At 36.1% G+C, this 230,686-nt stretch carries 227 protein-coding genes, 1 tRNA gene and 7 pseudogenes (1 of these 235 cut by a window edge); 139 read left to right on the top strand and 96 right to left on the bottom strand.

The genetic code is table 11. The features are described from left to right. The 10 genes from H3U96_RS06525 to H3U96_RS06480 all read left to right on the top strand — a co-directional run. On the top strand, positions 1-1,469 hold the 3' portion of the coding sequence (locus H3U96_RS06525) for a YdbH domain-containing protein (RefSeq protein ID WP_086357491.1). It extends 136 nt beyond the left edge of the window; only the last 1,469 of its 1,605 coding nucleotides appear in the window; its start codon lies off the left edge, out of view; its stop codon occupies positions 1,467-1,469. 18 nt (positions 1,470-1,487) lie between these two features. Continuing rightward, positions 1,488-1,673 (top strand): YnbE family lipoprotein, encoded by a 186-nt coding sequence (locus tag H3U96_RS06520; protein ID WP_173795303.1) that lies wholly within the window; start codon positions 1,488-1,490, stop codon positions 1,671-1,673. 141 nt (positions 1,674-1,814) lie between these two features. Then, the gene (locus H3U96_RS06515; RefSeq protein WP_065577938.1) at positions 1,815-2,159 is read left to right on the top strand and encodes a YdbL family protein; all 345 of its coding nucleotides are present in this window, start codon (positions 1,815-1,817) and stop codon (positions 2,157-2,159) included. Between the two features lie 164 nt (positions 2,160-2,323). After that, positions 2,324-3,997, top strand: a complete 1,674-nt coding sequence (asnB, locus tag H3U96_RS06510) for an asparagine synthase B (protein WP_086357492.1) — start codon at positions 2,324-2,326, stop codon at positions 3,995-3,997. A 340-nt stretch (positions 3,998-4,337) separates the two neighbouring features. Further along, entirely contained in the window at positions 4,338-5,318 is a 981-nt protein-coding gene (locus tag H3U96_RS06505) for a D-isomer specific 2-hydroxyacid dehydrogenase family protein (protein ID WP_065577936.1), read from the top strand. 61 nt (positions 5,319-5,379) lie between these two features. After that, positions 5,380-6,204 carry a PTS sugar transporter subunit IIC gene (locus tag H3U96_RS06500; RefSeq protein WP_065577972.1) on the top strand — a complete coding sequence of 275 codons (825 nt, stop codon included), beginning with the start codon at positions 5,380-5,382 and terminating at the stop codon, positions 6,202-6,204. A gap of 43 nt (positions 6,205-6,247) precedes the next feature. Continuing rightward, a complete protein-coding gene (locus H3U96_RS06495) occupies positions 6,248-7,108 on the top strand; it encodes a PTS system mannose/fructose/sorbose family transporter subunit IID (RefSeq protein WP_065577935.1) in 861 nt (286 codons plus the stop codon). A 38-nt stretch (positions 7,109-7,146) separates the two neighbouring features. After that, positions 7,147-7,644 (top strand): PTS sugar transporter subunit IIB, encoded by a 498-nt coding sequence (locus tag H3U96_RS06490; RefSeq protein ID WP_065577934.1) that lies wholly within the window; start codon positions 7,147-7,149, stop codon positions 7,642-7,644. A gap of 15 nt (positions 7,645-7,659) precedes the next feature. Next, positions 7,660-8,103: a PTS sugar transporter subunit IIA gene (locus H3U96_RS06485; RefSeq protein WP_065651396.1), complete on the top strand. Its 444-nt coding sequence runs from the start codon at positions 7,660-7,662 to the stop codon at positions 8,101-8,103. 120 nt (positions 8,104-8,223) lie between these two features. Further along, complete coding sequence (locus tag H3U96_RS06480; protein WP_086365264.1) at positions 8,224-9,159, top strand: hypothetical protein; 936 nt, start codon at positions 8,224-8,226, stop codon at positions 9,157-9,159. A gap of 70 nt (positions 9,160-9,229) precedes the next feature. Here H3U96_RS06480 and satP read toward each other — a convergent pair whose 3' ends face one another. Beyond that, complete coding sequence (gene satP, locus H3U96_RS06475) at positions 9,230-9,808, bottom strand: acetate uptake transporter (protein WP_034903495.1); 579 nt, start codon at positions 9,806-9,808, stop codon at positions 9,230-9,232. 227 nt (positions 9,809-10,035) lie between these two features. Between satP and dnaK the strand changes: the two genes are divergently transcribed. From dnaK to H3U96_RS06455, 4 genes are all read left to right on the top strand, one after another. Further along, positions 10,036-11,955, top strand: a complete 1,920-nt coding sequence (gene dnaK / locus H3U96_RS06470) for a molecular chaperone DnaK (protein WP_034903492.1) — start codon at positions 10,036-10,038, stop codon at positions 11,953-11,955. Between the two features lie 126 nt (positions 11,956-12,081). Further along, on the top strand, positions 12,082-13,212 hold the full coding sequence (gene dnaJ / locus H3U96_RS06465) for a molecular chaperone DnaJ (protein ID WP_065577931.1): 1,131 nt from the start codon (positions 12,082-12,084) through the stop codon (positions 13,210-13,212). Positions 13,213-13,406: 194 nt separating this feature from the next. Then, positions 13,407-13,904 (top strand): MarR family winged helix-turn-helix transcriptional regulator, encoded by a 498-nt coding sequence (locus tag H3U96_RS06460; protein WP_086360505.1) that lies wholly within the window; start codon positions 13,407-13,409, stop codon positions 13,902-13,904. Continuing rightward, complete coding sequence (locus H3U96_RS06455) at positions 13,901-14,536, top strand: peroxiredoxin-like family protein (RefSeq protein WP_086360504.1); 636 nt, start codon at positions 13,901-13,903, stop codon at positions 14,534-14,536. Before H3U96_RS06460 ends, H3U96_RS06455 begins: the two co-directional genes overlap by 4 nt. 379 nt (positions 14,537-14,915) lie before the next feature. On the opposite strand, the gene H3U96_RS06450 is transcribed toward H3U96_RS06455, so the two are convergent. Then, on the bottom strand, positions 14,916-17,612 hold the full coding sequence (locus H3U96_RS06450; protein ID WP_086360503.1) for a sigma 54-interacting transcriptional regulator: 2,697 nt from the start codon (positions 17,610-17,612) through the stop codon (positions 14,916-14,918). A gap of 170 nt (positions 17,613-17,782) precedes the next feature. On the opposite strand from H3U96_RS06450, the gene H3U96_RS06445 reads away from it, so the two are divergent. Genes H3U96_RS06445 through H3U96_RS06430 form a run of 4 tightly spaced genes read left to right on the top strand, consistent with a single transcriptional unit; the run spans position 17,783 to position 20,758 of the window. Then, complete coding sequence (locus tag H3U96_RS06445; protein ID WP_034902898.1) at positions 17,783-18,088, top strand: PTS lactose/cellobiose transporter subunit IIA; 306 nt, start codon at positions 17,783-17,785, stop codon at positions 18,086-18,088. A 17-nt stretch (positions 18,089-18,105) separates the two neighbouring features. After that, on the top strand, positions 18,106-18,414 hold the full coding sequence (locus H3U96_RS06440) for a PTS sugar transporter subunit IIB (RefSeq protein WP_065651389.1): 309 nt from the start codon (positions 18,106-18,108) through the stop codon (positions 18,412-18,414). A 16-nt stretch (positions 18,415-18,430) separates the two neighbouring features. Then, positions 18,431-19,699: a PTS sugar transporter subunit IIC gene (locus H3U96_RS06435; RefSeq protein WP_165755069.1), complete on the top strand. Its 1,269-nt coding sequence runs from the start codon at positions 18,431-18,433 to the stop codon at positions 19,697-19,699. Between the two features lie 3 nt (positions 19,700-19,702). Next, positions 19,703-20,758 (top strand): tyrosine-protein phosphatase, encoded by a 1,056-nt coding sequence (locus H3U96_RS06430; RefSeq protein WP_086360501.1) that lies wholly within the window; start codon positions 19,703-19,705, stop codon positions 20,756-20,758. Between the two features lie 60 nt (positions 20,759-20,818). Here the strand turns inward: H3U96_RS06430 and grcA are convergent, their stop codons facing one another. Continuing rightward, complete coding sequence (gene grcA, locus H3U96_RS06425; protein ID WP_065577925.1) at positions 20,819-21,202, bottom strand: autonomous glycyl radical cofactor GrcA; 384 nt, start codon at positions 21,200-21,202, stop codon at positions 20,819-20,821. A gap of 393 nt (positions 21,203-21,595) precedes the next feature. Between grcA and ung the strand changes: the two genes are divergently transcribed. The 4 genes from ung (at position 21,596) to H3U96_RS06405 (ending at position 25,435) form a co-directional block, all read left to right on the top strand. Then, positions 21,596-22,282 (top strand): uracil-DNA glycosylase, encoded by a 687-nt coding sequence (gene ung, locus H3U96_RS06420; protein WP_065577924.1) that lies wholly within the window; start codon positions 21,596-21,598, stop codon positions 22,280-22,282. After that, positions 22,282-23,286 carry a gluconate operon transcriptional repressor GntR gene (gene gntR / locus H3U96_RS06415; RefSeq protein WP_065577923.1) on the top strand — a complete coding sequence of 335 codons (1,005 nt, stop codon included), beginning with the start codon at positions 22,282-22,284 and terminating at the stop codon, positions 23,284-23,286. The genes ung and gntR overlap by 1 nt, the downstream gene beginning before the upstream one ends. Positions 23,287-23,447: 161 nt before the next feature. Beyond that, on the top strand, positions 23,448-24,074 hold the full coding sequence (gene upp / locus H3U96_RS06410; RefSeq protein WP_034902911.1) for a uracil phosphoribosyltransferase: 627 nt from the start codon (positions 23,448-23,450) through the stop codon (positions 24,072-24,074). A 107-nt stretch (positions 24,075-24,181) separates the two neighbouring features. After that, positions 24,182-25,435 carry a uracil-xanthine permease family protein gene (locus tag H3U96_RS06405; protein ID WP_370545635.1) on the top strand — a complete coding sequence of 418 codons (1,254 nt, stop codon included), beginning with the start codon at positions 24,182-24,184 and terminating at the stop codon, positions 25,433-25,435. A gap of 371 nt (positions 25,436-25,806) precedes the next feature. On the opposite strand, the gene lysS is transcribed toward H3U96_RS06405, so the two are convergent. The 23 genes from lysS to tyrA form a co-directional block, all read right to left on the bottom strand. Next, entirely contained in the window at positions 25,807-27,321 is a 1,515-nt protein-coding gene (lysS, locus tag H3U96_RS06400; RefSeq protein WP_034902917.1) for a lysine--tRNA ligase, read from the bottom strand. Between the two features lie 31 nt (positions 27,322-27,352). Continuing rightward, positions 27,353-28,451 (bottom strand): peptide chain release factor 2 gene (gene prfB, locus H3U96_RS06395; RefSeq protein WP_108720836.1). Its coding sequence is split into 2 segments (ribosomal slippage): positions 27,353-28,375 and positions 28,377-28,451, totalling 1,098 coding nucleotides; the frame shifts between segments, so codons are not numbered across the junction. Positions 28,452-28,625: 174 nt separating this feature from the next. After that, complete coding sequence (locus H3U96_RS06390; protein WP_034902923.1) at positions 28,626-29,252, bottom strand: Fe-Mn family superoxide dismutase; 627 nt, start codon at positions 29,250-29,252, stop codon at positions 28,626-28,628. 134 nt (positions 29,253-29,386) lie between these two features. Further along, on the bottom strand, positions 29,387-30,217 hold the full coding sequence (locus H3U96_RS06385) for a VanW family protein (protein WP_034902926.1): 831 nt from the start codon (positions 30,215-30,217) through the stop codon (positions 29,387-29,389). A 28-nt stretch (positions 30,218-30,245) separates the two neighbouring features. Then, the gene (locus tag H3U96_RS06380; protein WP_034902929.1) at positions 30,246-30,974 is read right to left on the bottom strand and encodes a type 1 glutamine amidotransferase; all 729 of its coding nucleotides are present in this window, start codon (positions 30,972-30,974) and stop codon (positions 30,246-30,248) included. A 212-nt stretch (positions 30,975-31,186) separates the two neighbouring features. Continuing rightward, positions 31,187-31,262, bottom strand: a tRNA-Asn gene (locus tag H3U96_RS06375). Between the two features lie 94 nt (positions 31,263-31,356). Next, positions 31,357-31,950 (bottom strand): YiiX/YebB-like N1pC/P60 family cysteine hydrolase, encoded by a 594-nt coding sequence (locus H3U96_RS06370; RefSeq protein WP_081298803.1) that lies wholly within the window; start codon positions 31,948-31,950, stop codon positions 31,357-31,359. Continuing rightward, on the bottom strand, positions 31,920-32,510 hold the full coding sequence (locus tag H3U96_RS06365) for a biotin transporter BioY (protein WP_034901530.1): 591 nt from the start codon (positions 32,508-32,510) through the stop codon (positions 31,920-31,922). Before H3U96_RS06365 ends, H3U96_RS06370 begins: the two co-directional genes overlap by 31 nt. Before the next feature lie 123 nt (positions 32,511-32,633). Further along, a complete protein-coding gene (locus H3U96_RS06360; RefSeq protein ID WP_034901529.1) occupies positions 32,634-33,266 on the bottom strand; it encodes an MBL fold metallo-hydrolase in 633 nt (210 codons plus the stop codon). Positions 33,267-33,285: 19 nt separating this feature from the next. Beyond that, the gene (locus H3U96_RS06355; RefSeq protein WP_110452945.1) at positions 33,286-34,674 is read right to left on the bottom strand and encodes an MFS transporter; all 1,389 of its coding nucleotides are present in this window, start codon (positions 34,672-34,674) and stop codon (positions 33,286-33,288) included. A gap of 129 nt (positions 34,675-34,803) precedes the next feature. Further along, the gene (locus tag H3U96_RS06350) at positions 34,804-35,769 is read right to left on the bottom strand and encodes a bile acid:sodium symporter family protein (RefSeq protein WP_198195980.1); all 966 of its coding nucleotides are present in this window, start codon (positions 35,767-35,769) and stop codon (positions 34,804-34,806) included. Positions 35,770-35,811: 42 nt separating this feature from the next. Continuing rightward, entirely contained in the window at positions 35,812-36,609 is a 798-nt protein-coding gene (locus tag H3U96_RS06345; RefSeq protein ID WP_198195978.1) for a TatD family hydrolase, read from the bottom strand. 8 nt (positions 36,610-36,617) lie between these two features. Next, entirely contained in the window at positions 36,618-39,827 is a 3,210-nt protein-coding gene (gene recC / locus H3U96_RS06340) for an exodeoxyribonuclease V subunit gamma (protein WP_198195976.1), read from the bottom strand. 266 nt (positions 39,828-40,093) lie between these two features. Beyond that, positions 40,094-40,519, bottom strand: coding sequence for a F0F1 ATP synthase subunit epsilon (locus H3U96_RS06335; RefSeq protein ID WP_034901523.1), 426 nt, complete (start codon positions 40,517-40,519; stop codon positions 40,094-40,096). Between the two features lie 26 nt (positions 40,520-40,545). Continuing rightward, positions 40,546-41,928, bottom strand: a complete 1,383-nt coding sequence (gene atpD, locus H3U96_RS06330; protein WP_034901521.1) for a F0F1 ATP synthase subunit beta — start codon at positions 41,926-41,928, stop codon at positions 40,546-40,548. A gap of 47 nt (positions 41,929-41,975) precedes the next feature. Continuing rightward, positions 41,976-42,845, bottom strand: coding sequence for a F0F1 ATP synthase subunit gamma (gene atpG, locus H3U96_RS06325; protein ID WP_065614742.1), 870 nt, complete (start codon positions 42,843-42,845; stop codon positions 41,976-41,978). Positions 42,846-42,859: 14 nt separating this feature from the next. After that, positions 42,860-44,401 carry a F0F1 ATP synthase subunit alpha gene (atpA, locus tag H3U96_RS06320; RefSeq protein ID WP_198195974.1) on the bottom strand — a complete coding sequence of 514 codons (1,542 nt, stop codon included), beginning with the start codon at positions 44,399-44,401 and terminating at the stop codon, positions 42,860-42,862. Between the two features lie 11 nt (positions 44,402-44,412). Beyond that, positions 44,413-44,946, bottom strand: coding sequence for a F0F1 ATP synthase subunit delta (gene atpH, locus H3U96_RS06315; RefSeq protein ID WP_065614741.1), 534 nt, complete (start codon positions 44,944-44,946; stop codon positions 44,413-44,415). 13 nt (positions 44,947-44,959) lie between these two features. Then, a complete protein-coding gene (atpF, locus tag H3U96_RS06310) occupies positions 44,960-45,430 on the bottom strand; it encodes a F0F1 ATP synthase subunit B (protein WP_034901512.1) in 471 nt (156 codons plus the stop codon). A gap of 24 nt (positions 45,431-45,454) precedes the next feature. Next, a complete protein-coding gene (atpE, locus tag H3U96_RS06305; protein ID WP_034901511.1) occupies positions 45,455-45,685 on the bottom strand; it encodes a F0F1 ATP synthase subunit C in 231 nt (76 codons plus the stop codon). 36 nt (positions 45,686-45,721) lie between these two features. After that, positions 45,722-46,504 carry a F0F1 ATP synthase subunit A gene (gene atpB, locus H3U96_RS06300; RefSeq protein ID WP_198195972.1) on the bottom strand — a complete coding sequence of 261 codons (783 nt, stop codon included), beginning with the start codon at positions 46,502-46,504 and terminating at the stop codon, positions 45,722-45,724. 254 nt (positions 46,505-46,758) lie between these two features. Further along, the gene (gene glmM, locus H3U96_RS06295; protein ID WP_086360491.1) at positions 46,759-48,096 is read right to left on the bottom strand and encodes a phosphoglucosamine mutase; all 1,338 of its coding nucleotides are present in this window, start codon (positions 48,094-48,096) and stop codon (positions 46,759-46,761) included. Positions 48,097-48,185: 89 nt separating this feature from the next. Further along, positions 48,186-49,307 carry a bifunctional chorismate mutase/prephenate dehydrogenase gene (gene tyrA / locus H3U96_RS06290; protein ID WP_198195970.1) on the bottom strand — a complete coding sequence of 374 codons (1,122 nt, stop codon included), beginning with the start codon at positions 49,305-49,307 and terminating at the stop codon, positions 48,186-48,188. Positions 49,308-49,422: 115 nt separating this feature from the next. On the opposite strand from tyrA, the gene xthA reads away from it, so the two are divergent. The 3 genes from xthA (at position 49,423) to H3U96_RS06275 (ending at position 53,470) form a co-directional block, all read left to right on the top strand. Beyond that, on the top strand, positions 49,423-50,229 hold the full coding sequence (xthA, locus tag H3U96_RS06285) for an exodeoxyribonuclease III (protein ID WP_198196014.1): 807 nt from the start codon (positions 49,423-49,425) through the stop codon (positions 50,227-50,229). Positions 50,230-50,252: 23 nt separating this feature from the next. Beyond that, on the top strand, positions 50,253-51,602 hold the full coding sequence (xseA, locus tag H3U96_RS06280; protein WP_198195968.1) for an exodeoxyribonuclease VII large subunit: 1,350 nt from the start codon (positions 50,253-50,255) through the stop codon (positions 51,600-51,602). 197 nt (positions 51,603-51,799) lie between these two features. Beyond that, positions 51,800-53,470 carry a molecular chaperone HscC gene (locus H3U96_RS06275; RefSeq protein ID WP_232347758.1) on the top strand — a complete coding sequence of 557 codons (1,671 nt, stop codon included), beginning with the start codon at positions 51,800-51,802 and terminating at the stop codon, positions 53,468-53,470. 84 nt (positions 53,471-53,554) lie between these two features. Here the strand turns inward: H3U96_RS06275 and H3U96_RS06270 are convergent, their stop codons facing one another. Continuing rightward, the gene (locus H3U96_RS06270; protein ID WP_198195964.1) at positions 53,555-56,236 is read right to left on the bottom strand and encodes a hypothetical protein; all 2,682 of its coding nucleotides are present in this window, start codon (positions 56,234-56,236) and stop codon (positions 53,555-53,557) included. Continuing rightward, positions 56,233-56,931: a DUF1266 domain-containing protein gene (locus tag H3U96_RS06265; protein ID WP_198195962.1), complete on the bottom strand. Its 699-nt coding sequence runs from the start codon at positions 56,929-56,931 to the stop codon at positions 56,233-56,235. The genes H3U96_RS06270 and H3U96_RS06265 overlap by 4 nt, the downstream gene beginning before the upstream one ends. Before the next feature lie 240 nt (positions 56,932-57,171). Here H3U96_RS06265 and dolP point away from each other — a divergent pair, with 240 nt between their 5' ends. Next, on the top strand, positions 57,172-57,744 hold the full coding sequence (gene dolP, locus H3U96_RS06260) for a division/outer membrane stress-associated lipid-binding lipoprotein (RefSeq protein ID WP_086321163.1): 573 nt from the start codon (positions 57,172-57,174) through the stop codon (positions 57,742-57,744). Positions 57,745-57,802: 58 nt separating this feature from the next. Here dolP and csdE read toward each other — a convergent pair whose 3' ends face one another. From csdE to H3U96_RS11415, 8 genes are all read right to left on the bottom strand, one after another. Then, positions 57,803-58,201, bottom strand: coding sequence for a cysteine desulfurase sulfur acceptor subunit CsdE (csdE, locus tag H3U96_RS06255; protein WP_065577914.1), 399 nt, complete (start codon positions 58,199-58,201; stop codon positions 57,803-57,805). Positions 58,202-58,264: 63 nt separating this feature from the next. Beyond that, positions 58,265-59,476, bottom strand: a complete 1,212-nt coding sequence (csdA, locus tag H3U96_RS06250) for a cysteine desulfurase CsdA (protein ID WP_232347751.1) — start codon at positions 59,474-59,476, stop codon at positions 58,265-58,267. After that, positions 59,445-60,323, bottom strand: coding sequence for a U32 family peptidase (locus tag H3U96_RS06245; RefSeq protein WP_086360487.1), 879 nt, complete (start codon positions 60,321-60,323; stop codon positions 59,445-59,447). The genes csdA and H3U96_RS06245 overlap by 32 nt, the downstream gene beginning before the upstream one ends. A gap of 139 nt (positions 60,324-60,462) precedes the next feature. Continuing rightward, positions 60,463-61,458 (bottom strand): peptidase U32 family protein, encoded by a 996-nt coding sequence (locus tag H3U96_RS06240; protein WP_086356689.1) that lies wholly within the window; start codon positions 61,456-61,458, stop codon positions 60,463-60,465. A 681-nt stretch (positions 61,459-62,139) separates the two neighbouring features. After that, positions 62,140-62,682 carry a hypothetical protein gene (locus tag H3U96_RS06235; RefSeq protein ID WP_198195958.1) on the bottom strand — a complete coding sequence of 181 codons (543 nt, stop codon included), beginning with the start codon at positions 62,680-62,682 and terminating at the stop codon, positions 62,140-62,142. 14 nt (positions 62,683-62,696) lie between these two features. Further along, on the bottom strand, positions 62,697-62,888 hold the full coding sequence (locus H3U96_RS06230) for a hypothetical protein (protein WP_198195956.1): 192 nt from the start codon (positions 62,886-62,888) through the stop codon (positions 62,697-62,699). A 253-nt stretch (positions 62,889-63,141) separates the two neighbouring features. Next, positions 63,142-63,627 (bottom strand): hypothetical protein, encoded by a 486-nt coding sequence (locus tag H3U96_RS06225; RefSeq protein WP_133052295.1) that lies wholly within the window; start codon positions 63,625-63,627, stop codon positions 63,142-63,144. Position 63,628: 1 nt separating this feature from the next. After that, the gene (locus H3U96_RS11415) at positions 63,629-64,009 is read right to left on the bottom strand and encodes an EndoU domain-containing protein (RefSeq protein WP_370545634.1); all 381 of its coding nucleotides are present in this window, start codon (positions 64,007-64,009) and stop codon (positions 63,629-63,631) included. Positions 64,010-64,280: 271 nt separating this feature from the next. Here H3U96_RS11415 and H3U96_RS06215 point away from each other — a divergent pair, with 271 nt between their 5' ends. After that, positions 64,281-64,583: a SymE family type I addiction module toxin gene (locus H3U96_RS06215; RefSeq protein WP_198192287.1), complete on the top strand. Its 303-nt coding sequence runs from the start codon at positions 64,281-64,283 to the stop codon at positions 64,581-64,583. A 70-nt stretch (positions 64,584-64,653) separates the two neighbouring features. Here H3U96_RS06215 and H3U96_RS06210 read toward each other — a convergent pair whose 3' ends face one another. The 4 genes and pseudogenes from H3U96_RS06210 to H3U96_RS06200 form a co-directional block, all read right to left on the bottom strand. Beyond that, a complete protein-coding gene (locus H3U96_RS06210) occupies positions 64,654-64,983 on the bottom strand; it encodes a hypothetical protein (protein WP_034901483.1) in 330 nt (109 codons plus the stop codon). Next, complete coding sequence (locus H3U96_RS11240; RefSeq protein WP_232347757.1) at positions 64,983-65,999, bottom strand: VENN motif pre-toxin domain-containing protein; 1,017 nt, start codon at positions 65,997-65,999, stop codon at positions 64,983-64,985. Before H3U96_RS11240 ends, H3U96_RS06210 begins: the two co-directional genes overlap by 1 nt. A gap of 780 nt (positions 66,000-66,779) precedes the next feature. Beyond that, positions 66,780-68,237 (bottom strand): annotated as a pseudogene (locus H3U96_RS11235) (hemagglutinin repeat-containing protein); the annotation flags it as partial. Between the two features lie 452 nt (positions 68,238-68,689). Then, entirely contained in the window at positions 68,690-68,974 is a 285-nt protein-coding gene (locus H3U96_RS06200; RefSeq protein ID WP_000238497.1) for a mobilization protein C, read from the bottom strand. Positions 68,975-69,172: 198 nt separating this feature from the next. On the opposite strand from H3U96_RS06200, the pseudogene H3U96_RS11230 reads away from it, so the two are divergent. The 12 genes and pseudogenes from H3U96_RS11230 to H3U96_RS06155 form a co-directional block, all read left to right on the top strand. Then, positions 69,173-69,766, top strand: a pseudogene (locus H3U96_RS11230) (MobA/MobL family protein); the annotation flags it as partial. Positions 69,767-69,920: 154 nt separating this feature from the next. Then, complete coding sequence (locus H3U96_RS11225; protein ID WP_010890157.1) at positions 69,921-70,334, top strand: IncQ-type mobilization protein MobB; 414 nt, start codon at positions 69,921-69,923, stop codon at positions 70,332-70,334. Continuing rightward, a complete protein-coding gene (locus H3U96_RS11220) occupies positions 70,331-71,302 on the top strand; it encodes a DNA-primase RepB domain-containing protein (protein ID WP_010890158.1) in 972 nt (323 codons plus the stop codon). Before H3U96_RS11225 ends, H3U96_RS11220 begins: the two co-directional genes overlap by 4 nt. 60 nt (positions 71,303-71,362) lie before the next feature. Continuing rightward, positions 71,363-71,575 (top strand): hypothetical protein, encoded by a 213-nt coding sequence (locus H3U96_RS06190; RefSeq protein WP_000455501.1) that lies wholly within the window; start codon positions 71,363-71,365, stop codon positions 71,573-71,575. Between the two features lies 1 nt (position 71,576). Further along, positions 71,577-71,783, top strand: coding sequence for a plasmid repression protein F (urfF, locus tag H3U96_RS06185; RefSeq protein ID WP_007857788.1), 207 nt, complete (start codon positions 71,577-71,579; stop codon positions 71,781-71,783). Between the two features lie 29 nt (positions 71,784-71,812). Beyond that, a complete protein-coding gene (locus H3U96_RS06180) occupies positions 71,813-72,652 on the top strand; it encodes a helicase RepA family protein (RefSeq protein ID WP_000190708.1) in 840 nt (279 codons plus the stop codon). Then, positions 72,639-73,490 carry a replication protein C, IncQ-type gene (gene repC / locus H3U96_RS06175; RefSeq protein WP_000240536.1) on the top strand — a complete coding sequence of 284 codons (852 nt, stop codon included), beginning with the start codon at positions 72,639-72,641 and terminating at the stop codon, positions 73,488-73,490. The genes H3U96_RS06180 and repC overlap by 14 nt, the downstream gene beginning before the upstream one ends. A gap of 307 nt (positions 73,491-73,797) precedes the next feature. Continuing rightward, entirely contained in the window at positions 73,798-74,613 is an 816-nt protein-coding gene (sul2, locus tag H3U96_RS06170) for a sulfonamide-resistant dihydropteroate synthase Sul2 (protein WP_001043260.1), read from the top strand. A 60-nt stretch (positions 74,614-74,673) separates the two neighbouring features. Further along, a complete protein-coding gene (gene aph(3'')-Ib, locus H3U96_RS06165; RefSeq protein ID WP_001082319.1) occupies positions 74,674-75,477 on the top strand; it encodes an aminoglycoside O-phosphotransferase APH(3'')-Ib in 804 nt (267 codons plus the stop codon). Beyond that, positions 75,477-75,689, top strand: a pseudogene (locus H3U96_RS11215) (aminoglycoside phosphotransferase family protein); the annotation flags it as partial. The gene aph(3'')-Ib and the pseudogene H3U96_RS11215, both read left to right, overlap by 1 nt. Continuing rightward, a pseudogene (locus tag H3U96_RS11410) lies at positions 75,675-75,968 on the top strand (helix-turn-helix domain-containing protein); the annotation flags it as partial. The pseudogenes H3U96_RS11215 and H3U96_RS11410, both read left to right, overlap by 15 nt. A 173-nt stretch (positions 75,969-76,141) precedes the next feature. Next, positions 76,142-77,002 (top strand): broad-spectrum class A beta-lactamase TEM-1, encoded by an 861-nt coding sequence (locus tag H3U96_RS06155; RefSeq protein WP_000027057.1) that lies wholly within the window; start codon positions 76,142-76,144, stop codon positions 77,000-77,002. A gap of 147 nt (positions 77,003-77,149) precedes the next feature. Here H3U96_RS06155 and H3U96_RS06150 read toward each other — a convergent pair. Continuing rightward, positions 77,150-77,431 (bottom strand): annotated as a pseudogene (locus tag H3U96_RS06150) (IS91 family transposase); the annotation flags it as partial. Between the two features lie 148 nt (positions 77,432-77,579). Here H3U96_RS06150 and H3U96_RS11405 point away from each other — a divergent pair. After that, positions 77,580-77,747 (top strand): SymE family type I addiction module toxin, encoded by a 168-nt coding sequence (locus H3U96_RS11405; protein ID WP_198196009.1) that lies wholly within the window; start codon positions 77,580-77,582, stop codon positions 77,745-77,747. A 79-nt stretch (positions 77,748-77,826) separates the two neighbouring features. On the opposite strand, the gene H3U96_RS06140 is transcribed toward H3U96_RS11405, so the two are convergent. Continuing rightward, on the bottom strand, positions 77,827-78,099 hold the full coding sequence (locus H3U96_RS06140) for a hypothetical protein (protein ID WP_198195950.1): 273 nt from the start codon (positions 78,097-78,099) through the stop codon (positions 77,827-77,829). After that, the gene (locus H3U96_RS06135; protein WP_198195948.1) at positions 78,086-79,462 is read right to left on the bottom strand and encodes a VENN motif pre-toxin domain-containing protein; all 1,377 of its coding nucleotides are present in this window, start codon (positions 79,460-79,462) and stop codon (positions 78,086-78,088) included. Before H3U96_RS06135 ends, H3U96_RS06140 begins: the two co-directional genes overlap by 14 nt. 597 nt (positions 79,463-80,059) lie before the next feature. Between H3U96_RS06135 and suhB the strand changes: the two genes are divergently transcribed. Continuing rightward, complete coding sequence (gene suhB / locus H3U96_RS06130) at positions 80,060-80,863, top strand: inositol-1-monophosphatase (protein ID WP_065577905.1); 804 nt, start codon at positions 80,060-80,062, stop codon at positions 80,861-80,863. Positions 80,864-80,952: 89 nt separating this feature from the next. On the opposite strand, the gene H3U96_RS06125 is transcribed toward suhB, so the two are convergent. Further along, on the bottom strand, positions 80,953-81,273 hold the full coding sequence (locus tag H3U96_RS06125) for a helix-turn-helix domain-containing protein (RefSeq protein ID WP_086321243.1): 321 nt from the start codon (positions 81,271-81,273) through the stop codon (positions 80,953-80,955). Between the two features lie 204 nt (positions 81,274-81,477). Between H3U96_RS06125 and H3U96_RS06120 the strand changes: the two genes are divergently transcribed. Next, positions 81,478-83,673 (top strand): cation-translocating P-type ATPase, encoded by a 2,196-nt coding sequence (locus tag H3U96_RS06120; RefSeq protein WP_198195945.1) that lies wholly within the window; start codon positions 81,478-81,480, stop codon positions 83,671-83,673. Between the two features lie 326 nt (positions 83,674-83,999). Here H3U96_RS06120 and H3U96_RS06115 read toward each other — a convergent pair whose 3' ends face one another. From H3U96_RS06115 to metC, 3 genes are all read right to left on the bottom strand, one after another. Then, complete coding sequence (locus H3U96_RS06115) at positions 84,000-85,169, bottom strand: serine hydrolase (protein WP_065577903.1); 1,170 nt, start codon at positions 85,167-85,169, stop codon at positions 84,000-84,002. 321 nt (positions 85,170-85,490) lie between these two features. Further along, positions 85,491-86,795 carry a tRNA lysidine(34) synthetase TilS gene (gene tilS, locus H3U96_RS06110; RefSeq protein WP_198195943.1) on the bottom strand — a complete coding sequence of 435 codons (1,305 nt, stop codon included), beginning with the start codon at positions 86,793-86,795 and terminating at the stop codon, positions 85,491-85,493. Positions 86,796-86,806: 11 nt separating this feature from the next. Next, entirely contained in the window at positions 86,807-88,024 is a 1,218-nt protein-coding gene (metC, locus tag H3U96_RS06105; RefSeq protein ID WP_198195935.1) for a cystathionine beta-lyase, read from the bottom strand. A gap of 98 nt (positions 88,025-88,122) precedes the next feature. Between metC and H3U96_RS06100 the strand changes: the two genes are divergently transcribed. After that, on the top strand, positions 88,123-88,740 hold the full coding sequence (locus tag H3U96_RS06100) for a 4'-phosphopantetheinyl transferase superfamily protein (RefSeq protein WP_198195933.1): 618 nt from the start codon (positions 88,123-88,125) through the stop codon (positions 88,738-88,740). Between the two features lie 53 nt (positions 88,741-88,793). On the opposite strand, the gene ftnA is transcribed toward H3U96_RS06100, so the two are convergent. Together ftnA and H3U96_RS06090 are read right to left on the bottom strand one after the other, a co-directional pair. After that, positions 88,794-89,315, bottom strand: a complete 522-nt coding sequence (gene ftnA, locus H3U96_RS06095; RefSeq protein WP_086362683.1) for a non-heme ferritin — start codon at positions 89,313-89,315, stop codon at positions 88,794-88,796. A 97-nt stretch (positions 89,316-89,412) separates the two neighbouring features. After that, positions 89,413-90,177, bottom strand: coding sequence for a tyrosine-protein phosphatase (locus H3U96_RS06090; protein WP_198195931.1), 765 nt, complete (start codon positions 90,175-90,177; stop codon positions 89,413-89,415). A gap of 101 nt (positions 90,178-90,278) precedes the next feature. Here H3U96_RS06090 and pepB point away from each other — a divergent pair, with 101 nt between their 5' ends. Both pepB and H3U96_RS06080 read left to right on the top strand, forming a co-directional pair. Then, positions 90,279-91,559 carry an aminopeptidase PepB gene (gene pepB / locus H3U96_RS06085; protein WP_086362681.1) on the top strand — a complete coding sequence of 427 codons (1,281 nt, stop codon included), beginning with the start codon at positions 90,279-90,281 and terminating at the stop codon, positions 91,557-91,559. A gap of 66 nt (positions 91,560-91,625) precedes the next feature. Then, complete coding sequence (locus tag H3U96_RS06080; protein WP_198195929.1) at positions 91,626-92,660, top strand: SEL1-like repeat protein; 1,035 nt, start codon at positions 91,626-91,628, stop codon at positions 92,658-92,660. Between the two features lie 78 nt (positions 92,661-92,738). Here H3U96_RS06080 and H3U96_RS11400 read toward each other — a convergent pair. Beyond that, a pseudogene (locus H3U96_RS11400) lies at positions 92,739-92,888 on the bottom strand (peptidylprolyl isomerase); the annotation flags it as partial. Positions 92,889-93,007: 119 nt separating this feature from the next. Here H3U96_RS11400 and H3U96_RS06070 point away from each other — a divergent pair. Then, entirely contained in the window at positions 93,008-94,051 is a 1,044-nt protein-coding gene (locus H3U96_RS06070) for an SEL1-like repeat protein (RefSeq protein ID WP_198195925.1), read from the top strand. Positions 94,052-94,131: 80 nt separating this feature from the next. Here H3U96_RS06070 and H3U96_RS06065 read toward each other — a convergent pair. Then, a pseudogene (locus H3U96_RS06065) lies at positions 94,132-94,266 on the bottom strand (peptidylprolyl isomerase); the annotation flags it as partial. A 106-nt stretch (positions 94,267-94,372) separates the two neighbouring features. On the opposite strand from H3U96_RS06065, the gene H3U96_RS06060 reads away from it, so the two are divergent. Beyond that, a complete protein-coding gene (locus tag H3U96_RS06060; protein WP_198192299.1) occupies positions 94,373-95,620 on the top strand; it encodes an SEL1-like repeat protein in 1,248 nt (415 codons plus the stop codon). Between the two features lie 72 nt (positions 95,621-95,692). Here the strand turns inward: H3U96_RS06060 and H3U96_RS06055 are convergent, their stop codons facing one another. After that, positions 95,693-96,262: a peptidylprolyl isomerase gene (locus H3U96_RS06055; protein WP_198192300.1), complete on the bottom strand. Its 570-nt coding sequence runs from the start codon at positions 96,260-96,262 to the stop codon at positions 95,693-95,695. 254 nt (positions 96,263-96,516) lie between these two features. Between H3U96_RS06055 and H3U96_RS06050 the strand changes: the two genes are divergently transcribed. The 3 genes from H3U96_RS06050 to robA all read left to right on the top strand — a co-directional run bounded on the left by H3U96_RS06050 (position 96,517) and on the right by robA (position 98,875). Then, positions 96,517-97,188: a phosphoribosyltransferase family protein gene (locus H3U96_RS06050; protein ID WP_086361422.1), complete on the top strand. Its 672-nt coding sequence runs from the start codon at positions 96,517-96,519 to the stop codon at positions 97,186-97,188. 102 nt (positions 97,189-97,290) lie between these two features. Continuing rightward, the gene (gene nfuA / locus H3U96_RS06045) at positions 97,291-97,869 is read left to right on the top strand and encodes a Fe-S biogenesis protein NfuA (RefSeq protein WP_034901535.1); all 579 of its coding nucleotides are present in this window, start codon (positions 97,291-97,293) and stop codon (positions 97,867-97,869) included. 85 nt (positions 97,870-97,954) lie between these two features. Continuing rightward, entirely contained in the window at positions 97,955-98,875 is a 921-nt protein-coding gene (gene robA / locus H3U96_RS06040) for an MDR efflux pump AcrAB transcriptional activator RobA (RefSeq protein WP_065614722.1), read from the top strand. A gap of 38 nt (positions 98,876-98,913) precedes the next feature. Here robA and trpR read toward each other — a convergent pair whose 3' ends face one another. Next, positions 98,914-99,204, bottom strand: a complete 291-nt coding sequence (gene trpR / locus H3U96_RS06035; protein WP_208595802.1) for a trp operon repressor — start codon at positions 99,202-99,204, stop codon at positions 98,914-98,916. A gap of 11 nt (positions 99,205-99,215) precedes the next feature. Beyond that, positions 99,216-101,156, bottom strand: a complete 1,941-nt coding sequence (sltY, locus tag H3U96_RS06030; protein ID WP_198195921.1) for a murein transglycosylase — start codon at positions 101,154-101,156, stop codon at positions 99,216-99,218. Positions 101,157-101,319: 163 nt separating this feature from the next. Between sltY and iscR the strand changes: the two genes are divergently transcribed. From iscR to rplQ, 37 genes are all read left to right on the top strand, one after another. Next, positions 101,320-101,775 carry a Fe-S cluster assembly transcriptional regulator IscR gene (gene iscR / locus H3U96_RS06025; protein ID WP_034902406.1) on the top strand — a complete coding sequence of 152 codons (456 nt, stop codon included), beginning with the start codon at positions 101,320-101,322 and terminating at the stop codon, positions 101,773-101,775. A gap of 30 nt (positions 101,776-101,805) precedes the next feature. Next, positions 101,806-103,020 carry an IscS subfamily cysteine desulfurase gene (locus tag H3U96_RS06020; protein ID WP_086353762.1) on the top strand — a complete coding sequence of 405 codons (1,215 nt, stop codon included), beginning with the start codon at positions 101,806-101,808 and terminating at the stop codon, positions 103,018-103,020. 16 nt (positions 103,021-103,036) lie between these two features. Next, positions 103,037-103,423 (top strand): Fe-S cluster assembly scaffold IscU, encoded by a 387-nt coding sequence (gene iscU / locus H3U96_RS06015; protein WP_034884104.1) that lies wholly within the window; start codon positions 103,037-103,039, stop codon positions 103,421-103,423. After that, the gene (iscA, locus tag H3U96_RS06010; protein ID WP_034902400.1) at positions 103,423-103,746 is read left to right on the top strand and encodes an iron-sulfur cluster assembly protein IscA; all 324 of its coding nucleotides are present in this window, start codon (positions 103,423-103,425) and stop codon (positions 103,744-103,746) included. The genes iscU and iscA overlap by 1 nt, the downstream gene beginning before the upstream one ends. 13 nt (positions 103,747-103,759) lie before the next feature. Then, entirely contained in the window at positions 103,760-104,278 is a 519-nt protein-coding gene (gene hscB, locus H3U96_RS06005) for a co-chaperone HscB (protein WP_165596341.1), read from the top strand. A 38-nt stretch (positions 104,279-104,316) separates the two neighbouring features. Next, the gene (gene hscA, locus H3U96_RS06000; protein WP_065651348.1) at positions 104,317-106,176 is read left to right on the top strand and encodes a Fe-S protein assembly chaperone HscA; all 1,860 of its coding nucleotides are present in this window, start codon (positions 104,317-104,319) and stop codon (positions 106,174-106,176) included. A 14-nt stretch (positions 106,177-106,190) separates the two neighbouring features. Continuing rightward, positions 106,191-106,529 (top strand): ISC system 2Fe-2S type ferredoxin, encoded by a 339-nt coding sequence (gene fdx / locus H3U96_RS05995; RefSeq protein WP_065651347.1) that lies wholly within the window; start codon positions 106,191-106,193, stop codon positions 106,527-106,529. Positions 106,530-106,696: 167 nt separating this feature from the next. Further along, a complete protein-coding gene (locus H3U96_RS05990) occupies positions 106,697-107,788 on the top strand; it encodes a PfkB family carbohydrate kinase (protein WP_198195919.1) in 1,092 nt (363 codons plus the stop codon). After that, positions 107,785-108,720: a pseudouridine-5'-phosphate glycosidase gene (locus tag H3U96_RS05985; protein ID WP_034902387.1), complete on the top strand. Its 936-nt coding sequence runs from the start codon at positions 107,785-107,787 to the stop codon at positions 108,718-108,720. The genes H3U96_RS05990 and H3U96_RS05985 overlap by 4 nt, the downstream gene beginning before the upstream one ends. A gap of 357 nt (positions 108,721-109,077) precedes the next feature. Next, entirely contained in the window at positions 109,078-109,389 is a 312-nt protein-coding gene (gene rpsJ / locus H3U96_RS05980) for a 30S ribosomal protein S10 (protein WP_006120582.1), read from the top strand. Between the two features lie 31 nt (positions 109,390-109,420). After that, complete coding sequence (rplC, locus tag H3U96_RS05975) at positions 109,421-110,047, top strand: 50S ribosomal protein L3 (protein ID WP_034902384.1); 627 nt, start codon at positions 109,421-109,423, stop codon at positions 110,045-110,047. A gap of 16 nt (positions 110,048-110,063) precedes the next feature. After that, positions 110,064-110,666 carry a 50S ribosomal protein L4 gene (gene rplD / locus H3U96_RS05970; protein ID WP_034902381.1) on the top strand — a complete coding sequence of 201 codons (603 nt, stop codon included), beginning with the start codon at positions 110,064-110,066 and terminating at the stop codon, positions 110,664-110,666. Continuing rightward, positions 110,663-110,965 carry a 50S ribosomal protein L23 gene (gene rplW / locus H3U96_RS05965; protein WP_034885052.1) on the top strand — a complete coding sequence of 101 codons (303 nt, stop codon included), beginning with the start codon at positions 110,663-110,665 and terminating at the stop codon, positions 110,963-110,965. Before rplD ends, rplW begins: the two co-directional genes overlap by 4 nt. 18 nt (positions 110,966-110,983) lie before the next feature. After that, the gene (gene rplB / locus H3U96_RS05960; protein WP_034902376.1) at positions 110,984-111,808 is read left to right on the top strand and encodes a 50S ribosomal protein L2; all 825 of its coding nucleotides are present in this window, start codon (positions 110,984-110,986) and stop codon (positions 111,806-111,808) included. Between the two features lie 19 nt (positions 111,809-111,827). Next, the gene (gene rpsS, locus H3U96_RS05955) at positions 111,828-112,106 is read left to right on the top strand and encodes a 30S ribosomal protein S19 (RefSeq protein WP_024496505.1); all 279 of its coding nucleotides are present in this window, start codon (positions 111,828-111,830) and stop codon (positions 112,104-112,106) included. 13 nt (positions 112,107-112,119) lie between these two features. Continuing rightward, the gene (gene rplV, locus H3U96_RS05950) at positions 112,120-112,452 is read left to right on the top strand and encodes a 50S ribosomal protein L22 (protein ID WP_034884235.1); all 333 of its coding nucleotides are present in this window, start codon (positions 112,120-112,122) and stop codon (positions 112,450-112,452) included. Positions 112,453-112,466: 14 nt separating this feature from the next. Beyond that, positions 112,467-113,204 carry a 30S ribosomal protein S3 gene (gene rpsC, locus H3U96_RS05945; RefSeq protein WP_034884234.1) on the top strand — a complete coding sequence of 246 codons (738 nt, stop codon included), beginning with the start codon at positions 112,467-112,469 and terminating at the stop codon, positions 113,202-113,204. 12 nt (positions 113,205-113,216) lie between these two features. Further along, the gene (gene rplP, locus H3U96_RS05940; RefSeq protein ID WP_025314389.1) at positions 113,217-113,627 is read left to right on the top strand and encodes a 50S ribosomal protein L16; all 411 of its coding nucleotides are present in this window, start codon (positions 113,217-113,219) and stop codon (positions 113,625-113,627) included. Further along, positions 113,628-113,819 (top strand): 50S ribosomal protein L29, encoded by a 192-nt coding sequence (gene rpmC, locus H3U96_RS05935; RefSeq protein WP_034902373.1) that lies wholly within the window; start codon positions 113,628-113,630, stop codon positions 113,817-113,819. A 1-nt stretch (position 113,820) separates the two neighbouring features. Further along, positions 113,821-114,081 (top strand): 30S ribosomal protein S17, encoded by a 261-nt coding sequence (gene rpsQ / locus H3U96_RS05930; protein ID WP_025314391.1) that lies wholly within the window; start codon positions 113,821-113,823, stop codon positions 114,079-114,081. Between the two features lie 195 nt (positions 114,082-114,276). Further along, positions 114,277-114,648, top strand: a complete 372-nt coding sequence (gene rplN, locus H3U96_RS05925) for a 50S ribosomal protein L14 (protein ID WP_025314392.1) — start codon at positions 114,277-114,279, stop codon at positions 114,646-114,648. 10 nt (positions 114,649-114,658) lie between these two features. Then, positions 114,659-114,973, top strand: a complete 315-nt coding sequence (gene rplX / locus H3U96_RS05920; RefSeq protein ID WP_034884230.1) for a 50S ribosomal protein L24 — start codon at positions 114,659-114,661, stop codon at positions 114,971-114,973. A gap of 17 nt (positions 114,974-114,990) precedes the next feature. Then, entirely contained in the window at positions 114,991-115,530 is a 540-nt protein-coding gene (gene rplE, locus H3U96_RS05915; protein WP_025314394.1) for a 50S ribosomal protein L5, read from the top strand. A gap of 11 nt (positions 115,531-115,541) precedes the next feature. Beyond that, complete coding sequence (rpsN, locus tag H3U96_RS05910; RefSeq protein WP_025314395.1) at positions 115,542-115,847, top strand: 30S ribosomal protein S14; 306 nt, start codon at positions 115,542-115,544, stop codon at positions 115,845-115,847. 17 nt (positions 115,848-115,864) lie between these two features. Next, the gene (rpsH, locus tag H3U96_RS05905) at positions 115,865-116,257 is read left to right on the top strand and encodes a 30S ribosomal protein S8 (protein ID WP_034902370.1); all 393 of its coding nucleotides are present in this window, start codon (positions 115,865-115,867) and stop codon (positions 116,255-116,257) included. 11 nt (positions 116,258-116,268) lie between these two features. Continuing rightward, on the top strand, positions 116,269-116,802 hold the full coding sequence (rplF, locus tag H3U96_RS05900) for a 50S ribosomal protein L6 (RefSeq protein WP_034902367.1): 534 nt from the start codon (positions 116,269-116,271) through the stop codon (positions 116,800-116,802). A gap of 9 nt (positions 116,803-116,811) precedes the next feature. Further along, a complete protein-coding gene (gene rplR, locus H3U96_RS05895) occupies positions 116,812-117,165 on the top strand; it encodes a 50S ribosomal protein L18 (RefSeq protein ID WP_034902364.1) in 354 nt (117 codons plus the stop codon). A gap of 14 nt (positions 117,166-117,179) precedes the next feature. Beyond that, positions 117,180-117,680, top strand: coding sequence for a 30S ribosomal protein S5 (rpsE, locus tag H3U96_RS05890; protein ID WP_025314399.1), 501 nt, complete (start codon positions 117,180-117,182; stop codon positions 117,678-117,680). 6 nt (positions 117,681-117,686) lie between these two features. Then, the gene (gene rpmD, locus H3U96_RS05885) at positions 117,687-117,866 is read left to right on the top strand and encodes a 50S ribosomal protein L30 (RefSeq protein WP_025314400.1); all 180 of its coding nucleotides are present in this window, start codon (positions 117,687-117,689) and stop codon (positions 117,864-117,866) included. A gap of 5 nt (positions 117,867-117,871) precedes the next feature. Continuing rightward, positions 117,872-118,306 carry a 50S ribosomal protein L15 gene (gene rplO, locus H3U96_RS05880; protein WP_034902361.1) on the top strand — a complete coding sequence of 145 codons (435 nt, stop codon included), beginning with the start codon at positions 117,872-117,874 and terminating at the stop codon, positions 118,304-118,306. 8 nt (positions 118,307-118,314) lie between these two features. Next, the gene (gene secY / locus H3U96_RS05875) at positions 118,315-119,652 is read left to right on the top strand and encodes a preprotein translocase subunit SecY (RefSeq protein ID WP_198192305.1); all 1,338 of its coding nucleotides are present in this window, start codon (positions 118,315-118,317) and stop codon (positions 119,650-119,652) included. Positions 119,653-119,678: 26 nt separating this feature from the next. Then, a complete protein-coding gene (rpmJ, locus tag H3U96_RS05870) occupies positions 119,679-119,792 on the top strand; it encodes a 50S ribosomal protein L36 (protein ID WP_034884218.1) in 114 nt (37 codons plus the stop codon). A gap of 173 nt (positions 119,793-119,965) precedes the next feature. Then, positions 119,966-120,322 carry a 30S ribosomal protein S13 gene (rpsM, locus tag H3U96_RS05865; protein ID WP_034902358.1) on the top strand — a complete coding sequence of 119 codons (357 nt, stop codon included), beginning with the start codon at positions 119,966-119,968 and terminating at the stop codon, positions 120,320-120,322. Positions 120,323-120,337: 15 nt separating this feature from the next. Next, on the top strand, positions 120,338-120,727 hold the full coding sequence (rpsK, locus tag H3U96_RS05860; RefSeq protein WP_025314405.1) for a 30S ribosomal protein S11: 390 nt from the start codon (positions 120,338-120,340) through the stop codon (positions 120,725-120,727). A 46-nt stretch (positions 120,728-120,773) separates the two neighbouring features. Further along, entirely contained in the window at positions 120,774-121,394 is a 621-nt protein-coding gene (gene rpsD, locus H3U96_RS05855) for a 30S ribosomal protein S4 (protein WP_065577881.1), read from the top strand. A 25-nt stretch (positions 121,395-121,419) separates the two neighbouring features. Beyond that, complete coding sequence (gene rpoA, locus H3U96_RS05850) at positions 121,420-122,409, top strand: DNA-directed RNA polymerase subunit alpha (protein ID WP_034902352.1); 990 nt, start codon at positions 121,420-121,422, stop codon at positions 122,407-122,409. Between the two features lie 29 nt (positions 122,410-122,438). Further along, positions 122,439-122,825 (top strand): 50S ribosomal protein L17, encoded by a 387-nt coding sequence (rplQ, locus tag H3U96_RS05845; protein WP_034884211.1) that lies wholly within the window; start codon positions 122,439-122,441, stop codon positions 122,823-122,825. A 283-nt stretch (positions 122,826-123,108) separates the two neighbouring features. On the opposite strand, the gene H3U96_RS05840 is transcribed toward rplQ, so the two are convergent. The 3 genes from H3U96_RS05840 to slyD all read right to left on the bottom strand — a co-directional run bounded on the left by H3U96_RS05840 (position 123,109) and on the right by slyD (position 124,771). Further along, complete coding sequence (locus H3U96_RS05840; protein ID WP_034902349.1) at positions 123,109-123,312, bottom strand: SlyX family protein; 204 nt, start codon at positions 123,310-123,312, stop codon at positions 123,109-123,111. A gap of 49 nt (positions 123,313-123,361) precedes the next feature. Continuing rightward, positions 123,362-124,033, bottom strand: coding sequence for a DNA repair protein RadC (gene radC, locus H3U96_RS05835; protein ID WP_086321191.1), 672 nt, complete (start codon positions 124,031-124,033; stop codon positions 123,362-123,364). 165 nt (positions 124,034-124,198) lie between these two features. Further along, on the bottom strand, positions 124,199-124,771 hold the full coding sequence (gene slyD / locus H3U96_RS05830; RefSeq protein WP_034902343.1) for a peptidylprolyl isomerase: 573 nt from the start codon (positions 124,769-124,771) through the stop codon (positions 124,199-124,201). 274 nt (positions 124,772-125,045) lie between these two features. Here slyD and ppnP point away from each other — a divergent pair, with 274 nt between their 5' ends. Beyond that, the gene (ppnP, locus tag H3U96_RS05825) at positions 125,046-125,336 is read left to right on the top strand and encodes a pyrimidine/purine nucleoside phosphorylase (protein WP_034902339.1); all 291 of its coding nucleotides are present in this window, start codon (positions 125,046-125,048) and stop codon (positions 125,334-125,336) included. A 427-nt stretch (positions 125,337-125,763) separates the two neighbouring features. Here ppnP and fabI read toward each other — a convergent pair whose 3' ends face one another. Beyond that, complete coding sequence (fabI, locus tag H3U96_RS05820) at positions 125,764-126,552, bottom strand: enoyl-ACP reductase FabI (RefSeq protein ID WP_034902336.1); 789 nt, start codon at positions 126,550-126,552, stop codon at positions 125,764-125,766. Positions 126,553-126,746: 194 nt separating this feature from the next. Here fabI and tehB point away from each other — a divergent pair, with 194 nt between their 5' ends. Next, positions 126,747-127,607, top strand: a complete 861-nt coding sequence (gene tehB / locus H3U96_RS05815; protein WP_198195917.1) for an SAM-dependent methyltransferase TehB — start codon at positions 126,747-126,749, stop codon at positions 127,605-127,607. A gap of 34 nt (positions 127,608-127,641) precedes the next feature. Here tehB and fmt read toward each other — a convergent pair whose 3' ends face one another. The 3 genes from fmt to H3U96_RS05800 form a co-directional block, all read right to left on the bottom strand. Further along, entirely contained in the window at positions 127,642-128,607 is a 966-nt protein-coding gene (gene fmt / locus H3U96_RS05810; protein ID WP_065577878.1) for a methionyl-tRNA formyltransferase, read from the bottom strand. A 121-nt stretch (positions 128,608-128,728) separates the two neighbouring features. Further along, the gene (locus H3U96_RS05805; RefSeq protein WP_034902327.1) at positions 128,729-129,031 is read right to left on the bottom strand and encodes a hypothetical protein; all 303 of its coding nucleotides are present in this window, start codon (positions 129,029-129,031) and stop codon (positions 128,729-128,731) included. Positions 129,032-129,135: 104 nt separating this feature from the next. Beyond that, positions 129,136-131,004, bottom strand: coding sequence for an SLC13 family permease (locus H3U96_RS05800; protein WP_065651339.1), 1,869 nt, complete (start codon positions 131,002-131,004; stop codon positions 129,136-129,138). 260 nt (positions 131,005-131,264) lie between these two features. Between H3U96_RS05800 and H3U96_RS05795 the strand changes: the two genes are divergently transcribed. Beyond that, on the top strand, positions 131,265-132,986 hold the full coding sequence (locus tag H3U96_RS05795) for a thiamine pyrophosphate-dependent enzyme (RefSeq protein WP_198195915.1): 1,722 nt from the start codon (positions 131,265-131,267) through the stop codon (positions 132,984-132,986). 105 nt (positions 132,987-133,091) lie between these two features. Here H3U96_RS05795 and edd read toward each other — a convergent pair whose 3' ends face one another. From edd to H3U96_RS05730, 13 genes are all read right to left on the bottom strand, one after another. Further along, positions 133,092-134,897: a phosphogluconate dehydratase gene (edd, locus tag H3U96_RS05790; RefSeq protein ID WP_086321196.1), complete on the bottom strand. Its 1,806-nt coding sequence runs from the start codon at positions 134,895-134,897 to the stop codon at positions 133,092-133,094. A gap of 41 nt (positions 134,898-134,938) precedes the next feature. Continuing rightward, the gene (locus H3U96_RS05785; protein WP_198195913.1) at positions 134,939-135,466 is read right to left on the bottom strand and encodes a gluconokinase, GntK/IdnK-type; all 528 of its coding nucleotides are present in this window, start codon (positions 135,464-135,466) and stop codon (positions 134,939-134,941) included. 448 nt (positions 135,467-135,914) lie between these two features. Then, entirely contained in the window at positions 135,915-137,168 is a 1,254-nt protein-coding gene (gene agp, locus H3U96_RS05780; protein ID WP_198195910.1) for a bifunctional glucose-1-phosphatase/inositol phosphatase, read from the bottom strand. A 226-nt stretch (positions 137,169-137,394) separates the two neighbouring features. Beyond that, positions 137,395-138,555, bottom strand: a complete 1,161-nt coding sequence (gene nagA / locus H3U96_RS05775; protein ID WP_198195908.1) for an N-acetylglucosamine-6-phosphate deacetylase — start codon at positions 138,553-138,555, stop codon at positions 137,395-137,397. Further along, positions 138,545-138,982: a PTS galactosamine/N-acetylgalactosamine transporter subunit IIA gene (gene agaF / locus H3U96_RS05770; protein WP_198195906.1), complete on the bottom strand. Its 438-nt coding sequence runs from the start codon at positions 138,980-138,982 to the stop codon at positions 138,545-138,547. Before agaF ends, nagA begins: the two co-directional genes overlap by 11 nt. Before the next feature lie 8 nt (positions 138,983-138,990). Then, positions 138,991-139,887: a PTS system mannose/fructose/sorbose family transporter subunit IID gene (locus tag H3U96_RS05765; protein ID WP_065614705.1), complete on the bottom strand. Its 897-nt coding sequence runs from the start codon at positions 139,885-139,887 to the stop codon at positions 138,991-138,993. After that, on the bottom strand, positions 139,877-140,659 hold the full coding sequence (agaW, locus tag H3U96_RS05760) for a PTS N-acetylgalactosamine transporter subunit IIC (RefSeq protein ID WP_065614704.1): 783 nt from the start codon (positions 140,657-140,659) through the stop codon (positions 139,877-139,879). The genes H3U96_RS05765 and agaW overlap by 11 nt, the downstream gene beginning before the upstream one ends. A gap of 16 nt (positions 140,660-140,675) precedes the next feature. Next, positions 140,676-141,164, bottom strand: a complete 489-nt coding sequence (gene agaV, locus H3U96_RS05755; protein ID WP_065614703.1) for a PTS N-acetylgalactosamine transporter subunit IIB — start codon at positions 141,162-141,164, stop codon at positions 140,676-140,678. A 44-nt stretch (positions 141,165-141,208) separates the two neighbouring features. Next, a complete protein-coding gene (locus tag H3U96_RS05750) occupies positions 141,209-142,375 on the bottom strand; it encodes an SIS domain-containing protein (RefSeq protein WP_198195904.1) in 1,167 nt (388 codons plus the stop codon). A gap of 51 nt (positions 142,376-142,426) precedes the next feature. Then, positions 142,427-143,233 carry a transcriptional repressor AgaR gene (gene agaR / locus H3U96_RS05745; RefSeq protein ID WP_217332372.1) on the bottom strand — a complete coding sequence of 269 codons (807 nt, stop codon included), beginning with the start codon at positions 143,231-143,233 and terminating at the stop codon, positions 142,427-142,429. A 368-nt stretch (positions 143,234-143,601) separates the two neighbouring features. Further along, positions 143,602-144,762, bottom strand: a complete 1,161-nt coding sequence (locus tag H3U96_RS05740; protein WP_198192313.1) for an ABC transporter permease — start codon at positions 144,760-144,762, stop codon at positions 143,602-143,604. Further along, a complete protein-coding gene (locus tag H3U96_RS05735) occupies positions 144,759-145,895 on the bottom strand; it encodes an HlyD family secretion protein (protein ID WP_086359394.1) in 1,137 nt (378 codons plus the stop codon). The genes H3U96_RS05740 and H3U96_RS05735 overlap by 4 nt, the downstream gene beginning before the upstream one ends. A gap of 58 nt (positions 145,896-145,953) precedes the next feature. Continuing rightward, a complete protein-coding gene (locus tag H3U96_RS05730) occupies positions 145,954-146,451 on the bottom strand; it encodes a MarR family winged helix-turn-helix transcriptional regulator (RefSeq protein WP_065614700.1) in 498 nt (165 codons plus the stop codon). Positions 146,452-146,913: 462 nt separating this feature from the next. Between H3U96_RS05730 and rplU the strand changes: the two genes are divergently transcribed. From rplU to cgtA, 4 genes are all read left to right on the top strand, one after another. After that, positions 146,914-147,222 (top strand): 50S ribosomal protein L21, encoded by a 309-nt coding sequence (rplU, locus tag H3U96_RS05725; RefSeq protein ID WP_065577863.1) that lies wholly within the window; start codon positions 146,914-146,916, stop codon positions 147,220-147,222. A gap of 15 nt (positions 147,223-147,237) precedes the next feature. Next, positions 147,238-147,498, top strand: a complete 261-nt coding sequence (rpmA, locus tag H3U96_RS05720) for a 50S ribosomal protein L27 (RefSeq protein ID WP_034883716.1) — start codon at positions 147,238-147,240, stop codon at positions 147,496-147,498. 83 nt (positions 147,499-147,581) lie between these two features. After that, complete coding sequence (locus H3U96_RS05715) at positions 147,582-148,547, top strand: DMT family transporter (RefSeq protein ID WP_198195902.1); 966 nt, start codon at positions 147,582-147,584, stop codon at positions 148,545-148,547. Next, positions 148,547-149,713 carry an Obg family GTPase CgtA gene (gene cgtA / locus H3U96_RS05710; RefSeq protein WP_198195900.1) on the top strand — a complete coding sequence of 389 codons (1,167 nt, stop codon included), beginning with the start codon at positions 148,547-148,549 and terminating at the stop codon, positions 149,711-149,713. Before H3U96_RS05715 ends, cgtA begins: the two co-directional genes overlap by 1 nt. A gap of 336 nt (positions 149,714-150,049) precedes the next feature. Here cgtA and smrB read toward each other — a convergent pair whose 3' ends face one another. Together smrB and nth are read right to left on the bottom strand one after the other, a co-directional pair. Next, entirely contained in the window at positions 150,050-150,595 is a 546-nt protein-coding gene (smrB, locus tag H3U96_RS05705; RefSeq protein WP_065577860.1) for an endonuclease SmrB, read from the bottom strand. A 6-nt stretch (positions 150,596-150,601) separates the two neighbouring features. Continuing rightward, on the bottom strand, positions 150,602-151,240 hold the full coding sequence (gene nth / locus H3U96_RS05700; protein ID WP_065651329.1) for an endonuclease III: 639 nt from the start codon (positions 151,238-151,240) through the stop codon (positions 150,602-150,604). Positions 151,241-151,509: 269 nt separating this feature from the next. Here nth and putP point away from each other — a divergent pair, with 269 nt between their 5' ends. The 11 genes from putP to adk all read left to right on the top strand — a co-directional run bounded on the left by putP (position 151,510) and on the right by adk (position 162,569). Next, entirely contained in the window at positions 151,510-152,997 is a 1,488-nt protein-coding gene (gene putP, locus H3U96_RS05695) for a sodium/proline symporter PutP (RefSeq protein WP_174565288.1), read from the top strand. 51 nt (positions 152,998-153,048) lie between these two features. Next, positions 153,049-154,320 carry a tyrosine--tRNA ligase gene (gene tyrS / locus H3U96_RS05690; RefSeq protein ID WP_232347749.1) on the top strand — a complete coding sequence of 424 codons (1,272 nt, stop codon included), beginning with the start codon at positions 153,049-153,051 and terminating at the stop codon, positions 154,318-154,320. Between the two features lie 4 nt (positions 154,321-154,324). Continuing rightward, positions 154,325-155,191: a pyridoxal kinase PdxY gene (gene pdxY / locus H3U96_RS05685; RefSeq protein WP_065614695.1), complete on the top strand. Its 867-nt coding sequence runs from the start codon at positions 154,325-154,327 to the stop codon at positions 155,189-155,191. Positions 155,192-155,249: 58 nt separating this feature from the next. Beyond that, positions 155,250-155,690, top strand: a complete 441-nt coding sequence (locus H3U96_RS05680; RefSeq protein WP_065577855.1) for a RodZ family helix-turn-helix domain-containing protein — start codon at positions 155,250-155,252, stop codon at positions 155,688-155,690. 86 nt (positions 155,691-155,776) lie between these two features. Further along, positions 155,777-156,886: a flavodoxin-dependent (E)-4-hydroxy-3-methylbut-2-enyl-diphosphate synthase gene (gene ispG, locus H3U96_RS05675; RefSeq protein ID WP_065577854.1), complete on the top strand. Its 1,110-nt coding sequence runs from the start codon at positions 155,777-155,779 to the stop codon at positions 156,884-156,886. A 24-nt stretch (positions 156,887-156,910) separates the two neighbouring features. Next, positions 156,911-158,188 (top strand): histidine--tRNA ligase, encoded by a 1,278-nt coding sequence (hisS, locus tag H3U96_RS05670; protein WP_110452987.1) that lies wholly within the window; start codon positions 156,911-156,913, stop codon positions 158,186-158,188. A gap of 23 nt (positions 158,189-158,211) precedes the next feature. Then, complete coding sequence (locus tag H3U96_RS05665) at positions 158,212-158,946, top strand: tetratricopeptide repeat protein (protein ID WP_065577852.1); 735 nt, start codon at positions 158,212-158,214, stop codon at positions 158,944-158,946. Positions 158,947-158,972: 26 nt separating this feature from the next. Then, complete coding sequence (bamB, locus tag H3U96_RS05660; RefSeq protein WP_198195893.1) at positions 158,973-160,145, top strand: outer membrane protein assembly factor BamB; 1,173 nt, start codon at positions 158,973-158,975, stop codon at positions 160,143-160,145. 18 nt (positions 160,146-160,163) lie between these two features. Further along, positions 160,164-161,630 (top strand): ribosome biogenesis GTPase Der, encoded by a 1,467-nt coding sequence (der, locus tag H3U96_RS05655; protein WP_198192320.1) that lies wholly within the window; start codon positions 160,164-160,166, stop codon positions 161,628-161,630. Positions 161,631-161,633: 3 nt separating this feature from the next. Beyond that, positions 161,634-161,885: a zinc-ribbon domain-containing protein gene (locus tag H3U96_RS05650; protein ID WP_198192321.1), complete on the top strand. Its 252-nt coding sequence runs from the start codon at positions 161,634-161,636 to the stop codon at positions 161,883-161,885. Between the two features lie 39 nt (positions 161,886-161,924). Then, positions 161,925-162,569, top strand: coding sequence for an adenylate kinase (gene adk / locus H3U96_RS05645; RefSeq protein ID WP_065577849.1), 645 nt, complete (start codon positions 161,925-161,927; stop codon positions 162,567-162,569). A 65-nt stretch (positions 162,570-162,634) separates the two neighbouring features. Here adk and ybeD read toward each other — a convergent pair whose 3' ends face one another. Then, positions 162,635-162,901, bottom strand: coding sequence for a DUF493 family protein YbeD (ybeD, locus tag H3U96_RS05640; RefSeq protein WP_065577848.1), 267 nt, complete (start codon positions 162,899-162,901; stop codon positions 162,635-162,637). 188 nt (positions 162,902-163,089) lie between these two features. Here ybeD and gss point away from each other — a divergent pair, with 188 nt between their 5' ends. From gss to H3U96_RS05575, 13 genes are all read left to right on the top strand, one after another. Further along, positions 163,090-164,982 carry a bifunctional glutathionylspermidine amidase/synthase gene (gene gss, locus H3U96_RS05635; RefSeq protein WP_198195891.1) on the top strand — a complete coding sequence of 631 codons (1,893 nt, stop codon included), beginning with the start codon at positions 163,090-163,092 and terminating at the stop codon, positions 164,980-164,982. A gap of 219 nt (positions 164,983-165,201) precedes the next feature. Beyond that, positions 165,202-166,836 carry an SrfA family protein gene (locus H3U96_RS05630; protein ID WP_198195889.1) on the top strand — a complete coding sequence of 545 codons (1,635 nt, stop codon included), beginning with the start codon at positions 165,202-165,204 and terminating at the stop codon, positions 166,834-166,836. An 8-nt stretch (positions 166,837-166,844) separates the two neighbouring features. Continuing rightward, positions 166,845-169,871 carry a virulence factor SrfB gene (locus tag H3U96_RS05625; protein ID WP_034901945.1) on the top strand — a complete coding sequence of 1,009 codons (3,027 nt, stop codon included), beginning with the start codon at positions 166,845-166,847 and terminating at the stop codon, positions 169,869-169,871. Continuing rightward, positions 169,868-172,543 carry a putative virulence factor gene (locus H3U96_RS05620; protein ID WP_086360312.1) on the top strand — a complete coding sequence of 892 codons (2,676 nt, stop codon included), beginning with the start codon at positions 169,868-169,870 and terminating at the stop codon, positions 172,541-172,543. Before H3U96_RS05625 ends, H3U96_RS05620 begins: the two co-directional genes overlap by 4 nt. A gap of 134 nt (positions 172,544-172,677) precedes the next feature. Further along, positions 172,678-173,718, top strand: coding sequence for a hypothetical protein (locus tag H3U96_RS05615; RefSeq protein WP_086360311.1), 1,041 nt, complete (start codon positions 172,678-172,680; stop codon positions 173,716-173,718). 13 nt (positions 173,719-173,731) lie between these two features. Beyond that, positions 173,732-175,696: a vWA domain-containing protein gene (locus H3U96_RS05610; RefSeq protein ID WP_086360310.1), complete on the top strand. Its 1,965-nt coding sequence runs from the start codon at positions 173,732-173,734 to the stop codon at positions 175,694-175,696. 1 nt (position 175,697) lies between these two features. Beyond that, a complete protein-coding gene (locus tag H3U96_RS05605; protein WP_086360309.1) occupies positions 175,698-176,414 on the top strand; it encodes an ABC transporter ATP-binding protein in 717 nt (238 codons plus the stop codon). A 4-nt stretch (positions 176,415-176,418) separates the two neighbouring features. After that, a complete protein-coding gene (locus H3U96_RS05600) occupies positions 176,419-177,642 on the top strand; it encodes an ABC transporter permease (RefSeq protein WP_198195887.1) in 1,224 nt (407 codons plus the stop codon). After that, entirely contained in the window at positions 177,599-179,203 is a 1,605-nt protein-coding gene (locus H3U96_RS05595; protein WP_198195885.1) for an SUMF1/EgtB/PvdO family nonheme iron enzyme, read from the top strand. The genes H3U96_RS05600 and H3U96_RS05595 overlap by 44 nt, the downstream gene beginning before the upstream one ends. A gap of 2 nt (positions 179,204-179,205) precedes the next feature. Continuing rightward, positions 179,206-179,895 carry a hypothetical protein gene (locus tag H3U96_RS05590; protein WP_034901913.1) on the top strand — a complete coding sequence of 230 codons (690 nt, stop codon included), beginning with the start codon at positions 179,206-179,208 and terminating at the stop codon, positions 179,893-179,895. A gap of 2 nt (positions 179,896-179,897) precedes the next feature. Beyond that, positions 179,898-180,389 carry a hypothetical protein gene (locus H3U96_RS05585; RefSeq protein ID WP_034901911.1) on the top strand — a complete coding sequence of 164 codons (492 nt, stop codon included), beginning with the start codon at positions 179,898-179,900 and terminating at the stop codon, positions 180,387-180,389. Positions 180,390-180,396: 7 nt separating this feature from the next. Further along, entirely contained in the window at positions 180,397-181,764 is a 1,368-nt protein-coding gene (locus H3U96_RS05580) for a VWA domain-containing protein (protein ID WP_034901909.1), read from the top strand. Between the two features lie 62 nt (positions 181,765-181,826). Further along, positions 181,827-183,311: a VWA domain-containing protein gene (locus H3U96_RS05575; RefSeq protein WP_086360307.1), complete on the top strand. Its 1,485-nt coding sequence runs from the start codon at positions 181,827-181,829 to the stop codon at positions 183,309-183,311. 135 nt (positions 183,312-183,446) lie between these two features. Here the strand turns inward: H3U96_RS05575 and gyrB are convergent, their stop codons facing one another. From gyrB to H3U96_RS05540, 7 genes are all read right to left on the bottom strand, one after another. After that, positions 183,447-185,858 carry a DNA topoisomerase (ATP-hydrolyzing) subunit B gene (gyrB, locus tag H3U96_RS05570; RefSeq protein WP_198195874.1) on the bottom strand — a complete coding sequence of 804 codons (2,412 nt, stop codon included), beginning with the start codon at positions 185,856-185,858 and terminating at the stop codon, positions 183,447-183,449. A gap of 42 nt (positions 185,859-185,900) precedes the next feature. After that, entirely contained in the window at positions 185,901-186,971 is a 1,071-nt protein-coding gene (recF, locus tag H3U96_RS05565) for a DNA replication/repair protein RecF (protein ID WP_086360305.1), read from the bottom strand. A gap of 57 nt (positions 186,972-187,028) precedes the next feature. Next, the gene (gene dnaN / locus H3U96_RS05560) at positions 187,029-188,132 is read right to left on the bottom strand and encodes a DNA polymerase III subunit beta (RefSeq protein WP_034901901.1); all 1,104 of its coding nucleotides are present in this window, start codon (positions 188,130-188,132) and stop codon (positions 187,029-187,031) included. Between the two features lie 15 nt (positions 188,133-188,147). After that, positions 188,148-189,506: a chromosomal replication initiator protein DnaA gene (gene dnaA / locus H3U96_RS05555; RefSeq protein ID WP_086321217.1), complete on the bottom strand. Its 1,359-nt coding sequence runs from the start codon at positions 189,504-189,506 to the stop codon at positions 188,148-188,150. A 165-nt stretch (positions 189,507-189,671) separates the two neighbouring features. Beyond that, positions 189,672-190,772, bottom strand: a complete 1,101-nt coding sequence (gene ompA, locus H3U96_RS05550; protein ID WP_034901896.1) for a porin OmpA — start codon at positions 190,770-190,772, stop codon at positions 189,672-189,674. 186 nt (positions 190,773-190,958) lie between these two features. Then, positions 190,959-191,867 (bottom strand): recombination-associated protein RdgC, encoded by a 909-nt coding sequence (locus tag H3U96_RS05545; RefSeq protein WP_086356645.1) that lies wholly within the window; start codon positions 191,865-191,867, stop codon positions 190,959-190,961. Between the two features lie 119 nt (positions 191,868-191,986). Then, positions 191,987-192,736 carry a MipA/OmpV family protein gene (locus H3U96_RS05540; protein ID WP_081298796.1) on the bottom strand — a complete coding sequence of 250 codons (750 nt, stop codon included), beginning with the start codon at positions 192,734-192,736 and terminating at the stop codon, positions 191,987-191,989. Between the two features lie 167 nt (positions 192,737-192,903). On the opposite strand from H3U96_RS05540, the gene H3U96_RS05535 reads away from it, so the two are divergent. The 3 genes from H3U96_RS05535 to H3U96_RS05525 all read left to right on the top strand — a co-directional run bounded on the left by H3U96_RS05535 (position 192,904) and on the right by H3U96_RS05525 (position 196,305). Next, the gene (locus H3U96_RS05535; protein WP_086356644.1) at positions 192,904-194,313 is read left to right on the top strand and encodes an aspartate aminotransferase family protein; all 1,410 of its coding nucleotides are present in this window, start codon (positions 192,904-192,906) and stop codon (positions 194,311-194,313) included. A gap of 73 nt (positions 194,314-194,386) precedes the next feature. Beyond that, positions 194,387-195,436 carry a GNAT family N-acetyltransferase gene (locus tag H3U96_RS05530; protein ID WP_086360304.1) on the top strand — a complete coding sequence of 350 codons (1,050 nt, stop codon included), beginning with the start codon at positions 194,387-194,389 and terminating at the stop codon, positions 195,434-195,436. Next, on the top strand, positions 195,433-196,305 hold the full coding sequence (locus H3U96_RS05525; RefSeq protein ID WP_065577832.1) for an arginase family protein: 873 nt from the start codon (positions 195,433-195,435) through the stop codon (positions 196,303-196,305). The genes H3U96_RS05530 and H3U96_RS05525 overlap by 4 nt, the downstream gene beginning before the upstream one ends. A 62-nt stretch (positions 196,306-196,367) precedes the next feature. Here H3U96_RS05525 and H3U96_RS05520 read toward each other — a convergent pair whose 3' ends face one another. The 4 genes from H3U96_RS05520 to H3U96_RS05505 are packed head-to-tail and all read right to left on the bottom strand — an operon-like array spanning position 196,368 to position 198,696. After that, on the bottom strand, positions 196,368-196,766 hold the full coding sequence (locus H3U96_RS05520) for a multidrug efflux SMR transporter (protein WP_065577831.1): 399 nt from the start codon (positions 196,764-196,766) through the stop codon (positions 196,368-196,370). Between the two features lies 1 nt (position 196,767). Continuing rightward, on the bottom strand, positions 196,768-197,124 hold the full coding sequence (locus tag H3U96_RS05515) for an EamA family transporter (RefSeq protein WP_034901884.1): 357 nt from the start codon (positions 197,122-197,124) through the stop codon (positions 196,768-196,770). After that, on the bottom strand, positions 197,124-197,957 hold the full coding sequence (locus H3U96_RS05510) for a carboxylesterase (RefSeq protein WP_198195872.1): 834 nt from the start codon (positions 197,955-197,957) through the stop codon (positions 197,124-197,126). Before H3U96_RS05510 ends, H3U96_RS05515 begins: the two co-directional genes overlap by 1 nt. Before the next feature lie 10 nt (positions 197,958-197,967). After that, entirely contained in the window at positions 197,968-198,696 is a 729-nt protein-coding gene (locus H3U96_RS05505; RefSeq protein WP_065577830.1) for an MtnX-like HAD-IB family phosphatase, read from the bottom strand. A gap of 161 nt (positions 198,697-198,857) precedes the next feature. Here H3U96_RS05505 and H3U96_RS05500 point away from each other — a divergent pair, with 161 nt between their 5' ends. From H3U96_RS05500 to purL, 4 genes are all read left to right on the top strand, one after another. Then, positions 198,858-199,586, top strand: coding sequence for a response regulator transcription factor (locus H3U96_RS05500; protein WP_065651306.1), 729 nt, complete (start codon positions 198,858-198,860; stop codon positions 199,584-199,586). Further along, entirely contained in the window at positions 199,583-200,926 is a 1,344-nt protein-coding gene (locus H3U96_RS05495) for an ATP-binding protein (protein ID WP_086360302.1), read from the top strand. Before H3U96_RS05500 ends, H3U96_RS05495 begins: the two co-directional genes overlap by 4 nt. 205 nt (positions 200,927-201,131) lie before the next feature. Continuing rightward, positions 201,132-202,808 (top strand): glutamine--tRNA ligase, encoded by a 1,677-nt coding sequence (gene glnS, locus H3U96_RS05490; protein WP_198195870.1) that lies wholly within the window; start codon positions 201,132-201,134, stop codon positions 202,806-202,808. A gap of 371 nt (positions 202,809-203,179) precedes the next feature. After that, positions 203,180-207,082, top strand: coding sequence for a phosphoribosylformylglycinamidine synthase (gene purL, locus H3U96_RS05485; RefSeq protein WP_198195868.1), 3,903 nt, complete (start codon positions 203,180-203,182; stop codon positions 207,080-207,082). A 57-nt stretch (positions 207,083-207,139) separates the two neighbouring features. Here the strand turns inward: purL and H3U96_RS05480 are convergent, their stop codons facing one another. Continuing rightward, complete coding sequence (locus H3U96_RS05480; RefSeq protein ID WP_065577826.1) at positions 207,140-208,210, bottom strand: 3-deoxy-7-phosphoheptulonate synthase; 1,071 nt, start codon at positions 208,208-208,210, stop codon at positions 207,140-207,142. 259 nt (positions 208,211-208,469) lie between these two features. Next, a complete protein-coding gene (gene aroB / locus H3U96_RS05475) occupies positions 208,470-209,549 on the bottom strand; it encodes a 3-dehydroquinate synthase (RefSeq protein ID WP_198195866.1) in 1,080 nt (359 codons plus the stop codon). Between the two features lie 113 nt (positions 209,550-209,662). On the opposite strand from aroB, the gene H3U96_RS05470 reads away from it, so the two are divergent. Both H3U96_RS05470 and glnB read left to right on the top strand, forming a co-directional pair. After that, positions 209,663-211,270: an NAD+ synthase gene (locus tag H3U96_RS05470; protein WP_370545633.1), complete on the top strand. Its 1,608-nt coding sequence runs from the start codon at positions 209,663-209,665 to the stop codon at positions 211,268-211,270. Between the two features lie 25 nt (positions 211,271-211,295). Beyond that, positions 211,296-211,634 (top strand): nitrogen regulatory protein P-II, encoded by a 339-nt coding sequence (gene glnB / locus H3U96_RS05465; protein WP_065577823.1) that lies wholly within the window; start codon positions 211,296-211,298, stop codon positions 211,632-211,634. Here the strand turns inward: glnB and H3U96_RS05460 are convergent. Continuing rightward, on the bottom strand, positions 211,627-212,271 hold the full coding sequence (locus H3U96_RS05460; RefSeq protein WP_034903558.1) for a hypothetical protein: 645 nt from the start codon (positions 212,269-212,271) through the stop codon (positions 211,627-211,629). The two genes, glnB and H3U96_RS05460, sit on opposite strands and share 8 nt — an antisense overlap. A gap of 336 nt (positions 212,272-212,607) precedes the next feature. Between H3U96_RS05460 and H3U96_RS05455 the strand changes: the two genes are divergently transcribed. Beyond that, a complete protein-coding gene (locus H3U96_RS05455) occupies positions 212,608-213,225 on the top strand; it encodes a TfoX/Sxy family DNA transformation protein (protein ID WP_065577822.1) in 618 nt (205 codons plus the stop codon). Positions 213,226-213,312: 87 nt separating this feature from the next. On the opposite strand, the gene rhlB is transcribed toward H3U96_RS05455, so the two are convergent. After that, on the bottom strand, positions 213,313-214,539 hold the full coding sequence (gene rhlB, locus H3U96_RS05450) for an ATP-dependent RNA helicase RhlB (protein WP_065651300.1): 1,227 nt from the start codon (positions 214,537-214,539) through the stop codon (positions 213,313-213,315). A gap of 153 nt (positions 214,540-214,692) precedes the next feature. Here rhlB and trxA point away from each other — a divergent pair, with 153 nt between their 5' ends. From trxA to nrdG, 5 genes are all read left to right on the top strand, one after another. Further along, positions 214,693-215,019, top strand: coding sequence for a thioredoxin TrxA (trxA, locus tag H3U96_RS05445; RefSeq protein WP_086356641.1), 327 nt, complete (start codon positions 214,693-214,695; stop codon positions 215,017-215,019). Positions 215,020-215,345: 326 nt separating this feature from the next. After that, on the top strand, positions 215,346-216,608 hold the full coding sequence (rho, locus tag H3U96_RS05440) for a transcription termination factor Rho (protein WP_065577819.1): 1,263 nt from the start codon (positions 215,346-215,348) through the stop codon (positions 216,606-216,608). A gap of 178 nt (positions 216,609-216,786) precedes the next feature. Further along, entirely contained in the window at positions 216,787-218,202 is a 1,416-nt protein-coding gene (gene gndA, locus H3U96_RS05435; RefSeq protein WP_198192343.1) for an NADP-dependent phosphogluconate dehydrogenase, read from the top strand. Between the two features lie 374 nt (positions 218,203-218,576). Continuing rightward, positions 218,577-220,712, top strand: coding sequence for an anaerobic ribonucleoside-triphosphate reductase (gene nrdD / locus H3U96_RS05430; RefSeq protein WP_086360296.1), 2,136 nt, complete (start codon positions 218,577-218,579; stop codon positions 220,710-220,712). A 17-nt stretch (positions 220,713-220,729) separates the two neighbouring features. Next, positions 220,730-221,194 (top strand): anaerobic ribonucleoside-triphosphate reductase-activating protein, encoded by a 465-nt coding sequence (gene nrdG / locus H3U96_RS05425; protein WP_065577816.1) that lies wholly within the window; start codon positions 220,730-220,732, stop codon positions 221,192-221,194. A gap of 2 nt (positions 221,195-221,196) precedes the next feature. On the opposite strand, the gene can is transcribed toward nrdG, so the two are convergent. From can to H3U96_RS05405, 4 genes are all read right to left on the bottom strand, one after another. Then, a complete protein-coding gene (gene can / locus H3U96_RS05420; protein WP_198195862.1) occupies positions 221,197-221,856 on the bottom strand; it encodes a carbonate dehydratase in 660 nt (219 codons plus the stop codon). Positions 221,857-221,912: 56 nt separating this feature from the next. Beyond that, complete coding sequence (locus H3U96_RS05415) at positions 221,913-222,971, bottom strand: FAD-binding protein (RefSeq protein ID WP_198195860.1); 1,059 nt, start codon at positions 222,969-222,971, stop codon at positions 221,913-221,915. Positions 222,972-223,125: 154 nt separating this feature from the next. Next, positions 223,126-224,160: a GTP-binding protein gene (locus H3U96_RS05410; protein ID WP_198195859.1), complete on the bottom strand. Its 1,035-nt coding sequence runs from the start codon at positions 224,158-224,160 to the stop codon at positions 223,126-223,128. Positions 224,161-224,177: 17 nt separating this feature from the next. Next, on the bottom strand, positions 224,178-224,375 hold the full coding sequence (locus tag H3U96_RS05405) for a YbdD/YjiX family protein (RefSeq protein ID WP_034883017.1): 198 nt from the start codon (positions 224,373-224,375) through the stop codon (positions 224,178-224,180). 303 nt (positions 224,376-224,678) lie between these two features. On the opposite strand from H3U96_RS05405, the gene murA reads away from it, so the two are divergent. The 6 genes from murA to H3U96_RS05375 all read left to right on the top strand — a co-directional run bounded on the left by murA (position 224,679) and on the right by H3U96_RS05375 (position 230,174). Beyond that, positions 224,679-225,932 carry a UDP-N-acetylglucosamine 1-carboxyvinyltransferase gene (gene murA / locus H3U96_RS05400; RefSeq protein ID WP_065577811.1) on the top strand — a complete coding sequence of 418 codons (1,254 nt, stop codon included), beginning with the start codon at positions 224,679-224,681 and terminating at the stop codon, positions 225,930-225,932. A 53-nt stretch (positions 225,933-225,985) separates the two neighbouring features. Continuing rightward, the gene (locus tag H3U96_RS05395) at positions 225,986-226,561 is read left to right on the top strand and encodes a DJ-1 family glyoxalase III (RefSeq protein ID WP_198195858.1); all 576 of its coding nucleotides are present in this window, start codon (positions 225,986-225,988) and stop codon (positions 226,559-226,561) included. An 11-nt stretch (positions 226,562-226,572) separates the two neighbouring features. After that, the gene (locus H3U96_RS05390; RefSeq protein WP_086360291.1) at positions 226,573-227,469 is read left to right on the top strand and encodes a cation diffusion facilitator family transporter; all 897 of its coding nucleotides are present in this window, start codon (positions 226,573-226,575) and stop codon (positions 227,467-227,469) included. A gap of 93 nt (positions 227,470-227,562) precedes the next feature. Beyond that, complete coding sequence (pfkA, locus tag H3U96_RS05385; protein ID WP_065577808.1) at positions 227,563-228,525, top strand: 6-phosphofructokinase; 963 nt, start codon at positions 227,563-227,565, stop codon at positions 228,523-228,525. 175 nt (positions 228,526-228,700) lie between these two features. Beyond that, positions 228,701-228,952, top strand: coding sequence for a GNAT family N-acetyltransferase (locus tag H3U96_RS05380; RefSeq protein WP_065577807.1), 252 nt, complete (start codon positions 228,701-228,703; stop codon positions 228,950-228,952). A 151-nt stretch (positions 228,953-229,103) separates the two neighbouring features. Then, positions 229,104-230,174, top strand: coding sequence for an acyltransferase (locus tag H3U96_RS05375; RefSeq protein WP_198195857.1), 1,071 nt, complete (start codon positions 229,104-229,106; stop codon positions 230,172-230,174). Positions 230,175-230,686: the final 512 nt, after the last annotated feature.

Below are 230,686 nucleotides of genomic sequence, written 5' to 3'. Positions count from 1 at the left end.
ACATCAGCTGGGATGGTTTATTTTTTGCTGAACTAAATATTGCTCAGCCATCACAATTATCAGTAACAGCCAGCGATGTGAAAATATCATGGTCACAGCTAAGCGCTAAAAATATCGATATCTATTGGCAAAAAGCCGATTTAACCAATACACAAGCTGTAGCGAAGGTTGCTGATGATCAATTACAACAACTTGATCAATCTACTTTTGAACCTTCATTGATCTCAACTATTATTGCCTGGTTACCAACAAATATTAACATTGAACATTTAACATTACACCAGCAAGATAGTGAGTTATTTAATCTGAAAGTTGCAGTAGTTAAAAATCAAAATACTTTGCAACTCAATTTAGCCAGTAACACTCAGGATATGGCAACGCTTGCTGCTGATATCTCATTTAATCAATTAAATTCATCAATTGAAATTGAAAATGGTGTTTTGACCACATCCTTATCGTATTTTGGTATTGAAAAAGGTAGTTTAACTTTACCATTCAGCGGTGTTTTAACCGATAAGCTATTTACTTTAAAGAGTACCGATAAAGCACAAGTTAATATTGAAAAAGCGAACTTCTTCGATGATTTAATTATTAAACCATTAATCGGAAAATTAACACTTGATGCAGTATTGCCTATTCCATTTAAAGCTAATCAAGTTAGCGTCAAATCAACATTAACAATTAATAAATTTGACGGCATATATAAAGCTAGCGAATTTAAATCCGCCTTGGGGGATATAAATCTTTTATTTAACAATAATCAATTTACTGTTACAACTTCAGCATTAACCATTCAACAAGTGAATATTGGTGTTATTTTTGAAAAAATAAAATTAGCTGGAAGTTATTCAGCATCTTTAGCTGCACCAAATAAAGGAGTTGTAAAATGGCAATTAGCACAAGCAGCTATTTTTTCTGGCTCTGTTTCTCTTGATAAAGGGCAATTGAATTTAGCAAAATTACCCCAAAAATTTACTTTAAGGTTAAAAAAGATACAGTTAAAAGATATTTTTACAAAATATCCCGCCGAAGGCTTAGCTGGAGAAGGGGCGATAGATGGTGTTTTACCGATTACTTTATTACCTTCTACTAAAAAAGGCACTGCTTTGACCGAAGTTATTATCAAAAATGGTCAATTAGTAACGGTTAATGAGGGCTTTTTACGGTTTGAAAATTCAGCATTGCAAAATTATGCACAAGCCAATCCTAATATGAAAATTCTCACTGATATTATTAAAAATTTTCATTATACTAAATTGTCAGGTACGGTTAATTATGCTAATGAGATTGCTAAGTTAGGATTAAATATCCAAGGCAATAACCGAGATGTTGAGAATGGTAAAGCAGTAAATTTAAATATTAATCTTGAAGAAAATATTGCAAAATTGTTGATAAGTTTACAACTTTCCGATCAGATTAACGAACCCATACGAAAACGTATTGAAGCGTATTTGAAAAGGAAATCTTGATAGATAAGAGGCTATATTATGCTAAAAAATATGATTACTATTATCGTGTGTAGCGCAGTATTAATTGGCTGTACACCAACGGTCAAGGTACAAGCGCCAAATGAACCAATTAATATCAATTTGAATGTTAAGATTGATCATGAAATTAATATTAAAGTTGATAAAGCCTTAGATAACATTATCAATAAATCAGGTTTATACTAAATTAATATTATTATCGGTCGTTATTTACAAATAATGTCATGAATCTAAAAAATTACTCTTGCGGAACATAAGATGATTTTTTAATAAATTTTACACATATTTAATACAATTTAATATGATGTATTTAATAAGGGGGTTATTATGAATATCTATAAAAAAGCAACGATAGCATTATTATCAATAATATTAGCTTTACCAGTTTTTGCTTTAAATTTAGATCAGGCAATTAATGAATTAAGTCAAGCCAAAGCTAATGGGTTGGTTGGTGAACAAGCTGATGGTTACCTAGGCGTGGTCAAAAATGAAGGTAATGCTAGTGAAATTGCTCAATTAATTAATCAGGCTCGTAAACAAGAGTATCAAAAAGTATCAGCTCAAAGTAATGTGCCATTAGTGGAAGTTCAAAATAGAGCAGGAACTAAAGCACAAGAAAAAACACCAGCTGGTCAATATATTAAACAACAAGGGCAGTGGTTAAAAAAATAATAGCAAACTTTATTACAACAATAGAAAAAGTATAATGATATTGTACTTTAATTGTTAACCAATAATGTGTATGCTGTTATTTTTATGCTTTGCTTGTAATAATATTTAAAATAAGTTTTATTTGTAAATAGTATCGCTTTGGCGATTTTAAATGGAGAAAATCAATGTGTTCGATTTTAGGTATTCTTGATATTAAATCAGATCCAGAACAACTACGAACAAAAGCATTAGAACTATCAAGTCTACAACGTCATCGTGGACCTGACTGGTCTGGTATTTTTGCTTCTGATAAAGCTATTTTAGCTCATGAACGTTTATCAATTGTAGATGTTAATACAGGATCTCAACCGCTTTATAATAAAGACAAAACCCTAGTTTTAGCGGTAAATGGCGAAATTTATAATCATCAAGAACTCCGAAATCAGTACAAAGATCGTTATGAATTTCAGACAGGATCTGACTGTGAAGTTATCCTAGCCTTATATCAAGAAAAAGGTATTAACTGTCTTGATGATTTACAAGGTATGTTTGCGTTTATTCTTTATGATATTAATAAAGGTACCTATTTTATTGGTCGTGATCATATCGGTATAATCCCAATGTATATGGGATATGATGAAAACGGCACATTTTATGTTGCCTCTGAAATGAAAGCATTGGTCCCAGTTTGTAAAACTATTGAGGCTTTCCCTCCTGGTTGTTATTTATCTAGCACTGAAGGTGAAATTAAAACCTACTACAAACGAGATTGGATGGAATATGATAATGTCAAAGATAATAAGACAGATATCAATGAGCTTCGTATAGCATTAGAAGAGTCAGTAAAAAGCCATCTTATGTCTGATGTTCCTTATGGTGTTTTACTATCTGGTGGACTTGATTCTTCAGTTATCTCTGCGATTACTAAAAAGTTTTCTGCGCGTCGAGTTGAGGATCATGAAAAATCAGAAGCATGGTGGCCACAATTACACTCATTTGCGGTTGGTTTAAAAGGTGCACCTGATCTTAAAGCTGCTCAAGCCGTTGCTGATCATTTAGGTACTGTTCACCACGAAATTAACTTCACAATACAAGAAGGAATTGATGCAATTCGTGATGTAATTTATTACATTGAAACTTATGATGTAACAACGATTCGTGCCTCAACACCGATGTACTTAATGGCAAGAAAAATTAAAGCTATGGGCATTAAAATGGTTTTATCAGGTGAAGGTGCTGATGAAGTATTTGGTGGTTATCTCTATTTCCATAAAGCGCCAAATGCTCAAGAATTCCATGAAGAAACTGTGCGTAAATTAGCGGCACTGCATATGTATGACTGTGCGCGAGCTAATAAAGCAATGGCTGCTTGGGGCGTTGAAGCTCGGGTACCATTCTTAGATAAAAAATTCTTAGATGTTGCTATGCGTATTAACCCACAAGATAAAATGTGTGGTAGTAACGGTAAGATGGAAAAACACATTGTTCGTGAAGCATTTGAATCTTATTTACCAGCATCAGTGGTTTGGCGTCAAAAAGAGCAATTCTCTGACGGTGTAGGTTATAGTTGGATCGATACCTTAAAAGAGATTGCCGAAAGCAAAATTACCGATCAACAGTTGGAAAATGCAAAATTCCGTTTCCCGTACAATACACCAGCTTCAAAAGAAGCTTATATGTATCGTGAAATTTTTGATGAATTATTCCCAGTTGAAAGTGCTGCACATTGCGTACCTGGTGGTCCAACAGTAGCTTGTTCAACAGCTAAAGCGATCGAATGGGATGAGTCATTTAAAAATCTAAATGATCCATCAGGTCGTGCAGCGGTTGGTGTACATAATGATGCTTATAAAAAATAGTATTAACTAATTAAATCTGAAAAAAGGGCATTATGCCCTTTTTTTATATCTAAATAATTTGTTAAAAATTTTCATATCTAGATTATATAATTATGAAAATGGTTAATATAATAAACAGATTATTTTCCAATTCTATTCTTTTTATTCATTCAGTTTGCTATCTAATAATCATAGAAAATAATTTTTTATTAAATATGTGATCTAAATTCACTTTTTTAAAAAGTTTATAAACTATACTAAATGTTACCAGTCACATTGAGGCTGAATGGAAATAAAATAATATTTATATTCCTATAAATAACTTTATATAAGTATATAAATCATGAATTAGGAGCATTGAGTGAAAAATTATAAAATCGCTATAATCAACTCAAGTAGTTTTGGAAAATATTTTCCTAATCATTTAGAAAGATTAGAAAAAATAGGTGAAGTAAAACATTTTACTTTTGAAAATAATATTCCAGGGAAGGAATTAGCTGAAGCATTGCAAGATTTTAATATTGTTATTGCCAGTGTCCGTCCTTTTTTTAGCAAAGAGTTTTTTGATAATAAAAAACAACCGCTACTATTACTTTCCCGTCATGGCATCGGATTTAATAATGTTGATGTTGTTGCTGCCAAAGAGCATGGCACAATAGTTACTATCGTACCTCCTTTGGTTGAACGTGATGCTGTTGCTGAAAATGCAGTGACTAATTTACTTGCATTAATTAGACAAACAGTTCAATCACAAGAAGCGGTTAAGTCAAATGAATGGAAGAAAAGAGCCTCTTTTTTAGGTATCAATGTTACGGGTAAAGTAATTGGTATTATTGGCTGTGGCAACATTGGTAGTCGCGTGGCAGAAATTTTCAAACATGGATTTAATGCTCGCCTATTGGTGGTTGACCCAAAAGTTAATGTCGATTGGGCTAACAAAAATAATATTGAAATTGTTGAGTTAGATTATTTACTGCAAAATGCAGATATCATCTCGTTAAATGCCTCATTAAATGAAACTAGTTATCATATTTTAAAAGCGCCACAATTTTCTTTGATGAAAAAAGGCGTTTATATAACTAACACTGCTCGAGCCGAATTAATTGATGAAACTGCACTTTTAAATGCGCTCGATAATGGCACTGTAGCTGGTCACGCAACAGATGTCATGTATGTTGAACCTTCATACAGTGATCATCCTTTAGTTAAACATCCTAAAGTTCTTGTTACGCCGCATACTTCTGCTTATGCAATTGAATGTCTGCAAGGTATGGGGGAAAAATGTGTACAAGATGTAGAAAATTTTGTTAATAACTTAGAGCTACAATCGGTGGTTTCTTAATCATTTAACTGAAACTAACTAATTAATTATAAAAATAGTAAGGAGTTTATATATGCAAGAAATGCATGTAACGTTTCTTCAAGCAGCTATTATATCAATATGGGTTGCAATGGTAATGTCTCGGGGTCTAGGTGGTGCTACTTTAACGTTGCGATTTACACCAATGATGACCGGTTTAATCGTTGGGATTGTGTTTAATGACATTCCTAATGCAATGATAACAACAGCAGCTATTCAGTTGATTTATATGGGTGTTTTTTCGCCTGGTGGGCAAATGCCATCAGAACCAGCTATAGCAACAGCAGTTGCTGTCACCGTCGCACTGTTGGGTAAAATGGAACCAAAAGCTGCTGTTGCTGTGGCAGTACCGGTAGGATTATTAGGATCTTACTTGTATCAATTAAGATTTTTCTTTAATACCATGATTATGAAATTAACAGAAAAATATGCCGAAGAAGCTAATAGTAAAGGATTAACCTTTTCTATCATCGTGTTACCAATAATTTGTAGCTTTGCATTGTTCATACCGTTTATGTTTGTTGCGTTATATTTTGGGGCACCAATTATTGCTGATGTAATTAAATCGAATGCCGGAGGACTAGTTTTCCATATTCTTAATGTAATTGGTGACGGTCTTGCTGCTGTGGGTATTGCGTTAACCATTTATGTTATTGGTAAAAAAAGCTACATCATTTTCTTCTTACTTGCCTATTTTATGGCGGTTATTGCCAAACCACTAAATGTTACCATGGTAACTTACGCAATAGTTGGTGCAATAGTTGCGTTTATTTTTGTTCTTGCAAAAAATGAAGCAGTAAATTCTGCGGTAGATCAACCTAGAAATAATTCAAATAATAACAATCAAGTTGATGACGATGATTATTAATCATTAGTTATTTGATTAATAAATTAGAAAGAGGAATTTTATAATGACAGAAATAGTACAAGAAAGTATTGATCTAAAGCCAGAAACGATTACTAAAAAAGATATCACATTTGCATGGTTACGTTGGTATTATGCCAATGAAATTCCACACTCATTTGACCGTTATCTTGCGGCATCATTAATGTGGGGATTAATGCCAATTCTTAAAAAGTTATATAAATCAAAAAGTGAATTAGCTGCTGCTTATCAACGGCATTTGTTATTTTTTAATACTCAAATTACGTGGGGGGGTGGAACAATTTCAGGAATTATGGCTTCACTAGAAGCGGTGCGTGCTGATGAAGTTTATCAAAACAAACCGATTAGTATCGACAATGATGTGCTTTATAACACTAAAGCCGGTTTAATGGGAGCCTTGGCTGGTATCGGGGATGCGATTGACTCGGGTACTATACAATATATTTTTATTGCCATCGCATTACCTTGGGCGCAAGAAGGTTTAGCGATAGGTGCATTGTTCCCATTTGTTGCATTTGTTTTATATCAACTATTTGTTGGTTACTATTTTGCCCAATTAGGATTTAAATTAGGTAGAAATGCGGCAACAGAAGTCGTTGGTAATAAGATGCAGATGATCATAGAAGCCTTATCTATTTTAGGTCTATTTATGATGGGTATTTTAGCTGCAAGCTATATTAAAGTTTCCTCTAGTTTAAAATTTACCTTATCTGGTAAAGATTTCATTATACAAGATACATTGGATAAGATTCTACCTGGAGTATTACCGCTTGTTGTTGTAATGGGACTGTACTTTTATTTTTCTAAGAAAGGTTTGAAAGTAACTAGAGCATTAATTGGGCTAACTGTTATTCTTGGTGTTTTAGCAGCAATTGGTATTTTATAAAAATAATTAAATATAAATAATAATAGAGGTTTTAAATTATGGGAAAAGTTGTTTTAGCTCGAGTAGATAGTCGTCTGATTCATGGACAAGTCGCAACAAATGTTTCAAAAGCAGCCGGCGCTAATGCTTTATTTGTTGCAGATGATTATTCGGCAAATGATGAATTCACCAAAAATATTATTCTTGGCGCAGGTGCCAGCACTGGTCATAAAATTAGAGTATTAAAAGAAGATGGTGCGGTTAGGTATTGGAACGATCGTCAATATGATGATTTTAACGTTATTTTAATTACTAAAAATATTGAAGTAATGTATAAAATTATTAAATCTGGCGTACCTGTAACTAATCTTAATATTGGCGGTTTACCACTGGTACCAGGGGCAACCTCAATCATTAAAGAAGTATCGATTAATAAAGAGCAACTCGATTTATTAATTGATTTACAAAATAGTTTTCCGAATATGGATATTTATTGCCAAGCAACGCCTTCATTAAAGAAAGTACCTTTAAGTGAAGTAATTAAAATGTTTGAATAATATAGGATTAATAATATGATCGGTGTTTTATTAGTTAGCCATGGAAGTATGGCGGCTGGAATAAAAGACAGTGTGAAAATGATTGTTGGAGAACAAAGCCAATTTGAATCATTATCACTTAATCCTGGACAAGATATAAATCAGTTAAAAACTGATTTATTCAATTGTTCAAAATCTTTAGATTCTGGCGATGGTGTTCTTATATTTGTCGACCTTTATGGCGCATCTCCATATAATGCTTCGATGCAATGCGTTCCACAATGGAATGAGCTTGGTATGAATGTTCGAGTCATTACTGGTATGAGTCTGCCTATGGTAATTAATGCAGTATGTAATAGAGATTCTGTGTCATTGAATGATCTTACTGCCGAATGTATCGAGGCTGGGCATGAAAATATTCAAGATGCCATTGCCAACATATCTCAATCAAACAACAATGAAAATGATGATGACTATTAATGTAATAACTAATTTAATGTTATTAAGTTAATTTTTATCTTAATCTATTTATAGTTAATATGATTTTAAAAATCATATTAACTATATTGTCTAACTTTATTTAAAAATAGTTTATTAATAATGGAAATATTGAAAGATCTGATTTTACGATATGGCATCATATTTGGTAAAAGGTTTAATCCAAAAGAGAAAATCTCTTTTTTAAGGGTAATATCTAAGGAATTAGCGCCATTAGGTTATCAAGTGGATGCGAAACTATCTAAATTAAAATTAGCAACTAGACGTTATCAAAATTATTATAATGCTTATATCGGCGATCTTAATAAAGCAGAGGTCGTTATTTGTACTAATTACGATACAGGCATCAATAATTTTAATTTGCAGAAAACGTATGCTTTTCAATCACAATTTAGTAAGCTAACTTACTTTATTAGTGTTGCCCCGTTTATATTTTTATTCATTGCATCATTAATATTAAATTACCTCGTTTTTTTACCTGATATCCGTATTAATGGCTTTTTTAGTGTTTCTGGCATTTCAGCTATAGTTTCAACAGTGCTATTGTTTTTCTTAATTGCCAAATTTAAAAGTGGCATTCCAAACACTAAAAATTTCGTTTGTAATTCATCAAGTATTATTACTATTATTAATCTTATTAATAAGTTAGATAAAAAAGAAAAGAAAAAAATTGCTTTTGTTCTTTATGATGGCGGCAATAGTGGCCAATATGGTTTAAAAATGTTAGAAAGCTATGCTAAACAAATCAAAGATAAAAAATTTATTTTCTTGGATAGTATTGCCAATGGTGATGATTTAGTTTTTTTTAAACCACAAGGATCTGATCTAAATATAGCGGATGTTCATTTTCATGATGGGAGTATTGAAACTCAATTACCTAATTACATTATGATCACATCAGGTCATATAAATGAAGATAATAAAATTCTTATAAAAAATGCTCACTCGTCTAAAGATAATTATTTATCTGATGAAAGATTAGAAAAACATACACAATCGCTACGAGATGTATGCCGAGCATTGATGAATGAAAAATGATAATGGATTGTTGCGGAAAAGAACTTGATACCTACCGATAGAATTGGGTAGGTATCAAAATTGAGATGAACTAATGTGTAGCGCCTTTTGCTGCACCAATAGGTAGAATTGTACGACCAAATTGTTCATTTAGAACTTCAGCCATCGCAAGATAAATTGCACTCGCACCACAAATTATGCCTTCAAAACCAGCAATATGAATAATGTCATGGTTACCAGAAATATTACCAATTGCTAATAGAGCGAATAAAATGGTTAAGCTGGCAAAAACAAATTGTAATGCTCGATTAGCTTTTAATGTACCAATAAACATAAATGCGGTAAAAATACCCCACAGTGCTAGAAAAATCCCTAAAAAAGTTGCATCGGTAGGTGCAGTTGCTGGTGAAGTAGGTAAATACCAAATACCAACTAAAGCAATCCAAAAGAAACCGTATGAAGTAAACGCGGTTGTTCCGAAGGTATTTCCTTTACGGAATTCTAAAATTCCTGCGATTACTTGGGCTAATCCACCATAAAAAATACCCATAGAAACGATTGCCGTCATAACTGGAAAAAATCCTGCATTATGAATATTTAATAAAATTGTAGTCATACCAAAACCCATTAGTCCAAGTGGACCTGGATTTGCAAGTTTTATTTGTTCCATAAGGATCCTATAAATTAATCTTAGTAAAAAAGAGCGGCAATAATAAGTGTTGAAAAGCTGATAATCAAGATTTTGTAAAAAATAATTTTGTATCACCCCTTGATATTAATAATATTGTTCCCATTTATGTGAAAACAAAAACATTTCTTTATCTAAAATGGGACTTGAAAACGATGTTGTCAGTCTTATATATAAGAAATAAAATACAGGTTTGAGGAGAAAAGATTATGGGTAAAATTATTGGTATCGATTTAGGTACAACAAATTCATGTGTTGCAGTAATGGATAATGGTCAAGCAAAAGTATTAGAAAATGCCGAGGGTGATCGCACAACCCCTTCCATCATTGCTTACACTCAAGATGGTGAAATCTTAGTTGGTCAACCAGCTAAACGCCAAGCCGTAACCAATCCACAAAATACATTATTTGCAATTAAACGTTTAATCGGTCGTCGTTATGAAGATGCTGAAGTACAACGTGATGTTGGTATTATGCCATATAAAATTGTTAAAGCTGATAATGGTGATGCTTGGGTTGATGTTAAAGGTCAAAAAATTGCTCCACCGCAAATTTCTGCTGAAGTATTAAAGAAAATGAAGAAAACTGCAGAAGATTATCTTGGTGAGCCTGTGACAGAAGCAGTTATTACTGTTCCTGCTTATTTTAATGATGCACAACGTCAAGCAACCAAAGATGCTGGTCGTATTGCCGGTTTAGATGTAAAACGTATTATCAACGAGCCAACCGCAGCAGCGTTAGCTTATGGTTTAGATAAAGATGTTGGTAACCGTACTATTGCTGTATATGACCTTGGTGGTGGTACTTTTGATATCTCAATTATCGAAATTGATGAAGTTGATGGTGAAAAAACATTTGAAGTATTAGCAACAAATGGTGATACTCACTTAGGTGGTGAAGACTTTGACTCACGTTTAATTAACTATTTAGTTGACGAATTCAAACGTGAACAAGGATTTGATCTTAAAAATGATCCATTAGCAATGCAACGTTTAAAAGAAGCTGCTGAAAAAGCGAAAATTGAATTATCATCAGCTCAACAAACTGATATTAACTTACCGTATATTACTGCTGATGCAAGTGGGCCAAAACACTTAAATATCAAAGTGACTCGCGCTAAACTTGAATCATTAGTTGAAGATTTAGTTAAACGTTCAATGGAACCTGTTAAAACAGCATTAAAAGATGCCGGTCTTAGTGTCTCTGATATTAAAGATGTCATCTTAGTTGGTGGTCAAACACGTATGCCAATGGTTCAAAAAGCTGTTGCAGATTTCTTTGGTAAAGAACCACGTAAAGACGTTAACCCTGATGAAGCAGTAGCTGTTGGTGCCGCAGTACAAGGTGGTGTATTAGGTGGTGATGTTAAAGATGTATTATTACTTGACGTAACACCATTATCATTAGGTATTGAAACAATGGGTGGTGTAATGACTACCTTAATTGAGAAAAACACGACTATCCCAACAAAACATAGTCAAGTATTCTCAACTGCTGAAGATAATCAATCAGCCGTAACTATCCATGTATTACAAGGTGAACGTAAACGTGCAAGTGACAATAAATCATTAGGTCAATTTAACCTTGATGGTATTCAAGCTGCACCACGTGGTATGCCACAAATCGAAGTAACCTTTGATATCGATGCTGATGGTATTTTGCATGTATCAGCAAAAGATAAAAATACTGGTCGTGAGCAAAACATTACCATTAAGGCTTCTTCAGGATTAAGCGAAGAAGAGATCCAAAAAATGGTAAATGATGCTGAAGCAAATGCTGATGCAGACCGTAAATTTGAAGAATTAGCTCAAATTCGTAACCAAGCTGATCATCTTGTTCACTCAACTCGTAAACAAGTGACTGAAGCTGGTGATCAATTATCAGCTGATGATAAAACAGCTATTGAAAGTGCTGTGAGTGATTTAGAAAATGCCGCTCGCGGTGAAGACAAAGCAGAGATCGAAGCTAAAATTAATGCATTAATGGAAGCTTCAAAAAAATTACTTGAGTTAGCTCAACAACAAGCTCAAGCAGATCAATCTGCAGGTCAAGCAAATAGCGGAAGTGCTGCAGGACAAGATGATGTTGTTGATGCAGACTTCAAAGAAGTTGATGATGAAAAAAAATAAGCATTAACTGATATGTTTTTTAATGAGTTATTGCAACGAGTTTTAAACATGTAAAACATTAAACGGGCGCGAGGTAACTCAAGCCCGTTTAGTTGTTTATATAATGATTAAATTTAAAGGTTAATTATGGCGAAGAAAGATTATTATGAAACATTAGGCGTGAGTAAAAATGCCAGTGAAACTGAGATAAAAAAAGCCTACAAACGCCTAGCCATGAAATATCATCCGGATAAAAATCAGGATAACAAAGCTGAAGCTGAAGCAAAATTCAAAGAAGTTAAAGAAGCTTATGAAATCTTAACCGATCCACAAAAGAAAGCTGCTTATGATCAGTATGGCCATGCTGCTTTTGAACAAGGGCAAGGTGGCGCTGGTGGTTTCGGCGGATTTGGTGGTTTTGGAGGCGGTTCTGCATTTGATGATATCTTCAGTGATTTCTTCGGTGGTGGCCGAGGACGAGGTCAAGCAGCATCGCGTGGTAATGACTTACAATATAATATTTCATTAACATTAGAAGAAGCTGCTAGCGGTGTAAGCAAAGAGATTAAAGTACCAACTTGGGTTAATTGTGATGTTTGCCATGGTCAAGGAACTGAAAAAGCTTCAGATGTTGTAACTTGTAATACCTGTCACGGTGCTGGTGTTGTGCAAATGCGACAAGGCTTTTTTGCCGTACAGCAAGAGTGTCCGACTTGTCATGGGCGTGGAAAAGTGGTTAAAAATCCATGTAAGAAATGTCATGGTGAAGGACGTGTTCAAAAAACTAAAACACTTTCTGTTACTATTCCTGCTGGGGTTGATACAGGAAACCGTATTCGACTTTCAGGTGAAGGTGAAGCTGGATTAAACGGTGCACCTGCTGGTGACTTATATGTACAAGTACAAGTAAAACCGCATGCAATCTTTGAGCGAGATGGCACTAATTTACATTGTGAAATTCCAATTAATATTGTGTTAGCATCACTTGGTGGTGAGGTTGAAGTACCGACCCTGAACGGTAAAGTTAGCCTAACCATACCGGCCGAAACACAAACCGGTAAAATGTTTAGATTACGTGGAAAAGGCATTAAATCATTACGAGGCAGTGCTGTAGGTGATCTCTATTGCCATGTTGCAGTTGAAACACCAGTTAATCTAACTAGCAAACAAAAAGAGTTATTAAAAGAGTTAGGCGAAAGTTTTAAATCGGATAAAAACTCAAAACACAGTCCAAAAGAAAAAAGCTTTCTTGATAAAGTGAAGAAATTTTTTGGATAACATTCGTTATTGATTATACAATCGAGCCTTATGATTAAGGCTCGATTTTTTTATTCTATTGATATCTTAATATTTTTCATTTCAGTTAACTTTAATTTTTCCTTTATTATTAAATATTCATAATTTGACATTAAGTCATATAGTATTTAATATATCTAATTAGTAAGGGGGCTAACTAATTTGGAGGATAATACATGCAACTCGAAAATCGCTATTTATCTTTTTGCAATATTTTGAAAAAACAAAATACGGTTGATTTAGAAAAGATTAGAACATGTTTTACATTATTATCTGTTGCTAATCTGATCGATATAGAGTGTGCTAAACGTCTTGATAAATATCATCTTTCAGAAAGTCGACTAATTATTTTAGTTTTACTGAAAGAATACCAAGAATTATCTTTGCAAGAAATTGCCAAATTATTAGGAATAACTAAAGCTTCAACAACAACACTTGTCAGCTCTTTAATTAATGATGGGTTAGTGTCAAAGAGAAATGATGAAAATGACAAAAGAATTTCAATCATTTGTTTAACCTCAGCAGGAATGGATTTATTAACGGAAACGTTAAACGAACACAGTGTTTGGATCGAAAAAATCACTAATAACTTATCTGATAATGATGTTGCTATATTCAGAAAAGTACTAAGCCAAATTCATGAAAATGTATCAAAAAAGGAAATTATTAAATGAAAGTAATCGAAGACTTAAAAATATTAAGACAAGATCTATTAACACAATTACCCCCAGATGTTCTAAATATGTTAAATAACTCATTAACTGATATGTTAAATGAAAAACTAGATAGTCATGCTTTACAATGTGGCGATATTGCACCAGACTTTTCACTAATATCAACTGATAATGAAGAAATCAATTTATATAAATTACTGGAAACCAAACCCGTAATTATTAGTTTCTTTCGAGGTAGTTGGTGCCCGTTCTGTGTAAAAGAATTAGAACATTTTCAAAATAACTTAGAATTGATGCAAAAAAATGCACATTTCATTGCTATTTCACCGCAGAAAGCTGCAATTAGTGGACAGTTAAAAAAAGAAAAATCGATGTCGATAACGATACTATCAGATATTAAAAACAACATAGCTAACCAATTTGGTTTAGTATTCACATTACCTGAAAAAATGCGAGAATTATATAAGAGTTTAGGTGCTAATTTATTGGATTTTAATGATGATGATAGTTATACATTACCAATACCAGCAACTTATTTAATTGGGCAAGATAAAAAGGTTTATTTTGCTTATGTTAATGCTAATTATATGGAACGAGCTGATATATCTGAATTAATAAATGTATTAAAGTAATAAAAATTTAAATTTATCTAGCAATATGAAATGTTACTAATCTGATATAAAAAGGGATAATATTTATATTATCCCTTTTTATATTAAATTTAATTAAAACTATAAAGTTACATTTTAGTTGTGAGAACATACGCAATAACATAACGCTATTGTTCTGATGTGAGTGAGTTATAAGGTAACAGCTTGTGAAGATAAAGAAAAAAGCCTATATTGGCCTATACTTTATCTTCGCAATATTGGGGATTTTAATATTAATTTGCTCATCTTTTTGTTGGCAAAAAACAGGCCTAATTTTTAAATAACCTCATAACCGCCCGTGATATTACGGGCTTTATCGATCAGGTCATATCAGGAGTATGGCTTCATATTGCCATTTTTTCTAAAGGTGGTTAAAGAATTTTAATATATAGCAGATCTCCTCTTCAGGAATGGTAATTTTATATTTTTCTTCGAAGACAACTAATTCATCTTTAATAATTGAATATTCATTCCTATACTTACGAATATAATTTTGTTTATCAATAAATTTAACCTTGCTCTGCTCGCCATTAATTATCTGTTCAAGCATACAAGCGATATGCATAACCAGTCCAATCAAAGTATTATTTGATACTCTAATATTAAATTTACGGGTTATATTTTCATTAAAATGCTTAATATCGGTTAGTAAATCGCGTGGTTCAATATTGGATAAAATATTCGAAAGTGTTTTTTCGATTAAAGAGTAAATGGTTTCAATATCAATTAATTGCTGTAATTTCTTAATATTGTCCGGATAAATTAATGATGTTAAATCGAATTGGCTTATTGAAGTATTAAAATTAAATGGGCTCACTATAGCAACAATCGTATGGCTTTGCTGAATTTCTTCGATTTCTTTAAATAATTTATCATCTTCGTGAGATAAACTAAGTGCAATAATGTCTAAGATATTTTGTCGATATGAAAGTACATTATTTAATAAATCTATGGTGATATTGGTACTTTTATTCGGCACATTAATAATTAAAATGGCTAATTTTTTATTAACTAAACTCTCTTCTTGCGGTGCTGATACTAATGGTGCTTGATTAAGCATATGAATTTGTAAGACATTCTCATATACTTCTTCTAAGCAATATCCATTCATTGCATTTTGAATTGCCTCAATCACATGTAAAGTACTAACCAGTTGAATTGTTTTGGTTTTAATATTACATTTTGCCTCTATCTCTTCACCAAAATTTTTCAAAGATCCCATATCAACCAGTAATAGCATGTCTGATTTATTTTTAGTTAATTGAATATGGTTAATAATTTTTTCGAGAATTTTTTGTGGCAATTCATCAAGTGGCACATCAAAAGCAAGTGCATATTCAATGTTAAGTAAGTCATGTGCTGTTTTCGTGATTGACGTTGCGGTTTTATCTCCGTGAGCAATAACGACAATTTGCACATTATTTGAAGGTAAAATAGGATTATTAGTACCATATATAAAAAACATGGCCAGATAAGCAGCTTCATCAATGGGCAGTGTCGTATCCATAATGTGTTCAATCATTGTGAGACAATCAAGTGCAGCATTAAATTGATTTGGATAATTCGTTCGGATTTTATTTAATTGCGGATGACTAATCTTTTGATTGCTATTTATTCGCTTTAATGTCTGTTCGATATGGTTAGCTAAACTATAATAAATACGATTATTAAAGCTGCACTGTAAACTGTTTTCAGCCTGTTCAATTAAGGCTTCAGTTAAACGTAATACTTTAGTTGAAATTATATTTTTCAACTTATTCTTATCATATTTTTTAGTATTATTATAAATATAGGTATAAAAATAATCCTGAATCTCTTGTTCAATTTCTTCTTCGAGTTCGAAATTTCCCCTACCTTGTGTTTTTAATTCAGCGATTTTTCGATTTACGATATCGTAGATATCATTAGATTTATTATTTTCATATAGGATCTTATTATCTTCTCCCTGAAATATAATATTTTTTCGATTAATACCAATGATTTTATTCCACGTTTGGCGATGTTGTGTTTCAATCAATAATGCTTCACTGATATGATTTGGTAATAGAGCACTATTAATATAAATATACTCTGAATTACTGTAGGAAATATGTTTGGCATAGGCGGCTGCACAAATAAAACGAATATCAGCTTCAAGTTGCCCTATATTATTAGGGCAGTTATAGCCTAACAAAGCGCGAAGGGCATTACTTGATACGACAATTTTTTCTTTTAATTGTGCCGATTCGGTATTAAAGAAATTTTGAATTAGATTAAATCTTTCCTCAAAAGTTCTTGCTCTTAAAGGCGGAATGGTTAAATTCATAGGAAAGCGACGAGTAAATGTACGCAATAATGCTGAATTCGGATCTTCTGTCGTTGCGGCAATAATGCGAACTTGTGCTGTTCGTTCTACGGTATCACCTAGTCGTCTAAAAAGGCCTTTATCAATAAAAGTAAAAAATATTTCTTGTCCTTCTGGTGGTAAACGGTGAACTTCATCTAAAAATAACAGTCCGGTGTGCGCCTTTTCAACTAAACCTTCACGATCATCGATTGCACCACTATAGGCACCTTTTTTACAGCCGAATAATTGGGTTAAAAGTAATTGTGGATTTGAAGCGTAATCAGCACAATTAAAGTGGATAAATGGCGCATCAGGACTAATTTTATTGACACTTTTAGCATAGTTATAAATCAGTTCGGCAAACAGTGATTTTCCAACTCCTGTCTCACCAGTAATTAAAATATTCATACCATGAGGAGGATAAAATATAGCTGCTTTAGCTTGTTCAATCAAGGTATGCAAACTGGTGCTAGATTCGATAAAATTTTTGAATTCACCAAATTTGAAATTTGGTTTGTTTTCGGTTTTTATCGAAGATTTAGCAATAGAATATTTGACAGGTTTTCCTTTATCTTTAACCACTTTTCCTTGCTTAATAAGCTGATTTAATTCGTGGCTAACATTTGCCCGAGAATAATTCAGTAATGTGGCAAGTTCAGAAGTAGTAACTCCTTCACTGTTTTTTAGCGTTAATTCCTGTAATTTTTGGAAAATAATCTCAATTCTTAACATTTCACATCCTAATGTGTTTTAGCAAATCTATTCCTTAATGTGTATTAAAACACATAAAAACACATTAGTAACTTAAAAAATTAATTATTGATTATTTTTAATTTATTTTGTTTTGGCACGGTTATTGCTGTTATTTATTACATGAAATATATCAAACTGAGGAAAAATTAATGAATGAGTATGAAGAGATTGTAATGCAACTAATTACCAATAGCGGTGATGCAAGAAGTCGCTGCCTAAAAGCAATTAGAGCTGCTCGTAAAGGTAATTTTGAACAAGCCGATAGTTTAATTGAAGAAGTAAAAAAATTTTTAGCTATTGCACATAAAACACAGACTGAATTAATTCAAAACGAGATTCAGGGTAATCATATTCCAGTTTCGTTACTGATTATTCATGCTCAAGATCACTTAATGAATGCAATTTCAATGCGAGATTTAGCCATTGAAATTATAGAAATATTAAAAGATAAATAATTAAAGGGGTAATTAATATGACTTATAACATTATGCTAGCTTGTATGGGTGGATTCTCTACCAGTATGTTAGTCAAAAAAATGAAAGAGTCTGCGGAAAAGATCGGTATTGATGTCAATATTAATGCAGTAAGCGAAACTGAATTAGATCAATATGATGATCTGGACATTATTATGTTAGGACCGCAAATAGAGTATATCTATGAAAACTTAAAAAAACAGTATGACATCCCGATAGTGGTTATTGATTCTCTAGACTATGGAACGATGAATGGTGAAAAGGTATTAAAAACAGCCTTAGAAATTTTAGAGAATGGAATCAGCTAATAAGAGAGATTTTATTATGATAAATAATAAAGAAACATTAATGAGTTTTAGAGCAAAATTGCAAAAAGTTATTGGCTCTATTCAATCAAGCTATTCTGTGCAAGCTGTTTCAAGTGGCATGATGATGCTATTACCGGTCATGATGGTAGGCTCGATTGTTGCGGTTTTAAATAGTTTAAATATAGAATCTTATCAGGCAGTATTAGTGGCAACAGGATTGAAATCCGCTTTTAAAGTTGCTTCAGTAGTCACCATGAACGTGATTTCACTCTATGTCGTAGTGGCTATTTCGTATAAGATGGCAGAATTACATAAAAAAGATGGTATTTTAGCTGCATTAATGGGGCTAATGGCTTTCCTTTTTATCACTCCAATGAAAACCAACGGTATTGCAGCCATTGATCTCTTGTATGTTGGTTCAAGAGGAATGATTGTTGCGATGTTAGTAGGATTATTTGCTACACGTTTTTATATTTTCTTACTTAATCGTAAACTAACGATAAAAATGCCTGAGTCAGTACCTGATTTTGTCTCAAAATCTTTTTCCAGTCTTATTCCCGCATTTATTATTGCCGTAGTCTTTGCTCTAATTAATGCGTTAGTTGGTCTTACAGAATTTGATAATGTACATAATTTAATTTATTCCATAATTCAAGTACCGCTTCAAGGCTTAGGTGCAAGTTTAGCAGCAGCGTTATTAATTGTATTTTTAGCGGAATTTTTATGGTTCTTTGGTATTCATGGTTCAATGGCGACTTCGGCTATCTTATATGCCTTATTCTATCCTTTTGATATCGCTAATTTAGAAGCATTTCAAGCAGGTCAGGCATTACCATTTATTGTCACAATGACATTTATTAATGCACAAAAAGGACCGCGTTATTTGGCATTATCTATTTTATTAGTACGCTGTAAGAGCCAACAAATGAAAAGTTTAGGTAAGATTGGTTTTATACCTGGTTGCTTTGGTATTAGTGAGCCTTATAAATTTGGTTTACCTATGGTATTAAATCCAATTTTATTTTTACCGTTGATTTTTGCTGGAACAATTAATGTCGGCTTATCTTATTTTGCTACATTGATTGGTATTATTCCTCGTGTTAATGGTATGCCTCTACCAACGGCTGGAACACCAGAAATTATTAAAGGATTTATGATTGGTGGTTGGCAAATGGCAATATGGCATGTGGTATTATTGGTTGTTGCTATGTTGGTTTACTTTCCTTTTGTTCGTTACATGGATAAACAAAAACTCAGTATTGAACAAGCGGCAACGGAGAAATAATAGATGCACAATAATATTATAGTTAATGCAGTTGAACGATTATCACCAAACCGTGTGCGTCTAAGTTGGCAATCACCACCAAAGTCGCATGAGGTAAAAATTTATTTGAGTGATAGTGCTGATATAAAAAATGCAGAAAAAACTATCCTTACCCAAACAACACAATCAAGCATTGATTTAGATATTCTTGATGATAGGCGTTGCTATTTTATCCTTGATATTAATGGTCAAAATTATGTGACTGCTGAACGTGTTCTACCATTGGAAGGTGCAAATAATTTTCGTGATATTGGTGGCTATAGAACTGGTGATGGTAAAACTGTTAGATGGGGTAATCTTTATCGTTCAGATCATTTACATAATTTGACAGATAAGGATATCGCATATTTAAATACAGCAAATTTTCATACTATTATTGATTATCGTAATGAAAAGGAATACAGCAAACAGCCCAATCGCTTGTGGAATAATCAGCTAAATACACTTCGTTTAATTCCCGATGCATCTTCAGCAGAATTAGCTGCTAAGGCTAGTAATGATCATGAAAAAATACAGGAACTCATTAGTTTAAGCCAAAGCAAAAATGGCAAAATGGTTATTGATGGTTCTGGGCTAATTATGCAAGAACAAAATCGTGATTTTATCCGTAATCCTGAAACCGCCAAAATATATAGAGAACTTGTTGATATTATTTTAGATAGCCGAAACTTAGCTATAGTACAACATTGTCGAGGAGGTAAAGATAGAACCGGTTTCGGTATAGCTATTATATTAGCTATTTTAGGTGTTGATGAACAAACTATATTATTAGATTATGCAATGACAAGTGAATTAAGGTATTCGCGTAATATGCGTAGAATGGAGAAATATAAAAAAGAGACCGATAATGCTGAAATATTAGCTTTTTTGTATTCTATGATGGAAGCGCGTAGTAGTTACCTTGAAGCTGCATTTGATGAAATGCGTACAAGATTCGGCTCAATTGCGGAATATTTAACTAAAGCGTTAAAAATAACAGAAAGCGAGAGAGAAAAGATAAAACAAAATTATCTCTATTAAAAAAATTAACCCAGTATTAAACTGGGTTAATCTAATTTACACTATTTTATACTCTGTAAATTACATTTTAGTAGTAAATGTACGAGCAATAACGTCACGTTGTTGTTCAGCAGTTAGTGAGTTAAAACGAACTGCATAACCAGAAACACGAATTGTTAATTGTGGGTATTTTTCTGGATGTTGTACTGCATCTTCTAATGTTTCACGACGAAGTACGTTTACATTTAAATGTTGACCACCTTCAACTTTAATTGTTGGTGCTACATCTAATGGAACTTCACGATATTCGAATTGACCAAGTTCCGCAGTTGGGACGATTTGATCTTCTTTGTAAACTGATTTAGCAGCAACACAACGAGCTTCTTTGGTTAAATCATCTAATAACCAGAAAGAGTTAAGTAGTGCTTGATTGTCTGCTTTAGTAATTTGGATACCTGTAATCATTTTTTAATCCTCCTAATGGATCTGGACCTTATTGTCCTAAACTATTTATAAGTAATATAGCACTTTCAAAATTTGATTAAAATCAAAAAAAGCTATTAATCTGATAAGTTTTCCCGTTGATTGTGTAGGTTTACCCAATTTTTGCAAATAACTTTATATTTATTAATAGGTAATCTTTTATTGTCACTTGCAATTTAAGTAATATTTTGATGATCTTAAACTAAACAATTTATTTTTATTCATCTTTTTATTAGTTGAACACTGATTTACTGTTGAATGAAGAGTACTTTTCTCATCATTGATTATCAGTAGGTTTATTGGTATTTTTAGGTATAATTGATATCATCAATAAATCCAGTGTTGAACTAGATAAAACAATTGTAAAGGTCAAATATGAGTAATCAATTAACATGGAATGATGTTATTGGCTCTGAAAAAGAGAAGCCCTATTTTCAACATATAATGCAGTTTGTGGCAACGCAGCGTGCACAAGGTAAAATTATTTACCCACCCCAGCACGATGTATTTAATGCTTTTCGCTTTACTGCATTTAGTGATATTAAAGTAGTGATCCTAGGGCAGGATCCTTATCATGGCCCAAATCAAGCTCATGGCTTATCCTTTTCTGTATTACCCGGAATCAAACCGCCTCCCTCGTTATTAAATATCTATAAAGAGTTAGCAACTGATATTGAAGGATTCACGATACCTAATCATGGCTATTTAGGCTATTGGGCTACTCAAGGTGTCTTATTACTCAATAACGTATTAACGGTTGAAGCAGGTCAAGCTCACTCTCATGCCAAAATAGGTTGGGAAACCTTTACTGATCATGTTATTGAAGCGATCGATAAGCATTTACAAGGTGTCGTGTTTTTACTTTGGGGCTCTCCGGCGCAAAAAAAAGGTCAATTTATCGATCGTCAAAAACACCATGTGTTAACGGCGGTACACCCATCACCATTATCGGCTCATCGTGGATTTTTTGGTTGTAAACACTTTTCAAAAGCCAATAATTTTATTTTACAGCATGGTAAAACGCCTATCGATTGGCAACCACGATTACCGGAAAAAAGTTAATGAGTAGTAATAAGAAACGCCGTCCAGGTTTACAGGAAATTGCTAATTTAGTTGGGATCAGCAAAATGACAGTAAGTCGCTTTTTGCGAGATCCTAAGCTTGTATCTGAATCACTTCAATTACAAATATCATCAGCTATTGATAAGCTCGGGTATATTCCTAACAAAGCTCCTGATATGTTATCAAATGCCAAAAGTCATGCTATTGGAGTTGTATTTCCCTCGTTAACTAACCAAGTTTTTGCTGATATTTTAAAAGGTATTGAGATGGTTTCCGATGTGCAAGGTTATCAAACCATGATCACTCACACCGGATATAACGCTGATAAAGAAGAGTTACGAGTCCGTTCTTTGCTGTCTTATAATATTGATGGATTAATTTTGACTGAAAGGATACATAATCCAGCTACCTTAAAGATGATTGAAATTTCAGGTGTCCCAGTAGTGGAAATTATGGACAGCGTGTCGCCTTGCATTGATATGGCGGTTGGATTTGATAATTTTACGGCTACAAAAAATATGATTCATCGCATGATAAATAAAGGACGACGTCACATTGTCTATTTTAGTGCAAGACAAGATCAACGTAGTATCATTCGGCAACAAGGATATGAAAAAGCCATGCAAGAGGCAGGATTAATGCCTAAAACATTAGCCACTAAAGAAGCCTCATCTTATGATTTAGGGGCGAGATTTTTACATCAGATATTAAAGGAATATCCATGTGTTGATGGTATTTTTAGTACCAATGATGATTTGGCTTTAGGTGTATTACTTGAATGTCAGCGTATTGGTATTGAAATACCTAAACAAATAGCGATTGTTGGTTTTCATGGCCATAAAATTGGCCAGTATATGAATCCTAAATTAGCTTCCATTCATACGCCAAGAATTGAAATGGGAAAAATTGCTACGGAATTACTCTTGAAACGTATAAATGGTGAAAATATTGCTAAAAAGGTCATCGATTTACCTGTTGAATATCTTGATGGTGAAAGTTTGTAATTAATTTTAAAATATTTTCTAAAATTTATATCATTATCACATTATTGGTTAGGTTGGGATGGATTTCAGGTTTTCATGATTTGATATCTATGCTAAAATCGCCTCTCAGTGGTTATTTACACCTACTAATTAGATCATCAAAGAATAACACTGAGGCCCCCATGAAAATTGTTGAAGTAAAACACCCTCTAGTTCGCCATAAAATTGGCTTAATGCGTGAACACGATATTAGCACAAAAGATTTCCGAAACCTTGCCAGTGAAGTTGGTAGTTTATTAACTTATGAAGCAACCGCTAACTTACCAACAGAAACCGTAACCATTGAAGGTTGGTGTGGCCCTGTGCAAGTAGAACGTATTAAAGGTAAAAAAATTACTGTTGTTCCTATTCTACGTGCTGGTTTAGGTATGATGGATGGCGTATTAGAACACATACCTAGTGCAAGAATCAGTGTTGTTGGTTTTTATCGTAACGAAGAAACACTTGAACCGGTTCCTTATTTCCAAAAACTCACTTCAGATATCGAAGAACGAATGGCGTTAGTTGTTGATCCAATGCTAGCAACCGGTGGTTCAATGGTGGCAACTATTGATCTACTTAAGAAAGCAGGCTGTAAAAATATCAAAGTGTTAGTTTTAGTTGCTGCGCCAGAAGGTATCAAAGTATTAGAACAAGCTCATCCTGATGTTGAACTTTATACGGCATCAATTGATGAACGTCTAAATGATAAAGGCTATATTTTACCTGGGCTAGGTGATGCCGGAGACAAAATATTTGGTACTAAATAAAATCTCAATTTTTAGACCGGTTTATCCGGTTTTTTTATGTCTGCTATTTAATAATTAATTTGCTATTAGCAAAAAGAAGTTTAAGAAGAGAGGAAAACGTGGTTAAAATCAATAATGATGAAATTAAAAAGGATACTTCACCATTAAAACCAGCCTGGCAAGATATTTTTACTGGTGCTCAAATGCTGTTTGTCGCTTTTGGTGCTTTAGTCTTAGTGCCACTGTTAACTGGTTTAAATCCAAATGTAGCATTATTTACAGCCGGTGTTGGTACATTGTTATTTCAACTTGCAACCAAAAATAAAGTACCGGTGTTTCTAGCTTCTTCTTTTGCTTTTATTGCACCAATTTCTTTTGGCGTAACTAAATGGGGAATACCGGCAACTTTAGGTGGATTGGTTGCTGCTGGTTTGGTATTTATGTTTTTTGCATTTCTGGTCAAAATTAATGGTAATAAAGTTATCGATCGGATTTTACCACCGGTGGTGACTGGGCCAATTATTATGGTGATTGGTTTATCATTAGCTCCCGTTGCAGTTAATATGGCTATGGGTAAAGATAGTGGACTTCAAGCCGAAAATTATCAACTTATCATTATTTCCATGGCTTCTTTGTTAACGACTTTAATTGTTGCTATCTGGGCAAAAGGCTTTTTTAGATTGGTTCCGATTATTGCCGGTATTGTGGTTGGATATGCACTTTCATGTGCTTTTGGTATTGTCAATTTTCAACCAGTTATTGATGCCCCATGGTTTAAAGTGCCTGATTTCACATTTCCTGAGTTTCAGTGGCAAGCTATTTTATATATGATACCTATTGTGATTGCTCCAACTATTGAGCATGTGGGGGATATTATGGCAATTGGTGCTGTAACAGGTAAAGATTATACTCGTGAACCTGGTTTACAGCGGACATTGTTGGGTGATGGATTGGCTACTACAACAGCAGGATTTTTTGGTGGGCCACCATGTATTACTTATGCTGAAGTTATTGGTGCGGTAACATTAACCCGCAATTTTAAAACTCAGGTAATGACTTGGGCGGCGTTATGGGCAATCTTAATGTCTTTCATTGGTAAAATAGGGGCATTTTTAAGCTCAATTCCAACTGTCGTAATGGGTGGAATCATGGTGCTGTTATTTGGTTCAATTGCTTCGGTTGGTATTAATATTTTAGTTAAACATAAAGTTGATCTTTCTGTATCACGGAATATGTGTATCGTCTCGTTAGTACTAGTATTTGGTATTGGTGGCATGATCTTCGATTTTGGTTCTTATGCATTACAAGGTATTAGTTTATGTGGGATTTTAGCCATTGTGTTAAATTTAATCTTACCGCAACAAACTAAAACCAATAACTAAGATAAACATTCTCGCCGTTAATCATAAAATCGATTAACGGCTAATCATATTTCCTTTTTTTACTACTCTATAAGATCTCTACGTTTTACTTAATAAATAATTATTTTAGTCAGCAAGTACTAACTTTTATAAAAAATATTAAGAGTACATTGATCAAATTCTAATTTTAAGCGTTAGGATTAACTTAATAACTATTATTTTTGCATAATAAAATAGATTTGATTTACCGTATGTTGTTTACAAACGTAAGTGAGTAATAACTTCCAAATAGTAAAGCTATTTTAAAAAAATTGAGGAAAGGGGTTTTTGAAATATAAAAAACTCACTTATTTCTCAATAAGTGAGTTTGGTTTAATAGTAAGTAACAACCGTTATTTAATTGGACGCATTGTTGGGAATAAAATGACATCACGAATAGTATGACTATTGGTAAATAACATTACAGTTCTGTCAATACCGATCCCTAGGCCTGCAGTTGGTGGTAAACCATGTTCTAATGCAGTAATGTAATCTTCATCATAGAACATTGCTTCGTCATCACCAGCATCTTTTTGTGATACTTGATCGGCAAAACGTTGCGCCTGATCTTCTGCATCATTAAGTTCTGAGAAACCATTACCAATTTCTCGTCCACCGATGAAAAATTCAAAGCGGTCAGTGACAAATGGGTTTTCATCATTACGACGAGCCAGTGGTGATACTTCAGCTGGATATTCGGTGATAAAAGTTGGTTGTATTAAGTTAGCTTCAGCAACTTCTTCGAAAATTTCAGTTACAACTCGACCTAATCCCCAGCCTTTTTCTACTTTGATTCCCACATCTTTGGCAATCGCACATGCTTTATCAAAATCATCTAAATCGGCATTATTCGTTTCTGGGCGATAATGACAAATTGCTTCACGCATCGTCATTTTGATAAATGGTTTTCCAAAATCAAAAGAATGTTCGCCATACTGTACAACTGCATCACCCGTTACTGCGATAGCTAAACGGCGGAATAATGCTTCGGTTAATACAATCAGGTCTTTATAATCGGCATAAGCCATATACATTTCCATCATTGTAAATTCTGGATTATGTCGTGGTGATACCCCTTCATTACGGAAGTTACGATTGATTTCAAATACTCGTTCAAATCCACCAACAACTAAACGTTTTAAGTAAAGTTCTGGCGCAATCCGTAAATACATATCTAGATCAAGCGCATTGTGATGAGTGATAAATGGTTTAGCTGATGCCCCACCAGGGATAACTTGCATCATTGGTGTTTCGACTTCCATAAAGTGGTTTTCAAGCATAAAGTTGCGAATTTCAGTTACCACTTTTGAGCGAGCAATAAAGGTATCGCGTGATTGTTGATTAGTAATTAAATCAAGATAACGTTGACGATAACGCATTTCTTGATCGGCTAAGCCATGGAACTTATCTGGTAATGGACGTAGTGCTTTTGTTAATAAGCGAATTTCTTGACAATGAATTGAAAGCTCACCTGTTTTGGTTTTGAATAAATAACCTTTAGCACCAACAATATCACCAAGATCCCATTTTTTAAACTGTTCGTTATAGTAATTTTCTGGTAGATCATCACGAGTGACATAAAGTTGGATTTGTCCAGTTACATCTTGTAGTGATACAAATGATGCTTTTCCCATAATACGGCGCATCATCATGCGACCAGCAACAGTAACGATAATTTTATTTTCGATTAGCTCTTCGTTAGTTTTATCATCATACAATTTATGAAGTTCGCTTGAGATTGCGTCACGACGAAAATCGTTTGGGAAAGCAATACCTTGTTCGCGAATTGCAGCTAGCTTTTCACGACGTATTGTAAGCTCGTTGTTTAACTCTTCAATATGGTTTTGTTGCTCTTGCTGTGTTGACATAATATTACCTTTTATTTATCACCAAACAGGGTTATAAACCTGCTTTTAAGCTTTCTTCAATAAATTGATCTAAATCACCGTCTAAAACGGCTTGAGTATTACGGGTTTCGACGCCGGTACGTAAATCTTTAATTCTTGAGTCGTCAAGTACATATGAACGGATTTGACTACCCCAACCAATATCGGATTTATTTTCTTCCATTTGCTGTTTTTCGGCATTCTTTTTCTGCATTTCCAGCTCATAAAGTTTCGCTTTGAGCTGCTTCATCGCTTGATCTTTATTACTATGTTGAGAGCGATTGTTTTGACATTGAGTCACAATCCCTGTTGGCACATGGGTAATACGAACAGCAGATTCAGTTTTATTAACATGCTGACCACCGGCACCAGATGCGCGATAAACATCAATACGTAGATCGGCAGGGTTGATATCAATATCAATATTATCATCAATTTCTGGATAGACAAATACTGATGCAAATGATGTATGACGTCGGTTACCTGAATCAAATGGACTTTTACGAACTAAGCGATGAACGCCAGTTTCGGTACGTAACCAACCATAAGCATAATCACCAGATACCTTAATGGTGGCCGATTTTATGCCGGCTACATCACCATCTGATACTTCCATCACTTCGGTACTAAAGCCTTTTGATTCAGCCCAACGGAGATACATTCTAAGTAGCATTTCCGCCCAATCTTGTGCTTCAGTGCCACCAGATCCAGATTGGATATCTAAATAACAATCAGCACTATCATAATCACCTGAGAACATTCGACGGAACTCTAGACCAGCTAGTTTTTTTTCTAATTGTTCTAATTCTAGACTTGCTTCATCGAAAGTATCTTGATCTTCAGCTTCAACAGCAAGTTCAAGCAAGCCTTCAACATCATCAAGTCCTTGATCTAATGAATTAATGGTATTGATGATCTCTTCAAGCATTACTCGTTCTTTACCTAATGCTTGTGCTTTTTCTGGATCAGCCCAAACTTCCGATTGTTCTAATTCAGCATTGACTTCCTCAAGACGTTCTTTCTTGAGATCGTAGTCAAAGATACCCCCGAATCACATCTGTTCGCTCGGTTAATTCGGCTATTTTCGATTTGATAGGATTAATTTCAAACATATTATGCTGTTTTGTTGATTTTTAAGTTTTTGAAATAATCTTACATTGTAACGGATTTAAGTATAACTTAGCAAATACCAATTTACTTACATCATGGATAACAATGTAAATGAATAATAAATAAAAAATGACGCATATTGCGTCATTTTTATAATGTGATATTTTTAAATGAGCTTATTTTTTCGCTTCTGCGTATAATTCAGCTACTTTATCCCAGTTAATAACATTCCAAAATGCACCGATGTAATCAGCACGGCGGTTTTGATATTTTAAATAATAAGCGTGTTCCCAAACGTCAAGCGCTAAAATTGGTGTGCCAGAAACGCCTGAGAATTTTTCACCCATAACTGGGGAATCTTGATTAGCAGTTGAAACCACTTCTAGCTTATCATTTTTCAATACTAACCATGCCCAACCAGAACCAAAACGAGTTGCCGCAGCAGCTGAGAATTTTTCTTTAAACGCATCAACTGAACCAAAATCTTTTTCAATAGCAGCTTTAAGTTCACCTTTAAGTTCAGTTCCAACTTTTAATAATTCCCAGAATAGGGTATGGTTAACATGACCACCAACATTATTTTTAACACCAGTAACTTTGTCTGCAGGTACTTTGTCTAGATTTTTTAGTAATGTTTCAGGGCAAAAGTCTTTAACTTCGGTAGGTAACGATTCCAATAATGCATTAGCATTATTTACATAAGTTTGATGATGTTTATCATGATGAAGATGCATTGTTTCAGTATCGATATAAGGCTCTAAAGCATCATAAGCATAAGGTAAAGGGGGTAATGTATAAGCCATGAAATTGCTCCTTTCATTTATTAAGTATTTTTAACTTATTTATACCATCGAGTATACGGTCTATCTATATATCCCACAAACTATTGTTTAGATAGCTTATGACTATCTAATTTAATATCATTGCTGTATGATTTTTATACTTCGTTTGGTTGTGTTAAATAAGGTGTATACATCATAATTGCATGATTTTCACTAATGAGTTTTTCCTCTATTTGATTATCGAGCAAATGGGTTTTTCGTTGCCATATCTTATTGTGTCTAGTGTATCCGCCCCACCATTGTTGTTCAATAACGTGATCGGTTTCGAATATTTCATAGTGATAAGATAACGGTGTATTGGCAAGTAGTTCACCATGTAAATATTCATCATCTAACCAAAGATTAAGTCGGTAGGTTGTATTGGTTTTATTGAGTAATTGTAAATCGATATAGTTATAAGCAAGTGTTGCACCACAAGCAAATGGAATAGTACGATTAACATCCGGAAAAACATCAAAACTATGACGCCACCGTTCAATAATGGTTAAATCTGAATGTAATACCATCCAGTAAATCAAATTGCCAAGTTGGCATAAACCACCACCGATATCTTTGCCGACTTGGCCATTATGTAATGAGAGACCTTCTAAAAAGCCGCGTTTCTTAGATGGCCGACCAACTTTTTGCCAAATTGAAAATCGTTGATTGGGCTTAATTATCGAACCGTCGAGCTGTTCAATTGCTAAGCGCAGGTTAGTGATTTTGTTATATTGCAAATACATATCAACATCTTTCAGCTGTCTTAACAATACCGATTGATGTTTTTTATGAGAATAGCAGCAAGTATTATTATTCTTATCAATTACGCTATAGGCGTGACGGTTGCGCCACCAATCTAGTTTACGTTTTAGAATAAAATACTCCTTACCTAATTTTAATCTTAAATTACTGCGTTTTTTAGGTTTATCTACAATAGTCTTTTGCATACAACAACAGCCCTAACCACTGAATTGCTTATTTTGCTATAGTTGATAAATAATTAATGCTTAATTTATCTAGAAAGCCAAACAGTTTTTGATTCATTTCAGAATAATCATGCGAACGAAGTTGATTAGGTGTATCAACAAAACGATATTTTGCCGCTTGATTAAGATCACTTTCAGAGTGAGCAATTAGCTGTTCAACAACTTCTGGAGTTAACTCCATATGGCATTGAAAACCATATACTAAAGGACCATAAGCAATGATTTGCCGTGGGCAGCCTTCACTATAAGCAATAATTTGTGCTGCTTGGGTTAAACCAGGCATGTCATTGTGCCAATGGCCGACAGCTAAACTATTGCCAAAATCAGTAAATAAAGGATTATTTTTACCCATTTCAGTTAAGGTAATAGGGAACTTACCGATTTCCTTTTCCGGGCTATGTCCATGTGGGGCACCTAATGCTTCACCAATTAATTGTGAACCAAGACAGACACCGATAACGATTTTATTTGAATTGATAGCTGATAATATTACAGCTTGTTCAGCTAGTGAGTCAAAATGCGTGCACTCTTGTTTGGTTGTTGCTGGTGATTGTGGGCCACCCATAATAATCAACATATCAATATTATCGACATTGTTGGGGAGAGATTCACCAAGATAAACACGAGAATAACTAATGGTATAATGATGTTCTTTAGCCCATTGCTCATAAGCTCCAGGAGCTTCGAAATCTTCATGAATAATAAAATGCAAATGCATTGGTAAATCTCCTTTAACCTAACTATTATCGTTCAGAGTACTCAATTGCTATTAGATATGAATATGGAAAATTAAGCGCAATAATTATTATGAATCTTTTATTAAGAAAGACAATAGCAAAGATATTAGTAGGCGATGAACGAATGAGTTATAGAACAGAGAATAATAGGCATAAAAAAATCTGCTTGAGCAGATTTCAACTTTCGGAAAGTTGGCTCCTCCAACAGGACTTGAACCTGTGACATACGGATTAACAGTCCGCCGTTCTACCGACTGAACTATGGAGGAACCGAAATGTAGCGCGCATATTATAGATTTAATGACGCTATGTCAATAGCTAAATTGTTTAAAATGCGTTTTTTGTACCAGATTATCTCGATTATTATGCTTCAAGTATTTGGATTGTCTTGAATAATGTCTTTTGTCTGAGGAGTTGTTGTGGATGTGATCCTAGTTCTCCTTCAGGGATCGTTTGATTTAATGCTTGATAATATTTGATCCAATAAGGCAGAATTTGGCCTGTGGCTAAATCGCTAAAGTTCATAGGATAACGTTGAAAATAATCTTCACCAGATGGGTACTTGAAGGCATAAGTAATCAGTTCACTACAGTAAAACCCTTTATCATCTTCGCGAAAACTATGGTTATAAGGCAACCCTAGACAGGTTTGTACTCGCATTAATGCGTTTTTAATGACGGAATCATCATAAATGGTTGCGACTAAATTATATTGAGCGCTAGCTAAAAAGTTGTTAAGGGGCTGTTGGATTACCCCATGTTTTTGAGTGGCTTCAATGACGATATTATTGCCAATATATAAACCAACATGGCTTATCTGATTGATTATCTCATCCGAGCTAAGCTGTGAACCAGAATGCGTAATCGCTTTATTAAATTCGCTTTCTTCATGCTGGGATTGAAAAATAATATCGCCAGATTGCATTGTTATTGATGTTTTTTCGCGTGATGACGCCATAATGAAAACATGACACAAGTTGCGATGATAAATTTAAGTGCATCAACACCAACAAAAGGTAAATAACCTACTTGTATCGCTTCGCTAAGGGAAATATGTAAATACCCCATTAAATAGACCACACCAAAGACAAATAATAATTGGTGAGCACAAGCAAAGGCAACTAAGCCTAACAGAAAACGACGATCGTAACCTTTTTCTGCTGCATATCCAGCTAAATAAGCACTAAATACATAACCATATAAATAACCAGCAGAAGGAGATGCAAGCGCCATAATGCCACCGCTACCATTGGCGAATAGTGGTAATCCTAATGCACCTAAAAATAGGTATTGAAGAATTGCTAGAGCACCTAATTTACGCCCCAAACAAGCTCCGATCAGAAGCACGCCTAATGATTGTAGACTGAATGGTACCGGATAGGTTGGAATACTGATATTTGCGGCAACACCTAGCAGCAATGCGGCACAAGTTACTGCGCACAACTTACGTTGCCAAGAGGATAAGTTAAACAGTGTATTAATATAAGTTGGATAGTACGATGTTAATTGTTGTTTCATTATTTTCTACCATTAAAAGCTAAATAGTAGTGCCATAATAATACAAAAACAAAGTATGTAAACTATTTTTTTATAAAATAGTTTACATTTGTTGGGGGAATTTTGTTTTAAACTAAATTTGTTTTAAACTAAAAAAGGATTTGTCATTCGTTCATTACCAAAGCTCGACATCGGACCATGGCCGGGAACAAAGATAAAATCATCACCAAGCGGAAATAGTTTATTTGTGATAGAGGAAATTAAATCAGTATGATTTCCTCGAGGAAAGTCGGTTCGCCCAATACTGCTTTTGAATAATACGTCACCAACAAAAGCAATTTTATCTTTAGCATTAATAAATACGATATGACCGGGAGTGTGGCCGGGACAGAATAGAATATCTAAAGTGATATTGCCGACTTTCACTTGTTCACCTTCCTTTAACCAACGGTCGGGTAAAAAGCTGTCAATATATGGAAACCCGAATTGCATGCATTGTTGTGGTAAGTTTGACAATAAAAATTCATCTTCTTGGCTAGGACCAAGGATCTCAACATTATAATGTTTCGCTAATTCAATCGCTGCGCCAACATGATCTAAATGGCCATGAGTTAGGAGTATTTGTTTGATGTTAACACCAAGCTTTTCAACCGCTTTTTTAAGTAGTTCTGCTTCGCCACCCGGATCGATAAATGCGGCTTCCTTTGTTTCATCACACCAAATAATGCTACAGTTTTCCTGAAAATGGGTAACTGGAATGATTTGATACTGAAACATAGTGTTTTCTCCTTGTTGCTTAGTGCCGAGACGTTAAATTTTGCCCATCTTCTTTGTTTAATTGCGCAAAGATTATGCTTGATAGCATAGTTACGATGCCTAGTATAACAAAGGTTAATTGAAATGCGTGAATAGTAGTTGTTGAATTGCTGAATAATCTTACTAATACCGCACCAAAACCAGTACCAAAGCTAATGGCTAATTGCTGATTAACCGCCATTAAACTATTACCACTGCTGGTGCTTTCACCTTGTAAATTAGCTAATGTTATACTATTCATTGAGGTAAATTGCATTGAATTGATTCCGCCAATGCAAAATAACAAAATGCCTAATATTACTAATGGTGTCGCTAAGTTTATTAATGACATTAAAAGAATCAAAATTCCAGCTAAGATGGTATTAGCAACCAATACAAAACGGTAACCTAAACGAGCAAGAATCCGCGTAATAAAAAATCTGGTACAAATTGAAGCAATAGCCATGGGGACTAACATCATGCCAGCAAAAATTGCTGAATAACCAAAGCCAACTTGTAGAAATAGTGGAATAAGGAAAGGTACTCCAGAAATGCCCAATCGACAGACTAAATTACCGATAATACCAATTTTAAACGTCCGGATATTAAATAATGATAGTGGAAATAGTGGCCCAGATTTTTTTTGCGCATAGGTTCGATAAATAAATAAAAAAATCAGACTGATGATGGCAAGCGTTATTGGTAAATAATATTGTTGACCTTGATTTAAACATTCGACACTAAGGGTGGCACTGATAAAAGTAATAACGATAAAAAGAAAACCAAAGAAATCAAAAGGCATATGTTTGCCTTTAATGTTAGGCATATACTTTAAGCTAATAAATACCCCTAAAATCCCAATTGGCAAGTTAATCAAAAATACCCAATGCCAACTCACCATATCGACTAGATAACCGCCTAAAACTGGCCCTAGTACTGGTCCGATTAATCCTGGAATTGTTGCGGTATTTAATGCCGCTAAAAACTCGTTACGTTTAAATGCTTTAATCAAAACTAAGCGAGAAACCGGTACCATCATTGAACCACCAATACCTTGGATTACCCTAGATATATCTAAGAATATTAGGGAATTGGATAAAGCACACAGTAGTGATCCTAATGTAAAAAGCGATACGGCCATAACGAAGATGTTTTTAGTACCAAATTTATCAGATAAATAGCCACTTACCGGGATAAACAGCGCCAAAGTTAACGCATAACAGATTACCGCTGATTGCATATTTAATGGCGATTCATTGAGATCTTTAGCCATAGTTGGCAAAGCAGTATTTAGAATTGAGGTATCGAGTGATTGCATAAAAAAAGCAAATGCAGCAATCCAAGGTAATATACGATAGACAAAAGGTGGTAACTGTAGTTCGCTATTCATTTGTTCAGCCTAAAATTGATTGATATGCTGGAAGCAGAGGAGTTTTATTAACCCTAAGATTATACTCTCTTACTCATCGGGTATGATTGAGTAAGAGAGCTAATGAATGCTATTTTACAATATGCTCTGTTAATTGCTGGATTTTTTCTTATTTTTAACGGGTTTTCCTTGCCAATAACCAGCCAATAGTGAGCCAGAAATATTGTGCCAAACAGAAAAGACCGCAGCAGGTAGTGCCGATAATGCTGAAAAGTAGGTTGTACCTAATGTTGCAGCTAATGCTGAGTTTTGCATGCCTACTTCTAAAGACATAGTTCGACAAGTGGACTCGTCAAAACCAAATAAACGACCGCCCCAATAGCCACCTAGTAAACCAACACCATTATGAATAATAACGGCAAAGATAACGGTTATACCTACTTGAGTAATGAGAGCATGGCTACCGGCAACAACAATACAAATAATTAATAAAATGCAAAGCATCGATAACAGTGGCAAAAAGCGTTCAGATTTTTTTACCACAGGATTTAAAAAGTGGTGGACAATTAAACCTAAAATAATAGGGACGAGCACAATTTGGACAATATGTACCAACATATCCCAAACCGGAACTTCAACGGTAGTACCAACTAACAATAATGTCAGTAATGGGGTGACTACAACGCCAACCAGTGTTGATACCGATGAAATAGTAACTGATAATGCTACATCACCTTTAGCTAGATAAATCATTACATTAGAGGCGGTACCACTAGCAACGCTCCCTACAAGAACCATGCCGACTAATAGCTCTGGCCGCATAGTGAATAATTTAGATAAGATTAACGCAGTCACTGGCATTACAATATAATGCAGTAAAGTACAAATTATGACTGCTTTTGGTTTGGTGACGACGCGTTTAAAATCATCAATACTTAACGTTACCCCCATGGTAAACATGACAAACATTAATAATTGTGATGTATGTGGTCGCACAGGTAGAAAGGTATCAGGTGAAAAATAGGCAGCTATTGCACAAAGAATTGCCCATAATGGAAATAATCGAGTTAATGAAATAATGGATTGTACAAAAAGTTGACTATAGCGCTGCGACATAAAATATCACCTTTTGTTGATAAATCATTAATAATTAAATGGTTATCTTTTGAACGGATTTGTAATTTCCATTCTATTAATTCTACTAAATAGCGTCAAGGTATTTGTTAAGATGGTGTTAATTATTTGTGAAGGCGGTTCTGTTCGCAATTGACTAAGAATATTAAAGATATCGACAATGTTTTCGGGACGATTTATTTGTCCTTGGCGACCGCTTAACGGCATATCAGGTGCATCAGTTTCCAACACTAAACTTTCCAGCGGTATTTTTGCAATGGTTTGGCGAGTTTTATTGGCTCTGGTATAACTTATTACCCCACCAACACCAATATAATAGCCTAATTTAATAAATTGCAATGCCTGTTGATAACTACCTGAAAAGCCATGGATCACCCCTCGACATGGCAAATTAGCTTGATGTAATTCATGATAGATAATGTCGTGTGTTTTGCGTGAATGGATTAAAACGGGTAGATCATAGCGCTTGGCTAATACTAATTGAGCTCGAAAAAAATCTAGTTGCTGTTGCCAATCAACAGATTGGTCATAAAGGTCTAAGCCAATTTCACCAATGGCAACTAATTTTGTTGGGTGAGTACTAACTATATCTGATAGTTGTTCAAGATCAGCCTGAGAGTGTTGATAGATAGGGTGTAAACCGAGTGCTGCATAAAGTTCACTATATTGCTCAGTGAGTTGTAATATTTGACTAAAATGTGTTGCTGATACAGCAGGAATAATTAAGCTATTAATTTTAGCTTGGCGAATATTATTGATTGAATTTTCGAGATCGGTAACAAAAGCAGGAAAATTGAAATGGCAATGCGTATCGATAAACATAGTGCCTCCTATTCTTCGACTTGATGTAATAATATCGGCAATAAATATCGCTGAGCAAACTGTATTATTTGTTCAATTAGATTATCGGTTAATTCGGGATAAAGCCTTGCGTAATAACTATCACATTCTGCGGTAAGAAATTGGCCACCTTGCCAAGTGGTTAATAATTTGCTTATTGCTTTTTCACTAGGTTCAATTTGTCCTGTTTTTGGATTATATGCAGCAAGTAACCAGCTCCATGCGCTTTGTAATGGCATTAATAGTGGTTGGTTGACACCTTTTATAAAACCTTCAACGAGATCCGTTAATAGGGTTAACGCTTGTGGGGCATCAATGTGTAAAAATCGCCATTGGTTGTCTTCTCGGCCATATAAGCGACTTTGGCTGTCGGTTTTATCCCAATTCAAAATACAGTAAATTAAGTGGTCGATCCATAATGACATACCATCACGAATTGAGAGTTTAGCTGGGCGCCAAGTTAAAATACCATCTGCTTGAATATGGGTTAGCCAACCTTGTAATTGATAATGTTGTTCATCTATCGAAATGGTTAAATTTACCTCTAAGGTTGATGGATTGGTTCTCTCTTCAATGATTTTATTGGCTAAAGGTTGCAGTGCTTCACATAGTTCATCATAAATAATCTCACCAAAGGCACCATCTGGTAATTCACCTGTTAGCTTAAGTCGTTGGTAAAAGTTATCACAACCTTGCGAGTCTTTAGCAATCATTTCATTTAAAATTTGTAGATTAAGTTGATAGCGTTTTAAGTTATCTAGGCTAAAGTTTTCAGCATCGGGCAAGGTGTCATCTAAATAATTGACGTAAAAATTAAAGCGTTTTTGTAAGAAAAACCGAATAGAGTGTTGATAAAAACGTTTTAATTCATCTAGATTAATATTATCCACAATGACTTTGCTAATACCGCTGATAAATGATTGGTTTTCTCCCGCTTTTAATGCGGCAGGTAACCATTCATCAGCATAACTTTTAGGTTCATTTAAGAAATTTTGTGGATTAAATGGTGTGCGAGTATGCAACGTTCTTAAATTATCAATTAAAGGCGTGTTTTTATCTGAATCTTTATCAGTAGCATCATGATAATACTGCACAATATAATCCCAAAGCTCATCGACTAATACTGACGGATAACGTTCGCTATCATCTTTCATATCTCGACCGATATAACTGATATAGAGTTGATCTTGTGCAGATAAAATAGCTTCTAAAAACAGATAACGGTCATCAATACGTCGACTACGATCACCTCGACGAGGGTTTTGAGCAATTAAGTCAAAATCTAAAGGTAAAGATGTTCTTGGATAATCACCATCATTCATACCTAACAAGCAAACCAATTTAAACGGAATCGAGCGCATAGGCATCATGGTACAAAAGTTTATTTTACCAACTAAGAATCGATGGGCTAAATGATTTTGTTCCAAGCGTGATTGCATTGCATCATGTAAAATAGTTATCGAGATGTTGTCGGTAAAATTGGCATTTAAACCACTGCTGATCAGCTTTTGCCACTCTTCTTGGATCATTAGCAAAATTGACTCGCGCGAAGTATCGCTAACAAAAAAGTCATTGATAAGCTCAATACAGCAACTTTGCCATTCTGATAACGGTTTGTCTTCACTTAAAATAGTTAGCCATTTGCGTACCGATTTTATAAATTCTGCTAACTGACCGATTAATTCAGCATCTAAGCCGGTAGCACCATCATAAGCTAATATCTGTTGCCAACCACCTTGTTCGCTATTCATGGTATAACCAAGTAATAATCGTTCAAGACCAAAGAGCCAGCTGTGAGCATTTTCTAGACCAAAACGAATGCCTGATTCAATAATCCAAGTATGTAATAAAGTTAGTTGTGACTCACTTATGGCAAACTTTTCAGCAATGGCTGGAATTTCAAGTAGATTAAATAACTCTTCAGCGGTAAAGCGGCTTTCGGTAAAGTTTAATATAGCAAAAAATCCTTGCACCATTGGATCAATGTTACGCGCTTTTTGATCGGAAATTGTGAATGGTAAATAGCGTTGTCCTTCAGCGTTACCGAATACTGACCGAATATAGGGTACATATTTATCAATATCTGAAACCATGATAATACAATCACGTAATTCGAGTGTTGGATCGGCATCAAATGCAGATAATAGATAATCATAAAGTACTTCGACCTCGCGCTGTTCACTATGGCAAGCGTGGAAGGTTACGGATCTATCTGTTTTCTTTATCGGCGCTTTTACATCACTGGTTTGATAAAGTTCTAAAATATCTTGCTGAATTGAATCTAATAAACATTTTCGCTCATGATCGACAAAAATATCAATGTCTTGTTTATTATTGAATTCCTGCAATAAAAATAGGTTATCTCGTCCTAATTTACCCCAAGATGTTAATAATGGGTTAGGAATATTATTAGGTGTATTTTGGATCTCTGATAGCTGTTTTTCTACAATATCGCCCCAGTACCATTTGCAAGGATTGTTAAACATTAAATGGACATCAATGTGTTGACCAAGTGCTGATAATAATGACAAATAAATTGGCGGTAGTGAGGTAATACCAAAAATATAGACTCGTTTCGGTAATGATTTTAATCTTGTGCGATCGAAATCATTATCTAACAAAATGTCCAACATTTGCTGATAGATATTGGCACGGTGATAAGGTTGACTAATTGCAATTAGTTGCCGCCATAATTCAGATTGCCAGATTTCATCTGGATGATGATTTAGTTCAGTTACCGTTTGCTTGCTTTCCCATTTGGCTAACCAGTCAGGGCGATAAACTAAATATTGGTCAAATAATTGTGCGATTCGAGTCGCTAATTGATACTGTTTTCGTTCTTCTTTATCAATATTAAGATAATGTTTAATGGTATCAAATTCAGGTCGCTCGATTATTTTTGGTAATAGATAATACAAACGCCAAGTCATTGATTCGATATTATAACTATTTTCCAGAGGTGAATTAGGTAACAGAGTTTGGTATAACTGCCAAATAAATTGGCTTGGAAAGAGAAAATCAACATTAGCAACAATCCCTAGATCATTGGCTAATTCAATTTGTAACCATTGTGCCATACCTTGGCTTTGCACCATAACCATATCAGGCATAAAAACCTGTTCTAGCGGATCTCTGCGCATTAATTCGCTAACGAGTGATTTTAGTAAATCGACTTGATTTGAATGATAAATGGTGAACATAGTTACATTAATATTAATAGAATTAATCAGATTATCGCTGATTGCTATTAATAAATCTAGCCATGTTTAAATAGTAACTTTTTATAACTAAATAACTATATAAAATACCAATGGTTTATAAAAATTTTGAGGAAAGGGGTTTTTTAGAGGTAAAAATTGTGTCTTTTAGATAGTGATAGTTCAAATAGTCGTTCAGCAAATAATAAAAAAGGCTACAATTTATTAATTTGTAGCCTTTTATTGCCTAGTTTAGTGATCAATAATCCTTATTGACCTAAACGACGAGTTAATTCTATAACTCGTATTTTTGCTAAGGCTTTTGAAAGTTCAGCAGATGCTTGAGCAAAAGACATATCATCGCTAGGGTGATTAATGTGTTCTTGCGCTTGTCTTACTGCTTCTTGAGCCCTTGCTTCATCCAAGTCTTCACCACGAATGGCGGTGTCAGCTAAGATTGTTACCATGGTTGGTTGTACTTCTAAAATACCGCCAGATAGATAAATAAACTCTTCTTCACCATCGGCTTTAACAATCCCGACCATTCCCGGCTTAATGGTTGTCAGTAACGGAGTGTGACCAGGATAAATCCCAAGTTCACCTTCTCGTCCTGTGACTCTGATTCGCTGAACATCACCTGAAAAAAGGTGAGATTCAGCACTAACAACTTCTAATTGATAGGAAGTTAGTGCCATAATGCTCTCTCCGTTCTATAAATCTCTTAGAGAGATTTCGCTTTCTCAATCGCTTCGTCGATTGAACCAACCATATAAAATGCCTGTTCAGGAATATGATCATAATCACCGTTCATAATACCTTTAAAGGCACTGATGGTGTCTTTTAATGGTACGTATTTACCTGGTGAACCAGTGAACACTTCTGCAACGAAGAATGGTTGAGATAAGAAACGTTGAATCTTACGTGCACGAGCAACAGTTAATTTATCATCTTCTGATAATTCATCCATACCAAGAATCGCAATGATATCTTTCAATTCTTGATAACGTTGAAGAATTGACTGTACGCCACGAGCACAATCGTAATGTTCTTGCCCAACAACAAGTGGATCTAACTGACGACTGGTTGAGTCAAGTGGGTCAACCGCTGGATAGATACCTAATGATGCGATTTGACGACTTAATACGATTGTTGCATCCAAGTGAGCAAAGGTTGTTGCTGGCGATGGGTCAGTTAAGTCATCGGCAGGTACATATACTGCTTGGATTGAGGTAATTGACCCAGTTTTTGTTGAGGTGATACGTTCTTGTAATAACCCCATTTCTTCTGCTAATGTCGGTTGGTAACCTACCGCAGATGGCATACGACCTAATAGTGCAGATACTTCGGTACCGGCTAAGGTATAACGGTAAATATTATCGATAAATAATAGTACGTCTTTACCTTCATCACGGAATTTTTCTGCCATGGTTAAACCAGTTAACGCTACGCGTAAACGGTTTCCTGGTGGCTCATTCATCTGACCATAAACCAATGATACTTTATCAAGTACGTTTGATTCTTTCATTTCATGATAGAAGTCGTTACCTTCACGAGTACGTTCACCTACACCAGTAAATACTGAGTAGCCTGAGTGCTCGATCGCGATGTTACGAATTAATTCCATCATGTTTACGGTTTTACCAACACCAGCACCACCAAATAGACCGACTTTACCACCTTTGGCAAATGGACAAATTAAGTCGATAACTTTGATACCAGTTTCAAGTAATTCTGTTGAGTTAGCCAACTCTTCGTATGTTGGTGCTGCACGGTGAATCGCCCAACGCTCTTCTTCACCAATTGGACCCGCTTTATCAACAGGATCACCAAGTACGTTCATAATACGGCCAAGTGTTTTTGTTCCCACAGGAACTTCAATGCCGTGACCTGTATTTACTACTTTAAGTCCACGTCTTAAACCATCAGATGAGCCCATTGCGATACAACATACAACGCCACCACCTAATTGTTGCTGAACTTCCAGAACTAATTTATCAGTGCCAGTTTCCACTTCTAATGCATCATATACCTTTGGTACTGCATCTTCTGGGAATTCGACATCAACCACCGCACCGATGATCTGGACAATCTTTCCAGTAGCCATTTTTAATCCTCTACGTCTTTTTCTTAACTATAAGCCAATATTTAGCACTAACCTGAAACAGCAGCTGCACCAGATACAATATCAATTAATTCATTTGTGATCGCACCTTGACGGGCTTTGTTATACACAATTTGTAATTCATTAATTAAATTTGCACCGTTATCGGTTGCTGCCTTCATGGCCACCATTCTTGCTGCTTGTTCACTCGCTAAATTGTCAACCACCGCTTGATAGACTTGTGATTCAATATAACGACGTAAAATCACATCTAATAATGATTTTGCATCAGGCTCATAAATATAATCCCATGATGAAGCTTTAAGTTCTTTATCTTCTGAAGCCGGTAATGGTAATAATTGCTGTATTGTTGGCTTTTGCGACATGGTGTTAATAAACTTATTGGTTACAATATATAGTTTATCAATTTTACCGTTGTCATATGCCTCAAGCATTGTTTTTACCGGACCAATTAAATCAGATAAAGTTGGTTCATCACCTAAATTGGTTACTTGGGTTAAGATGTTGGTTTTTACTGAAGAGAAAAACGAAACACCTCGAGAACCAATTAAAGCGACATCTGCTTCAACGCCTTTCTCTTGCCATGCTGACATATCAGCAATAACAGTTTTGAAAAGATTGATATTTAATCCACCACATAAACCACGATCGGTTGAAATGATAAGATAGCCAACTCGCTTAACATCCCTTTCTTCCAGATAAGGATGTTTAGTGCCTATTTGAGCTAACGCTAAATGTCCAATTACTTCACGAATCATTTCAGCGTATGGACGACTAGCCGCCATTCTATCTTGCGTTTTACGCATTTTAGAATTAGCTACCATTTCCATCGCTTTGGTGATTTTTTGCGTACTTTGGATACTGGCAATTTTCGTTCTAATTTCTTTTGCATTAGCCATTTGTTACCTCACCCTTACCAAGTTTGAGTTGATTTAAAGCTTTCAAGCATTGCTTTTAACTTGTTTTCAATCTCATCATTGTAATTGCCTGTTTCGTCGATTTGCTTAACAAAATCGGCATATTGACTTTGGGCATAAGCAAGAAGTGCTGTTTCAAATGATAATACTTTAGCAAGTTCAACATCTTCAAGATAACCACGCTCCGCAGCGTAAAGTACAATTGATTGCTCAGCAACAGTCATTGGCGAGTATTGCTTTTGTTTGAGTAATTCAGTTACTTTTTCACCATGGCTTAATTGGTTTCTTGTTGCTTCATCTAAGTCAGAGGCAAATTGTGAGAATGCTGCTAATTCACGATATTGTGCAAGAGCAGTACGAATACCACCAGATAATTTTTTCATTATCTTAGTTTGCGCAGCACCACCAACACGAGAAACCGAAATACCTGGGTTTACCGCTGGGCGAATACCTGAGTTAAATAAGCTAGTTTCAAGGAAGATCTGACCATCAGTAATCGAAATTACGTTAGTTGGTACGAACGCTGAAACGTCACCTGCTTGAGTTTCGATAATTGGTAATGCAGTTAATGAACCAGTTTTACCTTTTACTTCACCTTTAGTGAATTCCTCAACATAAGCTTCGTTAACCCGAGCTGCACGTTCAAGTAAACGAGAGTGAAGATAGAATACATCACCAGGGTAAGCTTCACGTCCAGGTGGACGACGAAGTAATAATGAAATTTGACGATAAGCAACCGCTTGTTTTGATAAATCATCATAAACAATTAATGCATCTTGACCGCGATCACGGAAGTATTCTCCCATGGCACAACCAGCGTAAGGTGCTAAGTATTGTAATGCTGCAGATTCAGATGCTGATGCCACCACCACAATTGTGTTTTTAAGTGCACCATGCTCTTCAAGTTTACGCACTACGTTAGCAATAGTTGATTGTTTTTGACCGATTGCTACATAGATACATTTAACCCCAGAATCACGTTGATTAATAATGGCGTCAATTGCTAATGCGGTTTTACCTGTTTGACGGTCACCGATGATAAGTTCACGTTGACCACGACCAATTGGAATCATTGAGTCAACCGCTTTATAACCAGTTTGTAATGCTTGGTCAACTGATTGACGGTCGATAACACCAGGAGCAACCACTTCTACTGGTGAAAATCCATCATGTTGAATAGAACCTTTACCATCAATTGGTTCACCGAGAGTATTAATAACACGGCCTAATAAACCATCACCTACTGGTACCTGTAAAATACGGCCAGTACATTGCACTTTCATCCCTTCAGATAAGTCTTCGTATGGTCCCATGACCACAGCTCCAACAGAATCTCTTTCAAGATTTAATGCCATTGCATAACGGTTGCCTGGTAATGCAATCATTTCACCTTGCATTACATCGGTTAATCCGTGGATTCGAAGAATACCATCACTTACAGATATGATAGTTCCTTCATTGTGAGCATCACTCACAATATTGAACTGAGCTATCCGCTCTTTAATTAGTTCACTTATTTCAGTTGAATTTAGCTGCATTATCAGTCCCCTTAAGACTGTAGAGCGTCATTTAGTCGATTTAGACGCCCTCTGATACTACTATCAATAACCATATCGCCCGTACGAATAATAAAACCAGAAATGAGCGATTTATCAATATGACATTTTAGTTTTACTTTTCGTGATAAACGTTTTTCGACTGCGACAGAAATTTTATCAAGTTGTTCACTGGTAAGCTCATTAGCAGAAATAACCTCAACATCTGCTTGTGCTTCTTTATCTAGACAGTATTGCTCAAACAAACTTAACACTTCAGGAAGAAGCGATAAACGTTTGTTTTCAGCCATAACTTTAATAAAATTAGTGCTAAACTCATCTAATACATCTTTACAGATATTGATGAGTAAGTTAGCCACTGAATCGGTTTTCATGTCAGATGTTAAGATACTTCTGATTTGAGCATCTTTGCTCACTTCAGATGTTAACACCAACATTTTATGCCATGATTCGATGCTATTTTTTTCAACAGCAAAGTCGAAAGCGGCTTTAGCATAAGGGCGAGCAATCGTAATTAAGTCAGCCATTGCTCTATTCTCCTTATAGTTCAGCTACGAGTTTATCAATGATGTCGCTGTTAGCGGCTTCATTAACAGAACGTTCAATAATTTTTTCTGCACCGGCAATAGCGAGTGTAGCGACTTGTTGTTTAAGCTCTTCTCTAGCGCGTTTGCGCTCAGCTTCAACTTCAGCAAGTCCTTGAGCAACAATCCTTTCTTTTTCACGAGAAGCTTCTTGTTGTGCTTCTTCAAGAATGGCTGCTTTGCGTTTATTCGCTTGCTCAATAATTGCATTAGCCTCAACCTTAGCCTGTTGCATTATGTCAGATGTATTTGCTTTGGCTAATTCCAAATCTTTTTTTGCTGTTTCTGCTGAAGCAAGTCCATCTGCTATCTCTTTTTGGCGTTTTTCAATCGCTCGGATAACGGGTGGCCAAACAAACTTCATACAGAACCAAACAAACAATACAAATGTAATTGCTTGGCCGAGGAGAGTTGCGTTCATATTCATGAGACAATTCCTCTTAAATTATTATTAGCCTGCAACAGCAAAAATGACATATAACGCAATACCTACACAAATCATAGGGATCGCATCAACTAAGCCCATAACGATAAAGAATTGGGTACGTAACATAGGCATTAATTCTGGTTGGCGAGCAGCACCTTCTAAGAATTTACCACCTAATAAACCAATACCAACTGCACCACCGATTGCAGCTAATCCCATCATTATGCCTGCGGCTACAAATAACATACTATCCATTATATACTCCAGTTTATTATCAAAAAAATTTAAAAATTAATGATCTTCTGTTGCCGAAGCCATCGCTAAATAGACAATCGTCAACACCATAAAAATAAATGCTTGTAAGGTAATTATCAAAATATGGAAAATAGCCCATGGTAATGATAATACCCATTGTGACCACCAAGGTAATAGTGCAGCAATTAAGATGAAGATAAGTTCACCAGCATACATATTACCGAAAAGTCGTAATCCTAATGAGACAGGTTTAGCTAATAAACTAACAAGTTCTAGGACTAAGTTAATTGGTGCAAATGCCCAATGATTAAAAGGATGTAAAGTATATTCTTTAATAAAACCTGTAATCCCTTTATATTTGATTGAATAGATGATGATAAGCGCAAATACGCCTAAAGACATTGACATGGTAATACTAACGTCAGCTGTCGGTACGACTCTTAAATGTGATAAACCTAAATATTGTCCAGCGTAAGGTAAGAAATCAACTGGAATGAGATCCATCAGATTCATTAAGAAAACCCAAATAAACACAGTAAGAGCTAAAGGGGCAATGAGTTTATTTTGGCCAGTAAACATGTCTTTGACGGTATTATTGACAAATTCAAAGATCATCTCGACTACACATTGAAGTTTACTTGGTACGCCACTCGTTGCTTTCCTTGCAACACGATGGAAAATCCATAAAAACAGCACACCAAGTAAAATTGAAAAGAACAAGGAATCAAGATTAAAGGTCCAAAAACCAGAACCGACTTGTAAGTTTTCAAGATGGTGTTTTATATAAGCTTGCGGTGAAGCTGGAGAGGAAACTGCCATATAACCCTCTTACCTATTTTCTAAAAATAAAAACTACAGCTTGTTATATTTTTTACCTTAAAAGGTATAAACAATTACTGCAATAACCGAAGCTGTTATTTTAAACCTAATTGCCTATATTAAGTCAACAACTGATTAAAAAAATAAAGAATTTAGACACTTTTTACTAATTTTGCGTAAAGAATAACAGCTTTAATAATCACTTTATTAGAAATAATTTTCACCAATTGCCTAATTAATGTAGAAAAAATAGGCTAATTTGATTGTTTAACTGCATTAGCAATTTGTTCCGCAAGTTGCTGAACTTGTGATTGATTGCTACCTTCAACCATCACTCTAATAAGAGGCTCTGTGCCTGATTTACGAATGAGTACTCGTCCATTATTACTGAGTTGTTGTTCTGCCTGCGCAATGGCTGATTTAACTTCAGGATTCGTTAATGGATCATCTTTACCTGAGAAACGAACATTAATTAATATTTGTGGTAGCATTGTCATACCACTACATAAATCAGCTAATGACATATTATTGCGTACCATGGCAGCTAAAACTTGTAAGCCAGCAACAATACCATCACCGGTAGTCGTTTTATCTAGCAGTAGAACATGACCTGAATTTTCAGCGCCTAATCGCCAATTTTTTTCAACTAGCATTTCAAGTACATATCTATCGCCGACTTTTGCTCTTACAAATGGAATTCCAAGATTTTTAAGGGCGATTTCCAGTCCCATATTACTCATTAGCGTACCAACCACACCACCTTTAAGCTGACCCTGTCTTAATGCTTCTCGAGCGATGATATAAATAATTAAATCACCATCAATTTTATTACCTTTATGGTCAACCATAATAATACGGTCGCCATCACCATCAAGAGCGAAACCTAAATCGGCTTTTTCATTGATAACTTGCTCAGTTAACGCTTTTACATCAGTGGCACCACAATTTTCATTGATGTTAACGCCATCAGGATCACAGCCAATTTTGATCACTTTGGCGCCAAGCTCACGCAATACTTTCGGGGCAATGTGATAAGTGGCACCATTGGCACAATCCACCACAATTTTTAGGCCTGATAAACTTAAATCGTGATCAAAAGTACTTTTACAAAATTCAATATATCGACCAGCAGCATCGGTTATTCGACTGGCTCGACCTAACTGTTTTGATTCGACGCAATCGATCTCTTTCTCTAGTTGTGCTTCGATTTCTAACTCAATTGCATCATCAAGTTTGCGTCCTTCGTTTGAGAAAAATTTAATGCCATTATCATAGAAAGGATTATGTGAGGCAGAAATGACTACACCTGCATCAGCACGAAATGTGCGAGTTAAATAAGCAATCGCTGGTGTTGGCATTGGCCCAGTAAATGCAGCTGCTACACCAGCCGAAGCAAATCCTGCCTCTAATGCTGATTCCAGCATATAGCCTGAAATGCGAGTATCTTTACCGATGATGACTTTTTTTACACCATCTTTAGCTAGTACTCGCCCAGCAGCCCAACCTAATTTGAGAGCAAAATCAGGCGTTATAGGATATTCTCCAACTTTTCCACGAATACCATCTGTCCCAAAATATTTCCGATTAGACATGTTATTTCCTCATACAGAATTTTTATTTAACTCATTGCCAGCGTTATAATGTTAACGTTACTGCTATTTTATAAAAGTGCTTAGCTAAACTATTCTCGATTGTCGTTAGCAAATTTCAATAACACTTGGCTTTCTTTAATAAAACGCTCGGCATATTTACCAAACCATTTGGTTACTTCATTAAAATTCTCAATGAATTTGGTTTTATCTCTTTGTTCGATTAATTTAACCATTTGCCCAAAACATTGATAGTAACGTTTAATTAATTCAATATTGGCATCTGATGCCATGATGATATCGGCATAAAGTTCTGGATCCTGAGCAAATAAACGGCCTACCATCATTAATTCAAGTCGATAAATTGGTGATGATAGGGTAATTAGCTGTTCTAAATCAGCGTGTTCTCGTTGTAAATTCACACCATATGAGAATGAAGTAAAATGACGCAATGCTTGAATAAATGACATGCATTTATCATGCTCTTTTGCATCAATCGCACATAAATTTGCTCCCCAAATCCGCATTTGTTCAATTAACCATTGGTATTGTTCCGGGTATCGTCCTTGGCAGTAAACAATAACTTGTTTAGCTAAATTAGGTACATCAGGGCCGAACATTGGATGTAAGCCAACGACAGGACCTGCATGCTTAGCTAACATCGCTTGTAACGGTTTGACTTTGATTGAAGTAAAATCAGTTAAAATGCAATCTTTAGGTAGTGGTGGTAATTGTTCAATAATTTCACATGTTTTGTTGATCGGTACGGTCACAATAACTGCAGCAGCATCAGCAACGACTTCGGCTGCTTGATGCATGGTTTTTGAACCCAAGGTTTTGACTGTATAACCTGACAGGGTAAATAGTCGGGCAAATAGTCTACCCATTTGGCCGTTACCACCAATGATGACAATTGATCCTTTGCCAGTGTAAACCTTTTTAAAACCTTTGTCGTTTTCACTTATATAAGACTCACGCATTAAGCGGCGTAAAATATCTTCGATTAGCGCTGGTGATATACCTAAATCTTCGGCTTCTTGTTTCCGTTTAGCTAACATATCCGCTTCACGTTTTGGATCGTAAATTGGAATTCCATGCTCACTTTTCACTTCGCCAACTTCTGCGACTAATGCTAGTCGCTGATTAATTAAAGATAAAATCGATTGATCAACTTCATCAATTTTATTGCGCAATGCAAGTAATTCCTTTGACATATTTGCTGGATCCTTTATCACAAGTTATAGCTTTTACTGTAATTGCTTAACAGTATAACGTATTTTTGGTAGCATGGGTCAATTGCAAAATTAAATCAAATACAATAAATTTATGATTAAAGTTATCTCATTTAATATTAATAGTCTTCGGGCTAGAATTCACCAATTAGCTGCAATTATTGATAAACATCAACCGGATATAATTGGCTTGCAAGAGACCAAAGTTCATAACGATCAATTTCCTGTTGAGGAACTGGCGCAGTTTGGTTATCACTTACATTATCATGGTCAAAAAGGGCATTATGGCGTGGCATTATTGACTAAGCAAAAACCATTATCAGTCCAATGTGGTTTTCCAACTGATGAGGAAGGCGCACAATGCCGATTAATTATGGCTGAATTACCGACTAGCCAAGGTAATTTAATCATTATCAATGGCTATTTTCCTCAGGGAGAAAGTTTACACCATGAAATCAAATACCCGGCTAAACGTAAATTTTATCAGGATTTAAATCAGTACATACAAAACCAGCAACTTAATAGTCAATTATCCTTAATTATGGGGGATATGAATATTTGTCCAACCGATTTAGATATTGGTATTTCTGATGATAGTCGTAAACGGTGGTTGCGTACTGGTAAATGTTCTTTTTTGCCTGAAGAGCGTGAATGGATAAATAATTTAATGTCTCTTGGTTATACTGATACTTATCGTCATGCTAATCCTGAATCGCAAAGATATTCATGGTTTGATTATCGTTCCAAAGGATTTGATAGTGAAACAGGATTAAGAATTGATTTAATATTAGCCAGCCAAAAGTTACAGCAATATTGTCAGCAAACCGGTATCGATTATGATATTCGAGGCATGGAAAAGCCATCTGACCATGCACCGATCTGGGCACAATTTGATTTAGATTAAACTTCAACCATGAGGATAATAGTATGCAAAGCAGTTCGATTTTATCGGTCAAAGATCTTAACCAAATCGTTAAAGAACTGCTTTCTGAAGCTATTGGACAAATTTGGTTAGTGGGGGAAATTTCTAATTTTTCTCGCCCTTCTTCTGGCCATTGGTATTTCACACTAAAAGATGAAGTTGCTCAAGTGCGGTGTGCTATGTTTCGTAATAGTAATTTCCGCACCGGATTTACTCCACAAAATGGTCAACAAGTGTTGGTAAATGCTTCGGTAACGCTTTATGAAGCACGTGGCGAATATCAATTGGTCATTAATAAAATGCAACCCGCTGGTGCGGGACTGTTACAACAAAAATTTGAGCATTTAAAACAAAAACTGTCAGAAGAAGGATTGTTTGATCCTATTTATAAACAAACATTACCCGATAATATTCGTACGGTTGGAATTATTACTTCAGCAACTGGTGCTGCGTTGCATGATATTTGTCAGATATTAAATCGACGCGATCCTAGTTTGCATTTGATTATCTATCCAACTCAGGTACAAGGTAATGAAGCGGCTGCCCAAATAGCAAGGATGATTGAAATTGCCAATATTCGCCAAGAATGTGATGTGCTAATAGTTGGGCGGGGTGGTGGTGCACTTGAGGATCTTTGGGCATTTAATGAAGAAGTGGTTGCAAGAGCAATTTTTGCTAGCCGATTACCGATTGTCAGTGCTGTTGGTCATGAAGTCGATTTTTCGATTGCTGATTTTGTTGCTGATGTTCGTGCAGCAACGCCATCTGCAGCGGCTGAGCTGGTAAGTCGAGACAAACTAGAGCAAATTAAGCGTTTGCAAGTTCAAGAACAATATTTATGCATGGCGATGGATTACTATTTAATGCGTCGACGAGAACGCTTAAATAAATGGCGCCATCAATTACAAACACAGCACCCTCAAGCAAAATTATCAAAACAATTAAGTCGGTTATTAAGTGGTCGTCATGCCTTGTTTGAAAATATGCAGCAATATTTATTAAGGCAATCTTATCGCCATAACCTACTTGATAAACGTTTAGTTCGTGTTTCACCACGGCATAAAATTCTTTATTATGGGCAAAGCCTTAAACAAAAACAGCAGCAACTCATTAATTTAATTCAAAACAAGCTGACAGATGCTAAACATCAGTTTGTATTACAAACATCTCAACTTAATAGTGTTAGTCCACTAGCAACCCTAGAACGAGGTTATTCAGTAACAACTAATCAGCAACACAAAGTGATACGCACAGTTGAGCAAGTCGTTATTGGAGAAATGATTGAAACGCAGTTAAAAAGTGGCAAAGTAACGAGTCAAATTATTGAGATTAATAAAAAATCTAATTCACAATAGTTGTGTTTAGGTTTGAAAAATCAACTTATTATAGCTTAATTAAAAATTAGCGCTTTATTTAACTATTCTGTTTTTATTCCTAATCTACACTTTTAATAAATTTAATGCTCGAAATTGGATAAAATTGTATCTTAAATAGTATTAAGGATATAATATCCAAAAAATTTATTAAAAAATACTAAGAGAATAAAGTGGTTATGCATCCTCCAATAGGTATTGATTTAGGTACTACCAATAGTTTGATTTGTGTTTGGCAAAATGGTCAATCAACGCTTATTCCCAACGCTATCGGCGAAGTTGTTACGCCATCGGTGGTTAGCATTGATGAAGATAACTCTATTTTAGTTGGTCATGCTGCTTTATCACGTTTAACCACTCATCCTAGCCGTAGTGCTGCGGCATTCAAACGTTTTTTAGGCTCAAGTAAAGTTTTTGAATTAGGTGAGCAAAAATACACCCCAACCGAACTTTCTGCATTGGTTTTAAAATCATTAAAAGCTGATGCTGAAGCTTTTTTAAAACAAGAGATTCGTGATGTAGTAATATCCGTACCTGCTTATTTTAATGATGAACAGCGTAAACAGACTCGCTTTGCTGCTGAGCTAGCTGGCTTAAATGCTGTGCGTTTAATTAATGAACCGACTGCCGCCGCCATGGCGTATGGATTACATGAAGAACAATCTGGTAATACATTAGTTTTTGATTTAGGGGGTGGTACATTTGATGTTACTGTTTTGGAATATAGCATGCCAATCATTGAGGTTCATGCTTCAGCTGGTGATAATTACTTAGGTGGTGAAGATTTTACTCATGAACTTGTTAAAGCTTGTTTAAGCGAATGGCAACTCAAACAATCTGATATACCAATTGATGACTATGCTCGCTTGCTAGATTTAGCCGAACAACTAAAATGTAAACTAAGTGGAGAACAAATACATAATTTGACTTGGTCTTGGCAAGACAAGTTATGGCAATTTTCATTAAATGAAATAAGAGCTAAATCAATTTGGTTACCTTTACTTAATCGCTTACGAGCACCTGTTGAACAGGCTCTAAGTGATGCTCGCTTAAAACCTAATGAACTTGAGCATATTGTCTTAGTTGGTGGTTCATCGCAGTTAGGTGTAGTTCGAGAGTTAGTAACCAAATTATTTGCCAAATTACCTTATCGTCACATTAATCCTACGACTATTGTTGCACAAGGTGCAGCAGTGCAAGCAGCATGTCGTTTACGTGATGTTGATGTTGAAGAAGTGATTCTTACCGATGTGTGCCCATATACGCTAGGCATTGAAAGTAGTTCTGGTAATATCAATGGCTTATTTTCGCCGATTATTGAACGTAATACGATTGTTCCAACGTCAAAAGTAAAAACCTTTTCTACGACCCACCCACAACAAAAAAGCATTATGCTTTCAGTTTATCAAGGTGAAAACCCTCGGGTAGAAAATAATGTTCTAATTGATGAATTTGAAGTTCCTTTAAAGCCAATGGAAAAAATACAAGGGATTGATGTTCGTTTTAGTTATGATTTAAATGGTTTGCTCGAAGTTGATGTGGTATTGCTTGAAACTGGCGAATTGCATGGCAAAGTGATTGATCATAGTCCAATAGGGTTAACTGATAAGCAAAAACAAGAGAGCCATGAACGTCTGGCGGCCCTTAAGATTCATCCGCGTGATGAAATGCCAAATCGTACTTTATTAGCGCGACTAGAACGAGCATGGGCACAGTCATTGGGTGATGAACGAATATTAATTGGAGCATATATTGAAGCTTTTATGCAAGTACTTGATCAGCAGAATCCTGAAGAAATCGAGCAAGTACGCAGTGAGATAGAGGTAAATCTTAGCGAGCTTAATCGATAATCATTACTTTTTCTAAAATTATCCCCTTTGCTAATCAGAAAAGAGTGTTTCAAAGGGGATATGTAGATGATTCATTTTTTCTAATTATTTTTGTATTGGTGGTCCGTAGCGGTTGGTTTCATTAACAGTTGAAAGCCAACACGGCAATAATAGAAATGGTAATAGAATTGTGGCGGATACAAAATAATAGATACCTCCATTAGAATAACAGTCATTTAAGCGTCGTTTTATTGCCAAAACGCTATTGATTGTTGCTAATCCGCATAATACAAGCATAATTGGATGATTTAAATTAGTTTTTCCTGCTGCTCCTATTATTAGAAAAAATAAAGGTAAACTGACGTAGCCCATTTGTTTTAAGAAACCAGTTAAATTTGTTCGCCCCTTCCAACGCCAAATTTGCCACCATTCATTTGGCGGAAATGATTTTGATTGCAGCTTTTTCTGGTGATCCATATTTTTGGCTAACAGCAATGCTGAGGATAATTTAATTATGCTATTATTATCATTATTTTGTCCAATTTCTTCTAGTACTTCGATATCTTCTTCTTCGCATAGCGAATCATCTTTGTCTAACTTTTTATTTATAGCATATAATTTATCTATGTTTTGCAATTCATCATTATGTTTTTTAAGGGATGATGGAATAGATAATTTATCACAAAATGCGTTAGCAAGTTTTTTTAACTGTAGATCATCGCCAGCAAGTTTTTGTAGTATTTGGTGTAGTTTTGTTTTTTGATTTGGTTTATCAAAAACAATCATATACAGTAACATTAAACAACTTACTGGTTTGTTGGCTAGTTTATTTGCCCATCTTTGTTCAACTATTTGTTCAATTTCATCCCAATTAACTTCTTCTGGCGAGTCGGTAAACGTCTCAATTGAATTTGGATAATTAACCAACATACTGCCAATCAACTGGTTATCAGTATCGATTAAATTATATAATTGTGTATCATTTTGCCATTCGTTAGACTTAAAGGTATTGATCAGCGGCACTAGCGGATCATTTTCTGGGAGTAAAAATAAGTTATCTTTTTCACGAATAAAGTCTGCGGCTTTAATTGGTGAATTGGCAATAGTAATGGCTAATAAACAGTAACGATACCATTGCCAATACGCATTTTTATCAGCCTCAATAATTGATTGTTCAGGTGATTTAGGTAAATTATTACCCCCCCTAAATTGATAATATATCGGCCAATCAAACATTTCCATATTTCGATAAGTTACATTGCGGTATAAATGTAATTTGGCGACAAATGGGATATCATCGAATCTATCTAACCATAATCGACCATATAAAAACTGATTGCCTTTTTCGTTATCTGGATCAAATTTAGTCGGGATAGTTGCATTTTCATCACTTTGGTACAACCATTGTTTAAACTCCTGAACGGGTGGCAAATTAGTGAGCCATTCAAGGTGTTGTCTAGCTTGACGCTGTAAATTTTGTAAAATAAATTGTTCAAACTCATCTTCACTTGAGTCAGCTAAGATTTCTTGTAAAAGTGTTTTATTACCGTGTCGTAGCATGATTGCATGTCGGTATAAACGATATAACCGATTGTTTCCATCATCGCATAATAAAGTGTGTAGAACTTGACGATAATTCCAATGATTATCCAGAGCCCAGGTTATAACAGCCGCAATTTCATTGCTGTAGTTTTGTTTCCTAAATTTCAGTAGTCGAGAAATTGTTGATGGCGTAAATTGCGGAATACTATATATATAAGTTTCCTGATCTTCTGCCGTTAAACAATAAGATTGGTTTAATGCCAGAATTAATAATGGTAGATAATCAAACCGATTTTTGGAACACCATAATATTAACCAATTGGCAGCCTTTTCTTGATATTGTGGTAAATGATAAAGTTCTAACCAAAGTAATAAGGCATTTTGTTCGTCTTCAAGCAGTGAATACTGCATTGCGGCGACGGCTTTCCATTGTTCTTGTATTTGCTGTTCTTGATTAGGATCGTCAATACAAGTTAAGGCATAATCTAATAATCCTCTATTTGGCGATTTAGCAAAATAATACCAATTGGCTAGTTCTTGCATGAACTCGGGATTATCAGGTAAGTAAACTACAGTATGAATAGATAAATATTCTGTTAATTCTGCTGCTGGTTTTTCCCAGAAAAGCCATCTAGCACAACGAGCATAGTCGATGGTTACATTTTGTACGGCTTTATTTGTCTTTGGTAAGCTGTCATAATCAAAAAAATCACCACGATCAATATGATCAAAAAAGTTCTCATACATATCAGCGTCGTTGGGCGAATAACTATTTATTTGCTGACGCCAGCGTAGATTATCAGCTAATATTTTCACACATGATAGTGATATTGTCACAGTGTCATAACTGATATCTAACATTTTCCATTTAGCAATTTCTATTATAGACATTGGGTAATCATAAAATGAAGCAACAAATTTATGCCACTCATTCACATTATGGCATCGAACCGGATCATCGAGTAGTGCTTGATAGTTATCACAGATTTCTTTGACTTGTTGCTCTTCTGCGGTGAGTGGTTTAATAACTTCTTCAGTAGGCTGTTCTTGATTTAAATCATCAGCCATTGATTCTGGTGATTTTGCATACTGCATTGCTAATTCATAGGCTTCGCGTAGCGCTTTAAAACCATCAGGATCTGTTTCAGGATGATATTCAGGTAGTTTTGCCCGATATGCTTGTCGAATCACGGCGATATCGGTAGTTTTCTCAATTGCTAATAATTGCCAAAAATTGTTATTCATGACCAAGCATACTCCATTAATGATTCAGGTTTTTCCAATTCATCTATATCAATATTCCAAGGCAGGTGATGATAAGGGGAATCTTCGTCGCTATACAATTTAGTCATAGTCCATGTTTGGGATGAACGGCATAAGTCACAACGTAATCTTTCTAAATCTTCTTTATTAGTCAATGATTCCCAATATTGATAACCGACAAACCAACCAGAAAAATAACTTTGCCATGATGAATAATAGTATTGTGCTCGCAGTCCTATTCTATACAAAATCCAAAGGGCTTCTTCTTCAGTAATAAATTTATTGGTGATGCCATTACGCAATATATATCCCATACGTGCGTAATCCCAACTACGGATGCCTCCTGTGCCACATTCGGAATAAGTCTGTTCAACAAATTCGAGCAAAACTTTATCGTAATCGCTCTGTTTCTCGATATAATTTAACCAATCTAATGCCGATAGGCGAGGATACATAAAATAATGTTTAGATAAGGCTGTTGCATGACCATCATCGACCATATTAAAAACCATTGCTAATAGTGTTTCTCGCGAATCAATACCCCAGTCTTTTTTCAAATCGGTATATTTATCCTCAGGAAAAAAAAAGGGTGATGTATAACTTGCGCCACACTCTTTATTTAAGGCAACCATTGGTGCCGATAGACCATATAACCAATCGATATAATCTTGATTCATAGCTTTATTCCATTAATTTTTTATACGACTTTTTATCAAAAGATAACAGATTTGATAAAAAAATAAATATTTGTTAAGGCAATTAGACTATTTATTTTTTTACTATAGGTTAGCTAAAAAATCGAAATACTTTATCTTTTAAAATAATAAAATTATTTTGCAAAACTATATCTACAAGGCATAATAAAAACTGTTCATCAGTATTTGAATTCTACTGGGTAGTAAATAAAAGGAGTGATAATGAAAAAATTTATTTTAGTAACAGCATTAGTAACTAGCACATTAATGTTACAAGGGTGTGTTGCTGCTGTTATTGGCGTCGGTGCTGGTGCTACCGCAAAAGTTGCCACCGATCCGCGTACCACAGGAACACAAGTTGATGATACGACCCTGAACACCAGAATGAACAGTAAATTAAGTGAAAATGGTCCTTTTTTTATTGGCTCTCGTATATCTTCAAGTACTTATGATGGCAATATTATTTTGACTGGCCAAGCCAATGCCGAACAAATTGAAAAAGCTGAACGTCTAGCTTATCAAGTTGAAGGAGTTAAGAAAGTTTATAACCAAATTCGTGCTGGAGAACCGGTTGGAGCAGGAACAATCACCAATGATATGTGGATAACCACCAAAGTTAAATCCCAACTTACACTAAATTCCAAAACAAAAGCACGTAATATCAAAGTCGTTACGGAAAATGGTGAGGTATTTTTAATCGGTATTGTTAGCAGTGAAGAAGGCCAAGAAGCCGCTACTGTTGCAAGTAAAGTTGCTGGTGTTAAGAAAGTTGTTACATTATTTACTATACGTTAATCACTAATTGTAAAAGCTAAAAAGCTTTAAAAAGGGAGAAATTATTCTCCCTTTTTTACTAGCTACCCGCTAACTTAATACGCTCAATTATTTTTTCAATCCCTTGTAGCCGAGATTGACTCAACTCATCAGTAATTTTTAATTGCTTTAATATTGCAAGGAAATCGATGGCTTGAATTTGTTCTGCTGTTTTATGATTGGCAGTAATGATTAAAATAGCTAACAATCCTTTTACGATTCTACCTTCACTATCACCTTGAAAGGTAAAAGTATTATCTAATTGTTTTTCATTAGTTAGCCATACCCGATTTTCACAACCATAAATTTGGTTGGATTCTATTTTTTTTATATCCGGAAAATCAGGTAATTGTTTTGCTAAGGCAATTAATTGTCTATAACGATCTTGCCAGTTATGTTGTTTAGAAAATAATTCAAATAAAGTTTGTTGTGATAGCATAATTAAAACCGATTAGTGATTGAACAAGTCATTAACGTTTCTTTGATTAACTACAGATATAGTTTACGTGAGTAATTCAATGGAATTTTGTAATGCTGTAATAAAATGATCAATATCGTGCTGATTATTATATGGCATAAGTGAAATGCGAATAACACCATGACAACCAAGTTTATCCATAAGTGGTTTAGCACACAATTCACCGGTTCGGATGGCAATATTTTGTTCGCTTAATAAAATAGCGACATCATTATGATGAATGTTTTGTATATTAAAACTAATTATAGGACTATTTTTAACACTATAAAATTGTATATTGGTTAATTGACTTAATTTTGATTCAGTATAGTCAGCTAATTGTGTTATATAACTTTCTAATTGTGTTTCATTCCACTTTGTTAACCAATCTAAGGTTGCTTTAAAACCAATAATACCAGCTATATTTTGCGTACCCGCTTCAAATTTATAGGGAAGATCTTCAACTGTAAATTCGGTAAATGAAGCCGTTTTTAACATTTTTCCACCACCATGCCAAACATCCATTTGCTTGAGTAAATGTTGTTTTCCATATAGTATCCCCAATCCAGTTGGGCCATATAGCTTATGAGCAGAAAAGGCATAAAAATCGATATTTAATTTTTCAACATCAATCGGATGATGTACAACGCCTTGTGCGCCATCCACGACTAATACCGCATTGGTTTGATGAACTAGTTGGCTAATTTGGGCTAAATCTGGACAAAAACCGGTAACGTTAGACATTTGAGTTATAGCAACAATTTTAGTTCTCGCTGAGAGTAATCTTGAAAGCTCATCAATATCTGCTGACCATTTAATGATTTTGGCGCCAGTTTGTTTCGCCACAATAAGCCAAGGTAACAAGTTGCTGTGATGTTCTAACTCGCTAACAATGATCTCATCACCTATGTGTAATTGTGCTCTAGCATAACTTTGGGCAATTAAGTTGATTGATTCGGTTGTGCCACGAGTCCAAATTATTTCACAATTTGACTTAGCATGAAGTAGATCAGCAATATTTTGCCTAGTTTGATCAATCGTTGCGGTGACTTGTAGCGCATCTTGGTGCAAACTACGTTGCGCTGTTGCAGTGTTATGCCCGTAATACTCAACAGTTGCATCGATCATGGCTTGTGGTTTCAGTGCTGTAGCTGCTGAATCAAGATACACATTATGGCTAGTTAGGGCAGGGAAGTCTGCCCTAAATTTTTCGCATAGCAGCATATTATTGTGTAAGTTCAAGTCCTGCAATTCCATTCCAATAACCGTTACAGTCTCGTTTATGTTCAATGTGTAAAGGATTTAGTCCTTCTTCATTAGCTCTAAATTGCTTAACTACCTCGAGTGTTTCAATTCCAAGCGGAGAAATACGCACGATATCAACTAATCCTTTCATCTCTTTTAGATTGTTACCTAAGTTATAACAGTAGCCACTTTGTGTTTGAATACCGTTAAGGACAAATACTTTTTGTTGCTCTTGAGAAAATACTTCTCGACCAACGGGATATTTAATACAGCAAGTCTCACATTTATCCTTTGGTTTATCTTCCGATCTAGCAGTAAAACAGCGGGCGGAATAGGCTAATGGTAAATAACCATAACTAAATACTTCAACTTCAAAATTGCGCTCAATTTTCAATGCATCAAATTGTTTTAAAACATTGCTTAACCAATCGCGAGAAAGTTCAACTGGCATACACCAACGCACCATACCTTGTTTTTGTAACAATTTTAGGGTTAATGCGTTATAACAGTTAATTGCCGGACCAGCGACAAAAGGTAAATTATTGTCATGAGCAATATTAATTGCCGCCAAATCATTAGCTTCAATTAAAAAATCACCATTATTAACTAATTGTTTTAAATCAATTAGTTCTGATGGTGCTTCAAGCAGTGCTAGGGTAGAAAGTACGACTTGTTTACCAGATTTAGCAATTTCTTTAGCTAAATCTAACCAATTGGGTACTTTCATTTCCCGACGTTTGGTACATACTGTTTCGCCCATATAAATAATATCTGCGTCACTATCTTTCGCTGCTTGGTAAAAGGCTTCGGTTTCAATTTTAGGCCAATAATAAAGTACAGGGCCTAACGCATATTTCATAGTCTTGCTCACTATATCTGTATTTAATTATTTTAAATAGTCAATGTTTGATAGCTATTTTCTAACGCTAATATCAAAAGTCATTTAGATTAGTATCATGTTTATTTTATTGGTAAACATGAACAAATATGTTTACATTCTATTGCCATTTACGGTGGTAAGCACCTAATGTCGTTTGTGTACCTTCTGATACTGATCCTAATGTATCCATCCAGTTCTTTTCTGCTTGGAATGTTTGCGGATTCGCTTTATAACGATCAATAGCTTGTCGCCAAACTTTAGTCACTTGTTCCACATAAGCTGGACTACGTTGACGACCCTCAATTTTTACTGAGGCAATATTAGCCGCAAATAGTTCAGGTAACAGTTCAATGGTATTTAAACTTGTTGGTTCTTCAATCGGGTGATACAGTTCATTGCCAACAAAATAGCGTCCTTTACATAAGGTTGGGTAACCCGCATTTTCACCTTTCTTATGGCAATCGATTAATACATTATTCAGTCTAGATTCAAGTCCTTTATCGGTCTCTTCCCAACGGACAAATTTCGCTGGTGAACAAGCTCCTACGGTATTGGGAGATTCGCCGGTTAAATATGAGGATAAATAACAGCGACCTTCCGCCATAATACATAGACTGCCGAATGCAAATACTTCCAATGGCACTGGAGAGACTTGTGATAACTGTTTTACTTGATGCATGGATAACACTCGCGGTAAAACAATACGATGTACCTGGAAGTTATTATGATAAAACTTAATTGATTCTTCATTGGTTGATGATGCTTGAACCGAGACGTGGCGCTCAAGATTAGGATGTTTTTCGGCTGCATAATCAAGCATGGCTAAATCAGCAATGATTAGGGCATCGGCACCAATGTTTGCTGCTGTATCGACTGCATATTGCCAGCGTTCAAAGTTTTCCGGATGAGCGAAGGTATTAATTGCGATGTGTAACTTTTTACCATGCTTATGTACATATTCAGATGCTTCAATTAAACGCTTTTCATTAAAATTTAATCCCGCAAAATGGCGAGCATTGGTATCATCTTTCAAACCAATATAAACGGCATCAGCACCGTTATCGATTGCTATTTTTAATGATGGTAACGAGCCGGCAGGGCAAAGAAGTTCCATATTTATACCTTTAGATTCTGCATTTTATTCGCCGTGTATTATGCAATAATTCTGGCTGTAATGCGAATAGAAAGCAGGCAAAGTCACTAAAAACATAACAAATGATAGATCAATAGTGTCATGTAAAAAGCCTAACAAAGATAATTAATGATGAAATTGTTTCTGTTATCAACTATCTAGGCATAATCTTTGCCATACCTAGGTAAAAGTTAATGACTTTCGCCTGCGACTTAGAAATGTTTATTTTATATTTTCCCTAATAAAATATAGCAACATGATTAATTCACCATTGCTTATTGTTGAATGAATGATATTCAATACTTCATCGTTGTGGTAATAAACGAGGTTATCCACCAATCGGTGAAAAACTGTCATTACCAGTAACAGTTCTAATTGGTGATTATATTTTTTAGATAATGGTTATTTTGATTTGCTTTATTTAGGTTTATTTTGTGAAAATAATTGAGGAGTGTATACCGTCTTATTGATATTTGAATATCCGTGGGCTATTAATAAAGCAATAATAAGTCGCTGAAGATAATTTTAGACATCAGGATTTTGACATACTAAACGAACTAAATAAAACAACATTAATGTGAAATTAAAATCAGTAATAATATCTATCCCCCCCTTTCCTTAAAATTTTTAGGTAAAGGGGATTAGAGGTAAGTTAAAAAGTAACTAAGTTGTGGTTTTAGGAATTTTACCTGTCCACCAAATTGGTTTTTCATCAGGTTGTAAATTATCGAAAACAGATAAAGGGATTAGCTTGTAGGTAATTAAATCCGGTATTGTAGTATATGCTACCATTACCGGTTGATATTTATAATCGGGATCTGATTTAAACCATTCATAATTTCTTATAGCACATTCAATACACTCATAAAATGCTTCAAAATATTTACCAAAAATTTCAAATAAAGTTGATTTAGCTCTATCTAAATCACTTTTAACTTGACCTGATAATATTTTACTCCAGTCAAATGCTTCTCTATCTAACTGTTTAAACTCTTTTTCTACCAATTTCATTAATGCTACGGCGGCATCTAACTCTTCTAATTTTAAATAACGACGATATAAACGGTCAGTAATCAGTGACCAATTTTGGTCAGGATATTTAGGTAAAACATAATATAAAATACAGTCAAAAAATAGCTGCATATCACTATCTGTACCTAATTCATATACTGACCCACCACCTCTGAAACCAATTTTTATTAACATAATTTACTCACCTCCTATTTTGTTTTAAATTCAATTTGTTCAGGCTTAATTATTCCATTTGATTTATTTTTTATACCCTGTTTTATTTTAAATTGCTGTGCGGCAGTCATTTTCTGACCGCGAATATCTATTACAACTAATTGTTGTACTCCTGATGGTAGATGTTTTTTTCTATCAATGGCTTGTTTGGAAACATTATCAATCAAACCATTAATATTATTTTGTATATCATAATTTTTTACTTCTATTGAACAAGTAGTACCATTACAAAAATCTGGTCTTACACTCCCGTCTGTTCCCCATTTTACCTTTTGACCATTCAGATAGCTTTCCTGAGCATTAAAATCAGGAGTTAACGTTTTACCGGCATCTTTATGAATAGTGCGTTCGAGCTCTTTTACCTGTTCGCCTAACTCTTTTAAGCTCGTGACAATGTTTTATTTTGTCTACTCATCCTTGTTATTCAAGATAGAAAACTTGATGACTTCCTTCTAAACTATTATAGAGATCAACCGCCTCTTGCCCTTCGGCAATAAACTCTACATCTATCGGAGCGGGTGGATTATTAGGATCTTCATAGTTCCCTTCTAAAAAGGCTTTATATTGTTCCAGAACATATAAAAGCTGTTCCCTAGTAAGGATAACCTGTTGCTCTTCAACATATTCAGTACCAATAAAAACGTAATCGCCGGTAATTAATACCCAATGAGCATTACCAACACCAAACATGCCGTCCGGTGCTCGACTATTTGCTAAATCGGTTAGATTATTAATCCAGATATTGACTGAGTTTATTGAATATTGAATATCAACTCTTAGCCAATCAGCTATTTCTCTTGCTCCAAAGCCAAATATCTTTTTGCTGTTAGGATGTTTTACAAGTTTTCCACCTGTAGGAAGAAAACTTGAATTATCCCACCAGAATATAATTTTATCATTTAACATATTATTTTTTCCCATAAATAGGCCATGCTGTTGCTCCTGTTCCATCAGGTTTTTTATAAAATCCTTGCATTTTTAAACCACTTGAAGACGTTCCTTCCCACATTTCTGTGTTTGGTATTCTTTTTGAATTTTCAAAAGCACTTTTTATTTCCTTTTCAGTTTGACGTTTAGACCAATGCTTAGGGAAGAATGTTGTTTCACCCTGCTTTTCATACCACTTACCTGTAGCAGGATCTCTGACCGATATATACCCTTTCGTGACACCATTTGCATCGGCTTCACCTGTCCACTTATCTACTTTAATATTTGGATCTTTTAAATAATGTCCTCCTGTTCCAACCTTCGTGCCGTCTCTATAAGTCTTAATTTCACCATTTAAAATGTGATCGGTATTGATTGTTACCTGAGTACCTTTACCTGCTTGTTGTTGAACTAACTCGGTCGGTGTTGGTGATGGTTTAAAGTCTTCGAGATACTCTCCTACTTTACTTTCTGTACTCGTCGTGCCTTTTCCAGCATTATTTTAAAACATCAGGCTAAGCAGTTGATTGAATAAGACAAGGCGGCTAAAGAAGAGCAGTAAAATAGACGCAGATTAACGGTGTACCACCACCGCTAACCTACTAATCACAACAACTATAGGAGTAGTTATTATGACTAAGGTATATTCTACGTTGGATAAGATGATTGTCCAGAAGAGCAAGATTGAACGGCATTACACCGTTGGTTATCTGCCGTCCCGCAGTGATGACAGTATTCCGGCTATTCATCTTAAGGGTAAATGGCTAAATCAGGCCGGGTTTACCACCGGTACACCGCTGATTATCCGGGTGATGCAGGGTTGTTTAGTCATCATCACCGAACCTAAACACCAGACGGATAACCGTAAGTTACTCGAAGAGATACAACAGACCCAGCAGCGCATCTGTGATATCACCGTTAAGCTTAATCAGTAAAACGGATAGTCAGAATCCACCCTATCATTGAGTTGAGGTTAACTTCACTAATGGCATGTAATGGATCAAATTATATGGGTCCATTCCATGTCAGCTTATTTTTAAGTTCTACAGGAACCATAGCAAAGAGTTCTTTAATAAAACTAACTTGCTTATCATAATTAATAGATATTTCGGTATTACAGTTCTCATAATAATATCGAGCCTGATGATTTAAAAACCAAATATCATGCTGCTCAAATTCAGCATCAAAAATAGTAATTAATAAATTATGAACTAATTCAGCCTCATAATAACATGATATATCTTTCGCCTTTCTAATCGAGTCTTGTGACTGCACGTTTCTTATATAAGTTAATGTTCGTCCTAACATTTCCACATATATTTCATTTTTCTTCATCATGATTTCCTTGTTGGTAGAGGCAGTGCATCAACAGGGACTTTATTAGTTTTATCCCATTTACCATTTTCTAATAGCTTATGGATATATGTTGCATCACCTGTAGTTTTGTATATTTCTTGAGCTGCTGCCATTCTATGATGACCTTCGGTAATATAATAATTTCCTTTACTATCAATATATCCTGCAATTTTTCCTCTTGTAGCCGTGAACTCAAAACTTCCGTTTAGCATATCGCTTTTCATTAAATCAATTTGAGCAGGATCTCTTAATCCGACTTGAGTACCTTTAATTTCGGGAATACTCCCTTTTACAGCAATATCATCAACCTTATTAACAATATTACCGGGTTTACCTATATTGGTATTTGGTTGCGTAAAATTTACTCCTCCATACAAACCAGCCAATGAAGATACAGTTCCATGTGCAGCCATAACATATTTATACTGTTGAGCAACCTCTTTTTCATATTCATTCTGCATTTCCCATGCTTCTTGCAGCAATCCTTTACAAGCTGAGCTTGAGATGTTACCCAATGAACAATTATCCTGTAAAATTTGATCTCGTTCTTTATCTAGTTTATTGAGATTTTCTAATTCTTTCTTTTCATCTTCTGTTAATTCCTCACCTAGATAGTTTGGCTTTATCCAAGTCAAATAAGCTTTTCGCTTAGCTTCATTTACACTCAAATAATTATTCTCAACCGCATTTTTACTGCTACGAATTGCTGTGCTAGCATCGCTAATATTACCACCGCCAGCGGCTATGGCAAGACCAGTAGCTAGTTGAGATAGTGCGCTGATGGTTTGTTTTTCATCTTCGGTTAACTCGCTGGCATCTTTACCACCATAAAGGGTGTTGATAATTGCTTTACTCGCTAGCTCTCCGCTTACTGCACCAACACCTCCTGATAATGCTGAGTTACCTTGCAGTTCAGCCACTACCGCACCAAGTATTGCATGAGCAATTAAGTTGCTGGCAATATCATCGGTTTGCCATTTACCATCTTCACCCATATGCCCGGTGTGCAGTTTTATCTGCTCAGCTAACCATGGTGCACTAGCGCCAGCAAGGCCGCCGGTCATATCGCCGGTGATAATGCCGGTAATAATTGATACGGCTGAGTCAACGCCTTTACTAAAGTCATTGCCCATTTTGCCATCTTGCGAGTCTTTACCGGCATCTTTATGAATAGTGCGTTCAAGCTCTTTTACCTGTTCGCCTAACTCTTTTAAGCTAGTAACAATGTTTAATCTGGTCTGCTCATCCTCTTTATTAAAGATTGGTTTGAGTTTGCTATGGGCATTTTCGGTATCATGACTGAGTTCATTAATATCTTGTGTTTGTTTATCTGGGTCACGAATGATTAACTCACCGTCACTGATTGCCGCATGGGTAATATTCGAGGCTTCATCGTTGTGGTCATAAATGGTGGGTTGACCACTGGTCGGTGAAAAACCGCCACTACCCTGTCCTTTACTTACCCCAACCGAGCCAGAGATGCTGCTGACATCATATTCCGCTTTGTTTTCAATATCAGTAAAGCCTATAGTGCCGGTATCTAAGCGATTTTTTGACGGGTCAGCTTTCGAGGCTATCACCGCGCCATTTAATTGGGTATGTTCGCCCACGGTAATATCATAACCACCACTGCCGGCAAATATGCCCGATTGCTCGTTAACCGATTCATAATCACTTTTCATTTTATCTTGGGCAAAATTAGCACTCGCACTACTTGCTCCATAGCAAAATGGTGGTACGCAGATGCTGGCACTTGCACCAACAGAGGTGTGTTTAGCATCGTATTTTTCTTTATCTTGTTCACTACTGATGGTTAAGTGACGGCCTATATCGGCAATAACTTGCTCACCAGATAACTCCGCGCCCGTTAAAATAACATCACGACCACTCTGGATGTTAAGTGTATTACTGGCGGTGATGGTGCTGTTGTGATTGATATCACTGGTACCGTTTTCTTTACCTTTGGATTTACTGGCGGCTAACTCAATTGAAAAACCATTTTGCCCGCCCACTAATCCAAAGCCAACACCGGCACCATAGTGACTGCCTGAATCGGTACTTTTCAATTTTTCAGTGCTGTGGGCGGCATCAAATTTGATATCATTCCCCGCATTGAGATTGATGTTTTGCCCGGTAATATCAACGCCTTTCCCTTCAATGTTCTCTTCTGCATTGATATTCACATTTTGACCCGCATGGATCACCGTGCCTGTTTGAGCATTGTTGTGATACTCTGTTTTTTGTTTTGAGTTATCTGCCGTTACACTTACATTGACTTTAATTAAAGAGGCAGAACCACCATCACCATCATTAGCATTATTTTCAGCATTTACGGTTGGTCGGTTTATTTCCGCTGAGGAATCAGCCGCCGTTAAATTAGCTTGTGCGGCATTCACCCCAGCTTGTGCCATATAAATCGCCGCTAAACGTTTGTCTTCCTTATTTTCAATTGCTTTGGCGGCCTTTTCAATTGACTGTGCCGCTGTAACCGCATAGCCGGAGGTAGAAACCGTAACACCATATTGTTTATTACTGCTCTGCGTTTTTTGGTGCAGACTGTCTTCACTGGTTTCCATAATGACATTTTTACCCGTGAGGTTGACAGATTTACCGGCACTAATATCAACACCCGCCAGTTTAACATCATCACCTGCAACGACATTAATATTGCCTTTTGTACTGTTAAGTCCACTGCGAATATTACTTTGTGTTGCTTTATCTTCTAACTCTTTATATCGTGAATGTTGGTAACCAACTGTGCCACTATAGCCATCGCCACCAAGCTCACCAATCACTTTATGGTAACCTTTATTTTCACTGTGTGATTGATTGGTGCTGGCGCTAATATCTACATGGCCTTTTGCTGCATGTAAATTAATATCATATTGTGAGTTTAATAGGCTTCCTTTTATGTCGATATTGCCTTCACGGCTATTGATAGCAATGTTATTTGCCGTGAGCGTGGAGGCATTTTGACCCACTACATCACTATTACTTCGATTACCAGAGCTTTCACTACCATAAGGTAAGATACCCGCACCATGATTTGGACTGCCGTTGATAAATCGTACCGATGAACCCGCTGTCGGCGCTGCTGTCGTGGCACTCCAATTTTTACTCGTTGTTTTACTGTGCTCCAATTGTTTATCTGCCGAGGTTTCAATAGCAACATGACGGTTAGCATCGATAATAATTGCTTCTCCTGCGGTTAAGTCACTTCCTTTAATGACAACATCGCCATGCGTTAGTTGCCCTTGTACATCCCTTTCCTGACTATTACACGGTGGGCTATATCAGAATCCGCCATCAGCACAAAGCAACACCCGCCAAAACCCTCTTCAGCAAACACCCAGCAGGGGCGGGGGCTGGCGGGGTGTTGGAAAAATCCATCCATGATTATCTAAGAATAATCCACTAGGCGCGGTTATCAGCGCCCTTGTGGGGCGCTGCTGCCCTTGCCCAATATGCCCGGCCAGAGGCCGGATAGCTGGTCTATTCGCTGCGCTAGGCTACACACCGCCCCACCGCTGCGCGGCAGGGGGAAAGGCGGGCAAAGCCCGCTAAACCCCACACCAAACCCCGCAGAAATACGCTGGAGCGCTTTTAGCCGCTTTAGCGGCCTTTCCCCCTACCCGAAGGGTGGGGGCGCGTGTGCAGCCCCGCAGGGCCTGTCTCGGTCGATCATTCAGCCCGGCTCATCCTTCTGGCGTGGCGGCAGACCGAACAAGGCGCGGTCGTGGTCGCGTTCAAGGTACGCATCCATTGCCGCCATGAGCCGATCCTCCGGCCACTCGCTGCTGTTCACCTTGGCCAAAATCATGGCCCCCACCAGCACCTTGCGCCTTGTTTCGTTCTTGCGCTCTTGCTGCTGTTCCCTTGCCCGCACCCGCTGAATTTCGGCATTGATTCGCGCTCGTTGTTCTTCGAGCTTGGCCAGCCGATCCGCCGCCTTGTTGCTCCCCTTAACCATCTTGACACCCCATTGTTAATGTGCTGTCTCGTAGGCTATCATGGAGGCACAGCGGCGGCAATCCCGACCCTACTTTGTAGGGGAGGGCGCACTTACCGGTTTCTCTTCGAGAAACTGGCCTAACGGCCACCCTTCGGGCGGTGCGCTCTCCGAGGGCCATTGCATGGAGCCGAAAAGCAAAAGCAACAGCGAGGCAGCATGGCGATTTATCACCTTACGGCGAAAACCGGCAGCAGGTCGGGCGGCCAATCGGCCAGGGCCAAGGCCGACTACATCCAGCGCGAAGGCAAGTATGCCCGCGACATGGATGAAGTCTTGCACGCCGAATCCGGGCACATGCCGGAGTTCGTCGAGCGGCCCGCCGACTACTGGGATGCTGCCGACCTGTATGAACGCGCCAATGGGCGGCTGTTCAAGGAGGTCGAATTTGCCCTGCCGGTCGAGCTGACCCTCGACCAGCAGAAGGCGCTGGCGTCCGAGTTCGCCCAGCACCTGACCGGTGCCGAGCGCCTGCCGTATACGCTGGCCATCCATGCCGGTGGCGGCGAGAACCCGCACTGCCACCTGATGATCTCCGAGCGGATCAATGACGGCATCGAGCGGCCCGCCGCTCAGTGGTTCAAGCGGTACAACGGCAAGACCCCGGAGAAGGGCGGGGCACAGAAGACCGAAGCGCTCAAGCCCAAGGCATGGCTTGAGCAGACCCGCGAGGCATGGGCCGACCATGCCAACCGGGCATTAGAGCGGGCTGGCCACGACGCCCGCATTGACCACAGAACACTTGAGGCGCAGGGCATCGAGCGCCTGCCCGGTGTTCACCTGGGGCCGAACGTGGTGGAGATGGAAGGCCGGGGCATCCGCACCGACCGGGCAGACGTGGCCCTGAACATCGACACCGCCAACGCCCAGATCATCGACTTACAGGAATACCGGGAGGCAATAGACCATGAACGCAATCGACAGAGTGAAGAAATCCAGAGGCATCAACGAGTTAGCGGAGCAGATCGAACCGCTGGCCCAGAGCATGGCGACACTGGCCGACGAAGCCCGGCAGGTCATGAGCCAGACCCAGCAGGCCAGCGAGGCGCAGGCGGCGGAGTGGCTGAAAGCCCAGCGCCAGACAGGGGCGGCATGGGTGGAGCTGGCCAAAGAGTTGCGGGAGGTAGCCGCCGAGGTGAGCAGCGCCGCGCAGAGCGCCCGGAGCGCGTCGCGGGGGTGGCACTGGAAGCTATGGCTAACCGTGATGCTGGCTTCCATGATGCCTACGGTGGTGCTGCTGATCGCATCGTTGCTCTTGCTCGACCTGACGCCACTGACAACCGAGGACGGCTCGATCTGGCTGCGCTTGGTGGCCCGATGAAGAACGACAGGACTTTGCAGGCCATAGGCCGACAGCTCAAGGCCATGGGCTGTGAGCGCTTCGATATCGGCGTCAGGGACGCCACCACCGGCCAGATGATGAACCGGGAATGGTCAGCCGCCGAAGTGCTCCAGAACACGCCATGGCTCAAGCGGATGAATGCCCAGGGCAATGACGTGTATATCAGGCCCGCCGAGCAGGAGCGGCATGGTCTGGTGCTGGTGGACGACCTCAGCGAGTTTGACCTGGATGACATGAAAGCCGAGGGCCGGGAGCCTGCCCTGGTAGTGGAAACCAGCCCGAAGAACTATCAGGCATGGGTCAAGGTGGCCGACGCCGCAGGCGGTGAACTTCGGGGGCAGATTGCCCGGACGCTGGCCAGCGAGTACGACGCCGACCCGGCCAGCGCCGACAGCCGCCACTATGGCCGCTTGGCGGGCTTCACCAACCGCAAGGACAAGCACACCACCCGCGCCGGTTATCAGCCGTGGGTGCTGCTGCGTGAATCCAAGGGCAAGACCGCCACCGCTGGCCCGGCGCTGGTGCAGCAGGCTGGCCAGCAGATCGAGCAGGCCCAGCGGCAGCAGGAGAAGGCCCGCAGGCTGGCCAGCCTCGAACTGCCCGAGCGGCAGCTTAGCCGCCACCGGCGCACGGCGCTGGACGAGTACCGCAGCGAGATGGCCGGGCTGGTCAAGCGCTTCGGTGATGACCTCAGCAAGTGCGACTTTATCGCCGCGCAGAAGCTGGCCAGCCGGGGCCGCAGTGCCGAGGAAATCGGCAAGGCCATGGCCGAGGCCAGCCCAGCGCTGGCAGAGCGCAAGCCCGGCCACGAAGCGGATTACATCGAGCGCACCGTCAGCAAGGTCATGGGTCTGCCCAGCGTCCAGCTTGCGCGGGCCGAGCTGGCACGGGCACCGGCACCCCGCCAGCGAGGCATGGACAGGGGCGGGCCAGATTTCAGCATGTAGTGCTTGCGTTGGTACTCACGCCTGTTATACTATGAGTACTCACGCACAGAAGGGGGTTTTATGGAATACGAAAAAAGCGCTTCAGGGTCGGTCTACCTGATCAAAAGTGACAAGGGCTATTGGTTGCCCGGTGGCTTTGGTTATACGTCAAACAAGGCCGAGGCTGGCCGCTTTTCAGTCGCTGATATGGCCAGCCTTAACCTTGACGGCTGCACCTTGTCCTTGTTCCGCGAAGACAAGCCTTTCGGCCCCGGCAAGTTTCTCGGTGACTGATATGAAAGACCAAAAGGACAAGCAGACCGGCGACCTGCTGGCCAGCCCTGACGCTGTACGCCAAGCGCGATATGCCGAGCGCATGAAGGCCAAAGGGATGCGTCAGCGCAAGTTCTGGCTGACCGACGACGAATACGAGGCGCTGCGCGAGTGCCTGGAAGAACTCAGAGCGGCGCAGGGCGGGGGTAGTGACCCCGCCAGCGCCTAACCACCAACTGCCTGCAAAGGAGGCAATCAATGGCTACCCATAAGCCTATCAATATTCTGGAGGCGTTCGCAGCAGCGCCGCCACCGCTGGACTACGTTTTGCCCAACATGGTGGCCGGTACGGTCGGGGCGCTGGTGTCGCCCGGTGGTGCCGGTAAATCCATGCTGGCCCTGCAACTGGCCGCACAGATTGCAGGCGGGCCGGATCTGCTGGAGGTGGGCGAACTGCCCACCGGCCCGGTGATCTACCTGCCCGCCGAAGACCCGCCCACCGCCATTCATCACCGCCTGCACGCCCTTGGGGCGCACCTCAGCGCCGAGGAACGGCAAGCCGTGGCTGACGGCCTGCTGATCCAGCCGCTGATCGGCAGCCTGCCCAACATCATGGCCCCGGAGTGGTTCGACGGCCTCAAGCGCGCCGCCGAGGGCCGCCGCCTGATGGTGCTGGACACGCTGCGCCGGTTCCACATCGAGGAAGAAAACGCCAGCGGCCCCATGGCCCAGGTCATCGGTCGCATGGAGGCCATCGCCGCCGATACCGGGTGCTCTATCGTGTTCCTGCACCATGCCAGCAAGGGCGCGGCCATGATGGGCGCAGGCGACCAGCAGCAGGCCAGCCGGGGCAGCTCGGTACTGGTCGATAACATCCGCTGGCAGTCCTACCTGTCGAGCATGACCAGCGCCGAGGCCGAGGAATGGGGTGTGGACGACGACCAGCGCCGGTTCTTCGTCCGCTTCGGTGTGAGCAAGGCCAACTATGGCGCACCGTTCGCTGATCGGTGGTTCAGGCGGCATGACGGCGGGGTGCTCAAGCCCGCCGTGCTGGAGAGGCAGCGCAAGAGCAAGGGGGTGCCCCGTGGTGAAGCCTAAGAACAAGCACAGCCTCAGCCACGTCCGGCACGACCCGGCGCACTGTCTGGCCCCCGGCCTGTTCCGTGCCCTCAAGCGGGGCGAGCGCAAGCGCAGCAAGCTGGACGTGACGTATGACTACGGCGACGGCAAGCGGATCGAGTTCAGCGGCCCGGAGCCGCTGGGCGCTGATGATCTGCGCATCCTGCAAGGGCTGGTGGCCATGGCTGGGCCTAATGGCCTAGTGCTTGGCCCGGAACCCAAGACCGAAGGCGGACGGCAGCTCCGGCTGTTCCTGGAACCCAAGTGGGAGGCCGTCACCGCTGATGCCATGGTGGTCAAAGGTAGCTATCGGGCGCTGGCAAAGGAAATCGGGGCAGAGGTCGATAGTGGTGGGGCGCTCAAGCACATACAGGACTGCATCGAGCGCCTTTGGAAGGTATCCATCATCGCCCAGAATGGCCGCAAGCGGCAGGGGTTTCGGCTGCTGTCGGAGTACGCCAGCGACGAGGCGGACGGGCGCCTGTACGTGGCCCTGAACCCCTTGATCGCGCAGGCCGTCATGGGTGGCGGCCAGCATGTGCGCATCAGCATGGACGAGGTGCGGGCGCTGGACAGCGAAACCGCCCGCCTGCTGCACCAGCGGCTGTGTGGCTGGATCGACCCCGGCAAAACCGGCAAGGCTTCCATAGATACCTTGTGCGGCTATGTCTGGCCGTCAGAGGCCAGTGGTTCGACCATGCGCAAGCGCCGCCAGCGGGTGCGCGAGGCGTTGCCGGAGCTGGTCGCGCTGGGCTGGACGGTAACCGAGTTCGCGGCGGGCAAGTACGACATCACCCGGCCCAAGGCGGCAGGCTGACCCCCCCCACTCTATTGTAAACAAGACATTTTTATCTTTTATATTCAATGGCTTATTTTCCTGCTAATTGGTAATACCATGAAAAATACCATGCTCAGAAAAGGCTTAACAATATTTTGAAAAATTGCCTACTGAGCGCTGCCGCACAGCTCCATAGGCCGCTTTCCTTGCTTTGCTTCCAGATGTATGCTATTCTGCTCCTGCAGCTAATGGATCACCGCAAACAGGTTACTCGCCTGGGGATTCCCTTTCGACCCGAGCATCCGTATGATACTCATGCTCGATTATTATTATTATAGAAGCCCCCATGAATAAATCGCTCATCATTTTCGGCATCGTCAACATAACCTCGGACAGTTTCTCCGATGGAGGCCGGTATCTGGCGCCAGACGCAGCCATTGCGCAGGCGCGTAAGCTGATGGCCGAGGGGGCAGATGTGATCGACCTCGGTCCGGCATCCAGCAATCCCGACGCCGCGCCTGTTTCGTCCGACACAGAAATCGCGCGTATCGCGCCGGTGCTGGACGCGCTCAAGGCAGATGGCATTCCCGTCTCGCTCGACAGTTATCAACCCGCGACGCAAGCCTATGCCTTGTCGCGTGGTGTGGCCTATCTCAATGATATTCGCGGTTTTCCAGACGCTGCGTTCTATCCGCAATTGGCGAAATCATCTGCCAAACTCGTCGTTATGCATTCGGTGCAAGACGGGCAGGCAGATCGGCGCGAGGCACCCGCTGGCGACATCATGGATCACATTGCGGCGTTCTTTGACGCGCGCATCGCGGCGCTGACGGGTGCCGGTATCAAACGCAACCGCCTTGTCCTTGATCCCGGCATGGGGTTTTTTCTGGGGGCTGCTCCCGAAACCTCGCTCTCGGTGCTGGCGCGGTTCGATGAATTGCGGCTGCGCTTCGATTTGCCGGTGCTTCTGTCTGTTTCGCGCAAATCCTTTCTGCGCGCGCTCACAGGCCGTGGTCCGGGGGATGTCGGGGCCGCGACACTCGCTGCAGAGCTTGCCGCCGCCGCAGGTGGAGCTGACTTCATCCGCACACACGAGCCGCGCCCCTTGCGCGACGGGCTGGCGGTATTGGCGGCGCTGAAAGAAACCGCAAGAATTCGTTAACTGCACATTCGGGATATTTCTCTATATTCGCGCTTCATCAGAAAACTGAAGGAACCTCCATTGAATCGAACTAATATTTTTTTTGGTGAATCGCATTCTGACTGGTTGCCTGTCAGAGGCGGAGAATCTGGTGATTTTGTTTTTCGACGTGGTGACGGGCATGCCTTCGCGAAAATCGCACCTGCTTCCCGCCGCGGTGAGCTCGCTGGAGAGCGTGACCGCCTCATTTGGCTCAAAGGTCGAGGTGTGGCTTGCCCCGAGGTCATCAACTGGCAGGAGGAACAGGAGGGTGCATGCTTGGTGATAACGGCAATTCCGGGAGTACCGGCGGCTGATCTGTCTGGAGCGGATTTGCTCAAAGCGTGGCCGTCAATGGGGCAGCAACTTGGCGCTGTTCACAGCCTATCGGTTGATCAATGTCCGTTTGAGCGCAGGCTGTCGCGAATGTTCGGACGCGCCGTTGATGTGGTGTCCCGCAATGCCGTCAATCCCGACTTCTTACCGGACGAGGACAAGAGTACGCCGCAGCTCGATCTTTTGGCTCGTGTCGAACGAGAGCTACCGGTGCGGCTCGACCAAGAGCGCACCGATATGGTTGTTTGCCATGGTGATCCCTGCATGCCGAACTTCATGGTGGACCCTAAAACTCTTCAATGCACGGGTCTGATCGACCTTGGGCGGCTCGGAACAGCAGATCGCTATGCCGATTTGGCACTCATGATTGCTAACGCCGAAGAGAACTGGGCAGCGCCAGATGAAGCAGAGCGCGCCTTCGCTGTCCTATTCAATGTATTGGGGATCGAAGCCCCCGACCGCGAACGCCTTGCCTTCTATCTGCGATTGGACCCTCTGACTTGGGGTTGATGTTCATGCCGCCTGTTTTTCCTGCTCATTGGCACGTTTCGCAACCTGTTCTCATTGCGGACACCTTTTCCAGCCTCGTTTGGAAAGTTTCATTGCCAGACGGGACTCCTGCAATCGTCAAGGGATTGAAACCTATAGAAGACATTGCTGATGAACTGCGCGGGGCCGACTATCTGGTATGGCGCAATGGGAGGGGAGCAGTCCGGTTCATTGATGACGGGATCAGTACCGACGGTGATATGGGGCAAATGGTGGTCACCATCCTGTCGGCTGTGGCACAGGCTGAACGCCGGAGGATCCTAGAGCGCACGAATGAGGGCCGACAGGAAGCAAAGCTGAAAGGAATCAAATTTGGCCGCAGGCGTACCGTGGACAGGAACGTCGTGCTGACGCTTCATCAGAAGGGCACTGGTGCAACGGAAATTGCTCATCAGCTCAGTATTGCCCGCTCCACGGTTTATAAAATTCTTGAAGACGAAAGGGCCTCGTGATACTATAGGTTAATGTCATGATAATAATGGTTTCTTAGACGTCAGGTGGCACTTTTCGGGGAAATGTGCGCGGAACCCCTATTTGTTTATTTTTCTAAATACATTCAAATATGTATCCGCTCATGAGACAATAACCCTGATAAATGCTTCAATAATATTGAAAAAGGAAGAGTATGAGTATTCAACATTTCCGTGTCGCCCTTATTCCCTTTTTTGCGGCATTTTGCCTTCCTGTTTTTGCTCACCCAGAAACGCTGGTGAAAGTAAAAGATGCTGAAGATCAGTTGGGTGCACGAGTGGGTTACATCGAACTGGATCTCAACAGCGGTAAGATCCTTGAGAGTTTTCGCCCCGAAGAACGTTTTCCAATGATGAGCACTTTTAAAGTTCTGCTATGTGGTGCGGTATTATCCCGTGTTGACGCCGGGCAAGAGCAACTCGGTCGCCGCATACACTATTCTCAGAATGACTTGGTTGAGTACTCACCAGTCACAGAAAAGCATCTTACGGATGGCATGACAGTAAGAGAATTATGCAGTGCTGCCATAACCATGAGTGATAACACTGCGGCCAACTTACTTCTGACAACGATCGGAGGACCGAAGGAGCTAACCGCTTTTTTGCACAACATGGGGGATCATGTAACTCGCCTTGATCGTTGGGAACCGGAGCTGAATGAAGCCATACCAAACGACGAGCGTGACACCACGATGCCTGCAGCAATGGCAACAACGTTGCGCAAACTATTAACTGGCGAACTACTTACTCTAGCTTCCCGGCAACAATTAATAGACTGGATGGAGGCGGATAAAGTTGCAGGACCACTTCTGCGCTCGGCCCTTCCGGCTGGCTGGTTTATTGCTGATAAATCTGGAGCCGGTGAGCGTGGGTCTCGCGGTATCATTGCAGCACTGGGGCCAGATGGTAAGCCCTCCCGTATCGTAGTTATCTACACGACGGGGAGTCAGGCAACTATGGATGAACGAAATAGACAGATCGCTGAGATAGGTGCCTCACTGATTAAGCATTGGTAACTGTCAGACCAAGTTTACTCATATATACTTTAGATTGATTTAAAACTTCATTTTTAATTTAAAAGGATCTAGGTGAAGATCCTTTTTGATAATCTCATGACCAAAATCCCTTAACGTGAGTTTTCGTTCCACTGAGCGTCAGACCCCGAAACCGCGACGCTTACAGCTGAAAGCGACCAGGTGCTCGGCGTGGCAAGACTCGCAGCGAACCCGTAGAAAGCCATGCTCCAGCCGCCCGCATTGGAGAAATTCTTCAAATTCCCGTTGCACATAGCCCGGCAATTCCTTTCCCTGCTCTGCCATAAGCGCAGCGAATGCCGGGTAATACTCGTCAACGATCTGATAGAGAAGGGTTTGCTCGGGTCGGTGGCTCTGGTAACGACCAGTATCCCGATCCCGGCTGGCCGTCCTGGCCGCCACATGAGGCATGTTCCGCGTCCTTGCAATACTGTGTTTACATACAGTCTATCGCTTAGCGGAAAGTTCTTTTACCCTCAGCCGAAATGCCTGCCGTTGCTAGACATTGCCAGCCAGTGCCCGTCACTCCCGTACTAACTGTCACGAACCCCTGCAATAACTGTCACGCCCCCCTGCAATAACTGTCACGAACCCCTGCAATAACTGTCACGCCCCCAAACCTGCAAACCCAGCAGGCGATTGGCTGGAGGACGCCGGCTTTACCACCGGGCAACCCGTCACCATCACAGCTAAAAAAGGGAAGTTGATTGTTGAAATTGCGAGGTAGATCCAGAGTTGATAAATAATTAATCCAGCTCTGCGAGCTCTGTCGCAGGACTAGATTAATATTCATTATTTTTAATATTTCATTGATATTTTTTAGGTATATTAGCTAACTGTTCATTTAGAGACCAACTATTTGGTTGGCACTTTTTACAATTCCATTTTGCCCCGCCATCTAACCATTTTTTTCTATAACTTTTAATTCCAATCAAAGTACAATCTTCATAACCAAATTCCACGCCACAACAATCACAAATATTATATGTTGGCGTTTGTTCATCAATTCCCCATTGAGGTTCATTTTGCTTAAGGCCGCAAACACGGCAGATATATGCTTCATTATTATTTTTGTGCATTAAAATACTCCAAATTAGTTTTATATCCATGTTCAGCCGGATTAGGCTTAAACATTGTTTTAGGCGTACCATCTGCATTTTTTACAGCAAAAATATTAGAGCTAGGATTGTAAAAAACTGTATCGCCATTTTTTCTAGTAATAACTAGCGTGCCAGCTGGTGGATTATTAACAAAATTATGTGTCGCATCTACATATTGTTTTGCATTTTGGAATTCTGGAAATTCTAACTTATGTTTATCCCAATGACTATAAGCATTTTCGACAGGATCTTTTTTATTGGTTTCTGTCCAAATTTGATCATCTTTTTGCTTTCCTGTACCAACAGTATCACTAGCTTTGTTATTCAAAGAATCAGTTGGTTTTTCCACTCCACTACCAGCTTTAATTTCGGGAATACTCCCTTTTACAGCAATATCATCAACCTTATTAACAATATTACCGGGTTTACCTATATTGGTATTTGGTTGCGTAAAATTTACTCCTCCATACAAACCAGCCAATGAAGATACAATTCCATGTGCAGCCATAACATATTTATATTGTTGAGCAACATCTTTTACATCTCTACCTGTCTCTTTTGCAATTGCTTCAATTGAAATTAAATGAATAATGCTGTTGGGATCTAAACCGACTAATGCTTCGTTAAGGTTTTTTGAGTCTTCTCTATATAAATCAGCATTTGTTAAACTTCTAGCAACCTCTTTTTCATATTCATTCTGCATTTCCCATGCTTCTTGCAGCAATCCTTTACAAGCTGAGCTTGAGATGTTACCCAATGAACAATTATCCTGTAAAATTTGATCTCGTTCTTTATCTAGTTTATTGAGATTTTCTAATTCTTTCTTTTCATCTTCTGTTAATTCCTCACCTAGATAGTTTGGCTTTATCCAAGTCAAATAAGCTTTTCGCTTAGCTTCATTTACACTCAAATAATTATTCTCAACCGCATTTTTACTGCTACGAATTGCTGTGCTAGCATCGCTAATATTACCACCGCCAGCGGCTATGGCAAGACCAGTAGCTAGTTGAGATAGTGCGCTGATGGTTTGTTTTTCTTCTTCGGTTAAATCTTTGACTTCTTTGCCATACAGTTGTTTGCGGATGATATCTGCCGCAACTTCACCGGCCACTGCACCCGCTCCACCAGATAATGCTGAGTTGCCTTGCAGTTCAGCCACTACCGCACCAAGTATTGCATGAGCAACTAACCTCGCGGTTTCGTTATCACCGGCTTGTATCTTTATCTGCTCCGCTAACCATGGCGCACTGGCGCCAGCAAGACCGCCGGTCATATCGCCGGTGATAATGCCGGTAATAATTGATACGGCTGAGTCAACACCTTTGCTAAAGTCATTGCCCATTTTGCCATCTTGGGAGTCTTTACCGGCATCTTTATGAATAGTGCGTTCGAGCTCTTTTACCTGCTCTCCTAACTCTTTTAAGCTAGTGACAATGTTTAATCTGGTCTGCTCATCCTCTTTATTAAAGATTGGTTTGAGTTTGCTATGGGCATTTTCGGTATCATGACTGAGTTAATTAATATCTTGTGTTTGCTTATCTGGGTCACGAATGATTAATTCACCGTCACTAATTGCCGCATGGGTAATATTCGAGGCTTCATCGTTGTGGTCATAAATGGTTGGTTGGCCACTGGTTGGTGATAGAACATTACTACCAACAACTACTCTAATAGATTGATTATTTTTTTAGATAATGGTTATTTTGAGTTGCTTTATTTAGGTTTATTTTGTAAAAACAATTGAGAAGTCTATACCATGATAGTTATTAGGACATTGATATAACCTGATTTTTTGCATTAATTGTGTCTATTTTTCAATTTATCGTCGCTCGGCTGGCAAAGTAAGTATAAAACCTTTATACTATGCGACAATTTTTAGTAATACTTGCTGTGTTGCTAAATCAACCCGTTCTTTAACATCATCAATTGGAAGAAAATTATGCATCCGATGCTGAATATTGCTATTCGTGCTGCTCGTAAAGCAGGTAATGTGGCCATTAAGGCTTATGAAAATCCAAGTTCAATCGAAATTGACACTAAAGGTGCTAACGATTTTGCTACTAACGCCGATCGTGCTGCTGAAGCTTTAATTATTGAAACAATCAAAAAAGCGTATCCTGATCATACGATTATTGCTGAAGAAAGCGGACTGGCTAAAGGTAATGATGCTGATACGCAATGGATTATCGACCCAATTGATGGTACCACCAATTTTATTAAGAATATTCCTCATTTTGCGGTTTCGATTGCCGCTCGAGTTAAAGGTAAAACGGAAGTTGCTGTCGTGTATAATCCGATGAGTAATGAACTCTTCACGGCTGCTCGCGGTAAAGGTGCGCAGTTAAATGGTTACCGTATTCGAGTAAGTAATGCGAAAGATTTAGAGGGTAGTGTGCTGGCAACAGCTTTTCCTTTTAAAGCTAAACAACACAGTAATTGTTATTTCGCGGTATTGCAAAAGTTATTTACTAAGTGTGGTGATTTTCGTCGTACAGGTTCAGCAGCATTAGATTTAGCTTATGTCGCATCAGGGCGCTTAGATGGCTTTTTTGAAATTGGCTTAAAACCATGGGATATTGCCGCAGGTGAATTGATTTTACGTGAAGCGGGTGGTGTGGTTACCGATTTTGCGGGCGGTAATAACTATATGGTTTCTGGTAACATAGTTGCAGGCAATCCAAGAATCGTTAAAGATCTGCTTGTTTCTACTCAAAACGATTGGCCAGAAAATTTGCGTAATTAGTTTTACTTTCTTTATCTAAATGCGGGGCTGTCTTATCCCTGCATTTTGTCTTTAATACCGTTTATCAAAAAAAATAAATTTGCTATTGGTTATTGTGGATCAGTTATTGCTGTCATGGAACAATTAACTTGTAAGCCTTGATTGTTTAAATAGTCACTACCCCAAGTATACATTGATTCGAGGACTGGTTTGATACTTTTGCCAAAGTTGGTTAAAGAATATTCTACTTTAGGTGGTACGACGGGATAAACGTGTCGATGAATTAGGCCATTTGCTTCAAGTTCACGTAGCTGTTGGGTTAACATTTTCGGGGTAGCGGTTGGAATTTCTTTCTGTAATTGCGAAAATCTCAAGGTGGTTTCGGTCATCAGTTTCCATAAAATGAGCGATTTATATTTACCACCAATCATATTAATTGTAGCATCAACTGGACAACAGGTGATAGGTTGATGTTCTTTTCCACAACAAGTGGTATTAATCGGATTATTTTTCACATTATTATCTCAATAGTATCTTTTTAGGTAGTATATATCAAAAAAGTGCATTCTTGTTAAAAGGATAATTAATATTACAATAGCTATATAAATCACATCAAAAACCAAGGGAAACATCAAATGAAAACCGTCGAATATAGTTTTTTTGTGGAAGAGATGAGTTGCGCATCATGCGTTAGTCGTGTTGAAAAAGCATTAAAAAAGATTGATGGCGTGATTGATGTTAGTGTTAACCTTGCGACAGAAAAGGCAACAGTTGAAGCCAATACGAATGTGCAATTAGAAACCTTAATGGCAGCAGTCGATAAAGCCGGTTACCACGCGGTAAAGATTAGTGAGGCGGAAATTCACGCCAAAGATATAAATAAGCAAGCGTCACTCTGGCCGATTATTATCTCGGTTATCTTAGCGATTCCTTTTGTATTGCCGATGTTACTTGAGCCATTTGGCATTCATTGGATGATGCCAGCTTGGTTGCAATTAGCGATTGCCTCGGTTGTGCAATTTGGGCTTGGTGCTAAATTTTATCGTAGTGGTTTTAATGCTGCTAAGGCGTTGTCCGGTAATATGGATCTGTTAGTGGCAATTGGTACCAGTGCAGCTTATGGATTGTCACTTTATCAGCTTATTATTGGTAATAACGATCATCTCTATTTCGAGTCATCGGTGGTTATTATTACGTTAATTTTGATTGGTAAATGGTTAGAGTCAAGAGCTAAACATCAAACGACCCAAGCGATTGAAGCACTTTCCGCGTTGCGCCCGGAAGTTGCATTAGTTCGACAAGGTGATCAAGAGGTAAGTTTGCCGATAAGTCAGGTTAAGGTCGATGATGTGGTTGTGATCAAACCTGGTGAACGAATTCCAGTAGATGGTGTGGTTATTGACGGCGCATCGAGTTGTGATGAATCGATGTTGACGGGGGAAAGTTTCCCGGTTAGTAAAACTCTCAATAGTGTGGTAACCGGTGGCACCATTAATGGTGAAGGATTATTGATAGTAAAAACAACAGCAGTACAAGCTGATTCTACGTTGTCGAAAATTATTGCTATGGTTGAGTCTGCTCAAGCGAAAAAAGCGCCAATTCAGCGTATTGTCGATCGGATTAGTGCTATTTTTGTTCCCGTGATTTTATTGATTGCGCTGATTACACTGCTTGCTTGGGGCGTTATTTCTCATGATTGGCAGCAAGCTTTACTACATGCGGTCGCCGTATTAGTGATTGCTTGCCCATGTGCATTGGGACTGGCGACACCAACCGCCATAATGGTTGGTACAGGTGTTGCTGCTCGCCATGGTATTTTGATTAAAGATGCCGAGGCGCTTGAAACCTTACATAACATTAATACGGTAGCATTTGATAAAACTGGCACATTAACCATTGGTAAACCAGAATTAGTTGAACTGGATGTAATGGGCACAGAAACTGCCGATCAAATTCTCGCACTAGCGGCATCAATGCAAGCTGGAAGTGAACATCCACTCGCTAAAGCAATTTTAGCGAAAGCTAAATCGTATAATTATGCGCAGAATATTACCTCGGTTGCAGGTTCAGGGGTAATGGCAACCATTGACAATCATGAATATTATTTAGGTAGTTTACGTTGGATGAAATCGTTAAATGCCTATTTTGTGGATATGCAGGATAAAATTAATGAGCTTACCCAAAAAGGCTATACAATCTCATTTTTAGCTAAACAGCAATCAGAAAATGGCGTTGTGATATTAGCCTTATTTGGTTTTGCCGATGTGATTAAATCGGAAGCGAAAAGCGCCATTAATGCATTACATCAACTCAACGTAAATACAGTTATGTTAACCGGTGATAATCAACAAGCGGCTAATTATGTAGCACAGCAATTAAATTTAGATAAAGTTATTGCTGAGGTTTTACCACAAGATAAAGCTAATTATATTTATCAATTACAAAAAGAGAGCCAAAACCTTAGCAATAGCAATCATAAAGTGGCAATGGTGGGTGACGGTATTAATGATGCTCCAGCTTTAGCTGCGGCTGATATTGGTATTGCCATGGGAACGGGGACAGATGTCGCTATGCATGCAGCAAGTATAACCTTGATGCGCGGCAATCTATTTTTAATTGCTGATGCCATTGATATCTCACGAAGAACCTACAATAAAATTAAACAAAATTTATTTTGGGCATTTTTCTACAATTTAATTGGCATTCCACTCGCTGCCTTCGGCTTCTTAAATCCAATGATAGCTGGCGCAGCTATGGCACTTAGCAGTGTAAGTGTGGTGACTAATGCTTTATTATTAAAACGGTGGCAAGCACGTTCTGGGTCAAAATAATTTATTTTGAACAAATACTTTATGGTAATAAATTAATTTTAGATCAAGTAATTAATGCAAATATTGTCCCAAATTAATCGATTTTGGATCCTTTTTATCGCTCGGATCTAATAAGGGTAATATCTATAGTAGATTAGTGGTGAATATAATATAAATCAGAATGAAACTAATTGAAAAAACGATTAATTGGATAAGTATAAATATTTCACTATGCAAAGATTCAAATATTTGATTGAAAAAGCACCATTTTATAGGGTGTTTTTTCAATCGGAATTTTCAGATAAATTAAAGCCAAAAACCGGCAAAATTTTCCTATCTGAATAGCATCATGCTAAACAATGATAAATAGCATCTCTAATTTTTATTGGATAGCGTCCCAACATTCCTTCAATTGCGGTATTAGTCAAAATGACTACAGCTAATTCTTGTTGAGGATCATAAAACCAATTATGACCATACACACCGCCCCATTGAATAGTTCCTTTACTCTGTGGTGTTTGCGCTAAGATCGGGTCATCAAGCACCGCACCACCATAACCGAATCCCCATCCTGGTCCTTTTGTACAATATTCACTACTTATATAACACTTCGCCATTTTATCCATTAGTTTATTGCTACTTAAATCATTATTTATTGAAGTTAGTGATAACAGAAATTGCATAAAATCAGGTGCAGTACCAACCATACCAGCCCCACCTGAATGGTAGGCTTTAGGATTAAATATGCGTTTAGGATCATAAGAAACAATCCCGTTATTCCATGATTCATCTAATTGCATAAAATAAGGGCTTGGCATAGGTAATGGTTCCGGTAAAGCATTATAATAGTGAGTAACTAATTGATTATTATCTGGTATGGTAAAGCCTGTATTTGCCATATTCAAAGGAATTGTTATGGTAGTTTTTATTATTTCTTCTAATGGTTGTTGAGTGACGGCAGTTAATACTCCACCTAGGACATCTAATGCCAATGAATAACACCAATTTGTTCCAGGTGCAAAAAGAAGAGGAGCTTTTGATAACCGATGAAGATTTTCATCTAAATCAGTTGCTATTTGATCAAAACCGTCTGAAATCTGTAATGTATTATAAATGCCTTCACCATGAGGTTCGCAAAAACGATATTTTAGTCCCGCACTATGGGTTAATAAGTGATGCAAAGTAATAACTGGTTGCTGGCCATTTTCTAGTGTTGGAGTGAAATAAGGTAGATAATCAGTAACAGGCGAATCCAATTTTAGTAGCCCTTTTTCTGCTAAACATAATGCGGCTGCACTAACTATCGGTTTGGTGACTGATGAAAGCAAAAATTGTGAGTCAACTTGCATGGTTGATTTTTGTTCTTTATCAGCATGGCCGGATGCTTGTTGATAGATTATTTGTCCCTCTTTAGCAACCATAACAACAGATCCAACTATATGTTTTTTATCTATCGCATATTGATTCACTTTATTGATTGCTTGTCCAACATTTGCAGAAAAACGATTAACTTTCATTTTTATCTTAACTCTTGATTGATTATTATTTCTCCTAATAGTATATGTTTTTTATAAGGTAATAAATATGCTAAATGAATTTATTTTGACGACGTTTAGTTGGCTTGCTATTAATGGGTATATTGATGTAACTTAAAATTATTTTTCTATTACCAGTTTGATTTAATTTGTTAGTATAAAGTGTATTCTGTTTAGCCATGAAGAACCACAGCCCTGTTATGTATAAGGTTGCTTAATTATATAATCTAATTCAGGTTAGTATGATTAGATTGAATTTGGTTTAGTGTCAATTAGACTCAAGCACATTTTTATTCTTATAATTTATTTTAGATTAAACCCAACTTGTGATCCCTTACCTTGTTCAGTAACAAATACCCCGACGGCAGTAATCAATTGTTCATTATAGTAAATTAATGGAATACGAGTGCGCTGCCAAGGTGGAATATGGTGTTCTTGCCATAATTTTTTTATTGATCGTGATCCTTGGCGCTGCACAATTTGAAATTGACCTTGGGCATGAAAACGCACCGAAACGGTTTCCTCTTTTTGTGGTAAACGACAGGTTAATTTGGTTTGATAATTGGACTGTAATATGCCTAAATTATCCGGCAAGGTTAGCGAGGTATTTAGATCCCAAGGCAAGATTTGCTGTTCAATATCTTGATATAAAGGTAATAAATAGAGTTGGTTTTGATAGCGGCGAATCTGTCGGTTATGTAAAATAAATTGTGGATTAGCATCTTCTTTCGCTTGAATAACGGTTTGCCAAATTAATGACAGTTGCTTTTGACTTGGCATGCCGATATGTTGTTCTTTAAACCACATCCGCAATATTGCATTACGTTTATAATCTGAATAATCACGTAGTGATTGAATATTAAGTTGTTTGGCATTGCCAGTAATTTGCTTAAATTCTGCCGATAAAAGCTCATGGATTAATGCTTCTTGCTGTTGACATAACTCGGCACTACGCGCCACCATTTGTGAAAAATGTGGCCAACGCTGATTAAGTGTTGGTAGTACCTTTAAACGTAAAAAATTACGATCATAATGGGCATCTTGATTACTTTCATCTTCTATCCAAGTTAATTGCTGTTGATTGGCATACTGTTCAATCTCTTGACGAGATATCGTGAGTAGCGGCCGAAGATGTTGGCCATTTTCAAGTGGCATAGCGGATAAGCCAGCAGGACCACTACCACGCTTTAACGCTAAGAAGAACGTTTCACATTGATCGTCAAGGTGCTGAGCAGTACATAACAACTCATCACTTTTTAAATGTCGATAAATAGCTTGATAGCGAGCTTCTCTGGCTTGTTCTTCAATATTGCCCGTCGCTCTATCAAGTTTGACTTTTTCAATAATCAAAGGAATTTGCCAAATATTGCATTGTTGCTGGCAATGTTCAGCCCAACTATCAGCGTTTTTGCTTAAACCATGGTGAATATAAATGGCTCTAAGTTGTAAATTTTGTGACTTTTGTCTCAAGTTGACTAATGCTTGCAGTAAAACAGTCGAATCGACACCACCACTAAAAGCAACCAGTAGCGATTGTCGACCGTTTAGATGTTGTAAAATTGTTTGTTCAATAATACTTTTAGTCTTAGCTTGATTTTGATGACTCATCGGTTATCCATTTATACTAAACTTTGTAATGCATTCACTTTGTTTTTATGTAATTTAATTCTATCTAAGCCAGCAGAAAGATCGGCGATTAAATCATCAGGATCTTCAAGACCAATATGTAATCGAATTAATGTACCAGTGAAATCAATGCCCGATACCGGACGTATTTTTGCCAGATCTTCTGGTTGGTTGGCTAAAATTAATGATTCAAATCCACCCCATGAATACGCCATTGAAAAGTGAGTCATATTATCCAAGAAATCAGATAGTTGCACATCGCTTAAATGATCTTTAAGTACAAACGAGAATAGACCACTAGCACCACTAAAATCACGTTTAAAAAACTCATGTCCCTTACAACTTGCCAAAGCCGGATGATTAACAGTTGCCACTTTAGGATGATTAGCTAACCAGTTTGCCACTTTTAAGCTACTTTCGTGATGTTGTTTTAATCTAACCGCTAAGGTTCGTAATCCACGAGCTGCCATATAGGCGGTATCGGCATCACACATTTGTCCCATTAGATAAGAACGTTCACGTAATTGATCCCAACATCGTTGATTAGCAACAGCAGTACCTAACATAGCATCAGAGTGACCAATTAAATACTTAGTACCTGCTTGAATGGAGATATCAACATCGTGATCTAATGCTTTGAATAAAACGCCAGCACTCCAAGTGTTGTCCATCATAATGACAATTTCCGGATTTACCTTGCGAATCGCTTTAACAATTGCGGGTACATCATGCAGTTCCATCGTGATTGAGCTTGGTGATTCAAGAAATACTACTTTGGTATTAGGTTTAATATGATTAGTAATATAGCGACCAATCAAGGGTGAAAAATAATCGGTTTCCACACCAAAATCTTTTAATATATGTTCGCAAAATTCTTGCGTTGGCTCGTAACTGGCTTCTGAAACCAAAATATGATCACCTGATTTGACAAAAGCTAAGATAGCATTCGCAATTGCCGCTGCACCACAAGGATAAAGATAACAACCTGCGCCACCTTCAATTTCGACCATGGCATCTTGTAAGGCAAAATGAGTCAAGGTACCGCGTCGACCATAAAATAGCGCTCCTTTAGTGCGATTTTCCATCGCGTCTTTTTTCGCTTCTAGTGAATCAAAAACAAGCGATGATGCTCTCTGAATAACGGAGTTAACAGCACCTTGGGTATAACGTTTTTTTCGACCAGCATGAACTAATTTTGTTTGTAATGACATGATGCATCCTTAGTGAACCGATAAATTTCGATAACAGTTAGCATAGCATGCTGTTAAAATAGTAAAAAATAATTTTTGTTTAAATTGGCTTACATAAAATGTTAATTGCTCAACTTGCTCATTTAGATACGGCAGAAGTGAACTATTCATTATTATCACCACAAATCATTAATGATGCTGAGTCATTAAGTGGTTCACGAAAAAAACAGTTTTTAGTTTGTCGTTCAATTTTAGCTAGTTTACTTAAACAGTATTGTCATATTGATAGTTTGCCACCCATCATTATTGGTGATAATAGCCGTCCTTGCTTTTTACAACATAACCTGCCTGATTTTAATATCAGTCATAGTAAAGATTGGGTGGCAGTTGCCATATCCTTAAATGGTAGGGTTGGGATTGATATTGAAGTTGCTAGGCAGCGTAAAAATTATCTGAATGTCGCCAAAAATTATTTTGCTAATGAAGAATATCAATGGATATTAAAACAATCGGATACTTTAGCGGCATTTTGGCAACTTTGGACATTAAAAGAATCTGCACTTAAATTATATGCGAAAGGTGTTTGGCAAATAAAATCGGTCAAAATAGATGTTGAAAAACAGATGATTAGTGCGCCATTTGGACAGGATTTTTATTATCAATATCAGCAAGTAGAAGCAGTTCATCTTGCCGTAAATCATAATAAACCTATTACAGATTTTATTTTGCAATCTTAATAGGATAATCATCTGCTACACCATGATGGTCGCAGCAGATTAATATTATTAATTTATTCTGCGCTGGAAGCAAGTAAACCAGACTCACTTAATGTTTTATTAAAATCTTTATCCATAAAGAATAAATCTCGTTTGTTTTCACCAACTAATTCCAGTTTATCAACAATGCTTTTAAAAAGTTTTTCTTCTTCATGTTGTTCAGCAACGTACCATTGTAAAAAGTGAAATGTTGAGAAATCTTTTTGGGTTAAAGCATAGTCAACAAGCTCATTTATCTCTTTGGTAATTTTAAGTTCATGTTGATATGCCGCTTTAAACACATCAAGCAGTGATTTATATTCTGATTCTGGTGCTTCTATTTTGCCAATAAGCGCTAATGCACCGCAATCTAACACATAATCAAATAAGCGTTCCATATGCTGGCGTTCTTCGCTAGCATGATCTCTTAAAAATTTTCCAAACGAAGGAAAATTTTGATCATCACACCATGCGCTCATTTGTAGGTAAAGGTTAGAAGAATAGAATTCTAGATTTAATTGGTCATTGAGTTTTTTGACCATTTGGTTGGTTAACATTTCATTTTCCTCACATTGCTTTTTTAGTATTTCACTTTTTATTGAGATAAAGTGATTATTGATAAGTGTATGATAGCTATTCATACACTTATAATAGTTAAATTAGATAAATATCTTGAAGGATCTTTCTATTGTTATCATCTAATTGATATTCTTGGTGTAACCAATTATCTATTGTGTTATAGCGTTTTTTAATCTCATCGATAGCAGCGGTTAAAAACTCTTGCTTAGCTGAAAAAATGATTTTTTGTTTTTCAAACTCTTCAGCTGATAATTTACTTTTATTTTGGCTAAGTACTGCTTGACGATAATCATTTAAATATTGTTCGGTAAGCAAATAATCTTGCATAATAACGTCTTCGCTGACACCTAATGCAAATAGGGTTAAGGCGACACCGACACCAGTTCTATCTTTACCTACTGCACAGTGCTGTACTAATGGTTTGCCATTCGCATTAAGTAATATTGATATTAATTTTTTATAAGCTGGATTATTAAATGGTAATAGCTGATAGAGTTTAATCATAAAATCCAAAGGCGAATATTTTTTAAGTACGAATATATCATCACTAACTAAGCTTGCCGTAATTTCATCACTTAATGGATTTGCTGGGATATTAAAATATTGGCTATTGTTCCAAAGATTATCAGGATTACGATCGATTTCAAGTTGATCACGATAATCTAATACATAATGTAAATTAAGCTCATCAGATAAGAACTTTTTTTCCTCATCACTAAGGCGAGAGAATTCACCTGAACGATACAACATTCCTGAACGAATTTGGCGACCATCACTGGTTTTAATGCCACCTAAGTCTCGAAAATTAATTCCATTTTGGATTGGTACAACTGATGTCATTATTGGTCCTTATTTCTGCTTAACTTTGCTTGCTATATTAACATGTTTCTGATTAGAATTGATTCATCGTTTTTGCATTATTATTGCTTGAGGAATCTATTATGTCGACTTTATCTATCTTATTATCGGAAAAACCTGCTCCATCAAAATGGGGTAAAGATGCTTTACTTAGTTTTTCTGATGATGCCATTACCATTCATTATCAACCTGACCATCGACATGGTGCTATTCAGCGAGCTGCTCGAAAACTAGATAATCAAGGTATTAAGTCAGTTAAACTTAGTGGTGATAATTGGGATTTAGAATCTTGTTGGCATTTTTGGCTCGGTTATCGTAATGCTAAGAATAATAATAAAGTAAGTTGGGCCAAACTTGATAGTCAAGATAAGCAAGAACTAAAACATCGTCTCGCAATTATTGATTGGTGTCGAGATATTGTTAATCAACAAGCTGAAACATTAAGCCCGTTAGAACTGGCAACGCAAAGTGCAAACTTAATTAGTAATTATTCCTCAGATATTACCTATAACATTACTTCAGGTGAAGCATTAAAAGAACAGGATTATATGGGCATTTACACGGTTGGCAAAGGATCAGAACGACCGGCAGCGTTGCTTGAGCTTGATTATAATCCGACTAACAACCCCAAAGCGCCAATTGTTGCTTGTTTAGTCGGTAAAGGTATCACTTTTGATTCTGGTGGTTATAGTTTAAAACCAAGCAGTTTTATGGAATCAATGCGATCGGATATGGGGGGCGCTGCATTAGTAACCGGAGCTATGGCACTTGCTATTGCCCGAGGAGCAAAACATCGTATTAAACTTTATCTATGTTGCGCTGATAACTTGGTGAGTGGTAAGGCATTTAAACTGGGTGATATTATCCGATATCGTAATGGTAAAACAGTTGAAGTGGATAATACCGATGCGGAAGGACGATTAGTTTTAGCTGACGGGTTAATTAGTGCTGACAGTGATAAGCCTCACTATATTATTGATTGCGCAACCCTTACTGGAGCAGCAAAAATTGCAGTAGGTAACGATTATCAATCTTTACTCTCATTTGATGACAAATTTGCTAATCAATTATTGGCAAGTAGCCAAGCGGAACATGAAGCTTTTTGGCGGTTACCATTAGCTGATTTTCATCGTAGCCAATTTCCATCATCGTTTGCGGATATGGCCAATTCTGGATTACCCAATACCGCTGGTGCCAGCACTGCCGCGGCATTTTTATCTCATTTTATTAAAAATTATAAACAAAATTGGCTACACATTGACTGTTCAGCGACATTCCGTAAAAGCGCAACCGCTTTATGGGCAACTGGTGCAACAGGTATCGGGGTAAGAACGCTAGCTAATTTGTTAACCGTATTAAAATGATTTGGAATAACTTTATGATTAATTGAATAGAATTTTAAAAATGTTTATCAATATGTAAGGAATATCATGAACATAAAAAAGTTACTATTAGTTATGCCCCTCTTATTTTCTTTTGCTACTTATGCGAGGGATTGTGCAACAGAATTTGAAAATGAAAATTATGAAAAAGCACTTGTTGAATGTACACAAGAAGCAGAAGAAAATGACAAAGTGGCACAATATAATCTAGCTCGTATGTATGATGATGGTGAAGGAATAGAACAAGATAAACAAAAGGCGGTGTATTGGTATACAAAAGCAGCGGAGCAAGGAGATTCTACCGCACAAAATGATTTAGCGGTTATATATTATGACGATGAAGGAATAGAGCAAGATAAACTTAAAGCAGCATATTGGTTTGAAAAAGCAGCAGAACAAAATCTCTCCAGTGCACAATATAATTTAGCAGTTATGTATGAGAAAGGTGAAGGTATAGAGCAGAATAAACAAAAGGCGGTATATTGGTATACAAAAGCAGCAGAGCAAGGTGACTCCAAAGCACAAAATAATTTAGCAGTTATGTATGATATAGGTGATGGCATAAAGCAGGATAAACTTAAAGCTTTCTTTTGGTATACAAAAGCAGCAGAGCAAGGTGTATCCATTGCACAATATAATTTAGCACTTATGCATGATAAAGGTGATGGTATAAAGCAGGATAAACAGAAGGCGGTATATTGGTATACAAAAGCAGCGGAGCAAGGTTATTCCTACGCACAATATAACTTAGGGCTTATGTATGATGACGATGAAGGTATAAAGCAAGATAAACATAAAGCTTTCTTTTGGTATACAAAAGCAGCAAAACAAGGTATATCCTACGCACAATATAATTTAGCACTTATGTATAATCAAGGTGATGGCATAAAACAGGATAAACAGAAGGCGGTATATTGGTATACAAAAGCAGCGGAGCAAGGTTACTCCAGCGCGCAATACAATTTAGCGCTTATGTATAAGTACGGTGATGGCATAAAGCAAAATAAATCTTTAGCTAAAAATTATTTAAAACAGTCTTGTAGCCAAGGTCATAAACTTGCTTGTGATGAATTAAAAATATAATCCTATGATTTAATAAAAAACCACCTTAAATCACTAAGGTGGTTTGCTTTAAGTGTTGATTAATTTTAGAAAAACCTATTATTTATCTTCAATCACAGTTGCTTTTTTAATATAGATTGGTTCAACAGGGACATTTTGATGTGGTCCCATGCGTTTGGTGGCTACGTTAACAATTTTATCAACGACATCCATTCCTTTAACGACTTTACCAAAAACAGCATAACCATATTTGTTTGGTGATTGGTAATAAAGGAAATCAATAATAATGGTTATCTTTGATATATACTTTATATATAATGAGCAAATGAAAAATAGCAGTGTCTACTTTAACATGTATAGGAAATACAATGACAAAACTAGTATCTTTCGGGTTATTAATTCTGTGTTCTTTTTCAAGTTATGCTGGCCAATGTAAAACAGAAATTGAACAAAGAAATTATCAAAAAGCCTTTATTGAATGTACGCAAGAAGCAGAACAAGGAGATGGGAATGCTCAAACTAATTTAGCGATGATGTATCATTTTGGAAGAGGCGTTGAACAAGATAAACAGAAAGCTATTTTTTGGTATACAAAAGCGGCAGAACAAGATTATTCTAATGCTCAGAATTCTTTGGCATTCATGTATGAAAAAGGTGAAGGAGTAGAACAAGATAAACAGAAAGCTATTTTTTGGTATACAAAAGCAGCGGAACAAGATCTGTATCGTTCACAATTTAATTTAGCGAATATATATTATCTAGGTGATGGTATAGAGCAAGATAACCAAAAGGCTGCATATTGGTTTACAAAAGCAGCAGAGCAAGGGCATTCTGGTGCGCAATATAATTTAGCAATTATGTATAGTAAAGGGGAAGGTCTAGAGCAAGATAACCAAAAATCGATATATTGGTACACAAAAGCGGCAGAACAAGGTTATCTTGATGCTCAATTCAATTTGGCTCTTAAATATCATATCGGTGATGGTATAGAGCAAGATAACCAAAAGGCTGCATATTGGTTTACAAAAGCAGCCGAGCAAGGTGATTCTAGCGCACAATATAATTTAGCGTTTATGTATAAAAAAGGTGAAGACGTAAGGAAAGATAAACAAATGGCGGTATATTGGTATACAAAAGCAGCCGAGCAAGGTTTATCAATCGCACAAAATGATTTAGCTGTTATGTATTATCAAGGTGAAGGTATAGAGCAAGACAAACTAAAGGCGGCATATTGGTTTACAAAAGCAGCAGAGCAAGGTTACGCCAGAGCGCAGTATAATTTAGCACTTATGTATAATGTCGGTGATGGGGTGGAGCAGAATAAATTTTTAGCCAAAGATTATTTTAATCGATCTTGTGATCAAGGATTTGAAAAAGCTTGTGGCGAATTAAAAAAAGAACTGAATTTTTGAAGAAAACCATCTTAAATGATTAAGATGGTTTTTAGGTATTCTGCGTTTTTAAGTAACTTATTGTTTATCTTCAATCACAGTTACTTTTTAATATAGATTGGTTCAACAGGGACATTTTGATATGGCCCCATGCGTTTAGTGGCTATGCTAACAATTTTATCAACGATATCAATTCCTTTAATGACTTTGCCAAAAACGGCATAGCCATATTTTCTGGTAATCAAGGAAATCAATAACAACAGCTGTTTTGGATACATATATTTATATATAATAAGTAAAATAAAAAATACTAATGTTTGTTTAACATGTATAGGAAATACAATGAAAAAAATATTATCATTTGGATTATTAACTCTATGTTCTTTCTCAATTTATGCAGGTGATTGTAAAGTAGAGGTTAAAAAAGAAAATTATGAGAAAGCATTTGTTGTGTGTACACAAGAAGCGGCGAAGGGTGACTCTGATGCACAATTTTATTTAGGATTTATGTTTGAGAAAGGTAAGGGTGTTAAAGAAGATAAACAAAAAGCTTTTGTATTTTATACAAAAAGTGCAGAGCAAGGAGAGGCCAGCGCCCAAAATAATTTAGCAGTTATGTATGATAAAGGTGATGGCGTAGAGCAAGATAAACAAAAGGCGGTATATTGGTATACAAAAGCAGCAGAACAAGGACATTTTGACGGACAAAATAATTTAGCCTTTATGTATGATAAAGGTGAAGGCGTAGAGCAAGATAAACAAAAGGCTGTATTTTGGTTTACAAAAGCAGCAGAACAAGGTAATTCGAACGCACAAAATAATTTGGCTTTCAAATATTATAAAGGTGAAGGCGTAGAACAAGATAAACCAAAGGCTGTATATTGGTTTACAAAAGCAGCGGAGCAAGGTGATTCGAATGGACAAGATAATCTAGGGGTTATGTATGATAACGGTGAAGGCATACAACAAGATAAAATAAAAGCTGTATATTGGTTTACGAAAGCAGCAGAACAAGGTTACTCAAGTGCACAATTCAATTTGGCTCTTAAATATTATAATGGGGAAGGTGTAGAACAAGATAAACAAAAAGCTGTATATTGGTATACAAAAGCAGCTGAGCAAGGACATTTTGACGGACAAAATAGTTTAGCAGTTATGTATGCGAAAGGTGAAGGCGTAGAGCAAGATAAACAAAAGGCTGTATTTTGGTTTACAAAAGCAGCGGAGCAAGGTTATGCTAGAGCACAATACCATTTAGGCATTATGTATGATAACGGTGAAGGTATAGAACATGATGGACAAAAGGCGGTATATTGGTATACAAAAGCAGCCGAACAAGGCAATATAAATGCACAAAATAATTTAGCAGTTATGTATGAAAACGGTGAAGGCGTAGAGCAAGATAAACAAAAAGCGGTATATTGGTATAAAAAAGCAGCGGAGCAAGGTGAACCTGTTGCTCAATATAATTTAGCGCTTAAGTATGATGAAGGTGATGGGATTAAGCAGAATAAATCTTTAGCCAAAGAGTTTTTTAAACAGTCTTGTGATCAAGGTTATGAATCAGCTTGTGATAAGTTAAAAAAATAATCCGATTATTTGATGAAAAACCACCTTAAATTATTAAGGTGGTTTATTTGAAGAGTTAATTAATTTTAGGGCCTATTGTTTATCTTCAATCACTGTTGCTTTTTTAATATAGATTGGTTCAACAGGAACATTTTGATGTGGTCCCATGCGTTTGGTGGCTACGTTAACAATTTTATCAACGACATCCATTCCTTTAACGACTTTACCAAAAACAGCATAACCATATTGGACTGGTGATTGGTAATTAAGAAAATCATTATTGACAACATTAATAAAAAATTGGCTAGTTGCGCTATCTACAGCATTCGTTCTTGCCATTGCGATAGTTCCGCGATCGTTTTTCAAGCCATTATTGGCTTCATTTTTAATTGGTTGTTGAGTTTCTTTGAATTTTAATTGATCATCAGCACCACCGCCTTGAATCATAAATCCAGGAATGACTCGATGGAAGGTTAAATTTTCATAAAAACCGTTATTGACATAATTAAGAAAATTTTTCGTGGTAATTGGTGCATGTTCGCTATCTAATTCAATTTCAATATCGCCCATACTGGTTTGTAATAATACTTTGCTATTAGCCAAAGCAACAGTTGAAACAAGGCTTAATAGTAATGATATAAGTAATAGTTTGATTTTTTTCATTTAACAAATCCTTACTCCAAAATAGTAGGCAAATTATACCGAATATTAGATGAATTGAAATGATTAATATGACTAAATAACTAAAATTTTGGGTAATAGCTTCCAGTATTGCGATTAATAAATAAAAAATATTCTTTATTTATTATAATTCATATTATTAGTGAGTTTATTTTCTATTTTATTTCCATTTTTAAGCTTATTTTGTAGATAAAAAACCCTGTTCCTCAAAATTTTTTGCTAAGCGATGAATCATTATGCGATGTATTTTATGTAATATGCCTTTAGTGTTGCCTCATCATGGGATTTGTAGTCAATGTGTTAAAAACTTACCAAAATTTAATAAGATTTGTTATCAATGTAGCCTTCCTCATTCATTATCAACCAAAATCTGCTATCGATGTCGTGATAAGCAGCCTTATTGGGATGAAATGGTTGCAGTAACAGAATATACGGCACCGTTAAAAAAATTAATCCAACATTTAAAATTTTATCGTAAAACTGAGTTAACTAATGCTTTGGCCAGGTTAATGTTTTTAGCTTGGTATCAACGACGGTTGAGTAGTGGTTTGGTTAAACCAGATATTGTAACTTGTGTTCCATTGCACCATTTTCGTTATTGGTCTAGAGGATTTAATCAAGCGGCATTATTAGCGAAACCGATAGCCAGATGGCTTAATTGTGATTTTCAACCTTATCTGTTATCACGAAAGTCAGTAGCACACGATCAAAAGTATCTATCGCTTAAGCAACGAATAACCAATGTTGAAACCTTATTTAGTTGCCGCGATGATTTAACCAATCAATCGATAATGCTTATTGATGATATTGTTACTACCGGCAATACCATAAATGCCATTAGCCAACAGTTAAAACAATGTGGGGCAAACTATATTCAGGTAGTTTGTTTATGTCGCACCATCTTGTAAAATCTAAAACACCCCCTATAATGACCAACAAGGTTAGTCAACTATTATCGATGATGTTAGTGATGATTAATGTCAATCGTGTCAAAGTGAGGGATTATGTCTATTATTACCATTTCTGAATCAGCGCAACAACATTTTAAAAAATTACTTGCTAATCAGCCTGATGGTACACAAATTCGGGTTTTTGTTATTAATCCTGGCACACCATCAGCAGAATGTGGGGTTTCATATTGCCCAGCAGATACTATAGAAGATAGCGATATAGAAGAACAACAACAAGCAGGTTTTGCTATTTATATTGATGAAATTAGCGCTCCTTTTTTAGAGGAAACGGTGATTGATTATGTAACAGATGAATTAGGTTCTCAATTAACTTTAAAAGCACCAAATTCAAAAATGAAAAAGGTTGCCGATGATGCACCGTTAATTGAACGCGTCAATTATGTTATTCAAGCACAGGTTAATCCGCAATTAGCTAGTCATGGTGGTCATGTGAGTTTGGTTGAATTAACCGATGATAATTATGCGATATTACAATTTGGCGGTGGTTGTAATGGTTGTTCGATGGTCGATTACACTTTAAAAGAGGGGATAGAAAAACAGCTACTTGCTGAATTCCCTGAACTGGCAGGCGTAAAAGATATTACCGAACATCAAGCTGGAACCCATTCATATTGTTAAAAAATTTTCGATTTACATCTTGCTTATTGCTGTGATTAAGTCATAATCTCATAATATTTGCCAATTCACATCATGATGGGGTTATATGAATCAAGTTAGTATTATTTCAGATCTTATCGTTTGGATTGAAAAAAATTTGGAGCAACCCTTATCTATTGATAATGTCGCCCAGAAATCAGGTTATTCGAAGTGGCATTTACAACGGATGTTTAAAGAAGTAACTGGTCAAGTACTTGGTACTTATATTCGTCACCGCAGATTAACTTATGCGGCATTATCTTTGCGCATGACAAGTAAACCTATTTTAGATATTGCTATGCAATATCGTTTTGATTCGCAGCAAACTTTTACTCGTTCTTTTAAAAAGCAATTTAATGAAACACCTGCAAGTTATCGTCGTGGTGAATTTTGGGATCCTACCGGGTTAACTCCTGCTATTGAATTAAATAAAAATCGACTTTCTTTACCTGAACCTAAATTTGTGAATATGCCGAAACAAACTTTTTGGGGAATCTCTTATAAAAATAATTGTAATTTGAGTCAAATTTTAGATGAAGAAAATAAATTAAGATCGCAGTTTTTTCAAAATTATTTATCCCATTATGCTCACAATAGTGACAGTTTACCGGATAAGATTTTTGCTTTTAGCCGCATTTTGAAAAGTAAAGATAATGCTAATGAACAAGAACTTTTATATACAATTGCTTTAGATCATAATAATAATCTTGAGCATATAGAACCAATTGTTAATGAAGGTGGTTTATATCTTTGTTTTAAATATATTGGTTCGCTAGAAAATTTCAGTGATTTTATTTCTCAAGTCCACTTAGCTGCAATGCCAGCATTAAAAGTTCGGTTACGCACCTCAAGTTGTTTAATTGAGATTCATCATAATCATCATGATGATACGATTAAATGTTTTAAAGATATCCATACTATGGAATGTGATTATTGTGTGCCTGTCGTTGCAGATGAAGAAGTCAATATCCAGTCAAACTTGTTATAGTCTACTTTAACAAGTTTTCATAAATATTGACTATTATTTTATTTATCTGATTTCAATAGAATATTTTCCAACCATAGTTTAAATTCAGGTGTTGCTTCTTTTAAACTATTCGATCCTCTGGTAACAGTGGCAATGCCAATTTTTAATTGTTCTTTAAGTTGGCGCTGATTTATTGAGCCATCCAGTAATGATCGGACAATTTTAACTCTTGTGATTAATGCATCCCGTTCATCAGCGGTCATCAGTAATTTCAATATATCTAATGAATAACCGCTATTAAATGCTTGGTGTAATATTTCAACCGTCTGGTTCCATTCTTTAGTTTTCATGTAATGCACCATTAATATTGTCTATTAAATTCGTTTGTTGTCAGTATATGAGGGTGTTGATTTCCTAAAATATATTGGTAAATATAATCATAAACTAATACACTTTTGACATAATTTCGAGTTTCATTAAAGGGAATACTTTCAATAAATGCGATAGCATCAAGTTTTCCATTACTATTATTCAACCATTTTTTTACTCGGCCAGGACCAGCATTATATGCCGCCGAGGATAAAATACGATTGTTATCATTTTGTAAATAAACACTATTTAAAAAATAAGTACCTAACTGTATATTCGTTGTCGGTTCAAACAGTTGGTTTGGTGAGTAATAGGTAATATTACTGACTTTTTTGGCTGTTTCCTTAGCTGTTGCAGGCATTAACTGCATTAAACCACTGGCTCCAACTGGAGATTGTATCGTGGTATCAAATGCACTTTCTTGCCGAGTTATTGCTAAAGCATAAGATAATGGAATCGCTTTATCTTTCAAGGCATCATTATATAAGTTTTTATACATGATAGGTAAGCGTTCAGTCCAATTATCCCATAATTTACCTGATATTGTTGCTTGAATACTTAGTTCTCCCCAACCTTTCTGATAAGCGTATTTAGCTAAATCTAAATATTCATTTTCTGCTGTTTGGTTTTTAAGTACATATCGCCATTCTTGTTTTGACTCCGCTAACATACCTAATAATCTTAATTCTTTAATTCTAATGGCAAATGGTTGCTGGTCATACTTGGCTTTAAGTGCATTGACTTCTGCAGTCGGGATCTTTTTCGATAAATTATTAATAATATATGGTTGATTAAGAGCTTGTGCACTTACCATGCCATAAAAACCACGTTTATTAGTTAAACTTTTTAAGATATGTTTTGCTTCGTTGGTTTTATTGTTATTGAGTAATACTCGAGCGTGCCAGTATTGCCACTCTTCTTTTAATTGATCTTCTGAAGTTAGTTGTTTTAGCCAATGTGCAATATCTTTGTAATTATTAGCATCAATAGCCATGCGAATACGTTTTTCAACTAAAGTTGAGTCGTGACTTTTGCTAATATAATTATCTCGCCATTTGATCTGTTCTGGGGTTGCTGAATCACTAAAATAACTATTGGCTAAGCTTTGTTGTAATTTAATTTGCTCATCATCAGTGAAATTCTGTTTTTTTATTAGTTGTGGTAATAATACCGCAGCCATTTTTTTGTCAGCTTTAACTAACCGAGGATAAGATGCTAAAACAATTTTTTGGGTGAAGGTACTCGTTTTAATATTTTTTGAAAAATCTTCAATTTTTCGAGGATTATCAAAAATAGCTAATAAATGATTTTTGGTTGTTTGATAGTTATCATCTAGTAAGTTGGTTAAATGGCGAGCTAATTTTAAATTGTTGTTTTCTAAAGCTAGTTCTATGCGTAATAAAATAATATTTGCTGTGCGTTTACCACTTTTTGACCATGCATCTAATAAAGGATCACAAGCCGAAGGCAATTCTTTACCTGTTAACCATAGCGATTCAACATTATCGAATACCGCTTTATCTTGATGTTGTTGTAATTTTGCATACTGATATCGGCAATTAGAGGCAATGGAATTATCTATAGGAAAGGTGATAATTGCATTCCAGTCTTGACGGTTAGCCAGCTCAGTTATATAAGCCTGAGTTAATGACGATGTTAATGGGAAATCATGATATTTTTTTGCAAAATCACTCACAGCTTGTGTTGATACTGTTTTAATGTTGTTTTGAAAAAATTGCACAGCAGCATAAGGGTATAGTGGATAGTTTTTTAATTGTTTTAGTAATGTCTGTTGTTCATCAAAAGTTAATGATTGATAAGTGTTTTGCCACTTTTGGTAATTTTGTCGCAAATCATTCAAAGTAGGCTCCGCAAACACACTTTTAGCCCAAAGTATGCTTAATATTAAACACCAGCGTATTACTAAATTCATTCTTAAACTCCTGTATCAAATTAGTTTATTAGATTAGCATATTCCCGTATATTTCGTCGATGAAGAACTGATAACTTAATTCCCACTAAAATAGTCAACTAAATACTTGACTAAAAGTAATGGATATATAAAATATTTACTATTAAATATAGGGGAATGATTAATGAAATTGACATCAAAAGGGCGATATGCAGTGACAGCTATGTTAGATGTAGCACTGCATTCAGAATCAGGCCCTGTATCACTTGCTGATATTTCAGAACGTCAGGAAATCTCACTATCTTATTTAGAACAACTGTTTTCACGATTGCGTAAAAATGGTTTAGTTTCAAGTGTTAGAGGTCCTGGTGGTGGTTATGTACTCGGCCGTAGTATGGAGCAAATTGCGATTAGCTCAATTGTAAAAGCTGTTGATGAAACTGTTCATGCGACTAAATGCCACGGTAATACCGGATGTCAAAATGGTGTAAGATGCCTTACCCATAGTTTATGGAATGACTTGAGTGAGCGAATCAATGATTTTTTGACCAGCATTACTTTAAGCGAATTGGTTAATAATCAAGAAGTGAAAGCCGTCTTTAATCGACAAAGTCATCTTCATCAAAACAGAATTAATTAAAAATACAGAATTTGTAATTGGGAGTAATTAATGAAATTACCTATTTATATGGATTATGCAGCAACAACGCCTGTAGATCCTAGAGTAGCTGAAAAAATGATGCAGTATTTAACACCCGATGGTGTTTTTGGTAACCCCGCTTCTCGTTCACATAAATTTGGTTGGCAAGCTGAAGAAGCCGTTGATATTGCACGAAATCAAATTGCTGACTTAATTGGTGCCGATTCACGTGAAATTGTATTTACTTCAGGCGCGACAGAAGCCGATAACTTAGCCATTAAAGGTGCGGCGCATTTTAATCATGCTAAAGGTAAGCACATTATTACCTGTAAAACGGAACATAAAGCAGTGCTTGATACTTGTCGTCAATTAGAACGAGAAGGTTATGAAGTGACTTATTTAGCACCAGAATCAAATGGTATTCTTGATCTTGATAAACTGGCTGCAGCGATGCGTAGTGACACAACTGTTGTGTCAATTATGCATGTTAATAATGAAACTGGTGTTATTCAGGATATCGAAAAAATCGGCGAAATGTGCCGTGAAAGAGGCATTGTATTTCATGTTGATGCAACCCAAAGTGTTGGTAAATTACCGATTGACCTAACTAAATTAAAAGTCGATCTTATGTCGTTCTCTGGTCATAAAATCTATGGGCCTAAAGGCATTGGTGGACTTTATGTTAGACGTAAACCACGAGTACGTATTGAAGCCCAAATGCATGGTGGTGGACATGAACGCGGTATGCGTTCTGGTACTTTACCGGTACACCAAATTGTGGGTATGGGTGAAGCGTACCGTATAGCAAAAGAAGAGATGACAACAGAAATACCACGTCTTTTAGCTCTAAAAACTCGTTTATGGAATGGATTAAAAGATATTGATGAAGTTTATCTTAATGGTTCATTAGAGCATGGTGTGGCTAATATTTTAAATGTTAGCTTTGCTTATATTGAAGGTGAATCACTCATGATGGCGCTAAAAGATTTAGCAGTATCATCTGGTTCAGCATGTACTTCTGCAAGTTTAGAGCCGTCTTATGTATTACGAGCACTAGGACTTAATGATGAACTTGCCCATAGTTCAATAAGATTTTCATTTGGTCGATTTAGTACCGAAGAAGAAGTAGATTATGTAATTAAGTTAATTAAAGATTCTATCGGTAAATTAAGAGATCTTTCTCCACTTTGGGAAATGTTTAAAGATGGTGTTGATTTAACAAAAATTAAGTGGTCAGCCCATTAAAAATTAGGAGTAAATTATGGCATATAGTGAAAAAGTCGTCGATCATTATGAAAATCCACGCAATGTAGGTTCTTTTGATCAAAATGATCCAAATGTTGGTAGTGGTATGGTTGGAGCACCAGCATGTGGCGATGTAATGCGGTTACAAATCAAAGTTAATGATGATGGTATTATTGAAGATGCCAAATTTAAAACTTATGGTTGCGGTAGTGCAATTGCCTCAAGCTCATTAGTGACTGAATGGATTAAAGGTAAATCATTAGATGAAGCTGAAGCAATAAAAAATACTGATATAGCGAAAGAACTAGCTTTGCCTCCAGTTAAAATTCACTGTTCAATTTTAGCGGAAGACGCCATTAAAGCAGCAATTGATGATTATAAAACCAAAAAAGGACAACGTTAATGGCAATCACATTAACTAATAGCGCAGCAAATCGAGTTCAGGCCTTTTTAGCTAACAGAGGTAAAGGGGTTGGGCTTCGGTTAGGCGTTAAAACTTCTGGCTGTTCGGGAATGGCTTATGTAATAGAATTTGCTGATATCATTAATGATGATGATAGTGTTTTTGAAGATAAAGATGTCAAAGTGATCATTGACAAAAAAAGTTTAGTTTATCTTGATGGAACAGAACTTGATTTTGTTAAAGAAGGTCTAAATGAAGGCTTTAAATTCAATAACCCTAACGCTAGCAATGAATGTGGTTGTGGCGAAAGCTTTAATGTTTAATGGGACATGAATTGTGATTAATTACTTTGAATTATTTCAATTACCAATTCAATTACCTATTGATAATGGTCAGTTAACGGCTAACTATCAACAGTTGCAACGCCAATATCATCCTGATAATTTTGCTCAGGCAACAGATAATGAAAAAGTGGCGATTATTCAAAAGTCGGCAATGATCAATGATGGTTATCAGACCCTAAAAAATCCGATAAAAGCGGCTGAATACTTTTTATCATTGCAAGGTTTTGATGTTGCAACAGAGCAAAATATTATTCATGATGCCGATTTTTTAATGGAACAATTTAGTTTGCGTGAAAAATTAGATGATATTGAAAATCAAAATAATATTGATCTGTTAGATGATTTTCATTCGGAAATTTCGCAACGAAAAAAACAAGTCTATCATCAGCTATTGCAACATATATCCCAACAAGATTGGCAAAGCGCAGTTAATCAAATCTATAAAATCCGTTATCTAGCTAGATTGATTGAACAGATCGAAAAGTTACAAGAAAAGCAATTTGCTCTATAATTTAAGATTAAGTAACACATCAATTAGAGATAGATCAAATGGTATTATTACAGATCAGTGAACCGGGACAAACACCAGAACCTCATCAACGTCGATTAGCTATTGGCATAGATCTAGGGACAACTAATTCTTTAGTCGCAACAGTTCGTAGTGGGCAAGCAGAAGTTTTGCCAGATTTAGATGGTAATGCATTATTACCATCTGTTGTGTATTATGGCCTTGACCATGATGATAATACTATTATTACTGTCGGTAAAAATGCTAAAACTAATGCAGCCAATGATCCATTGAATACGGTTAGTTCAATAAAACGCTTAATGGGAAGAAGCTTAACTGATATTGATAGTTCACGCTTTCCCTATACTTTTTCACAAACTGATAATGGTGTTCCTTTATTAAATTTACCTAATCAACAAGTTAATCCAGTACAAGTTTCAGCTGAAATTTTGATTGCTTTGGCCGATCGAGCTAAACAAAGCTTAGATGGTGAGATTGATGGTGCAGTAATAACAGTACCAGCTTATTTTGATGATGCGCAAAGACAAGCAACTAAGGATGCGGCTAAATTAGCTGGATTACATGTTTTAAGATTACTGAATGAACCTACTGCTGCTGCTATTGCTTATGGCTTAGATTCAGGTAAAGAAGGTGTTATTGCTGTTTATGATTTAGGTGGTGGTACATTTGATATCTCTATTTTACGTCTACATAAAGGTGTATTTGAAGTTTTAGCAACCGGAGGAGATTCAGCACTTGGCGGTGATGATTTTGACCGATTACTTGCTGATTATTTAAAAGTACAGTTAGGTTTAAATAACAATTCTGACCCATATATAAACCAAAAAATTATCGATGAAGCAGTTAAAATTAAAATTATATTAAGCCAGCAAGATTCTGCTTTAGTGAATATAGAAGGGCAGTCTTTAACAATAACTCGTAAACAATTTGAAGACTTAATTGAACCTTTAGTTAAACGAACATTGGCAGTTTGTCGCCGTGCATTGAAAGATGCGCAAATTGATTTTGATGAAGTTAGTGAAGTTGTGATGGTCGGTGGCTCAACTCGAGTGCCATTAGTAAGACAATTGGTAGGTCACTATTTCAAAACAGAACCATTAACGTCGATTGATCCAGATAAAGTTGTTGCCATTGGTGCCGCAATACAGGCGGATATACTGGTTGGCAATAAACCTGATTCAGACATGTTATTGCTGGATGTTATTCCTTTATCTTTAGGGATTGAAACTATGGGGGAATTAGTTGAAAAAATTATTCCTCGTAATAGTACAATTCCATGCGCTCGTGCACAAGAGTTTACCACATTTAAAGATGGTCAAACGGCGATGATGATTCATGTTTTGCAAGGTGAACGAGAAAGTGTTGCCGATTGCCGTTCGTTAGCAAAATTTACTTTGCGAGGGATCCCTCCTATGCCAGCAGGTGGTGCGCATATTCGAGTTACCTTTCAAGTCGATGCTGATGGTTTATTGAGTGTCACTGCAATGGAAAAATCGACAGGGATTGAGGCGGCGATTCAAGTTAAGCCTTCTTATGGACTGTCAGAAAACGAAATTGCTAGCATGATTCAAGATTCAATCAATTATGCAAATCAAGATAAACAACTAAGAAAGCTTGCCGAACAGAAAGTAGAGGCAGCCAGAGTACTTGAAACATTACAATCTGCACTAGATAAAGATGCTGATTTATTAGATGAAGAGGAACTTAATCTTATCTTGAATGCTAAGCAACAATTACAACAAGCAACGGAATCTGATGATTGTTCTTTGATTGAGCAGCAAATAAAGATTGTTGATAACGCAACACAAACCTTTGCTGCTAAACGTATGAATAGATCAATACGTGATGCCTTAACCGGGCATAGCGTTGATGATATTTAACCAATGAGATTATTATGCCAAAAATTACCTTTTTACCAAATGCCGATATTTGCCCTGAAGGAAAAACTGTTGAGGCAGAAGAAGGCGAATCCATTTTAGAAGTTGCTTTGCGCAATGACATCGAAATAGAGCATGCTTGTGAAATGTCTTGTGCTTGTTCAACTTGTCACTGTATTGTCCGAAAAGGATTTGATTCACTTGAAGAAAGTGATGAACAAGAGGATGATATGCTAGATAAAGCTTGGGGTGTCGAGCCTCATAGTCGTTTAAGTTGCCAAGCTCGAGTAGCCGATGAAGATCTTGAAGTCGAAATTCCAAGATATAGCCTTAATCACGCCAAAGAAGATCATTAATTAGTCGCCTTTATGGCGACATCCTTCTGTAAAAACACCTTTCCTCAAATTTTTACTTGTGATAATTATCTCATTTTATTTACCTAATTGACTTAGTTGCTTTCAACTTGATAATGATTCTGCTATAGTCACAGACTAAACATATGCTTAAAAATAGACAGGTGTTTATGAATCAAAGAGAAAAGCAGATACTTACGATTATTCGCAAAGATCCCTTCATCCAACAACAAGTGATTGCTAAAATGTTAGGCATTACCCGTTCTAGTGTAGCTGGTTACATTATGACTTTGACTCAAAAAGGTTATATAAAAGGAAAAGGTTATCTTTTGTCTGAAAATAATCATGTGGTTGTCGTGGGTTCTTGTAACATGGATGTGACCGGATATTCAGATGAAAAGTTAGTTTATCAAGATTCTAATCCTGGTAAGATTCGTTGTACGCCTGGCGGTGTGGGGCGAAATATTGCTGAAAATTTGGCGCTTTTAGGACTTGATACCCATCTTATTTCAATGATTGGCGATGATTTCTATGGTGCCCAGCTTATTGAACATACCCGAAAAGCCGGTGTTAATATGGAGCATTGCCATGTGATAAAAGGCGATAGTACTTCAACTTACCTCTCTCTGCTTGATCAATCAGGAGAAATGGTGATAGCTATTAATGATATGGATATTATTAACAAACTAACACCAAGTTTATTAAATGAATCTAAGCAGTTAATTCAGCATGCTAAATTACTGATTATCGACTGTAATTTGCAACAAGAAGCATTAACATGGCTGTTTAATAATGCTGGGGAAGTGCCTATTTTTGTTGATACTGTATCTGCATTTAAATCTCATAAGATTAAAGCTTGGTTGTCATATATTCATACTTTAAAACCTAACCGACTAGAAGCCGAAATTTTAAGTGGAATAAAAATCGAAACTAATGACGATATTCCTAAAGTGGTTGACTGGTTCCATCAACAAGGCGTGCAACGAATTGCAATTAGCGCTGGGGCTGATGGTGTTTATTATAGCGAAATCAATGGTGATCGTGGTTGGTCTGCATCCATTCCAACTGATATTGTCAGCGTTACTGGTGCTGGTGATGCCATGCTGGCAGGGCTTGTTCAAGGTTACTTGAATGGACTGAGTTTTTATCAAAGTGTGAGATTTGGTCAAGCTTGTTCGGCATTAACATTATCATCTGAATTTACTAATAATCCTAATTTATCAATTAATTGTGTTCAAAATATTTTGGAGTCCCTTTCATGAACAATGTGTCTAAATATAATCAATATCTTGATATTTCGCCTGAAGTTAAACAAGCTCTTGAAAATAATCAACCGGTTGTGGCATTAGAATCTACCATTATTTCACATGGTATGCCATATCCACAAAATGTTGAAACTGCATTAAAAGTAGAAGAAATTGTCAGACAAAATGGCGCAATACCTGCCACTATTGCGGTAATTAATGGTCGTTTAAAAGCTGGTTTGTCAAAAGAAGAGATAACAATTCTTGGTAAAGAAGGATTAAATGTAACTAAAGTGAGTCGTCGAGATTTACCAGTAGTTGTAGCTAATAAACAAAATGGTGCAACTACCGTCGCGGCAACCATGATTATCGCTGAATTAGCCGGTATACGTGTATTTGCAACCGGTGGATTAGGTGGTGTTCATCGTGGGGCAGAACATACATTTGATATTTCTGCCGATCTTCAAGAACTTGCCAATACTAGTGTTGCCGTTGTTTGTGCTGGTGCTAAATCAATTTTAGATTTAGGTTTAACTATGGAATATCTAGAAACATTTGGCGTTCCTGTGGTTGGTTATCAAACTGAAAAACTACCGTCATTCTTTAGTCGAACTAGCCCATTTGATGTTAGTGTTAAACTAGATAGTGCCAAACAAATAGCTGAAATGATTAAAGTAAAATGGGATTTAGGCTTAAATGGTGGGGTTGTGGTTGCTAATCCTATTCCAACACAATATGCAATGGATGAAGAGTTAATTTCAGCAGCAATTGAAAAAGCCTTAAAAGAATCAGTTGAACAAGGCATTAAAGGTAAAGAAACTACCCCATTTTTATTGGCAAAAGTGGTGGAATTAACTGGTGGTGATAGTTTAGAAGCAAATATCAACCTTGTCTTTAATAATGCAAAATTAGCTTCTGAAATTGCGATGAGTTATTGCAATAGTAAATAAATTTAATGCAAATAAAGATTGTATTTTGTAATCTAAACTGCTTTTGAATAATGGAACAGCATCACTATGATTACTGTTTCATTATTAGCTAATCAATTAGATAATTATATACAAGTTTTTATAATTACTCCTTGCATTAGCCAATAAATCCCGTATAATTGTCGCACTTTGTTTGCTGATTTTTCAATAAACAAATGCGTAAAAAGATATAGTCTTTATGTCAAAATATTGAATTATATCAACAATATCTCCGATTTGGGGATTACGAAAAGAACGGATTACACTCTCCTGTCAATCGAAACAGGGCAAGAGGAGTAATCTTTTGTTATAACTTTTAAATAGTGGAGCTCTGGTCTCATGTCGAACCAAAGAATCCGTATCCGGTTAAAAGCGTTTGATCATCGTTTGATTGATCAATCAACTGCTGAAATTGTAGAAACTGCGAAGCGCACTGGCGCACAAGTTCGTGGTCCTATTCCATTACCGACACGCAAAGAGCGTTTCACAGTATTGATTTCTCCGCACGTTAATAAAGATGCGCGTGATCAATATGAGATTCGCACTCATAAACGTCTAGTTGATATTGTAGAGCCAACTGAAAAAACAGTTGATGCTTTAATGCGTCTAGATCTTGCTGCCGGTGTTGATGTGCAGATCAGTTTAGGTTAATCCTAAGCTGAATGATTGAGAGGTCGAAACAATGATTGGTTTAATCGGTCGTAAAGTAGGAATGACACGAATCTTCACCGAAGAGGGTGTTTCTATTCCTGTCACCGTAGTTGAAGTTCAAAGCAACCGCGTTACTCAAGTTAAAACACTTGAAAATGACGGTTATCAAGCTATTCAGGTTACTACTGGCAGCAAAAAAGCAAGCCGCGTAAATAAACCTGAAGCAGGTCATTTCGCTAAGGCTGGCGTTGAAGCTGGTCGTGGTCTATGGGAATTCCGTTTTGAAGAAGGCGAATATACTGTAGGTCAAAGCATTAACGTTGATATTTTCACAGACGTTAAAAAAGTTGATGTTACTGGTACATCTAAAGGTAAAGGTTTCGCTGGCGTAACTAAACGTTGGAATTTCCGCACTCAAGATGCTACTCATGGTAACTCTTTGGCACACCGTGGTCATGGCTCTATTGGTCAAAACCAAACTCCAGGTAAAGTGTTCAAAGGTCGTAAAATGGCAGGTCACTTAGGTAATGAACGTGTAACTGTTCAAAACTTAGATATTGTACGTGTTGATGCTGAACGTAACCTTTTATTAATTAAAGGTGCAGTACCAGGCGCGATCAATAGTGACGTAATTGTTAAACCGGCAATCAAGGCTTAACGTCGAGGAGATAGAGATGGAATTAGTAGTAAAAGACGCGCAAGCGCTTTCTGTTTCCGAAACTACCTTCGGACGTGAGTTTAATGAAGCGTTAGTTCACCAAGTAGTTGTTGCTTATGCATCTGCTGCTCGTCAAGGCTCTCGCGCACAAAAAACTCGTGCAGAAATCGCTGGTTCAGGCAAAAAACCATGGCGTCAAAAAGGCACAGGTCGTGCTCGTTCAGGTTCTATTAAGAGCCCAATCTGGCGTAGTGGTGGTGTAACATTTGCAGCAAAACCACAAGATCATAGCCAAAAAGTTAACCGTAAAATGTATCGTGGTGCATTAAAGAGTATTTTCTCTGAATTAGTGCGTCAAGAACGTTTAATCGTGGTTGAAACATTTACTGTTGAAGCACCTAAGACTAAATTATTAACTCAGAAATTAAATGATATGAACCTAAAAGATGTTCTAATCATTACCTCTGAAGTTGATGAAAATCTTTTCTTAGCAGCACGTAACTTATATAAAGTTGATGTGCGTGATGTGGCAGGTATTGATCCAGTTAGTTTGATTGCATTTGACAAAGTGGTTATCACTGTTGATGCCGTTAAACAAGTAGAGGAGATGTTAGCATGATTCGTGAAGAGCGTCTGCTTAAAGTCCTGCGAGCACCACATGTTTCTGAAAAAGCATCTATTTCAATGGAAAAAACAAATACATTAGTATTGAAAGTTGCTAAAGATGCTACTAAGAGAGAGATTAAAGCCGCAGTTGAACAACTATTTGAAGTCAAAGTAGATGACGTTAATACTCTTGTTGTTAAAGGCAAAGTAAAACGTCGTGGTCAACAAATCGGTCGCCGTAGCGACTGGAAAAAAGCTTACGTTACTTTAGCAGAAGGTCAAAATTTAGACCTTGCTGGCGTCGCTGAGTAATTCGGAGGAGTAAGAACAATGGCAGTTGTTAAGTGTAAACCTACATCTCCGGGTCGTCGCCACGTTGTTAAAGTGGTTAACCCAGAGTTGCATAAAGGTAAGCCTTATGCACCGTTGCTTGATACAAAAAGCAAAACTGGTGGTCGCAATAATAATGGTCGTATCACTACCCGTCATATCGGTGGTGGTCATAAACAACATTATCGTATTGTCGACTTTAAGCGTAATAAAGATGGTATTCCAGCAGTTGTTGAACGTTTGGAATATGATCCGAACCGTAGTGCAAATATTGCATTGGTTCTATATAAAGACGGTGAACGTCGTTATATTTTAGCGCCTAAAGGCTTAAAAGCAGGTGATCAGATCCAATCTGGTGTTGATGCAGCGATTAAAACAGGTAACTGTTTACCAATGCGCAATATTCCAGTAGGTTCTACCGTGCATAATATTGAAATGAAACCAGGTAAAGGCGGACAACTTGCTCGCTCAGCTGGTAGCTATGTTCAAATCGTTGCGCGTGATGGTGCTTATGTAACATTACGTCTACGTTCAGGTGAAATGCGTAAAGTATTATCTGATTGCCGCGCCACTATTGGTGAAGTGGGTAACTCAGAACATATGCTTCGCGTACTAGGTAAAGCGGGTGCAACGCGTTGGCGTGGTGTTCGTCCTACTGTTCGTGGTACAGCAATGAACCCGGTAGACCATCCACATGGTGGTGGTGAAGGTCGTAACTTTGGTAAACATCCTGTGTCTCCATGGGGTCAAAAAGCCAAAGGATTGAAAACGCGCAGCAACAAACGTACTGATAAGTATATTGTTCGCCGTCGCAATAAGAAATAATTAATATAGAGGATTAGCTATGCCACGTTCTCTCAAGAAGGGTCCTTTTATTGACCTACACTTGCTGAAGAAGGTAGAGAAAGCGGTGGAAAGCGGGGACAAGAAACCAATTCGTACTTGGTCCCGTCGTTCAACGATCTTTCCTAACATGATCGGATTGACCATCGCTGTCCATAATGGTCGTCAGCACGTTCCAGTTTATGTTTCCGACGAAATGGTTGGTCATAAATTGGGTGAATTCGCGCCGACTCGTACTTATCGCGGCCACGCTGCGGATAAGAAAGCTAAGAAGAAATAAGTAGGAGAAAGAGATGGAAACAATTGCAAAGTACCGCCACGCTCGTTCTTCTGCACAAAAAGTTCGCTTAGTTGCAGATCTTGTTCGCGGTAAAAAAGTGTCTCAGGCACTTGATATTTTAACGTACACCAATAAAAAAGCGGCTGTACTTGTTAAAAAAGTATTAGAGTCTGCTATTGCTAATGCAGAGCATAACGATGGTGCTGATATTGATGATCTGAAAGTTGCGAAAATTTTCGTAGACGAAGGCCCAACCATGAAGCGTATTATGCCTCGTGCGAAAGGTCGTGCAGATCGAATTTTGAAGCGTACGAGTCACATCACCGTGATCGTCTCAGATCGCTAGGCTGGAGAATAGCAATGGGTCAAAAAGTAAATCCAAATGGTATCCGATTAGGCATCGTCAAGCCTTGGACATCTACATGGTATTCGGGTACAAAGACATTCGCTGATAATTTAGAAAGTGATTTTAGAGTGCGTGAATTCTTAAATAAAGAATTAGCACAAGCATCAATCTCTAAAATTGTTATCGATCGTTCAGCAGAAACTAACGTTCGCATTACTATTCACACTGCTCGTCCAGGTATTGTGATTGGTAAAAAAGGTGAGGACGTTGAAAAATTACGTAATGCCGTAGCTTCTATTGTCAATAAATACAAAGACAAAAAAGAGAAACGTGATGTTGCAGTACAAATTAATATTGCTGAAGTTCGTAAACCAGAACTAGATGCTAAATTAGTTGCTGACAGTATTACCTCTCAGTTAGAACGCCGTGTTATGTTCCGTCGTGCAATGAAACGTGCGGTTCAAAATGCAATGAAGGCGGGTGCTAAAGGTATCAAAGTTGAAGTAAGTGGTCGTTTAGGCGGCGCTGAAATTGCTCGTAGTGAGTGGTATCGTGAAGGTCGCGTACCATTACATACATTAAGAGCGGACATCGACTATGGTTTATCAGAAGCATTGACAACCTATGGTATTATTGGTGTTAAAGTGTGGATCTTCAAAGGTGAGATCCTTGGTGGTATGGCTGCCGTTGAACAAGCAGAAAAACAACCTGCTGCTCAACCGAAAAAGCAGCGCAAAGGCCGAAAACAATAAGGAGCGTCGCTGATGTTACAACCAAAGCGTACAAAATTCCGTAAAGTGCACAAGGGCCGCAATCGTGGTCTTGCTGTGAGTACTGATGTAAGTTTCGGTACATTCGGTCTTAAGGCTGTGGGTCGTGGTCGTTTGACTGCGCGCCAGATCGAAGCAGCACGTCGTGCAATGACTCGTGCAGTTAAGCGTCAAGGTAAAATCTGGATTCGAGTTTTCCCTGATAAACCAATTACTGAAAAACCACTTGAAGTGCGTATGGGTAAAGGTAAGGGTAACGTTGAATACTGGGTTGCTCAGATTCAACCAGGTAAAGTCCTTTATGAAATGGACGGTGTACCGGAAGAAGTTGCTCGTGAAGCATTTGCGTTGGCAGCTGCAAAACTGCCAATTAAAACCACCTTTGTGATTAAGACGGTGATGTAAATGAAAGCAAAAGAGCTACGCGAAAAAAGCGTTGAAGAGTTAAATACTGAACTTCTTAATTTATTACGTGAGCAATTTAACTTACGTATGCAATTAGCTGGAGGACAGTTAACACAAACTCATATGTTAAAACAAGTGCGTCGTAATATTGCACGAGTTAAAACGTTATTAACTGAGAAGGCGGGTGCGTAATATGACTACTGAAGTAAAAATTCGTACTCAGCAAGGTCGTGTTATTAGCGACAAAATGGATAAATCTATTACTGTAGCTATTGAACGTAAAGTGAAGCATCCGTTATATGGTAAGTTCATTAAACGTACGACTAAATTGCATGTACATGATGAAAACAACGAGTGTGGTATTGGTGATACTGTAGAAATTAAAGAGTGTCGTCCATTATCAAAAACCAAATCTTGGACTCTTGTTCGAATCGTTGAAAAAGCAGTTAGCTAATCAAATTTGATTAAAAACTGTACATAATATAATAAACGGCTCACCGGCCGTTTATTTTATGCTATCCATTTTATTTGAGTGGTGTTATACTATGCGCCCTCACGTAAGTGGGTTTTTGGTTGTCTATTCTTATCCATGGTAGTTGAGGTGGATGAAGGTAGATTAGACAATAATTAATTTATACGGAGCATTAAAATGATCCAAGAACAGACTAGGCTCGATGTTGCTGATAACTCTGGCGCACGTAGCGTAATGTGTATCAAGGTTCTCGGTGGATCGCATCGTCGTTATGCAGCGGTAGGTGATATCATCAAAGTTACCATTAAAGAAGCTATTCCACGTGGTAAAGTTAAAAAAGGTGATGTACTTAAAGCTGTGGTGGTGCGCACTCGAAAAGGTGTTCGTCGTCCTGATGGATCTGTCATTCGTTTCGATCGCAATGCTTGTGTTATTTTAAATAATAACAGTGAGCAACCGATTGGTACGCGTATTTTTGGACCGGTCACTCGTGAACTTCGTTCTGAGAAGTTTATGAAGATCATTTCATTAGCACCAGAAGTACTGTAAGGAGCGGGTAATGGCAGCTAAAATCCGTCGAGAAGATGAAGTTATCGTGTTAGCCGGTAAAGATAAAGGTAAACGCGGTAAAGTAAAAAGTGTTTTGTCTACTGGTAAAGTGATTGTTGAAGGTATCAATTTGGTGAAAAAACACCAAAAACCAGTACCTGCATTAAATCAAGAAGGTGGAATTGTTGAGAAAGAAGCGCCAATTAACGTTTCTAACGTAGCAATTTTTAACCAAGATACAGGCAAAGCAGATCGCGTAGGCTTTCGTTTTGAAGACGGTAAAAAAGTCCGTTTTTATAAGTCTACTAATAAATTAATCAATTAAGTAATTTGGAGTGTACGATGGCGAAACTGCATGATTACTACAAAGCACAGGTAGTAAATAAACTGCAAGAACAGTTTGGCTACAAATCTGTCATGCAAGTCCCTCGGATCGAAAAGATCACCTTGAATATGGGTGTGGGTGAAGCAATTACTGATAAGAAATTATTAGATAATGCGGTTGCAGATTTAGCAGCAATCAGTGGTCAAAAACCACTAGTCACTAAAGCACGCAAATCAGTTGCTGGTTTTAAAATCCGTCAAGGGTATCCTATTGGTTGTAAAGTCACTTTACGTGGCGAACGTATGTGGGAATTTTTTGAACGTCTAGTTTATATTGCTCTTCCTCGTACTCGAGATTTTCGTGGTTTAAGCGCAAAATCTTTCGATGGCCGTGGTAACTATAGCATGGGTGTTCGTGAACAAATCGTTTTCCCTGAAATCGATTATGATAAAGTTGATCGTGTTCGTGGTTTAGATATCACTATCACAACAACAGCACAATCTGATGAAGAAGGCCGAGCTTTATTATCTGCCTTTAACTTCCCATTTCGTAAGTAAGGTAGGGCATAATGGCTAAACAATCAATGATTGAACGCGATAAGAAACGCGTAAAGCTAGCAGAAAAATATTTTGCAAAGCGTCAAGAATTAAAAGCGATTATCTCTGATCTTAATGCATCAGATGAAGATCGTTGGAATGCAGTGCTTAAATTGCAAACGCTTCCTCGTGATTCTAGTCCATCACGTCAACGTCGTCGTTGTCGTCAAACCGGTCGTCCTCATGGCGTCCTTCGTAAGTTTGGTTTAAGCCGTATTAAGGTTCGTGAATCAGCCATGCGTGGTGAGATTCCTGGTCTTAAAAAGGCAAGTTGGTAATCAGGGGAGTGTTATAGATGAGCATGCAAGATCCTATAGCAGATATGTTGACCCGCATTCGTAACGGTCAAGCTGCGAATAAAGTTGCAGTCACCATGCCTTCCTCTAAGCTAAAAGTGGCAATTGCCAATGTGCTAAAAGAAGAAGGTTATATCGGGGACTATAAAGTAGTTGGTGACACTAAACCAGAATTGGAAATCACTTTAAAATATTTCCAAGGTAAGGCTGTAGTAGAAAGTATTAAACGTGTTAGCCGTCCAGGTTTACGTATTTATAAACGTAAAGATGAATTACCAAAAGTAATGGCTGGATTAGGTATTGCAGTTGTTTCTACTTCTAAAGGTGTTATGACTGATCGTGCAGCACGCCAAGCAGGTCTTGGTGGTGAAATTATCTGCTACGTAGCGTAAGGGAGAAAAAAATGTCTCGTGTTGCAAAAGCACCTGTCGTTGTTCCTGCTGGCGTAGAGGTAAAACTCAATGGTCAGGTAATTACGATTAAAGGTAAAAATGGCGAGTTATCTCGTACAATAAATAATGCAGTTGTTATTAATCAAGCAGAAGGCCAGATTACATTTGCGCCTCGTGACGGTTTTGCTGACGCTTGGGCGCAAGCAGGTACTGCTCGTGCATTGATTAATGCAATGGTTATTGGTGTTACTGAAGGTTTTACTAAAAAACTTCAGCTAGTTGGTGTCGGTTATCGTGCACAAGTTAAAGGTAATACAATTGGCTTATCTCTTGGTTATTCACATCCAATTGATCACCAATTACCTGCAGGTGTAACAGCTGAATGTCCTTCGCAAACTGAAATCGTTCTGAAAAGTGCTGATAAACAGTTAATTGGACAAGTAGCTGCTGATATCCGTGCTTATCGTCGTCCTGAACCTTATAAAGGTAAAGGTGTTCGTTACGCAGATGAAGTTGTGCGTACTAAAGAAGCTAAGAAAAAGTAAGGTAACACTATGGATAAGAAATCAGCTCGTATCCGTCGTGCAACTAAAGCGCGTCGTAAGATGCAAGAACTACTTGCAACTCGCTTAGTAGTTCACCGTACTCCGCGTCATATTTATGCGCAGATTATCGCACCAAACGGATCAGAAGTACTGGCAGCGGCTTCAACATTAGAAAAAGCTATCAGTGAAAGTTTAAAATACACTGGAAACAAAGATGCAGCAGCAGCAGTTGGTAAAGCAATTGCAGAACGCGCATTAGCGAAAGATATCAAAGAAGTTTCTTTTGATCGTTCAGGTTTCCAATATCATGGTCGAGTTCAGGCGCTAGCAGATGCTGCTCGCGAAGCTGGCCTACAGTTCTAAGGTAGGAGTTAAAGATGTCAAACATCGAAAAACAAGCTGGTGAACTGCAGGAAAAACTAATCGCAGTTAACCGAGTTTCTAAAACCGTAAAAGGTGGTCGTATTTTTAGTTTTTCTGCACTAACAGTGGTTGGTGACGGTAATGGCCGCGTTGGTTTTGGATATGGTAAAGCACGTGAAGTGCCAGCAGCAATCCAAAAAGCAATGGAAAAAGCACGTCGTAATATGATTAACGTTGCGTTAAATAACGATACTTTACAGCATCCAGTTAAAGGTGCTCATACAGGTTCTCGTGTTTACATGCAACCAGCATCAGAAGGTACTGGTATTATCGCCGGTGGTGCAATGCGTGCTGTATTAGAAGTTGCTGGTGTTCGTAACGTTCTAGCTAAAGCATATGGTTCTACTAACCCAATTAACGTGGTTCGTGCGACTATTGATGGCTTAGAAAATATGAAATCTCCAGAAATGGTTGCTGCTAAGCGTGGTAAAACCGTCGAAGAAATTTTGGGGTAATTAGCCATGGCAAAGACAATTAAAATTACACAAACTCGTAGTTCTATTGGCCGTCTACCGAAGCATAAAGCAACGTTAGTTGGTTTAGGATTACGTCGTATTGGTCATACTGTTGAACGTGAAGATACACCAGCAATCCGCGGTATGGTAAACCAAGTTTATTACATGGTTAAAGTTGAGGAGTAATAGTAATGCGTTTAAATACTTTATCTCCTGCTGAAGGTTCAAAGCATGCATCTAAGCGCGTGGGCCGAGGAATCGGTTCAGGGCTAGGTAAAACTGGTACTCGTGGTATCAAAGGTCAAAAATCACGTTCAGGAGGCGGCGTTCGTCGTGGCTTCGAAGGTGGTCAAATGCCTTTATATCGTCGTTTACCAAAATTTGGTTTTACCTCACGTAAAGCTATGGTAACAGCACAAGTTCGTCTTTCTGATTTAATGAAAGTTGAAGGTGATATTGTTGACCTAAATAGCTTGAAAGTTGCTAATGTGATTAATTCACAAATCGAATATGCAAAAATCATGTTATCTGGAGAAGTTACTAAACCAGTAACAGTTCGTGGTATTCGAGTAACTAAAGGTGCTAAAGCTGCAATTGAAGCTGCTGGCGGAAAAATTGAGGAATAATTAGAAAGATGGCAAAGCAACCAGGATTAGATTTTCAAAGCACACGAGGCGGTAGTGGTGAGCTTAAAAGACGTTTATTATTTGTGCTTTTAGCGCTTATTGTTTTCCGTCTTGGTTCTTACGTTCCGGTTCCTGGTATTGATACTAAAGCGTTATCGGACTTACTACAATCATCATCTAATGGTATTGTTGGTATGTTCAATATGTTCTCTGGTGGTGCTTTAAGCCGTGCTTCAATTTTTGCTTTAGGGATAATGCCTTATATTTCTTCATCTATTATTGTGCAGTTATTAACGGCAATTAACCCTAAATTAGCAGAATTGAAGAAAGAAGGTGAATCAGGTCGTAAAAAAATCAGTCAGTACACCCGTTATGGCACATTAGCTTTAGCAATTGTACAAGCAGCTGGTATTGCGACTGGTTTACCGAATATTCCTGGTTATAGTCATGTAGTGATTAACCCAGGATTTTCTTTCTATTTTATTGCATCGATTAGCTTAGTTACTGGCACTATGTTTCTTATGTGGTTGGGTGAGCAAATCACGGAACGCGGTGTAGGTAATGGTATTTCTATCATTATCTTTGCAGGTATTGTGGCAAGTCTTCCTCATGCAATATATGAAACAATTGAACAAGCTCGTTCTGGTAATTTGCATCCGATTTTATTATTAGTCGTCGCAGCATTAGTGGTTGGTGTGACTTACTTTGTCGTTTTTGTTGAACGTGGTCAACGACGCATCGTTGTTAATTACGCGCAAAGACAGCAAGGCCGTCGTGTGTATGCTGCACAAAGTACACATTTACCATTAAAGATTAATATGGCAGGTGTTATTCCTGCAATATTTGCTTCAACAATTGTTATGTTACCATCAATGATGGCTTCTTGGTTCCAAGGAAATGGTGAAGGATGGAGATATATCTTTGTTCTTATTGGGCAATACTTCTCTCATGATCAACCGTTATACATAATCTTTTTTGCAGCTGCGATTATTTTCTTCTGTTTCTTCTATACAGCATTGGTTTTCAATCCTAGAGAAACAGCAGATCAATTAAAGAAATCAGGTGCATTTATTCCAGGTATCCGTCCAGGTGAACAAACATCGAAGTATATTGACAAAGTAATGACACGTTTAACGCTAATCGGCGCTATTTACATTACTCTTGTATGTTTGGTACCAATGTTTATGACAAGCGCAATGAAAGTTCCAGTTCAATTTGGTGGAACATCATTATTAATTGTAGTTGTTGTAATCATGGATTTTATGGCACAAGTACAGACTTTAATGATGCCAAATCGTTATGAGTCAGTGTTAAAGAAAGCGAATCTTAAAGGCTACGGCCGATAAGTTAGCCAGAAGTTACGGAGAAAAAAATGAAAGTTCGTGCTTCAGTCAAGAAATTATGTAGAAATTGTAAAATCATCAAACGCAATGGCATCGTTCGTGTTATTTGCATTGAAGGTAAACATAAACAACGTCAAGGTTAATTTTATTTAACTGTAAAGTTGAACTTTTGCATATTTTACTTGCCAAAGTATAGTAAAGCTGGCTAGAATAGCCAGCCTAAAAAAATTTTTTGTAGATCCTTCGTTTGAGTATCCTGAAAACGGGCTTTTCAGTATGGTGGATCTACTGAACATTAACAATAAAGGAGTGCATAGTGGCCCGTATAGCAGGCATTAACATTCCTGATCAACAACATACTGTTATTGCGTTACAAGCAATTTATGGTATCGGTAGTACTCGTGCAAAGACAATTTGTGCTGAAGCGGGTATTCCTGAACATGTTAAGATCAGAGAACTATCTGAAGATCAGATTGAACAGTTACGCGAACAAGTCGCTAAATTCACTGTTGAAGGTGACTTACGTCGTGAAGTAACTATGAGTATCAAGCGTTTATTAGACCTTGGTTGTTATCGTGGAGTGCGTCATCGTCGTGGACTTCCTGTCCGTGGTCAACGCACTAAGACTAACGCTCGTACCCGTAAGGGACCGCGTAAGCCAATCAAGAAATAATTGAGGTGATAATAAATGGCAAAGACACCTGTTCGTACACGTAAACGTGTTAAAAAGCAAGTTTCTGATGGTATAGCTCATATTCATGCATCATTTAACAATACAATCGTAACAATTACCGATCGTCAAGGTAATGCGTTGGGTTGGGCAACCGCTGGTGGTTCTGGTTTCCGCGGCTCTCGTAAATCAACTCCTTTTGCAGCTCAAGTAGCAGCAGAACGTTGTGCCGAAGCTGTAAAAGACTACGGAATTAAGAATCTGGAAGTTATGGTTAAAGGACCTGGTCCTGGTCGTGAGTCAACAATTCGTGCATTAAATGCAGCGGGTTATCGCATCACTAATATTACTGATGTTACTCCGATTCCTCATAACGGTTGTCGTCCACCAAAGAAACGTCGTGTTTAATTTTTTATTAAACATTGAATGTTTATAGGATTATTGGAGAAAAAAAATGGCAAGATATTTGGGACCAAAGCTCAAATTAAGTCGTCGTGAAGGTACAGATTTATTCCTTAAGTCTGGCGTCCGAGCGGTTGACAGTAAATGTAAGTTAGAACAAGCTCCTGGACAACATGGTGCGCGTAAACCGCGTTTATCAGATTATGGTGTTCAGTTACGCGAAAAACAAAAAGTTAGACGTATTTATGGAATTCTAGAGCGTCAATTCCGTAATTACTACAAAAATGCAGCACGTATTAAAGGTAATACTGGTGAAAACCTACTTGCTCTTTTAGAACGTCGCTTAGATAACGTTGTTTATCGTATGGGATTTGGTGCAACTCGCGCTGAAGCTCGTCAATTAGTTAGTCATAAAGCTGTTCTTGTTAATGGTCATGTTGTGAACATCGCATCTTATCAAGTTTCACCTGAAGATGTGATTAGTGTTCGCGAAAAATCAAAAAAACAAGCACGTATTAAAGCCGCTTTAGAGTTAGCTGAACAACGTGAAAAACCAACATGGTTAGAAGTTGATGCTAGCAAAATGGAAGGTGTATTTAAACGCTTACCAGAACGTTCAGATTTATCTGCTGACATCAACGAACATTTGATCGTCGAACTTTACTCTAAGTAAAGTTTAGCACTTAAGAGAGGACATAATGCAGGGTTCTGTAACAGAGTTTTTAAAACCTCACCTAGTTGACGTTGTTCAATACAGCCCAACTCATGCGAAAGTGACTTTAGAGCCACTTGAGCGTGGTTTTGGTCATACTTTAGGTAATGCACTACGCCGCATTTTATTATCATCTATGCCGGGATATGCAGTGACCGAAGTTGAAATTGACGGTGTTCTGCATGAGTATAGTACTAAAGAAGGCGTTCAAGAAGATGTGCTTGATATTCTGCTTAATTTGAAAAAATTAGCGGTTCGTGTACATACTAAAGATGATGTTATGCTGACTTTAAATAAATCAGGCGTTGGTGCTGTAACTGCATCAGATATCACTCACGATGGTGATGTTGAAATTGTTAATCCTGATTTAGTAATTTGTCATCTTACTGATGCCAATGCTTCAATTAGTATGCGTATTCGTGTACAACGAGGACGTGGTTATGTCCCTGCTTCTGCTCGAGTTAAGTCAGAAGATGAAGAGCGACCAATTGGTCGTCTATTAGTTGATGCATGTTATAGTCCAGTTGAGCGTATTGCATATTCTGTCGATGCTGCTCGTGTGGAACAACGTACCGACTTAGATAAACTGGTTATCGATATGGAAACTAATGGTACTATCGATCCAGAAGAATCTATTCGTCGCGCATCTACTATTTTGGCTGAACAACTTGAAGCTTTTGTTGATTTACGTGATGTACGTCAACCAGAAGTCAAAGAAGATAAACCGGAATTTGATCCAATTCTTTTACGTCCAGTAGATGACTTGGAATTAACTGTTCGGTCTGCTAATTGCTTAAAAGCAGAAGCAGTTCATTATATTGGTGATTTAGTGCAACGTACTGAAGTCGAGTTACTTAAAACCCCTAATCTTGGTAAAAAATCTCTTACTGAAATTAAGGATGTGCTCGCATCTCGTGGTTTATCTTTAGGCATGCGTCTTGAGAATTGGCCACCAGCAAGTATTGTTGAAGACTAAGATAAAATTTATATAAGAAGGATAAAGTTATGCGCCATCGTAAAAGTGGTCGTCAACTGAACCGAAATAGCAGCCATCGTCAAGCGATGTTTCGTAATATGACAAGTTCATTAGTTGAACATGAAATTATCAAAACAACATTGCCTAAAGCAAAAGAGTTGCGTCGTGTCGTTGAGCCGTTAATTACGTTAGCTAAAAGCGATAGCGTAGCTAATCGCCGTCTGGCTTTCGCTCGTATCCGTGATAAAGATACAGTAAAAAAATTATTTTCAGATTTAGGTCCACGTTTTGCTACCCGTCCAGGTGGTTATGTTCGCATTTTAAAATGTGGTTTCCGTGATGGAGATAATGCTCCAATGGCTTATATTGAATTAGTTGATCGCCCTGCGGTAGAAGCAGAAGCAGCAGCTGAATAAAAATAATTAAAGCTTAAACTAAAACCGGCTATTTAGCCGGTTTTTTATTATCTAGATATTACCTAATTGAGTATTTTTATTACTACAATTTTACGATTTGCTTTGCAATAATTATGAATTTAGAGTCGGTATTTACAACTTTGGCTGGCGTAATTGTTTATTTGGGCGATGGACAAAATGGGTCAGTTGTTTCTTGATTTTAATTTCTCTGCTTTCTTATCGAGGGTATAATTTTATTGGTAAAAAGTAGATTTTAGAGCTCCTCGAATTATTAAACTCGTAGTTAATAGTGAGGAGGCGGTGTTTCTTCTGATAAATTAGCAATATTTGAGGTTTGTGTAGCCTGTAACTTTTGTGACAATAACATTAATTGTTCTTTAAGTTTGCTGATATCTGCTTGAAGATTAACAACCATTTGATTGAGTTCTTCAATGGTCATTTCTTGGAATGCGACTTTAGTTTCTAATAATTCCAGTTGTTGGTTCATAGTTTATTCATTAATTGGTTTAGTAATTTTATATTGTAAGTAAAAGTAATTATAAAATCCATCCTCGTTCGGCAAAAGAAACATACTCTCCCTTACCAATCACAAGGTGATCAACAATGCGGACATCTATTAATTCACAAACTTGTTCAATTTTCTTTGTTAATATCCGGTCAGCTTGACTTGGTTCAGCCAATCCTGATGGATGATTATGAGCTAAAATTAATGCTGCTGCATTGTGTTGTAATGCCCGTCTAGCTACTTCTCTCGGATGAACCTCTACACAATTATAGGTTCCAACAAACATCTCTTCAGAAGTAATGACATGATGTTGATTGTCTAAAAATATCACCATAAAAATTTCACGATCTTTATCCATTAAGCGACTAGCTAGGTAATGATGGGTCAAGCTTGGCGATGTTAAGTAATTTTCATGGCTTATTTTAACTTTTAAATAACGATTAGAAAGTTCAACAACCGCTTTTAATTGAGTATATTTTGCAGTTCCAAGACCTTGCTTTTTACAAAACTCATCGTGGCTAGCATTTATTAAATGATAAAATGAGCCAAATTCATTTAATAATTTTTGCGATAAATCTAGGACTGGTAAATTACGTATACCTGTGCGTAAGAAAAGGGCGAGTAATTCCGCATCAGATAGTGTTTCGACACCAAATAGTAATAATTTTTCTCGAGGCATTAAGGTGGTTTTTTGTTCTGACATAATTGGATTCTTGTTATTCACACAAAATGTGATTATTAGCTATGTTGTGAAAAATAATAAGTAGAGATATATAACGTTGTGAACAAGTTCGCAGTAATGAAATTATTTTTACAGCAAATAAAAAAGCGCTTGTTAGCGCTTTTTAACTGGTTATTTATTCGAAAATTAATGACAGCCACATCCGCCGTGACCACCGCCACAACAACCGCTTTCTTCTTCATCTTCATCATGGTCATGTCCGCCACAACCGCAGCCACCATGCCCGTGGTCGTGACCATGCGCACCATGAATATGTCCATGCGATATTTCATCTGGTGTCGCTTCACGAATTGCTAATACTTCGACATTGAAATTTAGATCTTGGCCTGCTAGCATATGATTGCCATCGATAGTTACACTATCGCCATCAATTGCAGTAATTTCAACAGGTAAAGAGCCTTGATCAGTGTCAGCAAAAAAACGCATACCGACTTCAAGTTCGTCAACACCAACAAAAACGTCACGTGGCACATTTTGTACTAGTGCATCATTAAAATCACCATAAGGATTAACTAGTTCAACGTCAAATTTATCACCAACTTGATGGCCTTCTAAGGAATTTTCAAGATCTTGTAATAAGTTTCCTGCACCGTGTAGATATTCGAGTGGTGCTACTGTTGTTGCTTCATCAACTAAAACACCATCTTTAGTACGAACTTGATATGCTAAACTTACCACTGTGTTTTTTGCTATTTTCATGTTTTCTCCAACAAACTGTTACTGAGCAAATAGTGTTAGATTTTAACGGAAAAAAATCCATCTGTATGCTATTTTTTCGTATTTTAACAAGTTTTGCTAATGTTTTATTTTTTGAAGTACTTTTGTTTCAAGAGACCAATTTTAATTAGTAAATAATAGTTGGATAGCTTGTTGAAATCAATTAAGCTGATAGCGTGAATTTTATACAGTACTTTATTGTAGCTAATATTAAATTATTGCTAATGACTAAAAATAGTGAGGAAAGGAGGATTTTATGTTGAAAGTTAATGATTATTTTGAAGGGAAAGTGAAATCTATCGGCTTTGAAAATGGTTCTACCGGTAAAGTCTCTGTTGGCGTGATGTTGCCAGGTGAATATATTTTTAATACTGATAATCCAGAGGAAATGACCGTCATAACCGGTTCACTTAAAGTGTTATTGCCTACGGCAAATGATTGGCAAATATTTGAAGCTGGACAAGTTTTTCATATTGCTAAAGAAAGCAAATTCGATGTTCAGGTTTCAGAACCAACCGCTTATTTGTGTCGTTACCTCGCAAAATAAAGATGCACCAATGTGTTACAAATAATATTATTAAATTAACCATTGGATTCGACAGCACGATTTATATTCTATTGAAAAATTTGATCATATGTTATTTGGGTAATGATAATTTATTAGATTTTTAAGGTTCTATAAAATAGACTTAATGATTATTAAATCATCATAATTGTATTTTAATTGTCAAAAAGTGATAGATAATTTTTAGAATTAAGATACTGAGCTTTTGATTTAGATTAGCTGATATAGCAAGAATTTACCGATAAAATGGATTAGTAAAAATTCTATGTTTTGAATTAGACAGCAATATTAATTTACTCTATACAAAAGTTTGATTATCTAGAGGTTAAGATAAAAAATATCACGGTGATGAATTAAAAAATAAGGTGTCAGTTATTTATTCTGACACCTTATTTCATTTAAGTTTATATTATTTAAGTTCTAATTCATTCATAGCAGCGATGCTAAACCCACCATCAACATGAATAACTTCACCGGTAATACCTGAAGATAGGTTCGAACATAAGAATGCTGCTGAATTACCCACATCTTCGATGGTTACTGTTCGGCGAATAGGAGTGACTGATTCACAGTGTGATAACATCTTTTTGAAATCTTTGATACCTGATGCCGCTAAAGTACGAATAGGACCTGCTGAAATCGCATTTACACGTATACCTTCAGGTCCCATAGCATTAGCCATGTAACGTACGTTTGCTTCTAGAGATGCTTTAGCAAGACCCATCACATTATAGTTAGGAATTGCACGCTCAGCACCTAGGTAAGAAAGGGTAACTAATGCTGAATCAGGATTAAGCATTGAACGACACGCTTTAGCCATCGCGACAAAGCTATAAGAGCTGATATCGTGGGCAATTGCAAAACCTTCACGCGTTACTGCATTAACATAGTCACCATCTAGTTGATCTCCTGGCGCAAAAGCAATAGCGTGTACAAAACCATCAAATTTATCCCATGTTTTGGCTAACTCAGTAAATAACGATGTGATACTGTCATCATGTGCCACATCGCAAGGTAAAACGATTTTAGAATTAAAATCAGCAGCAAACTCTTCAACGCGGCCTTTTAATTTTTCGCTTTGATAAGTAAAAGCTAATTCAGCACCTTCTCGGTGCATCGCTTTTGCAATACCGTATGCAATTGAACGATTACTTGCCACGCCGGTAACCAGTATGCGTTTACCCGTTAAAAATCCCATAAATTATTCCTCTAATATTTTTTACTATATAGTCTAGAATGTTGATGATTATATGTTGATATAGTTAACTTCGCTACTATAAATTCATTTTTACCTATTTAATTAGCATTTTATTTTTAAAAAAGAGGTTGTTTATTTGGTTAATAGTTGACTATAATACTCAACTATTAAATGGCTTCGTTTGGTAAATAGTGATGAAAAATTTAGTTTGCTATAAAACGCTACCAGTCTGGGATGTAACAACTCTACCGAAAATGTTTTGTGAAAAGCATAATACCCAAGTAGGAACATGGGCCAAATTAAATATTATTAAAGGTCGTGTGAATTTTGATATGTTAACTGAGCAAGGCGAGATTATTTCGCAACATGTTTTTGATGTTGAGCATCAACCGCCTTTTATTCAGCCTCAACAATGGCATCGAATAGCTAATGTATCCGATGATTTACAGTGCCAACTGGCTTTTTATTGCCAACCTGAAGATTATACACATAAAAAATATCAAATGACGCAAACCCATTCTGACGTATCAGAAATCTGTCAAATGATTCAAGCCGGAAAAGCGTTAGATTTAGGTTGTGGTTCAGGTCGTAATTCACTCTATTTGCAGCTACTTGGTTTTGATGTTGATGCCGTTGATAAGTCAGAGATGAGCATTAATAATTTACAGCAAATTATTGCCAACGATCATTTAGCGCATATCAATGCATCTATTTATGATATAAACCAAGCTAATTTAACAGGTAATTATGATTTAATTATTTCAACCGTTGTGATGATGTTTTTACAACCTAATAGAATTCCCGATATTATTCACAATATGCAAACGATAACTAAATCAGGCGGTTATAATTTAATTGTTTGTGCTATGTCAACGGATGATTTTCCTTGCACAGTTGGCTTTTCGTTTACGTTTAAAGAGAATGAACTACGTAATTATTATCAGGATTGGAAGATTATAAAATATAATGAGGATGTTGGCGAATTGCATAAAACGGATATCCATGGCAACCGAATAAAACTTCGTTTTGCGACGCTATTCGCCAAGAAACCATAATATTACAGGATGCTTCCTGTAATATATTTTTTTACTATTGGTTATTACCCAGTATTTTACCAACTTCAAACCACGCTTTTCGAGAGTTTAATAAATCTTGGGCTGACATTGGTTTCTTACCTGCTGGTTGTAATACTGTCATATTTAACGCCCCATCGCTAGTGGCAATACAGATGCCTTTTTTATCAGCCTGCAAAATGGTGCCGATGGGTTGATTATGTTCAACAGTAATAACTTGAGCTTGCCAAACTTTTACGGGTTCACCATTTACTTCAAAGTAACTAACTGGCCACGGGTTAAATGCCCGTACACATCGTTCCAATTGTTTCGCTGATAAATTCCAATCTAATTTAGCCTCTTGCTTAGATAATTTTTCGGCATAAGTGGCTTGTGATTGTTGTTGCTTTTCAGGTTTAACTTTTCCTTGGTTAATTAGTGTTAGCGTATCAAGTAATGCTTGAGGACCTAATTTAGCCAATTTTTCATATAATGTTGCACTAGTATCATTCGCTTCAATTGGGCATGCTAATTTATACAGCATATCCCCAGTATCAAGGCCAGCATCCATTTGCATAATGGTGATGCCGGTTTCGCTATCACCAGCCCAACAGGCGCGCTGAATTGGTGCTGCACCTCGCCATCGAGGTAATAAAGAACCGTGAACATTTAAGCATCCTAGTTTTGGCATATCAAGCACAGCTTGAGGTAAAATCAATCCATAAGCAACCACAATCATAATATCAGCATTAAGATTGGCAATGATTTGCTGATTTTCTTCTGTTTTGAGTGTGGCCGGTTGATAAATGGGAAGATTATTTTCGATTGCTAATTGTTTTACTGGGCTTGCCGTTAATTTATTTCCTCGACCAGCAGGTCTATCTGGTTGACTGAAGACGGCGATGACATTATGGTTTGAGTTAATTAAAGCTTTTAAATGTGTGGCAGCAAAATCAGGTGTACCTGCAAAAATAATATTTAAGGGTTTGGTTGTTTGTGGCATATGCAATATATCCATAATCAAAATATTATAGATATTATACTTTAAATTAAATTAAGAATCTTTAATACACAAAAGTGAATCCTTAATTGATATCACTTTTGTATTTTATAAAGCTGATAGGCTATAGTGGTAAATTACGTTGAATCATACCTTCTTTATAAGCTTCAAAGGTACAATTTTGTAATTTAATATATGATTTAAAAAATACTCCACAAATCAAAATAGCCATAATCTTATTATCTTTTGATTTTTTAAATTTGTTATAATTACGAATAAGAGCCTTATCGCTCATCTTTCCAGATTGGATTTTTTTTGACATACGCTTATATGACCATTTACCTAACAAACTCATATAGGCAGACATTAAAAAATAGATAAATATTATAAATAAAATTGCAATTATAAGGCGTAATAACATAGTCATTTTTTGTGTATCCTTTATACTTTATCTTATATCCCTATTGATATTTTTAGTTTTTGAAGCGAAATGATTATAACATTATTTACAACTATGAAAATATTATATATTCAAAATGGAAAAAAGATTGGTACTAATGCTATATCAACAGCCATCACTAGAAAAGTTAATGGTACGCCAATCTTAACAAAATCACTAAAGCTATATCCTCCTGGAGCCACTACCATTGTTTTAATTGGTGATGAAACAGGTGTAATAAAAGAAGCCGATGTTGCAATCGCGACTGTCATAGCAAATGGATACGGTGAATAGCCAAATTTTATGGCTAAATCAATCGCAATTGGTGCAATCAAAATTGCAGTTGCGGTATTAGAAATAAATAATCCCACTGTTGAGCACAATAAAAAGATAAAGGTTAACACCATATAAGGACCAAACGATCGTAAATGAATTTCAAGCCATTCCGAGATTAATGAAATTCCCCCAGTTTTATTTAAAGCTACTGCAAAAGGCATCATACCAATAATGAGAATTAATGTTGGCCAATGAATCGATTTATAGGCATTAGCCATATCAATACAACGTGTTGCTCCCATTAATAGACAGGCGATGAGCGCGGCAACAACATTTGGCACAATTCCGGTAACCATTAAAATAATCATCAAGGCTAGATTAAATAGTGCTATATAAGCTTGCGAGCTAGCAGGGGCTACATCATCAATATCTGATGGATAATCTAACACCACAAAATCACTGGTACGAGTTTGAAGTTTTTGGATTGAGCCCCAATCACCACAAACTAATAACGTATCACTCATTTCTAAGCGTTCTTGGAATAAGTTATTAGTCTCAACAGGAGCATGATTTCGCCAAATACCAATCACGGTTAAAAAATATTTACTTCTAAAATCTATCTCATTAAGCGTTTTACCACATAATGATGATTCTGGGAGTAATGCTACCTCGGCCATGCCAACTTCTTTTACTTGTTCGGAAAAATATTCACCACGTAAAATTTTGGGTTCAAGATTATTGGTCGTTAAAAATGTACGGTAATCTGCTTCGGAATGGGACATATCCAATAAAAGAATATCGTTTTCTCTAAATTCGGTGGTTCCATTAACCGGAATGAGGACTTTTTGAAACTTTCGCCAACGTTCGATACCAATAACATTTACTCCGTGTTCACTGCGTAAATGTAAACCGTCAATAGTTCGACCAACAAAAGGGGATCCTGCAAGAATTTGCGCTCGATGCGCTCGACCAATTAATTTATAATCTCTAATCAGGTCGGTAATTTTACGTCTTTGTGGTTGACTATTGGTTGGTGTAATTTGGTCGGCTGTCAGTAACCAATTGCGAGTTAGTACGCAATAAATAACACCAACGATTAATACTCCGAGACCTATTGGTGTAATAGAGAAGAAACTAAACTCGGTTAAATTTGCTCGACTCAGTTCACTATTCACTACTAGGTTTGGTGCAGTAGCAACTAGGGTCATCATGCCACTAATTAGCGCAGCAATACATAGTGGCATCATTAGTTTTTTTACATGTATACCGGTATGATTGGCAATGCTAATCGCTACTGGAATAAATATTGCTACAACACCTGTTGAGCTCATGATCGATCCTAATAATGCTATACCTAACATAATAAATGTTATAATTCGTATATCATTTTGACCCGCTGCTTTTAATATATATTCACTCATTTTGTAAGAGATACCGGTTCTTACTAGGCTTTCTCCAATGACAAATAGCAATGCGATTAAGATAATGTTTGGATCGCTAAATCCTGAAAGTGCTTCAGCAGGGGTTAATACCCCGGTAACAGTGATTGCGGTTATAATGAGAAGTGCAATAATATCCATTCTTAATTTACTGAATGAAAACAGTAGAATAGCAATAAAAAGCAATAAACAAACAGTAATAAGAGGATAATATTCGATTATATAACTAGGCAAAAAAGCCGACATTGATGATACAAAACTATGCCCAGATGACAAATGTTCCACAAAAAGTAGCTCTATAGTGTTGAGTAGATTTTCGACATAATACCTTGATTTATAGTAATAGGGAATATCTTCAAATAAAGATTATTCCATGCCGTCATTTGTCTTTATGACATTTTTAACATTTTCTGCTGTTTTATTTTCCGACTATTCGCATTCATAAAACTTAGGTGTAAGTTAGTTAACTTGAATTGTTTAATTCTAAACCATATTGAGGAGACCGTATGTCATCAAAAAAATCAGTTGCTCAGATTATTGTTGATGTTTTAGCTCAAGCCGGTGTGAAACATTGTTATGGTATTGTTGGTGATACATTAAATCAGATTACTTCCGCTATTAAAAAAAGTGATATTGAGTGGGTACATGTTCGTCATGAAGAAGTTGGCGCTTTTGCTGCTGGCGCTGAATCCTATTTGACCGATCAAATAACAGCATGTGCTGGTTCTTGTGGACCGGGAAGTTTACATTTTATTAATGGTATTTATGAAGCACAACGTAATAAAGTACCGCTTATTTTATTGGCTAGTCAGTTGGTTACTTCTCAACAAGGAACGGATTTTCCGCAAGAAGTTGACTTTGAAGCAGTTTATAAAAACTGTTCTGTATTTTGTCAGCAAATTACTGATCCAACTCAAGCAAGGCGAATTACCACTGCAGCAGTTCAAGCTGCGATTAATCAGCGTGGGGTTGCTGTTTTAGTTATTCCTTACAATATTAGTTTAACTAAAGTTGAGGATAACAGTGAATACAATATCTATCACCCGAATCCTATTATTCGTCCATCTGATGATGAGTTGGCTAAAATTTCTAAAATTTTAAATGAAAATAGTAAAGTGACAATCTTTGCTGGGCATGGGGTATCAGACGCTCATGATGAATTAGTTGATTTGGCTCATAAATTAAAATCACCAATAGTCCACACATCAAGAGCTAAAGATTTTGTTGAATATGATAATCCCTATAATGTCGGTATGACGGGGATGTTTGGTATGGAGTCTGGCGCCACGGCTATTAAAGATTGTGATGTGCTTTTAATGTTGGGTGTTGATTTTGCCTGGTCTCAGTTTTATCCAGATAATGCAATAATTATTCAGGTCGATATCGATGCTACTCATCTTGGTCACCGCCATAGTGTAGAGGTTGGTGTAGTTGGGGCAAGCAAAGCAACTTTAGCGGCATTATTACCACTAGTTGACGAAAAAACAGATACGACATTTTTGGATAAATGTTGTGAATTACACATTAAAGCAATCGATAAATTAAATAAAAAAGCGATACCATCAAAAACAGTTATTCACCCGCAATATTTAACCGAATTGATTGATAAATATGCTAATGATGATGCGGTACTTTGTGCTGATGTTGGTTCGGCGATGGTTTGGGCATGTCGCCATTTCTCAACCAATGGTGAAAGACGTACCGTTATTAGTTTAAAACACGGCACTATGGCCAATGCGATGCCACAAGCATTGGGTGTGCAAAAAGCCTTTCCTCATCGTCAAGTTATTACCTTATCCGGGGATGGTGGTATTAGTATGCTGTTAGGTGATTTATTGACTACAATTCAGGAGAATCTACCCATCAAAGTTATCGTACTAAATAATAGTTCACTTAATTTTGTTGAATTAGAACAAAAATCGGAAGGGCTTGTCGAACACTATACTGATTTAAAAAATCCTGATTTTGCTAAAGTTGCCGATGCAATGGGTTTGTATTCAATTAGAGTTGATAATTCTGATTTGCTTGAAGCGGCCGTGCAATCATTCTTGGCTCATCCTGGTCCAGCTTTATTAGATGTTAAAACAAGTGAGTATGAACTAGTTATGCCGCCGGAAATACATAGTTCACAAGTGATGGGAATGGCGCTTTATAGTGTAAAAGCATCATTGCATGGCAAAATGAAAGATGTGGTTAATTTGTTGGTGGATAATTTTGTTAAAAAATAAATCACAAAGTTAACAATTGAGTATTATCTTAAAAAATTTTGAGGAAAGGGGTTTTTTAGCCTAATTTTAACGATATCTGCCGCATATGGCGGCAGATAAATTGAATTAAAAGCTAACGGCGCCTTCTTCTGCTGAAGTAAGATTCTCTCGAATAACCGAATAAAGTTCTCGGCCAAAGCCTCGATGTGAATCGGTTAAATCGATTGGTTCTGCTTGTCGCATTGCTAGTTCCGCTTCGTCGACCAATAATGTGATTTCGCCAGTTTGACCGTTGACACGAATCATGTCGCCTTGTTGTACTTTGCTTAACAATCCTCCAGCATAAGCTTCAGGTGTGACATGAATTGCAGCTGGTACTTTACCTGAGGCGCCAGATAAGCGACCATCAGTTAATAAGGCAACTTTATAACCGCGATCTTGTAACACGCCCAATGGTGTTATTAATTTATGTAGTTCCGGCATCCCGATAGCTTTTGGCCCTTGATAGCGTACAACTACAACACAATCTTTATTGAGGTTGCCTGCTTTATATTCTGCATCTAAATCATATTGACTATTAAAAACTACGGCAGGAGCTTCAATAATTTGATGCTCTGCAGTAACAGCAGATGTTTTCATTATGGCTCGACCTAAATTGCCTGACATAACCTTTAGCCCACCATGGGAATTGAAAGGCTTTTTGATTGATGCAATCACATTTTCGTCTAAAGATTTAGTAGGGCCTTCACGGAAAATTAGTTTGCCATTTTCTAAAATTGGTTCTTTGGTATAACGGCTTAGTCCACGTCCCACAACGGTTTCAACATCTTCATGTAATAAGCCGCCAGCTAATAATTCTCTTACAAGTAATGACGTTCCACCAGCCGCTTGGAAATAATTGATATCAGCAGGTCCATTTGGATATATTCGACTAAGTAGAGGTACAACAGTTGATAAATCAGAAATATCATCCCAATTAATAATAATACCAGCAGCTTTAGCCATAGCAACAATGTGCATGGTTAGGTTGGTTGACCCACCTGTTGCTAATAGAGCAACTAAGCCATTAACAATGACTTTTTCATCAACCATTTTACCGACAGGCATATAATTACCTGATTGGTTCGTTAAGCGCGTAATCTGTTTTGCTGCTGCATTTGTTAATTCGTAACGTAATGCTGTTTCTGGATGTACAAAGGCTGCACCAGGTAAATGTAAACCCATTAATTCGATGACCATTTGGTTACTATTCGCTGTACCATAGAAAGTACAGGTTCCGCTAGAATGGTATGATGCAGATTCAGATTCTAATAGATCTTCACGTGATGCTTTTCCTTCCGAATAAAGTTGGCGAATACGAACTTTTTCTTTATTCGATAGGCCTGATGGCATTGGTCCTGAAGGGACAAAAATAGCCGGTAAATGCCCAAAAGATAGAGCTCCAATAAATAACCCGGGTAAGATTTTATCGCAAACGCCAAGATAAAGAGCTCCATCAAACATATTATGCGACAAGCCAACAGCAACTGACATTGCAATGACATCTCGGCTCATGAGTGAAATTTCCATCCCTGGTTCACCTTGGGTTACTCCATCACACATGGCGGGTACGCCACCGGCCATTTGACCAACAGCACCTATTTCATGTAATACTTTGCGAATTTGTTCGGGGTAAGATTCATAAGGTTTATGTGCAGATAACATGTCATTATAAGAACTGATAATGCCGATATTGCTTTTTAGTATATTTTTAAGATCATTTTTATCATCTAAACAGCAAGCGGCAAAGCCGTGTGCTAAGTTGCTACAAGGTAAACTTGCTCGAGTGACTTTTTTTAACATAGCGTGTTCTATTTTTTGTAAATAAGCCTCACGTGATGCTTTAGAACGATTAATAATACGCTGCGTTACAGCTAAAATAGTGGAATTCACATTAACCTCTCCGATCTTTTTTATTTTTTATTGTTATAAATTTATTCACAATTACATATTGAATTAATAACCTGCGTAGTTTCATTAATAACATCAATTAGCGATTGTTCAATATTGATAGCATAGACATCTTTTTCATCGGCAGTAGGTTCTTCTAAGGTGTCAAATTGTGACTGTAACATGCCAGATTTTTGGTAATGTCCTTTACGTTCAGCTAGACGCTGTGCAATAACCGCAAAACTTCCTTTTAGGTAAATAAAGTGAATATTTTTATTTTCGCCACGAATAATATCTCGATATTGTTGTTTTAATGCGGAACAAATTATGATCGAAACATCATTGACGTTACTCATCGCAAATGCGGCGTTACTAATTAGATTTAGCCACGGCAGTCTATCTTCATCATTTAGCGGAATACCGCTAAGCATTTTTAATATATTGGCTTTGGGATGTAAAAAGTCGCCATCTAAAAAAGCCGCATTTAGGTTATCGGCAATTTGTTTAGCAACAACTGATTTACCACTTCCGGATACCCCCATAAAAATGAAAATATTTTTCTTCTCGGTCATTAGTTTATTCTCTAAACTACTCTGTTACGGGTAACATTTTGTCACTATATTCTTTTATTGCAATATAAAAAAGTTTCTTTTGTGACCTAGATCATATTTTTATTTGCGACCCAAAAATATTCATCTGGCAATTTTTCTTTGTTTTGTTGCATTCACTATGATTTATAGCCATTTTCGGAAGCCAAGTTAAAATGAATGCATTGGGTTTTGTAGATATGAAGCTAGTTGCTAGTTAACGATTTGAAAATAATTTTTATAAGCAAAATGCTACATCTATGTTGATTCAATTAGTTATTAAAGTTGTGGTAAACTTTTTCTTTAGATAGTATGTAGACTTTGATAAGTCATAATTTAAGTATAGATTACTAATATAACTGTTAAATAATAGATTTTTGATTGTATGCCCGAATTTTTATTAAACCTAAGCATACAATCAATATATCAAGCATTATTTAGTAACATCATTCATGATTTGTTTAAATGTTGAAAATGAACAAAAACCATCTTTATTCGTTGGACAATTTTCCATTTCTAATACAATTTTTTGCGGAGGAGTTTTCCTATTTAATTGGGTCAAGTTACGAATTTGATCGGTTGACTGATAAAAATATTCAATTTTCATTAATGCTTCGCCAGTCTTGTTATCGCGCCATTTTTGAAATACAACTTTTCCACCAATTGGCGTAGTTTCAAATTGATTTGCCAGTGTATACGACTTAATTTTTATGGCGGAAAATAGTGATGCAACATTTGAGTCATGGCCGACTAAAAACGTAAATTTGCTTTTGTTGTTTTTTTCTGAAAATGTTTGATTGATATAATTAACTAAATTGGCTGCGATTTGTTTGGCTACAACAGGCGAACCAAATAATACGGTATTATAATTTTCTTTGATAGCGACTAATTTCTCAAATTGCTTGTTATTCTTTATTTTACCCCAGGCTATATCGGTTAATGGTGCCCCTTCGTAATATTGTAAAATAAAGGCATCCGCAATTGATGTTCCAGTACGAAGAGGACCTGTTATACCTGGTTCTTTGCCTTTTTCAATAATAAGTTTAGTTGGTAAAGCAGTAAAATCACATTGTTTATCATTTAAACAATTTGCCGAATTTGCGTAATTGATTATTTTGGACATGTCATTATAGGCGTTATCCAATTTTTTATTTAAACCTTCAATACCATTTGTATCAGCAATTTGATTGATTGATGCAATGGCAGACTCTTTAAATGTTGGGCTATCATCTTTAATTACAGGAAAGAATGTAGGATCCATAGTGCCTAATTTTTCTTTATGAATAATTGGGACAATGCAACCAGGAAAAGCGCCAACCGCAAAGTACTGACCAGTTGCTATAGTTCGTTGTAAGCTATTAGTATAAATATATACATCTTTTTCTGTTGGACATGTATTTTCGCTTAATAATTTATTATCAACTAACCATTCACTAAAATAATGTCCAAAATAACTTTCTAATACTCCACCTCGGGTAGTTAAATAACTAGCAGGTGTATCCCATTGTGGCCATTGATTAGGGGTTACTTTACCTAAAGTACTATTTGGACTAGCTAATGGAGCTCGTAATCCATGACGGCTGAAAACCACCACTTGTTCTAATGTATAATTATCTACTGTTTCTAATGCTTGTGTTGAGAAAGATAAAGCAAAAGATAGGCCTAATATTAATTTTAATTTTCGCATAAATAACCTCTTAAGTAACGTTCGAGGAGATAAGATCACCATGATATTGCTTGTGATAAGTAGGAGGTAAACACCAATAATTATTTCAATCAAATAGTATATTTTTACTCTATATTACTTATCGATCCTTATATAATAAGAGGAAAGAAAATGGATTTAATAGACATGTAGACGCCTACATGATTAACCCTTATACCTCTCATTTTATTAAAAAGCGTATAGATTTTTAAATCAAAATATTGCTAAGATCATCTGATGTTTGATAAACAACATTACCATTTATAATGGTTGCAACAATTTGATTATCATCATTTAATAATACTAAATTGGCTAATTTGTTTGGCGCAATACTACCTAAAGTATCATCAATCCCTAATGCTTTAGCTGGATAATAACTACCATGTAACCAAGCCTGTTCGAAAGGTATGTTAGTATAATCAGCAAAATTAGTTACCGCACGCTCAAGGGTCAACGTGCTACCAGCTAAACCACCATTATCAGTCCGAACAACATCATCTTGCATATGTACTAGTAATTTACCTAAATAATAATCGCCATTTGGCATTCCTGTTGCTTGCATTGCATCGGTAATTAGTAACAGATTTTTTCCACAACATTTATGGGCGATTTTAATCGCTGCTGGATGAACATGGTGGCCATCGGCGATAATTTCAGTTTGACAGTTATCGATACTTAATGCTGCACCAACAACGCCTGGTTGTCTATGATGTAATCCAGACATGCCGTTATAGCAATGTACCACGCCGCTTGCGCCAGCTAATATTGCATCTTTAATTGTTTGATAGTCGGCATTAGTATGTCCTAACATAACGCGGATTTTTTGTTCATTTAACCACTTGATAATAGAGAGGGCATTGGGGTATTCTGGTGCTAAAGCTATACATTTCAAAGTTCCTTCAGCTAGCGATAACCATTTTTCAATTATTGCACGATCTGGTGCACATAGAAACTCTTCAGGATGAGCGCCCTTATGTATATCACTAAAAAAAGGCCCTTCTAAATACGAACCTAATAATGTGGCACCTGAAACGCCTTTTTTTATACTGTTTTTAACTTGTATTAATGCAGCTTCAATCTTTTCATAACTTTCAGTTACTGTTGTTGCTAAAAAAGCACCAACGCCGCGTTTTGCTAAAAAACAGCTTATGGTATTTAATGATTCATGAGTAGCATCCATAGTGTCAGCGCCCATGACGCCATGAATATGGGTATCTATGAGCGCTGGTAACAGTTTTATTTGGTTCGTACAAGGTTTCTCACTAGGTTGAATATCAATAATTTTTCCATTATTAATACTGATAATTGCATTATCAATCCAACCAACAGGTGTTAAAACCTTTTGAGCACAAATTTGTTTAAATTCCATCAGAACATTCCTTATCAATAGTTGATTGTTTTTGATGTTCATGCCATAAGCTAGTTATTGTTTGCCTACCATTTTCAATAGTTTCTTGACGAATGGTTGTAATATCTAAATTTTCACGTAGTAACAAAATTTCAAGTAAAAGCGGCATATTAATACCACCAATTACCTCAATATTTGGGTGTTGATAACTTAAAATCGCTGATAATCGAAATGGAGAACCTCCAACAATATCTGTTAAAAATAAGACACCATCACCACTATTAGTTTCTTGATATGCTTGGTGCAATTGTTCCTCTAATTGTTCACTACTCATACCATCAGGAAAATTTATAGCCGTAAATTGTGGTTGTTTACCAATAATTTGGGTGGCGGCTTCGTAAAGCCCGGTAGCAAAGCTACCGTGACCTGTTAATATTATCCCTAACATAATTTCCTCTATAAAAATCCAACTAATTTACCTACAACACCAATAATAACGGTTAATCCAATTAATTTTACTGGTGAGAAATTACGTTTCATTAAACTATAAACAATTAAGGTAAAACCAAGTGGTAATATATTTGGCATCAATTTATCTAATACATCAGCTTGTAGCGCAACATGAGCCTGTCCTGCATTTATTTCTAACGGTGTAGATAAATGTACATACGAAGCAACTAATGCTCCTATTACTGTCATACCAATTATAGATGCAGCATGTGAGATACGTTTTGTGTGTGTTTTTAATAAAGGTAAAGCACTGGTACCGGCATGATAACCATAATGAGCTAAACCAAAACGTAAACCAAAATGCACAATATTAAACATTAGTAGGAAAATTATTGGTCCAAAAAAGCTACCTTCTAAAGCTAACGATGCACCAATTCCAGCGCATATTGGTAGTAAAGTTAACCAAAATAATGCGTCACCGATTCCACCTAATGGTCCCATTAACGCCACTTTCACTGCGCGTATAGTTGAAATATTTTCTTTGCCTTTCTCCATGGCAAGAACTAACCCTGAAAGGAAAGTTACGTCAAAAGGATGGACATTAATAAATTCCATATGCATATGCATCGAATTTTTAAGGTCATCTTTGTTTTTATGTATTTTACGTAATGCTGGCAAGATAGTATAAAGCCACCCTCCAGCTTGCATACGTTCATAGTTGAACGATGCTTGTAAAGCAAGAGAACGAAATGCCATCCGGTTAATATCACCTTTGGTTAGTGTTACATCTTGGCTTTGATCATAAAAAGTATCGGCTGTGGCTTTGCTTGTCGCTAATGCTTGTTCCATACGTTTTGCTTCTTTCTCGGCCATTTTTTTATCATGATCGTTATTAAATTCCATCTTCCACCTCCACTGAATCTGAGCTTACTGGCTTGTTACTATCGTTGTTTTCACGGCCATAATTAAAGAAATCAATCATTGCTATAGCTAAAGCGCCTAATGCAATTGCTAAAATTGGCAAATTAAGGAAAGTCACACCAAGAAAACCTAAAATGAAATAAGCAATATAGGTTTTTTTCATCATAATTTTCATTAGCATTGCAAAACCGATGGCAGGCATCATACCTCCAGCAACACTAAGACCATCAAGCAACCATTGTGGTGATTTCTGAACTAGTGCTGTTGCTGCATCAGCACCAAAGTAGATAGGTAAGAAAGCAACAATAAAATAGAAACCAAAAAGAATAATCATACCAAGATAGTTAACCCATTCAATTCCTTTAAAATTGAGTTGATCAACGAAACGATCACATTTATGCATCATTGGTGAGTATATGGTGAATAAAATAGTGATACATCCTTGTACTGCAATAGCAAATGGTACGGCAATACCTATTGCAACTTTAGGATCTGCATGAGTTAAGATTGCAAAACTAGTACCTATCACACCACCGATAACCACATTAGGTGGTTGTGCCCCTGCTAACGGTACCATTCCCATCCATACCAGTTCTAATGATCCTCCAACATATAAACCGGTTGTAACATCACCTAAAATTAATCCAACTAACGGCCCTATTACGATCGGTCTGTGTAAATGAGTCAGGCCATCAAATAAATCTACACCAGCTATACCGGCTAGAAGTCCAATTAATAATGCATCCATTAACATAGTATGCTCCCTTAAGTTAAGATAGATTGATTAAATCCGCTATTTTTTCGCCAGCTTCATCAGGTACTCGGCGGATTTCACAAGTTACGCCTAATTGTTCAAGTTCTTTAAATGCTGCGATATCTGATTCATCGACAGAAACTGTTTTATGAATTTGTTTTTTACCTTCGGAAAAATGCATATTGCCAACATTGACAAATTTGATTGGTACGCCGCCTTTAACGAGGGTTAATACATCTTGTGGTGTTTTACAGACAATGAAAATTTTTTGCCTTTCTGCTGCTTTGCCAATAATGTCGATAGTTTTTTGTAAGGTAAAATAACGAGTTTGAATGCCTTCAGCGACAACCATGTCCATTAGATTTTGTTGGACTGGATCTTGCGAAGCACTATCATTGGCGACTAATAATAGATTCGCACCAAGTGTATTAACCCAAGTTACGCCAACTTGACCATGAACTAAACGATTATCGATACGTGTCATAAGAATATTAGGTGTGCTCATTGCTATTAAGTCCTTTTGTTTATTTGTTTAACATATTCAGATGATTAATTTTTATTAAATGGATAAATATTAACGCCTTTTACTACTCGATTAACTTCTCCTGTTGGACAAGGGTTATCTGGATTTAATCCAAGATAAAGTGATTTTTCAAACGCTAACATTTGTGCAAAAACTAGATAAGGAAAAATTAACCAACAATCAGGGAGTTTGCTATTCACCGATAATATTTGTTGATCAATACTCTCTTGACTTGTTAGTGCAATGACGTCAGCAGCAATTTTGTCATGAACAAGTTCATTAAATAGGTCAATATCGTATTGGTTAACATATGGTTCGCTTGAGAAAAAACAGACAACTAAACTTTTTTTATCAACCATAAATTTTGGACCATGACGTAGTCCTAATATTGAATCGAAGCGGGTTGCTACTTTACCGGCGGTTAATTCTAAAATTTTTAATGCAGATTCTTGTGCAATACCTGTGAAGCAGCTACTACCAACATAGATAACGCGATCATGTTCTTTACCAGCTAACTGTTTGGTTATTGATTGCCAGCTTGAAAGCTTCTCTTCACAAATACTGGCAATTTCCATTACTGCATTGTGTGCTTTTTCTAAATCAACATTGTCTAGCAATAAAAGGGTGGCAAGCATCATACTACTAATACTCGATGTCATTGCGAAACTTAAGTCATGAGTTCCTTCAGGCATGACCAGATGTAAAATACGCTTAGAATTATTTTCTTTAGCCGCATACTCTGTTAATGCACAGGTTGGGTTACAGGTTAAAAATAGATGATAACAGTCAGAAACTATTTGATCTGCTAATTTGACTGCAGCAACACTTTCAGGGCTATTTCCTGATCGCGCAAATGAGACAATTAACGTTTTTTTATTTGGTGATAAATATTGCTGAGGATTAGTGACAATCTCTGTTGTAGCATAAGCGTGAACGTTACGATGAGTCTGTTCTCTTAGCCATGGTGCTAGAGCAACACCACCAAAAGCGGATGAGCCTGCTCCGGTCAAAATTATTTCTAGATTTGGATCGGAAAGTAAAGGTTGTAAAAATGATTGTAACTGATTTTGCTTTTGTAAAATGATTTGTAATAAATTTCGCCAAATTTGTGGTTGTTGACAAATTTCTTTCGCAGTATGTTGAGCTCCGTGTTGTTCTAACCAATCTAACGAATAATTCAAATATTTTTGCATAATCTATATCCTTCTATATCCTTTTTAATCATTTCAATAAATTTATAACGTTTAATCATCTACAATTACTACATTAATTCCTAATTTATGTAATTGTTCTAGATAATCTTTTGGAATTTTTGTATCAGTAATTAGGGTTTTAATTAGATTAATTTTTTCAATCGTACAGAAACTTTTACGACCGAATTTTGTTGAGTCAGTCATTGCGATAATTTGCCCAGAAACTTGACACATTACTCTGTTAACATTGGCTTCACCGAAATTTGGTGTTGTAATACCAGCATCTAGATCAAAACCATCAACACCTAAAAAAAGCTTGTCAAAATGGTACATTCTTAATTGTTGTTCTACTGTAGGACCGGAAATGGAGTAAGCTTTTTTTCTGATGTTACCACCAGCAATAATTACTTCTATGTCGTTATTAGTTGATAATTCATAGGCAATATTTACAGCATTAGTAAAGACAATTAAGTTCTTTTTGTTACGTAAATAGGGAACCATAGCTGCTGTTGTCGATCCTGAATCGAGAATGATTCGGTCTCCATCATTAACCATTTCAGCAGCTCGCTGAGCAATTTTATTTTTTATGATCGAATTGATACGGCTTTTGTCTAATAATGGCTTATCCAATGCAAAGGATTTATTTAACATTGCGCCACCATAACAGCGCAATATACAACCTTTTTCTTCAAGGTGTCTTAAATCGTTTCGGATGGTAACGCTAGATACTTTAAATAATTTACTTAATTTATTAACTGATACGGTATTCTCTGTATCGAGTAAATGAATAATTTTTTCTCTACGCTGCAAAGTATTGATTATTTCTTTATTCATTTTTACCACTCGTTCAACTTTCATTCCTTTATTAAATTTAAACATAGATAAGGGATCGAAAAATGATAGATAGGTCACAAAACTGATTATACAAGGAAAAATTGAAATATTATTTTCATTTGAAACGAAACGAAAGGTTTCAATGTGAAAGATAAACAATAAAAAGGAGATTAATATTATTATTCAAAAATTTAACTTAAAAGAGAAATCACATAAAAGAAAGTAAACTAAACAATAAATGAATATTCGCTTTCACTGTTTAATGTGATCTATATCACAAATTTATGAATGTAATTGATTATAAGGTTGTTAATTGAAAATTATAATCAAGAGAATACTGCAGTTGATATTGAAACACCGATTGGTGTTTCAATAATTTATGAGGTTATTTTTTATTCTGGTTGGCTATTTTTACTGCGATTAACAAACATCATTACGACAAAAGCAATAATTGTTAAATAGATAATGAAAATACCATATGTAGATAGCATATCGATAAATGAACGTCCGCGGATGCCTATATCACGAAAAAAGCGAAATAACCAAACTAATGGAAAGGCATGACTAACATAAAATGCCCATATTGGCATAATACCTACAGCCATGGTTGAACCACCCATAATAAAGCCGGGAGGGACAAGGAAAATCATTTTACTAGCTCCTTCGCCAGGATGGTTAGTTTTCCAAGATAGTAGTAAACCTAACCAACCAAAAGCTAAACCAGTCATAAAAATGCTTGGTACGAAAGTAAAATAGTTACCATCAAAGCGTAGTTGACCAAATATTACCAATATTGCCGTGATTAAGGTTAAAGCCGTTGTATAAAATAGGGCATAAGGCACTGTTCTGGCTAATAATGGTAAAAAACCACGTTCGATTACTGTATTCCACATCCCCATGGTTTTTAATCGACCAATAATCATTAACGAGGTTAAACCATAGGTTAATGATGAAAAGAAGTAAACAAAATAGATAATAGTGGATATTGTTGATGAACTAGCTGGATTAAACATGGTTCTCGTTTTTAATTGCATTGGTGATAAGGTCGCTTCTGTTGCTTCTCGACCTAGTCCTAATGCTGCGACTTTACCAACACTTAATTCTGCACCTGATTCAGGGATAATTTCATTCAGGCTTTGCATTACTTTAGCATTTTGGGCATCATTTGAGTCATCAGCAAAATAACCTAATTTAACCGTCTGATCACCTTTTTTTAACGATTTTTCTAGCCCTTTAGGGATATATAACACGCCTAAATTACGATCATGAGAAACCAATGTAATTGGATTAACTGGCGATCGAATCACTTCTGTTATTTCAATAAATGGTGACGTATTTACCTTACTGATTAATTCAGTTGAATAATTAGAACCATCAAGATCAATAACGGCGATTTTTCCTTCAAAAACTGAACCATGGCTCAGAACAATTGAAAAAATAAGTGATACGATTGCAGCTAAACCTAAGCACACTTTATAATAAGGAATGAAGTGGCCTGATAACATAGCATCAAGCTCTTCAAGCATAGATTTAATGATGTTTTGTCGCATCATTGATCAACCTCAATTGTCATACCGGTTAATAGTTGTGGAATAGATTCCATATAAATTCTGACTTGGTAAGATGTTAAATCAGCCTGTCCTCGTTCTCGAGTCATGCGTAAGTCAGCAAATGATGGCGCAGCAGTTGCAAATCGAACGGTGCCTTTTACGGTTTTATCTAATGCGATAACATTCGCTTTCACCTTTGTACCTGGTTGATAATCATTGACCATTTTTTCATTAACATAGATATCGACATATTTGCGATCAGTTTCTAATAATACAGCTGGTGCTCCAGCAGGTGCCATCTCACCATCTTCAAACATCAGTTTTAGAACTTTACCATCTTCTGGCGCAACTAATGTTAGTCGATCGTAATTGACTTGTAATTGTTTTAAATCAGCTTGAGCTTGTGCTAATTGCGCTTTAATTTGAGCAAGCTGATTTTGACGATTTTGCAGTTTTTGTCGATCAATAGTAATCGATTGCAATGTCATACCTGTGGCATTTCTAGTTTGTTCAAACTGGTTAATTTGGTCTGGAGTTGCGCCAATCATTAAGGTTGATAATTGGCTTTCAATCTGTACCACTTGCATTTTGGTACTAATGTAGACATTTCGTGCTGCATCAAGTTGTGATTGAGAAGTACCACCCGTTTTTCTTAATTGAGTATGGCGTTGAAATTCAGTATTAGCTAGATCACGAGCAGACTTTGCCGCTTCAAGGTTAGCTTTAACTTCCTCAATTTTTCGCCAAGTTGATAACTCATTTAGATTGATTTCATTTTCAGTGATTTCGATTGCTGCTTGTTCTTGATTAACAGCAGCAGTTTGACTATCAACTAATGCTTGCAAGCGATCAATTGATAGCTTGGTATCAATATCTTCAAGTTGCATTAATGGGTCGCCTTTTTTAACGAATTGTGATTCTTGGACAAAGCGTTTAATTACTTTTCCACCTACATTTTGAAAGGCAACATTGATTTCATCAGCGGTTAATACCCCTGATTTGATACTTTTAGCAACAGTTACTGCATCATTTCTTGAACCAAGACAAATTAATGTAGATCCAAATAGAAGTAGCAATAAAAATATAGCAGGAATTTTAATGTTTTTGGGTAAATTTAAGTTTAATTTATTTTTCATTTATTTAGTCAACTAAGTATATTGTTAAAATATCATGATTATGAATAATTATTGGCAATTATTTACGCAATAATTTGCGTAACATTGCAATTAAAGATTCCTGCTCTTGTGGATTTAAGACTTGAGCAAAAGCACGAATCGATTTTAAGTGATTAGGTAATGCCTTTTGGATAAGATTTTCCCCTGTTGCAGTAAGGGTGATTAGTCGAGAGCGGCCATCTTCTCCACTTTTGGTCATTGATATTAAAGGATCGGGTGCTGCTAACATTCGTTTCACCATTACCGAAACGGTTGCTGGTGTTACGCCAACTCTTAATGCTAACTCGCTAGCGCAAGTTTCTCCTTCACTATATAGTGACATTAACAAGGCAAATTTTCCTTCAGATACATCATAATCTTTGGCTAGTTGTGCATAAATATTTGATCGAATTAAATCGGCGGTGGTGATTAAACTTAAGACAAGATCAACGCCTGAAACCTCAATAATTTCATCATTAAATCTTTGTGCTTTTGCTAAAGTTTCGCGAGAAGGAAGTATTCTTGAATTGTAATTCAATTGTCATTACCTAATTTATTTAGTCGGCTAATTATACTTATTTACCACTAATTGGCAATCCTTTTTTATGGCTATTTTAATGTACTAGTTGAATTAGTTATTTTCAGTGCTATCGTAAATTTTTTTGAGAAAAGTATAAGTAATGTTATATAGTTGTTCATGTTAACTTTTATATATGGATTTTTTTTCATCAATAGTTGTTTGAATTGATAATAACTATACTAATAGTTATAGTCCCTATTATTTTTAACAATCAATATTGTTCAAATAAATAATAATTTAACTATATTGTAGTGTGAAAATTGCAGGTCTAAGATCTTTTTTGTGACTTTTTGCGATCTTTTATTAAACAGCGCTTGCAACAAGCATAAATTTTGCGTAAAATTCACGCCCTATAAGATTAATCAATGCAGACATATATTTTTAATCAGGAATCGTCTGCTTTTTATTGCGGAGTTAAGTATGTACGCAGTTTTCCAAAGTGGTGGTAAACAACACCGAGTTAGCGAAGGACAAGTCGTTCGCTTGGAAAAAATTGAAGTCGAAACAGGTTCAGAAGTTGTTTTCGATAAAGTTTTAATGGTAGCAAATGGTGAAGACATCAAAGTTGGTGCTCCGTTTGTTGAAGGTGCAACAATTAAAGCAGAAATTGTTGAACACGGTCGTGGCGAGAAAGTGAAAATTGTTAAATTCCGTCGTCGTAAACACTATCGTAAACAACAAGGTCACCGTCAGTGGTTCACTGATGTGAAGATCACTGCAATCGCTTAATAGGAGTATCGAACAATGGCACATAAGAAGGCTGGTGGTTCATCACGTAATGGTCGTGATTCCCAGAGTAAACGTTTAGGTGTTAAACGTTATGGTTCTCAAGAAGTTCTTGCGGGTAACATTTTAGTTCGTCAACGTGGAACTCAATTCCACCCAGGTACTAACGTAGGTTGTGGTCGTGATCATACCCTATTCGCTTTAGTGGATGGACAAGTTAAGTTCGAAGTTAAAGGACCTAAAAACCGCCGTTATGTTAGTGTAGTTGCTAACAGCTAGTAAACCAGCGGTTTAGTAAGTTATAGAAGCCTCACAGTCATTGTGGGGCTTTTTTCATTTCTTGAAAATTTATATAATTCATTATGATAAAACAGCAAAATGTTAAATTAGGTTTTGCATTAGCCATGTTAACAGCCGTTATGTGGGGACTAGTGCCAATTGCTATGAAATATGCATTAGTTGTTATTGATCCATTAACATTAGCTTGGTCACGATTAAGTATCTCAGCTATCGGTATTACACTATGGCTGGCTTATAAAAAACAGTTTCCTAATTTAGCTATGTTCAAAAAACGTCGCCGTTTTATCTTATTGATGATTGCTGGATTTGGTCTACTCGGTAATTTTGCACTTTTTGCAACAGCTGTTCAGTATTTATCTGCAACTACTGCTCAGGTTGTTGGCCAAACTGGAATTGTAATATTTATGATTTCCAGTGCAATTATTTTCAAAGAAAAATTAAGACCAACACAAATTATTGGTATTACCATATTATTAATTGGGTTAGGGTTGTTTTTTAATGAAAATCTAGCCGATCTTTTTGCTAATATGTCTTCATATGGCATAGGTGTTTGGCTGGCCTTACTGGCTTCTATCTCATGGGCATGTTATGCGTTAGCACAAAAAGTATTATTAAAAAAATTACGAGCAGAACAGCTACTTTGGTTGATTTATCTTATTTGTAGTATTTTTTTATGGCCTCTAGCATCACCAACGAAAATAGTCAGTGCTGATTTTAGCCAATTGTTTGCTATTATTTTTTGCGGGTTGAATACTATTATTGCTTATGGTGCTTTGGTTATGGCAATGGAACGTTGGCAAGCTGCACAAGTAAGTGCAATAACCACATTAACACCACTTTTTGCACTGATTTTTTCAGATTTATTTGCTTTACTATGGCCAGAAAAGTTTGCAATGCAATATTTAAATATTTTAGGTTATATTGGCGCAGTATCTGTGGTCGCTGGGGCAATGTTTGCAACAGTTGGACACCATTTATGGCAACCAAGAAAAGGCTGGCTGATTAACCGAAAGAAAGAGGACAAATAATGAAATTTGTAGATGAAGCTTCAATTCGTGTCGAAGCTGGTGATGGCGGAAATGGTTGTGTTGGTTTCCGCCGAGAAAAATATATACCTAAAGGTGGTCCTGATGGTGGCGATGGTGGAGACGGTGGTGATGTATTTTTTATTGCCGATGAAAATTTAAATACATTGGTTGATTTTCAATTTGAAAAAAACTACCGAGCAGAACGTGGTCAAAATGGACAAGGTTCAGATTGTACGGGTAAACGAGGTAAAGATATTACCGTTAAAGTGCCAGTAGGAACTCGTATAACTGATAAATATACCGGTGAAATTATTGGTGATTTAACACATCATCAACAAAAAGTTCTGGTTGCTAAAGGTGGTTTTCATGGACTTGGTAATGCCCGTTTTAAATCATCAGTGAATCGTGCTCCACGACAAAAAACCGATGGTACGCCTGGTGAAAAACGCGATGTGTTATTGGAATTATTATTGCTAGCTGATGTGGGGATGTTGGGGTTACCTAATGCGGGTAAATCAACATTTATTCGCAGTGTTTCAGCAGCTAAACCTAAAGTCGCTGATTATCCTTTTACAACATTAGTACCTAGCTTAGGTGTTGTGCGAATGGATAATGAACAAAGTTTTGTTGTTGCCGATATCCCTGGATTGATTGAAGGGGCATCTGATGGCGCAGGGCTTGGTATTCGCTTTCTAAAACACCTTGAACGTTGTCGCGTATTAGTGCATTTAATTGATATAGCGCCAATAGATGGTTCTGATCCAATTGAAAATGCGAAAGTTATCATTCAAGAATTACATCAATATAGTGATAAATTAGCAAATAAACCACGTTGGTTAGTTTTTAATAAGATGGATGTATTAGGTCCTGATGAAAGCGAAAAACGTGCAGCTGAAATTGCGAAAGCCTTAGATTGGGATGAGAAATATTATCTTATTTCAGCGGTTAATCATGAAGGTGTTAAAGCATTATGCTGGGATTTGATGGATTATATTACTACCCATCCTCGAGAAGCGGAACAAGAGGAAACTTCGCCGGAAAAAGTCGAATTTATGTGGGATGATTATCATCAACAAGTAATGGATGATACATTTGATGATGACGATGATTTTGATGATTGGGATGAAAGTGATGAAGAAGGTGTTGAGTTTATCTATCAAAAATAAAAATATTGCCAATAGTTGATTATAAACGTTTTTTTATAATTAAATTTTCAAAAAAGCAGGGAAAATTTACCCTGCTCCTTTCAATTATATTCTTTATAAAAACAAAAAGTTAATACAGTAATACATTTTAAATTGATAAACTTTTATCTTTTTTTTGAAAATAGTCAAAAAAATAACTTGCTTTTAATAATGAGAACGATTATCATTCAATTGTACTTTATTAGAGCGTCGAAAGACTTCTAAAAAAGTATGACATTGCTCACATTGCTTCCAATGTTTGCCAGCCTAGTAAAACTAAGCTGGCTTTTTTATTATTTACTATATAGCTATTAGTAATTATCTTAGATTAACTGATGGATTATTGATATCAAATAAAACTAATAATGCAGCGTTACCACCAAACTCTTTTGGTGCTTGATGGAAACAAATTACATGTGGATGTTGGGCTAACCACATTGGCGTTTGTTTTTTTAATATGTTTTTTCCATGTCCATACATAATACAAGCACAATTGGCATTTTCACGTAAACAAGCAGCAATAAGTGCAGCGATTTCTTTTTTTGCCTCTTGCTGAGTTAATCCATGTAGATCTAAAAAAAACTCAGGTAAATAAAATCCTCGTCGCAATTTTTTTAATTCATTAGTATCCGCATTTTCACGAATGTAACGAATAGGATCTTCTTGTAATAGTGGTTGGTAATCATCAGAAAAGTAAAATTCATTATTTACTTTTTCATGTTGAAGCTTTTTATTATCAATTAGCTTTTGAGATCGTTTTACTGGTTTATGAATAACGGTATCTTGTTTAAGTTGTTTGGCATTCCCAATACTACTTTTAAACAAGTTGATATCTTCATCTTCTAATTTAAATTTATTTGGCATTGATTTTTACTCTGGATAAACTTTTTCTTTATATTCACACAAATCTTCAATAACGCAAGATCCACAGCGCGGCTTCCTAGCTATACAGGTATATCGACCATGTAATATTAACCAATGATGACAATTTATTTTATACTTATCTGGAACCACTTTAAGTAGTTTTTCTTCGACAGCTTCAACCGTTTTACCTGGTGCAAATCCTGTTCGATTACTTACCCTAAAAATATGCGTATCGACAGCAATAGTTGGCCAACCAAACGCAGTATTTAAAACTACGTTAGCTGTTTTTCTTCCTACACCAGGTAGCGCAATTAATGAGTCAAAATTTTCAGGCACTTCACCTTGGTATTTATCAACCAAAATCTGACAAGTTTTGATGATATTTTCAGCTTTACTATTATATAAACCGATGGTTCGGATATAATCTTTTAATTTATCGACGCCTAACGCCAAAATTTGTTCAGCGGTATTTGCGATAGCAAATAATGGTTTAGTCGCTTTATTCACACTAACATCCGTGGCTTGAGCTGATAATACGACAGCTATAAGTAACTCGAATGGTGTTTTATATACCAATTCAGTTGTAGGATCTTTAATATGTTCTTTTAATCTTTCTAAAATTTCTATTCTTGTTAATTGTTTCACAATATTTTATAAATAAAAAAAGTTAATTAATATTATATACATTATATGATATTTAATCTTAGGATATATTGAGTTTTTATATAGGTTGAAACTATTAACAGCGTATCTATTTAAAAAATTGAAGATATTTTTATTTTGTGGATTGAATTGTAATACTAGCTTTTATAGCTAAGATAGATATAGCAAAATCGCCAGCTTTTTAGCAGGGGCTTTTTATGATAAGCTAGCCAACTATTTTTTAATTTCATCGATCAAGGTTTATTATAAAAATGTCATTACCAATGATTGTCACCTTTGCTGTTTACATATTAGGAATGATTGCGATTGGTTTCTTTGCATTTCGTGCAACACGAAACTTTGGTGATTATATATTAGGTGGACGTCGCATAGGCAGTGTCGTTACTGCACTTTCTGCTGGTGCTTCTGATATGAGTGGTTGGTTATTAATGGGATTACCGGGTGCAGTGTTCTTATTTGGTATCTCGCAAAGCTGGATAGCTATAGGATTAATAATTGGCGCTTATCTAAATTGGTTGCTGATTGCCGGTAGATTAAGAGTTTTCACAGAGATAAACCATAATTCATTAACTTTACCTGACTATTTTGCTCGTCGATTTGATGACAATAGTTCACTATTAAGAATTATTTCAGCAGTAATAATTTTAATCTTTTTTACCATTTATTGTGCTTCAGGTGTAGTTGCTGGCGCTAAATTATTTGAAAGTACATTTGGGCTTAGTTATGGCTGGGCAATGCTAGCAGGTGCTGGAGCGACAATTGCTTATACTTTTATTGGTGGTTTCTTAGCGGTAAGTTGGACCGATACAATTCAAGCAAGTTTAATGATGTTTGCTCTAATCTTAACACCAATTATGGTAATGATTAATGCTGGTGGTTTCACTGATGCAATGGCTAACATTCAATCATTAAATCCTGATTATACAAATATCTTTGCACATATGGATCTGATTGCCATTATTTCATTGTTAGGTTGGGGACTTGGTTATTTTGGTCAACCACATATTTTAGCTAGATTTATGGCGGCTGATTCTCATGAAGTAATGAAAAATGCTCGTCGAATTAGTATGACTTGGATGATTTTGTGCTTAGCGGGTGCGATTACAGTTGGTTTCTTTGGTATTGCTTTTTTTGCTAATAATCCTAACTTAGCTTATCTAATTGATAATGGGAAACATGAACGTATTTTTATTGAATTATCCAAATTACTGTTTAACCCATGGATTGCTGGTATTTTGCTAGCAGCTATTCTAGCCGCAGTAATGAGCACCTTAAGTTGTCAATTATTGGTTTGTTCAAGTGCATTGACAGAAGATTTTTATCGCGCTTTTATTCGACCAAAGGCTAAGCAGCGAGAATTAGTTTGGGTTGGCCGTGTGATGGTGTTATTAGTTTCTGTTATTGCTATTTTATTAGCGATCAATCCTAATAACAGTGTACTTGATTTAGTTAGCCATGCTTGGGCTGGTTTTGGTGCCGCATTCGGTCCGATTGTTGTATTCTCGGTGTTTTGGGCTCGAATGACCCGCAATGGTGCATTAGCAGGTATGATAACTGGTGCAATTACGGTCTTGCTTTGGATTAATTTTAATTGGCTTAATTTATATTCACTAATTCCTGGCTTTTTATTTGCGTCAATAGCAATCATTATTTTTAGCTTATTAGATAAAAAACCGAACGAAATAGTTGAAGACCATTTCAAACAAGCGTATAAAAAATACCACAATAAAACAGTATAGAATTTAATTAAAGTAGAATATAAACGTAACAAATTTAATAGGTAAAATATCATGACAAAAAATGTGATCAAACAACTGCAAGAGCGTGGACTGATTGCTCAACTTACTGATGAAAAAGCGTTAATGGAACTGATTGAGCAAAATCCTATTGCACTATATTGTGGTTTTGATCCAACCGCTGATAGTTTGCATCTTGGTCATTTAGTTCCATTGCTTTGTTTGAAACGTTTTCAATTGGTTGGTCATAAGCCAATAGCTTTAGTTGGAGGTGCGACAGGATTAATTGGCGATCCAAGTTTTAAAGCTGTTGAACGTAAGCTCAATACTGAAGATACGGTAATTGAATGGAGTGAAAAGATTAAACAACAAGTATCGCCATTTTTAGATTTTGAATGTGGTGATAACGCTGCTATTGTTGCCAACAACTATGATTGGTTTGGTGGCATGAATGTTTTATCTTTTTTACGAGATATTGGCAAATATTTTTCGGTTAATGCAATGATTAACAAAGAATCGGTTAAACAACGGATTGACCGTGATGAATCAGGTATATCTTTTACTGAATTTTCTTATAGTTTGTTACAGTCTTATGACTTTGCAAGTCTTAATAAAGCACATAATGTTGTGTTACAAATTGGTGGTTCTGATCAATGGGGTAATATTACCGCTGGTATCGATTTAACCCGTCGTTTACACCAGAAACAAGTATATGGTTTGACAGTACCTTTAATTACCAAATCTGATGGAACTAAATTTGGTAAAACTGAAAGTGGTGCTGTATGGCTAGATCCGAAAAAAACCAGTCCATATAAATTTTATCAATTTTGGATTAATACTGCTGATGCTGATGTTTATCGATTCCTTAAATTCTTTACTTTCATGTCATTGGAAGAAATTGATGCTTTGGAAGAAGAGGATAAAAACAGTGGCGTTGCACCTAGAGCTCAGTATGTCCTTGCCGAACAAGTGACTCGATTAGTTCATGGTGAAGAAGGACTAACAGCGGCAAAACGTATTACTGAAAGTTTATTTTCTGGTAAATTAACCGATTTATCTGAAGCTGATTTTGAACAATTAGCTCAAGATGGTATGCCAACAGCCAGCATTGAAGGTGATGTAGATCTACAACAAGCCATTGTTAATGCTGAATTTGCGCCATCAAGAGGTCAAGCAAGAACAATGATTGATTCCAATGCTATTTCCGTTAATGGTGAACGTAACTCAACAACAGATTATCGTTTTTCTGATAGTGATAAGTTATTTAATCGTTACACATTACTGCGTCGAGGTAAAAAATACTATTGCTTACTTATTTGGAGATGATTTCATGAAAAATATTTTATCGATTCAGTCTCATGTTGTATTTGGTCATGCAGGTAATAGTGCTGCTGTATTTCCAATGCGTCGTTTAGGTGTGAATGTTTGGCCATTAAATACGGTACAATTTTCAAACCATACTCAATATCGGCAATGGACTGGAACGGTAATGCCTGCATCTCATTTAACCGATATCGCTGATGGGATTAATGCTATTGGCGAATTACAACGATGTAATGCCGTATTAAGTGGCTATATGGGGTCACCAGAACAAGGTAATGCAATTATTGAAATTGTGAAAAAAGTAAAAGCTGAGAATCCTGAAGCAATTTATCTTTGTGATCCTGTAATGGGGCATCCCGAAAAAGGATGCTTTGTCGCTCCTGGTGTAGCAGAATTTTTATGTAATACAGCTTTACCCATATCAGACATGATGGCACCCAATATTTTAGAATTAGAAGAACTTAACGGTAAACAGCCGATTAATAATGTCAGTCAAGCAATCTCAGCATGCCGTTCAATTTGTGAAAAAGGACCTAAAGCAATTTTAGTTAAACATTTAAGTCGAGCGGGCTATCAACAAGATCGTTTTGAAATGTTGTTAGTAACAGAAAATGAAGCTTGGCATATTGATCGGCCGTTAGTCGATTTTGGTGTCAAACAACCAGTTGGTGTTGGCGATATGACTAGTGGGTTGTTTTTAGCAAATATTATGCTTGGTAAATCTATGGTTGAAGCATTTGAGCATACTACATCGGCGGTTTATGCAGTTATGCTTGAAACATTAAGACAAAATGAATATGAATTGCAATTAGTAGCTGCACAGAATGAAATAGAAACCCCTAAACAGTGGTTTAAAGCAAAAAGAATTGATTAATTGCGAAAATATGTAAAAATAACAAAAAATTGCGGATAGTAAGACAATGAGGGGATTAATGGAAGACAGTATTTCATTGGGTAAGATTCTTTCCGATTTAAGAAGTAATATGGGTTTATCGCAAAAAGATATTGCTGAACAAATTCATGTTAGAACGGCGGTTATTTCTGAAATTGAAAATGATCAGTTACTTCATGCCCCTTTTGTTTTTGTTAAAGGTTATATTCGTTCATATGCCAATATTGTTGGCTTATCAGCTGATGAATATCAACCTCATCTCGAAATTTTAGCTAAACAATATTTAGTAAAAGAAACTAAAAAACCTAAACCAATATATAGTAAAACAAAACGTAGTAAGAAACCGTTCTTTTTTGGCTTGTTTGCTTTAGTTTGTGCATTAGGTGTTGGCTTATACTATGTCAATTCACAAAATAAAAGTAACTTTATTGAAGTTAGTCATTATATTTCTCCACAGCCTTCAGATCGCGTTAACAGTTAGCAAATTTTCTTATTCACATACAGACATTTGCCTTAAATCTTGTTAAGATTGCGTCCTAGTTATTTTGTAATATGATTAGGCATCTTATGAGTCATCAAGAGTCACCAATTATTAGGCGAGAATCAACCCGAATTTACGTTGGTAATGTGCCAATAGGCGGTGGTGCGCCGATTGCTGTGCAATCGATGACGAATACTCGAACGACCGATGTAGAAAAGACAGTAGCTCAAATTCAAGCTCTTGAGCGTGTAGGAGTTGATATTGTTCGAGTTTCTATTCCAACTATGGATGCTGCAGAGGCGTTTAAAATAATTAAGCAACAAGTAAAAGTTCCACTTATTGCTGATATTCACTTTGATTATCGCATTGCTTTGAAGGTTGCTGAATATGGTGTGAATTGTTTACGGATTAATCCCGGTAATATTGGTAATGAATCACGGATTCGCTCGGTTGTTGATTGTGCTAAGGATAAAAATATTCCGATCCGAATTGGTGTAAACTCAGGTTCGCTGGAAAAAGATATCCAGGAAAAATATGGCGAGCCGACACCTGAAGCGATAGTCGAATCTGCTATGCGACATGTAGATATACTTGATAGGCTAGGTTTTGACCAATTTAAGGTAAGTGTAAAAGCTTCAGACGTTTTTACTGCTGTTGATTCATACCGATTATTGGCAAAACAAATTAAGCAACCTTTGCATCTAGGAATAACCGAAGCTGGTGGAGTGCGTAGTGGCGCGGTAAAATCAGCGATTGGGCTTGGCTTATTATTATCGGAAGGGATTGGTGATACATTAAGAGTTTCCCTTGCAGCTGATCCAACGGAAGAAGTTAAAGTTGGATTTGATATTTTAAAATCGCTACGTATTCGAGCTAGAGGTATTAATTTTATTGCTTGCCCAACCTGTTCAAGGCAAGAGTTTGATGTAATTAGTACCGTTAATACATTAGAACAGCGACTAGAAGATATAATAACACCAATGGATGTATCGATTATTGGTTGTGTTGTGAATGGCCCGGGCGAAGCTTTAGCCTCTACAATGGGTGTTGCTGGCGGTCACAACAAAAGCGGTTTTTATGAAGATGGTGTGCGCATAGGGCGTATTGATAATGAACAAATGATAGATGAGTTGGAAGCTAAAATTCGTGCTAAGGCATCAATTTTAAAAAATAGAATTGCAACAACTGAACTATAATTTTATTAGATAGCGAATAAACAAATGGCAGAGAAAAAAATCCAATCAATACGGGGAATGAATGATTTACTCCCGAATGATAGTGCAACATGGCAACAAATTGAAAAAATTGTTAAAGGTGTACTAAATAGTTATGGTTATAATGAAATTAGAACACCGATCGTTGAAGATACTGCACTATTTAAACGTGCAGTTGGTGAAGTTACCGATATTGTTGAAAAAGAGATGTATACTTTTAATGACCGTAATGATGAAAGTATTACTCTCCGCCCTGAAATTACAGCTGGTTGTGTACGAGCTGGTATTGAACATGGTCTATTTTATAACCAAGAACAACGACTATGGTATTTAGGGCCGGCATTTCGTTATGAAAAACCGCAAAAAGGGCGTTATCGTCAATTTCATCAATTTGGTGTTGAAGTCTTTGGCCTTGAAGGACCTAATATTGATGCCGAGCTTATCTTATTAACGGCACGTTTTTGGAAAGCACTTGGTATTGAAGAGCATACAACACTTGAACTTAATTCTATTGGTTCAGTTGAAGCAAGAGCAAATTACCGTAATGCTTTAGTCAGTTTTCTTGAGCAACATAAGGATAAATTAGATGAAGACTGTTTACGTAGAATGTATACTAACCCATTACGGGTGTTAGATTCCAAAAATCCTGTTATTCAAGAATTACTTAATCAAGCACCAAAATTATTTGATTATTTAGATGAAGAATCTAAACTTCATTTTGATGGTTTGTGTCAATTATTAGATAGTGCAGGAATAAAATATAATATTAATCAAAGATTGGTGCGTGGTTTAGATTATTATAACCGTACAGTTTTTGAGTGGGTAACGAGTAGTTTAGGCGCTCAAGGTACAGTTTGTGGCGGTGGTCGCTATGATGGTCTAGTTAGCCAACTTGGAGGACAACCCACACCAGCAGTTGGTTTTGCCATGGGGGTAGAACGTTTAGTATTATTAGTACAAGCGGTTAATCCTTCATTAAATCGAGATAGTTCAATTGATATTTATATGATATCTTCGGGGGATGAAAAAACGATAGCTGCAGCTCAAAAAATGGCAGAAGTACTCCGTGATGGGTTAACTGATAAGCGAATTGTGACTAATTACGGTAGTAGTAATTTTAAAAAACAATTTGCCAAAGCGGACAAATTAGGTGCTAAAATAGCTGTAATTATTGGCGAAAACGAAATTACTAATCAATCAGTTACAATTAAAAATTTACAAACAGGCGAACAAGTTGAAGTTGCAGAAAAAGAGATTGTTCAAACTTGTTTAGCAATATTGTAAATTAAGGAAAATAGGAGAAAAACGTGAGTCATCAATTGTCTGGCGAAGAACAAGTTTCAGAGATAAAAGAATTTCTTGCTAAAACGTGGAAAATCATTGTTGCGGTTATTGTAATTGGATTACTAGCTTTTTATGGCTGGCGTTATTGGCAGTCTTATAAATTAGAAAAAGTGATAGAATCTTCCGATCATTATGAACAATTAATTGCTAAATTAGATAATAATAATCCTGATTCAGTTAATGAATTAGTCTCTTTTGCTAAAGATAATAATACTATTTATAGTGTTTTTGCTAATTTTAGAGCAGCAAAATTTTATGTAGAACAATTAAAAGATTATGCTGGAGCAGAAAAATTACTTACAGATACGTTAAGTAAAACTGATTCAGATATCATTAAATCAATAAGTTATATTCGTATTGCAAAAATACAATATCAACTAGAACATTATCAAGAAAGTTTGGCGACTTTAACTAAAGTAACCGAAAAAAGTTGGGCGCCGGTAGTTAATGATATTCGTGGCGATATATTGGTGAAAATGAACAATTACAATGAGGCTGTGGAGGCTTATAATGTTGCATTAAGTTCATCACCTACTCAAGCCTTAGAGCAAAATATCAAAATGAAGTTAAATCAAGCTCAATATCTTAAAGATAAACAACAAGCTGAACAAGCTAAACAAGAAGAAGCTGCCGCTAAGGAAAAAGCTAAGCAAGAAGCTGAAGCCCAAAAAAACGCAGCTAAAGAAAATGAAGATTAATTTATCCTGATATAAGGATCTATACGATGAAGTTATCAAAATGTCTGTTTATGAGTGTTTTTATGTTTTCACTTGCGGGGTGTTCATTGTTTGGTGGAGAAGAAGAAATTGTCCAAATTTCACCTTCACCAAAAGTGGATAACCAATTTCCAATCCAAGAAATATGGCGAAATAGCACAGCAGGCAATACACATGTTTATTCATTATTAGGGCCAATTAATTACGATAATGCTATTTATGTTGCTAGCCGTAGTGGGCAAGTTAAAGCGATTGATTTATCAACTGGTCATACTATATGGGACAAAAATTTATCACAAAGTACATTATTCAGCAGTAAAACAGCGTTATTTTCTGGCGGTGTAAGTGCTGATGATAGATATGTTTATGTCGGTAGTGAACGTGCGGTTGTTTACGCATTAGATCGTAATGATGGTAATGTAATTTGGGAAAAACCGGTTAAAGGTGAAGTACTGGCTCGCCCAGTATCTTCTGATGATAAACTAATAATTCATACCGCTAGCGGTAATTTACAAGCTTTGAATCGTAACACAGGTGAAGATGTATGGGATGTTGTTCTTGAAGTACCAACACTTTCATTAAGAGGTAATTCAACACCAACTATTGCTCATGGCGCCGCTATACTTGGTGATGATACAGGTCACGTGAATGCTTACTATCTTAATGATGGACAACTTATTTGGCAGCAACGCATATCTCAACCAAGTGGATCGACTGAAATTGACAAATTAAATGATGTTGATTCAACCCCAGTTATTGAAGGTAATTTGGCATATGCAATTGGCTATAATGGTAATGTTGTCGCACTTGATTTAAGTAATGGGCAAATTGTATGGCGTAAAGAAATGGGATCTACCCATAGCTTTGCCGTTGATTCACATCAGTTATTTATCGTGGATCAAGATGACAATGTTCAAGCAGTAAGCAAAAATGGTGGTGCAGTGAATTGGACTCAGGCAGGTTTGTTACATCGTCAATTAACCGATCCGGTTATTTATCAAAATTATATTGTTGTTGGTGATTTTGAGGGTTATCTTTATTGGTTAAATCAAGATAATGGAGAAATAGTTGCTAAAACACAAGTAAGTAGCAGTGGATTGATTTCGAAGCCATTAGTTGTAGATAATAAAATTATTGTCCAAGCTAAAAATGGTGATATTTACGCATTCACAAAAAATTAAGGTAATTAGAGAATAAATATGGTACCTGTTGTCGCACTAGTTGGTCGTCCGAATGTAGGAAAATCGACTCTATTTAATCGATTAACTCGAACTCGAGACGCCTTAGTGGCGGATTTCCCTGGATTAACGCGAGATCGTAAGTATGGCCGAGCCGAAATCAAAGGGCACGAATATATAGTCATTGATACAGGTGGTATTGATGGCACTGAAGATGGGGTTGAAAGCTTTATGGCAGAACAATCCTTACAAGCAATTGAAGAAGCGGATATCGTACTATTTCTTGTAGATGCAAGGGCCGGTGCGATGCCAGCTGATCATGCAATTGCTAAACATCTTCGATCTCGCCAAAAAGCAACGTTTTTAGTTGCTAATAAAATTGATGGTATTGATGCCGATAGCGCAATCTCTGATTTTTATAGTTTAGGATTAGGTGACATTCATCCGATTGCCGCGAGTCATGGTCGTGGAGTGAATGTATTAATCGAAACGGTGCTCGATCCTATTTTTCATTTTGCCAATGATCAAAATGAAGTCTTGTCAGAGGATGAGCTAGATGACGTTCTTCCTGAATCTTATGATGATATTGAAGATGAAGCCGAGTCGCTCATCAACCAACCAATCAAAGTTGCTATTGTTGGTAGACCAAATGTTGGTAAGTCAACACTAACTAATCGGATTCTAGGTGAAGAAAGGGTTGTGGTTTACGATATGCCAGGTACAACACGTGACAGTATTTATATACCAATGACACGTGATGATCGTGAATATATCATGATCGATACTGCTGGTGTTCGTAAACGAGGTAAGGTAACGGAAACCGTTGAGAAATTCTCGGTTATTAAAACGTTACAAGCAATTGAAGATGCTAACGTCGTAATTTTGGTCATTGATGCCCGAGAAGGTATTTCTGATCAAGATTTGTCTTTGCTTGGCTTTATTATTAATAGTGGGCGCTCACTGGTTATTGCTGTTAATAAGTGGGATGGTTTATCACAAGATATTAAAGAACAAGTGAAAACTACGTTAGATGATCGACTTGATTTTATCGATTTTGCTCGTCTACACTTTATCTCTGCGCTTCATGGTAGTGGTGTAGGTAACTTATTTGATTCAATTCAAGAAGCATATGATTGTGCTACACGTCGTGTTAATACTGCATTATTAACTAAAATAATGCAAATGGCACAAGATGACCATCAACCACCATTGGTCAGAGGACGTCGTGTTAAATTAAAATATGCCCATGCCGGCGGTTATAATCCTCCCATTGTGGTTATTCATGGTAATCAAGTTGAAGATTTACCTGATTCTTATAAACGTTATTTAATGAACTATTTTAGACGTTCCTTAAAAATTATGGGATCGCCAATACGAATTCAATTCAAAGAAGGCGCCAATCCATTCGAAGGTCGAAAAAATAGTTTGACTGCTTCGCAACAACGTAAACGTCGTCGTTTAATGAAACATGTACGAGGTCGTAAATAACTTATGACAGAAACAAAGATGATAGATGGTGGGCAAGAAGGTATTTGTCCTAAGTGTCATAATAGAATGAGTATTGTTTCGCCACAACATTATGATTGTCCTCATTGCAAACAGCATTATCAAGAACAGTATATTTGCCCAATTTGCCGACAAAATGCGCAAATGGTTAAAGGCTGTGGCGCTATTAACTATATTTGTCACACTGATGGCTTAATTTCCAGCAGTAAAGTGATATTTCATTATTTACCAGAATAGAAAATTGTATCTATATTTAAAGCCATAAGAGGTTATTTTATGCGAATTATTTTATTAGGCGCACCAGGAGCAGGAAAAGGAACTCAAGCACAATTTATTATGCAACAATATGGAATTCCGCAAATTTCAACTGGCGATATGTTGCGTGCAGCAGTAAAAGCAGAAAGTCCATTAGGTTTACAAGCAAAAGAGCTAATGGATAATGGTAAGCTTGTTACTGATGAGTTAGTTATTGCATTAGTTAAAGAGCGTATCGCGCAAAGCGATTGTAAAAATGGCTTTTTATTAGATGGTTTTCCTCGTACTGTGCCGCAAGCAGATGCAATGAAAGAAGCGGGTATCGATGTTGATTTCGTACTTGAATTTGATGTGCCTGATGAAGTGATTATTGACCGTATGAGTGGTCGTCGTATTCATGCAAGCTCAGGACGTGTCTACCATGTTCGTCATAATCCACCAAAAGTTGAAAATATTGATGATGTAACTGGCGAACCTTTAACTATTCGTAAAGATGATAGTGAAGAAATCGTCCGTAAACGTCTTGTTGAATATCATGATTTGACTAAACCATTAGTCAAATATTATCAACATGAAGCCAAAGAAGGTCGAACTCAATATTTCCGTATTGATGGGACACAAGCTGTTTCCGCTGTGACCAATGAATTGACTAAAATTTTAGGCTAATTCAAAAAAAGAGGGATCAAACTATCCCTCTTTTAATAATTATCTTATTTTTCGTAAAATAAAGATTATAAAACCATTCTTACGATATCGATTTCACCTAATTCTTTGTATAGATTTTCTACCTGATCAATATGGGTTGCATTAATGGTAATGGATACTGAATGATAATTACCTTTACTACTTGGTTTGATCGACGGCGTATAATCCCCTGGTGCATGACGTTGAATCACGGATACAACTTTATCAACTAATTCTGGTTTTGCTTCACCCATTACTTTATAAGTGAAAGAACAAGGGAAATCTAATAATTCATTTAATTTTGTTTGTTGCATAATAGTCTTTTTCTCGTTTTATCAATACAGCTATTAAAGATATTCCATATATATAGTCAGTTTATTATTCTTCAAGTTCAGAATAATAAACATTACTTTTTAAAGCCTATAATTTGATCTATGATAGTCAAATTCTAACATAGCTTAGTAAAACCTACCTTACTATTATTTTAAAAGGCTAAAATAACATGTTATCCCAATCAGCTAACAAAGAACCTTTTGGTACATTACTTGGCTATGCACCGGGTGGTGTTGCTATTTACTCTTCTGATTATGAAACATTAAATCCTGAACAATACCCTAATGATGCATCATTCAGAAGTTATTCAGGTCATGAGTATATGGGCTATAAGTGGCAATGTGTCGAATTTGCTAGAAGATTTTTATTTCTAAATTATGGGATTGTCTTTACTGATGTCGGTATGGCTCATGAAATATTTTCATTACGATTTCTTCGTCAAGTGATCAATGAAACCATTTTACCATTGCAAGCATTTGCTAATGGTAGCAAAAAAATGCCAGAAGCGGGAGCATTGTTAATATGGGATGACGGCGGTATGTTTGATAGAACTGGTCATGTAGCGATTATTACTGAAGTTTTTGATAATAAAATTAGAATTGCCGAACAAAATGTTGTCCATACTCGGCTTCCTATTGGTCAACAATGGACTCGAGAATTAAAAATGACGGTATCCAATGATGGCTATTATTTACACGACACTTTTGATGATACCAATATTTTAGGCTGGATGATTCAAACTGAGAATACTCTTCATAGTTTACCACAACCGAATGTTGCTAAGCATTTACTCGATATCCATAGTGTTCATATCGAAAATCATGGTCAATTTGATAAAAAATGGTTAAACGAGAGTGACCCATTAGAAAGTGCATATGTGTCAGCAACTGGACATGCCATAAGCCATGATGATCAGTATCGTTATTTTACTATTTCGGAAAGCGCTGAACAGGAGCTTATTCGTGCAACAAACGAACTTCATTTGATGTATTTGCATGCTACCGATAAAGTTTTAAAAGATGATAATTTATTGTGTAATTTCAATATTCCCGAAATACTTTGGCCTCGGCTTAGATTATCATGGCAACAACGCCGTTATCAGATGATAACCGGCCGAATAGATTTCTGTATGGATGAAAGAGGCTTTAAAGTTTATGAATATAATGCTGATTCAGCTTCATGCCATACCGAAGCTGGACAAATTTTACAAAATTGGGCAATACAAGCCGAATTAAATGCTGGAGTAAATCCTAGTGCTGGTCTACTTAATGCATTAGCTAACTGTTGGAAACATAGTGATGCAAAAGCATTTGTACATATCATGCAAGATAATGATAGCGAAGAAAATTATCATGCATTATTTATGCAAAAAGCGCTGACTCAAGCTGGATTTGAAAGCAAGATTTTACGTGGACTCTCCAGTCTCAGTTGGGATAAACGAGGTCGATTAGTAGATGATGAGCAACGTCAGGTCACCTGCGTATGGAAAACTTGGGCATGGGAAACTGTACTTGAACAACTTCGTCAAGAGAGCGAAGCCCAAGTGGCTGGATTACCAATTAGAACGTGGCATCCAGAAAATTCGGTAAGATTAATAGATGTGTTACTTCGACCTGAGGTTTCTGTTTTTGAGCCTTTATGGACAGTCATCCCAAGTAACAAAGCTATTTTACCTGTATTATGGTCGCTATTTCCAAACCATCGTTATTTACTGGAATCTACATTTGAACTCAATGACAACTTAATAAAAAAAGGTTATGCCATTAAGCCGATTGCTGGGCGCAGGGGGAGTGATATCGAGTTAGTTGGTCGTCATGAGCAAGTATTGGATAAAACGGTTGGCCGATTTGCTAAACAAGAAAACATTTATCAAGAACTATGGTGTTTACCTAAAGTTGATGATCGTTATTTACAAATTTGTACCTTTACCGTTGGTGGTCATTATGGTGGAGCTTGTTTACGTTCAGATCCTTCTTTAGTTATAAGGGGGGAAAGTGATATGCAGCCTTTACGAGTCTTAACTGATGAGGAATTTATTAAACAATTTTACAAAAAAAGTTGAGGAAAGGGGTTTTTAAACATCAATTTGCCAATGACAGATGGTGAGTTTTGTTGTTTAATTAAACAGAGCTAATTAAGATATTTTCATTTTATTAAAAATAACTAAAATATCTTATCTATTTGATTGACAATGACAATAACTTAACTTTTTTGATAGAATTGATTTATTACAAATAATAATTATTAAAAATATAATCAAAATAAAGGAATATCAGGATATATGGCAAATACATTATTGCGCAGTGGCGATATTAAAGACTTTAAAATGCTCGGACATGACGGCAAAGCAGCTTATCTTGTCGCTTCGCAAATCCGTGAAATGTTCCGAGTTAAATTAGGCCGCCAATACTCTGATTGTTTAGCTATTCCCCAACGTAATGATCAGGGAAATATTGTTGATTGGTACATTCCCTTCGACTCAGAACTACCTGATGGTCAATATGATATCATCCCGTGGACTTCAGCTAGTGAAGATGAACAAAAGTCTGCACTAGTTTTACTGAAAGAATTCGAAAATAAAGTCATTGAGTTAGGACAAAAATTAGCAAATAATCCTAATCTAGAAGGCGACCAATTACTTTTTAGTCGATTGATTTACGATCCAAAACAGAGCTCAGATAGTCTTGAACCTAATTTAATGGCATTACGTTTTCCTAGTAATCAGTTTGTCTATATTGTCAATGGTAAACCGGTTATCACTTTTTGGGGATTTGTTAACCCTCAGACGCCACAAGCAACTTCACCTTTTTACTGTTTAGAAGCATTTCGAAAAGCTGCTCCAAAAGTTGCAACCACAGCTCCAATACAAGATGTTATTGTTAAAAAACCTTGGTGGAAGCGCTGGTGGATATGGTTGTTAGGATTATTACCCTTGTTATTATTACTATTATTAGCAATATTTTGGTTAAAAGGTTGTAGCTGGAAGCCAAGTGTATCTATCGATCCTAAAATATCATTAGATAGTAAAGTTGATATTCCGGTTCCAACAGTGGCAAATGATAAAGAGGACAAGCAAGAGAAAAAAGATCCTGAGCCAGAAATCAAAGAGGCTAATGATAAACCTGTTACTGTGGTTAATGGTATAGTACCAAATGGAAAAGTTGCAGTAGATCCTAATGTACAGCCAATTAATGGTATTGCTACAGATCCAGCTGTAGTTGATAATTCAGCCGCAACCACACAAGATCAAGGAATAGCCAATAATGTAAATCCAGATGGTGTTATAGATCAACCTCAATCTACGACTTCACCTGATGAAAAAGGAAATAATGGCGAACAAGTTGAAAAGGGAAATCTGGCTGATAAAGATGATAAAGGCAGTAATGCTAATCCATCTGATGATAAAAAAGATAATCAAGATGGGCAAAATAAAGATGATAAAAATGGACAAGTGCCACCAACACCTGATTTAGATAGTAAACCAGCTATTACGAATAGTAATTCTGATCAAGGCAATCAAGCTAATGCAAATGCTAATCAAGTAAATAATTTATCTTTGCCTGCTGACGCGTTAAAACAGGGGTCAACAAACTTCTTAAATGGTCAATGGTCGGTTGGTGCTGGTATTCAAGATAAAGCAACAGGTAAACCATTACAATTAAGTTATAATTTTAATCAAGGTAATGGCGAAGTTACGGTTACTCGCAGTGATGGTGTTAAATGTGTTGGTAAAGTTGGCACAGGTATCCAAAATGCTAATTTAAATATTACTGGTAATACCGAAGCCATTTGCAGTGATAATACTAAATATCAATTACCAAAAATTCAGTGTAAATCAGGCAAAAACAATCAAGCTGATTGTCAGGGAATTTATGATAACGGGACTTCGTTCCCAATTACGATGAAAAAACAATAGGATTGTATATGCTTCCAGAAATACGCAACTACGGTCAAGAAGTTACACTTATCATGAATAGTGGGATTCAATTTCTTGATTTTGCATTAAAAATAGATTGGAAAGATAATCAATGGCGCAGTAAAGTTAATGGTTGTTTTATTGATCCATCAGAAAGTGGAGCGTTAGTTAGATTAATTGAAGATATTGATAATGGTAAATTTTTTGCGCCAGATAATCTTTCTTTTGCTGTCACACCTACTCAAGAGATTAGTGTTGAACAATCCTTAAAACTATATGATGGTATTTGGTTGCCTGTTCCAATTCTCAGATCAATTCCGCCAGAGCGCTTTGATAAAGGACCTCATAACTGGAGTCGAGTGCGAATTGTTAATATTCCTGAAGGTGAAGATCCAGATGGCAATACTCATCGTATTACTTTTGCCTTTGATACAAAAATTTTTACCAATATGCAGGACGTTGCTTATTTAGCACCAACGGAAAATGATGTAAAAACCGGTGCCGTATTTAGTTTAGCTCATCGTTCGGATCAAGTTTCATGGTATTTAGAGCAAAAATGGATCACCAGTTGGTTGATTGATTTATTCCAAGAATTAGCGCCTCAACCAGAACGTCTAAAAGTACATAAAGACGATATTGATTTAGAAATAGCTAATAAAGCTTATTATGGTCATTATTTAAATATTCTTAGTTTGCTTGCTGATTCATTACAGTTACCAAAAATTAAAATTGTCTCGAATAATCGAGATGATGTGATTAAATCGATTCCTGTTGATATGATTTTAGATGTTGGTAACTCAAGAACATGTGGCATTTTAATAGAAGATCATATTCAAGATAAAGATAGTTTAAATCGTCGTTATGAGCTTGAAATTCGAGATTTAACCCAGCCTGAACATATCTATAATGAACCATTCGAAAGTCGAGTAGAATTTGCGCAAACTTTTTTTGGTAAAGAACACTTTTCACTACAAAGTGGTAGACGAGATACATTCCGCTGGCCAAGTATTGTTCGGGTTGGAAAAGAAGCGAGCCGTTTAGCTAGTCGCCGCGAAGGGAATGAAGGTGCTACCGGACTTTCAAGCCCGAAACGTTATTTATGGGATCAAGAAAAGTATGAGCAAGGTTGGCGATTTAATTCTCATTATGTCAAAAGTGATCATGAGCCATTTGCTACCGCAGAGCCATTTTCAAGTCTAATTAATGAGTATGGTGAAGCACTGCATATCCTCAGTAATGAAATTGAGGAAGAATTTGACCGAAAAATACCAGTTTTCCACCCAAAATATTCACGTAGTTCACTAATGACATTTATGCTATGTGAAGTATTAATGCATGCTCTAATGCAAATTAATAGTGTCGCTCAACGCAACAAGCTTGAACACGCAAGAACACCGCGTAATTTGCGTTCTATTATTCTTACCATTCCACCGGCAATGCCTAAACCAGAACAAGCAATATTTAAAAGCTGTGTTTATCAAGCTATTGGCCTAGTTTGGAAAAGCTTAGGTTGGGATAATTCTGAAGATAATATTGATTTTAGTAATCCTGAGCAATTGAAAAGTATTTGGCCAAATATTCCTGAAGTTTATATTCAATGGGACGAAGCAACCTGTGGCCAAGTTGTTTATCTCTTTAACGAAACGCAGAACAATTATAATGGTCGTTCAGAAGAATTTATTGCTTCAATGGTACGACCAGACAAAACCAATAAACAAAAACTAACAATTGCCACAGTTGATATTGGTGGTGGAACAACAGATTTGGTCATCAATGATTACGAACTGGATTATGGAGCCAATAAACAACTTAATAGTAGTAATGCTTACCTTGTTCCAACTCAACGCTTTCGTGATGGCTTTAAAGTTGCAGGTGATGATATTTTGCTTGATATCATCCAAGATACAGTTTTATCTTCATTAACTAATGGATTAAAACAGGTTGGACTTGTTGATCCTAATCCGATTTTATCGACAATTATTGGTTCACAGCAGGTATCAATTCAAGATGCTGTGTTACGACAACAATTAACTTTACAGTTATTTACACCTGTCGGATTACAGGTATTAAAACTATATGAACTTTATGAACCATTACATTCCGAAAAACATGTGTATAACATGACTTTTGGTGAGTTATTACAAAATAATGTGATGACAGATAATGTTCTTAATTTTATTAATGAACCGGTTCGTCGAGCTCTAAATAATCCTGAATTTTCCGTTCTTGATTTAAATGTTGAAATAAATCTTAAACGTATTCATCACTTATTTATTCGTGGTGATTATTATAATATTTGTAAAACATTCGATGCCTTATCTGAAATTATTAGCTGTTATCAATGTGATGTATTGTTATTGACCGGTCGACCATCTCGTTTACCCGGTGTACAAAGCTATTTCCGTTCTCGTTTATCTATTCCAGCAGGGCGTGTTTTACCATTACATGGTTATTATACCGGTGGCTGGTATCCTTTCCATAAACAAGAACGCATTGATGATCCTAAAACAACAGCAGCAGTTGGAGCCATGTTATGTTTCTTAAGTAAAAACCTAAGATTAGCTAATTTTTATTTTAGATCCGCCAATATGGATTTGTATTCAACGGTTAAATATATTGGTCTATTAGATAATCTAAATATGATAAAAAAAGAAAATATTTATTATCAAGATATCGATTTAGATGATCCTGATTATGATTTTCCTGAGATCTCTTTTGAAATTCGAGGCACAACAAGACTTGGTTTCAAACAGTTAGAAATTGATCGTTGGCCTGCCTCAGCAATTTATATTTTAACTATTGAAAATAGTGATGTGGCTAAAAGATTAAGTGCTGAAGGAGTAGTTTTAGAAGTAACATTAGGAATAAAAAATCGACAAAAAACAGTTGAGAATTTCTATATTAAAGATGTCAAAGCTTCTGATGGACGTGCTTGCAGTAAAACCAAAGATATAAAGCTTAGTCTAAATACAATGGTAAATTCTGGCCTAATTAGCACACAATATTGGCTTGATAGTGGAATGATAAAACGATGAAAAATTTAAACGAACAACTTCCTAAATCTTGGGAACAGATTTATCAAGCATCAGCACAGGCAATTGAATGGGTCAATCAAACCCGAGATTCATCGAAACGTTTGCATAATGAAGCTGATAATTTAATTCTTGATCTACGCCGATTACGTAATAGTGCTAAACGTTTAGGTGATGTGTCGACTAAATCCGTTGCGGTCGGTTTTTTTGGTTTGTCACAAGCAGGTAAATCTTATCTTATTTCAGCATTAGCAGCCGGTGAAAATGGTAAACTTGAAACAGTAGTTGATAATGAAGTTTTAGATTTTATTGATCACGTTAATCCTGTCGGTGGAGGTAAAGAGGCAACCGGACTTGTTACTCGGTTTAGTCGGACAGCCAAAGGTGGTATTGCCAACTATCCATTAGAGTTGAAATTATTTCAAGAAATAGAAATTGTTAAAATCTTAATTAATGCCTATTTTAAAGATTTTGATCAACAAAAAGTTATCAATAAAGTTGAGTTTTCAGAGTTAAATCAACTTATTCAACGTATCGAAAGTAAAAAGCAAGCTGATTACACCGGCGGTATAACTGAAGATGATATCGTTGATCTGTATGATTATTTATCTGAAAATTTTGGCAATTCACTTGAAGGATTGAAAGGTGGTTATTGGGAAAAAGCCATGTCATTGTTACCTTATCTTTCGATTACAGACCGTGGTGCTTTATTTTCTGTGTTATGGGGTGGTATCAGTGAACTTACCGCAATTTATATTCAATTGGCGACAACCTTATTAAGCTTAAATCATGTAAATACCATTTATGCGCCCCTCACCGTGTTAGTTAAGGACAATGGTGATGGTACTAAATCACAGATTGATAGCATCATGAATGTCGATATGCTTGAAAGGTTAAATACTGAAAATGATTCATCGGTAACAGTTACGCCACTTAATGGAGTGCCAACATCAATATCATTAGCGCAATTAGCCTTTTTAACTGCAGAATTGATCTTCCCATTAGTGAATCAAACTCGTGTACCTACTTTTGAGAATGTCGATCTGCTTGATTTTCCAGGATATCGTGGTCGATTAAATTTAATTTCTATTTCTGATGTCAAAGAAGGTAATCCTATCGCTCAACTTTTATTACGCGGTAAAGTCGCTTATCTTTTTGAAAAATACACTGATAGCCAAGAGATGAATGTTTTGGTAGTTTGTACGCCATCGGATAAACAATCAGATGTTAATGATGTTGGCCCAGTATTACAAAGATGGATTGATAAAACCCAAGGCGAAACAGCTGATAAAAGAGCAACAAAGAAAGCTGGATTACTATGGGCTATCACGATGTTTGATAAACGAATTGGTGCATCATTGTCGTTATCCCAAGACAATTTAAAAAATACTTGGGGTAAAGGTGGCTTATTACAGCAAACCATTTTAGAACGTTTTGGTAGTTATGATTGGCTATCCAATTGGTCAAATGATGGTAAATTTAACAATGTATTTTTGGTCCGTAAACCAGGATTTGACGTACCATTTTTAAATGTCGATGCTAAAGCAAACGTTGAATTATCCTACAATGATAATTATCAACAAGAAATGTTAATGTTGAAAAATACATTTGTTGAAAATCCTGATATTCAAGAGTATGTCAACGATCCTGATCAAGCGTGGGATGCGATGTTACAATTAAATGATGGTGGCATTGGCCGAATTAGCCAGTATTTAGAACAAGTCGCCATTACTGAAGTTAAACAACAGCGGATTGTTGAACAACTTAATGAACAAATTGATTATATTATCAATATGCGTTTTGATACTTGGTATCAAGCTGGTAGCGATGAAGAATTAGGTAAGAAAAAACAGATAATTAATAATGTTGTAAAAGAACTACAGGGAAAAGCATTATTATTAGGTGAATTACTTAAAGTTTTAGAATTGCCGGATCAAACTATTCGAGCTCTATATCATTCTAGCCATATGGATAATGATATCAGCAATACTAGCGGTGATGACGTAATCGATAATTCTTCAAACGATTTTGGTTTAAATACCGACTTTGAACTTTTTCCGGAAGTAAATTCACCTTTACAACCACAGGTAGTTGCTAATATCGCTAGCGAATCAAAATTTGCTAAAAATGTGTTTACTGCATGGCTAGAACATTTAAGAAATATTGTATTAGATAAACATATTCTACAATTTTTCAGTATTGATCAGAAAGCACTTTCTTTTATTGTTGAAGAGTTGATTACGGGTGCTAACCGTTTGAAACTTGATACTAGCTTAACTGAAAAAGTTTTAGCTAATGAAAATGTAGGTAGTAAGCGTGATGATCTTGAGTCTCGGCAGGTTAGCTCTATTAATATGTTATTGGCTGATTTTATTGCATGGCTTGGTTTTATTCCTGGGCAAACAAGCAATATCCCTGTTAGCCGTGTTAATCAAGGTAAGCCGATATTTTCATCGCCATTGAGTCAATTCTCAAGTCAATTGTCACATCCATTACCGGTACTTGATGATAAGACTAAAAATTATTCTCAGTTTGCTATATTTGATTGGTTTATTGCCTTTGCGACGCTTGCTCAAGAAAATGTTGGTCATCATGCTGGTCGTGAAATAAGTCAAGAACAAAACTCTCAACTTGGTGAAATTTTAACTTGTTTTAAGCAATCACAAATACATTAGTATTATTGTGAATATATTAAATGACAATAATTTAATAATTATTAATAACAATAAGGTAGTTTTAAAACTACCTTACATTATGAAATATGTACCAAACCATTTGATACAATCATAGTGATGAAATAGAGGATATCATGGCATTAAGAATTGAATTAGAAGGCGATAAACCAGGCATTGCTAAATTTTTGGCTCAAAAATGGAGTGGTAGTGCTGATGTTGATCTGCTTATTCAACGTAACCAAGACGGTTATTATTTGTCTGGACTGAATCAATGGGGTCCGGAAAAGAATTGGCATACTGTAACTAACATGTCTGTCGATAATGAACAATTAAGTGGCCTAGTTGGTGAATGGCTAGTTGATTCTTTATTATCTCAAGAAAATCGTGTTAGATTCCTTATCGAAATTCGTGATAAACAGAATCAAAACTATACTGATAGAGGAGTGGTAAGTATTGCTGAAACAGTATTCCCTTCATCTGCTTTAAATACCCAATCATCAATATCTGATGAGATTGAACAAAATACATTAGAGTCGGATAAAGTAACTTCTAATCTTGTTGAATCTGATGATTCTCAATCTGTAGAGCCTGAAATCGAAGAACAAATAATTGAGGTTGAAAATGAGGTAATAGCAGAGCCTGAAAAAGAAATAGAAGCGGAAATAGAAGTAACGCCTGCACCAGCAATATCACCACAACCCGCTAAGACCCGAAGTAAATTAGGGTTGTTTATTATTATTTTTGTCATTCTGCTAACTTTAGCTGGGATTGGTGTTGCAGTATGGTATTTCTTATTTTCTCAAGGTAAAAATCCTTTAACGTCTCTAACTCAAAGTAATAGTCAATGTAATGTTGCTAATGTTACAACCGATGATTTATCTTTTATTCAGCAATGTTTACAGAGTAAACCTGATACTGACACCGTAATTGATATCATAAATCAGGCCAAACAAGCTAATAAATGTAATATCGCACAGCGTTTATATGCAAATCAATCTTTATTGAATGCCAAAGTGGCTCTACTTTATGCGAAAGAATACGATGTGAAGTTTTATCAAGATAACCAGTGTTTTAAGGCTGATAAAGAAACGGCAATTTATTGGTATGAAACGTCATTAAATAATGATCCAAATAACGAGTTGGCTAAAGAACGGTTAGCAGAATTACAAAAATAATTAAGGTGCAGGTATGAAAAAAACAGTAATTTCAACATTGATTTTCGGATTTAGCCTGACTTGCTTACCTTTGGTTAGTTCGGCTTTAGAACCATTAAAGCAAGCCGGTAAAACAACACTTTATCAGCGAGTTTTGAGTACACCAACTTGTGAGTTGAAAAAAAATATTAATGATGCTACTGGTCAATCAGTACCTGCTTTTTCTCGTTATTATGTGTACGAACGTAAAAACGAAAATAATCAAGAATGGTTAAATGTCGGACCTGATTCATATGGTAAAACTGTTGGTTGGATTAATAATTCCTGTGCTGTTGCTTGGAATATGCAATTGACTTTAGTTTTTACTAATCCTGTTGAACGTGATCCTTTATTATTTTTTAAAGATAAAGCTTCTTTATCAACAATTGTTGATGCTGATAAACCGGAAACATTAATAACACCTATTCGTGATACATTAAAAGAGAATAAAGTCGCACCACAAGTGGTGGCTCAAGAACCTAAAGAATTTATTGATTTTAAAAGGAATTTTTATTTATTACCTATCTTACAAGGTGAAGAGGTAATGAATGGTCAAGGTTTTTATGAAAGAATTTTAGAGGTTGCTTCGGTTAGTAAACAAGAAACAGTCGTTAAAAATAATAACAAATCTACGAATTCATCTTCTGATGATAACAGTAATCAAGTTGCACCGTTTAAGGCTGCTATTGTATTTGTTATTGATTCAACTATTTCAATGGATCCTTATATTTCTAGGACCAAAGAAGCGGTGGAAAGAGTTTATCAACATATTGAAAAAGAACATTTACAAGATCAAGTTAAATTTGGTTTGATTTCGTTTCGTTCAAGTTTAAAAGCCTCAGATAAATTAGAGTTTGTTAGTAAAGTTTTTGCAGATCCAAATAAAGTAAAAAATAAAGATGATTTTAAAGCGTTGAGTGCTTCACTCAAACAGGCATCAGTATCCACTGCTTATTTTGCCGAAGACTCTTATGCTGGTGTATCGCAAGCATTAAATGATATTAATTGGAATAGCTTTGGTGCTCGATATATGATTTTGATTACTGATGCCAGCGCTATTCCTGGTGATGATAAACTTTCAAGCACCGGTATGGATGCTGCTCAATTACGGCTTGAAGCACAACATAAAGGTGTTGCAATTTATGCCTTACATTTAAAAACAAAAAGTGGTGAAAAGGATCATCAAGTTGCCGCAGCTCAATATTCTGACTTGACTTATAACGATTTTATTCATAAATCATTATATTATCCCGTTAATGCTGGTGATGTTAATGAGTTTGGAAAGAAAGTAGATTCATTAGCACAAGCTTTATCAGAGCAAGTTAAATTAGCTTATAAAGGTGAATCATCAGTTGGTAATGCGCTTAATGCTAAAGATGATGATAACTCTAATATGTTAAAAGATGCTTTACTATTGAGTAAGGCGATGCAATTAGCTTATCTAGGTGATACTAAAGGAACTAAAGCGCCAACTGTTTTCAAAGCATGGATTGCTGATAAAGATTTTGTTAAACCGACAATTCCAACTGCGGAACCACGAATTTTGTTAACTAAATCACAATTAAGTGATTTGAGTGATATTGTGACTAAGATTGCTAATGCAGCTAATGATGGATTAATTTCAGCTGATGATATGTTTTCGCAACTACGTTCTGTTGCTGCGGCAATGGGACAAGATCCAAATAAATTAAAATCAGATTCTGTCACTAAGATTGCTGATTTAGGTTTACTTGGCGAGTATTTAGATAATATTCCCTATAAAAGTGATGTAACAGGTCTTGACCAAGAAACATGGAAAAGTATGAGTGGAATTGAACAAGAAAAGTTTATTCGTAATCTAAATAGTAAAGTCCGTTATTATCAAAAATGTAATGCTGATGTTGACCGTTGGATTTCACTATCTGAAGGTAGTGATCCACGTGAAAATGTCTATCCTGTACCATTAGAAATGTTGCCATAAAATGTTAACTATTCATAATTTGGTAATTTCTAGACCGATAGGCAAATCTTTTTTTAAAGTTTGCCTACCAGAACTTTCGGTTAAAGCAGGTCAGGTTGTTGTCATTAAAGGTGATAGTGGCTGTGGTAAGAGTACTTTACTCGAAATGATCGGTATGATCTTACAGCCTGATGAAATAAGCCATTATCATCTTATGGTTGATAATCAAAATTACGATATTGCTGATGTGATTCAACGCAATGATGAGAATGAATTAGCGACTATACGAGCTAAATATTTGGGATTTATGTTACAAACAGGTGGATTATTACCGTTTTTAAATATTAAAGATAATATTTTATTATCAGCGAAGTTATTACAAAAAAATATTGATGCTACCAGATTTGATTACTTAATTGATAAATTGAATATTGGTCATTTGTTAAATAAATATCCTAAACAGTTATCAATAGGTGAAAGACAACGAGCATCTTTCATACGTTCGATTATTCATAAACCTGCTTTACTGTTAGCTGACGAACCAACTTCTGCACTTGACCCTTATAATGCTAATTTACTATTTGATTTAATTATAGAGCAAGCTCAACAAGATAATATTGCGGCTATGATTGTCACTCATGATTGGCAACGGATTGAAAATAAAGGATTGTTTACTTTATCGGCAAAATTATCCTCTACGCAATCATCAGAATTTTTACCGTTATCAAGTAAGGTGTAAAAAGATGGATAATATAACATCAAAATTGCGATTTATCACAAGGTTATCATTGGCCGATTTATGGTATGACAAGAAAGTATCATTTTGTATTATCGCATCTATAATATCTGTTATTACGCCATTATTGCTGTTGTTTAGTTTGAAGTATGGCGTTGTTGCTCAGCTACGCCATCAGTTACTTAATGATCCACAAAATTTAGAGATAAAAATTGTCGGTAATTTACAACTTAATCAACAAATGTTTGATTGGATTGCAAAGCAACCTGAAACAGCGTTTGTTATTCCGCTTACTCGTTCTTTGAATACTCAAGCTGATTTGCTTAATGATTCAAGTCATTTTGTTAATAATGCTGAAATTATTCCAACCGCAAAAGGTGATCCAATAACTCAAGATATGCCTTTGATTGATAAAAAAGACCAAATTTTATTGAGTTCTTTAGCTGCTGAGAAAATGCAAATAAAAATTGGTAGCCGAATAAAGATGGTTATCACCAGACAACTAGATGGTAAATTAGAAAAAGGGATAACAGAATTAGAGGTTATTGGCATTATTCCTGAAACGTATTATAGTCGTGCCGCAGGTTTTATAAGCTTAGATCTTTTAATTGAAATGGAACATTTCTATGATGGTTATCAAAGTGAAACTTTTCCAACAGGAACTGGTTTAGTTAATTTTACCTATCCGGATTCATTTGCTAGAGCGCGAATTTATGCTAACTCTCTGGATGATGTTGCTCCTTTAGCATTTAAATTACGTGAAAAAAATATAGAGACGAGAACTCAGGCTAGTGCGATTGAAAATATGCAAGCCATTGACCGAGTATTAGGTTTTATTTTTAGTGTGATTGCTATTACGGCAATTTTTGGTTGTATATTATCTTTTAGTGGTTCATTTTTATCTAATATAGAGCGAAAACGTAAAGATATTGCTTTCATGAGGCTTATAGGATTTAAATCTAAGCAAGTTATGTTCTATTTACTGATGCAGGCAATGACGTTAAGCTGCTTAGCTTTTATCGTATCATGTTTGCTATTTTTATTAGGAAATTGTGCATTTAATCTCGTTTTAGGTAAAAATTTAGTTTCACAACCAATTGTTAGTCAATTACAATTTTATCATTTTATTATCGCATTTATATTAACACTATTGATATCATTCATTGTTGTTGCGATAGGAGGACGAGGTGCCATTAGTATTCAACCAGCAGAAAGCCTACGTGAAGCGTAAGTTTAATCCTATTTTTTGGGTAATTGCTTTCAGTTTTATTCCTAGTATTGGATATGCTCAGCCTTGGGATAGTAAATTTTATAATCCTAAACCTGACAATGATGATGTTATTCTACCTATGCCATGTGAAGGTAGTCTGGTAATGAAAAAAGTCTTTACACCAACACGTAAACCATTAGATGATATTAAAATTATTTTAGGTAATAACCAAAAAGAACTTGGTTTCGCTGAGTATGCAACACCTAATTATATCTCAGGTAGTTTTTCTGATGGTGGTGCCGAAAGATATTATCTTATTGGCAAATATGAAATTACCTCTCTTCAATATCAATCTGTTATGGATGATAATTGCCCAACAGCTAAAACGAATCTTGCTTTTCCTATTACTGACATCAGTTGGTTTGATGCCGTGGCTTTTACGGATAAATATAATCGTTGGTTAATTGAACAAACAAAAAATAGATCAAATGATGTTCCAAAAGGTTATTTTCGTTTACCAACGAATACTGAATGGGAATACGCTGCAAGAGGTGGTGCTAAAGTTACTGAGTCAGAATTTCGTGAATCAAAATTTCCTATGGGGAATAGTTTAGAAAATTATGCTTGGTTTTCTGGTGCAAAATCAGCCAATGGTAAATTACAACTTATTGGTCGGTTAGAAGCCAATCCGCTTGGTCTTTATGATATTTTGGGTAATGCGAGTGAAATGATGTTCGATTCATTTCGCATGAATAAACTTGATCGTTATCATGGTCAGCAAGGAGGTATTACTGTTCGTGGAGGAAGTTATTTAACGCCTGAAGCATCAATAACTACTTCGTTAAAAATAGAAAAACCTTACTATGATGTTCAAAGTGCTTATAAAAGCAAAGATGTCGGATTTCGTTTAGTTTATACAACTGAAGTTATACAGTCGAATGAGCTAGTAAAAGAACTCGACAAAGAATGGAATGAACTGGGTAACCAAGCGGGTCTTTCAAAAGATGATAATGTGGTTAGTGAGTTAGAAAAAATTACCAAGCAAGTTGATGATGAAAAAACTAAAAAAGAATTAAATCAACTTAATGCTCTTTTACGTAGTGCCAATCAAGCTCGTGATGAACAAAGAGATCGCTCTATTCAATCAGCATTACAATTGGGTGCTTTTTTATGTGCTAATGTTTCCGATTTAAATGCTAAATTTGAATATAATAATAATTTATATGAAACAATGATTAATGAGGTATGTGATCCAAATGAAATAGAGACATTGAATGAAGATAATATGTGTTCCAAAGTGAAACTAAATGATTTAAATAATGTCCTAAATGAGTCTAAAAATGCACGTGATTTTATATTAAAATACTATTCAGATACTATTGTAAATACTGCAACAAATTATGATAAGGATATTATTAATAATCAATCTAAACCTACGCAATTTATACTTGAAAATAGTGGTAAAGCTAATATGAGCGATTACTTAAAACTCTATTTCAAACATATTAATAAATATATTGAATCAGGGAAGATCGACCGAACAAATTGGCTTGAGACGTGTAATGAAATAAAAGGAAAGTAATAATGAATAAATTAATAGTAACAATAACTTTGTGTATCTCCTTGATTCTATCAGGTTGTCAAGCATCAGGTGGTGCAAGTTCAAAAGATGTTGATCCAGCTTTAAGCAAAAGTAATAGCGCCAAATTTTTTAGTAAATCAGCATGGCAGTCTTGTGCTATAGGTGCCGGAATCGGTGGTATTGGTTGTGTTTTATTGGGTGGTAAAACCGGGGCATGCCTTGCTTCAGCCGCTGTTGGTTGTGGGGTAATGATGGGGGCCAATTATTATCTTGATACTAAACGAGCTGAATATGCTGATGCTGAAATGCGACTTGATGTTTATATTCAAGATGTTCAGCAAAATACCTATGAAGTCCAAGCTATAACTGAAAGTGCGAGAGCTGTTTTAGATAAAAACTTGGCAACATTAAAATCGTTAAATAAACAAATTAATTCTCAATCAGTCACTAAAACACAGGCCCAAAAAGATCTGACTCAAATAGACGCTAACATTGCTTATTTGAAAGATAAATTATCACGCATGAAAAAAGTTGAAAATGATTGGGTTTCAATTTCTTCACAAGAACGACAATCAGGTGTAAATGTGTCAAAACTTGATAAAGAAATTAATCAGTTACATAAACAAATTGCGGTACTTGAAAAACAAATTAATCTTGTTACTCAACAACGTTCAGCTGTAAGGGTAAGCTAAATATGAAAAAGATATCTATTATATTTTTACTTAGTCCATTGTTACTTATAACGGGGTGTTCGACAACGCCAGAACAATGTGACCCAACTAATACTAACATTGGTATTATGGATAAAATTAGTTGCAATTATTCAGGTAACTATCAAGCTCGTATTGATAAAAAAGAGCAAATTTTAGAGAATGAAAAACGAGCTAATGCACAATTCAGAGAAATTTATGCAACGATTGAAAGACAAAAAAATTCGACTTCATTAAGTGTGAAACAAAAACAGACACAGTTGCAAAAATTAAAAACAGAATTAACTCAATTAACTAGTGAAGTAAAACAAAAGGCTAAAAATCGTGATGATTTACAAGCACAAGTTAATGATATTGAGCAACAGTTGAAGAAAGTTAACAATTCCAATTCATCTGAACTTGAAAAACAAGTTGAATTAGATAAGTTAAATAAAAAACTTCAACAGTTACAAAAAGCTTTAAATTTAGGTAAATAATTTAGCCATGCAACGTATAACAAGAGTTATATTTGATCAGAGTGAATCGGATAAGATTTCTTTGTTAAAAGAATATAACTCTTTATTAGCATTGCTAAAAAATAATTTAACTGAACGAACATTTTCGATTTTAGCTCAACCAAAAATAATTGATAATAATCAATATATTGGTTGGTATAGTAATTTAGAAGGGCAACCTATTTTACTTGATGATATTGAAAGTGAAGAATATAAAAAGCAGATAGAAAAAAAGCTGAATACGCGAATTAATGACCTTGAACTCGTAATCAAATCAATGTCATTCACAAGTGAGGAACAAGCATTAATATCTGCATGGTTACCGAGAATAAAAAACTCAGGAAATACCATTTATGTAATTAATGATGACCCTGTTATTGTTAATTCATTTAAAGCTCCGATTTTACCTGAACCTACAGCAATACCACCAACATCAAAATCATTTTGGCGTTGGTGGTATTTCTTATTGCTTGTACTGTTTTTAATTATATTAATTGGTCTTGTTTGGTACTTTTTTTGTCCTTATGGCAAAGAAAAAGTATCAGATACGCTACCAATAATTTCGCAAAATACTGAAAAAAAAGAAGTTGAATCAACCCCCGTAGTTGAACAACCCAATGCTTTAGAACCAAAAACAGAACCTGTAACGGAAGTTAAGAATTGTATAACTAAAGAAGAATTAACTAACAATAAGTCTGCTTCTAAAATGGTGATGATATTTGATAATTCAGCCTCAATGACTTTAACCTTAATGGAATCACAAGCGAGTATTGATAAATATTTAAAAAGCGATTTCTATTCAATGACAGAAAAAGAAGCTGAAGCTTATGAAAGAAAAATGACCAGATTACCTAATCGTTTATCAAGTAGTAAAGAAGTGGCATTAACCAGTATTGATAAAATACAACAAAATATAGATATTTCACTTGTAACGTTAACAAGTTGTCCGGCTGCACAAACTACATCATTCTATCCTTATGAAGATAGAGAAAAATTAAAAAGCAAAATTAAACGGTTGCAGCCATTAGAATATAATAGTGCCACACCATTATATAGCGGTGTTAAACAGGCCAGTAAAATGCTTGATGGTATTAATCGTGATGATTATATATTAATTATTAGTGATGGTGAGGATAATTGTACTAAAAGTAATATATGTACTCTTGCTAATAAAATAGCTACAGAACAACCTCGTTTAAAAATTAATATTGTTGATATTGCCGGACAGCATAAAATAGATTGTGTAGCAAAAAGCACTGGTGGTAATGTTTATATAGCTCAAAATCCAACCGAGCTTATCAATCAAATGAGTAATGCCGTTTCAGATATGAATATTAGTAAACCTATTTGTAAATAAAATATCTAGTTAACCAATGGGCTTTTATACTAATTTTTTAGTAACAAGGAATAAGTTTAGAGATGCAAAGAATAACTCGTATTGCTTTTGATCATAATAATGTAGACAAGATGCAGTCACTGGAACAGTATAATTCTTTACTTTCGATACTTAAACCTCATTTGACAGCAAGAACATTTTCAATTTTTGCTTCACCAAAATTAATAGAAAATAACCAATATATTGCTTGGTATACAAACCTTGAAGGTCAACCTATATCACTTAATGATATAAATGACGCCTCGCAAAAAGCAGTAATTGAAGATGCTTTACATACTCGAATCAATGATATTGAAACAACTGTAAAATTAATTCCTTTAAATAATCAACAAAAAAATTTAGTTTCTTCATGGTTAGCAAGAATTAAAAGTCCAAATAATCAAATTTATGTGATCAATAATGAACCAGTTATTATTGATACTTTTGAGCCAATTGTATTTCCTGAACCTCCTATTGTCGCGCCAAAAGGTTTTTGGCGATGGTGGTACACCTTAATATTAGTTTTATTTTTATTATTAATTTTAGGTTTGTTATGGTTCTTTTTTAATCCTTTTAAAAAGACTAGCAAGGTGGAACCAATCGTCGAACCAGCGATTACACAACCAATTGAACCGAAAAAAACTGAACTAACCGTTGAATTTGCAAAACAACCAGAACTTGTCATTAAACCTAAACCTGAATTGAAACCAGAACCACAGGTTTCAGAGCCACAACCTGTAGTTGTACCTGACCCAACACCAGAGTCGGTTAGCAAATCAGAACCTAAACCAGCGCCAAAAGTAAAAAATCCACCAAATTGTATTACTAAGGAAGAATTGGTAAAAAATTCTAATCCATCCAAAATGGCGTTGATCTTTGATAATTCTTTATCAATGACGGTAACATTAGCAGAGCCTCCTTCACAAGTTCAGCAATATTTTAATTATCTAACCCATGGCTACCCTAGCTATATGCCTGCATCAGAAAGAATTGCGTATGAAAAACGGATGTCTCGACTACCGACTCGTTTATCAACCAGTAAAAAAGTGGCATTAACTAGTATCGATAAAATTCAACAAAATATTAATATCGCATTAGTGGCATTAAATAGTTGTCCTGCAGCTGATACAACGCCATTTTATAATTATTCGGGCAGAGGCGCTTTAAAAAGTAAAATTAATCGATTAACACCAAGTGCAGCTGGTGGCGGAGGTACACCGCTTTATAGTGGGTTACAAAAAGCCAGCCAGATGCTTGATGGTGTAAAACGAGATGATTATATCCTTATAATTAGTGATGGTGATGATAATTGCTCAAGGAATAATATTTGCACACTAGCTAATTATATTGCAGCTCAAAAACCTCGACTTAAGATAAATATCGTTGATATAGCGGGTGAACATAAAATAGATTGTGTTGCTAACGCTACTCGAGGTAAAGTTTATATTGCACAAAGTCCTAAAGATATGATTAGACAGATGAATAAAGCGGTATCTGATTTAAAAATTAATCGTCCTGTTTGCCAGTAAACAGATAAATAAAATTGATAATGCCGAATGATTTGAACTAGATTTTAATCAATAGCTATCTTTAATAAAAATAACTATTAAAAATAGTAAAAAACCAGACAAAATGTCTGGTTTTTATTGATTAAATAATCGTTATTAAAAGTCTAAGTTAGCTGCTTTTAATGCATTTTCCTCAATAAATAGTCGGCGAGGTTCGACTTCATCACCCATCAATGTTGTAAACAATTGATCTGCTTCAATTGCATCTTTAATGGTAACTTGCAACATACGACGACTGGTTGGATCCATGGTTGTTTCCCATAGTTGTTCGGGGTTCATTTCTCCTAAACCTTTATAACGTTGGATTGTTAATCCACGGCGAGATTCTCGAATTAACCAATCAACAGCCTCTTCGAATGAGCTTACTGGTTGTTTTCGTTCGCCTCGTTGTATAAATGCACTTTCCTCCAGTAAATCTTCCAATTGTGAGCCTAAATGGCAAATATTTCGGTATTCATTACTATGAATAAATACTTGATCTAAAGCATAACTGGTATCAACTCCATGTGTTCTTACTTTGATTACAGGTATATATAACTCTGCTTTTTCATTGTAATCCGCACTATAATGGTAGCTACTGCCATGTTGTTCTTTATTTGATAATTTTTCAACAATTGATTTTGCCCACTGTTCAGCTTTTTGTTGGTCTTTTAAAATATCTTCATCTAATACTTCTTGATAGACTAATTCTGATAGCAACGCTCGAGGATAGCGACGTTCCATTTTAGTAATTAGTTTTTCAACTTTTTGGTATTCAGCAATTAATTTTTCTAAAGCTTCACCGGCTAAAGCTGGGGCATGATCATTAACATGTAGTGATGCATCTTCCAAAGCTAGAGCAATTTGGAATTGAGTCATTGCATCATCATCTTTAATATATTGTTCTTGTTTGCCTTTTTTAACTTTATAAAGTGGTGGTTGTGCGATATAAACATAACCTCGTTCAATAATTTCAGGCATCTGACGGTAGAAGAAGGTTAACAATAAAGTTCTAATATGTGAACCATCCACATCCGCATCGGTCATGATGATAATGCTGTGATAACGCATTTTATCTGGATTATATTCATCACGACCAATACCACAACCTAAAGCAGTAATTAAAGTTGCGACTTCTTGAGACGAAAGCATTTTGTCAAAACGGGCTTTTTCAACATTAAGGATTTTACCTTTTAACGGTAAAATTGCTTGATTTCTACGGTTACGCCCTTGTTTTGCAGAACCACCCGCAGAGTCCCCTTCCACTAAGTAAAGTTCTGATAATGCGGGGTCTTTTTCCTGACAGTCAGCTAGTTTACCTGGTAAGCCACCTAAATCTAAAGCACCTTTACGGCGTGTCATTTCTCGTGCTTTTCGTGCTGCTTCACGAGCTCTAGCGGCATCAATAATTTTGCCAACCACAATTTTGGCATCCGATGGATTTTCCAATAAATACTCAGCTAATTTTTCACCCATCACTGATTCAACCGCTGATTTTACTTCAGACGAAACCAATTTATCTTTGGTTTGTGATGAAAATTTAGGATCTGGCACTTTTACTGATACTACTGCAATTAGTCCTTCACGTGCATCATCACCAGTGGCACTGATTTTAGCTTTTTTGCTGTATCCCTCAGCTTCCATGTAGTTATTTAATGTACGCGTCATCGCTCCACGGAAGCCAGCCAAGTGGGTACCGCCATCACGTTGAGGAATATTATTGGTAAAACAATAGATATTTTCTTGATAGCCGTCGTTCCATTGTAAAGCAACTTCGACACCAATATTATCTTTCTCAGTACTAAAATAAAAAATCTTTGGATGGATTGGATTTTTATTTTTATTTAAATATTCAACAAAAGCTTGAATACCACCTTCATAATGGTAGTGTTCACTTTTACTTGTTCGTTCATCTGTAAGTTTTATTGAAACACCAGAATTTAAAAATGATAATTCACGTAATCTTTTCGCTAAATGATCGTAGACAAACTCAATATTAGAGAAAGTTTCTGGGCTTGGCCAGAAGCGAACATAAGTACCAGATTCAGTCGTTTCACCAATAACTTTAAGTGGTTCTTCTGGCACGCCTAAATGATAAGTTTGTTTATGGATTTTACCTGCACGGTAAATAACTAATTCTAATTTATCCGATAATGCATTTACAACCGAGACACCAACACCATGTAAGCCACCGGATACTTTATATGAATTATCATCAAATTTACCACCAGCATGTAAAACGGTCATAATAACTTCTGCAGCAGAAATACCTTCTTCTTCATGGATGCCGGTAGGAATTCCTCTGCCATCATCTCGTACTGAAACAGAATTATCTGGATGAATAGTAACTTCGATATGGTGACAATAACCCGCTAATGCTTCATCAATGGCATTATCTACCACTTCAAAAACCATATGATGAAGGCCTGTACCATCATCAGTATCACCAATATACATTCCTGGACGTTTTCGAACCGCATCAAGTCCTTTAAGTACTTTAATGCTTGAAGAATCATAAGAGTTAGACATGGATTTCTCGACTTGTTTAATTATTTATATCATTCTATATATTTAAGAAATTATACCAGATTTTATGTGAAAAATCTTATCATTTTCATCGATCATATGGGTAATTTGTTCTTGATTAACTGCAGTAATAAAAACTTGAGATTTAGCTGATTTTAACCGCTTAGCTAATAGATTACGTTTATTTTGATCCAGTTCAGAAGTAAAGTCATCTATTAAATAAATACATGATAGTCCGGTTTTCTCTGAAAAATATTCACCTTGTGATAAACGTAATGCACACATGAGTAATTTTAATTGTCCACGAGATAGCAAATCTTCTACTGGAATGTTATCTATACGTAATTTTATATCGGCTTTATGTGGGCCTAATGAAGTGTAATTAATGAATTTATCTCTCTCAAATTGTTTATATAAAATATCAGAATAATTCATCCCATATTCCCAACCTTGATAATATTGGCAATTTAGTTGGTACTCAGGTAAAAAATTCCGACAAGTTTCTATAATTTGCGGAAATATATTTTGACTATAATCCGCTCTAATTTGACTGATTTTTTCGGCAATTGGTATTAGTTCTTTATCCCAAGGTAATAATTGATTATAGTTAGAAGATTGTTTTAATAACGCATTTCTTTGTTTAAATAATCGTTTTAAATTGTTCCATAGTGATACAAATTCTGGGTAATGGTGAAAACATCCCCAGTCTATAAACGCGCGACGATATTTTGGACCACCAGTAAGTAAATCAAATCCTTCTGGAGTAATAAGTTGAATAGGTAATAGCTTAGCTAAGTCAGTTAATCGAAATCCCTCATCACCATCGATTTTTATCGTATTATCATTATTTCGTGTTTTTGATAATCCTATTGTGCGAATTTGTTGAGATGATTCTATTTGGCTAAATAAAACTAACTCAGGTTTTTCATGTTGTATGATTCTATTCGATTGAATATGTCTAAATGCTCGACCATGGCCAAGCATATAAATAGCCTCAAGTAGACTGGTTTTTCCACTACCATTATCACCAACTATATAGTTGAAATCATTTGATAATGATAATTCAGCATAATCAATGTTTCGAAAATTGTGGATTTTGATTTGTGAAAGAGTCATGTTGGTAAAATTTCCGGCCGAAACCGGAAGTTTGATAGATAGTTATTTATTTATTTATTATAAGCGCATTGGCATAACAACATAAGTAGCCGATTGATTATTGATATCTTCAATTTGCACACTAGATGTTGCATCTGTTAATAATAATTGTACGCTATCACATTTTAGTGTGTTTAATATATCTAATAAATAAGTCACATTAAAGCCAATTTCAAGCTCTTGTGATTCATATTTTACATCAATCACCTCTTCCGCTTCTTCTTGTTCAGGATTATTTGCTGTGATTTTTATTTGGTTGTTATGTACATATAATCTTATACCACGGAATTTTTCGTTTGAAAGAATTGCCACTCGTGATAATGCATTTCTAAGCTCTTCGCATGATACTTCAAGTGGTTTGTCCGGATTACGCGGCATCACTCGTTTATAATCAGGAAATCTTCCATCAATAAGTTTTGAAGTAAAGGTAAAATCACCAAGATTAACACGTAAATTATTATTGCCAATCTGCATATTTACTAGCTCATCATTGTCACTAACCAGTTTAGCTAGTTCTATTACCCCTTTTCTAGGTAAAATAACTGAACAAGATTCCGCGATATTTTGACCTACGGGTTGAGCACACACAGCTAAACGATGACCATCTGTCGCAACGGTTTTTAATAATCCATCTTCGATCTCAAATAACATACCATTTAAATAATATCTTACATCTTGATTCGCCATTGAAAATTGGACTGCATCAATAAGTCGTTTGATTGTCTTTTGTGGTATGGATAGATCAACATCACTTTGCCAATTTTCTAAATTAGGAAAATCTGTCGCAGGTAATGTGGCTAGGGAAAATTTGCTACGTCCAGACTGAATAATTAATCGGTTATCGTCAACGCTTATCGAAATTTGGGCATTACTTGGTAGATTTCGGCAAATATCGAGGAACTTTCTTGCGGGAACAGTTGTTGCCCCTGGCTCACAAGGTTCGGTTAAAGGAAGATGAGATATCATCTCAATCTCTAAATCGGTTCCGGTCATTGATAATGTATTATCAATAACTTGTAATAATAAATTACCTAAAATAGGTAAAGTAGGGCGACTGCTTAACGGTGCGCTAACAAGCTGTAAGGGCTTAATAAGTTTTTCACGATCTATAATAAATTTCATAGTGTTAATTCTTTTTTAAGTTGATAATGTTCTAATTAAATTGGAATAATCCTCTTTAATATCATTGCTTTCTTCTTTCAATTCTGCAATTTTTCGGCAAGCATGTAATACAGTTGTGTGATCCCTACCGCCGAAACCATCTCCAATCTCTGGAAGGCTCTTATTCGTCAACTCTTTTGCTAAAGCCATAGCGACCTGTCTTGGTCTTGCAACTGAACGAGAGCGACGTTTTGATAATAAATCAGAAACTTTGATTTTATAATATTCAGCAACCGTTTTTTGAATATTTTCAATAGTAATCAATTTTTCTTGCAAGGCAAGTAAATCTTTCAAAGCATCTTTTACAAAATCAATAGTGATAGATTTACCTGTAAAATTGGCATTGGCTATCACACGATTCAATGCTCCTTCTAATTCACGCACGTTGGAACGCAAACGTTTAGCAATGAAAAATGCTACCTCTTCAGGTAGTTTTATATTATTTTCTTCCGCTTTTTTCATTAGAATCGCAACTCGAGTTTCAAGCTCAGGTGGCTCGATAGCAATGGTTAACCCCCAACCAAATCTCGATTTTAAACGATCCTCAACACCATTAATCTCTTTAGGATAACGATCAGACGTTAAGATAATTTGTTGATTACCTTCCAATAATGAGTTGAAGGTATGAAAAAACTCTTCTTGAGATCGTTCTTTATTAGCAAAAAATTGGATATCATCAATAAGTAGTGCATCAACCGAACGATAATAATTTTTGAATTCTTCAATAGCATTATTTTGTAGTGCTTTTACCATATCTTGCACAAAGCGTTCTGAGTGCATATAAACCACTTTGGCATTGGCTTTGCCGGCTATAATTTCATTACCAACTGCATGTAATAAATGGGTTTTACCTAACCCAGTTGATCCATATAAAAATAATGGGTTATAAGCTTTTCCTGGGTTTTCAGCGACTTGTTTTGCTGCAGCTACAGCAAGTTGGTTAGATTTACCTTCAACAAAACTATTAAATGTATGTTTATGATTAATTCCTGAATAATATGCGTGGTTGCTATTGCTTTCTTTGGTTGTTTTCCAAGCAGGAGCAATATCAGGCTTAGATTGATTAACTTCAGATTTTTTTTCTACTGACAGAGTAGAGCCGACTTCAAGATATAATTTTAAAGAATCATTACCTAAAAGTGTATTTAATAGCTGTGAAATAGTCGTTAAATATTTATTTTTGACCCAATCTAATACAAATCTATTAGGTGCATAAATATAAAGTTTATTCTCAATCATTTCTGCTTGCAACGGGCGAATCCATAAGTTGAATTCTGTTGTTGGAAGGGCCTCTTGTAATTGAGAAAGACAATCTTGCCAAATTGCAGTAGGCACGGCTACTCCTTTAACTAGGATACTAACAATATTGCGATAATTATAATCTTTTTTGTGGATAATTTATAGCTTAAAAACAAGATATAATTTATTAATTAACAAAAGGTATAAATAAAAAACCCAGCTTTAAGCTGGGTTTTAACAGATATCATTAATCAACAATTATTATTTTGTTTGATCAATTACTTGAACTTCTTGAACGTTACGTGCTTTAACTTCAATTTCAACACGACGATCTGGTGCTAAACATGCTTTTAAGTCAGCGCCACGAAGTGCATTACATTTAGTACCAGTAACTGGTTGTGATTTACCCATACCACGTGAAGAGATGATTTCAGCTGGTACACCTTTTTGTACTAAGTAGTTTAATACAGTGTGAGCACGACGTTCTGAAAGTTTTTGGTTGTAGTTATCAGAACCAATACGGTCAGTGTGACCAATTACTACGATAGCACTTTCAGATGGGTTAATTTTAACAAGAGTTGCTAATAAGTTATCAAGTGCTTGGCGACCTTCTGCTTTTAAGTCAGCTTTTGCATAAGCAAATAACACATCTTCATTTAACACATAACGGTTTACTTCAGTTTTGATTTCAACTGGAGCTGCAACCGCTGGTGAACCTAAACGGTAAGTGATACCTAAGCTAACAGTACCTGCGTCTGGAGATGCATCAGTTTTAGTATGAATATGTTGAACATATTGATACTCTAAACGAGTTGAGAAGTCTTCGTTAAGACGATAATCAAGACCTAATGCGTAAACAGGTGATAAATCTGTTTTTGTACCGCCTTTACCATAAAGATCTTTAGTCAAACCACCATTTTTCCATTTAGCGATAGTTACCATTCCACCTGCACGACCATAGATATCTAAATCGTCAGAGATAAATGATAATGGATAACTTAATTTACCAGTTAAAGAAACGCCTTGAGCAGAAACTTTACTTTTTCCTAAATCGTATCCTTTACCTGCATAATGAAAAGATCTTTTGTATTTAGCTGAACCTAACCAGTCATAACCTAATTCAAATGCTAAGTAAGGATTAGCTTGGAAACCTAAGAATGCACCGCCAGCAACATTACTGCGATTAGATGTTTTTATACTTACATCATCAAAAGCACGAACTTTTTTTGCATCTAATTTATAAAGTTCTGACCAACCTAATTTAGCACCTGTATAAAAAGTGTTGTCTTCATATGCTGCATTAGCGGCAGTAGCGGTTAAACTTGCAACTGCAATTGCTAGAGCTAGAGTCGTTTTTTTCATTTTTTGCCTCAACTTATTTGTTATAGACGTTGTTTAATTTGATTTTATTGTTTAAATTTACTTCTTATAAATAGATATTACTAATAATTATGTTACACATAATCTAGCTTTAATTATAGCACATAAATTGCGCAAAGCTAGATAGAATAATCCTACATTTTAAAAATTAAATAACTTTAATTGGCATTAACCAATTTTATTAACTGTAATATATAAATCATTTATAGAGTTAGATAAGGTATTGGCCATAATGTAAAAATCCGCTTCAAGTCGTTTATCAAACTCATCAGAACCAATATCTTCATTTTCGTCCATTATAATAGAATCAAATTTTACTTTTTTCAATGTAAAGTCTGGGTTTATAATAAAATTGATACCACGTTCATCAATAATTTTAAGTTTGGTTACCCATTTACCAGAATCTAAATGAACTAACATTTCGTCGCTAGTAATATCTTGGTTTTTACAGTTAATAATTCCATTACCTTCCAGTGGATCTTTTAATTCAGCTTCATCACCTAGTATAAAAGGAGGGAAATTTAACTTTTCTTTAACCCAAGTAGTCATTATCTTTTCAAGTGGTTTATCAATTGATAATGGGGTTAATGCTAAAGATCCAAGCTCTTTACGTAAAATTGCTAAAATATCTTCAGCTAGTTTAAAACTACTACAATCAATAATAATTCTTCTATTTTCAGTATCGATCCATAACCAATAATGGTTATATTTACTAAATGCTCTAGGCATTAAATCGATCATCACTTCATCTTTTAATGTCGCTTTCTCATTTTTACTGAGTTTTCGACTTAATGCTTTCTCTTGTTTATCAATTTTATCAATTAGTGCTTGTTTAATTACCGGCGCTGGTAATATTTTAGTTTCTTTTTTAATCCGTAACAGTAAATGTCCTTGCATATCTATAATGAAATCATCTAAGTTATTATCATTATAAGGCGAAACCCATCCCATCTTAGTGGTATCTAAATTACCGCACGGCGAAAATGAAGCCGATTTAAGCGCTTGTTCAATAGTTTGTTTATCAAGTAAATTGTCATTATTAAGTTGGTAAATAATTGCGTTTTTAAACCAAAGCATAGTGTTATATTTCCAAAAATTTGCTTTATGATGTTTATTTTATCATAACGATTTATAATAAAAATTTCATAGACGATGATATATTATCGCCTTAGTAATAAGATTTGATAAAAAATTCTTTAAAATTTATAAGATACACCCATATAAATAGATGTTACCGTACTATCATCAACCATTGGGCTATCGGCTGCATCGCCTGTTAGTTTATCAATATGGACTCCACCAAAGGTTGCAATATTATCTGTTAACGAATATTGAGCCGCAATTTCAAAGTAAGGCGTAAAAGAGCTATCAGCATTGAAATAACCTAAGCCTGAACGTGCAGATTCTTTGTGCGAAATCCCATAATAATAGTCATTATGTTTATTATTTGCCCAATTTATACCGATAGTTGGTGCAACAATCAAATTATTTTCAATATAAGGCACAGTATAATCAGCATTAACTAAAATACTATTACTATTATCAAGGATATCAGCGCCAATACTACTAGAAAAAATCCCCCAATTGGTATTAAGTGAATATTCAATATCAGCAAGTAGGGTTGAGTGGCGGCTATCAAGCTGTTTTAATTTATGATTATCAGAATCGTGAGGTTTAAATTCATTAGCTAAATAGCGAGCGCCAAAGGATAGACTTTGATTATCATCATTGAGTGCATAAACTCCAGCAGAAAGATCATCAATAAAAAACGAGCCATTGTCATAATCAATGTGTGGTATAGGATAGTAGTTTGAACTATAACTTTTATATGGTGAAGTTGACCAACCTAGACCGATTCCCAATGAGTTAGATTCTGCTGATACAATTTGCGTATATCCTAGAGAACACATTGATAATAGCGAAATTATACAGCTTATTCTTTTCATTTTAATACCTATTCATAGTGATATGGTTTACGAGAGCTATTGTGATTTCTTTATCTCAAGTCTGTCGTCACAAAATCTATACAGTAATTGTACATTGTTACAATCACTTTTCTCCGATAATAATGCCACATTTTGTCATATTTGAATATGGATTAGTGAGATAAATTATGAGTAAACCAACTAAAGAAATGATTAACAGTCGCCCTGACGACGCAGTATTATTAGCTGATGAAGCAAAATATTGCTCATTTGGTGATACCGTGCATTACGTTGAACCACCGAAGATTTTTGATGGCTGTGAAGGTAGCTACATGTATGATAAAGAAGGTAAAGCCTTTCTTGATTTACAAATGTGGTACTCAGCTTGTAACTTTGGTTATGCCAATGAGCGTCTAAATAATGTACTTAAAAAACAAATCGATACTTTACCGCAATGTGCAAGTCAGTATCTTCATCCAACTAAAATTGAATTAGCAAAAACTATTGCTCAAGGTATGGAAAAACGATTTGGTTACCAAGGCCGTGTGCATTTTAATGTTGGTGGTTCACAATGTATTGAAGATTCATTAAAAGTAGTTCGTAATGCTACTGGTGGTAAATCTTTAATGTTTGCTTTCCAAGGTGGCTACCATGGTCGTACTCTTGGTGCATCATCAATCACTTCAAGTTATCGTTATCGTCGTCGTTATGGTCATTTTGGTGATCGTGCTATGTTTGTTCCTTTCCCATATCCATTCCGTCGCCCTAAAGGAATGACTTCAGAAGAATATGGTGAACATTTAGTCGCTGAATTTGCTCGTTTATTCGAAACAGAATATCACGGAGTTTGGGATCCAAAAGTTGGACAAGCTGAATATGCTGCTTTCTATGCCGAACCTTTACAAGCAACAGGTGGTTATATTGTTCCTCCTCGTAACTACTTTAAAGGTCTGAAAAAAGTTTTAGATCAATATGGTATTTTATTAGTCGTTGATGAAATTCAGATGGGCTTTTATCGTACTGGTAAACTATGGTCAATCGAACACTTTGATGTTAAACCTGATGTAGTTGTGTTCGCTAAAGCATTAACTAATGGTTTAAATCCACTTGGAGGGTTATGGGCTCGAGAAGAGCTAATTAATCCTGAAGTATTCCCAGTTGGTTCAACACACTCTACATTTGCTTCAAATCCACTAGGTACTGCGGTTGGCTTAGAAGTATTAAAAATGACTTCAGAAACCGATTACGAAAAAATGGTGATGGAAAGTGGTGCATACTTCCTTGAAGGATTAAAAACACTTGAGAAGAAACATAAAGAAATTGGTGAGGTTGATGGCTTAGGTCTTGCACTACGTGCTGAGATTTGTACCGATGACGGTTTTACAGCTAACAAAGCATTAGTTGATAAAATGGTTGATATTGGTATGTCAGGGGATCTTGATTGGAAAGGTAATAAAATGGGCTTGGTGCTTGATATTGGTGGTTATTATAAAAATGTTATCACTTTTGCTCCTTCATTACATATTACTCGTCAAGAAATCGATCAAGGTATTGAATTACTTGACCAATTAATTACTCGAGCTAAAAAAGAACTTTAAGTCTTAAAGCAAAATAATCCCGCTAATATGTGTTAGCGGGATTCTAGTTATACCCGATCCTTTATAGAAAGTTATGCGATATATCAATCAACTAGAACCAAATGAACTAATCAATAATTTTATTTCTCATCCACCACAGGAATTTACGAGCTGGATGAGTGAAGATGGTGTACCTGCTTTTTCTGCTAAGTTTGATTTGCTCACAACTGCCGATGATGATTTTAAACATAAAGTTCATAAATTACCTTTTTATCGGAAATGGCGACATTGGTTACAACCAAGAACATGTTTTGTCGGAACGACAGTTTCTGAATACAGCTTGTTAACTGATAAAGTGAATGCGCAGCAATTAGCTGATAATGTTAAAACGGCGTATGCAAAGAAATATCCTTTTACTATTGTGAAAGATTTACCTTCTGACTCACCTTTACTTAGTAAGCAGGATAATCAATATTCTAAACAGGTTATTGGGTCATTAAAAGATAACGGTTTTATTGAAGTTGAAGGACAAGCTTTAGCGTGGGTTCCAATCGATTTCGAATCGATAAATGACTTTTTGGCAAAATTATCCTATAGCCGTCGTAAGAATTTAAGAAGAAAACTGAAATCTCGTGAAAAATTAGAGATTAACATTTTACAAACTGGTGATGACTGTTTTTTTGATGACGCCAATCTTAATTTATATTATCAGCTTTATCTTAATGTATATGAACAAAGTGAAATACATTTTGATTTATTAACCAAACCATTTTTTATCCAATTACTGCAAAGTAAAGCAGCAAATGGGCGTATTTTCACTTATCACTATGATGGCCAATTAATTGGTTATAACATCTGTTTTGTGGTGAATAATGTTCTAATTGATAAGTATATTGGTATGGTTTATCCGCAGGCACGGGAATTGAATCTCTATTTTGTTAGCTGGTTTGTTAATCTTGAATATGCGTTACAACAGAAACTAAGTAGTTATGTCGCCGGTTGGACAGATCCCGAAGTTAAAGCTTCGTTAGGTGCTAGTTTTACTTTAACCAAACATCTAGTTTATATTCGAAATCCTCTGTTAAGAGTAATTTTACGTAAATTAATAGGCCATTTTGAAACCGATAAGGAGAAAGTAGCATGACATTGCCGGTTATCCTTAATTTTGATCAAAGCGTAGGTGAAATTAATGACGCTAAAACGATTGATTTCACGCAGTGGCAAGATGTAATTCGTTTTGGTTGTAATGAAAAAAATTTCCAAAAATTTAAAATGCAATTACAACAATCATTACCAGAAAACTATGGCACAGTATTGATGGGGAGCGGTGATTATCATCATATTTCGTTATTACTAATTGAGCAACTTGCTAAGCAATATTCAGCAGATAATCCTATTGAAGTGATTATTTTTGATAATCATCCAGACAATATGCGTTATCTATTTGGTGTTCACTGTGGCTCATGGGTGAGCTATGTAGCAAGTTTACCATTCGTAAGTCATGTCCATGTGTTAGGCATAACCTCTAATGATATTGGCTTATGGCATTTTTGGGAAAATAGATGGTCACCGTTATTTCATAAAAAATTGACTTATTGGAGCTTAGATGTCAATGTTTCTTGGGCGAAAAGAATTGGTTTAAATCATGCTTTTCGTCATTTTGATTCGCCTGATGATTTGATTACCCAGTTTTTATCTGAGCAATATCGTAATACTAAGCCAATATATTTATCGATAGATAAAGACGTATTAAGTGAAGAGGTTATTCATACTAATTGGGATCAAGGAAAACTGCAAACCTATCACTTACTAGATACTATTTCCTCAATTAAACCACGAATTATTGGTAGTGATATCACTGGTGAATTATCAATATGGCAACCGAAAAGCTGGTTTAAACGATTACTTAGTTCATTAGATAAACAACCAGAAATATCATTAGAAAACCTAAATGGTTGGCAACAAGAACAACATCAACTCAATTTAACATTATTAAATGCTTTAAAAGCCTAGTATTGTTACTCTGTTATTCTTCAATGAAATATAGCTAGGCTTGATTTTTGATTTAGATTTGATTAATAACTATTATGAATGTTTTTATTAGTTAGTTTACTTTCCGCCAATGCCAGAAACATAATTCCTGAAACAATCAATATTGTTCCAATTAATTTAAATAATGTTATTGGTTCATTAAATAACCAAACTGATGCGATCATTACCGTGACGACCTCGAAATGAGACGCCGCAAAAGCAGGTCCGACAGGCGCTTTTTTTAATAAAGTCATCCAAGTGAAGAAAGTAAAAATATAACCTGCAATTGATACATAGATCCAATGGCCAGAAAAAACCCTAATAATCCATTCAACACTCATCGCAAGAGGTTGTGCATGCTCAGCCGCCAATTTAAAGCTGCACTGGGCAATAGTGTCAAACATTAGTAATACGGTAAAACCAATCAAATAGAACTTAGCCATATTAAGACATCCCCACAAAAATAACACCAGCAGTTATTAATAACATGCCAATAATGCGATAAAGGGTGAGTAATTCTTTGAAAAGAATTCGACCGACTAACATGATAGTAATAATATTGAATGAAGCGAGTAACACGCCTTGAGAAAGTGGCACTAAGGTTAAAAAGGCTAGCCACAATAAAAATTCGGCAATGTAAGAGGCTATTCCTACCCAAATCCAATGATTTTTAGCCAAATCCAACCAATAGTACCAACCATCTCGATTGGTCGGTGATATTGCCGCATATTTAAAGGCAACTTGTCCTAAAGTATCAAAACAGATATTACTAACCCAAAGAAAAATAACTAAGGATGACATTATGCTTGATTTCCTTCTACAATATGATTAAAGAATGAAGCACATTCTTTAATCACTTCTCGGCGTTGGCTATCAATGGTAATTAAATGGTAACTATCATTTAATACGATTAACTGTTTTGGGCCGGATACGTGTTTTTCAACTAATTTTGCATTTGTTTCAATATTGGCAATGTCATCATTACCTGAATGCATAATTAAACACGGCGAGGTAACTTTAGGTAACTCCTGACGCATATGTTTAGCCAATAACTGCATTTCAGCTAAAGCTGGGAAAGGGTTACCTGCCAATCCAGCAGATGCTGCATCACCACCTAACATACTTTCAGATACAACGGCTCGAATCCGTTCATCCTTAAGGCCATAAGGTGGTTTTTCAATAAAAGATACTTTTTGAAAAATACCAAGTTTTTTGAAATAGACTAATAAAAAGAAGAATTTTTTAGCCCAAAATGGCATGCTCCAGCCATCATAAGAAAAAGTAGGCGCTAAAACACCAACACCTTTCACTTGATTGGGACGATCGGCTGCTAATTTTAACGCTAATAATGCGCCCATAGATAAACCGGCGACAAACAGATTATCAACATGTTGAGCTAAATAATCCGCACCATCTTGAACACTTTTATACCAATCTTGCCAAGTTGTTTTACATAGATCTGCTTCTGTACCACAGTGACCAGCTAGCTGTATTGCATACACAGTAAATCCAGCTTTATGTAAACCATTGGCTAAAATACGCATTTCATTTGGTGTACCAGTTAAACCGTGAATTAATAGCACACCATTTTTATTACCAGGTAAAAAATAAGATAAATCTTCAATTGTACTCATTATTATTCCTTTATTTTACCGCCATGACTGGAATTAGTGTTTGTTGCATCTGTTTTAATGCTTCGGTTACATCAGCAAAGCTCTCAATAGCACTGTGCTTAATATTGTTTTTTTCACAGTAATTAATCAACTTATCTTTGGCGAAAACCAGATCTACATGATGAGAAACGCAAAAATCAGAAGTACCATCACCAACATATAGTATCTGAGGGAAATGTTGCTGTTGTTTAACATGATTGCATTTGCAGTTACCACTTTGTTTAATACAATCCTTATTGGCAAATGGGAACTCTAGGCGCCAACTTCGTTGATTATTATGCATTAACTTATTGGCATAAATAGGTAGATGCTCAATACCATGACGTTTTAAGACAAATTGGATAGCATAATCTAAGCCGTCACTAACTACATGAACTGGAATATGATTTTTTTCGGTGTAATTAATAAATGCTTTAAAATTATCATCAATTTCAATTTTTGCTAATGCTTGATTGAGTTCATCCAGACTAGCATCCATTAATGCAATCTGTTTACTCATACATTCTTGAGAGCCGATTTTGCCGCTAAGCCATAATTCCTCAAGTTCATCACAACCATCTTGACCAAATTGACTAAGTAAAGTATCAGTAACATCTTTAACACTAATTGTGCCATCAAAATCACATAAAATAATAGGGTTTTGGTGGTGAGTATAAGATGGCTGAAAAAGATGATTAGTAATTGATGAAAAAGTATTCATAGTTAACGTAAAAATTGCTTAGTTATAGATATTGGCGCCAATTCTCTCATATAGAGGTCGTAAACTTTGTAGGCTCTTTGTATATCTTTTGTAACGAGGCTGCATTTACCTGTATAATAAGGTATTTTGAAGTACACATTATACGGTAAAGAGAACCGAAAATGAGTGAACGTATATTAATCATCGAAGATGATGAAAGATTAGCCAATTTAATCCAAGTTTATCTAATCCGTCAAGGGTATATGGTTGATTGGCATAATAGTGGTGCCGGTGCCGAAGAAAAAATACAACAGATCAACCCCGATCTAGTTATTTTAGATGTCATGCTACCAGAAAAATCTGGATTTGATATATGTCGAGATATACGTTCGTGGTTTACAAACTATATTTTGATTATGACCGCGAGTGAAGACAATATTGATGAAATTGTTGGTTTAGAGTTAGGTGCAGATGATTATCTAGCTAAACCTATAGAACCGCGGTTATTACTTGCTCGTATTCGTGCATTGTTGCGACGAAAACAGATCGAAATCGATAAAGAAAGCTATAAGGAACTAATAACTTCGTTTAACAATAATAGTCTGGTCTTTGATAATTTGGTTATTGATGGTGAAAATCGAAGAGTGTTATTAGATGGGCAAGATATCGATTTGACTACGGCAGAATTTGATTTACTTTGGTTATTAGCAAATAACGCCGGTAAGATTTTATCGCGAGACGATATATTTTCTCAAGTAAGAGGTATTGATTTTGATGGTAGCGATCGTTCTATTGATGCGCGTATTTCTCGATTACGACGCAAATTACTAGATGATCCTGACAACTCATCACGGATTAAAACCGTGCGTGGAAAAGGCTATTTATTTATGCGTGAAGGGGAAAACCATTGAAACAATTATTAGCTAAACCGCTATTCTTCAATCGCCGCATCGTCTTTTATCTCGTTATTTTGCTTTCATTACAATGTATTATTGCTTATGGTGCATTATTGGTATTTGACTCATTACCTTCATCATTAACTGATATGCCCGATGATCATATTGTTTTTCGTGAATCTCAACGCGGAACTGTCAACTTAATTCGTAAACACATTGATGAAAATAAGCAACGTCCATTGCAAGATGTAGTGAATGAATTGCAGCCTTCATTTGGTTATCCAATAAAAATACTACCAGCAAATACTATCTTATCTTATTCGGTTAAAAAAGAGCTAGAAAAACTTGGTTTTGCTTATGATGGTGATGATGAGGTTGTCTATATTGATTTAAAAGATGGACATCTATTGCAATTAGGTCCGATTTTAATGCGCGATATATTAGAATCGAATACCATGTCGTTAAGTGTATTTCTTATTATTTGGGCTTTGTTTAGTGCCATTATCTTTTTTATTTTAATCTATTTTGCTTTCAGTGCTGTTTGGAAAGATCTGGTTAATATTCGTCAAACCGCAGAGCAATTGGGGCAAGGAAATTTAAAAGCGCGTACTGAAAATGTGAAAGGTTGGTTATTTAAACCGTTAGCTAATGTACTAAATAATATGGGGACTCACATTGAACATTTAGTTAGTACCAATCAAACGATTTCGCATGCAATGGCTCATGAACTTCGCACGCCACTTGCACGGATGCGATTTGAGTTAAGTATGCTTGAAGAGTCTACCGATGAGCATGAAAAAGCATTACTGCAAAAAGGGATGAGCGATGATATTGACGAACTTGAAACGCTAATTAATGCCAGCTTGAATTATTTCAAAATGCAGCAGAGTAACATCGAATTAAATCTTACTAATGTATCGTTAAAAGAATGGGGCGAAAAAGTTTGTCAATCATTAGCACTATTTAAACCAGAAGGGTTTGAGCTAGTTTGTAATAGTCAAGATGTAGAAGCCAAAATTGATACTAATTTGGCTGAAACTATTGTCAAAAATTTACTACTCAATGCGTTTAAATATGCTGCACATAAAGCTGTGTTGAATCTCACGAAACAGGATCATCGAGTGATTTTAGAGATTGATGATGATGGGACTGGTATTCCTTTTGATGCTCGTGAAAAAATTTTTATGCCTTTTGCTCGACTTGATACTAGCCGCACACGTTCAACTGGCGGATATGGGTTAGGGCTTGCTTATGTAAAATTAATGGCTGAATTCCACGACGGTAAAGCCTTTGTGGTGACGAGTCCATTAGGGGGCGCTAGATTTGTGGTTTCGATAAAATCAGGTGATGAATAATCAAGCCAGATTTAATAAAATTTAATCAAAAACTATTAAGAAAGATATAGATTTAAATAACAATATTTTTTAGATAACTTAAAACTCTTGTTTTAACGTTTCGAAAAAACAAAAAATTTGTTATATTCTTTGGTCAAATGATAAAAGAGAAAAATCTCATTTCTAAATTGGTCATGAGTAAACATATATAATTAGAGGTTTTTTTATGAGCGGTGTATTACCGACAGAGAACGAAACTCGTCCAACTAACTTTATTCGTCAAATTATTGATGCAGATCTTGCGGCTGGAAAATATAAAACAACCCATACCCGTTTTCCACCTGAACCTAATGGCTATCTACATATTGGTCATGCAAAATCTATCTGTTTAAATTTCGGAATTGCGCAAGATTATCAGGGTAAATGTAATTTACGCTTTGATGATACCAATCCTGCCAAAGAAGATATCGAATACGTTGAATCTATAAAAGAAGATGTTCGTTGGTTAGGATTCCAGTGGGATGGTGAAATTTGTTACTCATCTGACTATTTTGACCGTTTATATGAATATGCAATAGAACTGATTAATAAAGGTCTTGCTTATGTTGATGAGTTGTCTGCTGATGAAATCCGCGAATATCGTGGAACATTAACACAAGCAGGTAAAAATAGCCCTTATCGTGATCGAAGCATTGAAGAAAACCTAGCATTATTCATCCAAATGAAAGAAGGTAAATTTGCAGAAGGTAAAGCTTGTTTAAGAGCAAAAATCGATATGGCATCACCATTTATTGTTATGCGTGATCCCGTGTTATATCGTATAAAATTTGCTGAGCACCACCAAACAGGCAATAAATGGTGTATTTATCCAATGTATGATTTTACACATTGTATCTCGGATGCTATTGAAAATATAACCCATTCACTTTGTACACTTGAGTTTCAAGATAATCGTCGTTTGTACGATTGGGTTTTAGATAATATTACTATTGAAGCAAGACCGCATCAGTATGAGTTTTCAAGATTAAATCTTGAATATGCGATTACTTCTAAACGAAAATTAACCCAGTTAGTTTCTGAACAAATTGTTGACGGGTGGAATGATCCTCGGATGCATACTGTATCGGGTCTGCGTCGCCGTGGTTATACACCGGCATCAATTCGTGAATTTTGTCGTCGAATCGGGGTAACTAAACAAGAAAATACCGTTGAAATGAGTACACTTGAGTTCTGTATTCGTGAAGATCTCAATGAAAATGCGCCACGAGCAATGGCGGTACTGGATCCTGTTAAAGTTGTCATTGAAAACTTTTCGGAAACACTAGATGAAGTACTTAGCATGCCAAATCACCCTAATCGCCCAGAATTAGGTCATCGAGAAGTGACATTCACGCGTGAAATTTATATAGATCGAGCTGATTTTAGGGAAGAAGCTAATAAAAATTATAAGCGCCTTGTATTAGGTAAAGAAGTTCGCTTGCGTAATGCTTATGTGATACGAGCAGAGCGTGTTGAAAAAGATGCGGACGGTAATATTCAAACTATTTATTGTAGTTATGATCCTGCCACATTAAATAAAAATCCTGAAGATGGACGTAAAGTTAAAGGAGTTATTCACTGGGTGTCAGCTAAATTTGCTAAGCCAGCTGAAATTCGTCTTTATGACCGGCTATTTAATACTCCAAATCCAGGTAGTGCTGAAGACTTTTTATCAACCATTAATCTAAACTCTTTAATTATTAAACAAGGATTTGTTGAACCTAGTTTGCAAAAGGCGAAAGCCGAACAAGCCTATCAATTTGAGCGTGAAGGTTATTTCTGTCTAGATAGTAAATATGCGACTGAAGATAATCTCGTGTTTAATCGTACGGTAGGTTTAAGAGATAGCTGGAACGAAGCTTAATCATAATCAATACGCCAACTGTGGTTGGCGTATTGATTTAATCTACTCTACTTTATATTTTTATTGATATCATCGTCAGAAGGTTAATTTGGCTTACTTTTGTAGTATGAATATAATCCTCATAATAATGATTACTAACTAATTCTAATTGAAAATTTTCTTAATTTAATAATAAACATTAAAGATTTATTTTAAAAAATTGTAGTGTTTTAAATAATCATAAAAAGCCGAATTGAGCGTTAAAAAACCCCTTTCCTCAAAATTCTTTGATTACATTATATTATGATTTTTAAGATAGCCTCTTTGGTCAGTTTATTTTATAATGTTGTTCTATTTTTTTCCTATTTTGGCTTAAAAAGAGTACTCTTAGCATGAAAATTTTAGCTGGTTCTTCTGCTCTATCTGCATTTCGTATTAATAAAATTTTATCCTCTTGTCGTGAACAATCTATCCCTATAACAAATATTGAAGCCCAATACATTCACTTTATTGATTTAAGTGCTGAATTAACTGTTCAACAACAATTAACCTTAGATAAGTTGTTACAATATGGCCCTAAAAGTGCACAAATAGATGTCGAAGATAAAACCAGTAAAATACTCTTTTTAGTTACTCCACGCGAAGGTACTATTTCGCCATGGTCATCTAAAGCTACTGATATTGCACATAATTGTGGATTATCACAAATCCATCGAATAGAACGAGGTATTGCTTATTATGTGCAAGCTAGTTCTCCGTTAACTGATTGTCAAAAAAATGCTTTTCTGGGCTTGATACATGACCGAATGATGGAGACCGTTTTAAGCAGTTTTGAGCAAGCTGAACAATTATTTAGGGCTGATCAACCCAAACCAGTAACAATTATTGATTTGTTAGGACAAGGTCGTCAAGCATTAGAGGAAGCTAATCTAAAATTAGGTTTGGCTTTAGCACCAGATGAAATTGACTATTTAGTTGAGAATTTTCAGAAATTAAACCGTAATCCAACTGACATTGAGCTTTATATGTTTGGTCAAGCAAACTCTGAACATTGTCGTCATAAAATATTTAATGCTGATTGGATTATTGATGGTGTAAAACAACCAAAATCACTGTTTAAAATGATCAAAAATACTTTTGAACATACGCCAGATTATGTGTCATCCGCTTATAAGGATAATGCCGCGGTTATGGATGGTTCGAAAGTTGGACGATTCTTTGCTGATTATGATAGTCGAAGCTATGATTATCATCAGGAATATGCTGATATTTTAATAAAGGTGGAAACCCATAATCACCCAACGGCAATATCTCCTTGGCCGGGGGCGGCAACCGGTAGTGGCGGTGAGATTCGAGATGAAGGAGCGACAGGAAAAGGAGCTAAACCAAAAGCAGGATTAGTTGGTTTTTCTGTTTCGAACTTACGAATTCCAAATTTTGAACAACCTTGGGAACAAGATTTTGGTAAACCCGATCGAATTGTTAGTGCGTTTGACATTATGATGGATGGGCCCTTAGGTGGTGCGGCATTTAATAATGAATTTGGTCGTCCAGCTTTACTTGGTTATTTTCGTACTTATGAAGAGAAAGTAAACAGTTATAATGGTGATGAAGTCAGAGGTTACCACAAACCGATTATGTTAGCTGGTGGTATGGGCAATATTCGTCGTGAACATATTCAAAAAGGTGAATTTCCTATCGGCTCCAAATTAATTGTCTTGGGTGGGCCTGCCATGAATATTGGTCTAGGTGGTGGTGCTGCCTCATCTATGACATCAGGACAATCAGATGCTGATCTTGATTTTGCTTCAGTTCAACGTGATAACCCAGAAATGGAGCGTCGTTGCCAAGAGGTAATCGATCGTTGTTGGCAACTTGGTGATAAAAACCCAATTTTATTTATTCATGATGTTGGTGCTGGTGGTTTGTCCAATGCGATGCCTGAACTAGTTAGTGATGGTGGTTGTGGCGGTCAATTTGAATTGCGCAAAATACTAAGTGATGAACCCGGAATGTCACCGTTAGAAATTTGGTGTAATGAATCACAAGAGCGCTATGTACTGGCTATTCACCCAGAAAGCTTAGAATTGTTTGATGAACTTTGTAAACGAGAACGTACACCTTATGCAGTAATTGGTGAAGCCACAATAAATAAAGCGGTCGTGTTACATGATGAACATTTCAACAATAATCCGATAGATTTACCGTTAGATGTGTTATTGGGCAAAACCCCTAAAATGTTACGAGATGTTAAATCTAGCCAAGCAGAAGGGGATCATTTTTCAACATCCGATATCAATTTATATGATGCGGTGAAACGAGTATTACATTTGCCAGTTGTGGCGGAAAAAACTTTCTTAATTACCATTGGTGATCGTTCGGTAACAGGTATGGTTGCTCGTGATCAGATGGTTGGACCGTGGCAAGTGCCGGTTGCCGATTGCGCGGTGACAACAGCAAGTTTAGACAGTTATTACGGTGAAGCAATGTCGATGGGGGAGCGTGCCCCGGTTGCCCTGCTTAATTTTGCTGCATCAGCTAGATTAGCTGTTGGTGAAGCAATTACCAATATTGCTGCGACAAATATTGGCGACATTAAACGTATTAAGCTTTCAGCTAACTGGATGGCTGCCGCTGGTCATCCAGGTGAAGATGCTGGTCTTTATCAAGCCGTTAAAGCCATTGGTGAAGAGTTATGTCCAGCTTTAGGATTAGCCATTCCGGTTGGTAAAGACTCTATGTCAATGAAAACAACATGGCAACAAGATGGTGAACAAAAAACGGTAACTTCACCGTTATCATTGGTGATTTCCGCATTTGCTCGAGTTGAAGATGTGCGTAAAACAGTTACCCCACAACTTTGTACAGATGAGGATAATCTATTACTATTTATTGATTTATCTAAAGGTCATCAAGCATTAGGAGCAACAGCATTAGCACAAGTTTATCGTCATCTAGGACAAAGAACAGCTGATGTTCATGATGCTAAAGAATTAGCCGCTTTTTATCAGGCTATCCAAAGTTTAGTTGTGCAAAATACCTTACTTGCTTACCACGACCGTTCTGAAGGTGGTTTATTGGTAACCTTAGCAGAAATGGCATTTGCAGGACATTGTGGTATAGATATTGATATTAATTCACTTGGTAGCGATGTCATTGCCTCACTATTTAATGAAGAACTTGGTGCGGTTATTCAAATTTGTAATAGTGATTTAGAAAAAGTTATGACATGCTTTAAGCAGTTTGGATTATCTCAGGCGATTCATACATTAGGAACAGCTAAAACAGGACAGCAATTTATTATTCGTAATAATAGCGCCGTTGTGTATAGCGAATCGCGATTGACATTAAGAAAATGGTGGGCAGAAACCACTTGGCAAATGCAACGCTTACGTGATAATCCACAATGTGCAGATCAAGAACACCAAGCTAAGCAAAATGATGATGATCCAGGCTTGAATGTTCATCTTACTTTTGATATTGCGCAAGATATTGCTGCACCTTACATAGTCAAAGGGGTGAAGCCTAAAGTTGCAGTGTTACGTGAACAAGGTGTCAATTCACATGTTGAAATGGCAGCAGCATTTGCTCGAGCAGGTTTTGAGTCAATTGATGTTCATATGACGGATTTATTATCAGGTCAAGTGACTTTGAATCAATTTAATACGTTAGTTGCGTGTGGTGGTTTTTCTTATGGTGATGTATTGGGGGCAGGCGAAGGCTGGGCTAAGTCGATTTTATTTAATGAACAAGTCCGTCATGAATTTGAGCAATTCTTCCATCGCAATGATACGTTATCGTTAGGTGTTTGTAATGGCTGCCAGATGATGTCGAATTTAAAAGAACTGATACCTGGTGCTGAGTTATGGCCTCGTTTTGTTCGTAATGTATCGGAACGTTTTGAGGCTCGATTTAGTCTAGTTCAAATTCAGTCTAGCCCTTCATTACTTTTTACTGATATGGCTGGATCGCATATGCCGATTGCGGTTTCACATGGTGAAGGTCAAGTTGAAACCTATGATTTAGCGCATTTAACTGATTTAGAAAACTTAGGTTTGGTTGCCGCACGTTATATTAACCACTTTGGTCAAGTGACAGAGCAGTACCCGGCAAATCCAAATGGTTCACCAAATGGTATTACCGCGGTAACCTCAAGTGATGGTCGAGCAACGATTATGATGCCACACCCAGAGCGAGTATTTAGAACGGTAACCAATTCGTGGCATCCTGATAATTGGGGAGAAGATAGTCCGTGGATGCGAATTTTCCGTAATGCTCGTAAGCAACTTGGTTAGTAAAAAAATCGCCGACAATAGTCGGCGATTTATAAACATAATTTTAGCTTTAACCGTTTACTTTTTTCTACTCTTTAACGGCTGTGCTAAATCATTATTCATTCTTCGCAATAATTGCTCAGTCGTTTCAAAGTTAATACAAGCATCAGTAACGGATACACCATATTTGAAATTTTCTTTTGGTTGTTCAGATGATTGATTACCTTCAAATAAATTACTCTCTATCATTACTCCAATAATCGAGTTATTGCCTTGCTTAATTTGCTCAATAATCGAGTCTGCAACGATAGGTTGATTACGGTAATCTTTATTGGAATTAGCATGACTACAATCTATCATTAAGTTAGGGACTAATTTAGCCTTATCCATTTGCTGTTCACATAAAGCGACATTTTCAGCATCATAATTAGGTGCTTTTCCGCCTCTAAGGATCACATGACCATGTGGATTACCTAAAGTTTGTAATACTGTAACTTGTCCTTTTTGGTTAATTCCAACAAATCGATGTGCCATTGAAGCTGATTTCATTGCATTAATTGCTACGTCTAAACTACCATCTGTGCCATTTTTGAAACCAACAGGCATTGATAGTCCAGAAGCCATTTCTCGGTGGGTTTGTGATTCAGTTGTTCTCGCTCCAATAGCTGACCAGCTGATTAAATCACCAATGTATTGCGGAGTGTTTGGATCCAACGCTTCTGTCGCAATTGGTAATCCAATCTTAGTGATATCAAGTAACAACTTACGTGCTTTTTTTAAGCCATGTTCAATATCAAATGAGCTATCCATATGCGGGTCATTAATCATACCTTTCCAACCAACAGTGGTTCTTGGTTTTTCAAAATAAACTCGCATAACAATAAATAAGTTATCTTTCACTTCATCAGAAAGTTTTTTTAATTTATGTGCATATTCAATAGCTGCATCAGGATCATGAATAGAACAGGGACCACAAACTATAAGTAATCGGTGATCTCGACGTTCTAAAATATCAACAATGGTTTGTCGGGATGAAGCAATTTGATTTTCTAATTCAGATGATAATGGATAAAGGTTTTTTATTTCTTCGGGCGTGATTAACATATGCTCATCTCTGATTCGAACATTATTTAGTGTATCTTTTAACATTTGGTTTTCCTTGTTAAAATCATTCATATTTTTATATGTAAAATATTAATTACATAAACAAGCAATATGTAAACACAAAATTACGGAATAGTAAATCAAAAATTAACTTATTGTTAGATTAATTAATGTTTTGTAAGCTAATATTTACAGGTATTAATAATTTAACTTGAGTGGATGTAAATAAATATGTACGGATGCGGTGAGAGAATTGCATGCATCCGTATATTGAATATAGCCGGTTATGTGAAAAAATGAGAATTTAAATAGATGATATTGCTTCTAATATCAATTGTTTATCAACAACATCAATGATTTCAACTGCACCTATTTTAGTTGGCAAGACCAATCTAATTTGTCCTGAAAGAACTTTTTTATCTCGTAGCATATGTGGAATATAAGATTCAATTGTCATTCGTTCCGGTCTTTTAACTGGTAGTTTAGCTTTAATTAATAGATTTTTTATTCGTTCAATATCTTTATCAGTCAATTTACCAAGCAATTTAGCTGTTTGTGCCGCCATTAACATACCAACACTAACTGCTTCACCATGTAACCAATTACCATAGCCGAGTTCCGCTTCAATAGCATGGCCATAAGTATGACCAAGATTCAAAATAGCACGCATGTCTTGTTCTGTTTCATCGGCGGCAACGACTTGTGCTTTTAGTTTACAGCAGTGATAAATACAATAACTTAAGGCATCTACATCTAAATTAACTAGATCATCGATATGCGTTTCTAACCAATTAAAAAACTCAGAATCCATAATGATGCCATATTTAATTACTTCGGCTAAACCTGCTGAAAGCTCTCGTGGTGGTAGAGTTTTAAGACAATTAATATCAATAACGACAGCTTGTGGCTGATAAAATGCACCAATCATGTTTTTACCAAGAGGATGATTGATGGCTGTTTTTCCTCCAACGGATGAATCAACTTGTGATAATAACGTTGTCGGTACTTGTATAAATTTAATTCCTCGTTGATAAGCAGAAGCAGCAAAACCAGCAACATCACCAATAACACCGCCACCTAGCGCTATAAGGATGCTATTTCGAGTATGATTATTGGCAAGTAGAGCGGTTAGAATTTGATTCCATGTTTCCATGGTTTTATATTGTTCGCCATCAGGGACTATAACAAAATCTGTTTTTATCCCATGAGCCTCAAGCATATCTATCAAATGCTGTAAATAAAGCGGGGCAATCGTATCATTCGTGGCAATAAGTACTCGCTGGCCGCTGTGTAGTTTGAAATGTTCGAATTGACTAAGTAAGTTTTCACCAATAGTAATAGGATAACTGCGATTTTCTAATGCTACATTTAGGATCTTTTGCATAATTATTTCCAAACAAGTTTATGCCAATTTAATATTGCATGTTAACGATAAAAAAGTGGCAGCGCAACTTAGAATCATTTAAACTTACTGCCAATTTTTATCTGTAATGTTGAATTTATATGTCCTTATCTTTCGTATTAGCACAAAAAAATTGGTGTGTAGGTGATATTGAAGGTAATACTCTGAAAATCATTGAATTGATGCAAAGCCATTCATCTCATGATCTTATTATTTTCTCTGAACTTGCAATTTGTGGTTATCCTCCAGAAGATTTAATTTATCGTGATGACTTTAAAAATCGTTGCCAACAAGCGTTATTGGCCATCAAACAAGCTAGTAAACAATGTGGAGTAATTGTTGGTCATCCTCATTGGCAAGATGGTTTGATATATAACTCATTGTCACTATTTCTCGATGGACAGCAATTAGCGTGTTATCACAAACAGCAATTACCTAATTATGATGTATTTGATGAAAAACGTTATTTTACTGCTGGTGAGCAAACTTGTGTGGTCGATTTTAAAGGTAAAAAAGTTGGCTTATTAATCTGTGAAGATCTTTGGCAATGTGAACCCATTGATCGAATTGCAGCAAACTGTGCCGATTTAGTTATTTCGATCAATGCTTCACCGTATGCCTATGAAAAACCTCATTATCGTCAAGAACTTATTAAAAAACATGCAATAAGAATCGGATTACCAATTGTTTACTTGAATCAAATTGGTGGCCAAGATGAGCTTGTTTTTGATGGTGGTTCATTTGTCTGTAATGAAAAAGGTGATATCGTCCAGCGATTAAATTCATTTGAAGAGCAAATTTCTGTTTTTCAGCTCAATGATAATCATAAACCAATACCTAGCCTTAATGGCGATCCATTAGCGGCTGTTTATGATGCGTTAGTACTTGCAACGCGTGATTATATTACTAAAAATGGTTTTCAAGGTGCGGTATTAGGGTTATCAGGTGGCATTGATTCAGCGTTAACTTTAGCTATTGCCGTTGATGCATTAGGTAAAGATAAAGTACAGGCTGTTATGATGCCATTTCGTTATACGGCTGATATTAGTATCGCTGATGCAAAGGAAGAGGCGGAAATATTGGGGGTTGAGTTTGATATTATTTCAATTGAACCGATGTTTGATGCCTTCATGAGCTCTTTAAAACCGATGTTTTTAGGCACGGAAAAAGATACTACTGAAGAAAACTTACAAGCACGTTGTCGAGGTGTTATTTTAATGGCTTTGTCAAATAAACGTCGTAGACTCGTATTAACGACAGGTAATAAAAGTGAAATGTCTGTAGGATATGCAACACTTTATGGCGATATGGCAGGTGGATTTGATGTACTTAAAGATGTACCTAAAACTATGGTATTTGCATTGTCTAAATATCGAAATAGTCGCTCTTATGTTATTCCAGAAAGAGTGATTACTCGTCCTCCATCAGCTGAGCTTGCCCCAGATCAAAAAGATGAAGATAGCTTACCTCCTTATGATATTTTAGATGGAATATTAAAGGGGTATGTTGAACAGGATTTTTCGATTGAACAACTAGTTGCACAAGGTTATGATGAAGTAACAATAAGACGTGTTATTAAATTAGTTGATATTAACGAATATAAAAGGCGACAATCAGCAGTAGGTCCGAAAATTACTGCTCGTAACTTTGGCAAAGGCAGACGCTATCCAATTACTTCTGCTTTTGGATTTAAGAATTGGTAATCTCGAATTAAGGGTAAATAGAGATATGAAAAAAATTGAAGCAATTATCAAACCTTTTAAATTAGATGATATTCGAGAAGCACTTGCTGATCAAGGTATTACAGGTATGACCGTGACTGAAGTGAAAGGTTTTGGTCGTCAAAAAGGACATACTGAACTTTATCGTGGTGCAGAATATATGGTCGATTTTTTACCTAAGGTAAAAATTGAACTTGTGGTACCCGATGATATTTTAGAAACCTGTATTGAAACTATTATGAAAACAGCGCAAACAGGTAAAATTGGTGATGGTAAAATATTCGTTTATAACGTTGAGCAGGTGATCCGTATTCGCACTGGCGAAATGGATGAGTCGGCTATTTAATTAGCATCATATCTGCATAAATATCAGGGCGTTCTTGCTTAATTAGATTATTAGTAATAACGCCTTGAATTGAACAAATCAGAAGGTGCATATTATCGCCTTTTTCAAGTAATAATAACTTTTCAGTTGTATTAGGTGCAGGAATTGTTTTTACACCAACAACAGAGCCGGTATTTTTATGCCAAACTTGAATATCGTCATTAATGCTTCGAATTTTTGGATTAGCAATATACAGCAGGTTATCTTCCATATTTTTCCATTCTAAAAAATCTAAGCTATCGCGGATCTGGTGGATATCATTTTCGATAATAAAACCCCAAAAATAATATTTACCCATTTTTTTTAAATCCATAGCACTATCATAGTAACCAATAAGCTTAAGATTTTTATATATGATTGGACTTTGAAAATAGACGAAGTTTTTTGTCGTATCACTACGGTTTTCAACAGGAATATAAGCTTGATTTTGATTAAAAATTTTGACGTTAGTGTGATCTTTTAGCTCATCTTTGTGTTCATATACATGTTTAAAAAAATCAGGATTACAAGATGTTAATGCATCAATCAAAGCTAATTTGTCGGCTGATGCGGTTGATGTAAAAAACATAAACAGTAATATAAAAACGTTTTTAAACATGTTGATTCATCTTGAAAAAAATATCTACCATTAAATTAACTACTATTGATTGTATAATTATTACAACATAATAACAATGTAAAAACAGCTTTTCTTTTTTAAAGAAATATTAAGAGATGCTGCAAATTTGAACGATTAAAAAAGCCATAATTTTTTAGAACAAAAAAATATAATTAATCAAGCATAAATATTATTAATGTTCATTTATGGAAGACAGATCCCATATTTATCAATTTATAATAAATAATTATTTAAATATCAAGGTAATTGCTATAGTTTAACATAAAAATAGCTCACTAAAATTACTTAAACGAGTAAGTTAAAAAGGAACTTATTATGCGTAGAAAATTAGCGGAAAAAATAAAACAAGAGTTTTCTGGCTTTAAAGACGTTTCGATAAGATCGTTTTTTGGCGGATTTAGTCTTAATAGTGAGTCAACTATGTTCGGGTGGGTTGATCAAAAAAATGTTTATTTAAGAGCTCATCCTAATTATCGATCACTTTTTATTGAACTAGGAATGCAGCCTCTTAATTTGGTTTTTGAAGGTTCAAATAAATTACTTGATTATTATAAAGTCGGTGACAACCTACTGACAGACCGTAAGCAGTTACATGATATTGTAAAAATAGTCATTGAGCATGCTAAACAAGATCAAAGCGAAAAATTAGCAAAAACTCAAAATCGTTTAAAAGCGTTACCTAATATGACAATATCATTAGAAAAACTAATGATAAGTGTTGATATTACCGATATTCAGAGTTTTAAAAGGAAGGGTTACTTGGAAACTTATTACCGAATTAAACATAAGAATCCGAAATTATCACTTAATATTTTATTTGGATTATATGGCGCATTATCTGGCCAACATGTAGCATTATTATCTCAAGATTTGAAAAAAGAAATAGAGTTAGCTTATCAGGAGTTTTTGCAAACTAAGCAAAATATCGATTAATTGTCGGTTTATCCTTTAAGTTAAATACCATCATTAAATTTATTGGTTTAATGATGGTATTAAATTAATTCGCTAGCTATTAGCTTATTATGACGGCTTTCTACGAGTTGTTCTTTTGAAAGGTCTTGGCGTAGGTAGATCGGTGAGTAATGCTTGAGGATCATATTGACTAACCGGAATAGCGTGATCAATTGCTTTTTCAATAGCTGGTAGGTTTTGAGAGTAACGTTCACAAGCTAATGAAATTGAATAACCTTCAGCTCCTGCACGGCCGGTTCGACCAATTCGATGTCGATAATCATCACAATCATCAGGTAAATCATAATTAAAAACGTGGGTTACATTTGGAATATGTAAACCTCGTGCAGCAACATCGGTTGCGACTAATATATCAAGATCACCTTGCGTAAATTTATCAAGAATAGATAAACGTTTTTTTTGTGCTATATCACCAGTCAATAAGCCGACACGATGACCATCAGCCACTAAATGGCGCCAAATTTTCTCACAAGCAACTTTAGTATTTGCAAATATAATACAGCGGTCAGGCCATTCTTCTTCAATTAAAGTTTGTAGTAAAGCTAATTTATCCTCATTTGATGGGAAAAATAGTTCTTCTTTAATCCTATGACCAATTTTTTGTTCTGGTTCAACTTCAATATATTGTGGTTCATTCATATATTCAAAAGCAAGTTCACGAACATTATGGGTTAAAGTTGCTGAAAATAACATAGTGAGGCGTTTTTCAGGTGATGTCATATGTTTAAATATCCAACGAATATCACGGATAAAACCTAAATCAAACATACGATCTGCTTCATCAAGAACGGCGACCTGAATTGCTTCTAAGTTAATATAATCTTGTTTTGCATAATCAATTAGTCGACCAGTGGTAGCAATTAATATATCAACACCAGAAGACAACATTTTTAATTGTTTATCATAACCATCACCACCATAAGCTAATCCTAATTTAATACCAGTTTCTTCTGAAAGAGGTAGCGCATCATGATAAATTTGTACTACTAATTCACGCGTTGGCGCAATAATGATAGCTCGTGGTTGATTCGGCTTATGATCGGGTAATGGATCATTATTCAATAAATGATTAAATGTTGAAGCCAAAAACGCAATCGTTTTACCCGTACCAGTTTGTCCTTGTCCTGCAATGTCAATTCCTTTTGAGGTTAATGGTAATGTTTGTTCTTGAATTGGGGTGCAATAAACGAAACCTTTTTTCTCCAATGCTTTTATAACTAATGGATGCAGGGGAAATTGATTGAAAGTTGTTTTTGTAAGATATGATTGAATCATTATTGTTTAAAATATAATTATCAGAATTTGGCAATTGTAACATACTAAATACAACAACTTCACTAATAATTATATCCTATTATAATAATTACTAGCAGTAGATATGAAAATATCCTAATATAATTTCAGATAAATTCCTTAGGAGATAATTAAATGAGTCATAGCATTGTTTCACTTTCTGAAGCTACATTTGATAAAACAATTAATGAATCAACAAAGCCTGTATTAGTTGATTTTTGGGCTGAATGGTGTGGACCTTGTAAAATGGTTGCCCCTATTTTAGAGGAAATCGCGCAAGAATATGGTGATAAAATTATTATTGCCAAATTAAACGTAGAACAAAATCCGAGTATAGCGCCAAAATTTGGTATTCGTGGTATTCCAACATTGTTAATTTTTAAAAATGGTCAATTAGTAGCTACTCAAGTAGGTGCCTTATCAAAAGCACAACTTAAAGCATTTATCGACCCACAACTTTAATTTGTTCAATGAATATTAGTAATAAGCGTTTATAAAGGCGCTTATTATTTTTATTTCTATAAAATATAATCAAAAATATAGACATCCCTATAATTTTAGTGTAAATTGCTTGAAATCTTACAGAAACCCCTTTCAGCAATCCATTGTTTTTCTTGATAAAGTGGTGTAAATTCAATATCCAATCGCGTAATTATCATCAAAAGCTAAGTAATAATTAATTTTACACATTGCTTGAAAGAGAAATTTTTATAAGTAAATGAAAGAAATATACAACAAAAGCAGTAATTGCAAACATATCAATTTTATCCTCAAGAATTTTTAAAACTATGAATTTAACTGAATTAAAAAACACTTCTGTCGCCGAGCTTGTAGCGCTTGGTGAGAAAAAAATGGGGCTTGAAAATCTTGCCCGTCTTAGAAAACAAGATATTATCTTTGCAATCTTAAAACAGCACGCTAAAAGTGGTGAAGATATTTTTGGCGACGGTGTTCTCGAGATTTTGCAAGATGGCTTTGGCTTTTTGCGTTCTGCTGATAGTTCTTATTTAGCAGGGCCTGATGATATATATGTTTCACCAAGTCAAATTAGGCGCTTTAATTTACGAACAGGTGATACTATAGCTGGTAAAATTAGACCGCCAAAAGAAGGTGAGCGTTATTTTGCTTTATTAAAAGTAAATGAAGTTAACCACGATAAACCCGAAGACGCTCGCAATAAGATCCTTTTTGAAAATTTAACTCCTCTACACCCTAACTCTCGCTTACGTATGGAACGAGGCAATGGCTCAACCGAAGATATTACCGCAAGAGTACTTGATTTAGCCTCTCCAATTGGTAAAGGTCAACGTGGTTTGATTGTTGCGCCACCTAAAGCGGGTAAAACCATGTTACTACAAAACATTGCTCAAAGTTTAGCGGTTAATCACCCTGAGTGTGAATTAGTTGTTTTAATGATCGATGAGCGACCAGAAGAAGTGACTGAAATGCAACGCCTAGTTAAAGGTGAAGTTGTTGCTTCTACGTTTGATGAACCAGCGGCAAGACATGTTCAAGTTGCCGAAATGGTAATTGAACGTGCAAAACGTTTGGTCGAGCACAAAAAAGATGTCATTATTTTATTAGACTCAATTACTCGTTTAGCGCGTGCATACAATACTGTTATCCCATCATCAGGCAAAGTATTAACAGGTGGTGTTGATGCTAATGCCTTACATCGCCCTAAGCGCTTTTTTGGTGCGGCTCGTAATGTGGAAGAAGGTGGTAGTTTAACAATTATAGCGACTGCTCTAATTGATACCGGTTCTAAAATGGATGAAGTTATTTACGAAGAGTTTAAAGGTACTGGTAATATGGAAGTACATTTATCGCGTAAAATTGCTGAACGTCGCGTATTTCCTGCTATTGACTTTAACCGTTCAGGTACTCGTAAAGAAGATTTAATGACTTCTCCTGACGAATTACAAAAAATGTGGATTTTACGTAAAATTCTCAATCCAATGGGCGAAATTGACGCAATGGAATTCTTAATCGACAAACTTGCCATGACTAAAACTAATGACGAGTTTTTTGAAATGATGAAACGCTCATAATTTGCTTTGTTTAAAGCAATTTAATTAAAGTTATGAAAAAAAGCCGTATTAAGTATTGATACGGTTTTTTTTATGGCAGAATGTAATCTAATTGCGACTAAATAATTGTGTTAGCGCAGTAATATCAAATCTTGTAAGGTTATAAAGATTAAATCAAGTAAAGTAGAGGAGCCAAATTATGTCTAAACAACAAATCGGTGTCATCGGAATGGCCGTTATGGGGCGAAACCTAGCACTGAATATTGAAAGTCGCGGATTTTCAGTATCAATTTACAATCGCTCTCGAGATAAAACAGAAGAGGTTATAGCTGAACATTCTGATAAACGATTGGTTCCTTATTATAGTATTGAAGATTTTGTTAATTCTTTGGAAAAACCTCGCCGTATCCTAATTATGGTGCAAGCAGGTAAAGGTACTGATGCTGTCATTGATGAACTCAGACCCTTGTTAGATAAAGGTGATATTATTATTGATGGTGGTAATGCTTATTTTGAGGATACAATTCGTCGTAATAAAATGTTATCCGATGAAGGCTTTAATTTTATTGGGACAGGTGTCTCTGGTGGAGAAGAAGGCGCATTAAAAGGGCCATCAATTATGCCTGGCGGTCAAAAAGAAGCTTATGAACTTGTTGCACCAATTTTAGAAAAAATTGCTGCAAAAGCAAATGGGGAACCTTGTGTAGCTTATATAGGTCCTGATGGAGCCGGACATTATGTTAAAATGGCTCACAACGGCATTGAATATGGTGATATGCAATTAATCGCTGAAAGCTATAGTGTCTTAAAACATGTAGGTGGATTAACTAATGATGAACTTTCTGACGTTTTTTCTGATTGGAATAAAGGTGAGTTAGATAGTTATTTAACCGAAATTACGGCAGATATTTTTAAACATAAAGATGAAAATGGCGATTATTTGGTTGATAAGATTCTGGATGCGGCAGGTAATAAAGGTACTGGCAAATGGACAAGCCAAAGCGCATTAGATTTAGGCGAACCATTATCTTTAATTACTGAATCGGTATTTGCACGTTATATTTCAGCGATTAAGGATCAACGTGTTGCTGCGTCAAAAGTACTAAAAGGGCCTAGTAAAGAGGCATTTACAGGAGATAAGCAAGTATTAATTGAAAAAGTTCGTAAAGCGCTTTATATGGGGAAAATTATCTCTTATGCACAAGGGTTTGCGCAATTAAAAGCTGCATCAGAACATTATAATTGGCAACTAAATTATGGTGAAATCGCTAAGATTTTTAGAGCAGGTTGTATTATTCGGGCACAATTTTTACAAAAAATTACTGATGCTTATAATGAAAATAATAATATTGATAACTTACTTTTAGCGCCATATTTTTCTAAAACCGTTGAAGCTTATCAACAATCATTGCGTGATGTAATTTGTTTAGCTGTTTCGCATGGTATCGCTGTTCCTACACTGTCGGCTGCAATCGCATATTATGATAGTTATCGTTCAGCAGTATTACCGGCTAATTTGATTCAAGCTCAACGAGATTATTTTGGTGCGCACACTTATAAACGAATCGATAAAGAAGGTGTATTCCATACTGATTGGTTAAATATTGAATCTTAATTCTGATTAATATCTATACTTGTTCTTATATAAGAGTGCAAAATTAATTTGTACTCTTATAAAATTTATTTACCTTTTATATCCTATTTATTCAAATTTTTTTAATGCTATTCACCGGAAGACTTGTGATTATTGGGTTTTCTTTGTCAAGTAAATTATTTTTTTAAAAAGCTAGAAAAACACAATATATGGTGTATAATTCAAACATATTTACTATATATAGTATTTTCTAAAGCGATGTGAAAATCCGAGTTTATATCAAAAAGCCTCATATTTTAATAAAAAATCAATAGTTTTGAATAAGAACATTAACTATTAAGGTCGATAAAAACTCATGCTAAGCGCTAACTATTAATGAATATTGAGGAGTATATATGCCCGTAGTAATCAAACGTGACGGTTGTCAGACTGCATTTAATGAGACTCGTATTAAAGATGCTATTATAAGAGCAGCTGTTGCGGCTAATGTTAACGATCCAGATTATTGTGCAGCGGTGGCTCGCGTAGTGACTAATCAAATGATGGATCGTGAAAGTGTCGATATTAATGAAATTCAAAATGTTGTTGAAAATCAACTAATGTCAGGGCCTTATAAAAAATTAGCAAGAACCTATATTGAATATCGACATGATCGTGACCGTGCTCGTGAAGAGCGTAGCCGTTTAAATCAAGATATTCGTGGGCTAATAGAACAAAGTAATGTCGCTATTTTGAACGAAAATGCGAATAAAGATAGTAAAGTCATTCCTACTCAACGCGATTTATTAGCAGGTATTGTTGCTCGACATTATGCGAAACAATATTTATTACCAAAGGATATTTCGCGCGCGCATGATAGTGGTGAAATACATTATCATGACCTTGATTATGCGCCATTTTTCCCAATGTTTAACTGTATGTTAATTGATTTAGATGGCATGTTAACTAATGGCTTTAAAATGGGTAATGCTGAAATTGAACCGCCAAAATCTATCGCAACAGCAACAGCAGTAACAGCTCAAATTATTGCGCAAGTTGCTAGTCATATTTATGGTGGTACCACCATAAATCGTATTGATGAAATTTTAGCAAAATTTGTCACTATTAGTTATCAAAAACATAAGCAAGTTGCTGAGGAATGGAATATTCCAAATCCTGAGGCTTATGCAGAAAGTCGTACCCAAAAAGAGTGTTATGATGCATTTCAATCTTTAGAATATGAAGTAAATACTTTGCATACTGCTAATGGACAAACCCCATTTGTTACTTTTGGTTTTGGTTTAGGAACCAGTTGGGAATCGCGGTTAATTCAAGAATCAATTTTAAAAGTGAGAATAAAAGGGTTAGGTAAAAATCATAAAACGGCGGTATTCCCTAAATTAGTTTTTGCAATTAAAGATGGTATTAATCACAAACAAGGTGATGCTAATTATGATATTAAACAGTTAGCATTAGAGTGTGCAAGTAAACGTATGTATCCAGATATTTTAAATTATGATAAAGTCGTTGAAGTAACTGGATCATTTAAAACACCAATGGGATGCCGTAGCTTTTTGGGTGTTTATGAAGAAGACGGTCAACAAATTCATGATGGCCGGAATAATTTAGGTGTTATTAGTCTTAACTTACCTCGTATCGCCATTGAAGCTAAAGGTGATGAAGCTCGTTTCTGGGAAATTTTAGACAAACGTTTAGCTCTTTGTAAAAAGGCATTGATGACTCGTATTGCTCGTCTTGATGGTGTCAAAGCTCGTGTTGCTCCGATTTTATATATGGAAGGTGCTTGTGGTGTTCGCTTAAAAGAAGATGACAGTGTTTCTGAAATCTTCAAAAATGGCCGTGCATCAATCTCTTTAGGTTATATTGGTCTGCATGAAACTTTAAATGCACTTTATGGTAACCAAACTCATCCATTCGATAGTGAAACCTTACGTAATAAAGGTGTAGCAATCGTTGAACATTTAGCTAAAGCGGTTGAACAATGGAAAAAAGAGACTGGTTATGGATTTAGTTTATATAGTACACCGAGTGAAAACTTATGCGACCGATTCTGCCGTTTAGATACTTCTGAATTTGGTATTATTCCTGGAGTAACAGATAAAGGTTACTATACTAACAGTTTCCACCTTGATGTTGAGAAAAAAGTGAATCCATATGAAAAAATCGAATTTGAAAAACCTTATCCAGCAGTAGCAAGCGGTGGTTTTATTTGTTATGGCGAATACCCTAACATGATTAATAATGTTAAAGCATTAGAAGATGTGTGGGACTACAGCTATACGCGTGTACCTTATTATGGTACCAATACCCCAATTGACGAATGTTATGAATGTGGTTATACCGGTGAATTTTCATGTACTAGCAAAGGTTTTGTTTGTCCTAGCTGTGGTAATCATGATTCAGCTAAAGTTTCTGTTACTCGCCGTGTTTGTGGATATTTAGGTAGCCCTGATGCTCGTCCATTTAATGCGGGTAAACAAGAAGAAGTCAAACGCCGAGTTAAACATTTAGACAATGGGCAAATAGGCTAATAAATTATTTTATCATTATGAATTATCATCGTTATTATCCTGTTGATGTTGTTAATGGCGAAGGGACTCGTTGTGCACTTTTTGTTGCCGGCTGCGTACACCAATGTCCTGGCTGTTATAACAAAAGCACATGGGGAATAAACTCTGGTAAGCCATTTACACAATCACTTGAAGATCAAATTATTAAAGATTTACAAGATACTGAAATAAAACGCCAAGGATTATCGCTTTCTGGTGGTGATCCTTTGCACCCACAAAATGTCCCTGCCATTTTAAAACTGGTAAAACGAGTAAAAAATGAGTGTGATAATAAAGATATTTGGTTGTGGACAGGCTATAAGCTTGATGAATTAACCGATGCTCAACAAGCTGTAGTTCCCTATATAGATGTTTTGATTGATGGCAAATTTGTGCAAGAACTGGCTGATCCCAAACTTTTATGGCGAGGCAGCAGTAATCAAATTATCCATCGATTTAAGTAAAATTATTGTGATTTATGCAAATTTAACAGATAAGAAATTGCTTCTCGATAATTGATTTCAAGGTTTTCACTACTTGATGATGTAATATGTAAGTCAGTAATCTTGCCATTATCAATCCCATAAACCCAACCATGTAAATTAACTTTTTTGCCTCTTTGCCATGCTGATTGAATAACGGTTGAATGTCCTAGATTATAAACTTGTTCAATAACATTAAGCTCACATAAAATATCTAAACGAATATCGGCAGTAAACTCGCCGATTAAAGAACTATAACGGAACCATAAGTCACGAATATGTAATAACCAATTGTTAATTAGACCTAGATCGGGGTTTTCGACTGCAGCTTTAATTCCACCACAACCTAAGTGTCCACAAATGATAATATCTTCTATCTCAAGTACATCAACGGCATATTGCACGACAGATAAACAGTTAAGATCGGTATGGATAACCAAATTACCAACATTACGGTGAACAAATAATTCTCCGGGTTTTAATTTAATCAATTTTTCAGCTGGTACTCGACTATCAGAACAGCCAATCCATAAAAATTTTGGATTTTGAGCAACGGCAAGCTGTTTAAAAAAATCAGGATCTTCTTGTTCTATTTTTTCTGACCATTCGTGATTAAAGCGAATAAGATCGCTAACATCAAACATAATGTCTATTCCTTGTTATATTTCATTGTTAGAAACATTTGCTAATTTTGTATTAACTAAATTGTTTTTATATGCTGAATTTTACTTTTCATTATTAACTTTCGCCATATTGGCGTAGTAAGAATTTTTGCTTTAATAATTTTGCTATATAGTTTAAAGCGTAAAGGCATTGTTTTTTGATAATAATGTTTATTAGGTTTTGCTACGCCACTATTTAATATTTTGCTAAGAATTTCAGCGCTATCAAGTGCATAACTGATACCCTCTAGTGAGCTAGCACTAATAAAGCCCGCAGCTTCACCAATTAAAAATATATTTTCATTACCAGTATAAAAATCTCGGAATCGGTTTGGATAAACAACAAGACACTTTTCGGTTTTTAATGGTTCGCCAAAAATAAAACCTTGTTGAGCTAATTTTTCTTTTAATAACTCGAAATGTTGATTGGCTGTCTTTTTAGGGAAGGCACCGCCAAAAATGAAATATTTATTTTTGGAAATGCTCCATGCATAACAATTTGTGGTTTTATTATCAAAAATACAAGAATAAAAGGGAATTTTATGGTTGTCTGTAAACCATTGTTGGATAGCAACATATTGTCTAATAGAATGATTAGGATAGCGCATACGTCGCACAACTGAATTTGCGCCATCAGCTCCAACTACATATCTAGCGGTAATCTTATGTTCAATTTTATTTTCATCAATATAAGTGACTTGATATCCATCAATGACTCTTCTGATTTCTTTGCATAGCGTATCATGTAACACATTGACACTATTTGGTATAAGCGACTTTAACCATAGGTCGAATTTATGTCGATCAAAACTGACATAACTGCGTTGATAATTACGGATCAGTTTCGTTTGCAGATCGATGGTTTTTACGCTGAAAATTTGCGGATCAGTTAATATATCCAATGGTAAATTTAGCTTTTGTCTTACAAACGCTTTTTGTGCATCATTAGCCAATAAGCCACCACATGGTTTTTGAAAACCTTCATCACCAGCTTGATGTTTTTTATCTAATGCAATGATCTTAAAAGATGGGCTAAGTAACCGAGCGAGCGTGCTACCGGCAGGTCCAAGTCCAATGATGGCAATATCGTAATCCATATTCTTGTGTTATCTGTTTTATTTGGTTGAAAGCTGACCATTTTACCATATTCGATAAAAAGGCAGTTAATAGTAAAATCGAAGATTTAGTCGATTTTACTAAAAAATTTTGAGGAAAGGGGTTTTTTAGTCGATTTTAATTAATTGTGATCAGTTAATTTGCTACCGTCTGTAAAAATTCCTTATTTAATTCATCAAATGGTAAAGTTCGACTAATCACAACTAAGCGAGATATTTTTTCGGAAGCTTGTTGCCATGGAGAACCGTAATCAAAACCGACAATTTTATGGACTCCTTGAACAATGAGCCTTTGGTTATTGTCTTTAATTGCAAGTATTCCTTTATAGCGCAGCATATCATTGCCATATTTTTCAACTAGATTTTCCATAAATGAGCCAATCTTTTTAAAATCAAGCTCTCCAGCTTCAAAAAGATAGGAACATATATCATCATTCCAAGATGAGGTTTGATATGGAATTGTTTTAAAATTAGTTTCTAATTGTTTGGATGGATTAACAATAAAAAAACCTTTATTAAGAACTAATTCCTCATCTAAATCAAAAGCATGGATATCTAACCATTGTGATTTTGCAATTTTACCATTAATCGCTTGATAGATAGTTGCTTTACTATTAATTTTTTGAAGGCGATTTAGAATTTCAATTTGTTGTTGTTCGGTGATGCAGTCGGTTTTAGATAAAATAATACGATCGGCAAAACCAATTTGAGAAACAGCAACTCGATGTTCATTTAAATGTTGCAAAATATGTTGAGAATCAACAATCGTAATAATTGCATCAAGTCTAATGGTTTCTCTAATTAGCTCATCAATAAAAAAAGTTTGAATAATAGGTGCCGGGTCGGCAAGCCCAGTGGTTTCAATAATAAGTCTATCAAATTGCAATTTACCAGCTTGTCTTTCTGCGTGCAATTGATGGAGTGCTTTGGTCAATTCACCTTGCACAGTACAACAAATGCAACCATTGGTCATTTCAACAATTTGAATATCATGATTTGGTGTAAGTAAGTTGCTATCAAGATTTACTGGACCAAATTCATTTTCAATAATCATTATTTTTTCATTGTGATTATTTTCAAGCAGGTAATTGATGAGTGTTGTTTTTCCTGAGCCGAGAAAACCAGTTAATAAGGTAACTGGTAACAAGGAAGTGCTAATATCTTGTGTCATAAACTATTCCTTTCTATTTAACAACACTTAAAGCCACCTTTACCACTATAACGAGCATCTTGTCGTTCTTTAAAAAACTCTTCATAAGTCATAGGTGTTTGTTCTGGATGAGTTAGTTTCATATGTTGTACATACGTATCGTAATCGGGAATCCCAACCATTAGTTTGGCTGCTTGACCTAAATATTTTCCAGCTTTAGCGATTGAGTCAAACATATTTATCTCTTTTATTAAACAAAGCAGTTAAAATTATTTTATTTTTAAACAGTTGATATTTTCAAAGATATCAATCTCACTATAAATGTCGATGTGAAGTGAGTCAATCTCTGATTAATAATAATTTTAATCTAATTTATTAAATAAAATTTAGTAAAAATAAAAGAGGTATATTAAATAATTGAAATTGTGTTGGGTTGTTTTAGTGAAGATAAATTAGTCATTATATTTTGGTAAAATTCATTTATCTATTGATAAATAACTTCTATAATAACGGCCATTTAAAATGAATAAGAGTTAACAATGGAAAAGTTTCACGTTACTGGCCCTACTTCTTTAAATGGGGAAGTTGTCATTTCTGGCGCTAAAAATGCTGCGCTACCTATTTTATTTGCTGCAATTTTGGCTGAAAAACCAGTTGAGTTGCAAAATGTTCCCAAATTAAAAGATATCGATACAACACTTGAATTGCTTGCGCAATTAGGCGTGAAATACCAACGTAACGGTTCTATTCATCTTGATGCTGGCCAAATTGACAATTATTGTGCACCTTATGAACTCGTCAAAACCATGCGTGCATCAATTTGGGCTTTAGGTCCACTGGTTGCTCGATTTGGGCAAGGGCAAGTTTCATTACCGGGTGGATGTGCAATAGGTGCAAGACCTGTAGATTTGCATATTACTGGTTTACAACAGTTAGGTGCGACAATCACTTTAGATGAAGGATATGTTAAAGCAACAGTTAATGGTCGTTTAAAAGGTGCTCACATTGTTATGGATAAGGTGAGTGTTGGGGCGACAGTAACAATTATGTGTGCAGCAACCTTAGCTGAAGGTAAAACTATAATAGAAAATGCAGCTTGTGAGCCTGAAATTGTTGATACCGCAAAATTCTTAAATATGCTGGGCGCTAAAATTACCGGTGTTGGCACGATGCGTATTGAAATTGAAGGTGTTACTAGTCTGGGTGGTGGCGTACACGAGGTTGTTTCTGATCGTATTGAAACAGGAACTTTTTTGGTTGCAGCTGCTATTTCAAGAGGTAAAATAACTTGTCGTAAAACTGATCCAAATTTATTAGATGCTGTGCTATCAAAATTGAAGGAGGCTGGTGCTAATATTGAAACAGGTGCAGATTGGATCTGTTTAGATATGCAAGGCAAACGAGCAAAAGCTGTAAATATTCATACTGCACCACATCCGGGGTTCCCAACGGATATGCAAGCCCAGTTTTCATTATTAAATATGGTGGCAGAAGGAACTGGAATCATCAAAGAAACGATTTTTGAAAATCGCTTTATGCATGTGCCAGAACTTATTCGTATGGGGGCACATGGCGAAATCGAAGGTAATACATTAATTACTCATGGTGTCGAAAAACTTAGTGGTACTCAAGTTATGGCGACTGATTTACGAGCTTCAGCAAGTTTAGTTTTAGCCGGATGTATCGCTGAAGGTTCGACAGTTGTTGATCGTATTTACCATATTGATCGTGGTTATGATAATATTGAAGAGAAGCTTAGAAAATTGGGCGCTAATATTGAACGATTCAAATAGTTTTAATTTTTGACGCTGTTTAAACACAGCTATTAGATAAAAAGGAGTGTAATATGACAAAGCAAGCATTAGTATTTTTATCGAATGGCTGTGAGGAAACCGAAGCTGTTACAACTATTGATCTATTAACTCGAGCCGGAATAAATGTTACTTACGCTAGTATCACAGAAGATAGACTAGTTGAGTGTTCTCGTGGAGTAACAATCTTAGCTCAAAAAGTATTTTCAGAAGTTAGTAATGTTGATTTTGATGTGATTATTTTACCTGGTGGATTAAAAGGTGCGGAAAACTTTCGTGACTCCCAGCAATTAATTAAAAAATTAAAACAAGCACATCAAGCCGGCAATTTGATTGCTGCCATTTGTGCAACACCAGCAATGGTTTTGCAACATCACAATTTATTCCCAAATGCTTATATGACTGGTTATCCAACGACAAAAGATACAATTAAAAATTGGAAATCGGATAGAGCTTATTTTGATGCTCAATATAAACTTATCACCAGTCAAGGTCCTGGCACGTCTATGGATTTTGCCTTAAAAATAATTGAAGTTCTGTTAGATAAAAAGGCTGCGGCTGAAGTAGCTGCACAATTGGTTCTACCACAAGGGATAGCATCCTACCAATAAATAGGTAACAAATGTCAAAATCACATTTGTACGAAAAGTTAATTAAAAGGGCAACACTAAGTGCTGTTTTAATTTCTGTTTTCCTAATTATTATAAAATTACTTACCTGCTGGTTTACTGGCTCGATGAGTTTGTTTGCCTCTCTTTTAGATTCAAGTATTGATTTACTTGCATCTGGACTTAACTTTTTCTTAGTTCGTTATGCATTAAAACCGGCTGATGATGATCACACATTTGGGCACGGAAAAGCAGAATCGTTAGCTGCATTAGCACAAAGCACCTTTATTATTGGTTCTGCAACTATTTTGTTAATTTCAAGTATTAAATCTATTATTCATCCTGTAGCAATAGCCTCACCTCTATTAGGTATTGCCGTATCTGTGATTTCAGTTATTGTGACAGGCGTATTAGTTCTATATCAAAAATATGTAATAAAACAGACTAAAAGTAAAGCAATTGAAGCTGATATGTTGCACTATTCTTCTGATATGTTTATGAATATTGCGGTTATTGTAGCTCTATTTTTAAGTTGGTATGGTATTACTTATGCTGATGCCTGTTTTGCCTTTTTTATTGCGTTATATATTTTTTATAATGCTTATAAAATAGCCTATAGTGCAATTCAAGACTTGTTAGATAAAGCTTTGTCAGAAAGTGATAACCAAAAAATTTGTGAAATTGTTCGTTCATACTCAAATGTACATGGTTTTCATGATTTGAAAACTCGACAAGCTGGTCCGTTAAAATTTATACAGTTACATCTTGAATTAGACGATGATATGCCTTTAATCAAAGCGCATGCAGTCGCCGATGCGATTGAGAAACATATTGCTCAAGAATTTGCGCCTGCAACTGTGATTATTCATCAAGATCCTGTTTCTGTTGTTCCCTTAGAAATGAATAAGTAGAGAAACTAATCAAAATAGCTTCTAAACTTTTATTGTTAGTTAATTATTATGACCTTATAATAACCGAAGGTTTATATATTGGAGTTATTTTGTATGATAAAAAAAATAGGTATTTTAACCAGTGGTGGTGATGCGCCAGGGATGAATGCAGCTATTCGAGGTGTTGTGAGAACAGCCTTAACTGAAGGATTAGATGTTTTTGGCATTTATGATGGTTATTTAGGTCTGTGTGAAGATCGAATCGTTCAGTTAGATCGTTCTAGCGTTTCAGATATTATTACTCGTGGCGGTACATTCTTAGGATCAGCTAGATTTCCTGAATTTAAAGACCAAGAAGTTAGAAAAAAAGCGATCGCTAATTTAAAGAAACATCAAATCGATGCATTAGTTGTAATTGGCGGTGATGGTTCTTATATGGGGGCGATGCGTTTAACTGAAGAAGGTTTTCCTTGTATTGGTTTACCTGGCACCATTGATAACGATATTCGTGGAACTGACTATACTATTGGTTATTTTACTGCTTTAGGCACCGCTGTAGAATCTATCGATAGATTAAGAGACACCTGTTCTTCGCATCATCGAATCTCTGTGATTGAAATCATGGGCCGTGATTGCGGTGATTTGACAATAAATGCAGCAGTTGCTGGTGGGTGTGAGTTTATGATTATCCCTGAAGTTTCTTATACTAAAGAAGACTTAATTGAAGAGATAAAATTAGGTTTTGCTAAAGGTAAAAAACATGCGATAGTTACTGTGACTGAAAATATGTGTGATGTTAACCAATTAGCGGCAGATATTGAAGCGGCTGTTCATCATGAAACTCGAGCAACAGTTTTAGGACATGTACAACGTGGTGGCTCTCCAGTGCCTTATGACCGAATTTTAGGTTCACGTATGGGTGCTTATGCTGTTGAATTACTTATTAAAGGTCATGCAGGCCGTAGTGTCGGTATTCAAAACGGTAAGCTCGTCCATCATGATATTATTGATGCGATTAATAATATGAAAAGACCATTTGACATGGATCTTTACAACACTGCAAAACGTTTATTCTAAAAATTGCTCCATTGATAATCGAATAATAAGATGTGAATAATTGATAAGGCTAAGCTTTTAAATAAATATATCAATTATTCACATTATTGATTTTATAAAGATTGTTTACTCAATAAATATTCAAAGTATTCTTCTGCTCATATTTAATCAATTTCGATACAAATTTGAGGTTTTTATGACACTACAATATAAGCAAGATAATGACCGTTTTTATGTTTGTAATGATAATAATCAAGAAATAGCAGAAATGACATTTACTCGAATTGGGCATGATAAGGCAACGATTAATCATACATTTACTGATCCTGCTTATCGAGGTCACGGTATTGCAGATAAGTTGCTTGAACTTGTTGTGAAAACATTACAGCAAGAAAAGCGTGAAATTATACCTTTATGTTCGTTTGCTAAAAATAAATTGAATAACTAAATAAAGTCTATTTTATATATAGACCTCTTGTAATTTTCTCCAGCTTTTGTCAAGAAATATTTTATTGTTTTTCTATAATAATCCTAGTTTTTCTTAGCAGATTTTGTGCTAATGTATGCTAAATTTTCTTTGTTATATTTTGCTTATTAAAATGACAACAGTCAAACCCCAAAAAATCCATTCTATTCATGTATTGCGTGGCGTAGCTATCATCATGATCGTCTTTAGTCATTGCTTAGGCGTATTTAAAAATAGCAATTTAATTGCTAATAGTTATTTATTTTCTTTTTTGAATTTATTTGCTTTTAACTTCACCACCTTTTTTGTACTAATTGCGGGTTTTTTATTTCAACATTTGACCTACAAATATAAAGTAAGAGAATATTATTTATCTAAATTCAAAACGGTAGTATGTCCATATATATCGGTATCGATCTTCTGTTTTCTCTATTTTCACTATCAGTCTTTATCCAGTTTACCTTTTTTTTCATTTGCTGAACCGAGTGCGTTTGGTTCTATTGTTAAAATGATGTTGACAGGAACACAATTGTTACCACTGTGGTTTATGCCGATGATTATCATGATTTTTGCAATCAGTCCTTTATTATATTCGTGGTCTCAAAAAAGTCTGATTATTATTGGTTTGATTTCAATGTTCTGGATAGTTATGTTTACTAAACCTGATTATACAAAACCGTTATTAAATTTGTTGCATTATGGACCGGTTTATTTAACCGGTATGATGATAAAACAGAATTATGAAAAAATTATGCAACTAGTTAAAGATAATCTATTATTAGTGATTTTCTTTTTTGGTTTATGTTTTTGTATCCCATTTGCTTATCGTTATGTTGACCATCTAGGTGTTGAAAAACTTTATTATGATACATTACAAAAAATTATTTTGTTTATTTTAGCGCTTTACTTTTTAGATGGTTTAAATCGTAAGAATGAACATGGAAGAACATATAAGTTTTTTTCATATATGGCTAATATCAGTTTTCCTATTTACTTTATTCATGAAATTATCGTGTTACTTTTGGAACAACAAGTGGGTAATTCACCAATAGCGGACGTGATTAAAACTGATAACGGACAATTAGCTTCACTTGGTGCAATTAGCTTTTTAATATCTGCATTAACGATAAGTATCATTATTGCAAATCTAATAAAGTTAATATTTAAAGATAAAGCAAAATATTTAATTGGTGGTAATCGTTAAAATAAAATTGTTATTAAAAGAGGAAAAAGATAGATATTTTTATTTTTTGGATGTTGAAAAGTGTGATTTATAGCAACATATTGTTTTTTTTGTGTTTATAATGCTGGTTGGATATATATTGCAAATATACCAATATGAGTGTTGAACAAATAAAAAACAAACAGAATCCTAATTGTAATTTTTCACTTGCCAAAAAAAAAGAAGTGCCTATAATGCGCATCCACTGACACGGCGTCAGCGACAAGCAGACAAAGGTCGTGTTAGTGAACAAGGTCAAAAATTTTAAAAAAAGATCTTGACGAATAAAAAGGTGTAGCGTAGTATACGCAGCCCTTGAGACAGCAAACTGAAACAAGAAATTGTGAAGTAAATTAAAAGACTGTCAGCTCTTTAAAAAGAAGAAACAGACAATCTGTGTGGGCACTTACGAGACGAAAAATTAAAAGTCTACGGACTGAAAAAAATTAAGTCTTGATAAGTGACACTGAAGATTCATTTGAATTATGTCAGAG

The sequence above is a fragment of the Gilliamella sp. M0364 genome (genome assembly GCF_016100565.1).
Taxonomy (GTDB): Bacteria; Pseudomonadota; Gammaproteobacteria; order Enterobacterales; family Orbaceae; genus Gilliamella; species Gilliamella apis.
Note: the sequence above shows the minus strand (reverse complement) of the source record. Positions and strands in the feature narration are given on the sequence as shown.

Coding starts and splice junctions, on each gene's coding strand:
- H3U96_RS06520 (WP_173795303.1), top strand. CDS start 1,488: ATGCTAAAAAATATGATTACTATTATCGTGTGTAGCGCAGTATTAATT.
- H3U96_RS06515 (WP_065577938.1), top strand. CDS start 1,815: ATGAATATCTATAAAAAAGCAACGATAGCATTATTATCAATAATATTA.
- asnB (WP_086357492.1), top strand. CDS start 2,324: ATGTGTTCGATTTTAGGTATTCTTGATATTAAATCAGATCCAGAACAA.
- H3U96_RS06500 (WP_065577972.1), top strand. CDS start 5,380: ATGCATGTAACGTTTCTTCAAGCAGCTATTATATCAATATGGGTTGCA.
- H3U96_RS06495 (WP_065577935.1), top strand. CDS start 6,248: ATGACAGAAATAGTACAAGAAAGTATTGATCTAAAGCCAGAAACGATT.
- H3U96_RS06490 (WP_065577934.1), top strand. CDS start 7,147: ATGGGAAAAGTTGTTTTAGCTCGAGTAGATAGTCGTCTGATTCATGGA.
- H3U96_RS06485 (WP_065651396.1), top strand. CDS start 7,660: ATGATCGGTGTTTTATTAGTTAGCCATGGAAGTATGGCGGCTGGAATA.
- H3U96_RS06480 (WP_086365264.1), top strand. CDS start 8,224: ATGGAAATATTGAAAGATCTGATTTTACGATATGGCATCATATTTGGT.
- satP (WP_034903495.1), bottom strand. CDS start 9,808: ATGGAACAAATAAAACTTGCAAATCCAGGTCCACTTGGACTAATGGGT.
- dnaK (WP_034903492.1), top strand. CDS start 10,036: ATGGGTAAAATTATTGGTATCGATTTAGGTACAACAAATTCATGTGTT.
- dnaJ (WP_065577931.1), top strand. CDS start 12,082: ATGGCGAAGAAAGATTATTATGAAACATTAGGCGTGAGTAAAAATGCC.
- H3U96_RS06460 (WP_086360505.1), top strand. CDS start 13,407: ATGCAACTCGAAAATCGCTATTTATCTTTTTGCAATATTTTGAAAAAA.
- H3U96_RS06455 (WP_086360504.1), top strand. CDS start 13,901: ATGAAAGTAATCGAAGACTTAAAAATATTAAGACAAGATCTATTAACA.
- H3U96_RS06450 (WP_086360503.1), bottom strand. CDS start 17,612: ATGTTAAGAATTGAGATTATTTTCCAAAAATTACAGGAATTAACGCTA.
- H3U96_RS06445 (WP_034902898.1), top strand. CDS start 17,783: ATGAATGAGTATGAAGAGATTGTAATGCAACTAATTACCAATAGCGGT.
- H3U96_RS06440 (WP_065651389.1), top strand. CDS start 18,106: ATGACTTATAACATTATGCTAGCTTGTATGGGTGGATTCTCTACCAGT.
- H3U96_RS06435 (WP_165755069.1), top strand. CDS start 18,431: ATGATAAATAATAAAGAAACATTAATGAGTTTTAGAGCAAAATTGCAA.
- H3U96_RS06430 (WP_086360501.1), top strand. CDS start 19,703: ATGCACAATAATATTATAGTTAATGCAGTTGAACGATTATCACCAAAC.
- grcA (WP_065577925.1), bottom strand. CDS start 21,202: ATGATTACAGGTATCCAAATTACTAAAGCAGACAATCAAGCACTACTT.
- ung (WP_065577924.1), top strand. CDS start 21,596: ATGAGTAATCAATTAACATGGAATGATGTTATTGGCTCTGAAAAAGAG.
- gntR (WP_065577923.1), top strand. CDS start 22,282: ATGAGTAGTAATAAGAAACGCCGTCCAGGTTTACAGGAAATTGCTAAT.
- upp (WP_034902911.1), top strand. CDS start 23,448: ATGAAAATTGTTGAAGTAAAACACCCTCTAGTTCGCCATAAAATTGGC.
- lysS (WP_034902917.1), bottom strand. CDS start 27,321: ATGTCAACACAGCAAGAGCAACAAAACCATATTGAAGAGTTAAACAAC.
- H3U96_RS06390 (WP_034902923.1), bottom strand. CDS start 29,252: ATGGCTTATACATTACCCCCTTTACCTTATGCTTATGATGCTTTAGAG.
- H3U96_RS06385 (WP_034902926.1), bottom strand. CDS start 30,217: ATGCAAAAGACTATTGTAGATAAACCTAAAAAACGCAGTAATTTAAGA.
- H3U96_RS06380 (WP_034902929.1), bottom strand. CDS start 30,974: ATGCATTTGCATTTTATTATTCATGAAGATTTCGAAGCTCCTGGAGCT.
- H3U96_RS06370 (WP_081298803.1), bottom strand. CDS start 31,950: ATGGCGTCATCACGCGAAAAAACATCAATAACAATGCAATCTGGCGAT.
- H3U96_RS06365 (WP_034901530.1), bottom strand. CDS start 32,510: ATGAAACAACAATTAACATCGTACTATCCAACTTATATTAATACACTG.
- H3U96_RS06360 (WP_034901529.1), bottom strand. CDS start 33,266: ATGTTTCAGTATCAAATCATTCCAGTTACCCATTTTCAGGAAAACTGT.
- H3U96_RS06355 (WP_110452945.1), bottom strand. CDS start 34,674: ATGAATAGCGAACTACAGTTACCACCTTTTGTCTATCGTATATTACCT.
- H3U96_RS06350 (WP_198195980.1), bottom strand. CDS start 35,769: ATGTCGCAGCGCTATAGTCAACTTTTTGTACAATCCATTATTTCATTA.
- H3U96_RS06345 (WP_198195978.1), bottom strand. CDS start 36,609: ATGTTTATCGATACGCATTGCCATTTCAATTTTCCTGCTTTTGTTACC.
- recC (WP_198195976.1), bottom strand. CDS start 39,827: ATGTTCACCATTTATCATTCAAATCAAGTCGATTTACTAAAATCACTC.
- H3U96_RS06335 (WP_034901523.1), bottom strand. CDS start 40,519: ATGGCACTAACTTCCTATCAATTAGAAGTTGTTAGTGCTGAATCTCAC.
- atpD (WP_034901521.1), bottom strand. CDS start 41,928: ATGGCTACTGGAAAGATTGTCCAGATCATCGGTGCGGTGGTTGATGTC.
- atpG (WP_065614742.1), bottom strand. CDS start 42,845: ATGGCTAATGCAAAAGAAATTAGAACGAAAATTGCCAGTATCCAAAGT.
- atpA (WP_198195974.1), bottom strand. CDS start 44,401: ATGCAGCTAAATTCAACTGAAATAAGTGAACTAATTAAAGAGCGGATA.
- atpH (WP_065614741.1), bottom strand. CDS start 44,946: ATGGCTGACTTAATTACGATTGCTCGCCCTTATGCTAAAGCCGCTTTC.
- atpF (WP_034901512.1), bottom strand. CDS start 45,430: ATGAATATGAACGCAACTCTCCTCGGCCAAGCAATTACATTTGTATTG.
- atpE (WP_034901511.1), bottom strand. CDS start 45,685: ATGGATAGTATGTTATTTGTAGCCGCAGGCATAATGATGGGATTAGCT.
- atpB (WP_198195972.1), bottom strand. CDS start 46,504: ATGGCAGTTTCCTCTCCAGCTTCACCGCAAGCTTATATAAAACACCAT.
- glmM (WP_086360491.1), bottom strand. CDS start 48,096: ATGTCTAATCGGAAATATTTTGGGACAGATGGTATTCGTGGAAAAGTT.
- tyrA (WP_198195970.1), bottom strand. CDS start 49,307: ATGTCAAAGGAATTACTTGCATTGCGCAATAAAATTGATGAAGTTGAT.
- xseA (WP_198195968.1), top strand. CDS start 50,253: ATGCAAAGCAGTTCGATTTTATCGGTCAAAGATCTTAACCAAATCGTT.
- H3U96_RS06275 (WP_232347758.1), top strand. CDS start 51,800: ATGCATCCTCCAATAGGTATTGATTTAGGTACTACCAATAGTTTGATT.
- H3U96_RS06270 (WP_198195964.1), bottom strand. CDS start 56,236: ATGAATAACAATTTTTGGCAATTATTAGCAATTGAGAAAACTACCGAT.
- H3U96_RS06265 (WP_198195962.1), bottom strand. CDS start 56,931: ATGAATCAAGATTATATCGATTGGTTATATGGTCTATCGGCACCAATG.
- dolP (WP_086321163.1), top strand. CDS start 57,172: ATGAAAAAATTTATTTTAGTAACAGCATTAGTAACTAGCACATTAATG.
- csdE (WP_065577914.1), bottom strand. CDS start 58,201: ATGCTATCACAACAAACTTTATTTGAATTATTTTCTAAACAACATAAC.
- csdA (WP_232347751.1), bottom strand. CDS start 59,476: ATGGAATTGCAGGACTTGAACTTACACAATAATATGCTGCTATGCGAA.
- H3U96_RS06245 (WP_086360487.1), bottom strand. CDS start 60,323: ATGAAATATGCGTTAGGCCCTGTACTTTATTATTGGCCTAAAATTGAA.
- H3U96_RS06240 (WP_086356689.1), bottom strand. CDS start 61,458: ATGGAACTTCTTTGCCCTGCCGGCTCGTTACCATCATTAAAAATAGCA.
- H3U96_RS06235 (WP_198195958.1), bottom strand. CDS start 62,682: ATGTTAATAAAAATTGGTTTCAGAGGTGGTGGGTCAGTATATGAATTA.
- H3U96_RS06225 (WP_133052295.1), bottom strand. CDS start 63,627: ATGTTAAATGATAAAATTATATTCTGGTGGGATAATTCAAGTTTTCTT.
- H3U96_RS06215 (WP_198192287.1), top strand. CDS start 64,281: ATGACTAAGGTATATTCTACGTTGGATAAGATGATTGTCCAGAAGAGC.
- H3U96_RS06210 (WP_034901483.1), bottom strand. CDS start 64,983: ATGAAGAAAAATGAAATATATGTGGAAATGTTAGGACGAACATTAACT.
- H3U96_RS11240 (WP_232347757.1), bottom strand. CDS start 65,999: ATGGGTGAAGATGGTAAATGGCAAACCGATGATATTGCCAGCAACTTA.
- H3U96_RS06200 (WP_000238497.1), bottom strand. CDS start 68,974: ATGGTTAAGGGGAGCAACAAGGCGGCGGATCGGCTGGCCAAGCTCGAA.
- H3U96_RS11225 (WP_010890157.1), top strand. CDS start 69,921: ATGAACGCAATCGACAGAGTGAAGAAATCCAGAGGCATCAACGAGTTA.
- H3U96_RS11220 (WP_010890158.1), top strand. CDS start 70,331: ATGAAGAACGACAGGACTTTGCAGGCCATAGGCCGACAGCTCAAGGCC.
- H3U96_RS06190 (WP_000455501.1), top strand. CDS start 71,363: ATGGAATACGAAAAAAGCGCTTCAGGGTCGGTCTACCTGATCAAAAGT.
- urfF (WP_007857788.1), top strand. CDS start 71,577: ATGAAAGACCAAAAGGACAAGCAGACCGGCGACCTGCTGGCCAGCCCT.
- H3U96_RS06180 (WP_000190708.1), top strand. CDS start 71,813: ATGGCTACCCATAAGCCTATCAATATTCTGGAGGCGTTCGCAGCAGCG.
- sul2 (WP_001043260.1), top strand. CDS start 73,798: ATGAATAAATCGCTCATCATTTTCGGCATCGTCAACATAACCTCGGAC.
- H3U96_RS06155 (WP_000027057.1), top strand. CDS start 76,142: ATGAGTATTCAACATTTCCGTGTCGCCCTTATTCCCTTTTTTGCGGCA.
- H3U96_RS06140 (WP_198195950.1), bottom strand. CDS start 78,099: ATGCACAAAAATAATAATGAAGCATATATCTGCCGTGTTTGCGGCCTT.
- H3U96_RS06135 (WP_198195948.1), bottom strand. CDS start 79,462: ATGGGCAATGACTTTAGCAAAGGTGTTGACTCAGCCGTATCAATTATT.
- suhB (WP_065577905.1), top strand. CDS start 80,060: ATGCATCCGATGCTGAATATTGCTATTCGTGCTGCTCGTAAAGCAGGT.
- H3U96_RS06125 (WP_086321243.1), bottom strand. CDS start 81,273: ATGATTGGTGGTAAATATAAATCGCTCATTTTATGGAAACTGATGACC.
- H3U96_RS06120 (WP_198195945.1), top strand. CDS start 81,478: ATGAAAACCGTCGAATATAGTTTTTTTGTGGAAGAGATGAGTTGCGCA.
- H3U96_RS06115 (WP_065577903.1), bottom strand. CDS start 85,169: ATGAAAGTTAATCGTTTTTCTGCAAATGTTGGACAAGCAATCAATAAA.
- tilS (WP_198195943.1), bottom strand. CDS start 86,795: ATGAGTCATCAAAATCAAGCTAAGACTAAAAGTATTATTGAACAAACA.
- metC (WP_198195935.1), bottom strand. CDS start 88,024: ATGTCATTACAAACAAAATTAGTTCATGCTGGTCGAAAAAAACGTTAT.
- H3U96_RS06100 (WP_198195933.1), top strand. CDS start 88,123: ATGTTAATTGCTCAACTTGCTCATTTAGATACGGCAGAAGTGAACTAT.
- ftnA (WP_086362683.1), bottom strand. CDS start 89,315: ATGTTAACCAACCAAATGGTCAAAAAACTCAATGACCAATTAAATCTA.
- H3U96_RS06090 (WP_198195931.1), bottom strand. CDS start 90,177: ATGACATCAGTTGTACCAATCCAAAATGGAATTAATTTTCGAGACTTA.
- pepB (WP_086362681.1), top strand. CDS start 90,279: ATGTCGACTTTATCTATCTTATTATCGGAAAAACCTGCTCCATCAAAA.
- H3U96_RS06080 (WP_198195929.1), top strand. CDS start 91,626: ATGAACATAAAAAAGTTACTATTAGTTATGCCCCTCTTATTTTCTTTT.
- H3U96_RS06070 (WP_198195925.1), top strand. CDS start 93,008: ATGACAAAACTAGTATCTTTCGGGTTATTAATTCTGTGTTCTTTTTCA.
- H3U96_RS06060 (WP_198192299.1), top strand. CDS start 94,373: ATGAAAAAAATATTATCATTTGGATTATTAACTCTATGTTCTTTCTCA.
- H3U96_RS06055 (WP_198192300.1), bottom strand. CDS start 96,262: ATGAAAAAAATCAAACTATTACTTATATCATTACTATTAAGCCTTGTT.
- H3U96_RS06050 (WP_086361422.1), top strand. CDS start 96,517: ATGCGATGTATTTTATGTAATATGCCTTTAGTGTTGCCTCATCATGGG.
- robA (WP_065614722.1), top strand. CDS start 97,955: ATGAATCAAGTTAGTATTATTTCAGATCTTATCGTTTGGATTGAAAAA.
- trpR (WP_208595802.1), bottom strand. CDS start 99,204: ATGAAAACTAAAGAATGGAACCAGACGGTTGAAATATTACACCAAGCA.
- sltY (WP_198195921.1), bottom strand. CDS start 101,156: ATGAATTTAGTAATACGCTGGTGTTTAATATTAAGCATACTTTGGGCT.
- iscR (WP_034902406.1), top strand. CDS start 101,320: ATGAAATTGACATCAAAAGGGCGATATGCAGTGACAGCTATGTTAGAT.
- H3U96_RS06020 (WP_086353762.1), top strand. CDS start 101,806: ATGAAATTACCTATTTATATGGATTATGCAGCAACAACGCCTGTAGAT.
- iscU (WP_034884104.1), top strand. CDS start 103,037: ATGGCATATAGTGAAAAAGTCGTCGATCATTATGAAAATCCACGCAAT.
- iscA (WP_034902400.1), top strand. CDS start 103,423: ATGGCAATCACATTAACTAATAGCGCAGCAAATCGAGTTCAGGCCTTT.
- hscA (WP_065651348.1), top strand. CDS start 104,317: ATGGTATTATTACAGATCAGTGAACCGGGACAAACACCAGAACCTCAT.
- fdx (WP_065651347.1), top strand. CDS start 106,191: ATGCCAAAAATTACCTTTTTACCAAATGCCGATATTTGCCCTGAAGGA.
- H3U96_RS05990 (WP_198195919.1), top strand. CDS start 106,697: ATGAATCAAAGAGAAAAGCAGATACTTACGATTATTCGCAAAGATCCC.
- H3U96_RS05985 (WP_034902387.1), top strand. CDS start 107,785: ATGAACAATGTGTCTAAATATAATCAATATCTTGATATTTCGCCTGAA.
- rpsJ (WP_006120582.1), top strand. CDS start 109,078: ATGTCGAACCAAAGAATCCGTATCCGGTTAAAAGCGTTTGATCATCGT.
- rplC (WP_034902384.1), top strand. CDS start 109,421: ATGATTGGTTTAATCGGTCGTAAAGTAGGAATGACACGAATCTTCACC.
- rplD (WP_034902381.1), top strand. CDS start 110,064: ATGGAATTAGTAGTAAAAGACGCGCAAGCGCTTTCTGTTTCCGAAACT.
- rplW (WP_034885052.1), top strand. CDS start 110,663: ATGATTCGTGAAGAGCGTCTGCTTAAAGTCCTGCGAGCACCACATGTT.
- rplB (WP_034902376.1), top strand. CDS start 110,984: ATGGCAGTTGTTAAGTGTAAACCTACATCTCCGGGTCGTCGCCACGTT.
- rpsS (WP_024496505.1), top strand. CDS start 111,828: ATGCCACGTTCTCTCAAGAAGGGTCCTTTTATTGACCTACACTTGCTG.
- rplV (WP_034884235.1), top strand. CDS start 112,120: ATGGAAACAATTGCAAAGTACCGCCACGCTCGTTCTTCTGCACAAAAA.
- rpsC (WP_034884234.1), top strand. CDS start 112,467: ATGGGTCAAAAAGTAAATCCAAATGGTATCCGATTAGGCATCGTCAAG.
- rplP (WP_025314389.1), top strand. CDS start 113,217: ATGTTACAACCAAAGCGTACAAAATTCCGTAAAGTGCACAAGGGCCGC.
- rpmC (WP_034902373.1), top strand. CDS start 113,628: ATGAAAGCAAAAGAGCTACGCGAAAAAAGCGTTGAAGAGTTAAATACT.
- rpsQ (WP_025314391.1), top strand. CDS start 113,821: ATGACTACTGAAGTAAAAATTCGTACTCAGCAAGGTCGTGTTATTAGC.
- rplN (WP_025314392.1), top strand. CDS start 114,277: ATGATCCAAGAACAGACTAGGCTCGATGTTGCTGATAACTCTGGCGCA.
- rplX (WP_034884230.1), top strand. CDS start 114,659: ATGGCAGCTAAAATCCGTCGAGAAGATGAAGTTATCGTGTTAGCCGGT.
- rplE (WP_025314394.1), top strand. CDS start 114,991: ATGGCGAAACTGCATGATTACTACAAAGCACAGGTAGTAAATAAACTG.
- rpsN (WP_025314395.1), top strand. CDS start 115,542: ATGGCTAAACAATCAATGATTGAACGCGATAAGAAACGCGTAAAGCTA.
- rpsH (WP_034902370.1), top strand. CDS start 115,865: ATGAGCATGCAAGATCCTATAGCAGATATGTTGACCCGCATTCGTAAC.
- rplF (WP_034902367.1), top strand. CDS start 116,269: ATGTCTCGTGTTGCAAAAGCACCTGTCGTTGTTCCTGCTGGCGTAGAG.
- rplR (WP_034902364.1), top strand. CDS start 116,812: ATGGATAAGAAATCAGCTCGTATCCGTCGTGCAACTAAAGCGCGTCGT.
- rpsE (WP_025314399.1), top strand. CDS start 117,180: ATGTCAAACATCGAAAAACAAGCTGGTGAACTGCAGGAAAAACTAATC.
- rpmD (WP_025314400.1), top strand. CDS start 117,687: ATGGCAAAGACAATTAAAATTACACAAACTCGTAGTTCTATTGGCCGT.
- rplO (WP_034902361.1), top strand. CDS start 117,872: ATGCGTTTAAATACTTTATCTCCTGCTGAAGGTTCAAAGCATGCATCT.
- secY (WP_198192305.1), top strand. CDS start 118,315: ATGGCAAAGCAACCAGGATTAGATTTTCAAAGCACACGAGGCGGTAGT.
- rpmJ (WP_034884218.1), top strand. CDS start 119,679: ATGAAAGTTCGTGCTTCAGTCAAGAAATTATGTAGAAATTGTAAAATC.
- rpsK (WP_025314405.1), top strand. CDS start 120,338: ATGGCAAAGACACCTGTTCGTACACGTAAACGTGTTAAAAAGCAAGTT.
- rpsD (WP_065577881.1), top strand. CDS start 120,774: ATGGCAAGATATTTGGGACCAAAGCTCAAATTAAGTCGTCGTGAAGGT.
- rpoA (WP_034902352.1), top strand. CDS start 121,420: ATGCAGGGTTCTGTAACAGAGTTTTTAAAACCTCACCTAGTTGACGTT.
- rplQ (WP_034884211.1), top strand. CDS start 122,439: ATGCGCCATCGTAAAAGTGGTCGTCAACTGAACCGAAATAGCAGCCAT.
- H3U96_RS05840 (WP_034902349.1), bottom strand. CDS start 123,312: ATGAACCAACAACTGGAATTATTAGAAACTAAAGTCGCATTCCAAGAA.
- radC (WP_086321191.1), bottom strand. CDS start 124,033: ATGTCAGAACAAAAAACCACCTTAATGCCTCGAGAAAAATTATTACTA.
- slyD (WP_034902343.1), bottom strand. CDS start 124,771: ATGAAAATAGCAAAAAACACAGTGGTAAGTTTAGCATATCAAGTTCGT.
- ppnP (WP_034902339.1), top strand. CDS start 125,046: ATGTTGAAAGTTAATGATTATTTTGAAGGGAAAGTGAAATCTATCGGC.
- fabI (WP_034902336.1), bottom strand. CDS start 126,552: ATGGGATTTTTAACGGGTAAACGCATACTGGTTACCGGCGTGGCAAGT.
- tehB (WP_198195917.1), top strand. CDS start 126,747: ATGAAAAATTTAGTTTGCTATAAAACGCTACCAGTCTGGGATGTAACA.
- fmt (WP_065577878.1), bottom strand. CDS start 128,607: ATGCCACAAACAACCAAACCCTTAAATATTATTTTTGCAGGTACACCT.
- H3U96_RS05805 (WP_034902327.1), bottom strand. CDS start 129,031: ATGACTATGTTATTACGCCTTATAATTGCAATTTTATTTATAATATTT.
- H3U96_RS05800 (WP_065651339.1), bottom strand. CDS start 131,004: ATGTCGGCTTTTTTGCCTAGTTATATAATCGAATATTATCCTCTTATT.
- H3U96_RS05795 (WP_198195915.1), top strand. CDS start 131,265: ATGTCATCAAAAAAATCAGTTGCTCAGATTATTGTTGATGTTTTAGCT.
- H3U96_RS05785 (WP_198195913.1), bottom strand. CDS start 135,466: ATGACCGAGAAGAAAAATATTTTCATTTTTATGGGGGTATCCGGAAGT.
- agp (WP_198195910.1), bottom strand. CDS start 137,168: ATGCGAAAATTAAAATTAATATTAGGCCTATCTTTTGCTTTATCTTTC.
- nagA (WP_198195908.1), bottom strand. CDS start 138,555: ATGGAATTTAAACAAATTTGTGCTCAAAAGGTTTTAACACCTGTTGGT.
- agaF (WP_198195906.1), bottom strand. CDS start 138,982: ATGTTAGGGATAATATTAACAGGTCACGGTAGCTTTGCTACCGGGCTT.
- H3U96_RS05765 (WP_065614705.1), bottom strand. CDS start 139,887: ATGGAATTTAATAACGATCATGATAAAAAAATGGCCGAGAAAGAAGCA.
- agaW (WP_065614704.1), bottom strand. CDS start 140,659: ATGTTAATGGATGCATTATTAATTGGACTTCTAGCCGGTATAGCTGGT.
- agaV (WP_065614703.1), bottom strand. CDS start 141,164: ATGAGCACACCTAATATTCTTATGACACGTATCGATAATCGTTTAGTT.
- H3U96_RS05750 (WP_198195904.1), bottom strand. CDS start 142,375: ATGCAAAAATATTTGAATTATTCGTTAGATTGGTTAGAACAACACGGA.
- agaR (WP_217332372.1), bottom strand. CDS start 143,233: ATGAAAGTTGAACGAGTGGTAAAAATGAATAAAGAAATAATCAATACT.
- H3U96_RS05740 (WP_198192313.1), bottom strand. CDS start 144,762: ATGATGCGACAAAACATCATTAAATCTATGCTTGAAGAGCTTGATGCT.
- H3U96_RS05735 (WP_086359394.1), bottom strand. CDS start 145,895: ATGAAAAATAAATTAAACTTAAATTTACCCAAAAACATTAAAATTCCT.
- rplU (WP_065577863.1), top strand. CDS start 146,914: ATGTACGCAGTTTTCCAAAGTGGTGGTAAACAACACCGAGTTAGCGAA.
- rpmA (WP_034883716.1), top strand. CDS start 147,238: ATGGCACATAAGAAGGCTGGTGGTTCATCACGTAATGGTCGTGATTCC.
- H3U96_RS05715 (WP_198195902.1), top strand. CDS start 147,582: ATGATAAAACAGCAAAATGTTAAATTAGGTTTTGCATTAGCCATGTTA.
- cgtA (WP_198195900.1), top strand. CDS start 148,547: ATGAAATTTGTAGATGAAGCTTCAATTCGTGTCGAAGCTGGTGATGGC.
- smrB (WP_065577860.1), bottom strand. CDS start 150,595: ATGCCAAATAAATTTAAATTAGAAGATGAAGATATCAACTTGTTTAAA.
- putP (WP_174565288.1), top strand. CDS start 151,510: ATGTCATTACCAATGATTGTCACCTTTGCTGTTTACATATTAGGAATG.
- tyrS (WP_232347749.1), top strand. CDS start 153,049: ATGACAAAAAATGTGATCAAACAACTGCAAGAGCGTGGACTGATTGCT.
- pdxY (WP_065614695.1), top strand. CDS start 154,325: ATGAAAAATATTTTATCGATTCAGTCTCATGTTGTATTTGGTCATGCA.
- H3U96_RS05680 (WP_065577855.1), top strand. CDS start 155,250: ATGGAAGACAGTATTTCATTGGGTAAGATTCTTTCCGATTTAAGAAGT.
- ispG (WP_065577854.1), top strand. CDS start 155,777: ATGAGTCATCAAGAGTCACCAATTATTAGGCGAGAATCAACCCGAATT.
- hisS (WP_110452987.1), top strand. CDS start 156,911: ATGGCAGAGAAAAAAATCCAATCAATACGGGGAATGAATGATTTACTC.
- bamB (WP_198195893.1), top strand. CDS start 158,973: ATGAAGTTATCAAAATGTCTGTTTATGAGTGTTTTTATGTTTTCACTT.
- der (WP_198192320.1), top strand. CDS start 160,164: ATGGTACCTGTTGTCGCACTAGTTGGTCGTCCGAATGTAGGAAAATCG.
- H3U96_RS05650 (WP_198192321.1), top strand. CDS start 161,634: ATGACAGAAACAAAGATGATAGATGGTGGGCAAGAAGGTATTTGTCCT.
- adk (WP_065577849.1), top strand. CDS start 161,925: ATGCGAATTATTTTATTAGGCGCACCAGGAGCAGGAAAAGGAACTCAA.
- ybeD (WP_065577848.1), bottom strand. CDS start 162,901: ATGCAACAAACAAAATTAAATGAATTATTAGATTTCCCTTGTTCTTTC.
- gss (WP_198195891.1), top strand. CDS start 163,090: ATGTTATCCCAATCAGCTAACAAAGAACCTTTTGGTACATTACTTGGC.
- H3U96_RS05630 (WP_198195889.1), top strand. CDS start 165,202: ATGGCAAATACATTATTGCGCAGTGGCGATATTAAAGACTTTAAAATG.
- H3U96_RS05625 (WP_034901945.1), top strand. CDS start 166,845: ATGCTTCCAGAAATACGCAACTACGGTCAAGAAGTTACACTTATCATG.
- H3U96_RS05620 (WP_086360312.1), top strand. CDS start 169,868: ATGAAAAATTTAAACGAACAACTTCCTAAATCTTGGGAACAGATTTAT.
- H3U96_RS05615 (WP_086360311.1), top strand. CDS start 172,678: ATGGCATTAAGAATTGAATTAGAAGGCGATAAACCAGGCATTGCTAAA.
- H3U96_RS05610 (WP_086360310.1), top strand. CDS start 173,732: ATGAAAAAAACAGTAATTTCAACATTGATTTTCGGATTTAGCCTGACT.
- H3U96_RS05605 (WP_086360309.1), top strand. CDS start 175,698: ATGTTAACTATTCATAATTTGGTAATTTCTAGACCGATAGGCAAATCT.
- H3U96_RS05600 (WP_198195887.1), top strand. CDS start 176,419: ATGGATAATATAACATCAAAATTGCGATTTATCACAAGGTTATCATTG.
- H3U96_RS05590 (WP_034901913.1), top strand. CDS start 179,206: ATGAATAAATTAATAGTAACAATAACTTTGTGTATCTCCTTGATTCTA.
- H3U96_RS05585 (WP_034901911.1), top strand. CDS start 179,898: ATGAAAAAGATATCTATTATATTTTTACTTAGTCCATTGTTACTTATA.
- H3U96_RS05580 (WP_034901909.1), top strand. CDS start 180,397: ATGCAACGTATAACAAGAGTTATATTTGATCAGAGTGAATCGGATAAG.
- H3U96_RS05575 (WP_086360307.1), top strand. CDS start 181,827: ATGCAAAGAATAACTCGTATTGCTTTTGATCATAATAATGTAGACAAG.
- gyrB (WP_198195874.1), bottom strand. CDS start 185,858: ATGTCTAACTCTTATGATTCTTCAAGCATTAAAGTACTTAAAGGACTT.
- recF (WP_086360305.1), bottom strand. CDS start 186,971: ATGACTCTTTCACAAATCAAAATCCACAATTTTCGAAACATTGATTAT.
- dnaN (WP_034901901.1), bottom strand. CDS start 188,132: ATGAAATTTATTATAGATCGTGAAAAACTTATTAAGCCCTTACAGCTT.
- ompA (WP_034901896.1), bottom strand. CDS start 190,772: ATGAAAAAAACGACTCTAGCTCTAGCAATTGCAGTTGCAAGTTTAACC.
- H3U96_RS05545 (WP_086356645.1), bottom strand. CDS start 191,867: ATGCTTTGGTTTAAAAACGCAATTATTTACCAACTTAATAATGACAAT.
- H3U96_RS05540 (WP_081298796.1), bottom strand. CDS start 192,736: ATGAAAAGAATAAGCTGTATAATTTCGCTATTATCAATGTGTTCTCTA.
- H3U96_RS05535 (WP_086356644.1), top strand. CDS start 192,904: ATGAGTAAACCAACTAAAGAAATGATTAACAGTCGCCCTGACGACGCA.
- H3U96_RS05530 (WP_086360304.1), top strand. CDS start 194,387: ATGCGATATATCAATCAACTAGAACCAAATGAACTAATCAATAATTTT.
- H3U96_RS05525 (WP_065577832.1), top strand. CDS start 195,433: ATGACATTGCCGGTTATCCTTAATTTTGATCAAAGCGTAGGTGAAATT.
- H3U96_RS05520 (WP_065577831.1), bottom strand. CDS start 196,766: ATGGCTAAGTTCTATTTGATTGGTTTTACCGTATTACTAATGTTTGAC.
- H3U96_RS05515 (WP_034901884.1), bottom strand. CDS start 197,124: ATGTCATCCTTAGTTATTTTTCTTTGGGTTAGTAATATCTGTTTTGAT.
- H3U96_RS05510 (WP_198195872.1), bottom strand. CDS start 197,957: ATGAGTACAATTGAAGATTTATCTTATTTTTTACCTGGTAATAAAAAT.
- H3U96_RS05505 (WP_065577830.1), bottom strand. CDS start 198,696: ATGAATACTTTTTCATCAATTACTAATCATCTTTTTCAGCCATCTTAT.
- H3U96_RS05500 (WP_065651306.1), top strand. CDS start 198,858: ATGAGTGAACGTATATTAATCATCGAAGATGATGAAAGATTAGCCAAT.
- glnS (WP_198195870.1), top strand. CDS start 201,132: ATGAGCGGTGTATTACCGACAGAGAACGAAACTCGTCCAACTAACTTT.
- purL (WP_198195868.1), top strand. CDS start 203,180: ATGAAAATTTTAGCTGGTTCTTCTGCTCTATCTGCATTTCGTATTAAT.
- H3U96_RS05480 (WP_065577826.1), bottom strand. CDS start 208,210: ATGTTAAAAGATACACTAAATAATGTTCGAATCAGAGATGAGCATATG.
- aroB (WP_198195866.1), bottom strand. CDS start 209,549: ATGCAAAAGATCCTAAATGTAGCATTAGAAAATCGCAGTTATCCTATT.
- glnB (WP_065577823.1), top strand. CDS start 211,296: ATGAAAAAAATTGAAGCAATTATCAAACCTTTTAAATTAGATGATATT.
- H3U96_RS05460 (WP_034903558.1), bottom strand. CDS start 212,271: ATGTTTAAAAACGTTTTTATATTACTGTTTATGTTTTTTACATCAACC.
- H3U96_RS05455 (WP_065577822.1), top strand. CDS start 212,608: ATGCGTAGAAAATTAGCGGAAAAAATAAAACAAGAGTTTTCTGGCTTT.
- rhlB (WP_065651300.1), bottom strand. CDS start 214,539: ATGATTCAATCATATCTTACAAAAACAACTTTCAATCAATTTCCCCTG.
- trxA (WP_086356641.1), top strand. CDS start 214,693: ATGAGTCATAGCATTGTTTCACTTTCTGAAGCTACATTTGATAAAACA.
- rho (WP_065577819.1), top strand. CDS start 215,346: ATGAATTTAACTGAATTAAAAAACACTTCTGTCGCCGAGCTTGTAGCG.
- gndA (WP_198192343.1), top strand. CDS start 216,787: ATGTCTAAACAACAAATCGGTGTCATCGGAATGGCCGTTATGGGGCGA.
- nrdD (WP_086360296.1), top strand. CDS start 218,577: ATGCCCGTAGTAATCAAACGTGACGGTTGTCAGACTGCATTTAATGAG.
- nrdG (WP_065577816.1), top strand. CDS start 220,730: ATGAATTATCATCGTTATTATCCTGTTGATGTTGTTAATGGCGAAGGG.
- can (WP_198195862.1), bottom strand. CDS start 221,856: ATGTTTGATGTTAGCGATCTTATTCGCTTTAATCACGAATGGTCAGAA.
- H3U96_RS05415 (WP_198195860.1), bottom strand. CDS start 222,971: ATGGATTACGATATTGCCATCATTGGACTTGGACCTGCCGGTAGCACG.
- H3U96_RS05410 (WP_198195859.1), bottom strand. CDS start 224,160: ATGACACAAGATATTAGCACTTCCTTGTTACCAGTTACCTTATTAACT.
- H3U96_RS05405 (WP_034883017.1), bottom strand. CDS start 224,375: ATGTTTGACTCAATCGCTAAAGCTGGAAAATATTTAGGTCAAGCAGCC.
- murA (WP_065577811.1), top strand. CDS start 224,679: ATGGAAAAGTTTCACGTTACTGGCCCTACTTCTTTAAATGGGGAAGTT.
- H3U96_RS05395 (WP_198195858.1), top strand. CDS start 225,986: ATGACAAAGCAAGCATTAGTATTTTTATCGAATGGCTGTGAGGAAACC.
- H3U96_RS05390 (WP_086360291.1), top strand. CDS start 226,573: ATGTCAAAATCACATTTGTACGAAAAGTTAATTAAAAGGGCAACACTA.
- pfkA (WP_065577808.1), top strand. CDS start 227,563: ATGATAAAAAAAATAGGTATTTTAACCAGTGGTGGTGATGCGCCAGGG.
- H3U96_RS05380 (WP_065577807.1), top strand. CDS start 228,701: ATGACACTACAATATAAGCAAGATAATGACCGTTTTTATGTTTGTAAT.
- H3U96_RS05375 (WP_198195857.1), top strand. CDS start 229,104: ATGACAACAGTCAAACCCCAAAAAATCCATTCTATTCATGTATTGCGT.